The organism is Actinomyces sp. HPA0247 (genome assembly GCA_000411415.1).
Classification (GTDB): Bacteria; Actinomycetota; Actinomycetes; order Actinomycetales; family Actinomycetaceae; genus Pauljensenia.
This window is the reverse complement of record KE150450.1, coordinates 987,618-1,218,303: the sequence shown is the minus strand read 5'-3', so window position 1 is coordinate 1,218,303 and position 230,686 is coordinate 987,618. Positions and strand designations below refer to the sequence as shown.

The window sequence follows — 230,686 nt, the reverse complement described above, 5'->3', positions numbered from 1 at the left end:
ACGTCATGGTACGGACATGGCGATCATCTTGGTCTCTCCCTACACGGGCGTTGCACCCGACGCGACCCTGTACAGTTACCAAACAAGAAGTAGCGACACCCAGTCGACCGGTACATGCGACACCGGCGGCGAGGCTCTGGATTCAATGGGGAAACTCATCAATCAGGCCGTCGAGGACGGGGCCCAGATCATCACCGTGTCAATGGCCGTTCCAGACACATCTGATGAGCTCAAGTGGGCCGTCGCCAATGCCATTTCACACGGGGTTATCATCATCAACTCCGCTGGTAACAGCGCGCGCGACGAAAACAGCACCCAGCTCGCCCGCTGGTCCGGTGTCATCGGTGTCTCCGCTATCAACAGCGATGGCACCTTCGCGTCCTACTCATCCTGGGGAAATGGCGTCGTCACCGCGGCTTTCGGCGGCCCCTTCAATACAATTAATCCCGACACGGGAGCTTCGGCTACAGCCCATGGCACGTCCATTTCTGCACCGCTCGTTGCCGGTATGCTGGCGCTCGCTCGCCAGAAGTGGCCCGACGCCACCCCCAACCAGATCCTCCAACTCCTGGTCCACACGGGTCTGAACCCGAACCATGACTGGAACCAACAAACAGGATATGGCGCGGCCGCCCTAGGATCTCTCGTAAATGAGGATCCCTCGCAATACCCGGATGAGAATCCCATCATCGACAAGCCGGGCGGCTCCTCCCCCACGGCCAAAGAAATCCAGGACTTCACGGACGGGACCATCAAGCCCAACCTCGCCATGAATGTCCTCCCCAGCTCCTACGTGTACCGGGGCACCAACGACGAAATCGCCATCGTCCCCACCGAAGGACTAACCATCCACCTCGGAACCAGCCCCGCATACCACCGAAAGTAACCCCATGACACGCACGCCAGCCACGCCCCGCCACCCCCGCATGTTCGCGGGCGTGGCGGGGCGCGCCGCGCGCGCCCTGACCACAGCCGCAAGCGCCCTCGCCCTGGCCGTCGGCGCGCTTGCCCTGGCACCGGCCCCAGCGCACGCAGCTGACCCGATTACTACCCAGGGATACTTCTCCTACTATCACCTTGACGCTGCACGCCAAAAGGGATACACGGGCAAGGGCGTGACCATCGCACTGATTGATGGCCCCGTCGACACCAACGTTGCCGAGCTCACGGGCGCCAACATCACCGACAAGAGCCGCTGCACTATCGAGGCGTCGCCAGCGGGAGTACGACACGGCACCGACATGGCAACAATCCTCGTGTCTCCCTACACCGGTGTTGCCCCCGACGCGACGCTACTCACCTATCAGCTATCCAACGCAAGCTCGCGCTCAGCGGGCAGCTGTGCCCTCGGCGGTGAGAAGCAAGACACGTTCGGTAAACTCATCAACCAGGCTATCGAGGATGGCGCCCAGATCATCTCCGTTTCCCAGGGGGCGTCGGATCAGTCTGACGAAGTAAAGTGGGCCATTGCCAATGCCGTCTCACGCGGAGTCATCATCGTTGCTTCCGCTGGCAACAATAGCAGCGACGACAATAGCACCCACTTGAGTCGCTGGTCTGGAGTCGTGGGCGTCTCCGCTATCACCTCTGATGGCACATTCGCACCCTATTCATCATGGGGTAATGGCGTGGTGACTGCCGCCATCGGAGGACCTTTCAGAACCGTAGACGCGGATACTGGTGCCCCCGCAGAATCTGATGGCACCTCAAACTCCACCGCTCTCGTTGCCGGCATGCTGGCGCTCGCTCGCCAGAAGTGGCCCGACGCCACCCCCAACCAGATCCTCCAACTCCTGGTCCACACGGGTCTGAACCCAAACCACGACTGGAACCAACAAACAGGCTATGGTCCCATCGATGGTGGCGCACTGGTCAACACGGACCCCTCGCAATACCCCGACGAGAACCCCATCATCGACAAGCCGGGTGGCTCCTCCCCCACGGCCAAAGAAATCCAGGACTTCACAGATGGGACTATCACGCCCAACCTCGCCAGGAATGTCCTCCCCACCTCCTACGTATACCGGGGCACCAACGACGAAATCGCCATCGTCCCCACCGAAGGACTAACCATCCACCTCGGAACCAGCCCCGCATACCACCGAAAGTAACCCCATGACACGCACGCCAGCCACGCCCCGCCACCCCCGCATGTTCGCGGGCGTGGCGGGGCGCGCCGCGCGCGCCCTGACCACAGCCGCAAGCGCCCTCGCCCTGGCCGTCGGCGCGCTTGCCCTGGCACCGGCCCCAGCGCACGCAGCTGACCCGATTACTACCCAGGGATACTTCTCCTACTATCACCTTGACGCTGCACGCCAAAAGGGATACACGGGCAAGGGCGTGACCATCGCACTGATTGATGGCCCCGTCGACACCAACGTTGCCGAGCTCACGGGCGCCAACATCACCGACAAGAGCCGCTGCACTATCGAGGCGTCGCCAGCGGGAGTACGACACGGCACCGACATGGCAACAATCCTCGTGTCTCCCTACACCGGTGTTGCCCCCGACGCGACGCTACTCACCTATCAGCTATCCAACGCAAGCTCGCGCTCAGCGGGCAGCTGTGCCCTCGGCGGTGAGAAGCAAGACACGTTCGGTAAACTCATCAACCAGGCTATCGAGGATGGCGCCCAGATCATCTCCGTTTCCCAGGGGGCGTCGGATCAGTCTGACGAAGTAAAGTGGGCCATTGCCAATGCCGTCTCACGCGGAGTCATCATCGTTGCTTCCGCTGGCAACAATAGCAGCGACGACAATAGCACCCACTTGAGTCGCTGGTCTGGAGTCGTGGGCGTCTCCGCTATCACCTCTGATGGCACATTCGCACCCTATTCATCATGGGGTAATGGCGTGGTGACTGCCGCCATCGGAGGACCTTTCAGAACCGTAGACGCGGATACTGGTGCCCCCGCAGAATCTGATGGCACCTCAAACTCCACCGCTCTCGTTGCCGGCATGCTGGCGCTCGCTCGCCAGAAGTGGCCCGACGCCACCCCCAACCAGATCCTCCAACTCCTGGTCCACACGGGTCTGAACCCAAACCACGACTGGAACCAACAAACAGGCTATGGTCCCATCGATGGTGGCGCACTGGTCAACACGGACCCCTCGCAATACCCCGACGAGAACCCCATCATCGACAAGCCGGGTGGCTCCTCCCCCACGGCCAAAGAAATCCAGGACTTCACAGATGGGACTATCACGCCCAACCTCGCCAGGAATGTCCTCCCCACCTCCTACGTATACCGGGGCACCAACGACGAAATCGCCATCGTCCCCACCGAAGGACTAACCATCCACCTCGGAACCAGCCCCGCATACCACCGAAAGTAACCCCATGACACACACGCCAGCCACGCCCCGTTCTCCTCTCGCTTTCGCGGGGAGAACGGGGCGCGCCGCATGTGGAAGCATGGACGCGACATACCCCTTCACTTTTAACTCCATGCAGTAATTTCGCCTCCCCGCGAAGTAGAACCGACCCTCCGGCAAAAACCCATCACACAAGGCACAGGCAATTCCACTATCACAGCTCAAACGCTGTCCATGCGCGTCAACGGTACGACTCCAACGGAAGGCAAAGCAGACGCCCCTACTAACCTGATCATTTGTTGACACGGAGGTCTGCGAAACGCATATGATGGGACGGTCTGACAGTAGGAGAAAAATATGTCCCCTCTCGCGTCTCGTCGCACCCTCGCGGCGGCCTCGTCCCTGGTGCTGGCAGCCATCGGCCTGACCGGCTGTATCAGCCTGCCCGGCGGGGGTGGAGGATCCAGTTCCTCGGACATCAGCAAGATGAAGAACATCCCCGAAGGCATCAAGCAGGACCTCATCAGCCAGCTCAACTCCGCCTCCGGCTCCGAAAAGAAGGAAATCCTCGAGAAGGCCACCGCCCTGAACAACGTGGTCGGCACGCAGCTGATCGGCGAGAGCGATGGGATCTTCGAGCAGAAGTTCAAACTGGACGAAAACGGCACCATTTCGGTTGATAAGAACTCCACCGTCTACAGACTCATGTCTGCAACGGACTACTGGCGTCTCGGCCAAGATACCTACGACCTGTGTGTCGAGCAGGACTGCCAGTACTACTCCTCGTGGACCATCGACGTTGAAGGCAGCGGCTCCGACCTCGTCTACGTATGGACCATGAAGATCGACGGTCCCGACCAACCCGACCAGCCTCTAGTCCGCCGCTTCAAGGTCGGCAAGTAAGCAACCGGCGCAAGCCAGCGCCTCGCAACAACCCATCAACGCAAGGAGAACACCGTGGCAGATTTGGCATATCACCAAAAGGCCCAGGAAGAGGCAATACCGCATGCGGAGGACGGACAAGCCGCCGTCAAGACTTCTTCTGAAAACGCGGACAAGCTCAGCGCCGCTCAGGACTTCACCGCGTGGGGAAGTGAACGGGGTCCCGCAGCGATGCGTCAGACTACAGCTGGCCTATTCAGCGATATCTCAAAGATTCTCAAGGAAGAAAACGCTCTCATCTCAACTTTCATCACGGAAACCAAACAAGTGATGGAAGCAGTCAAGGATGCCGAGTGGGATGCAGAATACTCATTCCGTCAGGTCAAGCATGCCCTTCACACGGTCTCCGACTCGGAAGCTTCCCACAATCTCAAGAAGGCACTCGAAGACGGCGGCTATGCTGTCACTGAGAAAGACGTGAAACCAGCTTCCAATTCGACCGCTACTCAGGGAGCTACAGGTGCTCCTTCCGACACCGGCGCTGCGACTGAATACGACGACTAAGAGAAAAAGAGGCTTTGATCATGGTGTCTTCGCCGTACTATCACAAGCTCAAGACCTTTTTGTACCACGCAAAGGCAAACGGTGACCTCGAGCGCTGGGAGACTGAGCATCAAAATACTATCCAGGGTTTTGACGACGCCGTTAAGCGACTTCAAGAGTATCGGAAGAGCCACGGCTTTACGGGTAAAGCTGCGGAAGCGATGGACAAGTGGGTCGACACATCGATCGATCGAATCAACAGCTACCGTCAGCAATACGAATCCGGCCATACCGTGTACACGGCAGCTCGCGATGCAATGGCCAACGCCTATTCAGAAGGTCAAAGCATAAGCGATAGCCTTCTTGACGCTGAGACCGCAGCAATGCGCAACGACAAGTATGTCTTCGTTCCATCCTCCAAGCCCGGTGGGGGTGTTGCACTCGGCCCCTTGCGTATTACGACAGGAGAAGCATACGTAGCGGGTGTCGAAGCTCAGGCGAATGCCCAGCGTGAAGATTCCTGCCGACGAATCCTCGACACGATTAACAATCGGACCACTGACTTATCGGGCGCTATGTCAGACGTACGCAAGGGGAAGCACGTCGACATCGCCACAGTAACAGCGGATCCCGATCAAGGCAATCATGGCGGCGGCAGCACCGGTAATACCGGGGGTGGTGGCGGCCACGGCTATGGTGGCGGTGGGGGTTATTCGCCGGAGAACGGTTTTGGCCGTCAGGGTGGTCGTAATGGTGAGGGTTATCCGGGTGGCTTTGATAAGCCGTGGTGGAGCGAGGCCGACGCGGCTGCGGCTCGTAACCGCGTGATCGCCTCGGGTGCCGTCCCCCGGCAGGAGTTGCCCTACGGTGAGTTGGGATCGCGCACGAACCCGATCACGGATCCGCAGGACCTCATGGACACCGACCTGCTGCACACGCGGGTTAACGGTACAACGTATCGCAACGGCGTCGTAGGCGGACATACCCCTGCACCTCCGGCGGACGCGCAGCATCCGCTGTGGCGCCTCAACGGCGGCGCAGCCTCTGAAGCGGCGGCTGCTGGTCGTCTGGGTGGGGCTGGCGTGTTGGGCGCGGGCGCGCTGGGTATGCGCGGCGCGGCTCGCATGGGCTCGGGCTTTGGCGGCCTGGGCGGTGCGGCTCGCATGGGTTCGGGCTTTGGCGGAGCGTCTGGTTCTGCTGGTGGCCTGGGTGCGGCCGGTCTGCGTGGTATTACCGGCACGACGGGCTCTGCGGGCGCCATGGGAGCCTCGAACCTGCGCGTGGGGTCCTACTCGGGTTCGGGTTTTGGTTCCTACACTCCCCCCGCCTCCATGGCGGGCGCTAATGGTGCGGCCGGTGCGGGCGCCTCTGGCGTGACCGGCACGACCGGCGCAGGCGGTAGTGGCGCGGCTGGCGCGGCTGGTGCTGCCGGTCGTGGTGGAGCTGGTGCTGGTGGCGGCTTCATGGGCGGCGCTGGCGCGGGTGCTGGCATGGGCAAGGATGATAAGAAGGGCCGCAAGCGTAAGTATGTGGCTTTCACGGTGGACGATGATGAGGATGATCTGCCCGCCGGTTATGTCAATCCCTTGTCTCAGACCTATGGGACGGACCGCACGATTGCTCCCGTCAAGCGGGAAGACGACGGATGGGACCTACGCCAGTGGTAACCACTCACAAGCCTGCGCGAGTCCTGACCACCGCTGCCTGTGCTCTTGCGTTGAGCGCGGGTGCGCTTGCCCTGGCACCGGCCCCCGCACACGCCGACGAGATCACCTCGCAGGAGTACGTCTCCTACTACCACCTTGATCAAGCGCGCGCGAAGGGGCACACCGGAAAAGGCGTCACCGTTGCCCTCATCGATGAACCCGTTAACCTCAGCGACCCTGAACTGGCTGGTGCCAACATCACCGACAAGAGCCGCTGCACGATCATCGCCAAGGGCGACAAGAAGGACCATGGCAATCAAATGGCTGCCCTTCTGGTCTCCCAGAAATACGGTGTCGCACCTGACGCAACGCTCTACACTTATCAGGCTGGCCAGCGTCCAGACGATACGTCCGGTTGCGAAACAGCTACAGGCTATCGAGCAAACCTCGATATCCTCATCAACCAAGCCATTGATGATGGCGCACAAATCATTTCAATCTCCGCAACCAGCGAAGATCGTTCACCAAGCCTCATGTGGGCAGTCGCCCGCGCCATGAATGAAGGTGTCATCATCCTCGCAGGCGCGGGAAACAGCGGAGCAGAGGACACCGAGAGCTTGGGCCGCTGGTCAGGCGTCGTGGGAGTGTCCGCAGTTAATGCAGATCGGTCCTTCGCTTCCTACTCCTCCTACGGCCCCGGTGTGACGACCGCGGCTTTCGGAGGCCCCATTAACGTACGTAACGTGGATACCGGCGCCATCACCACCACGCAGGGAACGTCCAACGCTACCGCAATCGCTGCTGGATTCATGGCTATGGCGCGGCAGAAATGGCCCAGTGCGAGCGCCAACCAGCTGCTCCAGCTTCTCGTGAAGAACAGTCTCAACCCCAACCACGACTGGAATCAGTACACCGGGTACGGGGCAATTGATGGTGCTTCCTTGATGAGAACAGATCCCTCACAGTATCCCGATGAGAATCCACTGGCCGACAAAGGTACAGACAGTCATCCCACACCCGAGGAGCGATTGGACCTTGCAAACGAAGTTATCAGCCCTCTCGGTGTCAACATGGCTGATTCGTACGTCTACCGGGGCTTCGACGAGTCAATCGCATATTCCTCCGTTCTATCCAACGTACCGCACATCGGGACCAGCCCCCGTTACCACCAGAAGTGACCCCATGACACGCACGCCAGCCACGCCCCGCCACCCCCGCATGTTTGCGGGCGTGGCGGGGCGCGCCGCGCGCGCCCTCACCACAGCCGCAAGCGCCCTCGCACTATGCGTGGGTGCACTGGTGGTGGCACCGGCCCCCGCACATGCCGATGACACAATTACGACGCAGGATTATTTCTCGTATTACAAGCTTGATCAGGCGCGTGCCAAGGGCTATACGGGTAAGGGTGTGACCATCGCGATGATCGATGGGCCAGTAGACACCAGTGCACCCGAACTGGCTGGTGCCAACATCACCGACAAGAGCCGCTGCACGGTGAATAGCGACAATGAATCGAAGACACACGGGACAGCAATCGCCTCCCTGCTGGTTTCCAAGAATTATGGGTTCCTGCCCGACGCGACGTTGTACTCCTACCAAACCAGTTTCAGAGATCAGGAGCCCTCTGCGGACTGCAACCCTGAGACTGGCACTGCACTTGATGAGTTGGGGGCGCTGATCAACTTTGCGATCAACGACGGAGCACAGATCATCACGATCTCCATCGCAGCGGGACAGATCGATGCTCAGTTCGAAGCTCCTCTGAACGCCGCATTAAGCCGTGCCATCAACCAAGGCATTATCGTTGTGACCGGCATGGGCAATACGTCGACTGATAACGATGGCGGGAGCTATGCCAGCCGCAACGGTACGGTGGGTGTCTCCGCCATTAATCTGGATGGGTCATTCGCATCAGACTATTCCTCCTACGGCGACAGCGTCACCGCTGCTGCATTCGGAGGTCCTATCAAAGTCCGTGACTATGATAAGGGACAGATCAGCGATGCAAGCGGCACCTCTATTGCAACTCCCATCGTCGCAGCATCTCTTGCGTTGGCACGTCAAAAGTGGCCTGACGCAACATCGAATCAGCTCCTGCAGCTGCTTATACACACCGGTTCAAACTCCCAGCATGCGTGGAACAACCGCACGTGCTATGGAGCCGTCAACCCCGGTGCGCTCATCAATACGGATCCCTCTCAGTATCCTGATGAGAATCCCGTGAGCCAAAAGCTCGACGACGCATACCCCACCGCTGAGATGATCCGCGACTACGGGGACGGGCGTGCTGACGCTCCGCTGGGCACGTTTGACGATACATACGTGTACCGAGGAACGGACGACATCTACATCCACGCGGAATTCCTGACCCAGACACCGCACCTGGGCACAAGCCCCGCATACCACCGAAAGTAACCCCATGACACGCACGCCAGCCGCACCCCGTTCTCCTCTCGCTTGCGTGGGGAGAGCGGGGCGCGCCGCGCGCGCCCTGACCACAGCCGCTAGCGCCCTCGCCCTGGCCGTCGGCGCCCTTGCCCTCGCGCCAACCCCCGCGCATGCCGACGAGATCACCTCGCAGGAATACGTCTCCTACTACTATCTTGACTCCGCGCACACGAAAGGCTACACGGGTAAGGGCGTGACCATCGCCCTCATTGATGGCCCCGTCGAGCTCAGCGACCCTGAACTGGCTGGCGCCAACATCACCGACAAGAGCCGCTGCACAATCAAGTCGTCCGAGGCAGGCAAGTACCATGCGAACCACATGGCTGCCCTCATCGTCTCGCAAAAGTATGGAGTCGCTCCGGACGCCACCTTGTACACCTACCAGACGTCCTCCAACGATGACGACCTGGGCACATGCGCTGATGGCGGTAAAATTCAGGATTCTTTCGCGATCCTCATTAACCAGGCCATTGATGACGGCGCGCAAATCATCTCGATCTCCCAGAGCTCCAATGACCACAGCGACGAACTGAAGTGGGCGATCGCCCGCGCCATGAGCGAAGGCGTCATCATCATGGCCTCCACTGGCAACACGGGGCAAGATGAAAACGACTCGCACCTGAGCTGGTGGTCGGGTGTCGTGGGCGTCGCCGCAATAAACAACGAAGGCGGCTACGCCTCCGACTACTCCTCGTGGGGCCGAGGCGTCACAGTCACAGCAGTGGGCGGCCCGGTCAACGTTCGCGCATTTGACACCGGCAAGGTCGACACGACCAAGGGCACCTCTGTCTCGACGGCAATCGCATCCGGATTGATGGCATTGGCACGCCAGAAGTGGCCTGACGCCACCGCCAACCAGCTGCTCCAGCTTATGGTCAAGACGGCTCTGAACCCCGATAAGCAGTGGAACGATAAGACCGGTTACGGGGCGATCAGCCTCGGCGATCTGATGAACACCGATCCCTCGCAGTACCCCAACGAGAACCCCATCGCACAAAAGCAGGGAGGGTCCTCACCCACCGTTGAGGAAGTACAACAGTACGGCGACGGCCTCGTCGACCCCAGCACCAACCGCATGGGCGATGCCTACACGTACCGTGGCACGGATGAGGGCCCCATCTCAAACCCCCTCATCAAATCACCGGTACACCTGGGCACCAGCCCCGCATACCACCGGAAGTAGCCACACCCCCACGCCCGAGCCCCGGCCTCGTTCAGCCTGATGCGCGAGCGCCCGGAATCGGACACACGAGAGCCCCTGCACCCACGCGACCGTGAACTGCCTCCCGTTTCTTGGACATCGAAATTGAAGTCCAGGGAATGGGAGGCTTTTCGTGTCTGTGAATCTGGGGTTGAGGCATGATCGTTTGCTTCGGGAGCAGGCGGTGGAGATGTTTGAGAGGGGATTTGGCTATCGTTTGACCGCCGGGAGGCTTGGTGTGTCTGCTGAGACTGTGAGAGAGTGGCAGAAGATGTACCGCGTGATCGGGAGGGGCGGGCTTCTTGCCATGGGAGTAAAGCGGGCCAAATACGACTATGAGACCAAGGTCGCTGCGGCGAGGGCCGTGGTTGACGGTGGGATGAGTAAGCCTGAGGCGATGGTGCGTTTCGGTATTGCGAGCGCGACATCGTTGAAGAAGTGGTGCAGGCTGTACCGCGAGGGCGGCGCGCAGGCGCTCAAGCCCAAGCCCAAGGGCAGGCCAAAGGGGGCGGTGCCACCAACGCGTGAGGAGGAACTCGAAGAGCGCGTGCGCAAGCTCGAGGCGCAGGTGGCGTACCTAAAAAAATCGATTGCCCTGAAGGCGCAGAGGCGCTCCCAAACCGGGACAAAGCCCTAGTGGTCGCTGAGCTTTCAGGGCGCGGACATGCGGTGTGTGATCTCCTCGAGGCCGCCGGTCTTGCCAGGTCGAGCTACTACTACGCGCTGGCTCACCCCCAGCAGCCAACCAGGGTGTATCTGCGGCCCAAGGTTGCCCAGATTTTTTCACGAACCCCCAACGGGTGCGGTCACAGGCAGGTAGCCATGTGCCTGCGCGCTGAGGAAGGGGAGCGCATCGCCGATAAGACGGTCTTGAAGATGATGCGTGAGATGGGGCTGCGCTGCGGCATACGCCGCGAAACGAAGTACCACAGGTACAACTCCTACAAGGGGGACGTGGGGCAAAGTTTCGACAACATCATCGGCCGCGACTTTAAGGCCGATGGGCCCTGGCAGAAACTCGGTACCGACGTCACCGAGTTCAAGCTTTCCTTCGGTAAGGCCTACCTCGCTCCGGTCTACGACTTTGCCAGCAAAGAGATCGTGGCCCACTCCATATCGATGTGTCCCAACCTCGCCCAACAAAAAGAGATGCTCCAGATGCTCATGGACGCCAAGCCCGCAGGGGCCGAGCCGATCTTGCACTCGGACATGGGATGGCAATACCAGCACAAGGCCTACATCAGTGCGCTCGCCGATAACGGTTTCATCCAGAGCATGTCACGCAAAGGCAACTGCATCGACAATGGCGCCACCGAGCAGGTCTTCGGGCACCTCAAGGACGAGTTCTTTCGCGGCCAGGACTGGCAGACCTTCGAGAGCTTCAAAGCCGACCTCGAGGCTTACATCACGCACTGGAACACAACAAGACGCCAAGTAAAGCTCAAGGGCCTGACCCCGGCAGAATACCGGGATCAGGCCCTACAGGAAGCCGCATAACGGCTACCATTAAACGCGTCCAAGTTTCGGGGCGCAGTTCACCGTGGGCTGCAGGGGCTCGCCGTCTGCAGGCTACTTTTTCTTGCCGTTCGTCCTCTTGTGATAGCGCGGGCTCGTCCCCAGGTTCACGGGAGAATCATGCTGGTCGCTGAACGCCAAGCGCTCGTCCACTCCCCGGTAGGAGTACGAGTGATCGTTGTGGAGCTTCCTCGGGTCCACGACGCCATCGGCGTAGTCGGCGACGTCCCGGCGGCTCGGAACCGAGTCCTCCCCCTTGTCCATGAAGGGGTTCTCATCCGGGAAGTCCTTCGGATTCGTCGTCAGTAGCGCGTACGTATCCAGCGCCCCGAAACCCGTGTACGGGTTCCACTGCCCGCCATTACCGCCCACGCCCGTGCGCGCCAAGCCCTGCATGATCTGATTGCCCGTCGCACGCGGCCACCGCTCCATCGACAACGCCAGAGCGCCCGCGACGACCGGGGTCGCAAACGAGGTCCCCCACCACTCGCCGCGCTGCAATGACACACCGGAGCGAGCAATCGGACGCCCCAGGGCAGCAGTCGAAATCGGATCCCCCCAATTCGTGTAATCGGAGGCGTGCCCGTTCGTCTCGATCGCGGCCACGCCCACGACGCCGCTCCACGCAGGCAGCCACTCCGTCGAATTCTGAACCGAGTCGTTCCCCGCGCAGGCCACGACCGGGACCTGCTGCGTGATCGCGCGGGCGAGAGCCCACCGCATGTCCTCGGTGTACCCCGGGTAACTCGACGAGGTCGTGATCACGTCGACACCATCGTTGAGCGCCGTCTCGATGAGGAGCGACAGGTCAGAATACCCGCGGTCCCAGCTCCCCAGCGCGCAATCCGACCCGGTCGTATCGCCCATGAAGGACAACGTATACGCTTTCAATCGCGCACCGGGAGCCATGCCGAACTGCGGAGACACCAGGATCTGTGCGATCACCGTCCCATGGTCCCAATACTTATCCTGCGATCCCACCGAACACGGGGCGTAGGACTCAATGTTCGCCCCCTGGAGCTCCGGAATCCCCGAGTTCACGGGTCCGTCGATCAGCGCGATCGTGACGCCATCGCCCGTGTACCCCGCCGATCGGATCGACGCCAGGTTGTAGTGGGAGTAGAAGGGCTGGTCCCCGGCGGTAATCGTTGTATCCGCCGAGGCCGGGGCCGCGGGAAGCACCAACGCTCCCACCGCGAGCGCCGCCGCTACTCCTGCGCCTGCGCAACGACGCCACAAGCGTGCCCTCGTGTGTCCCAACTCGGTCTCCTTTCGACTGTCTGTCCGCGTGCTACGGCATCGTCACGCACTGGGTGACGGGTGCAGACTCACGGCCGCTCGCCTCGGCGACGACGCTCACCGTCAGGCAGTTCTCGCCGCTTACGGCCGTCGTCGTCAGGGAGTTACGGCGCATGGTCTCAGCGACTACGGCCTCGCCCGGGCGTTCCAGCACGTACTTGAAGACGAACTGGTCGGCCTTGTTCTGCCCCTGCTGGGGAATGTCCCAGTTCCACAGGATCTCCGTGCCCTTCGGGGTCGCTCTGACCTCGGCGACGGGGGCGGGCGGGGCGCCACCGGCATCGTTCACGCTGCCGCCGTCCGGCGACTCGCTCGCCGTCGGCCCCGCAGTCGGATCGGAGGAGCCGCCCACGTGAATGCTGTGTCCGCCGCCGGTGAGCATCGCGACGACCAGTCCGGCCGTCGCCAGCACCATCACGATCGCGAGCACCGGGAGCACCCACGCGGGGCGCTTTGACTCACCCTCGACCAACCCGGTACGGTTCGTCGTCGAATTCCCAGCCCATGCCTCGTTCAACGAGGCGTGGGCGCCATCCGCGAAACTCCCGCGGCGGGTGCGCGTACGCTCCGCGTCCAGGGCGGCCGGGGAAGGGGACGACAGGGCCGAGGAGGGCGCGCTCGAGGAGGCGACCACGCTCAGCTTCATCTCCGTGACAGGTCGGTGCATCTCGCGCTCGATCGTCTGCAGCGCGTAACCGAGCGCCGCCGCCGACCCGAAACGCTGCTCAGGATCCAGGCTCATCGCGCGGCGGACAATCGCCGTCACCGCGTCGGGTACACCCGGACGGTCGATGCGCGACACGCGGCCGCGAGCCACGCGCTGGGCGACCGTCTTGGCAGAGTTATCCCCGTCGACGACCTCGAAGGGCGAACGGCCCATCAGCAGCGTCCACAGGGTCGCGCCCAACGCCCACACGTCCTGCGTCGGGTGAGCACGAGCCGTGCCCGCGATCTGCTCCGGCGGCGCCCACATGACCGAGAAGCCGTCGCGGCCCGCGCGCGGATCCGTCCCCACCGGCTCCGAAACACCAAAGTCCGTGAGCACCGGCGAGCCGTAGGCGTTGATCATGATGTTGCTGGGCTTAATGTCGCGATGGACGTAGCCCGCGCGGTGCAGCATCTCCGCGCCACCGCACATGCGGATGATCATGGACAGCGCCCGGTCCGTCGCCATCGGGTTCGCGCGGACCTGATCGAGGATGTTCGCAACGGGGCAATACTCCATCACCAGGTACGGGCGACCATCCGGCGTGCGGCCCGCCCCGTAGAGCTGGGCAACAGCCGGGTGACCCGACACGAGAGCCATCACGTCCGCCTCGCGGGCGATCCCGGCCTCGCCGTCCGCCCCGCGATCCCGACGGGCAACCTTCACGGCCACCTCTCGGCTGGGCAGCTCCTGGCGGCACAGGAACACGTCCGCGAAACCACCCGACCCCAGAGGCCGGATCCACTGGTATCCCGGCAGCACCGGGACCATCCCGACGCGAGCGTCGCTATCCATCAACGTTTCCCTTTCCTACGACCCATACGCCCCATCAACGAGCGACGCTTCGCCCCGGATGCGGCGGCCGCCTGGCGGCTCGCGCGTCGACGCCAGCGCAACGACTTCAGCGACAGGGCGTGGCGCACGCGCGCGAACACCGACACCGACGACGCCCACTCGCGGCGCAGCTCATCCACGTCCTCCCACGCCTGCTCGGCGTCCTGCGAACGCGCACCGGTGAGCGCGAAGTCCGCGACGTCCGCGCGGCGCGCGACCGTGACAACGCGAGGCACCGCGCCGGAGAACAGAGACCAGCCGGGCACACGCACGTCGGCCGCCGACCGTTTACCGGACTTGCGGGACTTGCGCGAGGGGGCCTCGCCACCCTCAGGAGTCTCGGGTGCCCACTGCGAGGCCAACGCCCACGCGACCTCCTGGCGCGTCAGGTGCGGCTCCACCACGAGGCCGGAGTCGATCGCCGTATCCACGAGCTCATCCCACGAGCCGCGCACAGCCTCCGCGGCGGCCGCCTTGCGGCGACTCTTACGTCGGCGAGACTTCGCCAGGAGCACCAACACAATCGGACCCAGCAGGATAAGCAGCGACAGGGACACCGTGCCGATCGCCATCCACGGGATGTGTAGGCCGTTCGGGTCGTGCGGGTCGGTCGCCTGGTCGCGGGTGGCCGGAGGCAACTCAACCGGCTGCTCCGGGGGCTCCGGCGGCTGCAAAACCTGCGGCTTGGGCACCGACTTCGGCTTATTCACCTGCGTCGTGGGCTGCTGGTCGCGCGGCGGCGTCGGGTCAAACGTCGCCCAACCGACACCGGGGAACTCGACCTCGACCCACGCGTGCATGTCTGCGCCCGTGAGGTCCACGTTGCCCGACGTCCCCTCGCGGTATGCACCCATGACGACGCGCGCGTTAATCCCCTGCGAGTGCAGCATGAGGGCCATCAGGGTCGCGTACTGCTCGTCGTCGCCCACCAGCATGTCCGCGCCGATCATGCGCTGAATACGATCCTGGGAGGAACCCGGACGCGAGTTAATCGTGTCGTCGTTCGAGTAGTAGCCGTCCGTGTGCAAGAAGTTCTCAATCGCACGGGCCTTCTCCAGGTCCGAACGCGCGGTTGTCGTGTGCTCCGCAGCCAGAGTATCGACGTCCTTGGGGACATTCGTGTCGCCCCCGGCGTAGCGGGTTGCCTCGACGCTCGCGTACTCGGAATCCGCATGCTCGCGCGGCATCGACAGGCTCATCGTGTAGCCCATCTCCCCCGCCGGGCCAGTCGTCAGCGCCGTCTCCGCCCACAGGTCGTAGTTCAGGCCCTTCTGCTGCGCCGCCGCATTCGGATCACCCTCATCGAAACGCAGGACGTGCACCTGGCCGATCGTGGGCACCCACGGACCCAGCAGCTGGGAGGTCGACACGTTCGTCTCAAGCTCAGCGTCGTCCGCGCTGCGGCCCGGAATCGTCGAGCCGACGCGGCGGTAGCCCGCCGTCCCATCCGTGTTGGCCACGCTCATGCCGAAGGTCGTCCCGTCGTACACATCCATCGCGCCCAGGCGCACGCGCGCCTCCTTGGGCAGATTGGACACATGGATCAGGGAGGAGTCCTCAAGGTCCTTGTTGTAGTGGCGGTAGCTCGACAGCGGCGAGGGGTACTCGCGCGCATCCACGGGCGGTTCCACGACGTCGCGGCCCACGATACGGTCCGAGGCCGTGGGACCCAGCAGGGATGCAGCGGGGATCGCCGCAGCGACCATTACGCCCACCATCAGCGCACCCATGCCCACGCGCCACCACACGTGCACGACCTGGCGCGAGGACCCGCCCATCGTCGTCGACGCCGAAGTCGTGGACGACGACATGCCGATCACGATATCCGTTCCCGAGCGGGCCCGGCCAATCGCCGAGGCCCACGACCACCAGGCGATGAGGGCCACCCACCAGACAATGACGAGCGCGAGGTTCGGGGTATGGCCCGTCGGCCCCCACACGATCGCGATGACGCCGCACAGGATGAGGGCCACCGAGCCCCACATCGGGCGCCCGTAACGCACCGTCACGACGCCCGCCGCGACCGAGCACACGAGGCACGCCATCCACGGCACCATCGCCGGCCCCACGTACGAGGCCGCGGGCGGGGTCAGCGTCAACAGATCCTTCCAGGCCTCGACCGCGCCGATGACGAGGGTCTGGAGGGTACGGGACGTGGGCACCACGCCCCACCGGGTCGTCTCGCGCAGGGCAGCGCCGCCGCCGAACAGGAAGTGAGCCGCGACGACGGAAGCCACAATCGACAGCAGGTCCCAGCGCCACTTCGACGCCGCCCACGACACGAGCAAGCCGACGAGGACGCCGACGCCCGCAGCGATCGCGCCCTGTCCCCCACCGAAGACGGACTCGAACATGACGACCGGGCCCACGAAAAGGACACCGAGGACCAGTAGCGACCACGCGGGCATCGCCGCGCGACGCATCGAAGCGCCCATCGTCGTCTCGGACGTATCCGAACGACGCGAACGACGCGGCGGGGCCTGATGGGCACCGGGACGAACGGGAGCGCTCACGCCGACACCCCCCTCGACACCAGCATCGGCAAATCTTCCAGCGACGGGCAATCGATGATGACGCCTCGGCTGATCTTCCGGCGACGCCTCGCACGCCCCGGAACTACGCGAATAACGGACACGACCACGTCGACCGGCGCAATATTCGCCAGGCGAGCAGCCTCCTCGTCATCCACGGACTCACTCACCACGATCGACAGGACAGAGATCCCGCCGCGCTCCATGACGCAGCGCCGCACGACGCCCGCGAAATCCGAGCGCGTCGACGTCTCCATCTCCGACAGGGCATCCAGCATCGCCGTCGGCGTGCCCGTGGGAATCCACGCGTCCGCCGTGTGCATCGACACCGTGCGCGCCTCGCCAGAACCGGCGATCGCCAGCGACGCCGCGACGGACACACCCGTCTCAAAGGCACGGCGTCCCCACGCGTCAATCCGGGTATCCAGCAGCACCATGTGGTGCGAGCGGTGCGTCTCCTCGAACTGGCGCACGATCAGGCGCCCAAAACGGGCCGTCGACGGCCAGTGGACCGCACGCCGGTCGTCGCCCGGCTCGTAATCACGCAAGGCGTGGAAGGACACGTCGGAGCTCGTCAGCTTCTCACTGGCCACACCCTCGACATCCATCTGCATACCCGTCGCGTCGAAAGAAAAACGCACCGTCGGCGGATGCACGTGCACGAGGATCGGCTCATCCCACGAACGCACGCGGCGCAGCAGGCCCAGGCCATCCATACGCACCGTGCGCGCAGGGCCCACATTGATGACGCCGCGGCGCTTCGTCATCACCGAGAATGCCTCGTTCCACGTCCCGTTCCCGCTAATCGGAGGAACCAGGAACTCGCCACTGCCTCGTCCGATCGTCACCTCCACGAGGGTCGAACCCGACCGGCGAGCCGACTCGTTGACGACGCGCACACGGCCCACCGCCACCTGGCCGGCGACGATGCGGTCATTCTTCATGCGCAGCGACACCGACAGCGGCGACGGCGAGGCCACCGAGGCGATCGCCACCACCAGGGCCACCAGGCCCATGACGGCCACCACGAAGCCCTCGATCCAACCGAAGGCACCCGCGGCGATCGCACCCGCGATGAGCGCGACGCTCACCGACCAACCGACCGGCGTGAGCGCGCCGAGCCAGCGCGCCAGCCACACGACGGCGGGAACCGCCTCCAGGCGAGTACGGGCGTTGCGCCACGCAGCCTTGAGGATTCGACGGAGTTTCTTCACGTGCCTACCTCTCCGGCTTACACTCGCCGAGGATGTACTGGCCTCGGTTGAACACGTCCGCGGAATCCGCGAGCGTCACCACGCGCGATGGAATCGGGCCAGCCCCGTCCACGCGCACCGTGGCCGTGCTGTTATCACGATCCGAACGCACCGTACAGATGTGCGGGATCGACGCGCCGCCATCCCAGCCCGGGGCGCTGAGCGTGAACGTGTGGCAGGGCCCCACAAAGTACCCGCGCTCGTTACCGCTACAGGTCTCCACCCACTGCGCACTCACGTCGAGCTTCGTCGTCGTGATCGGGCGCGCATTCATCGGCGTCGAACCCATGGCGTTGACAGCCACGACCGACGCGTCGTAGCGAGCGCCCTGAGCCAGACCCGTGAAGGTCGCTTCGGTGGTTCCAGCGCCCACGGTCTGCGTCTGACCGCCCACGGACACGCGAATCTCGCTGACGGCGGGGTTAGCGCCCACCGGGTCCCAGTGCACAGTCACGCTCGAGGAGGTCACGCTCGTGAACACCACGTTCACCTGCGACGGGGCACCCGTCGCCTGGCCGACCGCGGCCACCGCGTCGGAGGCTACGGGACGATTGTTCAAGCCCGTGCCCGTCTGGCAGAAGTAGAACGTGGTCGGCTGCCAGCCACTGACCAGCAGAATGTCACCGTTAGAGACCTGCGGCCCGCTGGCACACGCACCCGGTGATTCGGCGTAGCGCAGCGTCAGGTTCGACGCGTCAAAGCCTCGGCCCGGAACGGGCGCCAGAGCGTCGACGCGCACCTTGCCCGCCTCGCCGATACCGGACAGCGTCGGGGCCGCGATCGGCGCGGGGACCGTCGCGACGTTCAGCGTCGTGGTCGCAGCGGCCGACTGGTCGTCCTCGGCGTTGAATGCCACCACCGTCACGGGCAAGTTGGGACCCGTCGGCACGTTGCGAACCTCAACGCTGGTCGCACCCGGGTTCGCGGTGGCTGACACGCCACCCACCGTGACCTCCGTGCGACCCCAGCCGCTTCCATTCGGGCTACCGAGCGACCAGGACACCATCACGTTCGCACGCGACGCGTCGGAGCCGATACCCGACGGGTAGGCGGAGACGTCACCCGGCGTGTCCGGCGGGCCGTGCGGGCTACCCTGCGTCGAATTAGACACCGGCGAGGGGGTCTTCGCATTGTTCTGCGCCTGGATGGACACCAAGTAGCTCGCGCCGTTACGCAGGCCACGAACAGTCGTCGAGGTCTCCGAACCGGACACCGACTGCGCGATCGGCTGACCGCCCGCCTGCGGCGCGACGAACACCGTGTAGGTGTGGATCGCCGATCCTCTGGTGACCGCAGGCGTCCACGAGACGATCAGGCCGCCGTCCGTGCCCTGGACCGTGGGCGCGGCCATCTGCTCGGGCACAGCGTCCACCAGCACCGGCGCGGACGCCGACGACGGATCCGAATCTCCGGCCTCGTTGTGGGCGATCACCGTGAAGCTGTGTTCGACGCCGTTTTGCAGGTCCGTCACTTCCATGCCGGGGTTGCGCGTCTCTTGGGGCTTGCCGCTCACCGAGTCGATGATCGTGTAGCTCGAAATGGTCCCACCGTTGGCAGCGGGCTCCTGGAAGGACACGAACGCACTGCCCGGGCCGGTCGCGGTCGCGGTCACGTTCTGCGGGGGATCGGGGCGATCCAGGACCTTAACGATGACGCGGCCCTGCACGATGCGATCCGGGTCGTTCGTCGCGTCCATGACGCGGTAGACGACGATCATGTCGCCGTGGAAGCCTGCCTTGGGGGTCACCGTCAGCACGTTGCCGTCGCCGGCCGCGCTGCCCTGACCCACGTGCACGGACGCTTCCAGGACCACGAGCGGATCCGGGAACGGATTCGTCGTGTACTCCGACAGGTTCACGGTCGCCGTCTGGCCGGCGTTGACCTTGATGCGCGCGTCCGTCGTCGTCACGAGCGGCTTCGAGGACTTCACGATCGTCACCGGAATATCCGCGGTGACCGCGCCCGAGCCGTCGTCCACGCTCACCGTGATCGCGCCGACCGGCCCCTTGGGCTGGTCCTTCTTGCCCGCAACGGTCAGCGTGTAGCCGTCCAGGGACACGTCGATGCCTCCGGGGACCTTCACCACGCGGTAGTCAAAGGAGCTCTTCGCCTGGTCGTCCGGGTCGTCGACCATCTGCGTGAGGTCCACGGTCACGTTCTCGCCCTGGCCCACGAGAATCGGGGTCGGGGTCAGGCGCGGGGGCATGTTCCTCGCGGGCTGAATCGTGATCGGGATCGTCAGCGTCGAGGACAGGGCCGAGGCATCGTCCGCCGCGCCGTCGCGCACCGTGAACGACACCGACGCGCGGCCCGAGGCCGTGTCAGGGGCCGTCAACACGATGTGCGAGGAATCCTGCAGCGCCACCGAGTCGATGCCGCCGCTGGACTTCACGGTCGCCGCGTCGGTGATGATCGGGGAACGCGAGTGATCGCGCACGAGCACGTAGTCGTTGATGTCGAGGGTCAGCGAGGACCCCGCGCGCATCGCCACCGGGATGCGCGTCATATCGAGGCGCGGGGCCAGCAGATCCGTGCCCGGGACCGTCACGACGGCGCTCGCCTTGAGCCCGTCGGGGTCCGTCACCGTGTAGACGACGAGGCGTCGGCGGGCCTCGGGGCTGATCGACAGGTTCTGGCCGGACACGCTCACGCCCGAGCCCTCCGCCGAGACCGTCAGTGCAGCCGTCGTGCCATCCGGGTCCTCGTCGTTCGCGAGAACGGGGACGCTCACAGGCTTCGAGTCGGCGGGCAGATCGGCCACGGACACGACGTCGTCGCGGGCAATCGGTGCGCGCAGCGGCGCATCGGCATCGACCGTCACGGTCAACTGCCCCTGGGCACGACCTCCTCGCCCATCTTGAATCTGGTAGGCGACGACGAACACGCCGTTCGTCTGGGGGGCCTTGACGGTGACCGCATCCTCGGCCACCGACACGGTCGCCGAGGCATCCGAGACCGACACGGTCGCCGGATCCGTATCGACGGAGAGAGCATCGCCGTCCGCATCCAGGTCGTTGCTCAGGACGTTGACGCTGACCTCGCGGCCCGGCCGCACCGTCACCGAATCCGGGACGGCCGTCGGGTTGTGGTTCTGCGCGCCGGGAGGCGCGATGCCGACGCGCACGCGCGCACGGCCCTGCACGCCGAGGCGATCCTCGACGATGTACGAGAACGTATCCGTCCCGGTCGCATCATCGGACGGCGTGTACTCCAGCCACTCCGTGCCCAGCACGACGCTGCCCTTGGCGGGCGGCTGATCGATACCGACGAGAGCCACCGAGTCGCCGTCCGGATCGATGCCCGTCAGCGGCACGGGAATACGCGTCATCTGGCCCTGCACGGCCCACGCGCTCAGCGCCTTCGGAACGGGGGCACTGTTCGCGGCGGAGGCCGCCACGACCTCGAACGTCACGGTCGACGTCGCACGATTACCCACCGAATCCACGACCGTGTACGCCACGCGCACGACGCCGGCCTCCGAGCCGGCCGAGAGACGCACCTGGTTGCCGGTCACGAACACCGAGCCCAGCTCCGCACCCGACAGGACGGTGACGTCGGGATCCAGGCTCAGCGACAGGCCAATCGGCGAACGATCGTTCGCCAGCACGTTCACCGAACCGATGTCGTCAGCACGCACCTTCGCGGTGTCCGGCGTGGCCTCGGGCGGCGTCTCCTCGCTCTGCGCGTCCGTCGGGATGACGCTCACCTGAGCGGTCGCCGACCCCGCGCCGTTGGACACCGTGTACGTAAAGGACGTCACGTCGGACAGGCCCGCGGGCGCAGTAATGCGCAGCAGGTGGCGCTCAATGAGAGTCACCTCGAGGCCCGAGCTCGCGGGCACGTCGATCGACTGGACGACCAGCACGCCGCCCGACGGATCCGTGTCGTTAGCCAACGGGGCGATCAGCGTCGCGCCGCCGCTGGGCAGCACCGCCAGGTCGTCCTCGGCAATCGGGACCGCGTTCGTGTCGTCCGCGACCACGTCAACGCGGATGACACCCACCGTCGTGGAGGGCCCATCCGACACCGTGTACGTGAACTGGAACGAGCCCGGCACCGACCCCGTGAACGTCAAGATGCCTCGCGACAGGTCCGCAGACACGGACGTACCCGCCGGGGCCGTACCCGACGCGACCAGGGTCAGCGCGTCGCCGTTCGGATCCGTGTCGTTCGCAATCGGGTCGAGGGCGAGGGCCTCGCCCACGCGTGCCACGTAGAAGTCAGCGCGCGCCACCGGCGGGACGTTACCCGCCTCCTGGACGCTCACCTGCAGCTCGCCCGTCGTCTCCGCGTGCCCGTCCGAGAGGGTCACGCTCAGCACCTTGACCCCCGCGCCCGAGCCGAGGTCGTGGATCTGCACCGTTCCATCCTCCGTGAACTGCACGGCGATGCCATCGGGAGCCTCCACGGACTTCAGGAAGAACTGGTCACCATCCGGATCAATCCAGTCCGACAGCAGGTTGTACTCCACCTGCGCGTTCGCGCCGACCTTGATGACCGGGCGCTTCATCTGGCGCGGCCCCTCGTTCTGCGTCCACGGGTGGATCGTCACGTGCACGGTCGCGGTGGCGCCCGCGAGGCCATCCGAGGCCTCGTACGTGAAGGACGTCGACCCGCTCGTCAGGTTCTCCGGAACGTCCGTGATCTGTAGGGCGCGCCCGCCCCTCGTGCGCACGACCGTGCCGAACTCCGGGTTCGTCACGGCGCGCGCCGTCAGCACGTCGCCGTCATCATCCGAGTCGTTGTCGAGGACCGGCAGCAGCGTCGAACGACCCGGGCGGATGCCGAAGTCGTCATCCACGGCCTCGGGCGGCGTGTTCTTGTCGTTGTGCTCCGGCTCCGAGACCTGCTCGCGCTGGTCCGGGGTCGGGGTGTCCTCTTCCTCCTGCTCCTCGGTGGGGATCTGATCCCAGTTGTTGACGAGGACCATGTTCTTATCCGGCAGCCACAGCGTGCCCGTCGACACGTCGTTGAGGACGATGCGCGTGCGGTTCGTGCGGAAGACCGCGGAGGAGGCCTCGGCGAGCGTGGGAACCGTCTGTGCCTGATTGCGCGACTTATCCGTGCACGTGCGCACAAACGCGCCCGAGCCCGCCCACGCGCCGTAGGAGCAGCCGTTATGGAAAACGGGGGCAGCCGGGTTGCCCTTCGTGCCCGCGTCCGAGGCGGGCTGGCGGTCCACCGACTTGCCGTTCAGGGAGACGGCCACGAGCTCGGAATCCGTCGCGAGGAGCACCGAGGCCGCGTCGTCGCCGGGGGCCTGTAGGACCGCACCGGTCACATGCTCCTCGGCGAGGTCTCGGACCTTCCCGTCGGGCATGACGAGGGTGTTGCCGGCCTGGTCGTAGATGACCGGCTTATCGCCGACCGCCGTGATCGACAGGGCGCCGGAGGGCTGGAATCCCTTGAGTGTCGTGCTCTTCGCGCGCCACGTCTGGCCTTCCTTCACGACCGTGACCAGAGACGAAGAACCGGGAGAGTAGGCGAACACCGTGCCCGACGGCGACACCGTGACGATGCCGTCGCTCAGATCCTTGGCGACCGCGTCCTCATTGGCAAACGACATCGTGGCGGGCTCGCCCGCGTTACCGACCCACAGGAGACCGGCGGCCGGGTCGAGGACCGCGAGGACGGAGCCGCCCTGTACCTGGGTGGCGCCCTCGGGCAGGGTGACGGCCTGGCCGATCGAGAAGGAGGTGGGTTTCACGGGCGACACCGTCCGCGTCACCGTCTCCCCCAGCGTCACGTCGCCGCCGGCCTGACCGATGTCGAAGGACGCGGACTTGACGGAAACGGTGCCGTCGAGCATGAGCGCGTCGTAGTTGAGGTGGCCCAGGAGCTTGCGATCCTGGTTCGTCACCCAAATGCCACCGTCATCGACGCTGACCTGGGTGACCTCGACGCCGCGGTAGACCACGGCGAGGACGCAGAGCATCGCGGACACCAGCAGGACGGCGATTGCGGGCATCCGCTTCGACCAGCTGTTTCGCGATTGACGCGCCTTGTTCATGTCGCTTCCTCAGTCTTCATGTGCGCACTGTTGTGGGGCGGTATCTGTATCCGTGTGGCCATGGTGAGCCATTCCAAGGATACACATCGACCAACCCTATGGATAAACGCCCGAGACAACAACAGGTACTGAATAAGCGCACACGCGTGGCGGCTCGTTCGCGCGGCGTTCCCGCGCTTCCCAGGCGTGCGAGAACCTGACCACAGTGACGTATTTGGACGCTCATTCTCGTTCGACGAGGCCGGAGCCAGGCCCTTTCCCTCCACGGGCCCTGCGTGCACGGGCCCGACGCGCTCGACGCACCTCGTTGCGCCCCCTCGGCCCACACACCTGCGGCCTTCTTCGCGCGCGCGAACCGCAGATGAGGGTGGGTCGGGTTACGGTGAGTGCATGGCGAAAGAGAAGATCACGTACCGCTGCTCCGACTGCGGCTGGACCTCCCCCAAGTGGGTGGGCCAGTGCCGCGAGTGCGGGGCGTGGGGCACGGTCGACCAGGCCGGCGAGGTCACGGGAGGCGCGCGTACCACCGCCACCACCCCGCGGCGTCCCGCGCTGCCTATCGGCGAGGTCGACGGGGAGCGGGCCTCGTCGCGCTCGACGGGCGTGGGCGAGCTGGACCGCGTCCTGGGAGGCGGCATCGTTCCCGGCGCGGTGATCCTCCTGGCCGGTGAGCCCGGCGTCGGTAAGTCAACGCTGCTCTTGGACGTGGCCGCGAAGGCCGCGCGTACGGCCGCGGCGGGCGGGCGCGGCCCCGTCCTCTACGTGACGGGCGAGGAGTCGGCGGCCCAGGTGCGCGGGCGCGCGGAGCGCATCGGCGCGCTCGAGCCGAACCTCCTCATCGCGGATGAGACGGAACTCGGCATCGTCCTCGGGCACGTCCAGGAGGTCTCCCCCTCCCTGCTGATCGTCGACTCCGTGCAGACCATTTCCTCCTCCCAGGTCGAGGGCGGGGCGGGCGGGGTCGCGCAGGTGCGCGCGGTCGCGGCATCCCTCATCCGTGTCGCCAAGGAGTCCGACCTGCCCACCCTGCTTGTCGGCCACGTGACGAAGGACGGCGGCATCGCGGGCCCGCGCGTGCTCGAGCACCTCGTGGACGTCGTCTGCCAGTTTGAGGGCGACCGCCATTCGCGCCTGCGTCTGCTGCGCGCGGTGAAAAACCGTTACGGTCCCACCGACGAGGTGGGCTGCTTCGAGCTGACAGACTCGGGGATCTACGGCCTCGCTGACCCCTCCGGGCTCTTCCTGTCGCGCACGACGCGCGGCGTGCCCGGCACGTGCGCGGCTGTCTCCCTGGAAGGGCGCCGCCCACTGCCCACGGAGATCCAGTCGCTCGTCGCACCCTCGTCGGGTGGCTCGCCGCGGCGCACGACCTCGGGCGTCGACCACGCGCGCGTCGCCATGATCCTGGCGGTCCTGCAGGCCCGCATCGGCGCGGACACGTCGGGGGCGGACGTCTACGTCTCCACGGTCGGCGGTGCCCGCACGGTTGAGCCGGCGATCGACCTCGCGATGGCCATCTCGATCGTGTCCTCGCTCAAGGGCGTTCCCCCTCGCGCCGACCTCGTGGCGGTCGGAGAGATCTCCCTGACGGGCGAGGTCCGAGCGTGCACGGGCACTCAACGTCGCCTCGCCGAGGCCGCACGCCTGGGCTTCTCCTCGGCGATCGTTCCCGCTCAGGGCAGCGAGGATCTCGCAGGCGTCGACGGCATCACCGTCTTTACTGTGTCGGATCTGGCGACGGCTATTCGTGTCGCTTTCCCGGCAGACTCGCAATAATAGGTACCAAACCTACTCTTCTGGGAGGGAATCACATTGACGTCCGATGCAGCGATCCTTCGTGAGGCACTGCGCGCAGTCGCGCCCGGTACGCCATTGCGAGAAGGACTGGAACGAATCCAGCGCTCCCACACGGGCGCCCTCATCGTCCTGGGATACACCCCCGAAGTTCAAGCCATCTGCTCGGGCGGCTTCGACCTCGACGTCGCTTTCACGGCCGCGCGCCTGCGTGAGCTGTGCAAGATGGACGGTGCCGTCATCATCGATCCCGACCTGTGGCGCATCCGCAAGGCCAACGTGCAGCTCTTCCCGGACCCCACGATTCCCACCGACGAGTCCGGCATGCGCCACCGCACCGCGCAGCGCACCGCCCGTCAGACCCACCTGCCGGTCCTGTCCCTGTCCGCGTCGATGCGCATGATTTCCATCTACGTGGGCACCGAGCATCGCCTGGTGGAGGAGCCCGAGGCCCTTCTCTCGCGCGCCAACCTGGCGGTAGATACGCTCGACCGCTACAGTCAGCGCCTCGACGAGGTCCTGCAGACCCTCACCATCCTCGAGATGCGCGACAGCGCGACCGTGCGCGACGTCGCCACCGTCATGCAGCGCATGGAGATGATCCGGCGCATCACCTCCGAAATCACGGAATACCTGGAGGAGCTCGGCTCCGAGGGGCGCCTGCTGGCCCTGCAGGTCGAGGACCTCGTGCGCGGCTCCGCGTCCGAGCGGGCCCTCGTCATGCGCGACTACATCCGCAACCCCGACGACGTCGCACGCGTCGAGGCCGAACTGTCCTCCCTCGGGTCGGAGCGCATCGTGGACCTCACCGCGATCGCGAACATCCTCGGGCTGGACGTGTACGAAGTCGCGGACCTGGACCGCGAGATCACGCCGCGCGGCGTGCGCGCCCTCTCCCTGGTCCCGCACCTGTCGTGGGGAGCCATCAAGGAGGTCTCCGCGCACATCACGACGCTGCCGGCACTGCGCGCCGCCACCACCGAGGAGCTGGAAGCCATCGAGGGCATCGGCCCCTACCGCGCCAAGCTCATCACCGAGAACCTGGCGCACCAGGCGCAGGCGGTCAGTTCCGGCCTCGTCGGCTGGTAGACCCTAGCGGCCCGACTGGGTTCCCGACTGCGCGCCGGACTGAGCTCCGGACTGCGGGGCGGGCGTGGGCGCGGGAGTCACGTCGACGACGGTCGAGCCGACCTCGCGCGTACCCATCGTGACCGCGACCTTGTAGGTACCGGCGGACGCGGCGCTCGCTCCACCCGCCGGGGTCGTGCAGCCGTTCGTGTACACGTAGCCATCCCAGCGCAGGGCGCCGGTCCACGTGGCGCCCGGGCGCAGCAGCAGGGTCGTCGACGACTGCTGGCCCTCGCCGCACTTCGCCGAGTTGTAGACCTGCAGGTCACCCGTCGAAATCTGCAGCCCGAAGCGGGACAGGGAGGTCGAGCAGGCGACGGAACCCCGGTTTTCGAGCGTGAGGGTCACGGGCATCGCCGACCCGGACGACGTCGCCGACGCCTTCGCCGTGACCGTGATGTCGCGATCCAGGCAGGTGGGAATATCGATCGTCGTGCCGTCGGTGAGCAGGCCGTCTGCCGTGGCCTCCTGGCCGCCCTTGAGGGTATAGCCGGACGCGTCCACCGCGCCGGACTGAACGGCGGATTGGGGGCTGGACTGCGGCGCGGGATCGGCGCTGACGGCTCCGACGATCGCGCGGATCCCAGCGACGATGCCCCACACGATGAGGGCGAGGATGAGGATCAGCCCGAGGCCCGTGATGATGCGCCGCGGCCACAGGTTGACGGGCGGACGGCCACCGCCCGACGACTTCTTCTGACGGGGTGCCTTCGCGCTAGCGGAGCGCTGCGCCGAGCCAGCGCTCCCCTTTTTCGTCGATGTGGAGGCCTTCGAGGCGGCCGGACGAGCAGCGGAAACGCGGCTGCCAGCTGCGGCGCGGGACGCTCGATCGCCGACGCGACCGGTAGCGCCTCCCGGCGCACTACGCCTGGAGGTGGGTCGCCTGGGGGAATTCTTACGCTGGTCAGCCACGCATCCACGATACCGGGCGCGGGGCGCGGGCAGCGGCTAACGCTCGGGACGGGGGCGACTTTCACACGGGGCGGCCGCCGCAACGCACTGCGCCGCGGGCGATCAGGCGGCCGCGCTGCGCTTGGAGGACGTCGATCCCTCGTCGTCGGGGTTGATGACGCACCAGCGTTCGATAACGACCGCGATGATCGTCCAGACGAGGCCGACGAGGCCGGACAGGCCCGACGCGATCGCGTTGGCCAGCATCACGGGCGCTTCGAGCTGCATGAGAGACACCGCCATGACGCCGATGAGAATTCCGGTCAGGCCGGAGCCGACGAGGGCGCTCGTGCGCGCGAAGACTGCGACGCGCATCGCGCCGATCGCGTCGATCCACGTGTCCTTGCCCGCGCGCAGGCGGCGCACCGCCAGGCCGGACCAGACGAGGCAGGCCGTGGCAATCGCAAAGATGACCGCGGGTCCAGGGGTGACGATCATCGGGGTGCCGCCCTGGCGCATGTGCGCGAGGAAGCCGAGGAAGCTCAGGCCGGCGGCCACGAGGCCCACCGCCGCCACCCACACGATCGACACGGGTTTCATTAGCGCCTCTTGACGATCGGGATCGCTCCGGTCATCGTGGGCCGCACGACAACGCGACGCAGGATGCCGGTCTGTGTGGCCTCGTCCTCGGGGATCGGGCCGACGGGAGTGTTGTCGGGCAGCCCGGGGGCGAGGATCGTCGAGCGCCCATCAGCGTGGACGGTGGCCTTGGGGGGCTCGTCGTCGTGGCCGAGGCCGGAGCGGTCGTCAACGACGCGCACGTCGTGTGCGGAGCTGACGGAGAAGTTCCAGTCCGGCAGCGCGATCGCCGAACGCGTTTCCTCCCGCTTGGGCTCAAAGACGGGGACCCAGCGGGGTTTTTCGGTGCCGCTCGGCTTGTAGGTGCCCGTGCCGATCTTGCGGGTCATGCGCCCGGCCGCAGAATCCGCGGGCACGGAGGAGACCGGATGCCAGGAGGGTCGCGACGAGGCGCGATCTGCGCGGTGACGGCGTTCGCGCTGGGGCGGAGCCTCCTGGGGGGACGCTTCCTGGGCGGGTGCGTTTTCCTGGGCGGGCGCGTTGTCCTGGGCGGGTGCCGACTGTTCGACGGGAGGAACGGGTGCCTGCGCGGCCGCTGCCTCCTCCTCGGCGGGGGCGAAGCGCGATGTGCTGGCGGCGGACCGGGCGGGGTCTGCCGCCTGCTCGGCCGCGAGCTGGGCGGGGGTCTGCGGCTGCGGGATCGGTGCAGCGTCGAGCGCAACCGCTTCCTCGCTGCTCATCTCCTGCGGAGCGGGCGTCACCTCGGGCGCAGGCACAGCCTCGGGGGCCCACGCCGCGTGCGGGGCCGCGGCCTCGGGCGACGGCGCACCTGCGGGAGCCGACACAGTGTGAGGAGCGGGCGCAGGCGTCGGCGCGGGCGGGACCGAGGCCTCGATCGCGCCGGAGAAGGGGGTGTCGGCCGCGGGCACACCCGGGCGGGTCACGAGGTTGTCGACCTGGCTGATTTCGCCGGTCAGGGCCTCGATGAGCTCGCGCATGTCGGCACTGGCCTGCTCGGCGCGCTGGGCCAGGAGCTGGTCCGAGTCGGCCATGACGGCCGCGGGGTCTTCGAGCCAGTCGTCGACAGCGTCGATGATGCCCTCGCGGTCGGGGGTGTGGGCCAGCAGGTCGGACACGCGTCCCACGCCCTCGAGGATGGCGTCGGGGTCGCACAGGAGCCAGGGAGCCAGCACGAAGGCGCGTTCCTTGGCGCGCGGGTGCGGCAGGGTGAGGACCGGATCGGCGGAGGCCAGGCCCTCGATCTGAATGATGTCGATGTCGACGGTGCGCGCGCCCCAGCGCTCGTGGCGTTCGCGCCCCAGCTCGCGCTCGATGCGGCTGGTCTGAGCGAAGAGCTCGTCGGGGCTCGCGATCGCGGAACCGACGACGACGGCGTTCCAATAGTCCGGCTGGGGGGCCTGACCGGGCGCGAGCACCGGCTTCGTGCGCATGATCGGCGACACGTCGTCGATCTGGAAGCCCTCCATGTAGGACAGGGCCTCGACCGTGTGCATGAGCGTGACGGGCACGTCCCCGAGGTTGCCGCCGATCGCCAGGACCACGCGACGCGAGCGCAGGTGCGCCGGTCGGGAGGTGTCCTCCTCGCGCGCTGCCTCGGCGGCGTGCGCGGCGCGGCGCGACGGGAGCACCTCGCGGTGCTCCTGCTGCGCGGGGCTGGGCGCCTGAGCGCGGCCGTAGGCCTCGATCTCGCCGGTGAGGACCGAGCCGTCCTCGGCCTCGTAGATGCCCTTGAGGGACAGCGATAGCGGCATCGCGTCAGTCTCACCCGCGCGCACGGTCACCGACACGTCCGCGAAGGGGTGGTCGATGGGGGCGTCGGGCTTGTGGACGGTCACCTCGGTGCCGACGACGCCCTCGTGGCTCATGACGCGCTCGGCGATGGTCTCAGCGAGGGTTTCGATCAGGTCAACGGCGGTGCCGGTGAGGACCGCCATGGCCTCGTCGGCGATATCCGCGTAGGAGACGGTGGCGGCGATGTCATCGGTGGCACCCGCGGTCTCGACCCACATGACGATGTCTGCGCTGAAGCGCTGGTCGCGGGCGCGCTCGAAGTCGTAGACGCCGTGATTGGCCATCGCCCCCAGTCCTTTGAGGGCGATGATGACGCGTCGGTTAGTCAACGTCGTTCTCCTTTCGGGCGATGGCTGCCACGGTGGCGGCTACGTCGTGGACCCGCACGGCCCACGCGCCTGATGCCGCGCAGTAGGCGGCGATGGCCGCACTGTCGGCGTCCACGTCGCCCCCGAGGGCCTTGACGAAACGCTTGCGAGAAGCGCCGACGAGGACGGGATAACCGCCCTCCAGGAAGCGCGGCAGTTCGCGCAGGATCTGCCAGCACTGGTCGCCCGTCAGCGAGAAGCCGAGGCCCGGGTCGATGACAATTTTATCAGCTGTCACACCAGCATCAATAGCGTCTTGAACCTGGGACCCCACGCGCTCGATGAGCGTGCCCACGAGGTCCTCCCCGTAGTCGAAGTGTTCCCCCGGCATACCCGGCAGCGCGCGATAGTGCTGAACGACGTACGCGCAGCCCGAGGCGGCGACCGCCGCATTCATCTCGGGATCCCAGCGCCCGCCGCTCACATCGTTGATAATCGCCGCACCGGCGCGCGCGGCCTCGCGGGCAGTCGCCGCGTGCAACGTATCCACGGACACGACGACGCCCTCGGCAGCCAAGGCCTCGACGACCGCGCCGATGCGCGCCCACTCCTCGTCCGCTCCGATACGCGTCGAATTCGGCCGCGTCGACTCCCCGCCGACGTCGATCAGGTCCGCGCCCGCGGCCACCATCTCGCGCGCATGGCGCAGCGCCGCGGCCACGTCCGCGTAGCGTCCCCCATCCGAGAAGGAATCGGGGGTGACGTTGAGGATGCCCATGACCGCCGTGCGCCCGCCGGGCAGGGCCAGCCCGCCCGGCAGTGCCAGGGACGGGACCGGGAACGAGGCCGGGGCGGCGGGCAGGGGCAGGGCACTCATGTCATCGGCTCCCAGACAGGACGAGGGCCATCATTTCGGCGCGGGTCGCCCCGTCGCTCATGATGCCGCGCAACGCGCTGGTCACGGTCGACGAGCCCGGCTTGGAGATACCGCGCATCGACATGCACATGTGCTCGGCCTCGATGACGACGATGACGCCCTGAGGGTCCAGGATCTCGTCGATCGCGTCGGCCACCTGGGCGGTCAGGCGTTCCTGGACCTGGGGGCGGCGCGCGTAGCCTTCGACGACGCGAGCCAGCTTGGACAGGCCCGTCACGACGCCGCCGCGCGGGATGTAGCCCACGTGGGCGCGGCCGTAGAAGGGCAGCAGGTGATGCTCACACACCGAGAAGAAGGTGATATCGCGGACCAAGACCAGCTCGTCGGTGCCCGCGTGGAACTGCGTGCGCAGGTGCTCACGCGGGTCCTCGGTCAGACCCTTGCACATCTCGCGCCAGGCGCGCGCCATGCGGTCGGGGGTACCGACCAGGCCCTCACGCTCGGGGTCCTCACCAATCGCGACGAGTAGGTCGCGCGACGCCTTTTCGACGCCTGCGGGATCGTAGGTCACTCCTGCTCCTCTTCCACGCCCGAAGCGCCGATGACGTCAGTCGGCGACACGTCGATTCCCTGCACGGGAACGGACGTCCACTCATCCTCGGCCTTAATACCGACCGGGTGGCCCAAGACCACGCCCGGAACGGCCGCGTCGGACTGGTAGTTCCACACCTCGCGCTCGGGGGCCTTGATGACGTCCTGGAAAATCTCACGCAACTGCGCCTCGTCGAGGGTCTCCTCCTCGAGCAGGCGGGAAGCCAGCGTGTCGAGAACGCCGCGGTTTTCCGACAGGATGCGCCACGCCTCGCGCATCGCGTTGTCGAGGAGGCGACGCACCTCCTCGTCGATGATCGCGGCGGTCTCATCGGAGAAGGAACGCGGAGCCTCGCCGGACCCGTGGCCAAAGGCCTCGGTGTCGGCGTCTCCGAGCTTGACCATGCCGATGCGGTCGCTCATGCCGTAGTCGGTGACCATCGCGCGGGCCGTCTTCGTGGCCTGCTGGATGTCGTTGGCGGGGCCCGTCGACGGATCACGGAACACGATCTCTTCAGCGACGCGACCACCCATGCCGTAGACCAGGTCGTCGAGGAGCTGGTTGCGGGTCTTGTTGAAGCGGTCCTCGGTGGGCATGACCATCGTGTAGCCCAGCGCGCGGCCGCGCGGCAGGATCGTCACCTTCGTGACCGGATCCGTGTAGTTCAGCGCGGCGGCGGCCAGGGCGTGGCCCGCCTCGTGGTACGCGGTCACGGCCTTGTCGTGGTCGTTCATAACGCGGGTGCGCTTCTGCGGGCCGGCGATCACGCGGTCGATGGCCTCGTCGATGGCGCGCTCGTCGATGAACTGCATGTTCGAGCGCGCGGTGAGCAGCGCGGCCTCGTTGAGGACGTTCGCCAGGTCGGCGCCCGTGAAGCCGGGCGTGCGCTTGGCGATCTGACGCAGGTCTACCTGCGCGGTGAGCGGCTTGCCCTGCGCGTGGACCTTCAAGATGGCCTCGCGGCCCTTCAGGTCGGGGGCCTCGACGGCGATCTGACGGTCGAAACGTCCCGGGCGCAGCAGCGCCGGATCGAGGATGTCGGGGCGGTTGGTCGCCGCGATCAGGATGATGTTGGCGCGCTCATCGAAGCCGTCCATCTCCACGAGGAGCTGGTTGAGCGTCTGCTCGCGCTCGTCGTTACCGCCGCCGATGCCGCTGCCGCGGTGGCGACCCACGGCGTCGATCTCGTCGACGAAGATGATGGCCGGCGCGTTCTTCTTCGCGCGCTCAAAAAGCTCACGCACGCGCGAGGCACCCACGCCGACGTAGAGCTCCATGAACTCCGAACCGGAGATCGAGAAGAAGGGGGCGTTCGCCTCGCCGGCCACGGCCTTGGCGAGGAGGGTCTTACCGGTTCCGGGAGGGCCGTACAGCAGGACGCCGCGCGGGATGCGCGCACCCACCTTGTGGAACTTATCCGGGGAGGCCAGGAACTCGCGGATCTCCTCGAGCTCCTCCACGGCCTCGTCCTCACCGGCCACGTCCGCGAACGTGACGTCCGGACGCTCCTGGTTGAATTCCTTGGCGCGCGACTGAGTAAAGCCGCCCATCATGCGCGACCCCGACATGGAACGCATCACGAAGTAGAACGCGCCCATGAGGATCAGCAGCGGAATCAGCAGCTGAATAATCGCGCCGAGGGCGCCGGACTGCGGGCGCACCGCATTCCACCCCTTGGCGGGAGCCTTGGCAGCCACCGTGTCCAAGATGTCCTTGGTCTGCACGTAGGAGTACGTGAAGTACACGCGCTTACCCAGATCGACGGTCTTGTCGTCGCCGCCGGTGGACTGGTGGACGTAGTTCTCCGTGAGCGTCAGATTCACCTGCTGGGTGCCCTCGTTGAGGACGACCTGCTCCACCGTGTCACCCGAGATGAGCGCCAGGCCCTCCGACGTCGTCACCGAGCGCGGTTGATTCGTCTGCCAGAGGAACCAGCCGCCCACCAGCAGCACGATGAGCGGAACCAGCACCCACCCCAGGCTGGGGCGTTTGTTCTTGATCTTCTCGTTCACGGGCATCCCTTACAGGTAGGCGTTCTCAGTTGGTGTAGACGTGCGGCTGCAGCGTGCCGACGAAGGGCATGTTGCGGTACTTCTCGGCGTAGTCGAGGCCGTAACCGACGACGAACTCGTCAGGAATATCGAAGCCCACGTAGGCGACGTCCACGTCGACCTTGGCGGCCTCCGGCTTACGCAGGGCGGTCGCGATCTTGACGGAGGCGGCGCCGCGTCCGAGGAGGTTGGCCTGCAGCCAGGACAGGGTCAGGCCTGAATCGATGATGTCCTCGACGATCAGCACGTGGCGTCCGGCGACGTCCTGGTCGAGGTCCTTCAGGATGCGCACGACGCCCGAGGTCTTGGTGCCCGACCCGTAGGAGGACACGGCCATCCAGTCCATCTCGAGGGGGGTGTGCAGCTTGCGCGACAGATCCGCCATCACCATGACGGCGCCGCGCAGAACGCCGACGAGCAGCAGGTCTTCACCCGCGTAGTCGCGGTCGATCTGCTCAGCCATTTCGGCGAGCCGACGGTCCATATCCTCGGCGGTGACCAGGATTTCCTTCAGGTCGTTACCCATATCGGTGGCGTCCACCGTGTCCTCTTTTCGTATCGAAGCTACGCGAGCGATTCCACTATAAGCGTGCCACACAAACGCTCGCCTGTACCAGGAAGGATGAGATTCTCACTGTCAGCGCAACATCCTGTGATCGCGCAGTCGGTGTCGGGCCGCTCTGGGGGCGTCTCTTTCGGCTCATATCCACCCGTTACGGGCAGTCTCGTCCCGTCGGGTCGCCTCTCCCGCGCGCGACGAAAGCGATGCGCGCGTGGGCTCCGCGTCCAACGCGGAAGGCCAGGCCCCCGGGCAGGTGGATGGGCCCCTGCCCCCGCCACGCGACCACGAGGTCGTCGATGGCGTCCACGTGCGTGCTGGACAGCGCGCGAATTCCCGCCGCTTGCGCCCCCTCACGCAGAGCCCGCGTACGCACCGCCCGGGGAGCGCCGCGCAGGGACGCGACCGCGAGCGCCACGGGAGCTTCCCCGTCGCCGGGGTCTGTGTCGTCGGCGGCGATCGCGTCGGCAGCGACTCTCGCGGCGGCGGTGAGTTCGCGAGCGCGACCGCTGAGGGCGTCGTCATCCTCGGCGCACAGGGCGGCCGTGCGCGCCAGCGCGGGAACGGGATCGACACCCAGGGCCGAGGCCAGGGCCGGGATCGCCTCATGCCGCAGGGCCGAGCGGCGCAGCGGGCTCCCGTCGGCGGCCCGCCACGGGCCATCGACGTCGTTCGTCGGGTCGTGCACCGGGGCGAGGCCGGCCTGGGCGCACGCCTGCTCCGTGTCTGTCCGACGCAACCCGAGGAGCGGGCGCAGCCACGTCACCCCGTCCGCCTCGCGCGAGATGGGGGCGATGGCCCGCAGTGAGGAGGGGCCCGACCCGCGCGCCAGGCGCAGCAGGACAGTCTCGGCCTGGTCGTCCATCGTGTGGCCGAGGAGGATCGGGGCACCCTCGCGCACACCAATCGCACGCAGGGCCGCGCGCCGCGCGTCGCGGGCCGCACCCTCGGGGCCTCCCGGGCCTCCCACCGTCACGGTCTCGACAACGGCGCGCGCCCCCAGGGATGCCGCCAGATCCGCGACGCGGCGAGCCTCCTCGTCGCTGCCCTCGCGCAGCCCGTGATCGACCGTCACCGTGATCACCGAAATCCCCACGCGCGCCGCCACATCAATCGTCGTCAACGTCAACGCCAACGAATCCGCGCCACCCGACAGGCCGACGACGAGAGCGGGAGGGGCCCCGGCCTCGTCGATGAAGGAGGTCAGAGACGAGCGCACCGCGAGGGAGCAGGCGCGCAGGGGGCCGCGCGGGTTCGCCCCCACACGGCTCGAGGCGTCAGCGCACACGCGCCAGCCACGCGGAGGGATCCGCGTACTCGCTCGCGGTCGGCAGCGCCTCGACGCCCGACAGGAGGCGGGCGATCTCGCCCTCACGCACGACGGTGCGCGCGAAACCCTCGGTCTGCGCCTGCAGCGCCTCGACCCCGGCCAGCGGCATGCCAGCCGCCGCGCACGCGCGCACCAGCGCCACCCCGCCGGCGTGCGCGCGGTGGGTGCGCAGCCACTGGATCGACGGCAGGTCGCGGGGCGTGAGGACCTCCATCTCGGCCGTGGGCAGCGCGTCCAGGAGCAGGACGATGCGCACGAGTTCGTCGCTGCGCTCAGGCAGCGCGCGCATCAGGTCAGCGATGTAGGGGACGAGGTAGGGGGCGTGCGTCAGGTGGACGCCGCGCAGGCCCGTGCACAGGGACACCCACCGGCACCAGTCCGTCTGATCCAGGGCGTAGCGCTGCGCGTCCGCGAGCACGTTGGGGGCTACGAGGATCCGACGGCCCGTGCGCACGTCCCAGATGCCCGTCGCGTCCTTGGCCAGGGCGCGCAGGATGATGGCCTCGGCGGCCAAGACGAGGGGCGTGCGCGTGTCCTCGAAGTCTTCCAGGAGCGAGCCCACCGAGCGGATCAGCCCGCGCCGATCCACGACGATCGTCGAGGAGGCGGCGACCTGCGCTGAGGCCTCGGGCAGGGTGGACAGCTCGGCGAGCCTGCGGTCCGACCAGGCCACCGAACGACGCAGGCGCGCCACCACGGCGGAGGCACCCACGCGGGAGGCCGACGGACCCGCATACGACAGCGAGGCGAGAACTCCCGCGACGTCGCGCGGGCCAAACGGCATATCCATGGCCCTAGTCTAGCCCGGCCAGGCCCTCCTCGAAGGCGTCCAGGTAACCGCGCGTGGCGTAGGCACCCTCGGTGACGTGGTCATTCCCGATCGAGACGAGGAGGACGCGCCCACTCTTGGTCAGGACAGAGCCCGACAGGGAGGTGACCTCCTGGAGCGAACCCGTCTTGGCTTGCACGTTTCCCGCGGCCGGGGCCTCGGTCATGCGCTGGGAGAGCGTGCCCACGAGGCCCGCCCACGGCAGCAGACGCATCGTGTCCGCGCCGGTCCCGCTGCCTGCATACGAGGCCTTGAGGACGCCGACCAGCGTGTTGGCGCTGATCTTGTCGTTGCTCGACAGGCCCGAGCAATCCTCGAGGGTCAGGCCCTCCGTGGGGACACCGGCCTGCGTCAAGGCCTTGCGCACCGTCTCGGCCGCGCCCTCGTAGGTGGAAGGGGCTCCGGCCGCGCGCGCGGCGAAACGGCAGTACTGATCCGCGAGCGTGTTATCCGAGTGGGCGAGCATCCAGCGCAGCTGCTCCCCCATCGTCGCCGAGCTCACCGACGCGACAGTGGCCGCGCCCGCCGGGCCATCGCCGGCCTCGCCGAGCGTCGCCGTGATGCCGGCGGCACCCAGCGCCTGCGAGAACACCTGCGCGACGCGACCCGGAGCATCCGAGTAGAAGGCGTTAGCACCCTCGTAGGTGCGCCCCGCGTCGATCGCCATCGGTCCGACGTGCCCCTCGTAGGAGCCGACCTCCTGCGCGTCCCAGGACGCCAGGTGCGAGGCCCCGTCGAAGAGCGTGCCGCGCCAGTTCAGGGTCACCGAGGTGATGCCGCGCTGCTTCAGGGCAGCCGCCGCATCGTTCGCGAGGGTCTGCAGGCCTGCGCGCCCCGACACCTCGACCTCGTCGGAGGTACCGATGCCCAGGAGCAGGTCGCCCTCGGAATCCAGGTAGAGAGTCTGGTTGTCGGCGCCGAGGAGCGCGCTCGTCGTCAGCGTCGCCGTCGGGTCCAGGTTCGCCAGCGCGGTGAAAGCCGTCAGCGTCTTCGTCGTCGAGGCCGGCGTGTGAGCCGTCGACGCATCCGCGTCCAGCAGCACCTCGCCGGTCTGCGCGTCCACGACCGTGCCCCACGCCGTGTAGCCGCCCTGCGCCGCGGCGGCCGCCACCGGCGCCCACAGCGCCTCCACGTCTGCGGCGCTCACCGGATTGCCCGCGCCCTTCGCGTCGCCCGAAACCGGTGCCGCTTCAAGGGTCGAGGCCGTGGGAGCGTCCGCCGGAGTAGCCGCTTGCGGGGAGCAGCCGGAACCCACCAGCGCCGCCGTCGCCACGAGCGCGGCGCTAGCGCTTACAATTGCCCCCATAGACGTGCGATGCATGGATGTCCCTTCGTGGTTATTTCGGTAACTACACTACCTGTCCATGTGCCCACACAACCAACTGGACCCCCGAGTTTCGGGGCTGAAGCGGAAGGCGCGGCCATGGAATTTGACGTGACCATCGAGATCCCCAAGGGGAACCGAAACAAGTACGAGATTGACCACGAGACGGGTCGCATCCGCCTCGACCGCATGCTCTTCACCTCGACCCGCTACCCGGACGACTACGGTTTCATCGACGACACCCTGGGCGAGGACGGTGACCCGCTGGACGCCCTCGTCCTCCTCGAAGAGCCCACGTTCCCCGGCTGCGTGATCCGCTGCCGCGCGCTCGGCATGTTCCGCATGCGCGACGAAAAGGGCGGCGACGACAAGGTCCTGTGTGTGCCCGCCTCCGACCAGCGTGCCTCGTGGCGCACCGAAATCGACGACGTGTCGGAGTTCCACCGCCTGGAAATCCAGCACTTCTTCGAGGTCTACAAGGACCTCGAGCCCGGCAAGAGCGTCGAGGGCGCCCACTGGGTGGGCCGCGAAGAGGCCGAGGCCGAAATTCGCCGCTCCTACGAGCGCCTGAAGGAGCACGAGGGCCAGCACTGAAACCCTGGGAGCGACGCCTCGCGCGCCTCATCGTCGTTACCGTCCTGATTCTTATCGGCGTTTTCAGCTGGGTTTTCGTCGGCAAGCCGCTGCTCGGCCCGCTCACAATGCGCGCCAAGTTGGCGACGCTTCCCCTGTTCGCACTGCTGTGCATCGGGTGGGTGCCGATCGTGTGGGCGTCCCTGCGTTGGATGGTCCGCGACATCCTTCGCCGTTTCCTGTTGCCTGCCCGTGGGCGCCACGCGCGCGCTCCGCATCCCGGGGTCGCCACTGCCGCCTTCGTACTCTCCGCCTCGGCGTTCGCATTCGCCTACGCAGATCTCGGGGCGGGGTACCTCCCAGCACTTCAAGACTGGTGGGAGGGGCCCACGCACTACGAGGGCCTGACCTGCCAGAACCTGGACGAGAAAAGCGTGAGTCGACGCCGAGTCTTCAGCACCTTTGAGCTCGTTGATTCCAACGGCGTCATGTGGTCTTTCAAGATCGCCCGCTCCGACCTACGGGCGGTTTCCACCCGTCTGGGCCACCCCTACACGACAGTCCTCACGGCCTGCAGGATCCCGACCATGACCCTCGACGCGTCGATCTACCCCAGGACCGGCATCATCGCCGAGGCCTCGGTCCGTCAGTAGCGTGTCGGCCTCGTCCTTAGCCGATCTCCGCGTGTTCCGGCCTCACGCCGATTCGCACTATTTCTTCCACGCGTCGACGATGATGCCCGTGCGCTCGTAGATGGAGATTCCGATCTGCGTGCCGGGGGTCTGGCAGGCCTCGACGATCGTGTTGTAGAGGGGCGTCCCCTTCTCGGCGTGGCGATCGAGCTCGTATTGGCGCAAGTCGTAGGCGCGCACGATCCCTTCGGTGTCAGTCAGCTCGATGTGCACGAAGGGGCCGTCGTCGCGCTCTTCGGGATTCATGGCGGTGCACGTGACGCCCTCGCGGGTCACGGGTCCATCCCGCCAGTCGAGGGCAGCCTGACCACACATGCCCCACGCGACCAGACCAACCAGTCCGAGCACCACGAGCGAGGCCACAACCCCCAGGAACGCGGTGCCGGGGTGGGCCTCCGGCGCGTGCTTGCCGCTGCGCATCGGCTTGATCCTGCGGATCAGGTCGAGGATGAAACGACAGAACGCCGCCCGAACGATGGGGAGGAACGCGAGGACGGCGATGGCCGCGATGATCACTCGCGCCTGGCTCAAGTGGAATGCCCACTGCGTCCAGTGATCCCTCGTCAGAACCCCAATGAGGGACCACGCCGGAAACACTACGAAGGACAGGAGCCCCAGGGTGCGCGCGTACGCAGGGAACGGCTTGACGACCTGCGGGACCGTGGGGGTGGCGTTGCCCATGGGGGTTGCACTGCTCGGCTGGATGCGGGTGTCGGTATCCGGGGTACTCATGCCGTTCATGCTAGCCACATGACTCCACAAGCGCGCTCGCGGGTTCCTCGTCGGGGCACTCTTCTGTAACGGCCGCGCCATCCGGCACTTGTGGCCTCATGGCGGCAGCACCCGGTAAGACTCCCGGCCCACCGAGTGGCTATCGCGGCCCCTCAGGCGGCCACCTGGCCCTTTCATGCGCACGTTAACCCGATGACATGCACGTGGGCTGCACAACCCGCACGTTAACCCGATGAGATGCGCATGGGCAACGCCGCCCACACGCAAGTAAAGGGGTTAACGTGCGCATCAAGGGGTTAACGCGCATCTCAAGGGGCTGAGGCGCACCACCGGACGGCACTCATCGCCAAGTCCTCGATCCGTCAGTAGCACGCCGGCCTCGTGCTTAGCCGATCTCCGCGTGTTCCGGCCTCACGCTTACCCGACCTCCGCATACACCGACCGCGCACGTGCCGACCGTCGCGTTACTGGCATTGAAATTTTCCGTTGCTGACCCGTAAACCCCCGTACAGACGCCCACCGGTACAAAACTCTCCCGGCAACCCCCGTTTCAAGGCCAAACCGGTACAAAATTCTCCCCACACAGCAAAAAACACCCATTTCAGCCCATTTAGCGCGAGCAGGGAGAAAAATATCCCGGTCCAGACACAAACAACCCGAGCAGGGAGAACTTATTCCCGCAGACCACCACCCACTAGCCACGCAGCGCACACTCCCCGGTACGAAACTCTCCCGGCAACCCCCGTTTCAAGGCCAAACCGGTACAAAACTCTCCCAGCACGGCGGAAAACGCCCATTTCAGACCATTTGGCGCGAGCAGGGAGAAAATTATCACGGCCAGTAAGCAAACAACCCGAGCAGGGAGAACTTTTTCCCGCAGACCACCACCCACTAGCCACGCAGCGCACACGCCCCGGTACAAAACTCTCCGGGCACACGGCATGCAAGGCCAAACCGGTACAAACCTCTCCCGGCAACCCCCACCTCAAGGCCACACCGGTACAAAACTCTCCCAGCACGGCGAAAAACGCCCATTTCAGCCCTTACGACGCGAGCAGGGAGAAAATTATCCCGGGGCAAACACAAACAACCCGAGCAGGGAGAACTTTTTTCCGCAAACCACCACTCACCAGCCGCACAGGGCACACACACCGGCACAAAACTCCCCTAGCAAACCCCCACACAAGCACACACACAAACGCCGGGGGCCGCGCAGACACACAGTCTGCGCGGCCCCCGGGCCATCAAGCAACGATGCTGCTCAGAGCCTCACGGCGTAGGGCATGATCGAGCCCCAGCTGTACACGCCGGTGATGCGCACGGGCACACCGAAGGTGGGAGCCTCGATCATCTGGCCGCCGCCCAGGTAGATGGCGACGTGGTAGATGCCGGACTGGGTGCCGTTGGAGGACCAGAAGATCAGGTCGCCGGCCTCCATGGAGCCGATCGGCACGTGCGTGCCGTAGCTGTACTGGGCGCGCGAGAGGTGCGGCAGGTCGACGCCAGCGCTGCCCCACGCGAGCATGGTCAGGCCGGAGCAGTCCACGCCGCCGTAGGATTCGCCGCCCCACACGTAGGGCACGCCCAGGTAGCTCTGCGCGGTTGCGATGGCGGTGGAGGCACCGCCGCCACCCGAGTAGGAGGGCGCCGAGTACGAGGGCTCCTCGTAGGAGTAGGAGGGCGCGGAGTACGAGTAGTCGTCGTCATCCTCATCGTCGGAGGACGACGAGGAGGACGAGGCCTGGGCCGCGGCGGCAGCGTCGGCTGCGGCCTGGCGTTCGGCGGCGGCTGCGGCGTCGGCTTGACGCTGGGCTTCGGCGGCTGCGGCGGCCTGCTCGGCGGCGATGCGCGCGGCTTCCTGGCGCTCGGCTTCAAGGGCGGCTTCGCGCTGGTTGATGAGGTCGACGGTCGTGTTCTGCTTGGTCGCGAGCTCCTGCACGTAGGCGCTGCGCTGGGCGGCGACGATCGCGGCCTCGTTCTGGGCGGCAGCAGCGGCCTGGTTGGCGGCGTCGGTGCGGGCCTGGACCTCGTTGGTGGCAGCCTGCTGGCTCGCGAGCGCGGTGTTCGCCGCGTCGCGGGTCACCTTGGCGACCTGCTCGAGGGCGGCAACATTCTGCATCTTCGCCTCGGCGGAGGAGGAGAAGGAGTTGATGCCGGCCTGCTTGGTTTCGACGCTGCGCAGGCCGTCGGAGTCGAGGTAGGGGGCGAGCGAATCGAGCGTGCCGCCACCGTTGCGATAGGCGGCCTGGGCGACGGAGGCGATCTGCTGCTTGCCTTCCTGGAAGGCAGCTTCGGCGGCGTCGGCCTCGGCCGAGGCCTGGTTGGCAGTCGCGGTCGCTTCGGCCAGCGCGATGTTCGCCTCGTTGAGGTTTTCGCCTGCGATCTGTGCGTTCTGCGTCGCGGTTGCGGCGCTGGCGCTGACCTCGGCGAGCTTGACCTCAATCTGGGCGACGCTCATCTTCGCGGCCTCTTCGGCAGCCTGGGCGGCTGCGATCTCTTCCTCAGAGGGAGCGGCTTGCGCCATCTGGGGCAGCACGAGGAGGGCGCAGGCGGCGATTGCCGTCAGGCCCGTGCGAATGGTTCCGCGTCGTCTCATCGTTTGTCTCATCTCGTCTGTTTACGTGCGCCGGCGGGCGCGTACTGGGAAAAAGCCTAACCACTTTCGTCACGCTTGGCAACAAACACACCACAAAACTCAACTTTCACACATACAACAATCGCAACATTCGTAACATCAGCATCATGATTACCGCGCAAATACCTGCGTTTTTATCACACTTCCAACCATCAGTGCGAGCCTGCTCACACACCCAGCCCTCACGCCTCACCCGTCACAAAAGTCCACCATCCGGGACCGCCGCGCCCCGGCCTCGTCGATGACAAACAATAGGAGCCATGAACCGTCGAATGTGCCGCTGACTGCGCGTCAGCACCAGCGACTGCCGCGCAGTCCCCCGACAGCGGGACGCGCCTCGACGCATGTTCACTTCACCGCATCTGCGGCCCGCCGGAGGGGAATCAGAGACGACCCACCCCTCACCAAAGGAACCGCACAATGACCGCCAACGACTGGTCCTTCGAAACCAAGCAGATTCACGCCGGATACAACCTCGACCCCGCCACGGGCGCGACCGCCCTGCCCATCTACCAGACCTCCTCCTACGCCTTCGAGGACACCGCGCAGGCGGCGAGCCGCTTCGCGCTGCAGGAGCTCGGCCCCATCTACACGCGCCTGACCAACCCGACGACCGACGGTGTCGCCGCCCGCATCGCTGCCCTCGAGGGCGGCGTCGGCGGCCTCCTCGTCTCCTCCGGCCAGTCCGCGACCGCCCTGTCGATCCTCGCCCTGGCCGTGGCCGGCAACAACGTGGTCGCCTCCCCCTCCCTGTACGGCGGCAGCGTCACCCTGCTGAAAAACACGCTGGGACGCCTGGGCATCGAGGCGCGCTTCGTCGCGAACCCGCTCGACCCCGAGGCCTGGCGCGCGCTCGCCGACGACAAGACGGTCGCCTTCTACGGCGAGACCATCCCCAACCCGCAGGGCGACATCCTCGACATCGAGCCGATCGCGACGGTCGCCCACGAGGTCGGCGTGCCCCTCATCGTCGATAACACGGTCGCCACCCCCTACCTGGTGCGCCCGATCGAGTGGGGCGCCGACATCGTCGTCCACTCGGCCACCAAGTACCTGGGCGGCCACGGCACGTCGATCGCGGGCGCGATCGTCGACTCGGGCAACTTCGACTTCGCCTCCCAGCCCGAGCGTTTCCCCCTCTACAACACGCCGGACGAGTCCTACCACGGCCTCGTCTACGCCCGTGATCTGGGCGTGGGCGGCGCGCTGGGCGCGAACCTGGCGTTCCTGCTGCGCATCCAGACGCTCATCAACCGCGACCTCGGCGCCGTCACCTCCCCCTTCAACGCGTTCCTCATCTCGCAGGGCATCGAGACCCTGTCGCTGCGCATCGAGCGTCACGTCTCCAACGCGCTGGCCGTCGCCCGCTTCCTGGAGGCCCACCCGGATGTCGAGTCCGTCAACTACGCGGGCCTGGAGTCCTCCCCCTACTACGAGCTGGGCAAGAAGTACGCGCCGCTGGGTACGGGCGGCCTGCTCTCCTTCGTCATCAAGGGCGGGTACGAGGCCGGCCGGGCTTTCGCGGACGGCGTGCAGCTCCTGCCGGTGGTCGCCAACATCGGCGACGCGAAGTCCCTTGTCATCCACCCGGCCTCGACGACGCACTCGCAGCTGACCGAGGAGGAGCTGGCCAAGGCCGGCGTCGCTCCCGGCACGGTGCGCCTGTCGATCGGCCTGGAGAACATCAAGGACATCCTGGCCGACCTGCAGCTCGGCTTCGACGCGGCCCGCGCGGCCACGGCCTGACAGACCCGTCGGCGGCCTCGGGGATACACACACTCCTGAGGCTCCGAGGCCGCCGCTGCCCCTCCCCGTCTCGCGTGACAGCGAAGCGCCCCTGCGAAAGAAGGACCCCATGAGCCGCTCCAACCTGCCTCCCGCACCCACGTCCGGCGCGTGGCGCGAGGGCGACCCGGTCGCGTTCCGCAAGTTCGCGAATCTGGGCGCCCAGCGCCTGGAAAACGGCGAGATCCTGCCCTCCGTGACGCTCGCGTACGAGACGTGGGGTGAACTGGACGAGGCCTCGTCGAACGCGGTCCTCATCCTGCACGCGCTGACCGGCGACGCGCACGTGTGCGGCGAGGCCGCGCCCGGCCAGCCGACCCCCGGCTGGTGGGAGCAGATCGTGGGCCCGGGGCGCATCATCGACACGGACCGCTATTTTGTGGTGGCCGCGAACGTGCTGGGTGGCTGTCAGGGCTCTACGGGCCCGGCGTCTCTCGCTCCCGACGGCGCGCCATGGGGCTCGCGTTTCCCCGTGATTTCCACGCGCGACCAGGTGTACGCGGAGTCCCGCCTGGCCGACCTGCTCGGCATTGACGAGTGGAGCATCGTCGTGGGCGCGTCGCTGGGTGGCCAGCGCGCGATCGAGTGGGCGGTCAGCTACCCGGAGCGCGTGCGCCGACTGGTGGTCGTGGCCTCGGGCGCACAGACGACCGCCGACCAGGCGGCATGGACCCACACGCAGATCCGCGCGATCGAGCTGGATCCGGCGTGGCGCGGCGGCGACTACTACGCGGGCCCCGGCCCCACCGCCGGGCTAGCGCTCGCCCGCCAGATCGCGCACACGACCTACCGCTCCCCCTCGGAGCTGGACGAGCGTTTCGGCCGCATTCCCCAGAACGACGAGGATCCGCTGCACGGCGGACGCCTGGCGGTCGAGTCCTACCTGGACTACCACGGCGAGAAGATCGTGCGCCGCTTCGATGCGGGTTCCTACGTGACGCTGTGTCGCACGATGCTCTCCCACGACGTGGGCCGCGACCGCGGCGGCGTCACCGAAGCCCTCAAGGCGGTCACCGCGCGCACGCTGGTCGTCGCCGTCGATTCGGATCGCCTCTTCTTCCCCGAGCAGGTCTGGCAGATGGCGGCCGGCATCTCGGGCGCGTTCTACCGCGAGATCCACTCCGACCACGGGCACGACGGCTTCCTCATCGAGCACGACCAACTCACGGCCCTCCTCGATGAGTTCCTCAACGAGCGCATCCCCTCGCGCGCGTCTTCCTTCGCCTGATCCACGCTCGATTCTCGCCGAGGCCACCGGTACCTCCTCCTCATCAACGAGGCGCCGGTGGCCTCGCGCGTTATGCTGACCCCATGAGCGTTACCAGCAATCCCACGCCCGACGGCGAGCAGATGCCAGACACGAGCGGCCTGCCGGACCTGTCCGGGGTGGAGGCCGAGGCCTCGGCGCCCGAGGGGATCCCCGAACGTGACGTCATGGCCCCGTGGGGCGAGGCCGGGCCTCCCGGACCCCAGTGGCGCACCGACATTCTGGGGCAGGGCTACGAGTCGCGCACGATCGAGCTCCTCGACGACGCGGAGGGGCCCTGCGTGGCGACCCTCGTGCGCGCACGCCCGCCCGCGAGCGCCCGCATGACAGTCCTGTACCTGCACGGGCGCAACGACTACTTCTTCCAGACCGAGATGGCCCAGCGCCTGAGCGACGCGGGCGCGGCGTTCTACGCGCTGGACATGCGCAAGTACGGCCGTTCCCTGCGCCCCCACCAGACAATCGGCTACACGGACGACCTGTCCGTCTACGACGAGGAGATCGGCGAGGCCATCGAAATCATCCGCTGCGAGCGCGAGGACGAGCCGATCGTCCTCATGGGCCATTCGACGGGCGGCCTCGTCGCGACGCTCTGGGCGCACCGACACCAGGGTGTTCTCGCTGGCCTGATTCTCAATTCGGCGTGGCTGGAGATGCAGTCGATGGCCGCCTGGCGCGGGGCAATGACCCCCGTCATCGGACGCATCGCGTCGCGTAACCCCATGTGGGAAGTGCCCTCGGGAGGTGCGGGACACTACGGCCGTTCACTCGCGGGGCGCGCCTCCTCGGAGTTGCCGATCCCCGAGGGCCTGAGCCCCGACGACCCGTCGGTCGCGGGCTGGCCGATCATCCACGAGTGGAAGCGCCCCGAGTCCTACCCGATCCCGGCCTCGTGGCTGGAGGCGATCATGGCCGGGCACGAAACGATCGAAAAGGACGTGCACCTGGAGTGCCCGGTCCTGTCGATGGTGTCGACGTCCTCCTATTTCGACGAGGAGTGGTCCGAGCGCGTTTTCACCTCCGACACGGTGCTGGATCCGACCGTCATCGCCCAGCGCAGCCTGGGCCTATCGGACCTGGTGACGATCGCGCGTTTCCCCGGCAAGCACGATCTGGCCTTGTCGGATGCGCCCGTGCGCGAGGCCGTGTACGCGACGATGCGCGGGTGGCTGGACGCTTTCGTGCGGTGACCGCCCTGCCGTAAAGAGGCCCGGGATCGCGTGATCCCGGGCCTCTCGTCGTCTTCTCGCGTCGCGCCGTGTGGGCGCTTCGTCGTCGCGCGTCAGTGCTTGGCGGAGCGGTGTCCGCGCGGCGCCTGCGCGTATTCGCGCACGATCTCGCGGTTAACCTCGTCGAGCGCTTCGGCCAGGGTCGGGCCCAGCCGGTCGCCGATGCGCACCTGCCCCCAGACGTCGATGTGGCCCAGGCCGCGCGCGGTCAGGAGCGTGTCGAGCGAGGGGTAGGTCAGGCCGGCGCCGGACACCGCACCGCTGGCCGCGAGCACGAGGTCAACGGGCAGACCGAGCTCACCGCGGGCAACCAGGGGCGTGTCCTCACCGAGGATCTGGGCGAGGGTGCGCAGGCCGGACTCGTCGCGGCCGAGGACGGGCAGACCCTCCGCGCGGGCTTGAACGACCTCGGGGGATTCGTCGGCGCGGTCGACGGACGAGGCCGTGGCCGCCTCCGTGGCTCCGCCATCGTTGAGTTCGCTCGACTCCTCGCGGGCGCGGCGCGTGGCGCGGCGGCTCATGTGGGCGGGAGGCTCCCAGCGGGGCGCGTCATCTTCGGTGCTGACCTGCTCGTCGGCGTGTTCGGGCACGTCGTCGCCCTCCTCGTCCGGTTCCGTTTCTGTTTCCGCGTGCTCGCCGACGTATGCGGCGGTGTGATCGTCGGTGTGGTTGTCGGTGTGGTCGTCGACCGCCCGATCCTCGTCGGACTCAGCGCTTTCCTCCGCGCGGGGCTCCTCATGGTCGGGGAGCTCGCCCGTGTCCTCGTTCTCGCTGTGCTGCGTCGCGGCAGCCTCAGCGGACTCGGGAAGGTCGGACTCGGGAACGTCCTCGGCGTGCGCGTCGGCGTCGCGCTCGTCGGCATCCTGAGCGTCGGCCTCGGCATCCTCAGCATCATCCGCGTCCTCAGCGCGGTCCGCGTGGTCCGCTTCGACAAATTCGGGCGCGTACTCGCCGCCATCCTCGGCAACCGCATCGCCCTCGACGCGCTCGTCGGTCTCGATGTGATCGTCGCCAGCGTCAGGCTCGGTAGCCTCGTGCTCGTCCTGAGCGTCGGCCTCGTCGACCGGGGCCCATTCATCCGCGGGGGCGTCCACGCCTTCCTCGGCTACGTCGTCACGCTCGCGGTCCTCGGCTACGTCATCACGCTCGCGGTCCTCACCCTGCTCCGCAGTGTCGACAGACTCGAGCGCATCGGCAGACTCGGCCTCGTCCTGTCCATCCTCCTCGGAGGCGGGACGCCAGGGCGCCGGGGGTTCCTCGTCAATCGGGTAGGTGAACACGTCGCGCAGGTGGGGCGCGACCTTCGGCGTGGGGCGCGTCGTCGGGGTCTCAGAGTCAGACTCGACGGAGGGGTCGGTGTCGGCCTCGTCGACGTCCTCCTGCGCGGGCGCCACGATCTCAGGAGCCGCCGATGCGGAGGCCAGGAGCTGCGGCGCATGGCCGTACAGGCGCGGGCCCACCGCGTTCACGTCGAGGAACAGGCGGCCGTTCGACATCTGGCGCAGGTTCATGAGGTGCACCTCGACGCCCGACGTCGCCAGGATAGACAGGGCGGGGCGCACCGAGGGGTCGATCTCGCCGGCGACGATGATGAGTCGCGGGCCCGGACCCACGGCCGGGGGCATCGAGTCACGGAACTGCGCCCAACCGGCCCGGAAGCCCTCGGGACCCGAAGGGTATTCGCCGGCCAAGTCGGACCACGAGATCGAGGCGACCTCAGCCAGTCGCGACAGGGAGGTAATGAGGGTCTCGGAGTCGAGTTCTTTCAGAATTTCGACGGACACAATCTGCCCCGAGACGTCGAGAGCTGTCAGGCGCGGCGTCTCCTCGTCGCCCTGACCCGTCATATCACGCCAGGTCACGGGGAACAGCGGGCGCGACACGATCTGCAGGACCTGCTGGCAGATAGCGTCAACCAGTTCGGGACCCAGATCCTGCGCAACCGGATATCCGAATTGAGCGGGGACGAGGTGTCCATCCTCGAACTCAAACAGGGCCATCGCTCTTTCCTTCACGTGTATGGGGCGCTCGGGGCCATTGTTTCATACGTTCCAAAAGAAACAAGGATGACACAGGGACAATGGGATGGATACCACGTAAGCATCTGCCTGTTGATCGCCCGCCGACAAGGCGCCTCAGGTACGACCCACCACGCGCCCACAGTCCTTCACATCGGTAGAATAGTGGGCAAGAACAGCACGCCTTCGGCCCCAGGACAGGACACCGATGCCCGACCTTCGCATCCTCGAGGGAGACCTCGAAACTTTTTCGGCGTCCGTGCGAATTCTGCGCGAATGATGGCACGCACATCCCGCCACTGCGTCACCTCACCCAGGCTCGGACAACCATGGACAACGTCTCGCCGTTCTGACAGGCCCACCACACGGGTGAATACGCGGAGCGCGCCGCCACGCACATACAGCACCCAACGCATCCCACTGACACATGCCGAGCAACTATGAGCCATACCCCGCCAGCGTGGGACCAATGTCGTGTACGATGGCACATGTCGCTCAGAATCCGGATGGCACGGCATCTTCCATCCGGTTAGACTACTGCGCGGCAGAATACTTGAGACAGAACAGGGTGGCATTCAATGGGCAGAGATAAGCTGCGCATCGTTGAATACTCGGCGCCGGAGCCGCAGGTTCCCGCGTCCGAGGAAACGCGCCGCGAACTGTCCCCCTACTGCCTGAACACTGAAGCATCACCCCGCTTGTACCCAAAGTCTGAGCAGGTGGTTAGTCCGCACCTGCCTCCCATCGAGCGCATGCCCGTCCCCGTGACACCTTTCCCCAAGCTGTTCCGCGACGACCCGGAACCCGCGTAATGTGAGGGCCGCAGGCATCCACTGCCTCGGCCCTCTCCCTTATCCAAAGCGCCGCACCCCGCCACGCCCGCCCCAACCGGCCACGGCCTCGCGCGACCATCCGCACACCGGATACCCTCCTCCCGACGCGCGCCCGCGTGACACACTGTCACCATGAGCGAGAGCTTCCTGACGGACCTGCGCGCACTCATTGACGTCGATTCCTCGACCGGTACGCGTGCGCGATACTCCTCCGACGCCGGCCTCACGCGCATCCCGCCCCTGGCCGTCGCCTTCCCGCGCACGCCCGAGCAGGCGATCGCAGCCTTCGACCTCGCCCGCGCCCACGGCGTCCCCCTCACCGCCCGAGGCGGCGGCACCTCGTGCGCATCCAACGCGATCGGCCCCGGCCTCGTCCTCGATTTCTCGCGGCACATGAACCGCGTCGTCTCCATCGACCCCGAGGCCCGCACCGCCACCGTCGAACCCGGCTGCGTCGGCTCCACCCTCCAGGCGGCGGCGGCCGAGTACGGCCTGCGCTTTGGCCCCGACCCCTCCTCCCAGAACCGCGCGACGATCGCCGGCATGGTCGCCAACAACGCGTGCGGGCCGCACGCGACCGCCTGGGGGCGCACCTCCGACAACATCATCTCCCTCGACTGCGTGGACGGGCAGGGGCGCCACTTCACGGCCACAACCGGCCACGACGCCACCCTCAGCGACGTGCCGGGGCTCGCCTCCCTCATCGACTCCCACCTGGCCCCGATCCGCACGCAGCTCGGCCGCTTCAAGCGACAGGTCTCCGGCTATTCCCTCGAGCACCTGACCCCCGAGGGCGGGCGCAACCTCGCCGCGATGCTCGCAGGCACGGAAGGCACCCTCGTCCTCATCCTGTCCATCACCGTGCGCCTCGTGCCCCTGCCCGACGCGCCCGTGCTCGCCGCCCTCGGCTACCACTCCATGATCGAGGCCGCCGACGACGTTCCCGCGCTCCTCGCCCACTCACCCCTCGCGGTGGAGGGCATGGACCGTCGCCTCGTCGACGTCGTGCGCGCCCACAAGGGGCCCGGCGCCGTCCCCGCCCTGCCCGAGGGCGAAGGCTGGCTCCTCGTCGAAGTCGGCGCCCCCGGCGAAGACGTCACCGCCTCCCTGGAACGCGCACGCGCCCTGTGCGCCGACTCCGCCGCCATCGACACGGTCGTGTACCCACCGGGGGCCCAGGCCTCGGCCCTGTGGAGGATCCGCGCCGACGGTGCGGGCCTGGGCGGACGCACCCCGCCGGACGGGGAGGGCGGCGGCGACCAGCAGGCGTGGCCCGGCTTCGAGGACGCGGCCGTCCCGCCCGAGAACCTCGGCGCGTACCTGCGCGACTTCACGGCCCTCATGGAGGAGTTCGACATCGACGGCCTCCTGTACGGGCACTTCGGCGACGGCTGCGTGCACGTGCGCCTCGCCATGCCGCTCGAAACCCCCGAGGGCGTCGCCCACTCGCGCGCCTTCCTGCAGTCCGCGGCCCGCATCTGCGCCGCCCACGGCGGCTCCGTCTCCGGCGAACACGGCGACGGACGCGCCCGCGGCGAACTCCTGCGCTTCATGTACACCCCCGAGATGCTCGACCTGTTCGCACGCGTCAAGCACATCTTCGACCCGGACAACCTCCTCAACCCCGGGGTGCTCGCCTCCCCCATGGACGAGGCCGAGGCCGCCTCTCGCGCTCGGGCGCGGGCACGTGCGGCGCGCGGCGGGGTTGTTGACGGGCTGGCGGCAAACGGCGGACCCACCACTGCCCTCACCGATCATGACGATGCGGCCGCCGCAAACCTCGCGCGCCCCTCCACACTTCCATCCGACGCGTCTGGCGCTGCTAGCGGTTCGAGCCTCGCCCCTACCGATGGCACGCTCGAGCTCCAGCCCGGCGTCGACCCCCTCGATGCCAACCTGCGCCGCGTCGCCGCGCGCCCTATGCCCGCCGACGGAGGCTTCGCCTTCACCCACGACGGCGGTGACTTCACGGCCGCTGTCCACCGCTGCACCGGCGTCGGCAAGTGCCGCGCGGGAGTGTCCGGCACCTTCATGTGTCCCTCCTACCTGGCCACGCGCGACGAAAAGGACGTGACCCGAGGGCGCGCCCGCATCCTCCAGGAGGCCGCAAACTCACAGCTCGTCAAGGCCATCGACTCCCCCGAGGTCCTCGGGGCCCTCGACCTGTGCCTGGCCTGCAAGGCCTGCTCAGCCGACTGTCCCGCCGGGGTCGACATGGCCCGCTACCGCTCCGAAGCGCTGTTCCGCACCTACCGGGGACAGCTGCGCCCCCTCAGCCACTACACGCTCGGCTGGCTGCCGCGCCTGACCCGCGTCACCGCGCGCGTGCCCGGCCTGGCACGCGTGGCAAACGCCGTCATGTCGGTCGCTCCCCTGCGCTCGCTGGCCTTCCGCGTCATCGGCCTGGATCCTCGCCGAGGCATGCCCGCCCTCCAGTCCGGCACCTTCACCGCGTGGGCTCGCCGCCGCAACCTGCTAGCGGATTCTGTCCCGCCTGGCGACGCAGCATCTTCTTTCACTGCAACTTCCGGCACTGCGGCTCGCGATACTGCGGCTCGCGCTGCCGCGGGTTCCTCAGCCGCAAGTTCCGCAGCCGCGACCTCCGCTGCTGCATCCTCCGCTGTTGCATCCTCCGCTGCTGCAAGTTCCACAGCCGCGACCGATGCCCGCGAGCGCGGCGGCGCCCCGGCCTCGTCTGACTCTGCCCGCGAGCGCGAGGCGGCCACTGCCTCGCCGATCTTGACCTCCCCGATCCTTTCCGGGCCGCGCGACCCCAGCGGGCGGCCGTACGCGCTCGTGTGGGCGGACTCGTTTAGCCAGACCCTCGATGACACGGGTGCGCGCGCGGTCGTCGACGTGCTGGAGGCGAACGGCTTCGCGCCGATCGTCGCGCCGGACGCGTGCTGCGGCCTCACGTGGATTACGACGGGTCAGCTGACGGGCGCCAAGAAGCACCTGTCGTCGCTGCTCGGCGTCCTCGCGCCCTTTGCGGCGTCGGGGATCCCGATCGTCGGTGTCGAGCCGTCATGTACGGCGGTGCTGCGCGACGACCTGCTGGATCTGCTACCCGACGATCCGCGCTCTCTGCTCGTGTCGGGCGCGACGCACACCCTCGCTGAGGTTCTGTCGGCGGTGCCCGCGGCCGCGCGGCGCCTGCCGAGCCTGGAGGGCGTCGAGATCGTCGCGCAGCCGCACTGCCACCACTACTCCGTCATGGGGTGGGACACCGATCAAGCGCTGCTCGAGTCGCTGGGCGCGCGCGTGACGCGGCTCGAGGGATGCTGCGGACTGGCCGGTAATTTCGGCATGGAGGCGGGCCACTACGACCTGTCTGCGGCCGTCGCTTCCCATTCGCTGCTGCCGTCCCTGTCGGCCCAGCCGGATGCCGTGTATCTGGCGGACGGATTCTCGTGCCGCACCCAGGCCGCGCAGCTTGCGGGCCGCGGGGGCGTCCACCTGGCGACGCTGCTGGCGGGACACGCTGACTGAATGCCGGTGCTGCGGCGTTCCACGGGTTTTCCGGGTGCTGCTCCTGTTCCGGCCACTGTCGTACCTTGCGCGTCGTGCTCGGCAATTTCGCACGTAATTCCCTTGCGGGTATTTCAAACTGAGAACATAGGTCGTTGGAATTGCAACGTTTTCAGACGCACTTAAAAAATGACCGACTTAAATTACGTGCGAGATTTGTCTGAGACAGGTGTCGCTGCCGCCAACGTGCGCCGCGACCAGGCCCCGCATGGTTTCTGGCATTGCTGTGTGGTGCCACTGGCGTTCCGGGCACCACCGGGCCCGGCCGCTGCGTGTGCCCGTGGGCGGCGGCCCGCCCGCGAGCCGTCCGCGCCGCGAGCTTCGCTCGGCGCGTCGGCTCGAAGCCCGGCCAGGCCCTGCCACCGCCCACCGGCACCGCGGCAGGGCCCTCCACCGCTGACAGATCGTGGCTATGCATATCTTGACGACGCGCGCGGTCAGGTCGCGAATCTACTTGTTAAAGCATGCGCTACACCCGATCCGTAGGCATTACACCCCTTCTGTTCGGGTGCAGCGCCACGTAACGGGTGTAGCGCCACGTAACAGGTGCAGCGCCTCCGATCATGTTCATGACCCTTACGACCACCGTCGGGATGTACCCACGTGAAACCGCCGATTCGGGCCGTCGCAGGCCTGCGTTGGAACCGCCCACAAGCGCTGTGCCGATGCGGGGATCGATGCTTGGTACGGCGCTAACAACTCAGTCACCCAGGCTCTCAGTTGCGCCAGATCCTCATAATCTGGCCACGAGAATCGATAGATGGTCCAGCCAGCACCACGCAGATCATTTTCTCGCTGGATCCATTCACGCTTCGCCCGAGCAAAGTCAGCTTCGTTCTTTCCAAGCTTTCCAATCCCATCGAACTCGAAGATGATCATGAGTCCCGGAATCGCGATGTCCGCAAAGTAGCGGCGCCCGTTGACGATGATCTCGAACTGGGTCACGACCTCGAAGGCACTCACCGACTTGAGGACCCACAGCAATGCAGCCTCGGCAGGGTTCTCGCAACCCGGGTCAGCGGCTCGAATGAGGGCTTCTGCTCGGCGCGCCGGTATGTTGTCGTTATGTTCGCGCCACTCCGTGAGCCTGACGAGCATCTCTGACCGAATCTCACGTGCCCGATCACGACACTCTTCCTGCGAAAAGAGGTCAAAGGACGACTGCCTATTCAGCACCATACAGATCCCTACAAATGCGCTCAAGGGCTCAGACCAACAAGCCATTCGCACCGCCGCATCAATGAGACCTTCAGCCAGGACGCCACCAACAGTCTGCAGCTCTCTGTCAAGAGGTGAAACAACAGACCATCGCACCGAAACCCCGGGTACGAGGATCCCTGCTGCGCGAACTGCGCGGAGAGGCTTACTCCCACGCCGAGTACGAGCCCAGACGTATACGTCCGGATTCGCCTCCCACAGAGGAATACCTCGAGAAGCAAGCGAACTCGCACCAACGAATACTCGATCCCCGCTCCCCAACGCGTGAATGGCAAGCAGACGAGCTCGCGCCACTGTTATCCACGTGCGCCACGGAGTGTCAAGAAGACGCGTGTCGTCGACTCGAACGTAGCACCCTCGCATCACGTGCAAGAAAGCGCCCGATTCTTTTTCCTCATGGGCCATGCGACACGCTGCCGAGGAACGAATGACCGTCAATTGGTGGCTGCTCATATGTGGATTCTCGCAGCCCCACGAGTTGAGATCATCAAGACAATCAACCCCTGTGGATAACCAGGGACACGAACAAGGGGCTGTGGATAGAGTGCGAGGTAGTCCAACCCTCTGTGCGCGGCAGCCCAGCCCTCTGTACGGCACAGTCACCTCTGCACACACCGACCACACTTTCACTTGTTATGAGGGGCAGTGCACCTGAACCGTAGGCATTACACCCCTTCTGTTCAGGTGCAGCGCGACGTAACGGGTGCAGCGCGACATAACGGGTGCAGCGCCAGTGGCTCATCCCCTGCACACCAGTCCACGCGCAACGGTGATAACGCGGCGGTACTCCTGAAGCACGTCGGCAATTCTCGAGGCCGACTTCAACAACGATCCCGCGCCTCACACCGCCCAGCTGACGGTCATCACAGGTGCCTCAGTACTTCCGTGACGGGTGAACGATCACAGGGGCATCGGACAACACACGGTTGACACCAGCGCTCATAGCTTCCACCGCATGGCAGCCATCAACGGAGCAACAGGGAACGAACACGCCGTTCGAGCATTCAATTGCGAGTCTCGGCAGCGTCACATCACGCCTGGACCTCACCCCTACCCTGCACGCACCAAGCCTACAACCTTCGCCGAGGCCGGGGCGCCCGTCGCGCGGGCCCAGCGGGCCGCGACGTCCGAAACATCGATGGACGGATCGACGAGGAGCGCGGTGGACAGAGCCTCCGCCAGCACACCCGACGAGGCCACGACGCTGACCTGCCGCACGCCCGAACGCGCGGGGTAACCCGTACGCGGGTCGATGATGTGGTGGTCCAGCAGGCGCGCGGCCTGGCTAGGAACATCGGAGTCGGCAGCCGCATGAGCGAGGACGGGCATATGAGCGTTCGAGGGTTTGGAGCCACCTTCATCGCTGCTCAACGATGCACAGCCAAAACCAAGCTGGGATTCCTTGCCACGCGCGGATGTTTCACGCAATGTTTCACGCGCGCGCAGATCGGCCGCCCGCACCAACACACGCCCGGCCGCAGGCTCCGCCGCAGGCCCGGCCGCACTCCCCGACACAGGCCCAACCGCGGGATCCGCCACACGCCCCGCCACAGGCCCGGCACAAACAGCACGAGTATCCCCCAGCGGCCCCAGGTTGTCGCCGGACGTCGACAGGGACGCCATGCCGCCCACGGGCAACTCCACCACGCCAGCAATCGCCGTGGGCGCGCCGTGAGGGTCACGCAGGCCTGCGCGCCACGGCGAACCGTCGGTGCGAGTACCACTCACAGACACCGACGACGTCCCCACTGACACCAATACGCCGCGCGCTCCCATGGACACCGCCAGGTCGCGGCACGCATCAGCGGTGTATCCCTTCGCGATGCCACCCAGGTCGAGGCGCGGGCTGGGCACCTCCGCACCACCGACGGACTCGGCGGGAACACCCACCGCCCAGCGCCGCTCGCCGACGCGCGACAACAGCCCCCAGGACGACGCACGCAACGCCGCCTCCACAACACAACCAGACGGCGCGGGAGGCACGGGTCTGCCCGCGACGTACGCCGCCCGCATCGCCTTGACGTCCCATGCGGCAACAAGCGGCCCGATCATTGGGTTGAACGCTCCCCCGGTCGCCTCCGCGAGCGCCAGCGCATCACGCAGCAGCCGGTCGGTGTCCTCACTCACGACGAGGCCGGGGCTGGCCTCCGCGGAATCAGCTGCGTCGCGGGAAACACCCTCATTGCCCCCAGCCGACGCAACAACAGCATTCAGCCGCGACACCTCGGAAGAAACCCGGAAAACGCTCCACAGGTCCTCGTGGCGCGCCACGACCTCGACGATGGCGTTGACGATCGCCATGCCGTTCCCGCCCCAGCCGATGATGTCGACGCGGGTGCCCATCGCGGGAAACGAGGAACGCCACGTGGGCGCAGCGTCCCCAGCGTCCCCAGCGCGTGCGTCACCGGGCGGCCCGGCCACGGGCTCAGCTGTCGGAGCCGTCGACGTCGCCGTCCTTGGTGGAGTCGTTGAGGCCGGGGATGTTGATGTCGTCGGCACCGTCGGGAGAGACGCCCTGCGCGGCGGCGATGGCTCGGATGGCGGCCTGCACGAACTGCTGGTGGGCGACGGTGGCGCCGGTGATGACGTCGACCTTGGCGGGGTCGCCGACCTTGGTGAGGTTGTCGGAGTACTCCTGGTAGGAGGCGACGGCGGCCTGGGCCTTCTTGTAGTAGTCCTCGTTGAAGACTTCGCCCGCGGAATTCTTGCCGTAGTTGGCGCCCTTGTCGGTGCCGTCGGCGAGCGTCGTCTCGTAGGACGTGGAGGTGATGCGCCCGCCCTCGACGGTGATGGTGATGGTGCCGATGGAGCCCTGGTCGTCGGCGTTGGACTGGGCGGTCCACGTACCATCACTCATGGGCTTGCTCATGTCGAGGCCGGTGGAGGGCGCGCACGCGGCCAGGATCGTCGCGCCGAGGGCTCCGAGGACCGCGTACGAGGCCGGGGCGACCCAGCCAGATCGGGTGGTAGGCGTGGTCATCGCACTTTGTCCTTTCCGCTGCGGGCGTCGCCGTCGCGCGGAACGGACAGCCCAGAGGAGCGTTCTTCGAAGTCGTGGTCGTGCCACGTTTCCTTCACGACCTTGCCGTGGTCGAGTCGGATCTCGCGCTGGCCCTGCTCGGCGACGAGCGCATCGTGGGTGACGACCATGAGGGTCGTGCCCTCCTTGTGGAGCTGGTTGAACAGGTCGAGGACGATTTCCTCGTTGGTTTCATCCAGGTTGCCCGTGGGCTCGTCGGCGAGGACGAGCTTGGGGTAGTTGATGAGGGCGCGGGCCACACACACGCGCTGCTGCTCGCCGCCGGAGAGCTGGCGCGGCAGGTGGGTGGCGCGGTCGGCGAGGCCCACGCGGTCGAGGGCCTCGAGGGCTTCCTTCTCGTCGGGCATCGAGTGGTAGTACTGCGCGACCATGATGTTCTCGAGGGCCGTGAGGTGGCCGATGAGGTGGAACTGCTGGAACACGAGGCCAATCGTGCGGCAGCGCACCTCGGTGAGCTCGTCGGCAGTCAGATCGGAGATGTCGTGCCCATCGAGCATGACGGTGCCCTTGGTCGCGGTGTCCATGGCGCCGACGATGTTCATGAGGGTCGTCTTGCCGGAACCGGAAGGGCCGACGATGGAGACCCACTGGCCGCGCGGGATCTCGAGGGAGACGTTGTCGAGCGCGTGCAGGTCGCCGTAGATCTTGGAAACGCCGTCGAGGGTGAGCAGCGCGTCCGTGGTGGCCGATGAGGCCTGGGTGGCGGTGGAGGTGGTCATGGTGACTCTCATTCTCCGCGCAGGACGAGCGCGGGGTCGACGGCCAGTGCGCGGCGCACGGGCGGGAGACAGGCGAGGACGGCGATAAGGATCGAGCAGGCGACCGTGCCGAGGAGGATCACGGGGTGCAGCGAGATCGATCGGTGGAACACGGAGGTGGAGATGAGGACGGCGAGGCCGTAGCCAGCCCCGGCCCCCAGGACGCCTCCGATGAACCCGAGCATGACGCCCTCACCCATGAACTCGCGGGTGATGGAGCGCCCGGTCGCGCCCAGGGCCTTGCGCAGGCCGATCTCGTTGCGGCGCTCGGTGACGACGGCGATCATCGTGGTGGACACGCCGATCATGGTCAGCGCGAGCACGATGACGGTGATGACGATGAGCAGGGAGCGCAGCATCGCCAGCACGCCCGTGTCGGACTGGGCGAGGCGACGCACGGTCTGGGCGTGGATATCGGGGTTCGCGGCGTTCATCGCGTCCGCGATGGCGCTGAGTTGGTCGCCTTCCAGGGCGATGGAGTACTCGGCGAGCGACACGGCGTCGGACTGCCCGGTCAGGGCACTCATGTCCTGGCTGGTCATGTACACGTAGCCATCTTCGTTGCCGCCGGTCTTGAGGATGCCGGACACGGTCAGGGTGACGGTACGCGGATCGACCTTGAGGGCCGAGGCCTGCGCCCCCGACTGCGCGGCGGCCTTCGACGAGGCGCTCGCGTCCAGCTGGCTCACCGTGATCGTGTCACCGGCCTTCACGTCGATCGTCGAGGCGATCTGCTCACCGACGAGGATCTGACCCGCCGCAGCGGGCCACTCCCCGTCCACGTACCAATACGGGTTCATGGCGTGCACCGCATTCAGGTCCGCGCCGCCAGCGACGTACGGCTGGTCGTTAATCGTGACCGTCTCGTAGTCAAACGACGCGGATCCGACCAGAGCGCTCGCGGGCACCTGGGCGGTCACGGCGGCCACGGCCTCGTCGGTCATGGGCACGTCCCCGGCGGGGGTGACGACGAGGTTGGCGCCGTAGGAGCGGATCTCTCGGGCCATCTGCGCGGGCACGTCGACCGCGATCGTCACGAGGCCGGACAGCGTGGTCGCTCCGATGGCGACGGCGAGGATCGCGATGAGGACGCGGGAGCGTCGGCGCAGGATGGAGGAGATAACCATCCGCCAGAACATTGCTCGTCTGGACATGGGCATCACCTTCCGTGCAGGACTTCAGCCGCGTTGAGGCGCAGCAGGTAGCGGATCGCCGGGATGGAGGCTCCCAGGACGACGAGGATCACGAGGACGGCGACGAGGCCGACGACGACGGGCACGAACGCGATCGAGGAATGGAACACCATGTAGCCGATCGCCTGGGCGAGCACGATGCCTCCGCCGTAGCCGAGGACCCCGCCGGCCAGGCCGACGATGATCGTCTCCGTCAGGAACAGCGAGATGATCTGTTTATCTTTCGCGCCCACGGCCTTCATGAGGCCGATTTCGCTGGAGCGCTCCATGACGCCCGCGGTGACCAGGTTCGCGATGGCCAGGGCCGAGGCGATGAGCGCCAGGACGGTCACGAGGACCATAAGCAGCTGGGTCTTCTCGAGGATCGTGCCTTCGGACTCGGCGACCTGGCGGACCGGGCGTGCCACGGAGTCCGTCATGACTTCCTCGATCTGGTAGGCGATCGAGGAGACGTAGGCGGTGCAGTACCAGGTTTCCTTCTCGGACACGCTCAGCGAGTTCGGGTTTTTCGCGGCCTTGCGCGCCAGGTCGTTGTCGGGCGTGGTCAGGGCGGAGACCTCGACGCTGCCGACGACGTTCTCGCGCTCGAGGAGCTCCTGGGCTTGCGCCAGCTGGATGTACACGCCGCGGTCGGCGTCGTCGCCGCTGGTGAGGATGCCGCGCACCGTGAACTCGCGCGTGATGCCCTCGCGGGTGAGCGTGAAGGTGTCGCCGACGCCGAGGCCGTGGGCGGCCGCGTAGGTGGTGCCGACGAGGGCGCCGTTCTCGTCGTCGTCCGCGGGCCACGAGCCTTCGATGCCCCACCAGCCGCGCAGCTTGTCGAGGCCGGTTTCGACGCTCTCACCGGTGGCCAGCTCGAGGTGGTGGCTGAACCAGGTGCCGGTCGTGGGCACGTGCTCGCCGCTCGCGTCCGTGGCGGACACGCTCAGCAGAGGCGCGAAGTCGAGGATGTTGTAGGTCCAGAAGATCGTCTTGATGTTGCCGAGCTCGTCCTCGCGCAGGTAGGAACGGGACTCGGTGGTCTCGCCCGTGGAGTACAGGTCGTCGAGGACGGCTGCACCCTGGGGGCGCACGACGATGTTGGCGCCGTAGGACTTGAGTTCCTGATTGACCTTGTCGCCCACGTTGAACATGACGGAGAGCATGGACGTGGCGACGCAGGCGCCCAGCGCCACAGTCAGGGCGATCATCAGGTGGCGATTACCGCGCCTCGTGAGGGCGCCGCGCAGCATTCGGAAGAACACGCGATCCCCTTACTTCGCGAAGATGGAGGCCGAGGCCTCGAGAGCCGAGATCGGCACGGTCAGCGTGCCGTTGGAGACCTTGTAGTCGATGGGGATCGGGTTGCAGCCGCCCTTAAAGCCGATGGTCGCGATGTTCATCGCCACTTCACACAGCTTGCAGATGACCTTGCCGTCCTTCTCGTAGTAGCCGGTGGGGCCGCAGATATCGCACGCGTCCAGGCCCACGCCGAAGGAGGAGCCGGACTTCTGGATGACGATGAAGCGCACCTTCACGCCGCCCGAGGTCGTGTACTCGTAGCGGTGCAGGTGGCCGTCGGAAATGTCGGCGAGGTTGACGCTCACCTGGTCGTCGACGACGCTGAACGACTCGGGCGCGGACAGCTCGACCTCCTGGCTGCCGTAGGCGACGCCGACGGTGATGAGCAGCGCGCCGCACAGGTAACCGAGGGCGGCGGTGCCCGCCATGGACTTGTAGAGGCGCGAGCGTGCGCGGCCCAAGCGCCCCTCGGCGAGGTTGGCTCCCACGGTCGGGATGGAGCGCGAGGCCAGCCACGTGAGCACCACGACGGCGCACAGGGCCAGGCCCGCGGCGAGCGTGAAGACGGCCTCGTGGTTAATGAACCAGGAGATGGTGTTCCACGCGCCCTTGGGGATCGAGATCCAGCGCTTGGCCTTGAGGATGCGCACGATCATCAGGGAGTGGTTGGCCAGCAGGGCAACCATGATGAAGGCCGCCGGCCACACGCGGTTATTCCACGCGCACAGGCGGTAGGACACCCAGGCGACGAAGCTGACGAGCAGCCACGCCAGCGTGTACCCGAGGATCGCGAGGACAACCTGGCTGGAGTAGATTTCAACGCCGCCCGAGAGCATCATGACGGCCTGGTTCATGGCGGTGGGGACGGCGCGGAACAGGACGGCCGCAATGTAGAGGGCACCAACGATGCGCACGAGGGTATCGCCGGCAACCACGGCCTCCATCGACGAGGCCGCCCGGGCCTCGTCGTCACCGTCGCCGGGCAGGAGCGCGCGCACGCGGCGCGAACGCGCCGCGACCAGCGCGAGGAAGAGCAGCGCGAGAATGACAGCCGCGGGGAGCGTGAACAGGCCGACGGTCTGACGGTTCACGGCCTTGGGGGCCTCGACGTTGATCACCGTCAGGACCAAGGATGAGATCATGCCCAGGCCGATACCGGCCCACACCGCCACCGACCGCGCCTTCTTGCCGCGACGGCCGTGCCCGGCGGCGGGCATAAAGCGGATAACGGCGCCGACGGCGAGCATCGTCAACAGCAACGTTAGGGTTGCTTCGCTCATCTGCTGAAGCATTGGCTTTCCTCCCGAAATAAAGGTTCACCGAAGCCAGGTGACTCCGGCGTCAAGTCTAGTCCCCGCACGGGGCGAGGGCCGAGGCCAGCAGTCCCAGAAAGAAACCACTGCCTCGGCCCCGCGAAGCGTGAGCATCGATCACCAGGAAACGGCCGTGGGATCCCACTGCCAATCCGGGAACTCGGCGACGAGCGGCTCGGTCCAGAAGCGGCCCTCAACACCCGTGGTCTTGTCGGTGTGCAGCAGCCAGCCCGTGGGAGGCTTGATCGAGAAGGTCACGTCGTAGGTGCCAGCGTCGAGCTTGGGCAGGTTCAGGCCGTAGTGCGGGCCGTCGGAGGCGTTCATCGGCATGAGCGTGCCCTCCTGGACGGTCGTGCCGGACTTGTCCTTGATCGTGTAGTCGACGGTCAGGCCGGGGATGAAGTCGCCAGCACCGAAGCCGAGCTTGTTGTCGGCGGCGGCGGAGATGTCGGCCTCAATGTGCATCGAGGACTCGGCGGCCGGGGTGCCCACGGCGGGCTCCATCTCGACGGGCTGGAAGTAGACGCCACCCACGACGAGCGGGCCGACGTGAACGTCGTCACCGAGGGGCTGCTCTTCGAAGCCAGCGTCCTCGCCGGGGGCAGCAGCACCCGAGTCAGCCGAGGCCGAGGACGAGGCCGAGGCCGGCCCCGCGGGCTTCTCGCTGGAGGACGAGGAAGAGTTGTTGGAGCAGGCAGCCAGGGTGCCTGCGAGGGCCAGCGTGGCCAGGGCCGCGCCGACGCGGAACAGAGAACGCTTCATGTGATGATCTCCTGTGCGTGTTGGTTGGATGGAATGTCGGTGTCGCTCGACTGATGTCATTCCTCGGCCCGCGACTGGGCGGCGGCCTCGCGGGCGAGGCGAGCTTTTCCGAAGAAGTAGAGACCGACGATGATGGCGAGAACGATGGCTTGCGCGGCCAGGTTCTCCACTCGGGGGTAGATCCCCAAGAGGTCAATGGTGGGGAATCCGGAGATGGGCGTCAGGGACACGACGTCCGCCTCCTGGAGTTCCCCGATACCAGAACCCGTGAACGTGAAGGCCATGAAGGCCATCAGCAGCGAGGTAATGGTGAAGAAGGGGCGCAGCGGGATGCGCACCGCCGCGAACTGGATGAGCAGGTAGATGATGACGAGGGCCACGAGGCCGACCGCCAGGCCGATCCACACGTAGTGGACCTTGTCGCCCGCGGCGGCGACGATCGGGACGTAGAAGAGGATCGTCTCGGCGCCCTCGCGCAGGACCGCGAGGAAGGAGATGAAGGCGAGGCCCAGCAGGGAGCCGCTGCTCAGCGAGGCGTCCGTCTGCTTCTTGATGTACTCGTCCCAGGCCTTGTTGGAGGACTTGTTGATCATCCAGTTGGAGACCCAGATCAGCATGACGACCGCGAAGAGCGCGGCGAAGCCCTCGAGGAGTTCCTGGTTCGCGCCCGCCAGGGAGGTGACGTAGCTGAAGAGGAAGGCCAGGCCGATGGACAGGCCGAAGGCGAGTGCCACGCCGCCCCACACGATCGGGGCCTTGTTCTTGTGGCCGGCCTTGGCCAGGTAGGCCAGGACGGCGGCGACGACGAGGATCGCCTCCATGCCCTCGCGCAGAATCACGAGGAGGGAGGGCAGGAACTGGGCGATCCACGGGGAGGTGCCCGAGCTGTCGGCGGTCTTGTCGGCGGCCTTACCGGTGTAGCCGTCAAGGGTGTTGGCGTCCTCGCGGATGTAGTTCGTCAGCGTCGAGAGGTGCTGGTCGACCGCGGCCGAGTCATTATCGGTCATGGCCTTCTTCAGGAGCGAGAACTCCATCTCCACCTGCGAGACGCGCGAGCCGGAGATACGGCTCATGACCTGCTTCTCCATGCCGGTGATCTCGTAGTGCTTGTAGTAGGCCTCGTTGACCTTGTCCTTACCGGCCTTGGCGTCGCCGCCCTTGTAGGCATTGGCGCCATCCTGAAGGATGCCGTTGATCGTCTTGGCGACCTCACCCCACGCGCCGGGGCTGTAATCATCCGACGAGGCCTGGGCTGCCGACCCGGGGGCCACGCCGTCTAGGGACGCGCCGTCTTCGACCATGTACTGCTTGAGGGTCGTGGCGTGGCTGTCGACGCCCGCACTGTCGGCGTCACTCATGGCCTTCTTGAGGAGGGAAAACTCCATCTCCACCTGCGAGACGCGCGAGCCGGAGATACGGGCCATGACCTGCTTCTCCATGCCGGTGATCTCGTAGTGCTTGTAGTAGGCGTCGTTGACTTTGTCCTTGCCGCCCTTAGCGTCGCCCGCCTTGAAGGTGGACACGCCTTCGTCGATCAGGCCATTGATCGTAGTCGACACATCGCTCCACGTCTGATCAGCGGCGCGCGAGGGCGAAGCGAACATCGCCACGGCGAGGGCCGCCATCACGGCCACGATGAGAACGCGACTGAGTCGCTGACCAACACTGAGTGCGTGAGCGCGAATACTGAGTGCGTGAGCGCGAAGCACTGCCACCACTTGCCTCCTGACGATCCGACGTTTAGGTAACGCCGGGATGATGGAATTCCTAAGCGTTGAGCGTAGCCACATCTCGCCCAGGTGGAAAGTAGTCCGTTTAGGTCGTCCTAAATTGTGATCATGCTGTGACGGTGTTTAGCGCGGAGTCTTATCCCCATCAGGGGACTAAGGGCCCAGGATTGTCGCTTGCTGACGCGATGCCATAAAAATGGCGCAATACCTGGGATTACTCGTGCCTCACAGTTCAACCAGACACGCACCCCTACAGGTCAAGATCTGGCAAAATATTCGGGCGGTCTAATTTTCAACAGGAAGAGGAAGCCACCCATGACAACCGACCCACAGGCCACCCCCGCGAGCGCGACGCCAGCATCCCCCGTGGCCGACGCAAGCCCGCAGGGCCCCGCGACCGCCACTCCCCTCCCCCTGCCCGACGCAGCCGTGGAGAGCGAGGCGGCCCCGGCCTCGTCCCCGAAGCGCCCGACCCGCGCCGAGTGGGTGCGCATCGCGATCTTCGGGATCCCCTACGCTGTGTTCTTCCTGGTGGGAGTGCCGACATGGATCTTCCCCGCATCGTGGAGCCTGACCGCCATCAACATCGGGCTCGACACCATCTTGCTGATCATGGTGCTCGCATTCTTCGGGCGCGAGTTCTTCCCCGCTTTCACCTACCTGCGCACGCGCCCCGTGCGCAAGATCGCGTTCCTCTTCGGCCTATGGTTCCTGGTCGTCATCGTTCAGGCCTCCGTCCGTTTCGCGCTCTACGGAGGCAACCCGCCAGTTGCCGAAAACCAGCAGCAGGTTATCAACGCCCTGCATGACGGGGCCCTTGGCCTGGCGTTCTCCTTCTTCGTGACCGTTGGCGTGCCGGTGGTGGAGGAAATCTTCTACCGCCACATTCTCATCGGCAAGCTCAGTGCCTACGCGCCCACCTGGCTCGTCGCAACGATTTCTGCTGCCCTGTTTGCGTACATGCACTCTCACCAGTGGCAGGACTTCTTCTCATACCTGCCGCTCTCGATAGTCCTGACGCTCGTGTACGTGAAGTCCGGGAAGAACGTGGCCTACTCGTGGCTGTTCCACGCACTGAACAACTCGATCATGGTGATCCTCATGTTCGCCATGCAGGGAGCTTTGCAGAACGTCTGATTGATGGATGTCGTGACGCCCCGCCCGGCCTCGGGCGGGGCGCTGCTGTACGCACGCCGGATATGGCTGCCCCGCCGCCAATCGGGGGGAATTGCACTACACGAGGGTTCGACACGCCGGCGACACGCCGCAAGAAGGCTTCGTGTAGCGAAAACCCCCACCGGCCCCGGTCCGGAGAACGCCGGTGGCACGGAGGGCCAGGCCACGGTGCGGGCTTCGGCCGGTTGGTAGGGCCAGCACGGGTTGGCGGGGCCACCGCCAGACAAATTTCGCATGCAATTCCCCCACGACACGAATCGATGCACGCTCAAAAGCCGCAGAATATCAACGATCAGATTTCAACATTTGAAATACACTCAGGGGAATTGCATGCGAAATTGCTCCGTCGCGGCGGGCATGACCACAGCGCCCGCGACCGGTAGAGGGTCGCCAGTAGAGGGTCGAGAGTGACGGCGATAACCACCCCAGCAAAAGTCGCACATAATTTCCCACGGTCATTTTTCGAGACCGCCCAAAAACGTTGCAATTCCAACGATATAAATTCAATGTTTGAACAAGCCACAGGGGAATTACGTGCGAAATTGCTATGGCGTGGGCCGCTACACCCGTTATGAGGCGCGACACCCGATCAGAAGGGGTGCACTGCCTACGGATCGGGTGCAGCACACCCAGTCACAAGAACAAACGCGGAAGCTGCGAGACACGGGCCTGGCCGCGGCACCCGCAGGTGACGGCAAGACCACCGCCAGACAAATTTCGCATGCAATTCCCCCAGGACACCAATCGATGCACGCTCAAAAACCGCAGAATATCAACGATTAGATTTCAATACTTGAAATACACTCCGGGGAATTGCATGCGGAATTACTGTGCGGACGGGCCGCCGCCCACGGGCACATCAAGCAGCCCGGCCCGGCAGGGCACACAGGGCAACCCGGCCCGGCAGGACACACAGGGCAACCCAGCCCGGCAGGGCGCCCGGAACACCCGTGGGGCCACAACACCACCGGCACCAACAACGTAGCGAGGCCGCGACCGGTTTCCCGGCCACGGCCTCGCCACTCAGTCAGCGCCGCTCAGAAAGACGGCACCGCGCGGAATAGCGCCAGCGATCAGGCGGTCATGTCCACGTGGTCCTCGACCGCGGCGCGGCCAGCCTCAAGGCGGGCGACGGGGACGCGGAACGGGGAGCAGGACACGTAGTCCAGGCCCACGTTGTGGAAGAAGTGGATCGACTGCGGGTCACCACCGTGCTCGCCACACACGCCGAGCTTGATGTTCGGCTTGGTGGAGCGGGCGCGGCGCACGCCTTCGGAGACCAGGGTGCCCACGCCGTGGACGTCGATGGACTCGAAGGGGGAGACACCGAAGATGCCGGCCTCGATGTACTGCGGGAAGAACACGCCTTCGACGTCGTCGCGCGAGAAGCCCCACACGGTCTGCGTCAGGTCGTTGGTGCCGAAGGAGAAGAAGTCGGCTTCCTCGGCGAGGTCCTCGGCCGTCATGGCGGCGCGGGGCAGCTCGATCATGGCGCCGATGGAGACGCCGGACAGGTCGACGCCGCGGGAGGAGGCGACGGAGGCGATGATGCCTTCGGCCTCTTCGCGCACGAGCTGGAGCTCACGCACGGAGCCGACGAGCGGAACCATGATCTCGGGGCGCGGGTCGAGGCCGCGGCCCACGAGTTCGGCGGCTGCCTCGCACAGGGCACGCATCTGCAGGGCGAACAGGCCGGGCAGGTAGATACCCAGGCGCACGCCGCGCAGGCCGAGCATGGGGTTCTGCTCGTGCATGCGGCGAACCTCGACGAGCATGGCCTCGTCGGCGGGGTCGAGGGTGCCGGTGGCCTTGCCGACGGCGACCTTGGTCTCCAGCTCGATGAGGGCGGGCATGAACTCGTGGAGCGGCGGGTCGATGAGGCGCACGGTCATCGACTTGCCGTCCATGACCTCGAGCATCTCGAGGAAGTCCTGCTTCTGCAGCTTCTCGAGCTCGTTGAAGGCCGCCTGGCGCTCGTCGGACTCGGGGGCGGAGAGGATGGCGCGCTCGACGAGCGGGCGGCGCTCACCCAGGAACATGTGCTCGGTGCGGCACAGGCCGATGCCCTCGGCACCGAACTCGATGGCGCGCTTGGAGTCGAGGGGGGTGTCGGCGTTGGCGCGCACGCGCAGGCGGCGGACCTTGTCGGCGTGGGACAGGAGCTTGTCGACGGCTTCGACGAGCTCGCGGGTGCCCTCGTCTTCGCCGGCGGCTGCGAGGCCGGCCTCGAGGCCTTCGGCGAGGTAGGTGGTGACGGGCGAGTCGGTCACGGGGACCTCGCCGCGGAAGATTTCACCGGTCTGGCCGTCGATGGCGATGGTGTCGTCGGCAGTCAGGACGAGGTCACCGATGGTGACGGTGCCGGCAGCCTCGTCGATGACGAGGGACTCGGCGCCACACACGCAGGTCTTGCCCATGCCGCGGGCGACGACGGCGGCGTGCGAGGTCTTACCGCCGCGCGCGGTGAGGACACCCTCGGCGGCGACCATGCCGGGCAGGTCGTCGGGGTTGGTCTCGCGGCGCACGAGGACGGTCTTGACGCCCTTTTCGGCGGCTTCGATGGCCTGGGCGTTGTTGAAGGCGATCTTGCCGACGGCGGCGCCCGGGGAGGCAGCCATGCCGCGAGCGATGAGGTCCTTGTCGGCCTTCGCGTCGAACTGGGGGAACATCAGCTGGGTGAGCTGGTCGCCGGTGACGCGGCCCAGGGCCTCGTCGCGGGTGATGAGCTTTTCGCCGAGGAGCTGGGTGGCGATACGGAACGCGGCGGCGGCGGTGCGCTTGCCGACGCGGGTCTGGAGCATCCACAGCTTGCCGCGCTCGATCGTGAACTCGATGTCGCACATGTCGCGGTAGTGGGTCTCGAGCTTGCGCATGATGGCGCGCAGTTCGTCGTAGACGGGCTTGTTGATGCGCTCGAGGTCGGACAGGGCCAGCGTGTTGCGGATGCCGGCGACGACGTCCTCGCCCTGCGCGTTCTCCAGGTAGTCGCCGTAGACGCCGGAGTGGCCGGAGGAGGGGTCGCGGGTGAAGCACACGCCGGTGCCGGAGTTTTCACCCATGTTGCCGAACACCATGGTGCAGATGTTGACGGCGGTGCCCAGGTCGTGGGGGATGCGCTCGCGGCGGCGGTAGATGCGGGCGCGCTCGGTGTTCCAGGAGCGGAACACGGCTTCGATGCCCATGTCCATCTGGGTGCGGGGGTCCTGCGGGAAGTCGTTGCCGGTCTGTTCCTTGACGATGCCCTTGAAGGTTTCGACGAGGCCCTTGAGGTCCTCGGCGGTCAGCTCGGTGTCGCCCTTCACGCCGCGCTCGGCCTTGAGGGCGTCGAGGGCGTCGGAGAAGAGGTCGCCGTCGATGTCGAGGACGGTCTTGCCGAACATCTGGATGAGGCGGCGGTAGGAGTCCCATGCGAAGCGCTCGTTACCGCTAACGGCCGCGAGGCCGAGGACCGACTCATCGTTCAGGCCGATGTTCAGGACGGTTTCCATCATGCCGGGCATGGAGAACTTGGCGCCGCTTCGCACGGAGACGAGGAGCGGGTCGGAGGGATCGCCCAGGCGGCGACCCATCTTGTCTTCGACGCCGCGCAGAGCGCGGGTAACCTCGGTGGCCAACGACTCGGGAACCGTGGAGTCCTTGAGGTATGCGCGGCATGCCTCGGTGGTGATCGTGAAGCCGGGGGGAACGGGCAGGCCGAGCTTCGTCATTTCGGCAAGGTTGGCTCCCTTTCCTCCGAGCAGGTCCTTCATGGACTTGTCGCCCTCGGAGAAGTCGTATACATACTTGACCATCGTGGTCCTCAACTTCCGTGTTTGCGATGTCCGGCCCATCGATGGGCCGCTACCAGGGGTAAGGATACACGCTTCAAGGGACCTAGGTCACTTCGAGACGCCCCGCCGTATGATTGTTCTGACATATCCGCAACACAGACGAGGCCGGGGCAGCCACTCGCCCCCCGCTCCCCCGCGGAAAACACAGAAAAATGCTGGTGGGGCAGGCCACCAGGCCCACCCCACCAGCATCGATAAGCGATGTCAGCGCACGCGGAACTCGATCGTGGTTCCCTCACCCACATCGATGAGGTCGCCGTCGTTCAGGGCGATCGTCACCATGGGGGTGACGTCCTGGAACGAGCCGTCGGCGTGACGCAGGACGGTGCCGTTCGCGCTGCCCAGGTCCATGAGGGCCCAGGAGCCGGGCGTCGTCATCATGACGGCGCAGTGCGAACGGGAAATCTCGGTCTCGGGGCTGGGCACGCGCAGGACCGTGGCCACGGGGCGGCCGGTCAGCGCGCGAGCATCGGGGTCGCGACCGATGACGACGTCGCGCGAGACCTCGACGGGCACGGTGCCGCCGTGAATCAGGAAGGCGACGGGGGCAGCGGGGCCGGAGTTCGCGGGGGCGAGGCGCAGGATGGTCGCCTCGGTGTCGGTCTCGGCGCCCAGGCCAGCCAGGCCCTCGGCGCTCATAGCCTCGGGGATGGCGGGAGGCTCAGCGACGGGAGGCTCAGCAACAACCTCGGACGAGGCCGGGGTGCCAGACTCGCCGAAACCGCCCTGGCGCTCGGCGGACTCGGCCGTGTCGACCGGCGGCTCCTCGGCGTCGGCGACGACGTAGAGCTCACCGGAGGGCTGCTCGGCTTCCTTCGCGGGCGCCTCCTCGGGGGGCTCCTCGACGTGCTCGGCGGTGGCCTCGGGAACCTCCTCGGCGTCGGGGGTACGCGAGGCCGAGCTCAGCGAGACCGGGCCGTTGCTGGTCGCGGCGAGGAACTGGGCCTCGACGGCGGCCAGGTCCACGGACGACGTGCGCGTGGAGGGTTCCGGCAGCTCCTCGCGGGCGTCGCGACGCGCGCGGCGCTCGTGGTCCGGAATGTCGGGGTTGATGAGGAAGCCCATCGTGTCGACGGGCATCGAGGCGAGGGCCTCGACCTCGTCGAGCGCGCGACCGATGCGGATCTCGCCAGCCTCGACGCGGTCGGCGGCGGGCACCATCCACGTGACCTCGTCGCCGTCAATGATGGTGGCCTCGAAGGTCTGCCACTCGCCGGGGTTGAAGGGCCACGCCCAGATCGGGTCGGTCCAGACCTGCTCGGTGATCTGGCCGGCGGCGCGCATGCGCAGCTGAATGTTGCCGAGGACCGTCAGGTAGGGCTGCTCGCCGGCGCAGTCCAGCAGGAGGGCGTCGCCCTTCTCAGCCTGGACGTGGGACAGCCACGCCTGGGTGTCGGCGCGTCCCCACACGACGTCGGCCGCGGAGTCCGCGAAGTCGAGCGGAACCAGCGCCGCGCCGAGGGGACCCGTGACGAGCATCGCGCCCTGCCCGCGGCACAGGAAGCGTCCAATCTGAAGCATCAGTTACTGCCTTCTCTACGAGGGACCCGGCGAGCGGTCTCAATCGACGCCGGACGTACTGGTTGAATCATCCGATTCATGACATTCGATGTCAATGTTACTCGTGATTTGGTTCCTGCGTAAACTACAACGGCGGTCGTATTGTCCCGTGTTCCCGTCTCCAACGAGGCGCGCACGAGTCTGTCGGCCGTCCCCTGCGGACCGTCGCCGGCTGCGACAACCGCATGAATCTGCGAATCGCTCAGGACGCCGTGCACCCCATCTGTACAGATGACGGCCCGATCGCCTTCTTCCAGCGGCATGATTGTGTAGTCGGCTTTCACACTTCCGGTCTGTCCGGCGCCCAGGGCCTTCGTCACAACATTCGCGGGAGGGATCACACGGGGCGCCCCGGAGGTGGCCGCGAGGTCGCGCGCCTCCTGCAGCGCCGAGTGATCGTGCGTGAGCTGTCGGATGCCCCCGCCGCCCACGACATAGGCGCGCGAGTCACCCACGTTAAAGGAGAGCCAGTAGGGCCCCTCGGCGGTGCGCAGCACCATGAGCCCCGACAGCGTGGTGCCGGGAGCGCTCATCGGATTGTCGGCGGGCGCCAGCGACGCAACCGCGTTGGCTGCCGCGTCGATCGCGACGGACAGATCCACCAGGTCAACGGGGCGATTCCCGAGGCGGTCCGAGCTCAGAAACTCCTGCAGGGTAATAACGGCCTTCGACGAGGCCTGGGCCCCACCCAGGTGGCCACCCATCCCATCGGCGACGGCGAAGACCGGGGGAACCGCCAGCCAGGAGTCCTCGTTCTCGGAGCGGACCGGACCAATATCGGTCGAGGCGCCCCATCGAACTGCGGGCCGTTCCGCGTGTTCCTCTAGAGACATGAGCCTTCATCCTTTAGCTGCGTTGAGCGCGAGGGACTGCGCGCGATACTGACCATTTTACACCCGGCGTGACCAGGGTCTCGTCCGACAAGAGCAGAGAGCGGACGAAAAAAGCAAACCGATTGATCGTTGTGCGTCACGGGGCCTCCACGCAGGCCTGCACCGGGTCGGACATGCGACCGGACGAGCGTGACACGGTCGTGATCTCGATGCAATTCTGCCCGCTCGCACCGTCGACCGTCACGCTCGTCGACTCCACGCGACCGCGCGACGTGCCGGCAGCTCCCGAACCCTCGTAGGCGTACAGGATGTCCTGCGGTGCGGGGCCGTCGGGGGCGGTCCACGTCCAGGTCACCATTCCGTCGGAGTACTGCCCGACCAAGCCCGACACCTGCGGGGGAGCCGCGCCCAACGCGTCACCGGGAGCCGAGGAAGCGCTCGTCGTCTCGGGTGCGGGAGAAATGCGCGTAAAAGAACCCTGGCCGCGCAACATTCCCACGATAAGGCCGGCCGCGATGACCGCAGCCAGCAGCGCGAGGAGCACGCCAGCGACCGGGGACATCCCCTTTTTGGCCGCCGAGGGATCCTCGACGACGCGACGAGCCGACACCTCGTCCGCATCCGCAGATCGTTCGATCTTCCACGAGTCCGCAACCGCCTCGACGCCACCCGAGCCGGCCCCGCCCTCGAAGGAGTACGAGTTCGAACGCAGGCGCGTCTTATCCGGATCGATGACGGGAGCGCCGCGCAGGCGCGTCTTCTGGTCGCCCGCGGCGGTAGCCGATGCCTTGGAACGCTTCTCCTTGATCTCCATCTCGGTGCGCGGCAGACCCAGTTCCTTCTGGACGCGTTGCAGGCCCTGGCCGAATTCCATCGCCGAAGGCGTGCGCTCGGCCGGGTCGATCGTCATCGCGGCACGCAGCACGCGCTCCAGCTCCGCCGGAGCATCCGCACGCCCGAGGCCACGCATGCGTCCGCGCTGCACGCGGTTCGCGATCGACGCCGCCGAGTTGTCGCCGATCGGATCCTCGAAGGGGCTGCGCCCCGTCACGAAGGTCCACGTCGTCGCAGCCAGCGCCCACACGTCCTGCAGGGGCGAGGCCGGAGAGTTCACGTCCTGCTGCTCCGGGGGCGCCCACAGCACCGAGAAGCCGTCGAAGGCGCCAACCTCCAGCTGGCCCACCTTCGAGGCCACGCCGAAGTCCGCGAGCACCGGCTTCCCGTAGGAGTCCAGCATAATGTTCGACGGCTTAATGTCACGATGCACGTAGCCCTGGCGGTGGAACATCTCCACGCCGCCACTGATCTTGATCATGGTGTCGAGGGCCTTATCGAGCGGCATCGGGCGGGCACGCACCTGCGTGAGCAGGTCAGCCACCGGGCAATACTCCATGATCAGGTACGCGCGACCGTCGCTTGTCGTCCCCACGCCGTGCAGCTCGACGACCGAGGGGTGCCCGGCGAGCAGCGTCATCGCGTCGGCCTCGCGGTGTAGTTCCTTCGTGCCGCGCTCATCGCCCAGCGTGCGCACGACCTTGATGGCCACGTCGCGGCTCGGCAGCTCTTGACGGTAGAGGAAGACGTCGGCGAAGCCGCCCTGACCGAGCGGGCGCACCCATCGGAAGCCGGGAATATCAGGGCCTTTCAGGCCCGCAACCGGGGGCGTCAACGATCCTCCTCCTCGTTCATCGTGCGCGCGATGGACGCGCTCAGGCGCAGCTTACGGCGCATGCGCAGGCTGCGCAGTGACAGCGCGCGGCGAATACGCGCGAAGAATCCGGCGCGCTTGCTCACCTGGGCGCGCAGGGCACCCACCTGCTCCCACGCGTCGCGCGCGCGGTCACGGGAGGCGCCGTTGGATGCGAAGTTCGCGACGTCCGCGTAGCGCGCGATCACGACGGGGGCAGGCACGTCGTCACCGAAGCGGCTCCAGCCGTCGATCACGTAGCGACCCTTGCCGGCCTCGGCCTCGTCAATTTCCACGGAGTCCGTCGACCCGTCGTCACCGTGGCGCACCTCACCCGTAACCAGGGTGAAGGGATCACCCGGATCCTCGCCGAGGTCCCACTGCGAGGCCAGCGACCAGGCGGTCTCCTGCCTGGTGCGTCCCACGTCGATACGCAGGCCCGAGTCCGCGGCGAGGTCGACGACCTCATCCCACGAGCCAACGAGCGCCTGGGCGGCCGCAGCGCGGCGGCGACGCCTCCGGCGGCCCGCCTTGTAGAGCAGGACGAGCAGCGGCGGGAGCAACACGAGCAGGAAGCCACCCGCGATGCCGGCGACGACACCCCACGGGAACGGGTCGGCCGGAGGAGCCATCGGATCAGCGTTCTGGTCGCGCGTCGTCGGCGGCAGCTCGGCGGGAGCCTCCGGGGGCTCCGGCGGCTGCAGGACCTGCGGGCGCGGCACGGACCGAGGCTTGGGAACCTGCGTCTGCGGCGTGTGGTCACGCGGCGGCGTCGGATCGAAGACGACCCAGTGACCACCCGCGAACTCGACCTCGACCCACGCGCGAATGTCGGAACCACGCAGCGTCGCAGCACCTCCCTGGGAGCCGCCCTCCGGGTAGGCACCCATGACCACGCGCGCGTTAATGCCCAGCTGGTGCAGCATCAGCGCCATCAGCGCGGTGTACTGCTGGTCGTCACCGATGAGGTTGTTGTCGTCGGAGAGCATGCGCTCGAGGCGGTCTGCGCGCACGCCGGGGCGCGAGAACTGCGTGTTCTCGTTGAGATAGAAGCCGTTCGTTGACAGGTAGTGCTCAATCGCGCGCGCGGCCGCCAGCGCGGTGGACGCGTTCTGCGTGATGTCGGCTGCCTTCGTCGCGACGGCCTCGGGAACGTTGGTATCCGCCATCGTGAAGGGCGCGACCGCCAGGGTTGCCACGTCCTCGTCGCGCACGGGAGCCATGAAGGTGGTCGTCACGGAGTAGCTCATCGTCCCCGCGGGGCCAGTCGTCAGCGCGGCATTCGACCACGTGTCGACGAACAGTCCTTCCTTCTGAGCGGTCGCGGACGCGCCCGTGAAGGTGATCTGCGAGGGCTCACCCAGGACGGGCACCCACGGACCGGACATGCCGGTGGTCTCCACCGTCGCGATGGAGGTGCCCTCGGGGCGCCCTGGGATCGTCGTCTCGACCGGAATGTAGCCGGTGTGCTCGTCGTCGCGCTTGTTCGTCATGCCGAAGGTCGTGCCGTCGTAGACGTCCATCGCGGCGATGCGCACGCGCTGGTTCTCGGGCAGATCGGACACGGTCAGGAGGGTCTGGTCCTTCAGATCCGTCGTGTAGTGGCGGAACGAGGCCATCGGCGAGGGATAGGCCTGAATGTCCAGGGGCGGCTGGACGAGGTCACGGCCGACGATGCGCGTCCCCGAGGACCCCAAGTAGGACGCTGCGGGCAGCGCGATACCGACAGAGATCGCGAGCACCGCGAACGCGCCCATCGCGCGGGTCCACACGTAGACGGTCGAGCGGGACTGACGCCCGAGGGTGTTGTCCGCGCCGGGTGCGCTCGATCGGCCCACGAGGACGTCCTGGCCCAGGGTGATGCGCTGATACTGCGCGGCTGCCGCCCACCAGGCTGCCAGGAGCGCCCACCAGGTCAGCACCGCCCACAGGGGCAGCGTGTGGTGCGACAGTCCGAAGAAAACGGAGATGACGCCCATGAGGACGAGGGGGATGGAGCCCAGGACCGCACGGCCAAAGCGCGCGGTGATGATACCGGCGAGGAATGCCAGGACCAGGCCGCTCATCCACGGCACGAGGGCGGGGCCGGAGTAGACCGACACGGGGGCGGTCAGCGTCAGGAGGTCCTTCCACGCGCGGAAGGAGCCCAGGACCATGACCTGCAGTGTCTTGCCGGTCGGCAGGACACCGAAGAGCGCCTCGGAGCGCAGCGCGGCCGCACTTCCGAGCAGGAAGTAGGTGACCACCACGCTGAGCACGCTCGTGACGCCGTCCCAGCGCCAGCGCGTCGAGGCGGCGGACAGTGCGAGGCCGCAGATGACGCCCGCGCCCGCGGCGATTGCGCCCACTCCCCCGCCGAAGACGGGCTCGAAGGCGGCGACGGGGCCGACGAAGAGCAGCGCGAGGATCAGGAGCGACCAGATCGGCAGGCGCGTGCGGTAGGTCGCGAAACGCTGCGTGATCGTCAGCAGGCGGTTGCGCGTCGTCTTGGGCTTGGGGGCCTCCGACGGCTGCTCGCCCGCGCCGCGATCACGCTTCTCGGTCGCATCAGGGATCTCTCCCACCGCACGGACGTGCGTCTCGTTGGCCTCGGGCTGGGCCTGCGACTCGATGCGCTGAGCGCGCGGCTTAGTGTTGACGTTGCTGCTCATGCCAGGCCTCCGGCAACGATGATGCGCGGCAGGTCATCCAGCGTGGAGCAATCCAGCAGGACACCTCGGCCGAGGTCGCGGCGGGCGCGCTCGTTCTCGGCACCGATACGGATGATGGAGACGGGCACGTCGATGGGCGCCAAGCGGGCCAGGTGCGCCGCGTCGCTATCGCTCACCTGCGGGCCGACGATGAGCGTCAGCGCGGAAACACCGGGGCGCTGGGCCACGGCCTCGCGCACACGCAGGGGAAGATCCCCGAAGGAGCGCGCCGAGACCTCGGACAGCGCGTCCAGCATCCGCATGGCGTGCCCGGACGGCAGCCAGGTCTCCGTCGTCGTCAGCGAGACGGGGCGCGACTCGCGCAGGTTCGCCAGGCCCAGCGAGCCCGCGACCGACACTGCGGTCTCGAAGGACTCGTAGTCCCACGCGTCGCGCGACGTGTCTAGGACGATGACGTGGTGGGAGCGGTGCGTCTCCTCGTACTGGCGCACGATGAGCTTGCCCATGCGCGCGGTCGACTGCCAGTGCACGGCGCGACGGTCGTCGCCCGGCTCGTAATCGCGCAGGGCGTGGAAGGACACGTCGGAGCTGGAGAGCTTACCGGTGGACACGCCCTCGACGTCCAGCTGGAAGCCGGTCGCGTCGAAGGGCACGCGCACGGTGCGAGGGTGCACGTGCAGGAGGATCGGCTCGTCCCACATGCGCACGCGGCGCAGCAGGCCCAGCGCGTCCGAACGCACGGCTCGGGCGGGGCCGATGCTGATGAGGCCGCGGTGACGCGAGGAGATCAGGAACATCTCGTCCCAGGTCTCGTGGGCGCCCAGCGGGGGCACGACGAATTCGCCGGTACCCGAGCCGATCGGCAGTTCGATGATGCCCGAACGCACGGACCGAGAGCGCTCGTTACGCACCGAGATCTCGCCGACGGCCGTCTGACCGGCGACGATGCGCTCGTTCGGCACGCGGATCGACACGAGGTGCGGGGGCCGCCACGCCACGCGCAGGGCGGCCAGCGCCAGCGCGACGGCGCCCGCGAGCGCGCAGGCGAGGGCCTCGACCCATTCGAGCGTGACCGCGATTGCCAGGCCCGCAATGATGAAGATGATGACCGCCCAGCCGATCGGCGTGACCGCCGAGGCGAGGGCTTTCAGGGGTTGCGAAGGACCGGCCTTCGCCCTGCGGGGCGAGACCATCGTGGGGGTGTCCGTGCGCTTCCCTTGCATCATCGTGTCCGGTCGGTTCCTTACGCGCCGACCGCGGGGGCGGGCACGGAAGTCAGGGCACGCTGAATGACGCCTTCGGCGGTCGCGCCGGAGAAAGCGGCGTCGGGGTCGACGATGACGCGGTGTGCCCACACGGGCACGGCGAGAGCCTTGATGTCGTCGGGCAGGACGAAGTTACGGCCCTGCGCGGCGGCCCACACGCGGGCGCAGCGCACCATGCCGATGGCGCCACGGGTCGACACGCCCAGCAGCGAGGACTCGTCCTCACGGGTGGCTTCCGCCAGCGCGGCCACGTAGTCGAGGACGGCGCGGTCCGTGTGGTTCGCCGAGGCCAGGGCGGCCCAGGCGACGATGTCCTGACCGGTCACGAGGGGGCGCAGGTTCTTCGAGCGGTCCGGGGAGGCCGAGCCGTCGAGGACGTCGATCATGGCGCTACGCGAGGGGTAGCCGATCGAGGTCTTCATGAGGAAGCGGTCGAGCTGGGCCTCGGGCAGCGGGTAGGTGCCGGCCTGCTCGACGGGGTTCTGGGTCGCGATGACCATGAAGGGCTGGGGGGCGGGGCGGCGCACGCCGTCGACCGTCACCTGGGCTTCTTCCATGACCTCGAGGAGGGCGGACTGCGTCTTGGGCGACGCACGGTTGATCTCGTCGGCGAGGACGATCTCCGCGAAGACGGGGCCGGCGTGGAAGACCCACTCGCCCGTCTTCTGGTTGAACATGTTCACGCCGGTGATGTCGGAGGGCAGCAGGTCGGGGGTGAACTGGATACGCGAGTGCGTGCCGTCGATGACGGCGCTGATCGCGCGAGCCAGGGCGGTCTTGCCGGTACCGGGCGCGTCCTCGAGCAGGAGGTGGCCGCCTGCGAACATCGTCGTCAGAGCGAGTCGCACGGCCTGGCGCTTGTCCAGAACCGCCACGGACACGCCGTCGACGAGGCCCTTGAAGACCTGGGCGAACCTGGTTGCATCCTCAATGGATAGGGTCATGTTTCTACCTTTTGTTGTGTGGCGGAGTGGTCTATTCGACGTGACAGGAGGTGACGGGAGGCTTCGCGAGGAGCTCGGCCGCCGTCGTGGCCTCGGTCAGGATACCCGTAATTTGGGGGGTATCCCGCGAGAAGCGGAACTCGGTGATCGACGCGGGGCGTCCCGTCTTGACGCTGCACACGAGGGTGAGGCCGGATTGGAACGTCTGGGCGTTCACGGCGCGCAGCGTCATCGAGCCGCACTCCTGCCCATTTCCGCAGCTCATCTTTCCTTCGAACGTCGCGTCGATGTTGGCGTTCAGTTCCCCGGTCCTCACGGTGGTCCTCACCTCGCGGTGCTGGCCGCCGCTGCCGATGAGCTGGACGACGATCGTGTACTCGTGGACGGGCTTCAGGTCATCAGCCCACCACTGGGTGAGCGGACCCCTGACAGTCTGCTTGGTTGATGCTTCCATGCCTTCGATCCACACATTGGTCTCGGTGATCGCCACCCCGCTGGGGATGGTCCAGCTTGCGCTCGCCGAGTCTGCCCCGGCGGTCGCGTGAACCTCGAAGGGCGGGATCTGTTCGTCATCGTCATCGCCACCACCGTCGCGCTGGCCGTTACCGACCGTACCGGTAGCCGCCGTGACCGGACTCCAGACGTACGACCCGTCGTCCTTCTTGCCGCGCTGGCAGAAGTAGAAGGTCATCGTCGCACCCGGGGTGAGCGGGCCGATGTTGAAGTCGCCGCGATCACCGTTGTTGAGACGAAGGGGGTTGCCGGGCGCCGTACACCCCGCCGCGCTGTCCGCGTAGAAGAGCTCGAGGTCGGCGGCCTTGTAGCCGTTGCCTTCCTTCAGGCGCGCGTTCGCAATCGAGAGCTTGCCGAACGCATTATCGGAGGGCGGACCCAGGCGCGGCGCGTCGGGGGCCAGCGGCGTCGTCTTGGGAGGAGTGGGATCCTCGTGGACGACCGCCGGAATGACGTAGCCAGGAGAGGTCGCCGTGTCACCGTTCGTGTTACTGACGGTCACGTACACGGTGAGGGCCACGCCGTAGGGAACGGTCATCTGAGTGGTGGTGGTTCCGCCCGAGACCGTCTTGGTGACGCCGTTGACCGACACAATCGTCTCGCCCCATCGAGCGGTGCCGGAGCTACCCAGGGACCAGGTGATGGTCGCCAGAGCGCCGTTTCCGTCGCGCTGCTGGACCGCGGAGCCACTCGTGATGACCGGCTGATCGGGGCCGCGTCGCGTCGCCTTCGGGGTACCAGTCACGCCCGGGGAGGCCTGGGAGTTACCGTTCGCGTTCGTCGCGACGACCGTGACGGTATAGTTCTGGTCGTTCACGAGGCCGCTGATCGTGCACGTGCGCTCCCCGTTCGTCGTGCAGGTGCGCGAACCGGTAGCGGCGGCCGCGTACACGGTGTAGCCCGTGATGGGCGACCCGTTGTTGTTGGGGGCATCCCATGTCATCGTCAGTTCGCCATCGCCGGGGGTGACACTCGGTCCACCCGGGCGATCCGGGACGCCGGTGGGCGTGATCTCGTTGGATGCGGTGCGAGCGGATTCGCCCTGCTCGTTCACCGCACTCACCGAGAAGCGGTAGCTCTGTCCCGTTCGCAGGCCGTTCACCTCGCACACGGTGTTCGGGCAGTCGGCGATCTTCGCGCCGTTGGAGTCGTAGAGACGGTAGCCGGTGATGGGCGAGCCGTTCGACGCGGGGGCGTCGAAGGTCACCTTCGCGCCGGTGGCACCCACGGCCTCGGCGACCACGTTCGTGGGCGCGCCGGGCTTGTCGGTGACGGTCACCGTGATGGTGCCCTGCACGACGCGCGAGGGGTCACCCAGCTTGTCGTTGACCTGGAAGCCCACCGAGATCGTGCCCGTGGCGCGGGGCGTGACCATGACCGACGTGCCGGAGGAGGCGATGTCCGCGTTACCCAGGGACACCGCGGTTCCGACGAGGGAAATCGGCGTGTCGGGGAAGGGGTTGGTGGCGCGCGAGGCCACGTCAACGATCACGGTATCCCCGACCTTCGCGTTCACGGTGTACGGGGGCACCTGGATGCGCGGCTTCGTCGTCGACACGATCTCGACGGGGATCGAAGCGTTGACGGTGTTGCCCTGCTCGTCGGTGACGCTGACGGGGATGGAGCCGGCGGATCCGGGGGTCGCGCCCTCGGGGGCGGAGACCGTCAGGACGGTGCCAGACAGCGACGCCGACACGGCGCTGGGCGCGGAACCCATCGCGTAGGTGAAGGTCGAGACGTCCGTCCCCTCGGGGTCGCGCACGGCGAGCGCGAGGTTCTGCGTGACGGCAGCACCCCCGGCCTCGACGCGGATCGCGGTCGGGGCGAAGGTGGGCGGCTGGTTCGTGGTCGCCTTGATGCGCACGGGCAGCGACAGCGACGCGCTCAGCGCGCCAGCGTCGTCAGCACCGCCGTCCGCGACCTGGATGAGGAAGGCGGAGTTACCGCCGAAGGTCGCGGTCGCCGTCAGCGTCAGCTGCGTCGAGGAGTCCGCCACCACGGAGTCCAGGCCGGTCTGGGGCACCGGGGAGGTCCCATCGACGAGGCGGGGGCTGCGGCCCGAGCGGGTCACGACGTAGTCCGACAGTTTGATCGTGCGCGAGGTGCCCGCGTCCATCTCGATGGGCAGGGCCGCGGCGTTCAGGAAGGGCGCGGTGGAGTCGCGTCCGGGCACGGTCACGACGGCGGAGTTCGTCAGGCCATCGCGGTCCGTGATCGTGTAGACGACGAGGCGCAGGGTGTCGGTCACCGGGATCAGCAGGTCGGTTCCGTCAACCGTGACGCCGGATTCGGCGCTCGTCACGGTCAGCTCATCGATGCTGCCGTCGGGGTCCTCGTCGTTTTCGAGGACCTTCACGCGCACGGCGGAACCATCGGTGGGCAGGTCCTCGTAGGACACGTAGTCATCGCGGGCGATCGGCGCCTTGAGGGGCGCGTCGTCCTGCACGTACACCGTCACGGTGCCACGCGCGGAGCCGCCGCGACCGTCGCTCACCGTGTAGGACACCAGGTAGGTGCCGGCCTGCGAAGGCGTGTGGATCTGCAGGGTCGAGGAGGAGCGAACCTGCGGATCGAGCTCGGGCGTCGCCGTCTCGAGGCCGTCTTCCTCCAGCGTGAGGGGGTCGCCGTCGGGGTCAACGTCGTTCGAGAGGACGTTGACGGTCACCATGCGGTCCGGGCGCGTCAGCACAGTGTCGGGCACGGCCACCGGGTTCTGGTTGAGCGAGGGGGCCGCGGAGATCGCGACGCGCACGCGAGCGGAGGCCCGTGCACCCTGACGGTCGGTAACCGTGTAGGTGAAGGAATCCGTGCCCGAAGCGTTCTGGTTCGGCGTGTAGTCGATCCACGTCGACTGCGCGGTGGCGCTGCCCTGCTGCGGCGAGGAGTCGAGGCCCGTCAGGCTCACGGAGTCGCCGTCCGGGTCGATGCCATCGAGGGTCACGGGGATGCGCGTCGTCTGCCCCGCGGCCGCCCACGCGCTGATGTCGCGGGGGCGCGGAGGCTGGTTCTGGTCGGACGCGCCGACGACCTCGAAGGTGACCGTGCTCGACGCGCGGTTGCCCGCGGAGTCGATGACCGAGTAGGTGACGTCCATGATGCCGGGGTTGGCACCGGCCTCGAGACGCACCTGGTTACCGGTCACGAAGGGGGTTCCCAGCGCGTTCGTCGGGTCGTAGGCGAGCGTCGACTCGACCTGCAGGTTCAGGCCCGCCGGGGAGCGGTCGTTCGACAGGACCGACACGGTACCCACGTCGCCGACACGCACCTTGGCGCGGTCAGGTTTGAGGACGGGCGGCAGGTCGGAGCGGTCAGCCGCGCCGGGAATCACCATGACGTCCGCGGTGGCCTCGCCCTGGCCGTTCGAGACCGTGTACGAGAAGCTCGCGGTCTGGGTCAGGCCCGACGGCGCGGTCACGCGCAGCAGGTGGCGGTCGATGAGAGCCACCTCGAGGCCGGGAACGTTCGAGGCGTCGACCGACGTGATGGACAGCAGGCCGCCCGACGGGTCGTAGTCATTATTGAGGGGCGCGACCAGGACGGATCCGCCCAGCGGGAGGACCGCGGTGTCGTTCTCAGCGACCGGCGGTAGAGCGGTGGCCTCGACGACCTCGACGCGGATAATGCCCAGCGTCGTCGCGATGCCGTCGGACACCGTGTAGGCGAAGGAGTAGGAGCCCGGCGCGGTGGCGCGGAAGTCGATCGTGCCGCGGTCGAGGTCCGGCGAGATGGTCGCGCCCGCGGGTGCACCCGAGACAGCGGCGAGGCTCAGCGGGTCGCCGTTGGGATCAGTGTCGTTCTTGAGCGGGTCGAGGGTGACCGTCTCACCCGGGTGTGCCTGGAACAGGTCGCCGTTCGCCGACGGAGGCAGGTTTCCGGCCTCCTGAACCGTCGCGATGAGCTCGCCACGCGTCTCTGCCCCCTGGTCGTCCGCGACCGTCAGGACGATGGACTTCGGGCCGGGCGCGCTGCCCTCATCGGTGATCGTCAGGGAACCATCCTCGCTGAAGGACACACTCAGGCCCTCGGGCGCCTCCGCATTCTTGAGGTAGATCGGGTCGCCATCGGGGTCTCGCCAGTCGCTCAGCGCCTGGTACTGAATCTGCGCATTCGCGCCGATCTTCACGGTCGACGCACGCAGCTGGTTCGGCGCCGCGTTCTGGCTGTAGGGGTGAATCGTCACCTGCACGCGGGCGGACGCCGAGGCCTGCCCGTCGGAGGCCTCGTAGGAGAAGGACGTCGAGCCGGTCTGATTCGCATCGACGCCGGAGATCTGCAAAGCGCGGCCGCCGCGCGCGACGGAGATGGTCCCCCACTCGGGCGCGCTCGTCGGGGACGCGGTCAGCACGTCTCCGTCGAGGTCGGAGTCGTTGTCGAGGACGGGCAGAACCGTCGAGCGTCCCGGGCGGATGCCGAACTCGTCATCCACGGCCTCGGGCGGGGTGTTCTGCTCGCGCTGCTGAGGGTCGGCGACCTCGTTCGTGAGCTCGGGGCTATCCTGCTCCTCCTCGGTCTCCTCGAGCTGGTTTTCGACCTCGTCCCAGTTGTCCATGAGGACCATGTTCGAGTCGGGCAGCCACACGCTACCCTGCGCGACGTCATTGAGGACGATGGCCTTGCGGTTCGTGCGGAAGACGATCTCGCGCGCGGTCGTCAGCGTATCGACGACCATCTGCTTGTTCGCCGACGGGTCGTCGCACGCACGCATGTAGGCGCCCGACACGCTCCACGCGCCGTACGAGCAGCCTTCGTGGCGAACGGGGGCCGCGGGATTGCCGCTGGCGCCGCTCTCGGTGGCGGGCGTGATCGTCGGGGTGCCACCCGCCAGCGGGATCGACACGAGGGCCGAGGGCGTGGCGAGCAGGACGGAATCCGCCTTCGGTCCGGCCAGCTGCAGGATGCCGCCCTCCTCGACTCCGGCGGCGCCCAGGTCGAGCTTCTTGCCGCCCGGGAGGAAGAGGGTGTTGGATTGCGAGTCGAGGGCGACGACCTGGTCGCCGACGACAGTGATGCTCAGCTGGGCGTCCTCTGGGATGCCTTCGATCCGGCTGGTCGCGGCCTGGTCGACGGTCCCCTGGCGCTTGACGGTCGTCAGCGTGCCCGAGGCGGCCAGGGAGTACACGGAGCCGTCGAGCCCGGTCACGAACGCGCTCGCGCCCATGTTCGAGGACAGGGCCGCACCTTCGGACAGGTTCGCGGGGCTGGGCGCGGTGGCCGAGGTAGTCCACAGGGTACCGTCGGTGGGGTTGAGGACGCCGAGGACGTCGCCGCCCTGCATGGCGCTCGAGCCGGAGGGCAGAGCCGTCGGGGAGCCGAGGGACACCTGGGTGACGTTGACGGGAGCGACGGTCAGCGAGGTGAGGTCGGAGACGGTGACGGTCTCGCCAGCCTGGCCGACGTCGAAGTTGGTGGCCTCGGTGCGCAGGGCGCCGTCGAGGATGCGGGCCTCGTAGTCGAGGTGGCCGACCATCTGCTTGGACTTGTTGGTCACCCAAATGCCACCGTCGTTGACGTTGACTTGCGTGACTTCAGCACCCTTGTAGATAACGCCTGCGATGCACAGCGCAGCAACGACCAGCACCAGGACAAACGCCGGTAGGCGTCGCCTTGTACTGGTTACTTTTCGTCGCAATTGCGCGCTCATTGACCCTCTCCCGATTGCTGAGCAGTCTCCACTCAATAGTGTGGCACGACTACACCGCACGCTAATAGTTAACGAGAATCTATCAGATGGGCGATTACTTGACAACTAGAGGGCGGCCCGTCGCAGTACGACGGGCCGCCCTCTCAAGTGTCCGGTTTGTCAGCCGCGAACAATTGGCGAGTAAATCACTCTCCATTGAAGGTGAACTTACGGTCCTTACCTTCCCCAGAGACGCCAACGGTAACAACCTGACCGGGTTGCAGTTCTCCGAACAGGATGCGCTCGGACAGCGCATCCTCGATCTCGCGCTGGATCGCACGACGCAGCGGACGCGCACCGAGAACCGGATCGAAGCCCACGTCCGCGAGCAGCTCGCGAGCCTCATCCGTCAGCTGCAGGCGCATATCCTGAGCCTCCATGCGCTTAGCCAGCTTCGCGATCATCAGGTCGACGATGCGCGCAATCTCCGGCTTGGTCAGCGGCGGGAACACGATCGTGTCATCAACACGGTTGAGGAACTCGGGACGGAAGTGCTGCTTGAGCTCCTCCGCGACCTTCGACTTCATGCGACCGTAATCGTGCGTCGAGTTGTCCGCGGTCTGGAAGCCCGTCAGGACACCCTTGTTGATGTCGCGAGTACCCAGGTTCGTCGTCATGATGATGACGGTGTTCTTGAAGTCCACCTTGCGACCCTGAGAGTCCGTCAGGCGGCCCTCCTCCAGGATCTGGAGCAGCGAGTTGAAGATGTCCGGGTGAGCCTTCTCGACCTCGTCGAAGAGGACGACCGAGAACGGCTTGCGGCGCACCTTCTCCGTGAGCTGGCCACCCTCGTCGTAGCCGACATAGCCGGGAGGAGCACCGAAGAGGCGCGAGGCCGTATGCTTCTCGGAGAACTCAGACATATCCAGCTGGATGAGAGCATCCTCGTCGCCGAAGAGGAACTCGGCGAGGGCCTTGGCCAGCTCGGTCTTACCCACGCCGGTCGGGCCAGCGAAGATGAACGAGCCGCCGGGACGGTTCGGGTCCTTCAGGCCCGAGCGCGTACGACGGATCGACTGGGCGAGAGCCTTGACGGCCTCGTCCTGGCCGATGACGCGCTTATGCAGCTCGTCTTCCATCTTGAGCAGCTTCGCGGTCTCCGTCTGAGTGAGGCGCACGACCGGGATACCCGTCGACATGGCCAGGACCTCGGCGATCTCCTGATCCCCGACCTCGGCGATCTCGTCGGACTCGCCGCCCTTCCACGCCTCTTCCTTCGCCTTGCGCTCCTCGGCCAGCTTCGACTCCTCGTCGCGCAGCGACGCGGCCTTCTCGAAGTCCTGATCGTCGATGGCCGCCTCCTTGTTGCGGCGCACCTCGGCGATCTTCTCGTCCAGCTCGCGCAGCTCGGGCGGCGCGGTCATGCGGCGGATGCGCAGGCGCGCACCGGCCTCGTCGACCAGGTCGATGGCCTTATCGGGGAGGAAACGATCCGAGATGTAGCGGTCCGCCAACTCGGCGGCCGCCTGAATCGCGGCATCCGTGATGATGACGCGGTGGTGCGCCTCGTAGCGGTCGCGCAGGCCCTTGAGGATCTCCACCGTCTCGTCGACGCTGGGCTCCTCGACCTTCACCGGCTGGAAGCGGCGCTCGAGGGCCGCATCCTTCTCGATGTACTTGCGGTACTCATCGTTCGTGGTCGCACCGATCGTCTGGAGCTCGCCGCGCGCCAGCATGGGCTTGAGCATCTGGGCGGCGTCGATCGAGCCCTCGGCGGCGCCCGCACCCACGAGGGTGTGGATCTCGTCGATGAACAGGATGATGTCGCCGCGCGTGCGGATCTCCTTGAGGACCTTCTTCAGGCGCTCCTCGAAGTCGCCGCGGTAGCGCGAGCCAGCGACCAGCGAACCCATGTCGAGGCTGTAGATCTGCTTGTCCTTGATGGTTTCGGGCACGTCGCCGTGCACGATCGCCTGGGCGAGGCCCTCGACGACGGCGGTCTTACCGACGCCGGGCTCACCGATCAGGACCGGGTTGTTCTTCGTGCGACGCGAGAGGACCTGCATGACGCGCTCCATCTCGACGCGGCGGCCGATGACGGGATCCAGCTTGTTCTCGCGCGCGGCCTGCGTCAGGTTGCGGCCGAACTGCTCAAGGATCGCGGAGTTGGAGCGCTCGGGACCGCCCGATCCGCCCACGCCCGCGCCCACGGACTCGCGGCCCTCATCGTCGCCACGCTGGTAGCCGCTGAGCATCTGGATCACGGTCTGGCGCACCTGCGCCAGGTCCGCGCCCTGCTTGGTCAGCACCTGGGCGGCCACGCCCTCGCCCTCCTTGAGGAGGCCGAGCAGCAGGTGCTCCGTGCCGATGTAGTTGTGGCCCAGCTGCAGGGCCTCGCGCAGGCTCAGCTCGAAGACGCGTTTGGCGCGCGGGGTGAAGGGAATGTGACCCTCGACCGGCTTCTCGCCCTCGCCGATGATCTCAATGACCGAGGCGCGAACGGCCTCGCCCTTGATGTCCATCGTCTCCAGGGCCTTGGCAGCGACGCCCTCACCCTCGGAGATCAGGCCGAGCAGCAGGTGCTCCGTGCCGATGTAGTTGTGCTTGAGACCGCGAGCCTCGTCCTGCGCGAGCACGACGACCCGGCGAGCGCGGTCGGTAAAGCGTTCGAACATGCCTCTCCTCATTGTGCAGGACGGGCACTTCGCCGAGCTCGGCGTACACCCGTCCCAGTTGACTGGTTACAGACTACGAAAACCGCGGGCGACGTGCGCGCGCTTTCGCCCTCGGCGCAGGGCCGAGGGGCGGAGACGTCCGTTCGGGGGATGGGGCGGCGCTGGGCCAGGGCACGGAGGGGATCGCGGTGCGGCGCTGGGCCAGGGCACGGCGTCAGCGTTGGACCAGGGGCGAGGCCGGGGCAGGTGAGGCATGCGGGGCTGCGGCAAGCGAGTCCGGGCCCACACTGGGCAAGTCATTCAGACTCAGGGGGGTTTGGCGTCATTAGAAGCCTCGTGACGGCGTGTCGCCGGCGTGTCAGGTCTCTAGTGCTGCAATTCCCCCGCAGAACGAGGCCGAGGCGAGGTACGAACTATCGGCAGGCTATCGGCAGGTATCTTTGGGAGCTTCACCCAAAAGTCGCACGTAATTTCCCTCGGTCAGTTTTCAACAGGCCCCACAAACGTTGCAATTGCAACGACAGCATTTCAAAACATGAAAAGTTGATAGGGAAATTACGTGCGACGTTGTGGGGGAACTACGCCTCAACGAGGACCGTGAACGGCCCGTCGTTCACCAGCGAAACCTCCATCATGGCCCCGAACTGGCCGGTCTCGACGTGCAGGCCCCGGCCGCGCAGATCCGCAACGACCGCGTCGACGAGGGGCTCAGCCTCATCCCCGGGCGCGGCATGCGCCCACGAGGGTCGGCGCCCCTTGCGCGTGTCCCCGTACAGGGTGAACTGCGAGATCACAAGGATCGGAGCACCCGCGTCGAGGGCGGAACGTTCGTCGTCAAGGATGCGCAGCTCGGCGATCTTGCGGGCGACCGTGGCAACCTGCTCAAGGCCGTCACCACGCTGGACGCCCAGGAGGACGACGAGGCCCTGGCGCGCTCCGCCGGCACCCTCCCCCGCCTCGTCGCCAGCAGAGCCGACAGAACCAGCAGCGCCACCAGAACCGGCAGAACCAGCAGAAACAGCAAGGCGACCGACGACCTCGCCGCCGACCCGCACCTCGCCGGAGGTGGCGCGCTGGATGACGGCGCGCATCAGCGCGCCCCCAGGGCCGAGCCGAGGCCACCGAAGCCCGTGGAACCGCCGCGCTGGCCGGCCTCGCGGGAGAGGTCGGCGCCCGGGCGGGTTTCCGGGGACACGGAGGACTTGCCGTGGACGGGCACGATTTCCTCCTGGGCGGCGGCGACGCCGTCGATGTCGAAGACCGTCGTCACAGGCACGGCGCGGGCGATCAGCGCGAGGGCGATCGGGCCCTCGTCCGCGTGACGCGCCGAGGAGGTGATGACGCCAACCTGGCGGCCTCCCACCTCGATGGGCGTGCCGGGCGCGGGCAGGTCGCCGCGCGAGCCGTCCAGCTGCAGGTACGTCAGGCGGCGCGGGGGGCGGCCGAGGTTGAGGACGCGCGCGATGGTTTCCTGGCCGCGGTAGCAGCCCTTCGACGTGTGGACGGCGGTGCGCAGCCAGTCCACCTCGGGCGGGATCGCGCGGGCGTCGGTCTCGCGGCCAAGGCGCGGCTTCCACGCGGCGATGCGCATGGCCTCCCACGCCAGGTATCCGCCGCGGCGACGAGAGCCAGCCTCCGGCGAAGCAGCCAGCCACGCGGCCTCGAACTCGTCCGCGGCCTCGCGTGAAACAGCGTGAAACATCATGGGCGTGCGCGCGCCCGGGTGGCGCTCGCCCTGGAAATAGGCGGCCCCGCCCTCCACGACGCCGGGCCACGGGTCCTCCCAGGTCCACAGGAGTCCGGGCAGGTCGGCCACGGCGTCGGGCATGTTCGCGCCCGCGCGGACCGAGGAGAACACGACGACGTCGCTCTCAGAAACAGCGACGCGCAGCGCGAAACGCATCGAATCAAGGAACGCCACGAACCCCGACACGTCTGAACGCTCCACGATCAGGTGCAGCGTCTCTCCGTCGTCGCTCGCGCCCGCCCAGTGCTCGACGCGCCCCTCGGGCGAAAGGATGAGCAGCTCGCGGCTCTCACCGGGGACGAGGTCGGTGACGATCTGGGAGGCGAGCGACGTCAGCCAGGTGAGCCGATCTGCCCCCGACACAGAGATGACCGCCAGGTCCGGGCGGCGCACCAGCGCGCGGCCACCCTCGAGGGCCCACTGCTCCCCCGACGGGTCCCCGAAGTGCGGGGTCGCGCCGAAGGAGGCCACGGCCTCGTCGACGAACTCGGAATCGAGCGCAGACTCAGACAAGGAAACCATCCTGGGAGTCGTCGATGCCTTCGATGACCTCGCCGGAGGCGGTCGAGGCCTGCTCGGTGCGGTGCAGGCGGCCGGAGATCTCGACGTCGGCCTCGTCCTCGCCGTCGAGCGTGTGCTCCTGCGTCCACATGAGCTCGCCCGCGACCAGGCCGAACATGCGGCCCAGGTGCGTAACGCGGGTGGCATCCGCGCCGAGCGCGATCGCGTCGGACACCATCTGCACGCGCGGGCCGACGCTCACGCCGTCCCAGACAGCGCTGTGGCCCTCGGTGGAAGCGGAGGTCGCCGTGAACTCGCGCGGGTTGTACTGACCGGGAGGCGGCAGCGGCGCGTCGGAGGGGGCGACGGACACGTACAGGGTCTCTTCGCTGATCAGGTCGCCCTTCTGGATGGCGGCCAAGCCCTGCGCGGCGTCCCACGTGGGGTCGATCGGAGCCGAGGCCTCGCCCGCGTACACGCGGGTCACCAGGCGCATCTGATCGCCGACGACGTCGCCGCGGATCTCCTCGATGACGGGCGAATCCGCGGGCACCTCGGCGGAAGCCTCCTGGCCGGGCGCGGCGGGCTGCGCGTGCATGCCCCACCCCTCCCAGGTTCCGAGCATCCACGCGACGGGAGCGACGAGTGCGGGCAGGTCAGCAGGTATCACCATCATGGCTCCAGCCTAACGCGTCGGGTGGACGCTCACCGCGCGAGCAGCGGCGCACGCAGCTGGCAGCGAACAGGGACGAGGCCGGGGCACGACCGCGCGCGAACCTGACCCGGGTGCAGCCTCGGTTGCGGCTGTTCAGACACCGCGGTTCACCGGAGGTCGCAGCGGCTCACCGGGCGCCACGACTCAGATGCAGCGCTTCAGATGCCGCCGATGCGGATCATCGCGTAGACGGGCAGGGCTGCGACGAGGAACTTCGCGGCGCCTCGGCCCAGAACGTTGGCGAGCTGCGCGGAGGCGGCGCGCTCGCCCAGCAGCGCGTCGACGACGGAGACGGCGAAGCCGACGCCGAAGCCGGTGACGCCGCCGAGGGTCAGGAAAGCGACGAATTCGCCGAAACGCTTGGCGATGAAGGGGAAGACGACGGGCAGCAGGTCCGACGTCTGTCCGAGGATCCACGCGATTGACGCGGCGACGAGGCCAGCGACGATGCCGGTGAGCATCGCGTAGACGACGCCCGCCTTCGCGCTGCGTCCCGAGCGCGCCGACGCCGCCGCGATAATCGCGATGAGGGCGGCCATGGGGACGATGACGGACCAGCGCTCGTGGACGGTGAGGGAGACCCACATGGACCCGGAGGTGACGATGAGGAGGCCGGTCACCGACGAGGCGAGGGCGGCAGTCAGCGAGGTGGAGCCCCAGTGCTCGCTCGTGTGGCCCACGGAGTGGTCGCGGGGCGCGGGCGCGTCCAGGATCGTGGCGGCGACCAGGGCGACCAGGGTGATGCCCGTCAGGGGTACGGCGATGTCGAGGTTCTTCCAGTAGGCGACGGCCATCGGGGTCAGCGCCCCACCCAGGGCGAGGACCGCCTGCGCGAGCCACGGCATGTGCAGGCGCGCGAGCGTCGGCCAGCCGAGGGCCAGCAGGAACGAAGCGATGGCGACGACGGGACCGACGCTCCAACGCGAACCGGGCAGCCACCAGGCGACGATGGTCGCCACGGCCAGCAGGGTGACGGTGAGGGTACCGATTCCGTTGGGCACGTGCCGGGTCGCCAGGGTCTCGCGGCGACGCCCGCGGTTCGGGCGGGTTCGGGATCGCGTGGGCGGGGTCGAAGTCATCACGCTTCCATGGTCCCACATGTGCGCGCCTGACGAGGCAGGGGCCGCCCGCGCGGGTCGGCTCTCGCGTGTGCGGGGCGGGGGCACGGCACCGCATGGGCCAGCCACGGCCTCGGCGACGGCGACGGGATGCGCGCTGTGGCGGATGCCCTGTGTGGGTTGATGCACGCCGCCACGGGATGCGGCCCCGCGGGTGCGGCCGTAAAGTTTAGGGGCACGCCGGACCGGTATGCCCCGGGCTCCAAACTCTGCCGCTACGAGCGGCCTTCGCGCCGACAGGCGCATTCGGTTCGGCGTGCTTTGTCGTATGTGCGTGCCAATGGTGGCGCGTGAAACAAGTGGGGGCCGGTGCTGCGTCGCAGCACCGGCCCCCACTGTCGTCTCAGCGAACCGTCACATCAGCGGGTAGCGCACGATCGTGGCCTCGCGGCCCGGGCCCACGCCGATGGACTGGATGCGGCAGCGCGACAGCTCTTCCAGGCGCTTGATGTAGTCCTGGGCGGCCTGGGGCAGCTCCTCGAAGGAACGGCACTGCGAGATGTCCTCGCTCCAGCCGGGCAGCTCCTCGTACACGGGCACGGCGGCCTCGAAGCCAGCCTGGTCGAGGGGCATTTCCTCAGTGACCACGCCGTCAACGTCGTAGGCCACGCACACGGGGATCGTCTCGTAGCCGGAGAGGACGTCGAGCTTGGTCAGGCAGATATCGGTCAGGCCGTTGATGCGCGTCGAGTAGCGCATGACGACGGCGTCGAACCAGCCGGTGCGGCGCGGGCGACCCGTGGTCACGCCGAACTCGCCGCCCTTGGTGCGCAGTGCCTCGCCGACCTCGTCGTCCAGCTCCGTGGGGAACGGGCCCTCGCCGACGCGGGTCGTGTACGCCTTGGCGACGCCGACGACGCGGTCGATGCGGGTCGGGCCCACGCCGGAGCCGGTGAGCGCGCCGCCCGCGGTCGGGTTCGAGGAGGTCACGAAGGGGTAGGTGCCGTGGTCGATGTCGAGCATGGTCGCCTGGCCGCCCTCGAAGAGGACGGTCTCGCCGCGGTCCAGCGCGTCGTTGACGACGAGGGACACGTCGCACATCATCGGCTTCACGCGGTCCGCGAAGGACAGCAGGTGGTCGGACACCTCGGCGGGGTCGAGCGTGGGGATGTCCACGGCCTCGAAAATGGTGTTCTTGGGGGCCAGGGCGGCCTCGACCTTGGCGCGCAGCTCCTCGGGGTGGAAGAGGTCCTGAACGCGCAGGCCGATACGGTTCATCTTGTCGGCGTAGGTGGGGCCGATGCCTCGGCCCGTCGTGCCGATGAGGTTGTTGCCGCGCGCACGCTCGTTCGCCTGGTCCATGAGGCGGTTGTACGGCGGGATGATGTGCGCGTTGGAGGAGATGCGCAGGCGCGAGCAGTCGACGCCGCGCGCGGTGATTTCCGCAAGCTCCTCGAAAAGCACGTCCAGGTCGACAACGACGCCGTTGCCGATGATGGGGGTGACGCCTTCGGAGAGGATTCCGGCGGGCAGGAGGTGCAGCGCGTACTTTTCGCCGTCAATAACGACGGTGTGTCCGGCGTTGTTTCCTCCGTTGAACTTCACGACGAGGTCGGTGTGCTGGCCGAGCTGGTCAGTGGCCTTGCCTTTGCCTTCGTCGCCCCACTGGGCGCCGAGAACGATGACGGCGGGCATGAGTATCTCCGTTTAGTTGGGTCTGTTACGCGGGCGCGCGCAACAGACCCATCCTACCGGAGGAACGACGAGGCCGGGGCACCGGCTGGTCGCGTCAGTTTCCTGCGGCGACCAGGGCGACGCCGACGCCCCACAGCGTGGCGCACGTGAGGGCGGCGATCAGCTCGATGGCAATCGTCCACCCGAAGGCCTTGAGGGCCTGAACCGTCGCTTTCCAGGCGGTCGCTGTGTCCTTGCTGCGCAGGTACTCGACGACGAAGATCGCGGCGATCATGCCGAGGACGAGGCCGAGGGGCAGGCCGATGAACCAGCCGACAACGCCACCCAGCGATCCCCACACGAGCGTGGATTGCGGGATCCCCGCCTTGTTCATGCCGCGCGCGGGAATCACGTATTTCAGGACCGTTCCAAGGATCAGGACAACGGCCGCGATAGCGAAGATAATCCACGCGGCACTCGTGCCGGTCAGCCACGCCCACACCAGGATCGCACCCCCAACGACGGGCGCGGACGGCCAGATCTGCACGACCGCGCCGATCACTCCAATGAGGATGACGATGCCAACAATGACGGTTCCCAGGACACTCATGGAGCGATCATACGTGCGGCACAGACCACCATCAAGAAGGCCGCTACGAACTTTGACAACCTGTGTTATTTTTGGTGGACATTATGATCGGCTCACCGCTGAGCGCCACAGCGCACCTCACCGGCGAGGATCCACCATCGAAGATTCGAGACATAGCGAGGGAAGATGCCTTTATCTGTCGAATACGCGGACCTGTCGCTGGCACAGCAGGTGCTGGAACGCCAGTCCTCCCAACACCTCGCAAATATGCGGTCGTTCCTCAAGGAATGGTGCAGCCTTGACCTAGGCACCGAGGCCTCCGGTCAACTCTTGATGGTGCTCTACCCTTACAACGAGGCTGCCGCTGCTGCTGGCGATATCGTCCTCGGCCTCCTCGAGAAAGCTCATAGTGGAGCAGCCAATCATCTAGGGCAGACCCTAGACGCCTACATCGACGCTGACGAGCAGATCCATAACGCATTGACAGCAGCGACCCAAGCTCTCGGCGGGTCTGCACTTCCCTTCAACGATCCTCGTTCATCACTGCCAACCCTCGGAGCGGCAGAACAACGCGCATCGAAGTGGTACGGCGGCGCTGATCCCCACCTAATTGAGCAGATGGGGCAGGACATCGAGGCGCTCCGCGATTACGCGAAGGACCTTCCGGGTAGATTCAATCAGCGGCTTGAAAAAGCGATGTCCGCAAACCGTTCAATTTCCGAGTCCCAGGACGCAAGCTCCTACCTTGTTCCACCTGAGTCTCCGACATCAGAAATGGAGAATCTGCGCTGGAAGGCTGGGCCTATCCTCGGAGCCTACGACTGGCTGATTGAAAAGGCGACGGGCGTCTCGTTCTTGAACGACATCATTTTCAAGTACACCGTCGGCGACTGGCGCGTCGTTGACCGCGCTAAAACTGCCTGGTCGGAGATCGGCGACGCCCTCGTCGCCGTCGCACAAAACGACTCCGAAATTCTGCCTGCCCTGTCGGAGTGGACCGGAAAAGGCTCGGAAGCGGCTAATGCCTTCATCGCAGCCCTTGCCATGGGAACTCAGGCGCTACAGGGCGCAACAAGCACAATGTCCTTGATCCTCATGGCCGTTAAATTTGCCATCAAGGAAGCTGCGGGCGCAATCGGGGACGTACTCATTGAACTCCAGCTAGCTTGCGTAGACATCCTTGTTGATGCTTCCGTCCCCATTGCCGGATGGATCAAGGGCGTTATCGATGTCGCGAAGTATGCCTGGAAGATCACGACATGGATCATGAAGGCCTACAAGATCCTTAATTTCCTCTTTGATATTTTTGAGTCCATTGTCCAGGGTAAGGATCAGCTTCTGGAGACCCGCATTACCCTGTCCAACCTCGCAGAAGCGGCCGCACGAGGAATTGCAGCACGAGCATGACTAATCAGGACTATTTCAACAGGATCGAAGAGCTGATGCGTTCACTTCGAGACGTGTCAGACAGCATTACGCGAGAGCGCCAACAAGACGAGCGCGATAACGCTGAACACAGACGGGAACGCGCTGAGGCTGCCCGAAACGGAGAGCTCGGCGAAGACTGGAAGAAGATTCAGGAACGTATCGATAAAGGCGAGACGACACTGAGTGATGTGTTCTCCGGGAAGGATACATCCGAGGCTGCAGACGCTCTGCGACAAACAGCCCAACAGAACATCGCGCGAGCGATGCAGCAGGCACGCCAAGAGGCTGAAGAGAACGATGAAGAGGACCCTTTCACTGCGATGCAGGAGAGTCTCACCGCTCTCAGCAAGGCAACTGAAGAGCGAGTCCGCAATCTTCAGGGCTTCTAACAAGCTAATCCCGAAGGAGTCATTATGGCAGATCTCTACGTCGACGAGGGCGAACTCCAGTCCCTGTCCAGCACGCTGAGGCAGCGCGTGGATCAGATGGAAACGATCATCGACACCATCCCACAGACGCAGAATTTCCTTGCGAGCACCTGGGAGGGCGAGGCAGCTCGCGCAGCATTCAACCGCATGCAGATCGACGAGGAGGAACTTCGCTACATGGCTGACGTACTTGCCAAGGCTCAGCAGCTCCTCGACGAGGCGATCCAGACCTACGAGGAAACGGAGCAAAGCGTTTCCTCCCTCTGGTCCCTCTAAGGCGTCGAGTCAACCTGATCAAAGCGAGCGCCCGGCGGCCGTCACGGCGGCAACCGATCACGGGCACCGTTTGGGGAGGGAGGTGTCGGCTGGCGACGCGCGCGTCAGCTCATCACCATGATCAACAAAGCCTCACGAGGGCAGTCTCGCAACCGCTGGGATAAGCGCCAGTACGCGACGTACCTCGTCGCGCTCGAGCCGCAGCAGGCAGTCGACTGCTGCCTGGGTTTCTGGCGCTCAATCGGGGGGTTTACCGAGCAGGCTGGGGTACGCGAGCAGCTTGCGCGCCGCGGTTTCCTCGGCACCCAATTCACGATCGGTGGGACCGGCCGATACTACGCGTTCCGTTCCCTGGAGGATATATTCCCGGTGATGAGTGCCTTCCCGAAGCTCATGCCCAAGAAATTTAGGGACTCTATCCAGGAGCCGACCAGCATCATGGTTGCCGCCCGCCCATATTCAGCGGGTGGGCAACCGGCATCAGAGCTGTGGTGTTTCCTCGCGAAAGATGCCCTCAGGGAACCCTTCGTCACGGACGCATTCATGAAGTCCTCTGTGGAGGGAATAAGAGATTCCTTCGCCCAACAAGGCATCTTGCTAGGTGCCCCGCATTTCTTCCGAGGCGGAGATCTCCCCCGCGATCACGTCTTCTCCGACATGAGTCTCCTCGCATTGCGAAGGGACGCCGCAGCTTTCGTTCGCAACCAGTCACACCGCCAGTGAACTGCCCGAGGATCACCCCCTGCGCCCTGCGGTCTCGCGACCATACGCCGCGCAGGCAACACGTCGACAGGCTGTCGTCCTTTCGCTTTCAACGCCAAGGAGAACTATGACTCCGCTCTTCTCACGCATAGGCCGTAACCTTTCGATGGTCAAGCAACCCTTTATGGTCTTCCGCCTGTCGCTCACTCCTGACGAGGCCGTGGCGCGCTGCGTCACTCACTGGCGCACGTTCAAAATCCAGTCCGAGACTCCTGGCATGCGCGAGCAGTTCGCGCTGGCTGGCTGGGTGGGGACAGAACTCGTCATCGGAAACAACGGCAAGGCATTCCTTGCCGATGCGATCGCCACGTCGAGCGCGACCGCCGCCGTTGCCGAACTGTTTCCGAAAGCGATACCTGACCGAGTCAGGCGAGCTTTCGTTGAAAAGACGTTTGTCGAGATAATCGCCCGGCCACTCCCTGGAAGCGGGGGGCGCATGTGCGAGCTATGGTGCCGCCTCGATTACACGTCAACGAATGAAACATTCTTCCAAGAGGACTTTTTCGCATCGGTGTTGGGTAAGCTCGAGCAATCGTTCCAGTCGGATCAGGTCATGCTGGCACCGTTGGAGCACCTGTCGAGCCGCGAACTGCCGACGGACGTTCCGCTGACCCTTCCCGCCCTCCGAGCACTGCGTCAGGCGGCTCAGAAGAACAGAGGGTAGCCACCCCTCTTCGGCAGGTCACCGCGCGGGTTCCCATGCCTCGTCAATCCCGATAATTCACTGCGGCTAGTATCCTGGTGGGCAGCGGATCTCAGCAGCAATGCACCGCGGCAGAGTGCTGACGCTTGTTGTTGACACTTGTCTTTCCTCGAGGAGGGTATTCATGGGCGCGGGTCATTCAGGTTTCTCTCTCCGCCGAGCCCTTAACCACCGCAGGTACTTCTACGCGCTGATCGCGGCAGACCCGAATCAGGCGGTCACGCACGCTGTCGACTACTGGGTGTCCAAAGGTGCCTGGGGTGAGACGAACGGCATGCGCGAGCAGCTCGCCCAGCACGGGTGGGTCGGCGCGGAGATCATCATCGGCAGCGACCTGCGCGGCCTCGCGATCAGGCCTCTCCTCGACGCCATCCCCGGCGTTAATCTCGTTCCCTCCGCGACACCCACGCCACTCAAACGCACCAGTCAGGAGAGGACCGAGATCCTCGTCGCGGCACGATCCTGCTCGGTTGGGGGACGCCCAGCGTCCGAACTCTGGTGCTGCGAGGCTCGCATCCTGCACGATGACCGCTGGGGCACAGACGCGTTCATGGACATGTCCTTCCGTGAACTCGCTGGCGCCTTCCAGCACCAAGGGCTCCTCCTGGAAGCCCCACGATTCTTCTACGGCGGCGACCTGCCGAAAGACCACCTCTTCACCATGGACGGCATCCTCACAATGCGGCGCGCCGCCAAAAAGGAACACGGCCGCCATCCCATTCGATTCTCGGGATACTGAGGCGTGCGTGCGCATTGACGCCCGCACCACCGGTGATCACATTAAAGAGTCTCGCCGCGGGCGCGTTTCAAGCACCCGCGGCGAGACAACAAACAGTCCGAAAGGCTCAGCCCTGCGCGCGCAGGGAGGCCACCTCGTACAGGGCAATGCCCGTGGCGACGGCCGCGTTGAGAGACTCGACGGTCGACGCGATCGGGATCGACACGATCTGATCGCAGGTCTCGCGCACGAGGCGGGACAGGCCCGCGCCCTCGGCACCAGTCACGACCACGAGGGGGCCGTCCGCCAGCGACAGGCCGCGCAGGGGCGCGTCGCCGCCGCCGTCGAGGCCGACCACAAAGTAACCGGCCGCCTTGGCCTCCTCGAGGGCGCGCACCAGGTTCGTCGCGCGAGCCACGGGCACGCGGGCGGCCGCACCGGCCGACACCTTCCACGCGGTCGTGTTGACGCCCGCGCTACGGCGCTCGGGGATGATGACGCCGTCCGCGCCGAACGCGCCCGCACTACGCAGAACCGCGCCCAGGTTGTGGGGGTCCGTCACCTGGTCGAGGGCGACGAGGAGCGGGTGGCCCAGCTGCTGCAGAGAGCCCGCGATCAGATCCGAGGCATCGGCGTACTCGTAGCCGCGCACCTCGATGGCGACGCCCTGGTGGACGGCACCGTCGGTCGCGACATCCAGATCACGGCGGGTGACCTCGTACACGGGCGCACCCATCGCGGAGGCGAGGCGCACGACCTCCTCCACGCGGTCATCCTTCACGTTGTCGAGGATGAAGACGCGCTCGATCGGGACCGAGGCGCGGGCGGCCTCGGCGACCGGGTTGCGGCCCGCGATCAGCTCGTGGCCGGGCTTGACGCGGATCGACGACTTGGCGCGGGCACGAGCGATCGCGGCCTCCTGGGCCTCGCGGGCCTCGCGCTTCACCTTGCGCTTGTGGGCCGGGTGGTAGGTGCGATCCTCGGCCTTGGGGGTCGGGCCCTTACCTTCGAGGCGGCGGCGCGAGTGCCCGCCGGTACCGACCTGCGCGCCCTTCTTGGTGCCCTTCTTACGGATGGCGCCGGGGCGCCCGCTGTGTGAGGCCATGGTGTCTCCTCGTTTTCTCGTGAACTGACACAAGCGTACGGGTTTTAGGCCGCATCGGGGCCACCGGGGCGCGCGCGGGGGCCAAAATCACGCTGCGCGCAACGGTCACGCCCCCTGCAGAGCTTCCCCACCCTCCTCGTCACGATCAACGGGAGCATCTTTCAGCCGGCGATAGTCGACGGCGAGGAAAATAGCCAAAACGAGAACACCCGACGCGTAGCCGGCAACACCCACCCACGAGACACCGTTCATACCGAACCAATTCACGAACGGGCGAGCCAGCACGAGAGCAACGATGCACGCAACAACATTGCCGACAAAACTCGCCACATAATCACGCACAGACAGCAGCAAGTCATTAAAGAACCAGCCAAAGGCCGTGATCACCGTGCACAAAACCGCGGGCTGGAGCAGGAAAGTATTACCCCTGATCTTCTCACCGAACAGGAGCGTCAAGACCGGCTCACCAACAATCTCCAACCCCAGTGCGGCCACGGCAGCAATGGCAACGATCGCGCCGACCGTCTTCCACAACAGCGTGAGGGCCGAGCGCTTGTTCGAATGAAAACGCTCAGCGAACACACCCATCAGCGGACTGTAGACGTAGGTGGCACCCATCTGCACAATGACGGCGAGCGACGCGACAGCCTGATACACGCCCAAAGCTTCAGCACCATCGCTCGCAGCAAGCATCTGACGCGGGACAGTCAAAACCGACGTCGCTGCAATCTGAGCCACGACGAGAGGCGCCAACGAAACGAGAGTCTTCGCCGCACGCCCAAAGCGCACCTGCGGACGAATCGGCTCAAACACGCACGCGCGAGGCGCGTCATACAGAGCGCCGACCAGGATGACGACCGCCGTCATGAGACCCACAGCAACGAGCAAGGAATCAAAAAACCACAGGCCCACCGCGAAAGCAACGAGCGTGCCAATACCCTGCATCACGTAGGATTTTCCAGCAAAATCAAGGCGCAGGTGCCTCTGGTCAATCGCGTGGAAAACCTCAATGAAATTCGTCGCCAACGAGTACACGAGATACAACGAAATAACGGGCAAAGCATCATAGGACGTCGTCACGACGGAATAGACGACGCCGACCAGGAATGCCACGATAGACAGCACCGAGCGCAGCCCAACGTATTCACGCGAGGTGCGCTCCCCCGTCACATCCGTCACCTGGACCGTGCGCAGGCGGAAATCCGCAATCGGGTTCACGAGGTTCGCTATCGCCATCGCGAGCGCGAGCATGCCCGCAGCATCAAAGCCAGTCGCGAGGCGCACCACCAACACCGACGAGACGAGGTAGTTGCAGCCCAGGCGCGTCAGGGAGCCCACGGAGCTCCACATCATGTTGGCTTTCAGCGAGAGTTTCTCAGGCGCCTCAGCGCTTTCCGCGTCGGTCGCCACGGCCTCGTTGGTCGCCACGGCCTCGTTGGTCGTCACGGCCTCGTCGGTCACCACGGCCTCATCGGTCGCCACTGCCTCGTCCGGGAATGCGCCCTCTCGAGCGATATCCTGCGGCATTTCCATAAACCCCCCTCAGCGGAAGATCGTATAGCGCGCAACGAGCGCAACCGGGTAGCAGACAACCGCGAGTGCCTTGCTCGGCGCCATGGAAATAGCCCCCTTCTGATGGGCGAGCATGCATCCAACGAGGAACAGACTCGTCTCGCGGGCACGCGACTTCAGAGTGGTGGAACGCGCCGCGCAGTAACGCTTGTGCTTCCAATAGCCAATCGGATTCCTCTTGGCATTGGACGCAAAATTCTGCGTCAGACCGTCGGGCAGATAGTGGCAAATAGTGAGGATTTCGTTATCCGCCAGCATGTTGTAGCTCTCGTCAATGAGGAACCACACGGAGGATTCCGCGACGAACTTCTCACCGGGAGCCACGTCGAAGGGGTAGCGACGCAGAATCTCAGTGCGGTGAATCAGCGACGTATCGCCACGGAAACCCATCTTTTCGTGCAGATCCCACAGCGTCACCGCGCGCACCCCGTCAGGCATCCACGTGCCCATGGGGGTGTGCTCGTCAGTGCCGCGCAAGGCGACAATTCCCGCGAAGGAGTCGTCGCCTCGGATCTCTTCCCAACGCGTGAGAACATGCTCCACTGCGGTCGGCACGAGGTGGTCGTCTGAATCCACGACGAAGAAAAGCTCGCTCTGGCAGCGGGCAACACCCGTGTTGGTTGCGCGAGGCTTCCCGCCGTTCTCCTGCTTGACATAGTCGATCGACAGACGCCCCTCAGCAATCCAGCCTTGGACGAGGGACTCCGTGTCGTCAGTGGATCCATCATCCACGATCATCCACTGGAAATCCGTCGACGTCTGAGCCAGCAGGGACTCGTACAGCGCAGGCAAAATGTACGCTCGGTTGTATGTCGGGGTAAAAACACACAGGGTCGGGGCAGCGGTTGTCATCCGTATTCCTTCCGGCGAACGGCCTACGTCAGTGTTCTCCCGATTCAGTCTAGTTCCCCACCTGCGCCATCGCCAAGGACTCCGCGCCCGTCAACCCCGCGACAGCATGGCCGCGATCTTCCCGACCGTCGAGCCGGAGCGGATCGTCACCTGGCGGTAGAAGTCCTCGCGCAGGAGGCGCTTGTGGTAGGCGGTCTTCAGGAAGGTCTTCTCGTCAAACTTTGCCCAGAACACTGCGTGCTGACCGAAGTGAACCGCCTCGTCACCCAGCTCCATCGCCTCAATGCGCTCGCGCACGTGGTCCCGGTCCAAGCCCCGCGTGTAGAAGAGCGCATCACGGCGGGAGACCTCGCCATGCCACCAGTCGGGCAGGTTGCGCAGCTCCGCGACGTAGTCCTGCGCCGTCAGGAGGGCCAGCCGAATCGGGAAGTCATAGCGGCGCGCCAGGAGATCCTCAACTGTGCGGGCAACGTCCTCGTGCGGGGTGTTGGGCCCGGCACCGGCCTCGGCCTCGAAGAGGAGGTTGCCGCTGTTGATGTATGTGCGCACGTTCGTAAAGCCTTCGGAGGCAATCTGCTCGCGCAGCTCGCTCATGACGACCTTGTTCGTGCCGCCGACGTTGATACCGCGCAGCAGCGCCACGTATTCCATGCGTTCCTCCCGTGTTGGTGACGCCTCGCGTCGTCGACCTGACACCAGGGTAGAGCCTCGGCTAGCATCGGGCCGATCGCGCACGTTGGTATAGCACCGATTGCAGGGTGATCCCAGCCCGTAGAGAGGCCTAGCTGACGACACTGCCCACGGACTCTCTCGGGGCAATTACATCGGTTCTCCTGAAGCACCCTGTCCACGCCCCCCAACCTCAATTCCGCACGTAATTTAATCCGGTAACTTTTTAAGACAGCCTTAAAACGCTGCAATTCCAACGATGCGATTTCAGGTTTTGAACGAGTCGCGGGAGAATTACGTGCGAAATGGGTGAGCGCCGGGCTAGACACAGCGCCGAGGCCACGTCTGCTCAGAAGGGAACGCCTTTCCGAAGGATTCAACCTGATCGGCAGGATTCAACCCGATCGGCAGGATTCAACCCGATCGGCAGGATTCAACCTGATCGGCAGGATTCAACCCGATCGGAAGGGGTTGAATCTTCCCGATCGGGTGCACACCTCACTGCGACAAGCATTTTTGCGGTACCCGAGCCCAGGAAAGCCCCTGCGCGGATAGGTTGTGATGATGCGGATAGGTTATCGCCACGCGGATAGGAAAATAAGCTATCCGCATGCTCATAACCTATCCATGAAGCAACAACCTATCCGCGTACCCGTGGGCATGAGCAGGAATGTGCTGCTTGAGGAAGCGATGCACTAGATAGGGCAGCAATGCACTAGCTACTAGGCAGTGCAATGCCTCCCTAAGTAGTGCAATACCACCGATCAACAAGCGAAAACGCGGCCCCTTGGTGGCCACGCCACTGTGGAGGGCACCGGAGGGGCCCGGAGGGCACGGGCGGGCTGCGAAACGCAGGCCCTGGCTGCGGCTCCCGCGGGCAGAGACAGGGCCTGGCCGGGCTTCGAGACGCAACGCCTAGACCACCCCAGACAAATTTCGCATGCAATTCCCCCACGGCACGATCCAACACAAGCCCAAAAACCGCAGAATATCAACGATCAGATTTCAAGACCTGAAATACCCTCAGGGGAATTGCATGCGAAATTGATGGGAGAGCAGCCCGTGAGGCAACGCGCCGGGCCTGGCTGCGGTGCCCGTGGGCGGGGGCGGGGCCTGGCCGGACAACGAGTCGACGCGCCCGCCCCAGACACATTTCGCACATAATTTCCCACGGTCACTTTTGGAGATAGCCCGAAAACGTTGCAATCCCAACGACATGAATTCAATATTTGAAGTACTCGCAGGGGAATTACGTGCGAAATTGCTATGGCGAGGGCCGCGACACCCGTTACGGGGCGCGACACCCGATCAGAAGGGGTGCACTGCCTACGGATCGGGTGCAGCGCACCAAATCACAAGAGCAACCGCGGAAACTGCGAGACGCGGGCCTGGCTGCGGTGCCTGTGGGCGGCGGCCGGGCCTGGCTGCGGCGCCCGTCCCGCCGACATGCACAAGGCCCCGGGAGCTCACGCTCCCGGGGCCTGGCGACAGCTGTCAGAAATCGCCGATCAGCCAACACTCCAGGTGGCGCCGTCGCGGCCGTCCGCGACGGTGACGCCGGCGGCGGCCAAGCGGTCGCGCAGCTCGTCGGCGCGCGCCCAGTCCTTGGCGGCGCGGGCAGCGGCCCGCTCAGAGAGCACGGCCTGGACCAGCGCGTCCAGCGCCGAGTGCTCGGCGGCAGCCGCGCCGGAAGCACCCGCGCCGATGCCGGCCTGTCCGCGCCACTGCTCGGAGGCCGGATCGAGGCCCAGCACGTCCAGCATGGAGCGAACCAGGACCTGCTCGCGATACACAGCGGACACATCCCCGGAAGCCAGCGCGGCGTTGCCGGCCTTGAGGTGCTCGTGCAGGACCGCGAGGGCGCCAGCGACGTTGAGGTCGTCGTCCATGGCGGCGACGAAGGCCTCGGGCAGGTCGGCGGGTGCCAGGGCGATCTCGGAGGCCGGAGCCTCCCCGGCAGCCTCGATGGCGCGGGCCACGAAGGTGGAGAACTTCTCCCAGGCGGCGTGAGCGGCGGGCAGCGTCTCGGCGCCCCATTCGATGGCGGAGCGGTGGTGGACGGTGGACAGGGCCCAGCGCACGGCGACGGCCGGGTACTCCTCGGTCAGCGCACCGATCGACAGGACGTTGCCCAGCGACTTGGACATCTTCTCGCCCTTGGTGGTCACCCACGCGTTGTGGACCCACAGGCGCGCGAAGGGCCAGCCCGCGCCGTGCGACTGGGCCTGCTCGTTCTCGTGGTGCGGGAAACGCAGGTCGATGCCGCCGCCGTGGATGTCGAATTCGTCGCCGAGGTAGCGCCGCGACATGGCGGAGCACTCAAGGTGCCAGCCGGGTCGGCCGCGTCCCCAGGGGCTGTCCCACGAGGCAGTGGCCGGCTCAGACGGCTTACTGGCCTTCCAGAGAGCGAAGTCGCGGGGGTCGCGCTTGCCGGCCTCAACGGCCTCGTCGATCTGGGCGTCGTCCTCGGTGGTGCGCATGTCGGCCAGGCGCTGGCGGGTGAGCGAGCCATAGTCGGCCTGAGAGTGGACGTCGAAGTAGACGTTGCCGCGCCCGTCCGAATAGGCGTGTCCCGCGTCGATGAGGCGCTGGACGAGGTCGATTTGGTCGGGGATGTGGCCGGTGGCGCGCGGCTCGTAGGTGGGGGCCTGCACGCCGAGGGTCTCGTACGCCTCGGTGAATTCGCGTTCAAAGCGATACGCCCAGGCCCACCAGTCCCAGCCGGCCTCGGCCGACTTGTTCAGGATCTTGTCGTCGATGTCGGTGACGTTGCGGACGTAGGTGACCTCGTAGCCGCTGCGGCGCAGCCAGCGGATCAGCGTGTCGAAGGAGACGGCAGCGCGCAGGTGGCCGACGTGCGGGGATCCCTGCACGGTGGCGCCGCACAGGTAGATGCCGACCTTGCCGGGGGTGACCGGGTTCAGGGGCTGGATGCGGGCGCTCTTGGAGTCGTACAGGTGCAGCATGGCACCAATCCTACCTGGCGAGGCGCGGCGGGGAGCGACGCGGGCACTCTCCGGGAGTATGTAACGAGGCCCGGGCCCCGACGGGCGAAACGGCGCGGTTTCGCGGGTGAGGGCTCGGGCCTCGTCGAGTGAACGAGAACTCAGGCGCCGGGGCGCACGCGCTCGGCAATGAGGGCCTTGAGGTCCTCGGCGGAGTTGGCGAGCGGCGTGACGCGCTCTTCGCGTCCTTCGATGCCTGCGAATCGCTCGGGCACGGGCGGGAGGTGGCCGGTGGCCTCGAGGATGGTATCGGCGAACTTGACGGGCAGCGCGGTCTCCATGACGACGAGCGGGCCCTCGATCTGCGAGCGCACGGCGCGGGCGACGTGCACGCCGTCGGCCGTGTGCGGGTCGAGGAGGTAGCCGCTTTCCTTTTCCGTGCGCGCGATCTCGGCGAGGCGGTCGGCGTGCGTGGAGGTGCCGGAGATGAAGCCGTAGGTGTCTCGCAGGGAGGCGAACTCGGGCGTACCGGACAGGTCGAAGGAGCCGTCACGGGCCAGGGCCTCGTCAAACAAAGCGCGGGTGGCGTCGCCGTCGCGTCCCAGCAGGTCGAAGATGAAGCGCTCGAAGTTCGAGGCCTTGGAGATGTCCATGGACGGGCTGGAGGTGGCCAGCGTGTCCGCGGAGGAGCGGGGGCGGTAGACGCCGGTGCGGAAGAACTCGTCGAGGACGTCGTTCTCGTTCGTGGCGACGACGAGGGTGCCCAGCGGCACGCCCATCTGGCGGGCGATGTGGGCGGCGCACACGTTGCCGAAGTTACCCGACGGCACGACGACGCTGACCGTGGACGAGGCGTCGGCCCCTTCCTCGGTGACGCGCAGCCAGGTGGCCACGTAGTAGCAGACCTGGGCGAGCAGGCGCGCCCAGTTGATGGAGTTGACGGCGCCCACGTGCCAGGTGGCCTTGAAATCGGCGTCCATGTTGATGGCCTTGACGAGGTCCTGGCAGTCGTCGAAGACGCCGTCGACGGCGACGTTGACGATGTTCTCATCGAGGAGGGAGAACATTTGTGCGCGCTGGAAGGCGGTCATGCGCCCGGCGGGGGTGAGCATGACGACGGAAAGTCCGCTTCGGCCGCGCAGCGCGTACTCGGCGGAGGAGCCGGTGTCGCCGGAGGTGGCGCCGACGATGGTGAGCCAGTCGCCGCGGCGGGTGAGCTCGTATTCGAAGAGCTCGCCGAGGAGCTGCATCGCCATGTCCTTAAAGGCGGCCGTGGGGCCGTTCGAGAGGTGGGCGATGTGCAGGCCGGTGCCTTCCAGGGCGTCGACGGGGACGATCTGGGGGTCGGAGAAGGAGGGGGTGCGGTAGGCGCGGGCCGTGATCGCGCTCAGGTCGCCGGCGGGGATGTCGTCGACGAAGAGGGAGATGATGCCGGCGGCCATGGCCGCGTAGCCGTCCTCGCGCAGGACGATGCGCAGCTCGTCCAGGTCGGAGCGAGACAGCGTCGGGTACTCCTCGGGCAGGTAGAGGCCGCCGTCGGGGGCGAGACCTTCCAGGAGGATGTCACTGAAAGAACGGGTGGGCGTGTTGGGGCCGCGTCGTGTCGAAATGTAGCGCACGGGTCGATCCTATCGGAGAGGGGGCGTGGCCTGCGAGGGCGCCCGTTCCTCGTCACACGGATGGACGAGGCCGGGGCCGGGCTGGGCGGAGTTGCGCCAGGAGCGTGTGGTAGAAACGACGGGTGAGTACGAACGATTCCCAGTGGACGCAGCCCACCGCTGTCGATTCCTCGAGCGCCCCGGTTCCCCCGCCGCCGACGGGCACCCCGTACGCGAGTGGGCCCGCCTCGTCGACGAACGTGTTTGCCTCGCCGACGCCGATCCCCAACCCCACCGTGCGCCCGAACGATCCGGGCGCTCCCTCGGGGATGTCGTCGAAGCGCGCATGGTTCATCGCGTTGTCGATCCTCGCGTTCCTCATCGTCGTCCTCATGGTCCTCGGCTATTTCTTCGGGCCGTGGGGCTCGACGCCGCGCGAGCAGAAGAAGAGCGCTCAGGGCTACGCCGGGGCAGCCACGAGCACCGGGAACATCTCCAGCGCCTGGGCGGCGGGCATCGGCACGGCGTGGACCCTCGACAACGTCTCCGCGGTCCGCGGGGAGCACCAGGAGGTGACGACCCTGGTCGACGGCACGACCCTGTACGTGGCCGCGACCCCATCCCTTGGTGAGGGTCTCGACGTCGCCGCCGTGGATATTTCAGGCTCGCAGCCGCAGGTCATCTGGGATTCCAGTAACCCGCAGGTGAAGCGGGATTCCTACCGCTTCTCGCTGCGCTTGGTCACGATCGGCGACAAGCTCATCGTCGGCAACTCCACGGTCGATACAACGACGGGCGAGGTTGAGGATGCCCCCTGGCTGGATGATGCTCCCCTCACGGTGGTCGGAGATGTCCTCGTGACGTGCTCGGGCGCGGAAACCTGCACCGGGTGGACGTGGGAGTCCTCCGAGTGGAAGCAGCAGTGGAAGTCGATCACCTCGCTACAGGACGTACACAGCAGCATCTGGGACATTCCCGGCGGCCCGGCGGTGAGCAGCGGCGACAATATGTCGATCCTGGTACCCGTTCAAGACAAGCGATCCCTGCAGCTGATCGACGTGCGCACGGGCACGGTCACGACGCTCGGTGAGAGCACTCGGTGGGACCCCTCCACCTACCGACGCGGCGTCTATCGAGCGAGCGACGGCGTCGCCATCAGGGACAGCAACAACATGGTGCGCTTCTACGACGCCTCTGGGACACTCATTAATTCCTTCGAGGCCGCTCCCACCCTGCCGGGGGTCGCGGACGGAGGAAATGCCCCGACCATCGAGGAGCTGCAGGCCTACTTGAAGAACGGGAAGAGCCCGTGGGCGACGGGCACGGTCGAGGTGTCGGGCAGTAAGTGCAAGGACGTCACGGTCTCCCTGACGTCGGACGGCTCCTCGCGCATCGTGCACAACGTGAAGGACTTGTCGGACACCTCCAGCGAGCCCTGCTACGCGAGGATGGCTCAGGTGCGCGTGAGCACCGACGGCGGTGCAGCGTACATCGCGGATGACACCGGGAGGGAGATCGAGCACGTCTACTTCCTCGACACGAACGGGGACGTCGTCCACACGGACACGGAGTTGGGCACCGTGGATCAGCTGACGTGGGCGTTCGATGACCTCCTGATCGCGGTGTCGAACGGCCAGGTCACGGCCTTTACGCCGGCTTCCGCCTGACGCTACCCTGGTGCCATGACTGAACTTCCTTTCCGCATCGGCCAAGCGGTCGACGTCCACGCGTTCGCCGCTCCCGACTCGCCGCGCACGCTCATGGTCGCGTGCCTGGAGTGGCCGGGAGAGCGTCCTCTTGAGGGGCATTCGGACGCGGATGTGGCCGCGCACGCGCTGTGCGACGCGATGCTGCTGGCGACGGGTCTGGGCGAGCTCGGCACGGTCTTTGGCGTGGATCGCCCGGAGTGGGCGGGGGCGTCGGGGCGCGCACTGCTTGAGGAGGTGCGCCGCATGGCCGCCGAGGCCGGCTGGGTTCTGGGCAACGCGACCGTGCAGGTCGTGGGGAACCGGCCTCGCATGGCGGCTCGCCTGCCCGAGGCCTGCGCCGTCATGAGCGAGATCGTGGGCGGCACGGTCACCGTGTCGGCGACGACCTCGGATCACCTGGGTTTCACGGGACGAGGCGAGGGCGTGGCCGCGCTCGCCAGTGCCCTCATGGTGCGCGCCGAGGGCTAGCCCGCGAGCGCCCGCCGGGACGCAGCGTGGTAGAAACGTGTTATGAGCAACGACGACCTCCGCCACACGTCCGACGACGCAGCACGCGTTCACTCTTCCGACGCGTGGGATGACCTGTCGCAGCTCGATATCTCAGCACTCCCCGGCTTTGGGGATCTTCCGGGGTTCGCAGATCTGCCCGAACTTGCGCCGCTGCCAGAGTTGGACGCGTTGCAGGAGTCGGCGATGCCAGAGATCGTGATGCCGGACCTGGAGATGCCGGACCTCGACGAGTTCCTTCGCGTCACACCGCCCGTGCCGACCGACGTCCCTCAGCCAGACGCAGTCCCTGAGACGGGATCTGCACCGACGGCGGGAGCTGCGACAGCCCGGACGCACAGCGCCTCCCACAAAGCCGCCACGGCCTCGTCGCAAAAACGGTCCGCAAACAAGCAGGAATCGCGTCCGACCGCCGCCACGGCCTCGCCGAGGAGGCAGCCCGCAGCCACGCAGGCACCGCAGCCGGCCATCACCGTCGGGCCCACGCCCGCGAGGACCCCGCGAGCCTCGGTGCCCCCGAGGCAGAAAAAGCCGAACCTCCTCATCGCGTTCGTCGCTCTCATCGCGATCGGCTTGGGCGCGTCGTTTCTCTCGTCCACTCGCGACGGTTCATCATCGACACCTTGGGGTACGCAGACCTCGTCGAGCGCCAGCACACAGGCGGACTCCGAGGTGCGCGAGCATGCGGCGGATCTGCGGACCCGCTCCCCCGGATACCGCGGGAGCGCCACGAACACGCACTCAATATCGCCTCAGTGGGCCTCGGGCGTGGCCACCGCGTGGACGCTCGAGCTGCCGTCAGAAATGACTGAGTTCGGACCGCAGATGTTCGCCGAGGGTCAGGTCCTCTACATCGCCGGCGACGACACGATCGAGGGCCAGCGCGGTTCCGCCGTCAGAACTCAGGCCTACGACCTGTCCGGGGAGGAACCCACCCTCCTGTGGGACACGGTCGGCCCCACGGAAAACTCCGCGATCATGACGTACACACCCGCGTTCGTGTCGAGCGAGACCCAGCTCTTTTTCCACGACGTGGTCATCGACAAGGCGACCGGCGAGCAGACACAGGCCCCGTGGGGCGATGATTTTCCCCTCGCGCAGGCCGACGGCATCGTGGTGACCTGCTCGACGACATCCTCGTGCCGCGGGTGGATGCAAACCTCCGGCGAGTGGACGAATCTGTGGACGACGACAACGAATCCACAGACGTCCTACGGGTTGAGTAACCAGGGTTTGGACTATGCGCCCGCAGGCACCACACGCTCCGGCACGGGTGAACTCGCCTCCGTCCTGGTCCCCTCCAGCTATCAGGAAACCCCGCAGATCATCAACATCCATACCGGTAAGACAACGTACCTGCCCAGCCCCGCCCAGTCAGGCTTGGGCCAATACGTCGAGGTGGCGACCGACGGCTTCGTCATCACCGACGTCAGCAAGAAGCAGGGGTTCCTCACCGACAGCTCGGGGGCCCGCCAATCCACATACTCAAACGATGAATATCTGCGTCTACCCGCAGTCAGCCGTGACGGCAACCAGCCGAGCACCGCTGACATCAAGACCTTCATGACGAAGAAGACCGCGAATTGGGCGACAGGAACAGTAGGCCTCGTGGATAAGGACGACTGTTCCATCCAGGTCACCCTCACCTCCGACGGGTCGACGCGCACGACTCCAGTCCCCGGCGTGCTGAGCCCATACATGACCAGCACGTGCCTCTTCAGCCCGAAGGAGGTCCGCGTCAGCGCGGATGGTTCGGTCCTCTACGCCGATACCTTCACCTACCAGGACCAGAGCCGGTACTTCATCGATACCGCCAACGGGCTCACCTACACATCAAACCTTCTCAACCTGCCGAAACAGACCATGTGGGTCTTCGATGACATGCTCATCGGCTTGACCGACAGCGGACTCACGGCATTCGTGCCAGCGTCCTCCTGAGATCACCGTCCTATGACCAGACCACGACTGCCCTCTCAGAGAAACAACTCATGAGCAACGATGACCTCCACCGCGGTTCCGACGACGAGGCGCGCACTCGCCCCTCCGATACGCCGAACGCGGATATACACGCGCCCGACTTCCCCGAGTTCGGGGAATTGCCCGGGTTCACGCCGCTGCCTGACCTCGCGCCTCTGCCGGAGTTGGCGCCACTGCCGGACTTGGATGATCTCCTCGCCGAGACCCCATCACCGCTCACCGACGAGGCCGACGCCGCCCTGCCCGTAGACGCTCTGACGCCGGACGGGCTCTCCTCGGAGGAGACTGCGCCCACCTCGAACGACACCGCTTCCCCGACCGTCGCCACGGCCTCGTCTCAGGAGCAGCCCGCTGGCGATGAAACACCGACGGCGCTCCACACCCCGAGGCCGGAGTCCTCCGGGACGCGGGTCGACACGGAAGCTGTCAAGCGCAAGCCATCCGTCGTTATGATCGTGCTCGCCTGCGTCGCCACGCTCAACTTTGGGATCGTTCTCTTCGCTCCCGGCCTGTTCGGGTCCTCGTCGGCGCCTTCGTCGAAGCCGTCGGCGGACTCCACCGCCGCGACGAGCACGGACGCGCGCGAACATGCGGCGAACCTGCCCGCCCGCGCACCCGGATACCGCGGGAGCGCCACGAACACGCACTCGATATCGCCTCAGTGGGCCTCGGGCGTGGCCACCGCATGGACGCTGCCCATTCCGGAGCAGCACTCCGCTCTCCCACCCCAGATGTACGTCGACGGTTCGACCGTCTACCTCGTCGGTCCAGGCTCTCCCGAGGGCGACTCCAGCCAAGCCGTCACCGTCACTGCCTACGATGTGTCAGGGGAACAACCCGCCCTCCTATGGTCTTCGACCGGCCCCTCAGCGAGTGACGTATCCAGCCCCTACACGCCCGCGTTTGTCTCGAGCGACGACAGCGTCTTCTTCCGCGACGTCATCATCGACAAGACGACTGGTGAGCAGACCCAAGCCCCCTGGGGTGCGGCTTTTCCCCTCGCATATGCCGACGGCATCCTCGTGACCTGCACACCGCCGTCCACCTGCAACGGGTGGACGAGGGCGGCCGGCGAATGGACGACCCTGTGGACAACACCAACAGGGCAGCTGAGTGAAAGCGGGTTGGAGCAACATTTCTTGGATTACGTGCCCTCTCAGTTCGTGCTCTCGGGTAGCGGGGAGCACACCTCCGCCCTGCTCCCGACGCGCTTTTCGCAACGTCCCCAGATCATTCACATCCATACGGGCGAGCTGACCACCCTGAGCGGCTCAGACGAAGACAGTAAGTCCCCGAGCGTCGAAGTCGCGTCCGACGGTTACCTCGTCTTCGACAACGTCAAGTCGCATGGCTCTCTCTTCGACAGTGACGGAACCTTGCAGTCCACGTTCAGCGCGCCGCGCATGCTTCTTCTGCCGGTGGTCAGTGATGACGGGACGTACCCGAGCATCTCAGGACTCAAAAAGTACATGACCGAGGGGGAAGCGAAATGGTCGAGCGGTACGGTCGAACTGGACCGCGACAACGACTGCAAGCTTGTGGCCACTCTCTCCGCTGGCGGATCGACGCGTAAGACCCACCTCCCGGAGGAGCTTCGCCGTTACGCGACCGAGTACTGCGTGATGAAACCACGCCAGCTGCGCGTCAGCGCCGACGGATCAGCTCTCTATATCGACGCTTTTACGCGCGAGGACAAGAGCAAGTATTTCATCGACATCGCCAACGGGCTCACCTATACGTCATCCGAACTCAATGCGATGGATAAGACCATGTGGGTCTTCGATGACATGCTCATCGGGATGACCGACAGTGGACTCACGGCATTCGTGCCGGCGTCGTCGTAACACCACCCACCCCGGGTGTGATAGAAACTACTCATGAGCAATGGCGATCACACCCCACCCCCACGCGTCCCCTCGCGCGAGCAGGGCACGGGGATGGTGCGTCACGCGCCCGCCGAGCAGTTTTCTCGCGAGAAACATCTGTTCTCGCTGCCGCACATCGTGACAACACTCGCCGTCGTCATTCTCGTTGTTCTCGTCGGCTCGTGGATCTGGCCCTCCCACTCCAACGATCCGTCGTTGCAGCGCACTGCGCGGACGTACGACACGAACGCCCCGACCGCAGGCTATGGCGGGCAGGCGATCAATACGCACCTCCTGTCTCCCAACTGGGCCTCGGGCATCGAGACGGCGTGGCGCATCCCCCTCACCCCAGGCGATACGAGCCCCGTCGTCTTCCTCCACGCCGAAGGAAGCACGCTCTATGCCACCTTTGAGTCCCGGCAGGGGTCCTCTCCGACCGTCGTGGCGCAGGCATACGACCTGTCCGGCACCGAGCCCCGCCAACTATGGTCCGCAACCGCGCAGAACACCCGTTACGTCGAAACTTCTGAATTCGTCGTCACCGACACGGACATCGCGTTTAACACCCTCACCATCGACAAGGCCACCGGTCACATTGCCTCTACACCCTGGGAGAACACGAAGCCGATCGCCTTCGCTGACGGCATTGTCGTGACCTGCGACGGGATATGGACGTGCAAGGGCTGGGCACGGGTCTCCTCCGGATGGACGCAACAGTGGAGCTCCTGGACGGCGATGCAGTCCTTCGACAATCTGAGCTCAGACAGGATCACCCATCCCACCAGCAGGGTCGTCACAGACAATGAGACGACGAGCGTACTCCTGCCGATCAAAACAAGCGAGCATCCGGCCCAGTTCATCGATCCGCGCACAGGAGTGGTGACAGACCTCGAGGATCCCGCCTCCTATGACACGAACAACCCTCGTAATGTGCTCCTCGCGCGCGACGGCGTCGTCACTTACGACGCGTACACGGCTCTCACCTTCGATGCGGGTGGGTTCCTCGTGGGAATGCAGCCTGCCTCAACGGGCGGGCGCATGACGACAAACGACGACACCCTCCCCTCCACCTCCGACATTCAGGGGTTCTTCGCCGGGGATGCCCCGACGTGGGCGACGGCAACGGTGACACAGGTCAACAGGGCGCAGGGAGAGCGATGCCCCATCCTCACGATCACTCCAACCGACGGTAGCCCCAGCCGCCCGGTGTGCCCCAACGACAACAACCTGGGCCGCACATACGTGGCCTACGTCCCCTCTGAAATTCGCGTCAGCCCCGGAGCGGATGTGGTGTTCGCGAAGTTCAACACACAGCAGGGGCAGGGCGGATTCGTCTTCGTCGACACGAGGACCGGGGCCGCGTACGTCTCTGAGGAGCTCAACGGCGCCGAGTACCTCACCTGGGTGTTCGATGACCTCCTCGTCGGCGTCGTCGACGACACGATCGTGGCTTTTACGCCGCACACGGCGTGACAGTGGCACTCCTGAGCGGAAGGAACGATTCGTGAGCAGCAACGATTCGATGGACACGCACCCCGAGGCGTCACGCGCTCCTCGCAGACGGAGTCACGTCCCGTGGCTGAGCTTTTTTCTCCTCACCTGGGTGGCCTTCATACTGGCATTCATCCTGAACATGTGCGACCAGCACGTCGTGCGGCGCACCTGGCCGAGCGCAGACGTGAACTGGGGGAATTCCTCTCTGACGGGCTACCACGGTACAGCGAAGGACACGCGCACCATCTCCCCGGAGTGGGCCTCGGGAGTTGCCGTCGCATGGACGCAGCCCTTCGATGCTGCAGCCGCCGCCGTACCACCGCGGCTGTTCGCGGAGGGCTCCACGCTCTACGCCGTGTCCTACGGCCCAAATTCGAATCCCGTCACGACGATCTCGGCCTACGACGTGTCGGGCACCGAGCCGAGCGCCCTGTGGACGTCCACCGGGCCACGCCCACCGCGTCTGCGCACCTACGTATTCCCCGAGTTTCTCTCCACCGACACACACCTCATCATCGGCCCACTCCTCGTCGATAAGACGACCGGCGATCAGACCCACGTCCCCTGGGGCGACGACCTGCCCATGGGGTTCACCCAGGGCGTCGTGGTCACGTGTGACACCGTCGAAACCTGCAGCGGCTGGACGAACGAGGCGGGCACGTGGACCCAACGATGGAGCACGAGGACCTCGCCTCAAAACCGCACCGGATTAACGTTCCTCTCCCCCATCACACACCCGACGGACGCGCTCACTGGCAGCGGGGAGAACACCTCGGTACTCGTGCCCGTCGATGTGTCGCACGCTGCCCCGCAGCTCATCGATCCGCGCACCGGGGAGCTACGGACCCTCGGCACGCCCCCGTCGAAGGACGAGGAGATCAAGCCTCAGGTCACGCTTGCGAGCGACGGCGTGGCCGTGCTGAGAGACGGCAACACGGTGACCGCCTACGATCCGAGCGGCACCGTCGTCGACACGTACAAGATAACAATCGACTGGGTCCGTCCCACGAGCGACGCCTCGTTGCCGACGCTCGAGCAGCTCAGATCTTTCTATACGAAGGAGACCGCCCCCTGGACGACGAGCTTCGTCAGCGCCGAGGGAGCCACCGATCACTCGCCACCATCACTTGAGGTCTCCACGTCCACCGGCGAGTCCCTCAGCATGCAACCTGACGGGGCATTCCTGAAGGAGAGCAGCCAGCCCAACTTCTTCTCGTCCGTCGCGATGCGCTCCAGCGCTGACGGCAGCGTCCTCTACCTTCGGGGCGCGGGTCCCGCAGGCACTCCCGCGTTCGTGTTTGCGATGGCGGACAACGTGACGAACAGGTCGGAGCAACTCGACGAGGCCACCAACCTCACGTGGGTCTACGACGATCTCCTCGTGGGAGTCACAAAGGAGAGCCTCGTCGCGTTCACCCCCGCATCGCCATCAGCGCATTGATACAGGATCGTCCCCGACGCCCGAGGATCACTCGGTTGCGCCGGGGACGTCGCGCGCGGGTGCGGGCGCCTCGTCGAGGAGCTCAGCCCTCCATGTGGTGCAGGGTCGCGCGGTCTGCCTTCACGGGGATCGTGAGGGCCAGGCCGATGCCGAGGATCAGCATGATGCCGAGGATGCCCCAGTACGTGTAATCCGCTCCGGCGGGCGTCATACGCTTGCCGAGCATGAGGAACAGGCTGTACATCGCGGGCGCCATGAAGGACACGGCGCGGCCGGTCGTCGCGTAGAGGCCGAAGACCTCGCCCTCGCGGCCCGCGGGGATTATGCGCGACAGGAAGGAACGGGACGCGGACTGGGTGGGGCCGACGAAGACGCACAGGGTCAGGCCGAGGGTCCAGAAGACGATGGGGCCGCGGGCGTGCAGGAAGAAGACGCCGAAGCCGGCGACGACCATCGCGCACAGGGACAGGATGATGACCTTCTTCGGGCCGATCTTGTCGTCGACCCAGCCGAAGGCGACGGTCGCGAGGCCGGCGACGATGTTCGCGGCGATCGCGAAGATCATGACCTGTCCGGCGCTGAAACCGAAGGCGGTCTTGGCTAGGACCGCGCCGAAGGTGAAGACGCCGGCGAGGCCGTCGCGGAAGACGGCGGAGGCGATGAGGAAGAAGAGGGTGTGCGGGGCCTCGTTCTTCAGGGTGCGCACCGTGCGCCACAGGAGCTTGTAGGAGTCGATGATCGACTCGTGATCGCCGCCGGTGTGGACCTTCTTGGGCAGCGGCGGGTGGAGGATGACAGGGATCGCGAAGCCGCCGAACCACAGGGCCGCGATCACCATAGAGATTCGGATGGGCAGGTACTCGTCCGTGGGCACGCCCAGCAGGTTCGCGCCGATGAGGCCCACGTAGAGGATGAGCAACAGGACGATGCCGCCGATGTAGCCGGACGCCCAGCCGAAGCCCGAGATCTTGCCGCGGTCCTCCTTCTCCCCCAGGTGGTTCAGCATCGCGTTGTAGTTGACGGAGGCGAACTCGAAGAACACGTTACCCAGGCCGAGCAGCGCAATACCCAGCATGAGGGCGCCGCGGGGCCCGAGGACCGACTCGGGGTGCACGAAGTACATGGCGAGCATACAGGCGACGACCAACCCGGTGAACCATCCGAGCCAGACTCCGCCCCGGCCTCGTCGATCGGCGCGCTGGCCGGTGATGGGGGCGAGGAGGGCGATGAACAGGCCCGCGATCGTCATACCGTTACTGAGCCAGGTCGAGGCCGTGCCCGAGTCGGTGAAGACACCGTCGCTGGTCAGGTAGGTCGTGAACACGAAGGTCGTGGCGACCGCGTTGAAGGCGGCGCTGCCCCAGTCCCAGGCCGCCCATTCGACGACTTGGCGCGTGATCACGCGGCGGCGGGCGATGGGCGTTGTGCTCATGGAATCGGGCTCCTTCAGTGGGGAGTTCTCGGTGGCGCGTGTGCGTCCAGGGTGAAACTACCACGTTTCACGTGTGACGCTCTCCTCGGGCCACACCAGGAACGAGGCCGGGGAAGCGCCTGCGCGACCTGACTGCGATTGCCCAGCCACCATGCGTGATCGAAAAACGCTGTTCAGGCACCCGTTTCTTCAGCAGCGAGGAGGCGCGCAAGCGCTAGGTCAAGGGGGCGCGTGACCTTCATGGAGCGTTCGTCGCCCGCGACCGTGTGCACGGTGCCGCCGATCGCCTCGACGAGGCCGGCGTCGTCCGTGGCCGCCCGGGCCTCGTCCGCACCCAGAGAGGCGCCCGCCTCGTGCGCGCGCGTGAGCACATCCCAGCGGAAACCCTGCGGGGTCTGCACGGCCACCATGTCGGAGCGCCGCGGCGTGCCCGTCACGACGCCCGAGGCGTCCACCGTCTTGAGGGTGTCGGCGACCGGCAGGACGGGGATGACCGCGCCCGCGCCGCCGCGCACTGCATCAATGACGCGTTCGGTGACCTGCGGGGGCGTCAGGGGGCGCGCCGCGTCATGCACGAGGACGACCGTGTCCGCCTCGCACTGCCCGAGAGCAGCAAGTCCCAGGGCCACGGACTCCTGACGCGAACGATCGGAGCCAGCGACGACGGTGAGGTCGTCGATATCGGATAGGGCGGAGCGAAATTCCTCGATCGCCGAGGCCGGCGCCGTCACGACGATCGCACCCACTCCCCCGGCGCGTAGGCCGCGGGCCGCCCACCAGACCAGGGGGCGACCCGAGAGTTCAACGAGGGCCTTCGGACACTCGCAGCCGAGGCGAGAGCCGGAGCCGGCGGCCGTCAGGACGGCGCGAGCGTCACTCTGCGACGGCATCTTCTTCGACTTCGATGCGGCCCTCGGCCAGGACGGAATCAAGGCGCTCGGCGGCAGCAGACTTTTCGATGTTGCGAGCCAGGGCCAGCTCGGAGGTCAGGATCCCACGGGCCTTCGTCAGCATGCGCTTCTCGCCCGTGGACAGCTTCTTCAGGTCATCACGGCGGGTCAGGTCGCGCACAACCTCGGCGACCTTCACGATGTCACCGGTGGCGATCTTCTCCTGGTTCGCCTTGAAACGACGCGACCAGTTGGTCGGCTCCTCAATGTAGGGGGCGCGCAGGACGGACAGGACCTCTTCGAGGCCATCCTCATCGACGATGTCACGAACGCCGACCATGTCAACGTTTTCGGCGGGGACCTGAATCTCGAGGTCGCCCTGGTTCACACGCAGCTTCAGGTACGTCCGCTCCTCACCACGAATGGTGCGCGTCATGACCTCTTCGATCGTGGCTGCGCCGTGGTGCGGGTAGACGACCGTCTGACCGATTTCAAACGACATGGATTGACTCCTGGATGCTTGCGTGGATAGCACAATTATTCTACCAGCTGGCGAGAGAATCGGACCCATACAGTGCGAAAGCTCAAGGTTACACGTATACAAGGAACGACACAAACCAACTTCAAGCACGACCGCACTTCGTCCCAGCATGCGACCCTGGTCACGATCAAACGTGCAACATAAGGACAGCATCACACCACGAAAGTCCCGAGTTTCCGGGCATAGCGAAGCCCCGACCTCGTCAGCATCAACGAGGCCGGGGCCTGGCGTCAGGTCACTTGCCCTGGTTGGCGACCGCGGCGATCTTCGCCTCGGCCTCGGGATCCAGGTAGGTGCCGCCCTTCTTGATGGGCTTGAGTGTCTCCTCGTCGAGCTCGTACACCAGCGGAATACCGGTGGGGATGTTGACGCCGGCGATGTCCTCGTCGGAGATCTCATCCAGGTGCTTGACGATGGCACGCAGGGAGTTGCCGTGCGCGGCGATCATGACGGTCTTGCCGGTCTTGATCGCGGGAACGATGGCCTCGTCCCAGTAGGGCAGCAGACGCGCGATGACGTCCTTGAGGCACTCGCTCATCGGAACAGGCTCACCGGCGTAGCGGGGATCCTGATCCTGCGAGAACTCGGAGCCAGCCTCGATGGCGGGCGGAGCCACGTCGAAGGAACGGCGCCACAGCATGAACTGCTCCTCGCCGTACTCGTCGCGGATTTCCTTCTTGTTCTTTCCCTGGAGCGCACCGTAGTGACGCTCGTTGAGGCGCCAGTTGCGCTCAACGGGAATCCAGTGGCGATCGGCGGCGTCGAGAGCCAGGTTCGCGGTCATGATGGCGCGACGCAGCATCGACGTGAACAGGAGATCCGGGAGAACGCCGGATTCCTTGAGGAGCTCACCACCGTGGGTAGCCTCCGCGCGGCCCTTGTCCGACAGCGGAACATCCACCCAACCGGTGAAGAGGTTCTTTGCATTCCATTCGCTCTCGCCGTGGCGGAGCAGCACCAGTTTGTAGCTCATGTCTCCATTCTTCCACAGGTGGAGGCACCCCTCATACATCCCGTGGGGTTGATCACGCCACAGCTTGGACACTTCTCCACCTCACGGCTCACCTTCCCGCCCGACTCACCCGCAAGCCACGCGCCCTCAATCAGACTCAGACCCCGGGCATACCCTGATTCACCCCTGACTCACCCGAAATTTACCCCTGACAGCCTTGACATTCCGCGGTTTTACATAATTACCGGAACAGTGTGCACCCCTCATATTTTCCCGTACGGTTAGCTTCATGAACATCACACGACGCACCCTGGCAGCCTCCACTCTCATCGCTGCGACCGCTCTCGCCCTCGGCGCCTGCGGCTCCTCGAAGCCCCAGGCCACCGATGCATCCCCCGCCGCGGACCCGACGACCCCGGCGGCCACCCAGTCGGCCACGGCCTCGTCCGTCCCGACCGTGTCCGGATACCGCCCCGGCGAAATCCCGGCCATCCCCCTGTTCTCCGTCCCGTCCGTCGACGTCTTCGCCTCCAACGCCGATAAGGCCATCGTCGACTCCGCTTCCAAGTCCCTCAACACCGTCCCCGGCGTGACCATCTCGCCCGCCAAGTGCGACGGCACCTCCCTCGTGTCCGGCTCCACCGTCTTCGGCGGCGACGGCTCAGTCGTCTCCTCCTCGGACAACGGCACCGTCGTCAACGACGGCCAGGGCGGCGGCACGATCACCGAGGGCCCGATCTCGATCATCTACGGCGGCGACGGCTCCGGCACCTACTCCAACGCCGATACGATGGTGTCCCTCGTCGTGAGCACCGACGGCTCCGGCACCTACACCACCCCCACCACGAGCATCGTCTTGGACGGCCAGGGCGGCGGCAACTACTCCAACTCCTCCACCTCGGAAACCATCACCGTTGAAAGCGACGGCTCCGGCGTGTACTCCAAGGGCACCGTCACCATCATCAACAACGGCGACGGCACCGGCAGCTACTCGGACGACAAGCTGACGATCCAGAACAACGGCGACGGCACCGCGACCGTCAACGGCAAGGAAGTGAAGGACGCCCCGAAGGTCGACAAGCTCGGCAAGCTCGGTAAGTTCCCGCCCGTCGCCAACCTGAAGCCCGTGGAATCCTGCGGCACCGTCATCACCCTCGAAGACGGCGTCCTCTTCGACTTCGGCAAGTCCGACATCCGTCCCGAGGCCGCCCAGACGATTAAGTCGCTCGCGACCGTGCTTTCCAGCAACAAGGTCCCCGCAGCACACGTCTACGGGCACACCGACTCCATCTCGGACGAGGCCTTCAACCTGCAGCTCTCCCAGGAGCGCGCGGACGCCGTCGTGGCCGAACTGAAGAAGGACGGCGTGAGCTCCACCCTGGACGCGACCGGCTACGGCGAGTCCAAGCCGGTGGCTCCCAACGAGAACGCCGACGGTTCCGACAACCCCTCGGGTCGCGCGCTCAACCGCCGCGTCGAAATCTTCATCCCCGCCTTCTAGTACCCCAACTAGGGCTTACCTACGACCGATCAACGAAAATACGACCGATCAACGAAAAGGAGACACCATGTCCCTGAAGTCCCTCCTTCCCGCTGCGGCCGCTCTCGCCGTCGCCACCGTGGCCCTCACCGGCTGTTCCCAGACCGCTAACGTGTCCGGCGGCGACTCCTCCACCCCCGCGGCTTCGTCCGCCCCCGAGGCCTCGAGCAACCCGAGCACGGACACCAAGACCGACGCATCCAGCGACTCCGGCAAGTCGGACACCTCCAAGGACTCCGGCAAGTCCGACGCTGCCGGCACCTTCACGATCGACGAGTCCAACACGCACGTCGAGATCCCCGCGGGCACCAAGACCGTCGTCATCAACGGCTCGAACAACCACATCGAGGGCGAGGCCGTCTCCGAGATCACCGTTAACGGCTCCGCGAACGCCATTGCCGTGAAGTCCGTCCAGAAGGTGTCCTTCACGGGCTCCAACAACTCGGTTCAGTACGAGGAGGGCAACGCCCCGCAGACCGGCGCCGACTCGGGCGCGAATAACGCCGTCACCAAGAACTGACGTTATCCACGACTGAAGGGGTGGCACGCAGATGCGTGCTACCCCTTCAGTGCATCGAGAAAGAATTGCGGGCGCACGTAGTGTGCGCCCGCAATTGTTTGCCACGAATCAGGCGTGTGCCTTGCGGTAGGCCTCAACGATCGGAGCGGGGATGCGACCACGGTCGGACAGGTCGTGTCCCTCTTCCTTCGCCCAGGCGCGAATCTTCGCGTTCTCCAGGCGCTGCGTGGGGTTACCGGCGTTGCCGCGGCGACGAGTCGTCCCCGTCTTACGGCCAGCCTTAATGTAGGGCTGAATGGCCTCGGCGAATTCCTCGAAGTGGGCTCGGTTCAGATCAATTTCGTACGACGCACCATTGAATGCGAAACGAACGGTCTGATCTGCGGGGGTGCCGTCGAAATCATCGACGACTTCCACAATCTTCTTTGTCTTCTTCACGATGTCTGTCCTTTCAGAGAAAAAGAGACGGGGAATTTCTAAAAAAGTCAATTCCTATCATGAGGATATCGCAATTCATACAATTCCTGCCCATAAACAATTCATCGTGAGAACGTGAGCTACGCAGCACCGATTTATTGATCGGAGTAATTGAAAGTTATACTCGTAGACGCCCGAGGCCACTTCGGCCTCGTCGAAATGCCGCACGATACGAGGAGACCCAGTGAGCCGAGCACACCACCCCCGAGCGGCGGCCTGGGAGCTCTACTTCACGACGACCGCACGCCTCACCGAGCGCATCGAAGCCGCCCTCAAGTGCCAGGCCGGCCTGTCGATGCCCGAATACTCCGTGCTCCTCATGACCGACCGCGCCGGGGAAGAAGGCGTGCGCCCCTCCCGCCTCGCCCACCAGGTCGTCTTCTCGCGCTCGCGCCTCACCCACACGATGAAGCGCCTCGAATCCCGCGGCCTCATCGAGCGCCGCCCATGCGAGGGCGACGGGCGCGGAGGCCTCGTCACCCTGACGCCAGCCGGCAAGACCCTCTTCGACGAGGCCGCCCTGGTCCAGCGCGACGTCATCCGCCGCCTCTTCCTCGACGACATCACGCCCGAGGAGATCGACATGCTCACCGGGCTGTTCACGCGAGTGAGCGAGCGCCTCGACTCCGACACGCCATGTCCGTGAGCACGCGCCGCCTCGCGGTCGCAACACTCCTCACCGGGGTCATCGCCGGCCTCGTCGGCCTGGCGTGCATTCACCTGCTTCACTGGATCCAGGCGGCTGCCTGGGACATGCACGGCGGCACCCTCCTGGAGGCCGTCAGCGCCGTCTCCCCCGCCCGTCGCGTCGCTGTCCTCACGCTCGCCGGCGTCATCGGCGCCCTGTCCTGGTTCCTGCTCTTCCGCCGCAACAAGGCCGTCACCTCCGTGGCCGGCGCGGTGGGCGGCGCCCCCATGCCTCCCCTGCGCGCCACCTGGCACGCCCTGACCCAGGTCCTCATCGTCGGCCTCGGCGCGTCCGTGGGGCGCGAGGTCGCCCCGCGAGAGATGGCCGCCGCCTTCAGCGCGGCCGCCGCCGACCGGCTGGGGCTCACCCCCGAGGATCGGCGCATCATCGTCGCGTGCGGCGCGGGCGCAGGCCTGGCCGCCGTCTACTCGATCCCCCTGTCGGGCGCGATCTACACCCTCGAGATCCTCCTCGTGTCACTCTCGGCGCGCGCCGTCGCCCCCGCGCTCATCACCTCGGGGATCGCGGTCCTCATCTCCACGGGGTTCACGAGGCCGGCCTTCTTCTACACGGTCCCGACCCTCACGCCGTCACTGTCCTTGACGGTCTTCGGCGCGCTCATGGGGCCGGTGCTCGGCGCCGCTGGATGGGCGTTCAAACAGGCCGTCGCGCGCACCGGGGCAATCCGGCCGCGCGACTGGCGCATCCTCATCACGCTGCCGATCGCGTTTGTCGTGGTCGGCCTGGTCTCCACCCGTATTCCCTCGGTGCTCGGCAACGGGCAGGCCAGCGCGCAGACGCAGTTTGACGCGACGTGGGCGGCTGGCGCGGGGCTCGCGTTCGCACTGTTGGTTCTCCTCGCCAAGACGGCCACCACGTTCCTGACGATCGGCGCGGGAGGCTGGGGCGGCGTCCTCACCCCCGCGGTCGCTCTCGGCGCCGGGCTGGGAGCTGTCATAGGGCTGCCGTGGGCGGCCGCATGGCCAGGCTCGGAGGTCGCCGCCTTCGCTTTTATTGGCGCGGCAGCGTTCCTCGGGACTTCCATGAAGGCACCCTTTACGGGGCTCATCCTCGTCATCGAGTTCACCGGCCAAGGCGCCACGATCCTCGTGCCCGCGGTCCTCGCCGTCGGCGGCGCCACGGCCGCCGCGGCCTGGCTGACCCGCCGGGCAGTAGGCCGTCAGGTCCAGTAGCCGCCCTTAACCGCGCGTCATCCCCCTGGACGCCCCGGCCTCGCTGAGCCGCCGCGCCGCCGCTAACCGCGCATCACCACCCTGGGCACCCCGGCCTCGTCCCCCTCAATTTCGCATGCAATTCCATCGCGAATACTTCAAGGTCTTAAATTACAGCCCCGGAATTGCAACGTTTTTGAGCATAATCAAAAACTGACCAAATTAAATTACCTGCGAGATTTGTGGGGAACCCAGGGCATCCGTGCGTCACCAGTGAGTCACCGGTGAGGCATCCGTGAGGCACGGTGAGGCATCCGTGAGGCGCCAGTGAGGCACCAAATGGGCATCTAAGAGACGTCAGATCTGCGCGAGCGCCTGATCCAGGTCCGCGATCAGATCCTGCGCATCCTCCAGGCCAACCGCGAGGCGCAGGAGCGTGCCGGGCACGCCGCCCACGCCGCCCACGCGCGTCGAGTGCGTCATGATCGCCGGGTGCTCGATGAGAGACTCCGGCGCACCCAGGGACGCCGCGAGCGCAAAGACGCGCGTGCGCGTCGTCAGCTCGATCGCCGCCTCCTCGGTGGCGACCTGGAAGGACAGCACGCCACCCACCCCAGCAGGGTTCTGGGCGCGCGCCAGCTCGTAGCCCGGATCCGAGGCCAGCCCCGGATAGTGGACCGCGGTGACCTTCGGGTGGGAGGCCAGGAACTCGGCGACCTTCTGCGCGTTCTCACAGTGGCGCTGCACGCGCAGTGCCAGGGTCTTCAGGCCGCGATGCGCCAGGTACGTGTCGCGCGGGGAGGGCACGTGCCCGAGGGCCATCTGCAGCTTCACGGCCTCGGCGGCGGCATCGCGGTCGCCGAAGAAGGGCTCGACGTGCGCGGGCAGCTCCAGCCCATCGCGCAGGACGAAAGCGCCACCGATCACGTCCGAGTGGCCGCCCACGTACTTGGTCGTCGAGTGCACGACGACGTCCGCGCCCAGCTCGAGAGGCCTCTGCAGGACCGGCGTCGCGAAGGTGTTATCCACGACCAGCAGGCCACCCACCTCGTGCGTGAGGGCCGCGATCGCAGTGATATCCGTGACCAGCAGGAACGGGTTCGACGGCGTCTCGACCCACACGATCTGCGGGCGCGAGGCGCGGATGACGCGCTCGGCCTCGGCCAGGTCGGTCAGGTCCACGGCCTCGGAGGTGATGCCCTCGGCGGGCTTGATGACGCTCAGGAGCTTGTGCGTGCCCCCGTACACGTCCGTCGAATGCACGACGTGGTCGCCGGGGCGCGCCAGCAGGCGGATCACCGTGTCCTCGGCGCTCATGCCCGAGGGGAACGCGAAGCCGTGCGTCGCCCCCTCCAAGGCCGCGAGCGCACCCGCGAACGCGTTGGTCGTCGGGTTGCCGCAGCGCCCGTACTCGTAGCCTTCTCGCAGCTCTCCGGGCCGATCCTGCACGAACGTCGATGCGACGTGAATCGGCGGCACCACGTCACCCGTGATCGGGTCCGGGTCAAACCCAGCGTGGATGGCCAGCGTGGAGAGGTTCGTACAGTCAGGCGTGCTCATGCCTCCACGCTACGAGGCCGGGGCCGCCCTCGCCGAAGGGTTTCGTCCGCCGGTCGATTGTGACAGCGCGCCTACACCCAGCCGGCGAGAGCGATGCGCGCCTGCTCTTCCAGGGACGCAACCGCTCCCTCGGAGTCATTGCCCCAGGGCACGTAGTGGAAGTCCCCTCCCCCGGCCTCGACGAAGGTCTCGCGGTTCAGCTGGTCGATCTCCTCGAGCGTCTCCAAGCAATCCGCCATGAAGCCCGGGCAGATGACGTCCACGCGCGGGCACTTCGCGGCGCCCAGCTCGGCCATCTCCTCGATCGTCTGCGGGCCCAGCCACTCGGCCCGCCCGAACACGGACTGGAAGGTCGCCGTCAGCGACCCCATCGCCAGGCCCAGGCGCGACTCGAGGGCCGCGACCGTGCGGCGGCACTCGGCGCGGTAGGGGTCCCCGGCCTCGTCCATGGCGACCGGGATCGAGTGGAAGGACACGACGACGCGGTCCCCCATCAGGAAGTTCGGGCGTCCCACGCGCTCCCAATGGCGCTCGAGGGCGGTCGCGAGCGCGTCGATGTACGCGGGGGCGGCGGGGAAGGAGCGGTGCAGGCGCAGCTCGAAGCCGTCGCGGTTGCGGCCGATCCAGCTCGCGACCGCGTCGTTGATCGTCGTCACCGTCGAGGCCGCGTACTGCGGATAGGCGGGCAGGATCGCCACGCGGCGCACGCCCTCAGCGTGGAGGCGGTCCAGGACCGAGCCGATGGACGGCTGCCCGTAGCGCATCGCGACCTCGACGCGCACGCCCGGCAGGCGTTCGCCGAGGAGGCGGGCCTGCTCGCGGGTGTAGTGCATGAGGGGCGAGCCCTCATCCATCCAGATGCTGCGGTACTTGCGGGAGACCTCGCGCGGACGCACGCGCAAAATGATGCCCTCGAGGATCGGCTTCCACAGGAGCGGGCTCATCTCGACGACGCGACGGTCGGAGAGGAACTCACGCAGGAAGGAGCGGACGGCACCGGGTTCGGGCGCGGTCGGCGTCCCCAGGTTCACCAGGACGAGGGCGGGGCGGGGTTCGCCGGTGTGCATTTCGCCGGTCTGCGCTGCGCCGGTCTGCACGCGGATCGAGGTCGAGGTGGTGGCTGCTACGTCCTGGGAGTTCGTCACGCCACCAGCCTAATGTTCGCGTTCTGCCATGTCGCTGACGCTGTGTCACCTCCCGGGACATGTTCGCGCTGCACGCAACGACCCGGGCTTGTTTGCTTTGGGTAGCGTCAAAGCCTTGCGTCGGGCTTCAATCCCCGATACGACCCACGCGCCGCAGGTCACGCCAGCATGCGACAGGGGTGCTTGCTACCCCACCGCCGGTGACTCGACGCCTGACACCCAGCGCACATCTGCACCACGCGCCTCGCGCCCACATACAAGGGTGCCCCGCCTGCAAGAGGCGGGGCACCCCACGTTGTTTGATGCGAGCCTAGGCGACTCGCGTCCTCCTCACGGAGGAGTCAGGCTCAGGCCTGGCCGTTCTGCGAACGGATGAACCACGCCTGCTGCTCGAAGCGGCGGATGTAGTCGTTGAGGATGTCGGCGGAGGCGGAGTCCTCAGCGTCGACCTTCTCGTGCACGTCGCGCATGGTGCCGACGGTCGCGTTGATGGCGGCGACGGCGAGCTCCTCGGCATCATCGGTCTTGATGATGGTCTCGGGGATGGTCGGCAGGGTGTTGCGCTGGGCGACGACCTCGGGCAGGCCGTTGGGGACGACCTGGAGGGCGCGCATGCGCTCGGCGATCTCGTCGGAGGCCTCGCGGGCGATGTCAACGACGTCGTCCAGGAACAGGTGCAGCGAGCGGAAGCCGTCGCCGGTGATGTTCCAGTGCAGCTGCTTGCCCACGAGGGACAGAGCGGTCACGTCGGTGAGGACCTTCTGCAGGTTGCCTGCGAGAACGTCGGAAGCCTTGAAGCCGGTGGACTCAACGGTCATGTTTGTTTCTCCTCTGCATGTGTATTCGGTACGGGGCTCTCCCTTGTGGGGCTGTGCCCTTCAGACACATCTATCTTGGTCCTTTAGTCCCGTGATTTCTAGTGCTAACAGCCCTTTAGTCAAATGTTTCACTATCTCGTTGCTGTGAGGGAATATTCCTCGGATTTCAGCGTTTTATCGTCATTGACGCTTACGTTTTCAGGGCCAGGTTCGCCTAACCAATCTTGCCCGAGGCCACGGTTGCCTCCCGCGATCGAGGGTCGGCATTTGGGCCGTGGCACCTGCGCGAGCACGACAGCGCGACGCGCCGATATGCAACCGGAATTTCAACAAACCCCTCTCATGCGCACAACACACCTCGCGGGTGCCGATTCGCCCAAAACGCAGACCACTTCACCACTAGCAGCCCGTTGTCAGCGTTTTTCACCGAGGTGGTCTGCGATGTGGGCGCCACACCACCGCAAACTGCGAGCTCACCGCCACCAATCGGGGGGAATTGCACTACACGGGGGTTCGACACGCCGGCGACACGCCGCCAGAAGGCTTCGTGTAGTGCAAAACCCCCATCACAGCCGCCTGAAGTGCGCCGCGTCGCCTACAAGGCCTGGCACAGCACCGGTTGGCGCGAAAAACTTCGCCCAACACCAGCCCTCCAGTGACATTTCCGCGAAAAATTTCGCCCAGCAAGCGCAAAAACACCAAATTTGGGCCAATTTGAGCGCGCAGGGCGAACTTTTTCGCGCTTTCACGATCTACCAGCGACGCAGGGAGAACTTTTTCGCGCGTGCAGACGTAGGCCCTCCAGTGCACTACCCATCAGCGACCCAGCCCCACCGGCATGGGGGGCACCGGAGGACCCGGAGAGCCCAGCCGCAGTGCCCATGAGCAGCGCCAGGGCACTGCCATAAGCCCACCAACCGGCACAAAGACTACGCGAGAGCACAACACAACTCTCCCAACAAGAACCGCACCGGGCCCCTCCGGTACAAAACTCTCCCCGCACTCCCCTTCTCACCGCATGTCCGGTACAAAATTCTCCCTGCTCCCCCGAAATGGCCCAATTTCGCGCTTGTTCTGCATGCAGGGAGAGTTTTATACCGTTCTCACCACCAAGAAGCCAAGCAGGGAGAATTTTGTACCGAACGCAAGGCAGAGATCGAGCTAGCCAACACAACAACACTCCAGGCACCACAGGTATGAAGCAGAAGGCACCGGAGGAACCACAGGGCCCGGCCGCGGCGCAGGCTGCGGCCGGTTGGCAGGGCCAGCATGGGTTGGCGGGGCTAGCTCCAGATAAATTTCGCATGCAATTCGATTGGACCAAATTTCAACAAACCCTGAAAACGTTGCAATTCCAACGATGCAAATTCAATATTTGAACAAGCTACTGGGGAATTGCATGCGAAATTGATGATTGATAGCCACCGCTGAGCCACATACAACAACCCAGGGCCAGGCTGCGGTGCCCGTGGGCGATGGCAGGGCCAGGCTGCAGCGCCCGTGGGCGACGGCGGGGCCAGGCTGCGGTGCCCGTGGGCGGCGGCAGGGCCTGGCCGGGCTTCGAGCCGACGCGCCGAGCGAAGCTCGCGGCGCGGACGGCGAGCGGGCGGGCCGCCGCCCACGGGCACATCAAGCAGCCCGGCCCCACGGCCGGGCCAGACGGCGCCCGGAACACCAGCGACGCCACAAGCAACACGCGCATACAAAAACGCCCACCCGTTAACGGGTGGGCGTCTCTGAGCCGCCTGTGGGAATCGAACCCACGACCTATTCATTACGAGTGAATCGCTCTGCCGACTGAGCTAAGGCGGCCGCGCCTGCCGTTCCACCGTTTCCGGGGCGTGCAGGCAACGGCACAACTCTACTGGACAAATCGCGCCGAGCGCAAACCAGGACACCCCACAACGGGATGTCGTGGGTCACGTCTCTACTGGCACATGAGGCCGTCGGCGGGGACGGTCCCCTTCACGAAGTAGTCCTCGACGGCCCGGGTGACGCACTGGTTGGCGCCGCGGCGGTACGCGGTGTGGTTCCATCCTTCGACGGTCACCAGAACACCGCTGGAAAGCTGCCCGGACAGGCCCTGCGCCATGGAGTAGGGTGTCGCCGGGTCGTGGGTGGTGCCGATGACGACGATGGGGGCGGCGCCCTGGGCGGTAATGCGCGAGCGCTTAGCATGCTTCGTCGGCCAGGCCTCGAGGGCGGCCGACGGGTAGCCCACGTACTTGCCGAGGATCGGCAGTTCACTCTTGAGGGTCGCGACCTGCGCGGCCCACTGGTCGATGTTTCCTTCGGGCGTGTAGTCCAGGTTGTTGATCGCGTTGATGGCGTCCGTGGAGTTGTCCTGGTAGGTGCCGTCGGGGTTGCGCGAGTTGAGGGTGTCGGCGATGGCCAGCAGGCCGCTGCCGTCCCCCTTCTGCCACGCCATGCCAAAGGCCTGGGTCAGCTGCGGCCACCATTGGGTGTTGTACATGGCGCCGGTCAGCGCGGTGACGGCCAGGTTTTCGGTGAGGGGACGCGCGGGGTCGTTCGTGCGCATCGGACTGTCTTCGAGGGAGTCGAGGAAGGAGCGCACGGTCTGGATGCCCTCGTCGAGGCTGCGTCCCATCGGGCAGGTGGACTGGGTGGCGCAGTCGGAGATCCAGTGTTGGAGGGAGGCGTCCAGGCCGCGCATCTGGAGGGCTGAGACCTCGTTCACGCTGAGGGTGGGGTCGAGGGCACCGTCGAGGACGAAGCGGCCGACGCGCTCGGGGAAGAGCCCGGCGTAGGTGGCGCCGAGGAAGGTGCCGTAGGAGTAGCCGAGGAGGTTGAGCGTCTCCTGGCCGAGGACGGCTCGCACCATGTCAAAGTCGCGCGCTGCGCTGACGGTGTCGATGTGTTCGAACAGGCTACCGGAGTGTTCGCGGCAGCCCGCCGCGACGGTGCGCGAGTCCTCCTGGGCGGCGGCGACCGCGGACTGGGGGGATTCGTCGCCGGTGTCGATGTCCTCGTCTTCGCCGGCGTTACGTTCGTCCTTCTCCGCGTCGGTCATGCAGAAGACGGGGGTCGAGTCGCCGACTCCTCGCGGGTCGAGGGCGACGATGTCGTAGGACTTGACGATGGCCTCGCCGATTCCCTGCGCCGCGTAGTAGGGCAGCGAGGAGACGACGGCGCCACCGGGGCCGCCCGGGTTAATGAAGAGGGCGGGCGCGCCCTCGACGCCGGAGCGGTGGATGGCGAGCGCGAGGGTGATCTGGTCGCCGTCGGGGTTGGACCAGTCGAGGGGTGCCTTGAGGAAGGCGCACTGGTACTCGCTCGCGTCGGAGGAGTCGACGCCCTGGTAGGAATCAAAGGTTCCCTGCTCGCACGCGCCCCAGGAGATCTGCTGCTCGTAGTAGGACTGGGTGGAGCCTGACTGGACTGGGATCGGCGCGGACGAGGAGGTGGCCGTCGTCTGGGGTACCGGACCCTTGCGCTGGGTTCCGTAGTAGCCGATGACGGTCAGGACGATCGCGACGACGGCGAGGATAGCGACGGCGCCGGCCGCGATGGAGCGAGTCTTCATGGCCCCGATTGTAACGGAGAAACGCCGGGTCAGTTTTCACGCCTGGGGGCGCAGCGAAATCGCCATGTCTTCGAGGACCAGCAGGGGGTTTCCGTTCGACACAAGGCGCTTGCGAGCGGTTTCGATGTGGTCGACGCGCGCGAGGGTTTGGCGGGGCGTGGAATCGCGGGCAATCTGGCCCACCAGGTCGGCGAGGTCGGTGTTGATGAGTTCGCCGTCCCCGCCCACTTGGACCATGAGGACGTCGCGGTAGATCGCGAGCAGGTCGATGAGGGCGCGGTCGATCGCGTCGGTGAGGGCGCGCTTGGAGCGGCGCTTCTGGTCTTCCTCGAGCTGGCGGATCATCGTGCGCGAGGCCTTGGTGGCGCTCTCGCCTTCGTCCATGCCGAGCTGGCGCATCAGTTCGGCCTTTTCGCGGGCGTTGCGTTCGCTGACCTGCGCGTCGGCCTGGGCTTTCGCGGTCTCGAGGAGGCGGTCGGCGGCCATGACGGCCTCGCCGACGCTGCGCACGGACGCGGGCGCGGTAATGATGGCGCGGCGGCGTTCACGCATCTGGGGGTCGCGGGCGAGCGCGCGCGCCAGGCCGATGTGCGACTGGGCGGCACGCGCGGCCTCGAGAGCGACCTCGGGGGTAGCGACGCCCTCGCGCACGAGCAGGTCGGCGACCGCAGCCGCGGTGGGAATGCGCAGGCCGAGGTGACGGCAGCGCGAGCGGATCGTGGCGATCATGTCCTCGGGGCTGGGGGCGCACAGGAGCCACACGGTGTGCTCGGGCGGCTCCTCGATGGCCTTGAGAAGGGCGTTCGCGCCGGATTCGCCGAGGCGGTCCGCGTCCTCGACGACGATGACGCGCCACAGCCCCTGGGAGGGCGAGGACTGCGCCTGCAGCACGAGGGAACGCGCGGTCTCCACGTTAATGATCGAGGTCTCGGTGGCCGCGAAGACAACGTCGGCGTTCGTGCGGCCCATCGTCGTGCGGCATCCCGCGCACTGGCCACACCCCACGGTCTCGCCCGTGCACTGCAGGGCGGCCGCGAAGGCGCGCGCAGCGACGGAGCGCCCCGAGCCGGGAGGGCCGGTGATGAGCCACGCGTGGCTCATGGAACGCGCGTCGTCGGAGTCGTGCGCGCCACCGCGGGAGGCGACGATCGCGCGAGCGGAGGCAGCGGCCTCGGAGAGCTTAGCGACCGCCGCTTCCTGCCCGACCAGCGAGGACCAGACGCTCATCATTCATCCCAGAGCGCACCCTGGGATTCGCCCAGGGCTCCCACCATGGTGGCGGGCTTGCGGGCGCTGCCCTTGTCCGCGTTCTTCTGACGCTGCTTCTCAGAGTCACGATCAGTCTCAGGTGCTTCGGATGCTTCAGACGCAGCGGGCACCTCAGATGAGGACGAGGCCGGGGTGTCCCGAGCGGGCGCGGGAACAGAGTCGGAGGCCTCGTCGATGGTGACGGAGCCGCCCTCGAAGCGCTCGACGAGGACGCCGCGGATCTCAGAGAAGACCTCGTCGACCGTGCCCACCGCGTCGATGACGACGATGCGGTCGGGCTCGGCATCCGCGAGGCGCAGGTACTCGTGGCGCACGCGCTCGTGGAAGTCCATGGACTCGCGCTCCATGCGGTCCGGGGCGTCGGTGCGGCGGCGCGCGCCGACCTCCGGGGGCAGGTCCAGGAGGAAGGTCAGGGACGGGTAGAGGCCGCGGGTCGCCCATGCGCTCAGCGAGGCGATCTCGTCCACGCCGAGGGAGCGGGCCGCGCCCTGGTAGGCCAGGGAGGAGTCAATGTAGCGGTCCCCCAGCACGACCGCGCCGCGCTCGAGGGCGGGAGCGATGACCGTGGCGACGTGGTAGGCGCGGTCGGCCGCGTACAGGAGGGCCTCCGTGCGCGCGTCGACGTCTTCGGGGCCGTTTTGCACGAGGCGCCGGATCTCCGTGCCCAGCTCGGTGCCGCCCGGCTCGCGGGTGACGATGACCTCGCGGCCACGGCTCTCGAACCAGTCGCGCACCGACTGGATCTGCGTGGACTTCCCCGAGCCGTCGCCACCTTCGAAGGTGATGAACACTCCTCGCGCTGTCATCAGCTGTCCTTCTTCGTCGCGGCCTTCTTGGTGGCCGTCTTCTTCGCGGTGGTCTTTTTCGCGTCGGTCTTCTTGGCCGTCGTCTTCTTTGCGGCCGTCTTGCGCGTGCGCTTGGGGGCGGGGCCCTTAGCGCGCTTATCGGCCAGGAGTTCGTAGGCGCGCTCAGCCGTCAGGTCCTCGACCGTCTCGGCGCGCGGCACCGTCACGTTGGTCTCGCCGTCCGTCACGTAGGGGCCGAAGCGGCCGTCCTTGACGGTGACCTTCTTGCCCGAGATCGGATCCTCGCCGAACTCGCGCAGCGGCGGACGGGCCGTGCCACGGCCGCGGGTCTTGGGCTGAGCGTAGATGGCCAGGGCCTCGTCCAGAGTGATCGTGAGCAACTGATCCTCCGAGGCCAGCGTGCGCGAGTCCGTGCCCTTCTTCAGGTAGGGGCCGTAGCGGCCGTTCTGCGCGGTGATGACCTCGCCCGAGGCCGGGTCCGTGCCCACCTCGCGCGGCAGGGACAGCAGATTCAGCGCATCCTCGAGGGTGACGGTAGCGATGTCCATGGTCTTGAACAGCGAGGCGGTGCGAGGCTTGACGGCGGCCTTCTTCGTCTTCTTCGCGCTCTCCTCGGCCCCCTCGGCCGCCTCGGGCAGGACCTCGGTGACGTAGGGGCCGTAGCGGCCGTCCTTGACGATGATCGTGTGGCCGGTCGCGGGGTCGACGCCCAGCTCGCGGCCGTCGTCGGCGGCGCGGGAGAAGAGCTGATCGATCAGCTCATCCGTCAGCTCGTCGGGGGCGACCTCCGGCGGCACGTTCGCGCGCGTCCCGTCGGCCTTTTCCATGTAGGGCCCGTAACGGCCCACGCGCAGCGTCACGCCGCGACCCAGGTCGATCGAGTTGACGGCGCGCGCATCGATGTCGTCGCCGAGGGAGGCGACGTCGTGGCGCAGGCCGCCGTTCTCGCCCGTGCCGTCGGGGCCGAAGAAGAAGCCGGTCAGGAAGTCCGTGCCGTTCTCCTCGCCCGCGGCAATACGGTCCAGGTCGCCCTCCATCGAGGCCGTGAAGTCGTAGTCGACGAGGTTCGCGAGGTTCTCCTCGAGCAGGCGTGTCACGGAGAAGGCCAGCCACGTGGGCACCAGGTACTGGCCGCGGTGCGTCACGTACCCGCGGTCCCCGATCGTCTGGATGGTGGCCGCGTAGGTGGAGGGACGGCCGATGCCGAGCTCCTCCATGGTCTTGACCAGCGTTGCCTCCGTGTAGCGGCCCGGAGGCTGGGTCTCGTGGCCGTCCGGGGTGGCCTCGGTCAGCGTCGCGGGATCACCCTCGGCGACGTCCGGCAGGGTCTTCTCCGCGTCGTTCTTTTCCGCGTCGTAACGGCCCTGGTCGCGGCCCTCCTGGTAGGCCAGGCGGAAGCCCGGGGAGGTGATAACCGTGCCCGAGGCCGAGGACAGCACGTCGTGGCGCGCACCGTCGACCTCAATGCCGGTGAGCACGCGGATCGTCGCCGTGTAGCCGAGCGCGTCGGCCATCTGCGAGGCGACCGTGCGCTTCCAGATCAGGTCGTACAGGGCCAGCTGCTGCTTCGACAGGGAACCAGCCACCTCGCCCGGCGTGCGGAAATGATCGCCGGCGGGTCGGATCGCCTCGTGCGCCTCCTGGGCTCCCTTCGACGTGGTGCCGTACAGGCGCGGGGAGTCGGCCACGGCCTCGGCCCCGTAGAGCTGGGTGGCCTGCTCGCGAGCGGCGTGAATCGCCTGGCTGGACAGCGCCGTGGAGTCGGTACGCATGTAGGTGATGTAACCGGACTCGTAGAGGGACTGGGCGGTGCGCATCGTCGAGGACGCGTTCCAGTGCAGCTTGCGCGACGCCTCCTGCTGGAGGGTCGACGTCGTGAAGGGGGCGGCCGGGCGGCGACGGTAGGGCTTGCGGGTCACCGAGTCGATGACCGAGGCCGGGGCGTCCGACAGCGCGCGGGCGTACGAGCGGGCCGTGGCCTCGTCCAGGTGGAGGACGCCGGCCTTGGCGGCCTTCGCGCTCAGCTCGCCCTTCTCGGAAAAGTCGGAGCCGGTCGCGATGGCGTGGCCGTCCACGGAGGAGACGCGCGCGCCGAAGGCCTGGCCCGCCGACGTGAAAGCCGTGTCGATCGACCAGTACTGGGCGCTCACGTGCGCCATGCGGTCGCGCTCCTTGGCGACCACGAGGCGCGTGGCCACCGACTGCACGCGGCCTGCCGACAGGGAGGGGCGGATCTTGCGCCACAGGAGAGGCGACACCTCGTAACCGTAGAGGCGGTCGAGGATGCGGCGGGTCTCCTGCGCGTCCACGAGGTCAGTGTCCAGGTCGCGCGTGTTCTCCAGGGCGCGCTGGATCGCTTCCTTCGTGATTTCGTGGAACACCATGCGGCGCACGGGAACCTTCGGCTTCAAGACCTGCAGGAGGTGCCACGCGATGGCCTCACCCTCGCGGTCCTCATCAGTTGCCAGATAGAGTTCGTCGGACTCCTTGAGGAGCTTCTTGAGTTCGGTGACCTTTTTCTTCTTATCCGGGTTCACCACGTAGTAGGGCTTAAAGCCATCATCCACGTTGACGGCGAAACGGCCGAAGGGCCCCTTCTTCATGTCTTTGGGCAGCTCGGAGGGCTGCGGGAGGTCACGGATGTGGCCGATCGAGGCGGTCACGTGGTAGTCGGGACCCAGGTATCCCTCGATGGTGGCTGCCTTCGCAGGAGACTCCACGATCACGAGCTTCGTCGCTGACATTGCCGGTCCCTTCCGTTGCTTCCCCAGTATTTGTAGCACCCTCACCCGTGGTTCACCCGGCGAGGCATCTGGGATGGACCTTACCGCGTCCCACCCTCATCTGGGTACCGGTGCCGCTTCCGCGCGTCTCACGCCGCCCGGGTTTGACATTGACGAGGCCGTGGCGGATTCTCGCGCGCGGGCGCGCCCGGGCGAGGCACCGGTGGGCTCATCCGGCGATACCTATACATAGGGGCAAGCCCCGGCCTCGTGGCGTGTCCCCATCGCGTTCATCGTTTGTGTGACGGGCACGTCATCGGGCAGAATCGTGAGCGTGAGTTTCCTGTCCGATATCCCCTTCCCCGTGTGGTTCGCCATCGGGTGCGTCGTCGTGCTCCTGCTGAATCACTACATCAAGCAGGCGGTCGCGCGCGCGAAGGGCGCCGTTCCCGCGCCGCGCGACGTGCGCAAGGCCGGCAAGGAGAAGGACTGGAACAAGCTCAACGAGCACCACACCCCGACAATCCACGGCCGGCGCGAGGACATGGCGACCGAGCCTCGGGCGCGCCTGCTCGCCCCGTCCATGGTGTACGCGCTGTGTAACGGCGACCCGGTCAACGAGCTCGCGCTGTCGGCCCCGGAGGCCACGAAAACCATGATGGAGCACGACTGGGGGATCACGGACCGCGAGGGGCTCATCCGCCAGCTGTATTCGCTCCTGCGCGCGGGGCAACGCGAGGGTTTCGCGTCGCTGCGGGAGCGCTGCCAGAAGAAGTCGTGGGCCGAGTCCGAGATCGCGCGCCTGAGCAAGACGGCCGACTCGTCGATGGAGGACTGGGAGAGCCGCTGGCGTATCCGCCGTTTCTTGGACAACGACCGCGGCATTCAGACCCTGGATTTCGCCGCGTGGGATTTCCTGCGCGCGGCGAATCTGACGCGCGCGGGCGCGGGCCTCGGCTGGCTCAGTGAGGACGAGGCCTGGGATACCTTCGCTCTCATCAACCGCGCGCTACAGCACTCGTATTCCTCGTGGGACGAGGCCTGGGAGGCCTACCGCACGACCCGCTGGCTGTGGGCCGCCGAGGGAGACGTGCAGACCGCGGCCAACGACCTGCATGACCGTAACCGAGGCGAGTTCCTCCTCGGCGCGTCGGGCCTGTGGACGGCGATCCCGTGGGACGCCCCCTACCCGACGACCCGTTTCCTGCTGCTCGATGCGCTCGCCGACATGGGCGCGCTGCGACTGCTGGCGCCCTCGGCGTGGCGCTACGCGTCGGCGTGGGAGCAGGACCTGGACGTGCACGCACGCACCCGCGCCCCCATGTCCATCGGCGGCAAGCCGATCGTCCAGTAGCGATGCCTCCGCGCACAGGACGTAGAATGAGTCGTCAGTCCTGATACGCGAACCGCACAGTCCAGTAGGAAGTCTGGACGATGCCTCGCATCCGTCGCTGCCCCGAGCAGAATCCAGCGTCATCGGGTCCACCGTGGTGTACCTGGAGACGAGTAATGAAGACGGAGTCCACACTATATTTCGATGGCCAGTTCTGGATCGGCGTCATTGAGCGCCACGAGGCCGACCGTGTTCGTGCCGTTCGAATCATGTTCGGCGCACAGCCCTCAGACGCGGAGTTCTACGAGTTCCTCCTCACTCACGCCAATGCGCTCTTATCCCGCCTCGACGAGGCCGCTTGGGCTTCCGATATGGCCCAACGCCAGGCGACGCACCACAACCCCAAGCGCGCACAGCGCCAAGCATCCCGCCTCGCTCGCCGCGCGCTTCCTTCCACTGCTTCACAGGCAGCGATTCAAGCAGAACGCGAACGCACGGCACGAGAACGAGCTTCCACGACCAGACAGAAGAAGCGAGAGAAAGCTGAAGAGAAACGCCAACTCGCCCGCCTGAAAGCAAAGGCTCGCCACCGCGGCCACTAACGACTGCACATTAACCCCTCGATACGCACGTAAACCGCATGACTTGCGCGTGGGCGGCGCTGCCCACGCGCACATCATCAGGCCCACGTGCGGGTGAAAGGGCCCACGTACACATCATCGGGCCCACGTGCGCATGATCGGGTTTGCGCGCGTACACGGGCGGCCACGAAGTGGATAGGAAACCACGAACTGGATAGGTTATGACGTTGCGGATAGGAAAATAACCTATCCAGATCAGCGCTTCCTATCCAGATCGGCTTTTCCTATCCAGAACGCGCAGCCTGCTCCTTCCCAGATGAAGGGCGCGACGATGCAGGCCGCCGCAGTAGCAGGCCCCGCGCCAGCAGTTCCGCAGTACCTGGCCCCGCACGGAGGCGTTACCCCCGCGCATCGCCATCCGGCTGGAGACACACACCCTCACCTCATGTACAATGTTCTGTACATAGGCGAGCAGAGGAGCACCCATGAAGACCATGACCTACACCGAGTCGCGCGCACGCTACGCCGAGGTCCTCGACCAGGTCGTCAACGACCGCGAGGAAATCGTCATCACCCGACAGGGCCACGAAAGCGCCGTCATCATCGCCCTCGACGAGTACGAGTCCCTCATGGAGACCGTCTATCTCATGCAGTCCCCCGCGAACGCCCGCCACCTGCGCGATTCGATCGCGCGTCACCGCGCTGGCGAGGGCGTCGTCCATGACCTCATTGAGCTCGACGAGGACTGATCATGCACATCACATGGGACGAGGAAGCCTGGAATGACTACGTCTGGTGGCAGTTCGAGGATCGCAAGACGCTCAAGCGCATCAACGCCCTCATCAAGGACATCCAGCGCAACGGGAACGAGGGGATCGGCAAGCCTGAGCCTCTTCGCTACGAGTTCTCGGGGTACTGGTCGCGCCGGATCGACTCACGGCACCGCCTGATCTACCAGATCAGCGACGACGGCAAAGCCCTCTGGATCATTTCCTGCCGCTTCCAGTACGGCCAGTAAACATTCACAAGGCCCGGGCTGATTCCACCCCGAAAGACGAGTAACAACGCTCTCACGCCAAGCGCCGCGGCTGCCCCTGCAGCCGCGGCGCCCACGCACACAACAACGCTCAGTACGTCAGGAATCCCCAGCGGATCAGGTCGCGCAGGGGTGCCTCGACCTCGGCGCGCACATCATCGGCTTCAACGGACGTGAGCATCGCGACCGCCGCCGCGATCTGGCCGACCGTCAGCTCACCGTCCGAAGCGCCGACCACCGCCGACACAGCCGACGACACCGGCACAGAACGGCCCAGTCCCCCACCCTGATGCATGATGATCAGCTCCGGGTCAGGGCTGCCCGGCACGTAGTGGCGCTCCTCGCGCACGTCCGAGGCGCGCCTCAGCGCGGTGTCCCACAGCTCCGGGGCACGCAGCGAGGCCAGCGCCCACGCGACGTCGCGCCCGCGCGGGGCGTGCCCATCGAGGGACAGGTCGTAGGCGCGCTTGCCGCCCGAGGCGGCCTCGGCCTCGTCGAGTCTGCGCAGCGCCACAAAACCCATGCCGATCGCACCCGTGCCCGCGCGGCGGAAGTCGGCCAGCCACGAGGTGAAGGCGCGCTCGTAGTCGGCGCGCTCCATCAGCTGGCCGCCCGAGTCGCGGATCCACATGTCCACGTAGCGCGCCGGATCGAGCACGTCGCGCTGGACGACCCACGCATCCACCGGCAGGCCCTCAAGCCACGAATCCACGCGCCACGACCACTGCGTGTCCGGGTTACGGTCGGCGGGGATCTCCCAGTTGGCGAGCATCTGCAGGGTGCCGCCCTCGTTCATGCACGCGGGCGCGCCGCGCAGGACCGCGCGGATCAGGTTGTCGCGATCCATGCCGCCGTCGCGGTACTCGAGCAGCCCGGCCGCGCCGCGCACCGAATCCGGGGTGATCACGAAGGGCGGGTTCGTGACAATGAGGTCAAAGGTCTCACCCTCGACGGGCTCAAAGAGGGAGCCCTCGCGCACGTCGATGACGGCCTCGTTGAGGGCCGCGTTGAACTGGGTGATCGCGCACGCGCGCGCCGACAGGTCGGTCGCCACCACGCGCTCGGCGTGCGTGGCCAGGTAGAGGGCCTGAATGCCGCAACCACAACCCACGTCGAGTGCCGAGTCGACCTGCTCGCGCACCGTCATCTCCAGCAGCGTCAGGGTCGCGCCACCAATCCCGAGCACATGGTCGTCGGCCAGCGGCTTGCCGGTCTGCACCTCCCCCAAGTCCGAGGCCACCCACCACTCGTGGTCGCCACCCGGCAGGGTCGCAGCGTGGGGACGCAGGTCGAAAAGCGCACGCATCCACGGGTCTTCCGCGACCTCGGGTTCGGGCGCGTCCTCGTCGGGATCACGCATGGTCGGCAGGCTCGGCGCCTTCGGGGCCGAGGCTTCCTCCTCGCGCTTGTCCGCAGACTCGCGCGCGGGCGCACCACACGCGCGGGACGCCGTGAGAGCGGAGGCGGCCTCGGCCTCGTCGATGGTGGCTGCAAGGCCGAGGGACTCCAAGCCCTCCGCGCCCAAGGTCGGGAGCGCCTCACTCAGGGCCGAGGCGCGCTCCGGCTGGCCCAGGATAAAGAAACGCGTGAGGACCGCGGCGGGATCGGAAGACCCCACAAGCTCCACGAGCGCGGGCAGACGCGAGTCGCGCATCAGCGCCGACATCGCGCCCTGGCTGAGCAGATTCTGAAGATTCTCAACAGTCCACGCCGAAGCAATCACGTCGAAGCGCAGGCGCGCGATGAGGTCACGATCGAGGGCGGGGACGGGTACGGAAGTCGTCATGACTCAAGCCTATCCCCACGCGTACAATGCGCGGGTACCCAACCAGAAGCCTCACGCCCGGCTCAGAGGAGGAAACCCGATGTCCGGTGGACTTGTCGCGTTGCTCGACGATATCGCGACCCTCGCGAAGGTCACGGCCTCGTCAATCGACGACGTCGCGGCAAACGCCGTCAAAGCCTCCTCGAAGGCGGTCGGCGTCGTCATCGACGACACGGCCGTCACCCCCCAGTACGTGTCGGGCCTGAGCCCGTCGCGCGAGCTGCCGATTATCGCGAAGATCGCGCGTGGCTCCCTCATCAACAAGCTCTTCATCATCCTGCCGATCGCCCTCCTCCTCACATGGCTGGCCCCTCAGGTTCTGCCGTTCCTACTGGTCGTGGGCGGCGCGTACCTATGCTTCGAGGGTGGCGAGAAGGTCCTCGAGAAGCTCGGCTGGCTGCCCGGCCACCACGAGGAGTACGAGGAGGGCGGCGCGGCCTCCCCCGAGGAGCTCGAGAAGGGAATCGTCTCTTCCGCGACCCGCACCGATCTGATCCTCAGCGCCGAAATCATGCTCGTGTCCATGGCCGGCCTGTCCAACGAGACCGGCACCATGCGCGTGGCCGTCCTCATCGGTGTCGCCTTCTTCATGACCTTCTTCGTGTACGGCCTCGTCGCACTGCTCGTGAAGGCCGACGATTTCGGGGCGCGTCTGGCTCGCGGCGCACTGGACCCCAAGGACAACCGCCCCGGACCCGTCGACAACGTCGGCCGCACGATCGTGCGCGTCATGCCGCACATCTTCAGCGTCATCGGTGTCGTCGGCACGGTCGCCATGCTGTGGGTCGGCGGCCACCTGGTCATCGCCAACCTCGCCGAGGTCGGCGTGCCCGTCTTCCACCACGTCCTCGAAGCCGCCGAGCACGCGGTCGCATCGGCCGGCGGCTTCGTGACCTGGCTGGTTGAAACCCTCCTGTCCGGCATCTTCGGCGTCATCCTGGGCTCCCTCATCGCGTGGATCGTCGTCGGGGCTTCCGCGCTCGTGCGCCGCTTGCACGCCAAGGCCTGATTTCTTTCGTTTCACGAGGCCGGGGCGTGGTCGGGTGACCGAGCCCCGGCCTCGTCGTTGATCGCACTGCGCGAAAGGTGACACACAACCCCTTCGCAATATGGGACTAAAGGACTACGCTAGTGTCATCAGCAAATCGCGCACGACGCCCCAAAGGAGCATCATGACCGTCTACACCCTGCCCGACCTGCCCTACGACTACTCCGCCCTCGAGCCCCACATCTCCGGGCGCATCATGGAGCTGCACCACGACAAGCACCACGCCAACTACGTGGCCGGCGCGAACGCCGCCCTCGAGAAGCTGGCCGCCGCGCGCGAGGCCGGCGACTTCGCCGCCATCAACCTGTGGGAGAAGAACCTGGCCTTCAACCTGGGCGGCCACACCAACCACTCCATCTTCTGGACCAACATGACCGGCGAGGGCGCCTCGCGCCCCGAGGGCGAGCTCGGTGCCGCCATCGACGAGTTCTTCGGCTCCTTCGAGTCCTTCCAGGCTCAGTTCGCCGCCGCTGCCCTGGGCCTGCAGGGCTCCGGCTGGGCCGTCCTCGCGTGGGACACCGTCGGCAAGCGCCTCGTGACCTACCAGATGACCGACCAGCAGGGCAACATCCCGGTCGCAACCGTGCCGCTGCTCATGATCGACATGTGGGAGCACGCCTTCTACCTGGACTACCTCAACGTCAAGGCCGACTACGTCAAGGCCTGGTGGAACCTGGTGAACTGGGAGAACGTCGCAGAGCGTTTCGCAGCAGCCCTGTGATCACTGCTTGTTTGTTTTAAAGGTTGTGGCCCCCGCCTGAAGGCCGGGGCCACAACTCTATCCACTGATGGAGTGACCAGCTGCTCAAAGGCTTGAGCTCAGACGTGTCTGGAGCTCTCGGTATTGTGCAAGCTTTTGTGGAACATCAGCGATGTAGCTGATCAGCATGACTTCATCGACGCGGTGGTTACGCGCAAAGTTCGCAATCGTTTGAGCAACCTGGTCGTAGGTGCCGATGATGATCGAGCGATCGCGCTGTGCCCATCGCAGTGCGTCTTCTCGGTCTTCGGCGCTCATCTGCTCGGGTCGCTGGAACCGCACGGGGCGTCCCAGTCGTAAACACATGCGGAAGCTCAATGCGGGAAGTGCTTGTTCTAGGGCTTCCGCTTCAGTTTCTGCAGCGCTCACCGCGAGCGCGGAAAGCGTCTGTCCTTCACCTTCACCCAGATTTTCGGGCAGGTGTGCGCGGTAGTGGTCCATGACCTCGGGCTGTTGCTGGCCGCTAAAGAACTGCGCGTAGGCGTAGTTCATGTTTCGAGTCCCCGCCCAGGCCGCGCTCTGGCCTGAAGACCCCAGCAACCACAGTTCGGGAAGTTCATCGGGATGCGGGTAGACATCCACCGAGGCGTAGGGGTGCCCCTCCGGCAAAGTCCCTCGCATGAAAGCCAAAGTTTCATCGATCAGAGCATTGATCGCACCAGGATCAATTGTTGTGCCCTGATTGAGCGCGCGGGCGGAGATCATGTCACCGCCGGGGGCTCGTCCCAATCCCATGTCGACGCGTCCGGGGAACAAGGTGGCCAGAGTGAAGAACTTTTCTGCCATCTGTAAGCTGCCCTGATGCATAGCCATCACGCCACCCGAACCAATGCGAATACGCGAGGTTCGGTCCAGAAGGTGAGTCATCACCAGCTCGGGAGCGGACGACATAAAGACCGGTGTGTTGTGGTGCTCTGCGATCCAGAAGCGATGGAAACCCATCTCTTCTAGTCCGCGAGCCAAGGACACCATGTCTTCCAGTGCCTGATGCGGAGTCGATCCGTCAAAAAGCGGAACCTGTTCCAGTGCTGAGAGGCGCATTGTTACCCTTCCGTTTCACAAAATATCCGCTACTTAAACACGGTTATTCCTGAGGATACTCCGCCAGGAAGGAGCAAGCTGAACTCAGCGGAAAGCAGCACCCCGCCTCGGCGGAATTGCAGGCATGCCCAAGCCGACCACGCGGTGTCCCTCGCCATCAGAAGAACCACCACCGGATCCACACCCGCAACCACCACTGGAGGCACCAGCGACGGCCTCGCCGCCCAGGTCTTCAGAATCAAAATCGATCCCGACCAACTGCAGCACGCCATCTTCTTCACCATCACGCTCGGCGGCATTGTGCTGTTGGACAGCGGTTGCCAGCATCAGCTTGATTCGGTTGAGCTGATTGACTTCCGAGGCACCCGGATCGTAGTCGACCGCGACAATGTTTGCTTGCGGGTAACGGTTGCGCAGCGCGCGGAACATGCCCTTTCCAACGATGTGGTTCGGTAGGCATGCAAATGGCTGTGCGCAGATGATATTCGGGCATCCATGTTCGATCATGTCGACCATCTCGGCCGTCAAGTACCAGCCTTCACCGGCCTGGTTCCCAAGGCGCGCGATGTCCTCTGAGCGCGAGATCATCTCTTCGATGTCGCGATGGGCTTCAAACTTCCCATTTGTCTCTTCGAAGGCCTTGTGAACTGGGATTTCATACTTCTTGAGCAGCCACAGAGCCATTGGCATGATCTTGCGCTGTTTACCGTCGATCCCCAGGTTCTCGTAATCCCACTCCGCGCTGTCCGACGCGGTCGACACCGTCAAGGGCTGGTGGAAGAACTGAGCGTTCGCGCTGACGCCGCGGCCGTTGTTTCTGAGCTGAGGCTCGGGCACTAACTGCCCGGCCACCGCACACAACGAGAGGCGGGATCCTTCGGGGTCCCGCCTCTCGTTGTATCACTGAGCATCTGGAAGGCGGCGGGAGGCCTGCGAGCCCGTCAGGACCTGCTTCTGTGAACGCATCCTGCGCGCGTTAACCCGGTGGGTGACTGTGCGGGCAGGCTGCCCACCACGCCACCAATGGGGTTTAGCCGTGCATCAGCGGGGGTGCCAGTAGATGGGCCCAGCTGCCAGTCCCACGGCGCGAAAAAACTCGCCCGACACGGCCCCTCCAGCGACATCTCCGCGAAAAAACTCGCCCAGCACGCCTGAAAACAGCGTTTTTCGCACGTTTGGGCTTGCAGGGCGAACTTTTTCGCACACCGCAGCAGAAATAGAGGACGCTGGGCGAACTGTTTCGCGCGTGTGCGCTGATAGAGCCGAGCAGGGTGAGTTGTGTCCCGCCTGTGGGTCGGGATGGAGCTGGGGTGAAAGAAAAACCGCCCCGGTCAAGTCCTGTGGAGTGGTGTAATCGTTTTGTGTCCTTCGGGGTGGGTTATGCGCTGAGTTGGAGTGTGGGTTCCTCCTGTTGGGTGGGTTGGGGTGTGAGTCGTGATTTGGTGAGGATGTCGAGGCTGAGGTAGCGTCGGCCTTCTGCCCATTCGTCGTTTTGTTCGGCGAGGACGGCTCCGACCAGGCGGATGATGGCCTGGCGGTTGGGGAAGATCCCCACGGAGTCGGTGCGTCGGCGGATTTCGCGGTTGAGGCGCTCATTGGGGTTGTTGGACCAGATCTGGGTCCATACCCCGGTGGGGAAGGATGCGAACGCGAGGACGTCTGCCCTGGCTTGATCGAGGTGGTCACACACGGCGGGGAGCTTGTCGTTCACGTAGTCCAAGAGCCGGTCGTATTGAGCGTTGACTGAGGCGGCGTCGGGCTGGTCGTACACCGAGTGCAGCATTGCTTTGACGGCGGGCCATAGCGCTTTGGGGGTGACGGACATGAGATTCGCGGCGTAGTGGGTGCGGCATCGTTGCCAGGCGGCTCCGGGCAGGTTGGCGGCGATGGCCTCAACTAGGCCCAGATGGGCGTCGCTGGTGACCAGGCGCACGCCGGTCAGGCCTCGGGCGACTAGGTCAGCGAAGAACTCATTCCAGGCTGGACCGGTCTCGCTGGTGGATACGCGCACCCCCAGTACTTCGCGGTGTCCGTCATTGTTGACTCCGGTGGCAACTAGGACCGCGCACGAGACGACGCGCCCTCCTTCGCGCACTTTCATGGTCAGTGCGTCAGCGGCGACGAACGTGAAAGGCCCAGCGTCGTGGAGGGGGCGATGGCGGAACTCGTCCACGTGTTCGTCCAGGTCGGCTGCCATGCGTGAGACCTGGGACTTGGACAGTCCTGTGATCCCCAGGGTTTTGACGAGCTTGTCCATGCGGCGCGTGGATACTCCCGCTAAGTAACAGTCAGCGACCACTGTGATCAAGGCGCTTTCGGAGCGTTTGCGGCGCTGCAACAACCACTCTGGAAAGTAGGTTCCTGAGCGCAGCTTGGGGATCGCCACGTCAATGGTGCCGACCCTGGTGTCCAGGGGCCGGTAGCGATACCCATTGCGCCTGGTCTGACGCTGCGGGTCTTGTTGGCCCCACTGGGCCCCGCACACGGTGTCAGCGTCCGCTGATAACAACGCGTTAATCACGTGCTGGAGCAGGGAACGCATCAAATCCGGGGACGCCTGGGATAACGCCTCGCCAAGCAGGCCAGCAGGGTCGATAATATGAGGAGCGGTCATCGTTGTGCCTCCAAATCATTTCGAGTCAGAAGTAGAGAGCTTTCTCGAAGGATCACACGGTGACCGCACCCATATCAAACGGGCCGACCACCACACGGTTACACCACTATGCGGGACACTACTCGAATTTGAAAGGGGTGTGGGGGAATTGCATGCGAAATTGGGTGTGGGCGCAGAAATGATGTGCGTTAGGGTTGGCTGCCAGAGATGGGGTTCAAGTAGGAGACAGGCTGCGGTGCCCGCGGGCGGCGTCGGGGCCTGCCCGGACAACGAGCCGACGCGCCAAGCCACACGTCAACACACCAGGTCCCACCGGTGTGAAGGGCGCCGGAGGGCCGTGAGGGGCCTGGCTGCGGTGCCCGTGGGCGGTGGCGGGGCCTGGCCGGGCTTCGAGGCGACGCGCCGAGCGAAGCTCGCGGCGCGGACGGCTCGCGGGCGGGCCGCCGCCCACGGGCACACCAAGCAGCCCGGCCCCACAGCCGGGCCCTCCGGCGCCCGGAACACCAGCGGGGCCACAAACAAGGCACTGCGGGCGGGCCGCCGCCCACGGGCACACAAAGCAGCCCGGCCCACCAGCGGCGTCACAAGCAACCCACGCACGCCGCGTCGGCATAACAAAACCGCCCGGCCCCATTGGGGCCGGGCGGCGGTGGCGGTAGCGCTGGGATTTGAACCCAGGGTGGCTGTGACACCACACAGCATTTCGAGTGCTGCACCTTCGGCCGCTCGGACACGCTACCTTACCCGGATACTCTACTACACCCTCCCCCCGCGCGCGCAAATCGACCGGGCGTGCTGGGAGCAGGGCCACACCGCAGCCTGAAAGCAGGGCCACACAGCAGTCCAGAAGCCGGGCCACACCACAACCGACAACCAGAGCCACACAGCCACAGGATCACACACCGCACATGAAACGGACACAACCTCACCGTTTAGATTGATTGAAAACGAGATTAAGCGACCGCATACCATTCACGGGCGTGCATACATGCTCTACTCTTGCAGGGTATCTACTCAACGCAGCGAAAGGATTTTTCGTGTCTGCGCCAACTGCGGCGAAGCAAACGTCGCTCAAAGAATTGACCCTGCGTGGCATCATCATCGGCGGCATTATCACGCTGGTGTTCACTGCTGCGAACGTGTATCTGGGTCTGAAGGTCGGCTTGACGTTCGCAACGTCGATTCCGGCGGCCGTCATTTCGATGGCGGTTCTGCGCTTCTGGGGCGATCACACTGTCCAGGAGAACAACATCGTCCAGACGATCGCGTCGGCGGCGGGCACGCTGTCGGCGGTCATCTTCGTCCTCCCCGGCCTCGTGATCGTCGGTTGGTGGAGCGGTTTCCCCTACTGGCAGACCATGTTCGTGTGCGCGGTCGGCGGTTCGCTGGGCGTCATGTACTCGATTCCCCTGCGTCGCGCGCTCGTGACGGGCTCGGACCTGCCCTACCCCGAGGGCGTGGCAGGCGCTGAGATCCTGAAGGTCGGCGACGCTCAGGATGCGGGCGAGGACAACAAGCGCGGCCTCCTGGCAATCACCTGGGGCGCACTGGCCTCGGCCGTGATGGCGCTTCTGGGCTACATGAAGGTCGTCGCCTCCGAGGTTGGCACGGCCTTCAAGATCGGCTCGACGGGCACGATGATTTCCACCTCCCTGTCTCTCGCTCTGATCGGCGTGGGCCACCTGGTCGGCATGACGGTCGGCATCGCAATGCTGATCGGCATGATCACCTCCTACGGCGTTCTGCTGCCCCTGTACGCGAACGGCCAGCTGGAGGGCGCGGATGACCTGACCTCGGCCCTGTCCACGGTGTTCAAGTCGGACGTGCGCTTCATCGGCGCGGGCGTCATGGCGGTCGCCGCCATCTGGACGCTCATCAAGATCATGGGCCCGATCGCCCGCGGCATGTCCGAGTCGCTGCGCGCCTCGCGCGGCACCAAGGAGGACGGCGCGCAGGTGGACCGCACCGAGCAGGACATCCCCGGCAAGTGGGTCATCGTTTCTATCTTCGTGGCGATGGTTCCGATCGCGGGCCTGCTGTGGTGGTTCATGCGCGGCACGCAGATCGAGCACAACACGGCGGTCCTGATTGCCGTGTCGGTTCTCTTCATCCTGCTCGCGGGCCTGCTGGTCGCGGCCGTCTGCGGTTACATGGCGGGCCTCATCGGTTCGTCGAACTCGCCGGTGTCGGGCGTCGGCCTGCTGGTCGTCGTCATCACGGCGGTTGTTATCCTCGCGGTACACGGCCGCGGTTCGACCACGGAGGAGAACACGGCGCTCATCGCCTACACACTGTTCACGTCCGCGATCGTGTTCTGCATCGCGACCATCGCGAACGATAACCTGCAGGACCTCAAGACCGGCCAGCTGGTGGGCGCGACCCCGTGGAAGCAGCAGGTCGCCCTGGTCATCGGTGTTGTCTTCGGCTCGCTGATCATTCCTCCGGTCCTGGAGCTCATGCAGAACTCCTTCGGCTTCCAGGGTGCGCCGGGCGCTGGCCCGGATGCGCTGGCAGCTCCGCAGGCCTCGCTGATTTCTTCGCTCGCGAAGGGCGTCCTCGGCGGCGGCATCGACTGGAAGCTCCTGGGTATTGGCGCGGCGATCGGCGTTGTCGTCATCATCATCGACGAGGTCCTGCGCCCCGCCACGAAGGGCAAGCTGGCCCTGCCTCCGCTCGCGGTCGGCATGGGTATTTACCTGCCTGTTTCCCTCACGATCCTGATCCCGATCGGCGGCCTGATTGGCTTCCTGTACAACAGGTGGGCTTCCAAGCAAGCGGACGCGGAGCGCGCGAAGCGTTTCGGCACGCTGGCTGCGACGGGCCTGATCGTGGGCGAGTCCCTGTTCGGCGTCATCTACGCGGGCATCGCGGGCGCGACGGGGTCGGATTCCCCGCTGGCGCTGCCGTTCATCGGCGACGGCTACACCCCCGTCGCGAACGTGCTCGGCATCGCGTTCTTCGCGGGTGCGACGTGGCTGCTCTACGGCTTCGCCCGTAAGATCACGCGCGACGCGGATCGCGAGTCCGCCTCGAAGTAAGCGCGTCGTCAGCGGGGCACGGCCTCGCGTCACGCATCAGCCCCGGCCTCGTTCCTTCTCTCAGGGACGAGGCCGGGGTTCGTTATACCCAAACCGCACCTCCCCGGAACGGTAATTTTGCCCATCCGCGTGACCATAAATCCCAGAATGTGGTCGCCATCCCACTTGTCACCCGTAGAAATTCTGCATGTCAAGGCACATTTGCGCACATTTCAGATATATTGCCATTTCATGACTAATGATTAAATGGTACTTTAATTACATGAAACACATCCCGGAACCAGACGTTGCATGGCTGCGGGACCCGGGGGCGTCGGTGAACCGCCTGACGGTGCACTCGACGTGGAGGTCGCGCAGGCCACTTCAAATGCTGTCCAGCACCTGGCAGGTCACGGGTGTATCTGGCACTCCCGCCGAGTTGATCAAGCGCACTCCCCTTCAGCGTGATTTCGAGGCGACGTCGGTGCCCGGCGTGCTGGAGATGGACGGCGCATGGGTGCGCCGAGAGGAAGAGGCCCGCAGGCTGGACGAGGAGGGGGGCCCGGACCGGGTGCGCGCCTCGATCCTGCGCCGTGAGTTCATCCTTGACGCGCCCCTCAAGGACGCGGCAGAGCGCGGCTGGACCATGACGCTGACCTTCGGTGGTTTCACGGGTCCCCTGTACGCGTGGGTCGACGGAACGTTCGTGGGCTTTTGCGCGGACGGTTTCATCCCCACCGCCTTCGACGTGACGGACGCGCTGCAGCCGACGCACACTCACGCGATCGCCGTGCTTCTCATGGATTCTCCGGCGTGCTGCCACGGCCTGTTCCGCGAGGTGTCGCTGGAGGCGCGCCCAGCCGCGCACATTGTCGACCTGATCCCCCAGGCCTCGCACGATGGCAGGAATGGGAGCCTGCGGCTGCGCATCGAGGCCTCGGCGGAGTCAAACAACTCGAGCGTGCGCGCGGCACTGCTTGGTGAAGCGGAGCAGCAGGAGATATGGTCCGCGAGCGCGCCCGCCGGCGAGGTGCTGGAGGCGAGCGGATTGGACGTGCTTCCGTGGAGTGCGGAGGAGCCTGCCTTGTACGCGCTCGTCGTGACGGTGAGCGACGAGGAGGCGGGCACGCAAGACACGGTTGCCTTGTATGTTGGCTTCCGCGACTTGGCAGCCGCGCCGCAGGGGGTCCACCTGGGCGGGCGCCCTCTGGTGTTGCAAGGTGTGCGCCGCAACGAGTGCGACGGGCGCACCGGGCTCGCGGTGGGCCTGCAGGACATGCTCGATGACATCGTGTGGTGTAAGCGCCACGGAGTGAACACTGTTGTGATCGAGCAGGGGCCCGCGCACGCGCGCTTCTACGAATTGGCGGACCTGTACGGCCTGTACATCATTAACCGGCCCTCCACGATGTACGAGCCTGGAATCGCGCGCGACGAGGCGATCGAGGCGGCGATCCGCAGGGATCGGGCGCACCCGAGCGTCATAGCGTGGAACGTGGGCGAGATTGACGAGGAGGTCCACGCGGCCCTAGCGCTGGACTCGACGCGCCCGGTGTACGCGGGCGGCGACTTCCCGGACCTCGCCGAGGTACGCAGGGAGGAGCTGCACTACACGCCTGTCTCCGTTGCTCCCTCGTATTCGGGGGTGACGGTGCGTAACCACATGACGTTTACGTCGACGGCCGACCTGGAGTTCCTGTGTCGGGTGATCGAGGATGGGCAACCGACCTGGGAGTTCCCGGCGTTCCTGGACGTCGCGCCCGGCGAGACGGGGTTCCTCCCGGTGGAGTGGCCGGCCTCGGGCGTGCGCGAGGTGTCGGTGCGCCTGTCGTATGGGACAGGCTGGGCGCCGGCCGGGTTTGAGATCGGGCGCGGGGTCATGACCGCGCCTTAGACGCGGCCGGGGACAGTGCGCACGAGGGGGACGGAGCCTGCGAGCTCCGTCCCCCTCTCGGTGTCACGGCTGGGTCAGCGGAAGGCCGCGCGCCTCGTCGGGATGGTCGGCATGCCGAGCATGACGGAGCCGGACCCGCCGCACGACGTCGGCTCTTCGACGTCGACCAGCTGCAGAACGTCGCCGTCGTGCGCCTGGGGGTCCTGCAGGGCGGTGGCGAGCATCAGCTTGATGCGGTTGAGCTGGTTCACCTCGGAGGCGCCCGGGTCGTAGTCGACGGCCACGATGTTTGCCTCGGGGTAGCGGGTGCGCAGCGCGCGGAACATGCCCTTGCCGACGACGTGGTTGGGCAGGCACGCAAACGGCTGGGCGCAGATGATGTTCGGGCAGCCGTGTTCGATCATGTCGACCATTTCGGCGGTCAGGTACCAGCCTTCGCCGGCCTGGTTGCCCAGGCGCGCGATGTCCTGGGAACGCTCGATCATCTCTTCGATGGGCCGGTGCGGCTCGAACTTACCGTTCGTGGCCGCAAACGCGCGGTGCACGGGCTTCTCGTACTTCTTAAGCGCCCACAAAACAATCGGCATGATGTAGCGCTGCTTGCCGTCAATGCCCAGGTTCTCCTTGTCCCACGCGGCGGTCGCCACGGAGTTGTGGAAGAACTGCATGAGGCCGGGCAGTTCGGCCTCGCAGCCCTCGGCCTCGATGACGTCGACGGCGTGGTTGTTGGCGTCGGGGTGGAACTTCACGAGGATCTCGCCGACCAGGCCGACGCGCGGCTTACGCGGAATGTCGCGCAGGGGCAGGGCGTCGAAGGCACGCACGCACTCGCGGATGATCTTCCCGTAGGAGACGCGCCCGCCGAGGGCCGTCACGCGGCCCGACGTGATCCACTCCTGCACGTAGCCGTCCCACGTGCGGTACAGCTCCATCGCGGAGCCGGGCGTGGCCTCGTAGGGGCGCACGCGCAGCAGCATCGACTGGATGGCATCGCCGATGACGAACGCCTGGATCGCCTTGTGGATGTGGGGGATCCCCAGGTGGAAGCCGGGGTTGTCCTCGATGCCCTGGACGGACAGCGCGATGACGGGCACCTGCGGGTATCCGGCGTCGCGCAGGCCCTTACGCAGCAGGGCCGCGTAGTTGCTGGCGCGGCACATACCGCCCGTCTGCGTGATGCCGACGGCGGTGCGGTCGGGGTCCGCGCGCCCGGAGATGAACTCGTCGAGGAGCTGACCGATGACGACGATCGCCGGGTAGCACGAGTCGTTGTTGACGTACTTCAGGCCGACTTCCATGGAGGTGCGGCTCGTGTGCTCCAGGACGCGCACCTTCAGGCCCGCGGTCGCGAACAGCGGGGTGAGGAAGCGGAAGTGGATCGGGGACATCTGGGGGGCCAGGATCTCGTAGCCGGCCTCGCGCATCTCCTCGGTGAAGGCTGTGCGCGGCTTGATGTGACCGGCCTGCTCCTCGCGGGCGGCGTCCCCGGAGGGGTCGCGCAGGGTGGCGGTGTCGACGGAACCCGACACGAGTCCCACGGACGAGGCGGGGGCCAGTTCCGCGCCATCCGTGCCGTCCCCGGCCCCGGCCTCGTCGATCGTCGAGGCGAGGGTGGCGCGCTCAGTGATCGCCGCGTCGAGGGAACGCAGGCGGATCTTCGCGGCACCCAGGTTGGAGACCTCGTCGATCTTGAGGACGGTGTGCACGTCGCCGCGGCCCTCAAGGATCTCCTGGACCTGGTCGGCGGTGATCGCGTCGACGCCGCAGCCGAAGGAGTTGAGCTGGACCATCTCGAGGTCCGGCTCGTCGCCGACGCGGGCGGCGGCCTCGTAGAGGCGCGAGTGGTAGGACCACTGGTCAAGGACACGCAGGGGGCGCTCGAGGCGCGCGTCGATGATGGAATCCTCGGTGAGAACGGCCATGCCCAGGCCGACGATGACCTCGGGGATGCCGTGGTTGATCTCGGGGTCGAGGTGGTAGGGGCGGCCCGCCAGCACGATGCCGCGCACGCCGTGCTCACGCATCCACTCGATGGTTTCGACGCCCTTCGCGCGGATCTCGGCCTTGACGGCGGCGTCCTCCTCCCACGCCTTGTCCAGGGCGGCCTTCATCTCCTCGACCGGGATGTCGTAGCCGTATTCCTTGAAGGTCTTGGACAGGTGGGCGGGCAGGTACTCGCGGTTACCGAAGTTCACGAAGGGGCTGATGAACTTCGTGCCGGGCTCCAGGAGACGCTCCATGTTGTTGCGGATGACCTCGGGGTAGGTCGCCACGATGGGGCAGTTGTAGGAGTTTTCCGACTCGGTGAGCTTCTGCTCGAAGTCGACGCAGGGGTAGAAGATCGTCGTGATGCCCTTGTCCAGGAGGGACTCGATGTGCCCGTGGACGAGCTTGGCCGGGTAGCACACGTTCTCCGAGGGGATGGACTCCATGCCGGTTTCGAAGAGGTCGTGGTTGGAGCGCCCCGAGATCATGACGCGGAAGCCGAGCGCGGTGAGCATCGTGAACCAGAACGGGTAGTTCTCGTACATGCCGAGCACGCGCGGGATACCGATGTCGCCACGGAAGGCCTTCTTTTCGGTGAGGCGGCGGTATCCGAAGATCCGCTTGTACTTCCAGTCGTAGAGGTTGGGCAGCTCCGACTTCTTGGGCACGCGCTCCAGGGAGGCGCCGCGCTCGCAGCGGTTGCCCGACACGTGGCGCTCGCCGTTGGAGAACGTCGAGATCGTCATCTGGCAGTGGTTCTGGCACAGGCGGCAGGTCTTGCGCGTGGTGTCGACGGCGAAGCCCTCGAGGGCCTCGATCGTGGCCAGGGACGAGGTCCCCTCCCCCGTGTCGTGCATGCGCGCGGTCAGGGCGGCGCCGTACGCGCCCATCAGGCCCGCGATGTCGGGGCGCACGACCTCGCGGCCGGTGAGCAGCTCGAAGGCGCGCAGCACCGAGTCATTGAGGAAGGTTCCGCCCTGGACGACGACGCGCTCGCCCAGGTCCGAGGGCTCCTTGAGCTTAATGACCTTGTAGAGGGCGTTACGCACGACGGAGTAGGACAGGCCGGCGCTGATGTCGCGCACGTCCGCGCCTTCCTTCTGCGCCTGCTTGACGGAGGAATTCATGAACACCGTGCAGCGCGTCCCCAGGTCCACGGGGGACTCGGACTCCATCGCCATGCGCGCGAAGGACCGCACGTCGGTGCCCATCGTCTGCGCGAAAGTCTGCAGGAAGGAGCCGCAGCCCGAGGAGCAGGCCTCGTTGACGGAAATGGAGTCCACCGCGTGGTCGCGGATGCGCAGGTACTTCATGTCCTGGCCGCCGATATCGATGACGGAGGTGACGCCGGGGCAGATGAATTCGGCGGCCCGGTAGTGGGCCATCGTCTCGATCTCGCCCTCGTCCATGGTGAGGGCGGCCTTGACGAGGCCTTCGCCGTAGCCGGTCGCGCACGAGCGGCCGATCTCGCAGCCCTCGGGCAGGGCGCTTCTCACGGCGCGCACGATGTCGACGGCCGCGGCCACGGGGTCGCCCTCGTTGGAGGCGTAGTGGGTGAAGACGATGCGATCCTGGGAGTCGATGACGACGGCCTTGATCGTCGTCGAACCCGCGTCGATGCCGAGCCAGCAGCGGCCCTCGGCCTCGTCGAGGCTGGCCTTGGGGATGACGTCGAGGCTGTGGCGGGCGATGAACTCCTCGCGATCCTCGGGGGTGGCGAAGAGCGGGTCCATGCGCGGGGACTCCACCTGAACCGGGGCGGCGGCGAGGCGCTCCATGAGGGTCGTGAGCTTCTCGCCGCGGGTCTCGACGGAGGTCGCGCCCGCTTCCTCGGCCTGACGCGCTTTCTTGGCGGCTTCCTTCTGCGCGAGGAGGGCGGCGCCGATCGCGACGTAGAGCTGGGCGTCGTCGGGGGTGACGAAGGCGTCGGCCTTGGGCAGGAGGGCCTTGTAGGCCTCGCGCAGGGCCGGCAGGAAGTGCAGGGGGCCGCCGAGGAACATGACGGTTCCTCGGATCGGGCGCCCGCACGCCAGGCCCGCAATGGTCTGGGTGGCGACGGCGTTGAAGATGGAGGCGGCCAGGTCCTCGTGGGCGGCACCCTGGTTGATGAGGGGCTGGATGTCGGACTTGGCGAAGACGCCGCAGCGCGAGGCGATCGGGTAGAGCTGGGTGTGACGGGTCGCCAGCTCGCCGAGGCCGGAGGCGTCCGTGTGCAGGAGCGTCGCCATCTGGTCGATAAAGGCGCCCGTACCGCCCGCGCACGTGCCGTTCATGCGCTGCTCGGGGGTGGGGTGCAGGTAGGTGAGCTTGGCGTCCTCGCCGCCCAGCTCGATGACGACGTCGACCTCGGGGTGCAGGCGCTGGGTGGCCTCGGTGCCCGCGATGACCTCCTGAACGAAGGGGATTCCCATGGCGCGGGCGGTCGTCAGGCCGCCGGAGCCGGTGATGGCCGCGTGAACGCGGGCGCCGGGCAGGGCACGCTCGACGTCGGCGAGGAGGGCCCCCAGGGATGCGCGCACGTCGGCGTTATGTCGACGGTAGTCGGAGAAAAGACGGCGATTTCCATCCAAAACGACAGCCTTGACCGTCGTCGAGCCGACATCGATGCCGAGCTGATAGGGGCGCGTGGCCTCGTGGTGACCCTGTGTTGTCATGACGTACCTCCTGAGTCCTCACCACAACTTAGGAAACCCAAAGCACAGAGTCAAAGGCGTCCACTATGAGCGGGCTCGCACTGACTAAAACCGCTGAATACCCGGCAAAATAGAGGGTGGCATCCCCCACACTGAGCACGCGCCCACTCGTGCGAAAACAAAGAATTACAACATATGAAGCGTGACAAAATTCAACCCATCGGCAAGAACCCCGCCACGGCCTCGTCGCGCCCGCACGACACTGACCTGCCTGCCATGCCTGTCCCACCCCGTGTATCCGCAGGTGCGAGGCACACGCGCCGTTCAGGAGGCGGCCGCGATACGGATCGCGCGGACCTGGGTGGCCTTGACGCTCGCCCAGAGGCGATCACCGACGCCGAGGCCGAGCTCGGCCCACGCGGAGGCTGTCACGCGGGAGGTCACTGACACGCCCTCCGCGAGCGCGACGCGCACGCTGACAAGGGAGCCGTCGACGTCGATGCCCGCGACGACACCGGGTAGGACGGACCGCGGCGAGGCGTGGGATTCCTCGCGGGAGAGAGCCACAGCCTCGGGCGGGAAGGTAAGCGCGACGCGGCCACCCTGACCGCTTCCGCCGGAAACGACATCATCGGCCGCATCGCCGGACGCCACGTCGACACGACCAGCGTCAGCCGAGTCAAACCCGGACAGGTCGGCCGCCCACAGTTCGCCCTCTCCGACGCTCACGCCGACCATGCCGGGGCGCATCGCAATGGGACCGGCCACGATGTTAAGCCCGGCCAGGCGGGCGGCGAACACCGACTGCGGCGAGGCGAGGACGCGGGCGGGTTCACCCTCCTCGACGACGCGCCCGTCCCCCATGACGATCATGTGGGAGGCGAGGGCCAGGACCTCGGCGATGTCGTGCGAGACGAGCAGGGTCGTGATTCCCGCGCCGGTGAGGCGCTGGCGCAGGACGGAGGACACCTGGGCGGTGGCCTCGACATCGAGGGCAGCCGTGGGCTCGTCGAGGATGAGGACCTCGGGGCGGAAGACCAGCGCGCGGGCGATCGCGACGCGGGCGGCCTGGCCGCCGGACAGGTCGGAGGCGCGCTTGTGCGCGAGGTCGTCAATGCCGACGGCTCGCAGCTGCTCGAGTGCGGCGGCCCGTGCCTCGGCGCGCCCCACCCCGCGCACGCGCAGCGGGAACGCGACATTGGCCAGCACGCTCATGTGCGTGAAGATGCGGGGGGCCTGGGAGACCATGGCGACGCCGCGTCGGCGCGCGGGCACGAACGTGGCGGCGTCGTCGACGACGCGCTCGCCGATGCGGGCGCTGCCCTGATCGAGACGCAGGGTCCCGGCGATCACCTGGGCGAGCGTGGACTTTCCGGCGCCGTTGTGGCCGACGACGGCCGTCACGAGGCCGGGGCGCAGCTCCGCGTCCACCTTCCAGCCGCGCTCGGCGATGGTTCCGGCGACGCGCACGTCCGCGCCCTCCCCCGCATCTCCCGCGAGCGCGGTCGAGGCCTCGGAGGAAGGAGCGGAAGGAGCGCCGGGAGCGGCAGCCCGCCCCAGCCTCGTCGAACGAATGAGCGAGGCGATGCGACCCCACGGGGTTTCCGTGAGCGCGACGACGAGGGCGGCGACGCCGAGGAGGACCACGCCGAGCGCGAGGGCCAGGTCCGCGTCGGACTCGCGGGCCAAGTAAATCTGGAGGGGCATCGTGCGGGTCACGCCCTGCATGGACCCAGCGAACGTGAGGGTCGCACCGAATTCGCCAAGGCAGCGGGCGAGCGCGAGGGCCGCGCCGCGACCGAGGCCGGGAAGCACGGTGGGCAGGGTGATCTGCCAGAAGACGCGCGAGGGCGAGGCGCCGAGGGAGGAGGCCATCTCGTCGAGTCCCTGCTCACGCGCGCGCAGCGCGGATTCGAGGGTGACGATGAGGAAGGGCAGGGAGACGAAGACCTGGGCGATGACGACGGCGGTTGTCGTGAAGGCGATGTCGAGGCCAGCGCCGCTGAGGAGGGCCCCGAGGGTGGAGCGCCTACCGAAGGCCGCGAGGAGCGCGATGCCGGCGACGACGGGCGGCAGCGAGAGCGGCAGTGCGACGAGGATGCGGGCGGCGCGCACGCCCCGCCACGAGCGGGACAGGACGAGGGCCGCGGGAACGCCGAGAAGGAGGTCGACGCCGAGCGCCATCAGGCAGGTGCGCATCGACAGACCGAGGGCCGAGGCCGCCTCGGGGGTGGCGAGGGTTGCTCCCAGGGTCGCCCAGTTGACGCGCCCCAGCATGAAGGCCAGGGGCAGGAGCAGGAAGCACAGGGCAAGCGCGCCGAGGCCCCCCGCCCAGATGGGCAGGGGGCTCACGGCGGGCGTTCGACGCGATGTCACCTGTCGATGTTACTTCGCGGCGGGCGTGAAGCCGGCGTCTTCGAGGACCTTCTGTCCGTCGGCGGAGAGGACCAGGTCGATCCACTTGCTTCCCAGATCCTTCTTGGTCGAGGCACTCACGAGGGCGATCGGGTACTTGTTGACGGCCTCATTGGCGCCCTGGATCTCGACGGTGTCGACGGCGTCACCTTCGGCGAGGGCGTCGGTCTTGTAGACGATGCCGGCGTCGGCCTGGCCGGAGGCCACCTTGCCGCGCACGTCGGTGACGGCCTGCTCCTCAGAGACAGGGTTGAGGGTCACGCCGAGGTTCTCGGTGAGGGTCTTGGTGAGCTTGCCGCAGGGGACCTCGGGCGCGCAGATGACCAGCTTGGCGCCCTCGAGCGAGGAGTCGAGGCCGGTAATGCCCGCGGGGTTGCCGGGCGTGGTGATGAGGACCAGGGTGTTGGTGACGAAGATGGTCTGCGCGTCGACCTGGGAGGCGTCGGCGGCCTTCTTCATGGTGGACTCGTTGGCGGTGGCCAGGACGTCGACGTCCGCGCCTTCGCCGAGCTGGGTCACGAGGTCCTGGGAGCCCGCGAAGTTGAAGCGCACGTCCACGCCGGGGTTGGCGGCCTCGAAGGTCTTCTCGAGCTCACCGAAGGTCTCGGTCAGCGAGGCGGCGGCGTAGACGTTGAGGACGGTGGTCTCGGCGGCGGGCTGGGTCGCGGGCGCCGAGGCCGTGGAGTCCGCGGCGGGGGAGCCGGAGGTGCAGGCGGCGAGGGCCAGGGCGGCCGCGCCGAGGACGGGAAGGATGCGAAGGGAGCGCACTCGCCTCTCCTTTTATGAGGGAATGGAACGCATTAAATCTAACAAGGTATGCGGCACGCACGCAACGATTCACAGATCCGCATCCGAATCGTTACTTTTCCCCCTCATTTCAGTGAAATGAAGAGCTCCATTTAACTTGTTTTTAGCCATAGTAAATACGGGCAATCGGCAGCAACTCCATACATTCGACGATGGCTGGACTCGCGAGGCCCCACACAGGCCTCATTTGCCTCGGCCGACACACCCACAAAATCGCCGTCACGCCCGCACCCATCCCCACCCCACCTTGACACGAAGGAGGGACTAGGATCACAGTCACCAGCAAGTCACCACGTCCTGGAGGACACCATGCCCAAGCCCGTCGACTACGACCTGAGCCAGATCAGCGCCCACGTCATCACCTATTCCGACCGCATTCAGCGCGGCACGAAGGAGGATCGGGCGACCCCCGCCTGCACTGCCGCACTGGCAGAGGCGGGCCTCGGCCCGGTGACGGTCGCGGCGATCCCCGAGAGCGCCGATATCCTCGAGACGGAGATCCGCGACGCGCTCGAGGCCGGCGCGCGCTTCATCCTGGTTCTGGGCGGATCGGGCTTTGGAGTGGGCAACTACGCGCCCGAGGTCGTCCGCTCCATCGTCGAGGTCGAGATCCCGGGCATCGCCGAGCAGATCCGCGCCCACGGCCTCGCCAACACCCCGCTGTCGGGTCTGTCTCGGGAGGTCGTCGGCGTGACGGCGCGCGACGCCTCGGGCGCGCTCATCATCTCCTCCCCCGGCTCGCGCGGCGGCGCGCTCGACACCCTCGAGGTGGTCACCCCCCTGCTCACCGCGATCTTCCACCAGCTCGACGAGCAGCGCTAACCCTTATCTCCGTCCCCCTCCCCCTCTCCCCCTCTCTCAATGTCGCATGCAATTTGGCTCTCCTAAGTTTTCTTAGGTATCGAGAAAACGTTGAAATACCAACATTCCCATTTCAAAGTTCGAAAGGTTGACATGGGAATTGCATGCGACATTTGCGGGGAACCATGCCGATGATCGGAGACGAGGCCTCGGCAGGATCAGGGGCAGCCGGAATCAGGGGAGGTAGCCGGTCCAGCGACCCGAGGGCGCAAAGGTTGCGCGTCGACCATCGACGACCTGCGTCCCGGTGACCATGGCGCCCGTGTCGTTCATGTAGTACCAGGACCCACCGTCCTGGATCCACCCCGTGGCCATGACGCCAGAGCCGGGGAAGTAATACCAGGTCCCACCCACGTTCTGCCAACCGACAGTCATCGCGCCCGATGAGCTCATGTAGTACCAGGCGTCACCGTCGTGCAGCCAGCCTGAGACCATCTTCCCGGATTCGTTCATGTAGTACCAGGAACCGCCGTCCTGGATCCACCCGGTAGCCATCGTGCCTGCACCATCGAAGTAGTACCAGGAGCCGTCGATACTCTGCCACCCCGTGACCATAGCGCCAGAGGAGAGCATGTAGTACCAGTGTCCGTCGACCTTCTGCCAGCCTGTGAGCATCGCGCCGGTCGACTCGTCCAAGCGGTACCAGGTCCCTCGGTCGGCCAACCATCCGGTTGAGGCGCGACCGTCGACGAAATAGTGCCAGTTCCCATCGACGCTCTGCCACCCCTGCGCGGTCGGGTTCCCCTTGTCGTCAAGGTAGTATCTGGAGCTTCCGTCGTAGATCCACCCTGTCGCCATAGCGCCGGTGGAATCCATCCAGTACCAGGTGCCGCGATCATTCACCCACTGGCTCGTCGCACAATAGGGGTGATCCGCAAAGAAGTACCAGTTGCCTGACCAGCCCTTCCACCAGCCGTACGTCGACTGGGGGCGCGCACCCTGGAACCACCACGCCCGCGGCGTGACGCCCTGGTAATACTCGTGTCCCCAAGAAGCGGCTGACAGGTCGTTGTAACTGATACCCGATTCGCTAAAGGTTCCCACGACGGCGGGAATGCGCGCCTTGTCCCACAGGTCAGCGGTTGGCGCCCATGACGCGGTGCCGCTGACGGTGACTGACGTCGTCAGGCGGTCCGGGGTCACCCATTCGGGGTTCGTCTGAATGATCATCGAGGGCGAGAGGGTGGCCATGAAAGACTCTGAGTTCGAGGTCGCCAGGCCGTGGTGCCCCGCCTTGAGCATGTCAACATGCCCAACGACGGCCGCTATCCGATCCTCGAGGTCCCCCTCGATTTCGAGGTCAGCGGCGAGGAATGCGCGGTGCCCGAAGGCCGAGACGACGCTCCCCCAGCCGAGCAGGTTCGCATCGCGGATGGGGTGGCGCTGATAGGACTCCTGGGGATCAAAGGGAATCAGCTGAACGTCCATGTCGCCGAGCTGCACGTGCGTGTCGTAGTTCCGTACGTGCTGGACGAGCTGCGCGCCGTAGCTGCGCTGCGCCCAGGAGGCGGCGGCAATCATGCGGTCATAGACCCACTGGTTGTCCCAGAGCGCATTCGGGTTTGAGATCCAGGCGTCGGAGTATTCCGGGCTGAAGATAACCTGCGGATGGAAGCGGTAGATGATGTCGTCCGCATTGTCGATATGGTCGGAGTGAGGGTGGGTGCCCAGGTAGAAGGCCAGGTTCGAGGAGGTCACCCCCTGGGATGACATGTAGTCCAGGATCCGTTGCGTGTCCCCCTTGGGCGCCGGGGTGGTCCCCGGTCGCAGGGGGTAGCGGGGGTCGGAGCCGTCGGGCGCACCCTGCCCCTCGCCTCCGTCGATCATGCCGAATACTCCCTTGGATTCGAGCAGGATTGCGTCCGATCCCTGGGTGGAGATGACATGAACGCGGGTCGGTCCAGAGGTTCCGGGATAGACGTAGGTGCGGACGTCGGCGTTCTCCTCCTGGGACGAGGCCGTGGCTGCGTCGGCAGACTCGGTGGAGTCGGCGGATTCGGCAGACTCGGAGGCGTCAGTGCCGTCCGAGGCCGCACCGTCCTGGGAGTCGGCCGGATCGGCCACCCCGCTGTCCGAACGTGACAGGTCGAGGTCGGTGGACTCCGCGTCGCCGCCCAGTTCCTGACCGTCTAGTGGCGCGGCGATAGTGGAGGGAGCGAGGCTTGCGATGAGAATTCCTGACACTATGGCCAGTCCAAGCCGCTGCCACAGCTGTCCGTGACGAAGTTTCATGAGGGCACCTTGATGGGAATGAGCCGTGAGACGCTGACCCTCCCAACCTATACCCTCTGTGGCATTACTTACAAATCAGTTGCCCAGAAAATCCTGCCACCAGGCCACATCCTCGGGGGTATCAATATCCCGGCAGACGTCAGCGTCAACCCTGACCCGCTCGAGCGCGAGCGCGCGCAGTACCCGACGCACCCCCACGCCGCGCACGGACCCGAGGGCGGCCACGGCCTCGTCGATAACGCGGCGCAGCGCCCCCGCGCGATACACACCCATGAGGTACTGATCGAAAGGCTCCGGATCACCGCCGCGCACGATACGACCCTCAACCCCCTCACCCAACGCAGGTTCGAGGAGGGCAGGCAGGAAAGCACCCACACCGGGCGCATCGACGGAGACCACGACAACCAGAACGTCGTCGTCGACGCCCAGCGCGCGCAAGCCCGCATCGATACCGGCCAGCGGGCCACCGCTCGGCGGATCCTCGAGCGTGCGCACGACCCCTTCCGGGACGCGCACGGTCGGGGGCACGACGGCCACGCATCCCGCGCCGCACGCCTCCACCAAAACCCCGCACACGCGGTCGATCAAACGCACACCACCCAGCGTCAGGTCGGGCTTCGACACGCCACCCAGGCGCTCGCCCCCGCCTCCGCCGACGACAATCGCCGCCACGTCAGCGCGCGGGGCCACGGGGGTCACTCCCACGGGGCGAAAGTCAGCACGTCGGCACGCTGCGTCGCCGCATCCATCATGAGGACACGCCCGATGAGCGGCTCGCCGAAGCCCACCAGCACCTTGATAGCCTCCGTCGCCATCGCGGTGCCCGCCTGGCCGACGACGGGGCCAAGCACGCCGACCTTCGGCGAGGCCGGCGTCGTCCCGGGAGCAGGCTTGACCGGGTGCAGGCTGCGTAGCGTCAGCGACGGCACGGGGGCCGGCGCCTGGGACCAGAAGACGCTCACCTGGAAGGCCATCGACACGACCGTGCCCCACACGAGCGGCACGCCCGAATCAGCGCAGTAGTCCGCCACCAGGTACTTCGCGTCGAAGTTATCCGTGCACTCCACAATCAGATCCCACTCGCGGCCGTGCTCATCCAGCCACTCGCGGGTCACGTGCCCAAAGCGCTCAAAATGCACCGACGAGTTGAGCCCACTGAGATGACGCACGGCTGAATCCGGCTTCGGATCCCCCACGTCGCCCTCGCCGTGCAGCAGCTGACGCTGCAGGTTCGACACCTCAACAACGTCGGAGTCACAGATGCCGATCGTGCCAATGCCGGCCGCCGTCAGGTACAGGAGGACGGGCGAGCCGAGGCCGCCCGCGCCCACCACGAGCACACGGGACGCAGCCAGGCGCGCCTGACCGGCCTCGCCGATACCCGACACCAGCCAGTTACGACGGAAACGTTCCAGCGCAGGGTCCCCGGCCTCGTACGGGAGGGGCTGATTGATGAGCGGAAGCGCGACGGAGCGGCCCGAGACGGCCACCTCACGCGAATAGGGATCGCCGATCGTCATCTCACAGACCCGACCAGTTGTGCGAACCGTCGGACAGCTCCTGCTTTTTCCAGATCGGCAGCTTCGCCTTCACGTCCTCGACGATCGTCTCGACCGCGCGGAACGCCTGCGCGCGATGCTCCGCCGCAACGGCCACGACCATCGCATCGTCACCGATCTCCAGACGGCCCACGCGATGCCACGCCACAATGCAATGAACGCCGGGACGATCCCTCATTTCCGAGACAATTTCCCGCAGAATCTGCGGGGACGAGGGGTGCGATGAGTACTCGATCGCATCCACGCTCTCACCACCGTCATGGTTACGAACCGCGCCGATAAAAGATGCGACGGCACCACAGGTGTCACGGCGAGCACTGTTGATCAGCGCGGCCGCATCCAGGGGGTCCTCGGTAATACCGGTTGCAATCTCTGCGGACATGGGATCCTCCAATGATGGGAGAGGCTTTGTCTTCATCCTACGATGAAGCGGTCAGGATTGTCTCACAACCCTGACCGCCCCACACAAATGACTAGTAAATCTCACCCACCGGCGAAGGGGGGCAGCACATCGACGCGCGCACCCGGCGCAAGCTCGCTATCCGGGCGGGCCGAACGCTCGTTCACAAGGTAGCTCGACACGCTCAGGATACGTGCCAGCTCGGGACTCTCCGCGCTCAGCTGTTCAATGAGGTCACCGAGCATTTCCGGCGTCTCAGAAGAGGGCACCTCACGCACGTATCCACCGGCCGCCTCAGCGGCACCACCGAAGAAGTGCAGGGTCGTCGACAGAGGCTTCGGGTTCGCCTCGTTCAGCGGACGAATGTAGATCGTCATGCGCAGCGGATCCATCGGATCGACGTCAATTGACCACGTGGCAAATCCGGTCGCCGTTCGCTCGAACACGCGCTCGACAATGCCGCGACGCAGTTCCAGCGCAAGATCGTCCGGCGTGCCCGGCTCACTGAACGGGCACGCCGTCAGCACGACCGCCATCGGATCGGTGTCGTGAGGGATCGACGCGAAGCCCATCGCGTTCATAAACAGGCGCACCTTGCCCAGGTGGGCCGCGATGTTGAAGGTGTCGCGCACCGGACGACGACTCGGCGCGTGGCTATGATCCGGGACCTCCATCGTCACGAGCGCGGCATCGGCCCACCGCGAGCCAATCTCACGCACAGACGCGGCAGGATCCGCCGCATCCGCACGCAACCAGGCCAGCAAAGACGAGGTGAGCTGGTGCAGCATCTGGGCAGCGAAGGACGGATCTGCCGGAGTCGTCGTCGAATAGCCGAGCGCGGGACGGCCTCGCCCCGACGAGGGAAGCTGCTGCTTCTCGACCAGGCCGAGCGCAAACAGGCCCTCGAGGGTCTCGCGCACGCTCGACACGTGCAAGCCGGCCTCCTGGGCCAGTTCTGCGACAGTGACGGGGCTCGCATGGTGCGAAATGCGCTCCAGGAGAGCGTGCTGCGCGGGTGTCAGGGCAGCCATCGCGGCGAGTGTTTCAGCCAGGGGCCGAGAACGGGAGGTGTCATTCATCAATAGTCCTCTCTCCCTCATAATCAGCGGAAATGCACATGACGAGCATCACCAAACGGCATTAAACCTGTTACGTTACTTACAAAGTGCTCTTTATTCTACCCAGCATACAAGCTGCTCCGCACGGCCAATACCACCGAGTGGTCTCATTACGCGGGGTCGAAGTACCTATTCACGCAGGTGACACCGCGCACCCCACGATAAAGACTCGGGGGCGAGCTCTCGCCCGCCCCCCGGTCCCGCCGATCACCCGGCCACGGCCTCGCCCCTTCGGCAGGACCGCGGCGCGGGCGCCGACCATCGATCAGTCAGACATACCGCCGCGCGTCAGCTGGTGCTCGCGGCGCTCGTCGCGCGCACGGTAGACCACCGGGGGACGCGCCACGTAGCCGACCGGCGCGCTCACCGCGTGCACGAGGCGGGTGAACGGCCAGATGCAGAAGAGCAGCAGACCGGCGACGATGTGCAGCTTGAAGCTGAGGGGCACATCGACCATCAGGTGCGCCTGCGGGTGCAAGTAGAAGATCGAGCGGAACCACACGGAGATCGTCTCGCGGTAGTCGTAGCCCTCATGTCCTCCGAGCACCTGGTTGAGCAGCGTCGCCGCGCCGCCCAGGAGCACCGGGATGGTCAGCATGACGTAGGTGACGATATCCATGCGGGTCGTCGCCACGCGTACCGACTTGTACACCAGACGGCGGTAGATAAGCATCGCGAGGCCGACGATCGTCATGAGTCCGGCGATCGTACCGGGGATCGTCGCCGTCAGGTGGTACACGTGCTGGGGCACGCCGGCCGCCTCGGTCCACGTCTTCGGGATCACGAGGCCGAGGATGTGGCCCATGAACACGAAGAGAACACCGAAGTGGAACAGCGGCGACGCCCAGCGCAGGATGGTCGGCTCATTCCACTGCGAGGAACGAGACGTCCAGCCGTACTGGTCCGTCTTGTAGCGCCACGCGAGACCCACGATGAGGATCGCGAAGGACACGTAGGGCAGGACCACCCACAGGGCAATGTCCAGGAAGGACAGCGACTGCGTCGCAGGTGCTGACGCGGCATGCAAAAGTGCGGATTCCATGAACGTTACCGTCCCATCGTTGTTTCGGAAGTCGGGAAGGGCGTGGCAGACAGATCGCCCACGCCCACCAGCTCGGTGGGCGGCCCCTGGCTAATGAGCTTACGGAAGCCCTCAATGGTCTTTTCGTCCGGCTCGGGCAGCGTCGCGACCAGCGCATCCAGCAGCGGCGCGTACGGGGAGTCCGCGGCGCGCAGCGCCGTGCGGATCACCTCGATGCCCTCGCGGTTCGAGCGCAGCAGGCCCTCGGCCGTACCCGTCTCGTCGAAGGCCGCGAACTCCAGGACCACCGGCAGGTGATCGGGCAGCTCCTCGCGGTCCATCTCGAAGCCGGCGCGGCGCAGCACCTCCTTGAACGCCAGGATTGCCTGGCCGCGTCCACGGGTGTCGCCGTGCGTGTAGTACGTCAGGCCGAGCGCGCAACGGCGGCGCTGGTCGAACGTCTCCACGTAGGTGGTCTGCATGGCGCGCAGGCCCGCGGCGCGAGCGTAGCTCACGAACGAGGCCAGGGCCGACGAGGCCGGCTCCGGCAGGTCCGCCAGAGCCTCCTCGACGGCGTTCAGCTTGGTCTCAAAGTCATCCCCCGGGTAGTCCAGGAGAACCGAGACCGCCATGCGCACGCCGCGCGCGTCCTGCGGATCCATCTCCGTCTCCGGAGCGGCCGTAGGAATGCGCGGAATGCCGACGAAAGTACTCATCGAACGACCTCAAGGGGGAGCATCTGGCGTCCCTCCGGCGACGAGCCACCCATCGGGCGGTTCGACGTGGCGGGGGCCAGGCCGTGGAAGGCCTCGACGTCGTAGGACACCGGGCAGCCCTCGAGTTCCTTGATGCCACGAGGCATCTCGGGGTGGGCGGTCGGGATGACGAAGCGGTCGTCGTACTTGGCGATCGACAGCAGTCGGTACATCTCCTTGACCTTCTCCGGGGTCATGCCCACGGAGGCCGGGATTTCCTCGTTCGTCGGGTTGTCGACGAAGACGTCGCGCATGTAGGAGCGCATCGCGGCGAGGCGACGCAGCGCCAGCTCGACGGGAGCCGTGTCTCCGGCCGTGAACAGGCCGGCCAGGTACTCCAGCGGGATGCGCATCTGCGAGATGGCGGACAGCAGAACCTTGTGGTCCTCGCCGTCGCTGCCGGACGCGGTCACCTGGTCAACGACCGGGGAGAGCGGCGGCACGTACCAGACCATCGGCAGGGTGCGGAACTCGGGGTGCAGCGGCAGGGCGACCTCGTACTCGGTGATGAGCTTCCAGATCGGGGACTCCTGGGCGGCCTGAATCCACGAGTGGGGAACGCCGTTGGCCTGGGCCTGGGCGACCACCTGCGGGTCGTTCGGGTCGAGCAGGATCTCGCGCTGGGCGCGGTAGAGGTCGCGCTCGTCCTCCTGGGACGCGGCCCAGGTGACGCGGTCCGCGTCGTAGAGCAGCACGCCCAGGTAGCGCAGGCGGCCCACGCAGGTCTCCGAGCAGATGGTCGGCTGGCCGACCTCGAGGCGCGGGTAGCACAGCGTGCACTTCTCGGCCTTGCCCGTGTTGTGGTTGAAGTAGACCTTCTTGTAGGGGCAGGCCGACACGCACATGCGCCAGCCGCGGCACTGATCCTGATCAACGAGGACGATGCCGTCCTCGGTGCGCTTGTACATCGCGCCCGAGGGGCACGCCGACACGCAGGTCGGGTTCAGGCAGTGCTCGCAGATGCGAGGCAGGTAGAACATGTACGCGTCCTCGATGGTCTTGGCGACCTGGAGGTTCATCTGGTGCAGGACCGGGTCCTGATCCAGGGTCTCCATGGAGCCGCCCAGGTCATCGTCCCAGTTCGGGCCCCACTCGGGCTTGTCGATGTGCTCGCCCGTGATCGTGGACTTCGCGCGGGCCGTCGGGATCGCACGGGAGTTCGCGGGCGCTTGGAGCAGCTTGTCGTACTCGTAGGTCCACGGCTCGTAGTAGTCCTTCATGGTCGGCTGCGTCGGGTTCGCGAAGATCTTCGCGAGCGAGGCGACGCGTCCACCCTGACGGGGAACGAGGCGGCCCGTGGCGGTACGCTTCCAGCCGCCCTTCCACTTCTTCTGGTCCTCCCAACCGCGGGGGTAGCCCACGCCGGGACGGGTTTCGACGTTGTTGAACCAGATGTACTCGGTGCCCTCACGGTTCGTCCACACCTGCTTACAGGTGACGGAACAGGTGTGGCAGCCGATGCACTTGTCGAGGTTCATCACCATCGCGATCTGAGCCATGACCTTCATCAGAACTGCACCTCCTGGGAGCGGCGGCGGATAACCGTGACCTCGTCGCGGTTATTGCCGGTGGGACCGTAGTAGTTGAACGCGTAGGCGAACTGCGCGTATCCGCCGGCCAGGTGGCTCGGCTTAATGAAGATTCGGGTCAGCGAGTTGTGCGTACCGCCGCGCTTGCCGGACTCCTCGTTCAGCGGGGTGTTGATCTGGCGATCCTGGGCGTGGTGCATGAACACCGTGCCCTCCGGGATGCGGTGGGAGACAACGGCGCGAGCCGACACGGTGCCGTTACGGTTCTTCGCCTCGATCCACTCGTTGTCGCGCACGCCGATCTTCTCGGCGTCCTGCGGGCTCATCCACACCGTCTGGCCACCACGACCCAGCGTCAGCATGTACGGGTTGTCGTAGTACTGGGAGTGGATGGCCCACTTGTTGTGGACCGTCAGGTAGCGCACCGCGACCTCGGCCTGACCCGGCTGACCGGGACGGTGGTCGCCGACGGGGCGCTCACCGTAGATGTGCGCCAGGTCGAGCGGGGGACGGAAGATCGGCAGGGACTCTCCCATGTCCATCATCCAGTCGTGGTCGATGTAGAACTGCGGGCGACCCGTGAGCGTGTGCCACGGCTTGCGGCACTCGACGTTCTGCACGAAGGCGCTGTAGCGGCGCCCGCCGTGCTCGGAGCCCGACCACTCGGGGCTGGTGATGACGGACCGCGGCTGCAGGACGGTGTCCTGGTAGGTGATCTTCTTTTCCTCGTCACCCTCAGCCAGGAACGCCATCTCGTTGCCGACGCGCTTTTCCAGCGTACGGAAGCCCTGAACGGCCAGCGAGCCGTTCGTGGTGCCCGAGAAGCGCAGCGCCATGTTCGCCGCCTTGATCGCGGTGTCACACAGGGGCGCACCCTCGCCGGCGTTGCCGTCCATGGGGGCACGGCCGTTGAGGTCGCCGAGTTCCTCGAAAGCCTCCTGGACGTTGAACGCAACGCCCTTGGCGGCCAGGCCAGCCTTTTCCAGGAGCGGACCCATGCGGTCGAACTTGTAACCGACCTGCGTGTAGTCGCGCTCGATCGGGACCAGCTTCGGCATGGTCTTGCCGGGCGTCCACGTCTGCTCGGGGACGACGCCGCTCGCCATGGTCATGGCGTCCGGGGAGTCGTGACCCAGCGGGACGGCGACGACGTCCGTCTGCGTTCCCAGGTGGTCGGCGGCCAGGCGTCCCACGAGGTGTGCCAGCGTCTGGAACACCTCGAAGTCGGTGCGCGCCTCCCACGGCGGGTTCACGGCCTCGTCGAAGCAGTGCATGAAGGGGTGCATGTCCGTGGAGGACAGGTCGTGCTTCTCGTACCACGTGGCGGCCGGCAGCACGACGTCGGAGTGCAGCGTCGTCGAGGTGTTACGGAAGTCCGCGACCCACATGAGGTCGAGCTTGCCGGGGTGAGCGTCACGCCAGTTGACGGTCGCGGGACGGGAGCCCTCGGGCAGCTCCTGCGCGTTGACCTCGTTGCCGGTGCCCAGCATGTGACGCAGGAAGAACTCGGTGCCCTTCGCGGACGAGCCGAGCAGGTTCGTGCGCCAGTTCGCGAGGATCTTCGGGACGTTGTGGTGGGCGTCCGGGTCCTCGATCGCGAACTGGAGGCGGCCCTCGCGCAGCTCCTGGGACACGTACTGCGCCGGAGCCATGCCGGCCTCGGCGGCCTCGCGACCCAGCTGAGTCGAACCCTTGGAGAACGTCGGGTAGCAGGGCATCCAGCCGCGCTGAACCGACTCGACGAGCGTGTCGACCAGCTGCTTGCCGTCCAGGTGCGAGGACTTGATCGGGTTCGCCATGGCCGAGGCCGGGGCCCCGTCGTAGCGCCACTGGTCGGTGGTCATGTAGTACCAGCCGGTGGAGATCATCTGACGCGGCGGGCGCGCCCAATCCAGGGCGAAGGTGAAGGAGCCCCAACCCATGATCGGGCGGACCTTCTCCTGACCCACGTAGTGGGCCCAGCCGCCGCCGTTGCGGCCCTGGGTGCCACACATTTCCGTGAGCGCCAGGAACGTACGGTACATCTGGTCGGAGTGGTAGTAGTGGTTCGTGCCGGCGCCCATGAGGATCATGGAACGGCCCTCGGTTTCGACCGCGTTCTGCGCGAACTCGCGACCGATCTTGATGGCGGCTCCGGCGGGAACCGAGGTGAACTCCTCCTGCCACGCGGGGGTGCCCGGCGTGGAGGCGTCCATGTAGTCGGTGGGCCACTGGCCCGGCAGGCCCTCGCGCTCAACCGCGTAGTGGGCCAGCATGATGTCGAACACGGTCGTCACGAGGCGGCCGTTCACGCGGCGCGCGGGCACGCCACGCAGGACGTAGCCGCCACCGACCGAAGCCTGACCGGAGGCCGCCGGCAGGTCGAAGCGCGGCAGGGCGATCTCGACGCCCCCCCACTCGTTCGTGTCCATGATGGACAGGACCGGCTCGACGCCATCGAGGTTGAGGTTCCAGTGGCCTGCGCCCTCCTCGCCGAAGCGATCGGCGAGCGTGCCACCCGGGTCCTTGACCGTGCCGTCGGCCTCGATGACGAGGGGACGGAACTCGTTGTTCTCGGTGCGCTCGGTCGTGCCCTCGGGCATCTTGGCGGCCGTGAGGAACTTGCCGGGAACCAGCGTCGCCGGATCGATGCCCTCGTGGGCACCGTCGCCGACCTCGCCGATCTCCACGAGGAACGGGCCGTCGGTGTAGCGCTTCATGTAGTCCAGGAACATGGGCTCGCGCTTGCCGACGTGGAATTCCTTGAGGATGACGTGACCCATGGCCTGGGCCAGGGCACCGTCCGTGCCGGGCTGGACGCGCAACCAGTCGTCCGCGAACTTTGTGTTGTCCGCGAAGTCCGGGGACACAACGACGACCTTCTGGCCGTGGTAGCGGGCCTCGGCCATGAAGTGTGCGTCGGGGGTACGGGTCAGCGGCAGGTTGGTGCCCCACATGATGAGGTACTGCGAGTTGAACCAGTCGCCGGCCTCGGGCACGTCGGTCTGGTCGCCGAAGACCTGCGGGGAGGCCGGCGGGAGGTCCGCGTACCAGTCATAGAAGGACAGCATGGTGCCGCCGATGAGCTCGTGGAAGCGGGCGCCCGCACCGTAGGAGATCATCGACATGGCGGGGATCACCGAGAAGCCGGCGATGCGGTCCGGGCCGTACTGCTTGATCGTGTGCACGTAGGCGGAGGCGACGATCTCCATCGCCTCTTCCCAGGACACGCGGACCATGCCGCCGCGGCCGCGCTGCGACTTGTAAGCGCGCGCCTTCTCCGGGTCCTCAACGACCGCGGCCCACGCGTCGACCGGATCGCCGAGGCGCTTCTTGGCCTCGCGGAACATGTCGAGCAGGACGCCGCGCACGTAGGGGTACTTGATACGGGTCGGCGAGTACTCGTACCACGAGAACGCCGCACCACGCGGGCAGCCGCGGGGCTCGTACTCGGGCATGTCCGCGCCGGTCGACGGGTAGTCAGTCTGCTGGGTTTCCCAGGTGATGACGCCGTCCTTGACGTAGATCTTCCACGAGCACGAGCCCGTGCAGTTCACGCCGTGGGTGGAGCGCACGATCTTGTCGTAGCTCCAGCGATCGCGGTAGAAGGAGTCGCCTTCGCGGCCGCCGTCAAGGAAGAGCTGGCGCGCGTCGGCGGACGCCTTGCCGCGACGCAGCCACGAGCCGAGCGCAAACAGGGTTGCGCCGGTCGCGGGCTTGACCTCACCGCCGTAGGTCGGGAAGGTCATATCGGATTCGAGATTCGTCATGGGGTGCTCCTAAGAGTCGAGTGACGAGGCAGTGGCAGGTCCGTTCGGCACCGCGCAGTGCCGGATGGATCAGCCGGGGAACGGGGCGTTCTTGCGCGCGTACATGACCCAGCACAGGACCGAGCACAGGGCGCAGAAGATGGCGCATCCCAGGAAGAAGGCCCATGCACCGCCGGTGCCGACCGCGGAGAGGGCGACGCCGACGAGGAAGGGGCCGAGGGATGCGATGGCGGAGGTGAAGCCGATGGCGCCGCCAGCCTGGCGGGCCGGCATGATCATCGGCATCTGCTTGAAGGTACCGGCGTTACCGAAGCCGGAGAACAGGAACATGGTAAGCATGAGCGCCATGAAGATGTAGAAGTCGGTCCAACCGGTGGGGTTGTACAGGACCCAGGCGATACCGGCCAGTGTGATGGCCATGCCGACGCCGGAGATGAAGGTCCAGATGGCGCCGCCCATGCGGTCACAGAAGATGCCCCAGGACATGCGGATGATCGAGCCGATGAGGGGGCCAAGGAAGGCGAAGGTCGCGCCCAGGACCGGCAGACCAACGGTGGACTCGCGGCCGAACTGGTTGTTGATGAGCAGGCCGAAGACGGCGGAGAAGCCGGAGAACAGACCGAAGGTCATGACGTAGAGGATGGTCATGTACCAGGTGTTGGGGTTGGAGAAGATATCGAGCTGCTGCTTGATGTTGGCCTTGACGGGCACGTCGCGCAGCCAGATGAAGGCGAGGATCGCGGCGACGAGGCACCACGGAATGAAGAAGACCGCAGCGTTGTAGACCCAGATGCTCTCACCCGCGTGGTCGCCACTGGCCTGCGTCTGCGGAGCCAGCCAGGTCATGCCGAAGAGGCCAAAGCCCATGAGGATGGGGCCGACCAGCTGGATGACGGACATACCGAGGTTACCGATGCCACCCTGCAGGCCGAGCGCCGTGCCGGCGAGGCGCTTGGGGAAGAAGTAGCCGGTCGAGGGCATGTAGCCGGAGAACGAGCCGCCGCCGATTCCACACATGAAGGCCAGGGTCAGCAGGACCCAGTAGGGGGTCGTGTTGTCCTGGACCGCAAAGAACCAGCCGAGCATCGGAATGATGCACAGCAGGGAGGTGATACCCACAAGCTTACGGGTGCCGATGAGCGGGGGCAGGAACATGTAGATGAGGCGCAGGATGCCGGCGGCGAGGCCGGGGAGGGCGGTGAGCCAGTACAGCTGCGACTTGTTCAGATCGAAGCCAAGAAGCGTCAGCTTCGGCGCGATGGCGCTGGGCAGGAACCACACGCAGAAGGCGAGGATCAGCGAGTAGGTCGTGATCCACAGCGTGCGCCACGCGAGCTTCGAGTCCCACTTGGACTCGTCGTTGGGGTTCCAGTCAGTGAGCAGGTAGCGGCTCTTCTTGGCCGCGGGTTCGGTCGCGCTCATGGCTCTCCTCGTGTCTGAAGGGTGTCCGGGCGCGGGCGCACGCCGGACATTCTTTAACACGGAGGCTACCAATGGAAATGACGTAACCCACACGAACTCATTGGGACGTACATCACCCTTGGAAACGTTGGGAAAAGTCCTTCTACAAGGCAAGATACGGCGGACAACAAAGCCACAATTGACCGCCGTTAGAAAACACCGGCATTACGGAATTTAAGGGAGGTTACCCGCCAATACGACTCATCGTGCGCGACGGGCGCGCGAAGGCATCGAGATTGAGGCCGTGCGCGGCAGGCTTCGTCCACATCGCATCGGCCCATCGGGCGGCAATCTGAGCGTCGTCTCCCCCACCGCGCAGCAGGTCGCGCAGCGACGTCTCCTCAGTGGAAAACAGGCAGGAACGCACCATGCCGTCAGACGTGAGGCGCGTGCGGTCACAAGCATTGCAGAACGGGTCAGAGACGGAGGCGATAACGCCGAGCCTCTTACTCGGGTCACCGTCGACGATCCAGCGTCCCGCCGGCGAATGCGGGTCCTCGCGCGGCGCGGGAGTCAGCGTGTGGCGAGTCCCCATGATGTGCAGGATCTCGTCGGCAGTCAGGATGTTCTGGCGATCCCACGTGTCGGCCGGGCCGATCGGCATCTGCTCAATGACGCGCAGCTCGATGCCTCGGTCCAGGCAGTAGTCGACCAGGTCGGGCAGGTCGGTCTCGTTCATGCCGCGCAGCACGAGGGTGTTGACCTTAATGGGACTCAAGCCCGCGCGGGCGGCAGCCTCGATCCCCTCGAGGACGTCAGCGAGGCGGTCGCGGCGGGTGATCGCCGCGAAATGCTCGGGATCCAGCGAATCAAGCGAAATGTTGACGCGGTTCAAACCCGCGTCCTTCAGGCCCTGGGCGCGCTTGGCCAGGCCCAGCGCATTCGTCGTCAGAGCCAGGTCGAGCGGCTTCCCCTCGTCGGTGCGCAGGTGGGAACACTCGGTGATGATCCCCTCGAGGCCTCGGCGCAGGAGCGGCTCACCTCCCGTGAAGCGCACCTGGCGGATCCCCAACCTGTGCACGCCGATACGAATGAGGCGCACGACCTCGTCGTCTGTCAGAGTGTCCTCGGTGGGCAGCCAGTCCAGGCCTTCGGGGGGCATGCAGTAGGAACAGCGCAGATTGCAGCGGTCAGTGAGCGAGACGCGCAGGTCTCGGGCGACGCGCCCGAAGGTGTCGACGAGCCGCAGCGGCGCGTCACACGCAGCTGCATCTGCCGCCTGAGAGGCGGAAACGAACTCGACAGACATGGCGCAACCCTACCGCGATTTGCCCTGTGTTCGCCCCTCGAAAAACCGAGCCCGAACGGCATCATGCGGCCCCGGCCTCGTCGTTGAGAGAAACGAGACAGGCACCGGAGCCCAATCAGCGTGGCCAAGCGAGAATTATGCAGCCACCACCCACCCCGGCGGTGCGAAACCAGTTCATTGCACCCGTTGGTAGCGGTTACAGCCACATTCACCCCAACAACGATAGGTTCTCTCACCAAGAACCTGAACGCGCCCCACTGCCCCACTAACAACGGCCCAACAGGCCGGGCAAATGGGGGGTTTGGCAGCATTAGAAGTCTCGTCACGGCGTGTCGCCGGCGTGTCGCGCCCCTAATGCTGCAATTCCCCCTTGCAACCATGTCCGGGCAACTGAAATGAGCTGCAACCGACCAACCCGGCCCACGCCTCGTCACACCACACAAGAAGGCCAGACCCATACCCGCACCTCATTGCACCGCGCGAGGACACATCAGCACTCAAACACAATCAGAAGATTCAAACAGCAACGAACTAATAACTATCGCACTAGAATTTATTCATGAGCCAAGAAGTCAGGGGCAACGACGCTCCTTTCATCCTCGACGCCGTTGAACGCGCGATCATTCGCGTGCCGCGCTCCAGCCACCACGGACTCACAAGGAGACCGACGGCTGTGAAAATCGCGGGCAGGACCCACCTTGATCTGTCTCTCTTGACAGACATAGACATGAGTCGGCTACCGGAGGTTGTGCTCGCCGCACGCCTCTACCACCTCGCACACACGCACCATGCCATGGTGGTCACCGGTCAGTGCGCACTGTGGGCGCACGGCTACGGAAGTGATCCCGCACTTCCCCCTATCACGGTTGCCGCCTCATCCGCCATCCGCCCGATCATCCTTCCCGCCATAGCAATCGGCACTCACACCTTTGCTCCCATAAAGGTCAAGGCCAGGCACGTTTGTCATCTCCCTGCCTTTAGCGACACACGCGGCCTTCTCATCGAGAGCCTCGAAGCAGCACAGATCACCGTTACACGAACCTCACCGAACCGGAGAGCCGCCTTCACCCAGCTCTGCATGATCGGCAATGCCTTCACGCACTTCGACAACTTCCACCTCAAAGACTCACGCCGACACGAGAAGTTCTGGAAGGAGTTACTGAGCGCAGAGCTTACGCGTCTTGGCAATAGGGCTCGTGGCCGCTCTCAAGCACAGTGGATCATCGCCCATGCTGATGCCGGATGTGCCTCCCCCGGAGAAGCGCGCGTACTGTACGAGCTGTGCGCAGCAGGCCTCACCGGCATGCGCACACAGGTCGAGGTACACACGAGGGGCCGTCGCTACTTCATCGATTGCGCATTCCCCGCCGAGAAAGTCGGCATTGAGTTCGACGGGCGCGCCAAATACGGCGATAACCCTGGCAGTATTCACGCCTCACTTTCCCGCGAGCGCGAGCGCCAACGCCATCTTGAGGCCGAGGGCTGGCACATCATCCGCACCGGCTGGCACGATCTGGACCATCCAGACGAGCTTGTTGCGCAGGTCCGCGCCGCACTCGCTGCACGCCTCGGATGAGTCCACGACACCCGGCGAACGCCGTCAGCGGCTGTCTCCACTGCGCCAACGAAGGCCCCCCAGGCCACGCAAGTGGGGGTTTGGCAGCATTAGAAGTCCCGTCGCGGCGTGTCGCTGGCGTGTCGCGCCCCTAATGCTGCAATTCCCCCTTGCAGCCCATGTCCAGGCCACTGAAACGGGCTACAACCACCCAACCCGGCCCACGCCTCGTCCAGCGGGCGCCAGGCAGACGGCTACTCCCAGCCGCCCGACCAGCAACCGAACAACACCGTGTGCGCACATGCCCCCGACGCCCCTCCCCCACCCCACCTGGCCCTACACTGGACACATGCACGATCCCACCCTGTCTACTGCGCAGCATCGCGAGCTGATTGAGGCACTGGCACTCAGCCACGTTCTCCCCCACGAGACGCTTCCCGTCGAGGAGTGCCTGGGTCGCCGCCTGGCCGTCGACATCAGCTCGTTGATCCCACTGCCGCCGTTCACGAACTCCGCGATGGACGGGTTTGCGGTGCGCCGCGAGGACTTGGCGGGCGAGGGCCCCTGGACGCTGCCCGTCGCGGGTGATATTCCGGCGGGCGACACCCGCGAGAATCGCCTTGAGAAGGGGCAGGCGTGGCGCATCATGACGGGCGCCCCCGTCCCGGCTGGCGCGGATACCGTCGTGAAGGTCGAGCAGACGGATCACGCGGCGGGCATCGCGCAGGCGCCCGAGACGGTGGAGATCCGCGTCGCCCCGAAGCTGGGCGAGAACGTGCGCGTTGCCGGCGAGGCCCTCGCGGTGGGTTCCCCGGTCCTGGAGGCGGGACGCGTCCTGGATGGGACGGCCCTGTCGGCCGCTGCCTCGGTCGGGCACGGCACTCTGACGGTCCTGCCCCGACCGCGCGTCATCGTCGTGTCGACAGGCACGGAACTGAAGCAGGCCGGTGAGGCCCTTGAGCGCGGCCAGATTCCCGATTCGAACGGCATCCTGCTGCGCGGCCTCGTCGAGGAGGCCGGCGGGCAGGTCGTCGCTCACCTACGTACGGGGGACACCCCGGCGGAGCTGCGCGCGACCCTCGACGCGGCGCCGGAGGCCGACCTGGTCCTGACCGCGGGCGGCATTTCAGCAGGCGCATACGAGGTCGTGCGTCTCACCCTCGGCACGGACGCGGGCTTCCATCACGTCGCCCAGCAGCCGGGCGGCCCACAGGGCGTGGGGTCCACGCCGGTGGGTCCGGGCGGCCGCGAGACGCCGGTCATCTGCCTGCCCGGTAACCCGGTGTCGGTTTTTACGACGTTCCACATGTACGTCGCGGGCGCGCTGGCGGTCATGTCGGACCTCGTCGCTCCCGAGCGCGGCGCGACCGCCCCGAGCGGCGTCCTCGCACGCGCGCACGCCGGGTGGGAGTCGCCGTCCGGGAAGACGCAGTTCATTCCGCTTCGTTTCGTTTCCGGTCCCGGGGACGAGGCCGGGGCCCGCTGGGTGGAGCCGGTGCACCCCCTGGGGTCGAAGTCGCACCTGGTGGCTTCGCTGGCGAACGCGGAGGCGATCGGCGTGGTCTTGCCGGACGTTGAGAAGGTTGAGGCCGGCCAGGAGCTGGCGGTCGTCCCGCTCGTGGGCTGACCCCACGAGTGACAGATAACGAGAGGAAATTCGTGAAGTTTACACACCTGAACGAAGACGGTGCCGCCTACATGGTGGACGTGACGGCGAAGACCCCGACCGTGCGCCAGGCGAGCGCCGTGTGTCGCGTGGATTGCTCGCCCGAGGTCATGCAGGCCCTGCGCGACGGCACTGTCCCGAAGGGCGACGTGCTGGCGGTGGCCCGCGTGGCCGGTATTTCCGCGGCGAAGCGCGTCCCCGAGCTGCTACCCCTGGCACACACGATCGGCGTGCACGGCTGCGCGGTGGACCTGAGCCTGGAGGAGGACCACGTGGCGATTCGCGCGACCGTGCGCACGGCTGACCGCACGGGCGTGGAGATGGAGGCGCTGACCTCGGTGACGGTCGCGGCGCTGGCGATCGTGGACATGGTCAAGGGCGTGGATCGCTCCGCCCGCATCCGCGAGGCGAAGATCGTGGCGAAGTCGGGTGGTCGCAGCGGCGACTGGGTGCGCCCGGAGGACCCGCAGGACTGACGCCGCCGCTGTACGAGGAGGCCGCCCGCAGCACACACGTGCCGGGCGGCCTGGTCGTCTCAGCAGAGGCCGTTACGCGCGCGGGTGGTCGCCGCCCGCGAGCTGGTCGATGATGTGGGCGACGAGCGGGCCGATGACGGCCACGGTGTCGGTGACGCCGCCACGCGAGCCGGGAGCGTTGACGACGAGGGCGCCCTCGGGCGAACGCGCGGTCACGCCGACGAGGCCTCGCGAGAGGGCGGCGGATGCAACCTTTTCTTCGCCGCGGCGCCGAATCGCGTCGGCGAGGCCGTCGATGCGCGTCACGAGGAGCGGCTCGGTCGCCTCGGGGGTGACGTCGCGGGGGGCGAGGCCGGTGCCTCCGGTCGTGAAGACGAAACGGGCCCCGTCCTCCACGGCAGCAGTGATCGCAGCGCGGATGGCATCGATCTCGTCGGGGACGACGATTACAGACGCCTCGATGTCGTGGTCAGCGAGGAGACGCGCGGCGAGGGGGCCGGAGAGGTCCTCGGCGAGGCCAGCGGAGCAGCGGTCGGAGACCGTGATGACGCGTGCGGGGATCATGTCAGTGGCGCGCGTTGCCGCGGCGACGCCCGGAGCGGCGCACGCGAATCCCGGAGGTGATGGGGTCGACGTCGTTGAACTGGCGCGGGGACAGCTCGTAGTCGACGCGGCGCGCGGGTTCGGGCTCGAAGGCCTGCGGGAGGGGCCGCTGCGGGCGCTCACTCGTGCGTTTTTGGGCGCGCTGGGGGAACACGGGCGGCGCGGGGATCGGCTCATCCGCCACCGGCGCGGGCGTGGGGGCCGGAGGCCGGGGAGCGCTCTCACGCAGCGGTTGGACGAGCGGGCGGCCCGGCTGAGCGGGCGTGTAGAGCCCCTCGGGCACGGTCGCGGTGGGGCGCACGTGGACGGGGCGGATGCGGGGGACGGAGCGCGTGATGGGGCCGCGCGTCGTGTCGGGTGACACGGCCGGCATGACCGGGGCGGCACTGCGGTAGGGCGGCTGCGAGGGTGGGGTCTGCGGCGCGGGCGCGACGCTTTCGTCGGCGGGAATGTCGGCGGGGTCGTCGGCGTTGCCGGAGACGCGCTCGGAGAAGGGGCGGCCCGCTCGACGAGGCAGGGGCGAGGCCTGCGTGCCACGGTGACGGCTGGGCGTATGGGCGGAGTGGGAGGGCGCCGCCGGGGCCTCAGCCACGACCGGGGGCGCGGGGACGACGGGCGCGACGGGCGCTTCGGGCGTCACGAGCTGGGCGGGGACCCCCTCGTGGCGAGGAGCCTTCTCGCTCGCCTGTTCGTGTGTGCGCGCCGACGCGGGCGCCTCATCCTCCTCGTAGGGGACGACGAGGGGCGCGGGGATGTCGTCGGGCTCGTGGACGGGGGCCTGAACGACGGGCATTTCGTCAGCGCTGCGGCAACCAAGGAAGAAGGAACGCAGCTGCATGGCGGCCTCTTGGGCGAGGACTCCGCCAATAACCTCGGTCGGGTGGGGCATCCGGGCGTCGCGCAGGACGTCGCGCAGGGAACCCGCCGCGCCTGCCTTCGGGTCCCACGCGCCGAAGACGACGCGATCAACGCGGGAGGCGAGAATAGCGCCCGCACACATCGTGCAGGGCTCGAGGGTGACGACGAGCGTGCAGCCCGTCAGGCGCCAGGTTCCCCTGGCGCGGCCAGCCTCACGCAGCGCAACGATTTCGGCGTGACCTGCGGGATCGTGGTGCGCCTCGCGGCAGTTCCACCCGCGGCCGATGATCCGGCCGTTTTCGTCGACGACGACGGCCCCGACGGGGACATCTCCCGTCTCGCGGGCGCGGTTGGCCAGGAAGAGGGCCTTGCCCATTGCTTCGCGGTACTGCTCATTCACGGTCACCCTACTAGCTTACCGGCCAAATCAGTGTTGGGGTAGTTGGAGTCCACAGTGGCTTGTGAGCTTCATGTGACTCGTGAGTTTGACATCGTCCACATCCGGACGCGATGCCCGACCAACCGAAAGGCGCACCGAGCAGAGAACCCGCCACGGCCTCGTCCCCGGCGCACCAGGGTGCACACTCGCGGGCGAACAAGGTAGCCTATAACCATGCGCCTCCACGTTGCCAATCACCCCCTGATCACCCACAAGCTCACCGTTCTGCGCGATCGCGAAACGCCGTCGGCGACGTTCCGCCAGCTCGTGGACGAACTGGTCACCCTGCTCGCCTACGAGGCGACGCGCGAGGTGGCCGTCACCGAGACCCCCATCGAGACCCCCGTCGCCCCCACGGTCGGCCTGAAGCTCTCCGAGCCTCGCCCGATCGTGGTCCCCGTCCTGCGCGCAGGCCTGGGCATGCTCGAGGGCATGACTCGCATGCTGCCCACGGCCGAGGTTGGCTTCCTGGGCATGCGTCGCGACGACGACACCCTGGAGATCGAGACCTACGCAAACCGCCTGCCGGACGACCTGTCGGGCCGCCAGTGCTTCGTTCTCGACCCCATGCTGGCCACCGGCCACACCATGGTCGCCGCCACCAACTACCTCTTCGAGCGCGGCGCGAAGGACGTCACCTGCGTGTGCATCCTGGCCGCTCCCGAGGGTATCAAGACGCTTGAGGAAGCGATCGGCGACCGCGCCGACGTGAACGTCGTCGTCGCCGCTGTCGACGATCACCTCAACGAGAAGTCCTACATCGTCCCCGGCCTGGGCGACGCGGGCGACCGCCTGTACGGCATCATCGACTGACGAGGCCGCACCCCTGACGCGTCACCGCGCCGAGGGATGCGACGCAGCTAACGCCACGCGAGGGGTGGTGGCGGGACCCAGGTCCCGCCACCACCCCTCGTATTTACTTATTAATCAACGTATAAACTAACCGCCTTAGCTATTTGTAGCCTATTTTCCCTGATGACAGCCTTATGTGACCTTAACCGCTAAGAGTTCGTCAGCCTCGAAAATGCCACGTGAGCGTCTCATGCTTGTCCTATGGCACTGATTCAGACCAATCCCAAGCGCCGCCGCTACGGCGTCGCAGCAATCGCAGGTGTTCTCGGCGGCATCGTCTCCGCTATCGTCAAGTTCGGCTGGGAGGTGCCGCTGCCTCCGCGCACGCCCGAGCGCAACGCCACCAACCCGCCCCAGGAGCTGCTCCAGCAGCTGGGCGTCCCGGAGAGCGTCACGCACCTGTCCTACACCTTCAACGGTAACGAAGGACTCCCCTGGATCTCCTTCATCGTCCACTTCTCGTTCTCGATCGCCTTCGCGATCATCTACTGTGTGCTCGCCGAGCGCTTCCCGCAGATCAAGCTCTGGCAGGGTGCCGCCTTCGGTATCTTCGTCTACGTGGCCTTCCACGTCGTCCTCATGCCGCTGATGGGCACCGTCCCGGCGCCCTGGAACCAGCCCTTCGCGGAGCACTTCTCCGAGTTCTTCGGCCACATCATCTGGCTGTGGGTCATCGAAGTCTTCCGCCGCGACATGCGCAACCGCATCACGCACGAGCCGGACGCCGAGTTCCCGCTCGAGTCTCGCACCAACTGATCGCCGCTTGCGCGGACATGCGGGTGGCCCCCGGAACCCATGGGTTCCGGGGGCCACCCGCATGTCGATGCGAACCCTGACGTCCGCGTTCCGTCAGCCTCGGCGCCTGCGCGCCCCGGCCTCGTCAATCAGAGTCAATCAGAACGCCGGAATGACCGAGCCATCCGACCAGGTCTGCTCGATGTACTGCTTCACCTGATCGGAGTGCAGGAGCTTCTCGAGCTTGGCGATCGCGTCAGCCTTCTTGGTGTCCTTCTTCCACACGAGGACGTTCACGGCCGGGTTGTCCACGGGGGACTCGACGACGAGCGCGTCGCCGGAGATGGACTTGCCGCCCTCCTGGGCGAAGTTGCCGTTGATGACCGCGTAGTCGAAGTCATCGAGCGAGCGGACCAGCTGCGGGCCCTCAACCTCACGGAAGTCGAAGTTCTTCAGCTTGGTGACGGTGTTGATGTTAACGTCACCGTCGCCCTCGGGGATCGAGACGAGGCCCTGGGTCGCCAGGAGCTTGAGCGCACGCGACTGGTTAGCCGTGTCGGAGATGATGCCGATCGTGCCACCGTCGGGCAGCTCGTCGAGGGACTTGTGCTTGTTGGAGAACACGCCGAGGGGCTCGAGGTGGATGCCCTCGCCGGCCTCGAAGTCGTAGCCGAACTGCTTCTCCGCGTTCTCCAGGTAGGGGACGGTCTGGTAGAAGTTGGCGTCCAGGTCGCCGTCGTTCAGCGCGGTGTTGGGCTGGACGTAGTCGGTGTACTCAACGATGTTGAGCTTGATGCCCTCGGCCTCGGCCAGGTTGTCGTTGATGTAGGTGAGGATCTTCGCGTGGGGCGAGGGGGTCGCGCCCACGGTCAGGGTCACGACGTCCGAGGAGGAGCCGGAGCCGGACGCATCCGAGGAGGAGCCGGAGCCGCCGCAGGCCGCCAGGCCCAGGGAGGCGACGGCCGCCAGGCCGATGGCTGCGAGGAAGCGATGACGCATGGTGGTTCTCTTTTCTTCTGTGTACTGGATGGGACGGATAGTCGAGGCCGGCGGCCCGACCGTGGTCTGTCAGCGCGCGCGGTGGTCAACCAGGCGCGAAAGGAGGTCGCCGATCAGCTGAATGATCTGCACGATGACGATGATGGCGACGACGGTCGAAATCATGACGTCGTCCTGCCAGCGGTTGTAGCCGTAGTTGATGGCCATCTGGCCCAGGCCTCCGCCGCCGACGGCGCCCGCCATCGCGGAGTAGCCGATCAGGGTGATCGCCAGCGTCGTGATCGACTGGATAAGGGCGGGCATGGCCTCGCGAATGAGGACACCCCAGCGGATCTGACGATTGGAGGCGCCCATCATCTGGGCGGCCTCGACCTTGCCGGGGTCGACGGCCAGGAGGTTCGTCTCCACGAGGCGCGCGAAGAAGGGCGCGGAGAGGATGACGAGCGGCACGACGGTCGCAAGCGAACCCGTGGACTTGCCAACGAGCAGCTTCGTCAGCGGGATCAGCATGATGATGCCGATGATGAAGGGCAGGGAGCGCACGATGTTCACGACGAAGGACACGGCCTGGTACACGCCCTTGTTGGGGGTGAGGCCACCCTTGCCGGTCTGCACGAGGAGGAGGCCGAGGAGCGTTCCGATGATGACCGCGAAGAGCGTGGACAGGCCCGTCATCATGAGGGTCTCGAGGATCGCCGGACCGAACTTCTGGGTCAGCGCCGGGTTGTCGAGCCACGTCGGGTCGCCCTTGCCGGTCGGCTGGAGCACCTGCGCGGCGGTCGCGGCGGCGAGGTATGCGGTGGTCATTGGGTCCTCACTTCCGCGTGAACGTTGTTCTTACGCAGCTGCTCGATGATCTTGTCGGCGTGGTACGCGGGGACGGTGAGCGCCAGGCGACCCACCTGCACGCTGCCGAGGGACTCGAAGGTTCCCGCGGTCACGTCCGCGCCCATGGACGAGGCCAGGTGCAGCACCGTGGCGCCCGTGGGCACGCCCGGGTGCGAGGTGAAGACGACGTCGAGGAGGACAGTGCTCTTCGTCAGGCCATCCAGGCTCGTAGCCCCGGGGGCGGGGATGGACTCGACGACGGGCATGGGGACCAGCTCACGGGCCAGCGGGGTCGAGGGATCGGCGACGACCTCTTCGAGGGGGCCGGTCTGCAGGACCTGGCCGTGGCCGAGGAGGGTCACGGAGTCACAGATCTCGCGGACGACGGCCATCTCGTGGGTGATGATGACGACGGTAACGCCGGCGACGTCGCGCACGTGGCGCAGCAGGGAGAGGATCTGGGCGGTCGACTCGGTGTCGAGCGCGCTCGTCGGCTCGTCACACAGGAGCACGGCCGGGTCATCGGCCAGGGCGCGGGCAATGCCGACGCGCTGACGCTGGCCACCCGACAGCTGAGACGGGTAGGAGTCGCCTCGGCCTTCGAGGCCAACGAGGGCCAGGAGCTCCTCGACGCGCTGACGACGCTTTGCGGCGGGCACACCCGCGAGCTTGAGCGGGTAGCCGATGTTGTCGGCGGCAGTGCGTGCGTCCAGGAGGTTCGCGGCCTGGAACACCATGCCGATGCGACGACGGGCGGCGCGCAGCGCGGAACCCGACAGGGTCGACAGGTCGAGGCCGTCGACGACGATGTGGCCATCGGTAGGCTTCTCGAGCGCCGTCAGACACCTGATGAGCGTGGACTTACCCGCACCAGAACGGCCGACGATTCCGTGGATCGAACCGCGATCGACGTGCAGGTTCACCCCATCGAGCGCGACGACCTGGCCGCCGCCTTTCACGGGGTAGATCTTGGACACCCCGGTGAGGTCAATCATATGCTTCTCCGTTACTGGGCCCCGCGGCCCGCATCATCAGCATATGAGGGCGCGAGGTGCGAGCGCTCGGAATGCTGTTACAAAACTCCGTATCGTGGCTAAACCCTCACCGAACAGCCCATATTGCGGCCGTAGTTACGCGGAAAACTCCCTACCCGACGCACGCGATGCCCGCGAGCGCCCTGCATCCCCTCTTCCCTCTATCCCCTCCTCCTCCCTGATCCCACCCCGGTCCCTGATCCCACCCCGGCCTCGTCCCTCCCAAAGTCGCAGGTAATTTGGGTACCCTCATTTTTCTTAGCATCCGAGAAAACGTTGCAATCCCAACGATCACAATTCAAATTCTGAAATAGCTGCAAGGGAATTGCATGCGACATTTTTGGGTAAAGATCGCACAGGCCAGGCCTGTGCTCAGATAACACGCAATGCTGATAACACGCGAAACCCGGAACAGCGTTCCGGTCGCTCACGCGACAGCGATACCCGCGAGGGCCGCGCCCCAGGAGGCCGCCCAGGTGCCCAGCGCGAGAGCGAGGCTCCGTCCTCGGAATCCGTCCGCCCACAGGGTCACCGCGTCCACGAGCGCGGTCGAGAACGTCGTGAAGCCACCGAGGAACCCCGTCGACACGATCGGCATGATGCTTGCGGGAGTAAGCTGAGTGGCCGCACCGGCCAGGAAGCAGCCGATCACGTTGACCACCAGGATGCCGAGCTTCGCCCCCGCCGGGTCACCCCACGAGTCCAGGGCGCGCTGCACGCCTCGGTCCAGCCAGAAGCGGGCGCACGCGCCCACGCCGCCAGCCAGGGCCACAAACAGGAAGGTCGCTGTGCTCATGCTCGGCCCTCCTCGTCGTTCACGGACGTCGCAGAGGCCGAGGAGGCAGCTGAGGCCGCCGAGGGGCCGCACAGCCGCTCCCCCACGCGCATCCCCACCCAGGCACACGCACCGCCCAAGGCGAGGAGACCCAGGGACTGAGCCACGGCCTCGACAATGCCATTGAGCGACACGTAGCCCACCGACGCGACGATGTACGTCCCGTACGTCGTGAACGCGCCCGCGAAACCCGTGCCAACCAGGAGCTTCAGAGTCTTCAACGAGGCCGGATCCCCCGCGCCGCGCGCGAGGCGCCCCGCCACCCACGCGGCCAGTGCACCCAGGAGGAACGCGCCCACCACGTTGACCGTCAGCGTCGACCACGACAGGAAAAGGCCGCGCACGGGAGAGGCCTTCGCCACCTCGTCCAGGCCCGCACGCGCCGCCGTCCCCACGACGCCGCCCATGAAGACCGCCAACCAGTCGGGCACCCGAAAACTCGCCATGCACCCACTGTACGCCTGCGGCCCTAGCGCGCGGGGAGGCGGATCCCGGGGGGCGGCCCCAGCCTCGTACACTGGGCGCATGACGAACACCGGACGATTCGCGCCCTCCCCCACGGGCGACTTCCACCTGGGCAACCTGCGCACCGCGATTCTCGCGTGGGCGTGGGCGCGCACGACCGGGCGGCGTTTCGTCCTGCGCATCGAGGACATCGACCGGGAACGCGCCGGGTCCGCCCAACGCCAGATCGAGGACCTGGAAGCGATCGGCATCGACTGGGACGGCGAGCCCCTCATCCAAACCGCGCGGGCCGACGCGCACGAGGCCGCCCTGGCGTCGCTGGCCGCGCGCGGCCTCATCTTCGAGTGCTACTGCACACGCCGAGACATCCGCGAGGCCGCCTCCGCGCCGCACGTGCCGCCCGGCCACTACCCGGGCACGTGCCTGCGCCTGAGTGAGGCCGAGCGCGAGGCGAAGCGCGCGGCTCTGGCCGCTGCTGGGCGCGCCCCCGCGCTGCGTCTGGCCGCCCCCTCGCCCGAGTGGACGGTGTTCGACGAGCTGCACGGCTCCTACACCGGGCCCGTCGACCACTTCGTCGTGCGCCGCGCAGACGGCGTGCCCGCCTACAACCTGGCGGCCGTCGTCGACGACGCCTACCAGGGCGTCGACCAGGTCGTGCGCGGCTTCGACCTGCTCTCCCAGGCGCCCGCGCAGGCGCAGCTCGCGCACCTGCTCGGAGCGCCCGAGCCGACGTACGCGCACGTGCCCCTCGCGCTCGCGCCCTCCGGGGCCCGCTTGGCTAAGCGCGACGGCGCCGTCACCCTCTCAGACCTACGAGGCTTGGGCTGGTCCACCGAGGACGTCGTGTCGTTTATCGGTTCCTCCCTGGGAGTGCCCGGGGCGCACTGCGCCTCCGACATCGCGGACGCCCTGGGGATTGAGGGGCTGCGCTCCTTGTCGACCGAGCCGTGGGTCGTGACGCCGCCCAGTTCCTAAGGTTTTGCTCTATGTGCCCTGCCGGGCCGGGCTGCTTGTGGCTCCACGGGCCGCTCTCCCATCAATTTCGCACGTAATTCCCCAGCAAGTTGTTCAAACGTTGAAATCGCCTCGTTGGAATTGCAACGTTTTTGGGCGGTCTCAAAAAATGACCGTCGGAAATTATGTGCGACTTTTTCTGGGGTGGTTATCGCCGTCACTCTCGGGTGCTGCGGCCAGGCCCCGCCACCGCCCACGGGCACTGCAGCCAGGCCCTACCTCCACCCCGTATACGTCACACCCCTCATCCCCAGATCCACCACCAATTTCGCATGCAATTCACTCACAACTATTTCAAACATTGAATTCACAGCGTTGGAATTGCAACGTTTCTGGACTTTGTTGAAAGTTCACGCAATCGAATTGCATGCGGAATTAATGAAGCCGGGCCCCGCCACCGCCGCGAGCTTTGAAAGCGGGACTCTTCGGCGATGCAGCCGCTTCTGATCGTGCAGCTAACCCTGTGCGTGTGCTGCCGCCCCTACAGCTCTCTCCGTCTGAGCACTATCCGGATAGGTTGTGCACACGCGGATAGGTTATGCGCATCCGGATAGGTTAATAAGCTATCCGCATGCTCGTTACCTATCCGGATGTTCGTAACCTATCCGGATGCTCGTTAGCTACCCGAATCTTCGTTACCTATCCGCATGCTCATTACCTATCCGCGTGCGTGTTGACGCCTGGGAGCTGCCCACCCACGGGCGCGGCGACCAGTCCCAACATCTCACCGCTGTGCTCCACAAGTTGTGCAGCGGCCTCCAACCGGGCCGCGGGACAAAACTCTCCCCGCTCAGCTTGCTCGCAGCCAAAACGGGACAAAACTCTCCCTGCATGCACCAAACGGCCCAAAATGCGCGTTTTTTGGTGAGCAGGGCGAATTTTGTCACGCGTGCACCCCCAACCGGCCACACCGGGCGAATTTTGTCACGGAAAACGCTCCGCAGCGGCAATGCCGGACGAGTTCCGTCACGCCTTCAGCTGCGCGGCCGCACGTTAACCCCTGGATGTGCATGCAGCGTGATGAACTGCTTTAACGCCTCAGCTGCGCGGCCGCACGTTAACCTCTGTGTGCGCACGTAAAACCCTAGACATCGACGTGGGCAGCACTGCCCACACGCATATCATCGGGCCCACCTGCAGGTCATCGGGCCCGCGTGCGCCAGGGGCCCATACACAGGGCGCGACGCAGTATTCACAGGAAAGAGACACACGCAACCAACTAAAACTACGACTTCCCGCGCAACAAAGCCGAAAAGTCACCGCAAAACCAACACATTTTGTCCTTTATCCCCGTGGACCCCGCCGCGAACGCGTGGATACATTGGGCATGAAAAAAGCACTCCCGAAGGAGTGCTTTTTAAAAACGCAGAACCCCCACCGGTGGATCGCACCGAGGGGGGCCGCTGCGCGCCCGAAGGGACTCGAACCCCCAACCTTCTGAACCGTAATCAGATGCTCTATCCATTGAGCTACGGGCGCTTTGCCGTTTGGCTGGGTATAAGCTTACACGCTCTTCGTCAGGATGCAAAATCAAGAGTCATGACCTGAACCACACTGAAGAAGCATGTCCTTCAGCCGACCAAGATCGAGCAGCATATACAAAGATCCTCCGCGCACCCGGCAGCGCACCCTTATCCTTGCTGCATTCCTGCCCTGGGGAGGTTCGGATGATACCGTCACGCGGAGGACCGACCCTCAGCATACACGGTTTCACCCGGCGCGCGCAGCTGCGACGACCATGCCACAGAACACCACGGGCGCAGAACACCACAGACCCCGAACACCGCAGGCACCGACGCACACCCGGCCGTCACGCAGGCTTGCCCATCGGCCACCCCAGACACTCCAACGCCGACAGGCCTACCCTGACACCATGAGCGACATCATCATTCCCGGCATCGGCTCTCTGGAGCCAGTGCCCGCACTGGACAATCTGAATCTGCTCGCGCCGCCGGTCGCGGCCGCTCTCACCGCGCTGGCCGAGCGCGGGGTGGCCACGGCCTCGTCGGCCCTCGTCGTCGCGATCGACCCGGAGCTCGCGGACACGGAGGTCATGACGCGCGAGTTCGGCATGGATCTGGCGCTGTCGTCGAACTGCATCCTGGTGGCGGGCAAGCGCGCGGGCGAGGAGCGCATCGCCGCGTGTGTCGTGCGCGCGACGACGAACGCGGACGTCAATCACGTGGTGAAGAAGCGCCTCGACGTGCGCAAGGCGAGCTTCTGGCCGCAGGACCGCGCGGTTGAGGCGTCGGGCATGGAGTACGGCGGCATCACGCCGGTGGGCGTGCCCGGCTCGTGGCGTCTCCTCATCGATTCGGCGTGCGCGGTCGGCTGGAGCTGCATCGGCTCGGGCCTGCGCCGCTCGAAGTTGTTCGTGACGGGCGAGGTCCTCGCCGCGCTCCCGGGCGCAGAGATCGTCGAGGGACTCGGAGTCTAGAAGGACGAGGCCGGGGCCCGTCAGGCAAGCCCCGCCCGGTCGGCGGTCACCGCGCAGGCTGCGGAGCCTAGCTCTGGCGTCGGTCGGCTGCGGACGCATGTGACATGCAGGAGTTGTTGGGTCCGGCTGCGGTGCCCGCGGGCGGAGTCAGGGCCTGGCTGCGGTGCTCACAGCACGACAAGCCCCGCCCGATTGGAGGCCGACGCGAGGCCTGCGGGGCCTGGCCGGGCTTCGAGGCGACGCGCCGAGCCGAAGGCTCGCAGCGCGGGCGGGCCGCCGCCCACGGGCACACCAAGCAGCCCGGCCCGACGAGGCAGGCCACGCGGCGCCCGGAACACCAGCGGCGCTACACGCAACACAAGCAGGAAAGCTCCCCACCGGCCGCCACGCCGTGTCGTACTAATTTCGTACTTAGTTCCCCTATTTTTCCCCTCAAGTTCCACAACTAAGGGGAAAACGCGGATTCGTTGAAGCAACGCCCCTCCCCTACGATGGGGACTTTTCGCTGCAAACGCAAAGAAAACCCCGGAACCTGGGCAGGTTCCGGGGTCCGGTGGCGGAGGATGGGGGATTCGAACCCCCGAGGGCTTGCACCCAACACGCTTTCCAAGCGTGCGCCATAGGCCACTAGGCGAATCCTCCGTGCACATCGTGCCGGACAATCATAAGCGAAAAAAGCCTCCCAGCGCCAATCCTGGCCAATGGACCAGATCACAGGCCTGGAATGTCGCAGAAAACGCGTGCTCCGCTCGCGCAGGCAGGCCGCATGCCCGCCGATGATCGGCCAGGGCACTCAGTGAGATCGACGCCGCGAGCGCACGTCAGTTCACCCACCGCCCACCTGGCCACACCCACGAAGCCGCACCTGCGAAGGCGCACCCACGAGCCGCACCCGCGAAGGCGGCCCCGGCCTCGTCGATTAGAAGAGCCCGAGCAGGTAGATCGAGAGGCCAACGAAGACGAGGATGCCGTCGTAGACGAGGGCGGCGATGGCCTCGCGCGAGCCGATGCGCTCGGGGAGGGACTGCGCCTGAACCAGAGCGATGACCGCGAGAACGATGCTGATGACGAGGGTGAAGCCGAAGACCCCGAAGACGGCGAACCAGAGGGCGACTTTCGCCATGGGGTTCGTGATGGGCTTGGGGGAGGTGTAGCCGCCGTCGGCGAAGACCTCCTGGATGTTGACGTATTCCACGCCCGGGAACCTGCCGTACGAGGCCGGGACGCCCTGGCGGATGACGCTCTCGGGGGCGTAGCCGTAGCGGTCGCCGGGGGCGGCAGTTGGCGAGGCAGTGTCCGGGTTCGCCCAGGGCACGCTGGAGACTGTGGGGGCGAGGTTCGGGGACGGCTGGCTCATGTGCTCCACTATTCCATAACAGCAGGGGCGTGCACCACACTTTGGCCGCTCGTGGGGTTTAGGCGTGGCGAAACCTGCGGATACAGGGGCACACGCGCTACCCTGTTATTCCGACCGGTACGGCCATCCTGCCCATCAACTGATCGGATTTGTACGCTTATGAGCGAAACGAAGACTTCGCTGTTCCGTTGGAAGCTTCACGGTAACGGCACGTCCATTAATCCCGGTGACGTCGTCCTCCCGGGTGAGCGACTGTCGTGGCCGCGCACTATTGGCATTGGCGCCCAGCACGTGGTCGCAATGTTTGGTGCGACGTTCCTTGTTCCGTTGTTGACGGGTTTCCCTCCGTCGACAACGCTTTTTTTCACCGCGATCGGCACTCTGCTGTTCTTCCTGATCACGGCGGGCCGTCTGCCCTCGTACCTGGGTTCCTCGTTCGCCCTGATTGCCCCGATTACCGCGGTGTCGAGCACTCTCGGGTCTTCGTACGCGCTCGGCGGCATCATTGCGACGGGTGCGACGCTCGCGACGGTTGGTTTGATCGTTCACTTCGCGGGCGTGCGCTGGATTGACGCGGTCATGCCGCCCGTGGTGACGGGCGCGATTGTGGCTCTCATCGGCCTGAACCTGGCACCTGCCGCGTGGAACTGGGTGAAGGAAGGCCCGATCACTGCTGTTGTGACGATCGTGTCGATCTGCCTCGTGACAGTGCTCTTCAAGGGCATCCTGGGCCGCCTGTCGATCCTGATCGGCGTGCTGATCGGCTACGTGGCGGCGATTCTTCAGGGTCAGGTCGACTTTTCGACCGTGAGCAAGGCCGCTTGGATCGGCTTCCCCGAGTTCCAGGCTCCGAGCTTTGCCCCCTCGACCCTGGGCCTGTTCCTGCCGGTCGTGTTCATCCTGGTCGCGGAGAACGTCGGCCACGTGAAGTCTGTGTCCGCGATGACGGGTGAGAACATGGACGACCTGACGGGACGCGCGCTCATGGCGGATGGCCTGTCCACGATGCTGGCCGGCAGCGGCGGCGGCTCGGGCACGACGACCTACGCGGAGAACATCGGCGTTATGGCGGCGACCCGCGTGTACTCGACGGCCGCGTACTTGATCGCGGCTGGCGTCGCCCTAGTCCTGTCGATGCTGCCGAAGTTCGGCGCGCTGATTGCGACGATTCCTCCGGGCGTCCTCGGCGGTGCGGGCACGGTCCTGTACGGCATGATCGGCATGCTGGGCGTGCGTATTTGGGTGCAGAACCGCGTGGATTTCTCCAACCCGGTGAACCTGAACACCGCTGCGGTCGCGTTGATCGTCGCGATTGCGAACTTCACGTGGAAGATCGGCGACATGACCTTCGGCGGCATCGCGCTGGGCACGGCCGCCGCTCTGCTGATCTACCACGGCATGCGCCTGATCTCGAAGCTGCGTGGCACGAACCTGGAGGCGGCGTCGCCCGCGTCCGCACCGTCTGGTTCGGAGCTGGAGGGCGAGGCGTACTCGAAGCGCCACCGCTCCCCCGCGCCGCAGGCTGACGCCTGATCTGACGCGTTCATTGACGAGGCCGGGGCTCGGCCACTCGCTCACCGCACGGTGAGGGGTGGGTCGGGCCCCGGCCTCGTTTATCCCCATAATTCCGCACGTAATTCCCCCGGTGCACCGCAATCATCGTCAGTGCAATGCCCGGATTTCCGGCTCTTCATAATTGGGGGTGTAGTTGGGGTCTGAATCCTCCTGTTTCGAGGAGTGCTCGGGTGATGTAGTTGGTGAGGTTTCGCAAGTCCGAGTGCGGATCCGCGTAGGTGTTCGAGACGTCCGTTGATCGCTTCGGTAGGACCGTTGCTGGTGTGGGGATGATCGAAGTAGGCCAGGATGTCCCCGGCTCGGCGTTTGAGTGTCCTGCCCAGCGTGATGAGCTCGGTCAGACCCCTCGGTACGCGCGTAGAGGTCAGCGTGTTGATTTCGGCTTGCATCAGGGCCTTGCCGCGGATTTTGTTGGGATCGCGGTAGGCATCAATGATGTTCTGGTAGACGCTCCAGGTGACTTCGAGTGCGACGTGGCAATCGCTGGCGAACAGGTCGAGGATCCGGTGCTGCTGGCGTGGGGTGAGCAGGCAGGATCTGGTGTGCAAGCATCCTGCGGGCCTTGTAGAGGGGATCCGTGGCCCGCCCGCGCCGATGGTGAAGTTCTTGCTGAATGCGCCTGCGACACTCATCGAGAGCATCACCGGCCAGGTGTACGACATGGAAGGGATCCATGACCGCCCTCGCGCCGGGGAGCTCTTCAGCGGCGGCGCTCTTAAACCCGGTGAATCCATCCATCGCGACGATCTCAATGTGGCTGCGCCACGTGTCAGGGCGGGAGGCCAGCCAGGTTTTGAAGACCCGCTTGGAGCGCCCCGGGACCATATCCAGGAGCCGGGAGTGACCGCGACGGTCTCGTACGGGAGTGACGTCCAAGATGACGGTGACATATTTGTCGCCGTAGGGGGTGTGTCGCCACACGTGTTCATCCACGCCAATGACACGCACGCCTTCATACCGGGTCGGGTCGTTGATCAGTGAGCGCTCTCCTTCGGCCAGGACAGCAGTGTTAGCGGTATTCCAGGACACGCCCAGGGCCTGGGAGATACGCGCCACCGTCACATGATGAACGACCACGCCCGTCAGCGCCCAGCGCACCGCCGCACGCGAGAGCTTGGCGCGCGGATCGGCTGCTTGGCTCATATCCTGACGCCACACGTGAGCGCACTCCTGGCACCGGTAGCGGCGCACGCTCACGTGCAAAAACGTGGGACGCCACCCGTAAGGCTCGTGAGCTAAGCGCCTGATCACCGTGTCACGAGCCACGCCCTGACACCCGCAGCGTCGACACCACCGGTCCTCACCCGTAATACGGCACGCCAACACTGCATGGTCTGCCTCAACGCGCTGGCCCGTCACTTCTAGGCCCAGGTCATCCAGGCGCGTGAACGCGCTCAGATCAGGGCGATCAAAGGTAGTATTGGCCATGTCGAGGTCTTTCAGATGGACGGTGTAGGAACCCCCATCATCGGAAGACCTCGACCCCTACCCAGCCACGACACGCCCAACCCCGCCCACAACACCTACACCCTCAAATGCGAAGAGCCACAAAAGTCCCTGCAGATCAGTCGCTGGCGCTTCCTTCGCCGCGCAGCTCGTCGAGCATGCCCGCCGTGAAGATGCCCGAGGGCAGGGCAACGACGGCGACGCCCATGAGCGAGGAGATCATGGCGATGGCACGCCCCACGTCGGAGGTGGGGTAGAGGTCGCCGTAGCCGACGGTCGTCAGGGAGACGACCGCCCAGTACACGGCATCGAAGAAGGTGTTGAAGGTTTCCGGCTCGACTTTAAAGATGACGAGGGCGCTGACGAGGATGTAGCCGATGGCCAGGCAGAGGACGGCGAGCAGCGCCTCCCTCTCTTTCTCGAGCACGGCGGCGATGGCGGAGGCGCTCTTCGAGTAGCGAATGAGCTTGAACATCCGCAGGGCCCGAAACAGGCGGAGGACTCGCAGCGTGCGCAGCGCGTCGTTGAGGGCATTGAAGACTGGCAGGATCGACAGCAAGTCGATGACGGCCATGGGGGTGAAGGGATAGATCAGGAACGACAATGCGCCCTTGCCGAGCTTCAGATCCGCCGTCGCCCATCGTGCCAGGTAGTCGGCGATGAACACGAGGACGCAGGCGTACTCGATTGTCTCGAGGACGGGGCTGGATTCCTTGAAGCACAGGGGGAGCAGGCTGGCGATAATGAGCACGGTCATGACGCGCCCGCACCACATTGCCGCTCCACCATCACCATCCAGCAGAGAGTAGAGACGTTTCCGCACCTTTAACACTCCTCATCGATATGCGCGTCACGCGCCGGGAAAACGCACCCACGACTGGGCACTGACTTGCGTCGAGCGAGGGCCCCGGAGCTTGCCACTCGCCGATACCACGCACTGTAGCACCGCGCCGAGTCCCGCCGACCACGCCCCACACACAGTTGTGGGCCGCTCACAAACAGCACAAGAACGCCTATCTCGTCAAATACTCAACGAACTTCCCCGCACAAACACCATACATATCAATTATTTACGCGTAAGGTAGTGGGCATGGCAACAGATGCATGCACGCTGTTCGCGACACTGATCGACACGGAAGTTCGCGCTTGGAGCGCCGTTGAATCCGCCCTCTCCGAGGCCGGAAACGCGCTGACACTCGGCCGCTTCCTCGTCCTGCGCACGGTCCGAGACACCCCCGCGTGTCGCATCCAGGAGGTCGCGGCGAGCCAGGGGATCACCCTGGGAGCGGCCTCGCGCCTCGTCGATCGCCTCCACCGCGACGGGCTGCTGCACCGCACCCCGTACGAGCATGACCGGCGCGCGACCATCCTGACGGTGACGGACCGGGGCCTGGCGCACCTCGAGGAGGCCTGCGCGGTCGTCGAGAAGGAGCAGGAGCGCCTCTTCGCCCCACTCTCCACAGCCCAGCGCGAGGAGCTGACGCGCTGCCTCGCGCTCATCGCCGAGGCTGCCAAGGAGCGCGCATGATTCGCTTCGACCACGTCTCCAAGACCTACCCGGGCGGCACACGCGCCGTCGAGGACTTCTCCCTCACCGTCGAGCAGGGTTCCACGACCGTCTTCCTGGGCACCTCGGGCTGCGGCAAGACGACGCTCATGCGGATGGTGAACGCGATGGTCACCCCAACCTCGGGCAGGGTATTCGTACGAGACCAGGACGTCGCAGGCGAGGACCCCGTGCGCCTGCGCCGCTCGATCGGCTACGTCCTACAGGAGGGCGGACTCTTCCCCCACCGAAGCATTGCCGACAATATCGCGACCGTCCCGCGCCTGGAGGGCGCCACGAAGCATGCCTCCCGCGAGCGCGCGCTCGAGCTCCTCGAGCTGGTGGGCCTGGATCGCGAGATGGCCGATCGCTACCCCGCCCAGCTGTCGGGCGGCCAGCGTCAGCGCGTGGGCGTTGCCCGGGCGCTGGCCAATCGCGCGGACATCCTGCTGATGGACGAGCCCTTTGGCGCGCTGGATCCGATCGTGCGCGCGGAGCTACAGCGCGAGCTGAAGGAGATCCAGCGGGCCCTGGGCACGACGATCCTCTTCGTGACGCACGACGTGGACGAGGCGTTCACGTTGGGCGACCAGGTTGCCGTCCTCTCGACGGGTGGCCGCATCGAGCAGGTGGGGACGCCCACCGAGCTGCTCTCCTCTCCCGCCTCGCCCTTCGTTGCGGAGTTCGTCGGAGCCTCGCGCGCGGCACGCCCGGTGCGCGTCGCCGGGCCGGGCGGCCTGGTTGTCGACGACGCCGGCACCCCCGTGGGCACGCTGACGACCGACGAGGCCGGGGAGCGCCCGTGACCTGGCTGTCCTCAAACTGGGGAGTCATTGGCTCCCTGACGCTCGCACACCTGTGGATCGCCCTGCCAGCGATTGCTCTGTCGGTGCTGATTTCCGTGCCGATCGCGCGGTGGGCGGCGTTTTCGCGCCGCGGCGGCTGGGTGTTGTCTGCCCTGTCGGCGCTGTACGCGGTGCCGTCGCTGCCGCTCCTGATTGTCATTCCCGTGATCGTCGGGGTGGCGCTGCGCTCGCCGATCAACATGGTGATCGTCCTGACGCTGTACGGCGTGGCGGTGCTGGTGCGCCAGGTGGCGGAGGGCTTCCGCGCGATCCCTCGCGCGACCCTGCAGGCCGCGAACGCGTGCGGCTACCCGCTCTTTCGGCGTTTCGTCGAGGTGGAGCTCCCCCTGGCGACGCCCGTCATCGTTGCGGGCACGCGCGTGGTCGCCACGTCGACGGTGTCGCTCGTGACGGTGGGCGCGTTCATCGGGGTGCGCTCGCTGGGGACGCTGTTCACTGACGGTTTTCAGCGCGGACTCATCGCCGAGGTCGTGGCCGGCCTGGTCGCGACGGTTCTCCTTGCGCTCGTCATCGATGCGCTGATCCAGGGAATCGGCTGGACCCTCACCCCGTGGACGAGGAGGGGGCGGGCATGAACATTCTCCTCGACGCCCTGAAGTGGTTGGCGGTCCCCGCTCACTGGCTAGGTGAGTCCGGGATCCTCGTGAGGGCCACCGAGCACCTGGGCCTCACCCTCCTGATCGTGGCGCTCGCGGCCCTCATCGCACTGCCGCTGGGCACCTGGATCGGGCACACGGGCAGGGGCCGGTGGCTGGTGAGCGCGACGGGCGCGGCCCGCGCGGTTCCGACGCTCGGCGTCCTGACGCTGGCGGGCCTGTGGCTGGGTATCGGCCTGGCGGCACCCACGCTGGCTCTCCTCATCCTGGCGATTCCGCCGCTCCTGTCGGCGACCTACTCAGGGATCGCCTCGACGCCGCGCGCGACCGTGGACGCGGCGCGAGCGATTGGGCTCACTGAAAAACAGGTCCTCGCGCAGGTCGAGGCCCCGCACGCGGCCGGCCTCGTCGCGGCGGGCGTACGCTCGGCAACCCTCCAGGTGATCGCGACGACGACGCTGGCGGCCTACACGGCGAACTACGGTCTCGGCCGTTTCCTTTACGAGGGGCTGAAGACCCGCGACTACGCGGAGATGATCGGCGGCGCGATCATCGTCGTCGCCCTCGCGCTGGTGACCGACGCGCTCCTGGCCCTGGTGGCGCAACGCCTTCGGGCCCGCACCCATTCTTTCTCAGACAATGAGGACAACTCACTCAAGGAGACACTATGAAACGCACGATGATCACAATGGCTGCCGTCGCGGCTTCCGCCCTGGCCCTGGCCGCCTGCGGTTCGGCGGAGTCGGTCGGCGGCAACACGAGCACCGGGAGTTCGGAGAACGGCTCGACGACGCTCGTCGTCGGCTCGCAGGACTACTACTCGAACGAGATCATCGCGGAGGCCTACGCGCAGGCGCTCGAAGGGGCAGGCTTCACGGTTGATCGCCAGATGCGGATCGGCCAGCGCGAGGTCTACATGCCCGAGCTTGAGGCCGGCTCGATCGACGTCTTCCCCGAGTACACGGGCAACCTGCTGCAGTACCTGGATGCTGACGCGACCGCGCGATCCACGGACGAGGTGTATTCAGCTCTGCAGACCGCGCTCCCCTCGGGCCTGCGCGCCCTCGAGCAGGCACCTGCGACCGACCAGGATTCTTACGTGGTGACGGCCGACTTCGCGCAAGCCCACTCACTGACGTCGATCGGCGACCTCACGAACGCGGGCGCGCTCACCCTCGGCGGCAACTCGGAGCTGCGCACGCGTCCCTATGGTCCGACCGGACTGTCCGACCTCTACGGAGTGACCGTCAACTTCACCCCGATCGAGGATTCGGGCGGCCCCCTCACGGTCAAGGCCCTGAAGGACGGCGACATCCAGCTCGCGAACATCTACTCATCCGACCCGGTGCTCGCGGACGGAACGCTGACGGTCCTGACGGACCCGAAGGGGCTGTTCCTGGCCTCGCACGTGGTGCCCCTGGCCTCGTCGCGGGTAAACGACGACGCGACCGCGGTCATCAACAGGGTGAGCGAGGCGTTGGACGCGCAGGATCTCATCGAGATGAACCGGGAGTCGACGGTCGAGCAGAAGTCCGCCTCTCAGATCGCCCACGACTGGCTCATTTCCGAGGGCCTGCTCTCCTGAGTGTTCTTCGATGGACGAGGCCGGGGCCGGGTGTGTGCGCACGCTCAGCCCCGGCCTCGTCGCATGAATACTTGGTCACAACAGGGCCCCTTTTATGTGACACACACCATTATTTGACCTTCTTTTTACGTTTGTAACCAAAATGTAATGCGCACATGATGGACATCTTTCGTGTCTTCCAGGCCTCAGGGGTTACTCTCGGACCATACCTGAGGGCACCGCCCCCAGTTCCACCCATCAACCAGGAGGAAGAATCCATGAACCTGAAGAAGGCATGGCTCGTCATCCCCGCGGCTGCCGCGCTCGCTCTGACCGCCTGCGCCGGCGGCGGCAACACCGCCTCGTCGTCCGGCTCCGGCGACAAGGTCGTTACCGCGAACGGCTCCGAGCCCCAGAACCCGCTCCTGCCCGGCCTGACCAACGAGAACGGCGGCGGCAGGATCCTGTCCGTTCTGTTCAGCCAGCTCGTCCGCTACGACACTGACGGCAAGGCCGTCCTCGACGTCGCCGAGTCTATCGAACCCAACGAGGACGCTTCCGAGTGGACCATCAAGCTCCACAACGACCGCAAGTTCTCCGACGGCACCCCCGTCCAGGCTCACAACTTCATCAAGGCCTGGAACCTTATCACCACGAAGAACCAGCAGCAGGCTGCATTCTTCACCATGTTCGAAGGCACCGACGACGAGGGCAACGGCGAGATCACCGGCCTGACCGAAGTTGACGACTACACCTTCACCGCGAAGCTGAAGAACCCCACCTCGGACTTCATGTCGCGTCTGGGATACGTCGCCTACGCACCGCTCCCGGATTCCACGCTGGCTGATCCCGATGCCGGCGGCCAGGCCCCCGTGGGCAACGGCCCCTACAAGATGGCCTCGGCCGACGCGTGGGAGCACAACGTCAAGTTCACCACCGTTCCCAACGAGAACTACGTGGGTGACACCAAGGCCCAGAACGACGGCGTGACCTTCGTCTTCTACTCGAGCCTCGACGCGGCCTACCAGGATCTGTCTTCCGACTCCGTGGACGTTCTCGACGCCATTCCGGCCTCCGTGTTCGCCACCTACGAGTCCGAGCTGTCGGGCCGCACCGTGAACCAGCCCTACGCTGGCGCCCAGTACTTCACGATCCCGCAGTACCTCCCCCACTTCTCCGGTGAGGAAGGCCAGCTGCGCCGCCAGGCCATCTCGATGGCCGTCGACCGCGACACCATCGTGAAGACCATCTTCAACGGCACCCGTACCCCCGCCAAGGACTTCACCGCTCCGACGCTTGAGGGCTACGACGCCAACGTTTCTGGCAACGACGTTCTGACCTACAACCCCGAGAAGGCCAAGGAACTGTGGGCAAAGGCCGACGCCATTTCCCCGTGGGACGGCACCTTCACCATCGCCTACAACTCCGACGGTGGCCACAAGGAATGGGTCGATGCGACCGCTAACTCCATCAAGAACACCCTGGGCATCAACGCTGAAGGAAACCCCTTCGCCGACTTCAAGTCTCTGCTCGACGCAGAGGACAAGCACGAGATGACCGGCGCGTTCCGTAACGGCTGGCAGGGCGACTACCCGGCGCTGTACAACTTCCTGCAGCCCCAGTACGCCACCGGCGCCGACGCTAACAAGGGCGGTTACTCCAACAGCGAGTTCGACTCCCTCGTGACGCAGGCTTCCTCCGCCACCAGCTCCGCCGAGGCCGCGAAGACCCTGGAGCAGGCTCAGACCATCCTGCTGCGCGACATGCCCGCCGTCCCGCTGTGGTACACCAACGCTAACGGCGCATGGTCCAAGAACGTTGACAACGTCAAGTTCGACTGGAAGGGCCAGCCCGTGTTCTGGCAGATCACCAAGAAGTGATCGCACGAGGTTAACCTCTCCCGCGGGGCGGGCGGCGCGAGCCGCCCGCCCCGCGGGCATCTTCTTAGGCAGCCACGAACACATCTGCGCAGCTCAGCGACGCACCGAATACCCGTATTGACGCGGCACACACTTTCATCTCAAAAAAGCATCACGGGATTGATACGGAATACAAAATAAGAGACTGATACGCCATTTGCCCATTCTTTACCCTATGATGAGATCATAGTCGGCCTCGCCCGCGAGGCACCGCCAGGGATCGGAACCTCCCCTCCCACGACACGAACACTAAAGGATTGTCCATGCTCCGCTACATCGGACGGCGACTCCTCCAGACCATCCCGGTCTTCTTCGGAGCCACCTTTCTGATCTTCGCGATGGTCTACCTGATGCCAGGTGACCCCGTCGCCGCACTCGGTGGCGACCGCGGCCTCTCCGAGGCCGCCGCCGCGCAGATCCGCGCCCAGTACAACCTGGACAAGCCCTTCTGGATGCAGTACCTGCTGTACCTCAAGGGAGTCTTCACACTCGACTTCGGCACCGCGTTCAACGGCCAGAAGGTCACGTCCATCATGGCGACCGCCTTCCCGACGACCGCGAAGCTCGCTCTCTACGCCCTCGCCATCGAGACCTTCCTCGGCATCGCCCTCGGCGTCGTCGCAGGCATGCGCCGCGGCAAGTGGTTCGACTCCACCATCCTCGTTGTCTCCCTGCTGCTGATCTCCGTCCCCACCTTCGTCCTGGGCTTCGTCCTCCAGTACGTCCTGGGCGTGCAGCTGGCAATCCTACCGACCACGGCCTCGGCCTCCGTCGACCTCAAGAGCCTCACCATGCCAGCCATGGTGCTCGGCGGCGTCTCCCTGGCCTACGTCATCCGTCTGACCCGCCAGTCCGTCTCCGAGAACGTCTCCGCGGACTACGTGCGCACCGCACGCGCCAAGGGCCTCTCCGGCGGCGTCGTCATGACGCGCCACATCCTGCGTAACTCCCTCATCCCCGTCGCCACGTTCATCGGCGGCGACCTCGGCGCCCTCATGGGCGGCGCGATCATCACCGAGGGTATCTTCAACATCCACGGCGTCGGCGGCACCCTGTGGAGCGCCATCATCAAGGGCGAACCCCAGACCGTCGTGTCAGTGACAACAGTGCTCGTGCTGGTCTACATCATCGCGAACCTGCTCGTCGACCTCCTGTACGCCGTGCTCGACCCGAGGATCCGCTATGAGTGACCAGATTCCTTCCGCCAACATCGCCCGCACCCGCGCGGGCCAGGACCACTACGTCTCCGACATCGACGAGACCGGCCTCGGTGCCGTCGACGCGGTCGCCGACGAGGGCGCGCCCTCGTCCATGTGGGGCGAGGCCTGGAAGCGCCTGCGCCGCCGCCCGACCTTCTGGATTGCCGCGTTCATCATCCTGGTCGCCGCGCTCCTCGCGCTCTTCCCGTCGCTGTTCACCTCGACCGACCCGAAGTTCTGCGAACTGTCCTCCTCCCTGGCAGGACCCGCCGCCGGCCACCCCTTCGGCTTCGACAAGCAGGGCTGCGACATCTACGCCCGCGTCGTCTACGGCGCCCGCGCGTCCGTGTCCGTCGGTATCCTCACGACCATCGCCGTCGTCCTGATCGGCGGCACCGTCGGCGCCCTCGCCGGCTACTTCGGCGGCTGGTTCGACGCGCTGCTCTCGCGCATCACCGACGTGTTCTTCGCGATCCCGCTGCTCCTCGCAGCCATCGTGTTCATGCAGATGTTCAAGGGCTCGCGTTCCATCCTCATGGTCGTCATCGTCCTGTCCATGTTCGGCTGGACCTCCATCGCGCGTATCACCCGCGGTTCGGTCCTGAGCGCCAAGAACGAAGAGTTCGTCACTGCGGCCCGCGCGACCGGCGCATCCCGCGCGCGCATCCTGCTGAGCCACATCATCCCGAACTCGATGGCCCCCATCATCGTGTACGCGACCGTCGCGCTGGGCACCTTCATCGTGTCCGAGGCCTCCCTGTCCTTCATGGGCATCGGCCTGCCGACCTCGGTCGTCTCCTGGGGCGCGGATATCTCGTCCGCCCAGACGTCCCTGCGCACCAACCCGATGGTCCTGTTCTACCCGGCCTCGGCCCTGGCCCTGACCGTCCTCAGCTTCATCATGATGGGCGACGCCGTGCGCGAAGCCCTCGACCCGAAGGCACGCAAGTGAGCGAAACGAACACCCCCCAGCTCTCCGAGAAGGAGATGGAAGAGATCGTCGAACGGGCCGTCGCCCCCAGCGCGGCCCCGGCCTCGTCCGATGTCCACCCGGACGACGCGCAGCCCCTGCTCAAGATCACGGACCTGGAGGTCACCTTCACCTCCTCGACCGGTGTCGTCCCGGCCGTGCGCGGCGCGAACCTGACCATCTACCCCGGCCAGACCGTCGCAATCGTCGGCGAATCCGGCTCCGGTAAGTCCACGACCGCCGCCGCCGTCATCGGCCTCCTGCCCGGCACCGGCAAGGTCGCGGGCGGAACAATCGAATTCGACGGCCGCGACATCACCCACCTGTCCACCAAGCAGTGGGTGGAGCTGCGCGGCTCCGGCATCGGCCTCGTCCCCCAGGACCCGATGAGTAACCTCAACCCCGTGCTCCGCGTGGGCACGCAGGTCAAGGAAGCTCTCCTCGCGAACAACGTCGTGCCCCGCTCCGAGGCCGGCCAGCGCGTGACCCAGCTCCTCGAGGAAGCCGGCCTGCCCGACGCCGAACGCCGCGCCAAGCAGTACCCGCACGAGTTCTCCGGCGGTATGCGCCAGCGCGCCCTCATCGCCATCGGCATGGCCGCGCACCCCAAGCTGCTGATCGCCGACGAGCCGACCTCCGCCCTGGACGTCACCGTCCAGCGCCGCATCCTCGACCACCTCGGCAAACTCACCGCCGAGATGGGCACCGCCGTGCTGTTCATTACGCACGACCTCGGCCTCGCCGCCGAGCGCGCCGAGCAGCTCGTCGTCATGCACCGCGGCCGCATCGTCGAATCCGGCCCCGCCCTGGAGATCCTCCAGCACCCCCAGCACCCCTACACGAAGCGCCTCGTGTCCGCCGCGCCCTCCCTGGCCTCGGCGCGTATCGAGTCCGCCCACAAGCAGGGCATTTCGGTCACCGAGGAAGAGCTTGTCGGCGCTGGCAAGGGTGCGACCTCCACGGACGCCATCATCCGCGCCGAACACCTCACCAAGGAATTCGACATCCGCGGCGCCAAGAAGGGCCAGGACACCTTCCTGGCCGTCGACGACGTGTCCTTCGAACTGCGACGCGGCACGACCCTCGCGGTCGTCGGCGAATCCGGCTCCGGTAAGTCCACCGCCGCGAACATGGTGCTGCAGCTCCTCAAGCCGACGGAGGGCAAGGTCTACTTCGACGGCGAGGACACCTCGCAGATGAGCGAAGGCGAACTCTTCCGCCTGCGCCGCCGCCTCCAGGCCGTGTTCCAGAACCCCTACGGCTCGCTGGATCCCATGTTCTCGATCTACCGACTGATCGAGGAGCCGCTGAAGATCCACGGCTACGGCACCCTGGAGTACGCGCGCGCCGAAATCAAGCGCGCCGAAGCCACGGGCCGCGAGCCCGAGGAGTGGATGCGCGTCCTCGTCGAGGCCGCCGACGCGAAGCGTTCGCTGACCGCCGCCGAGAAGCGAGAATTCAACCCGAAGAAGCTGCGCATCGCGCGCGCCTCCGAGCTGCTCGACATGGTGGCCCTGCCGCGTAGCGCCATGCGCCGCTACCCCAATGAGCTCTCCGGCGGCCAGCGCCAGCGCGTCGCCGTGGCCCGCGCCCTCGCGCTCAACCCCGAGGTCATCGTCCTGGACGAGGCCGTGTCCGCCCTGGACGTGCTGGTGCAGAACCAGATCCTGTACCTGCTCAACGACCTGCAGGCGCAGCTGGGCCTGTCCTACCTGTTCATCACGCACGACCTGGCCGTTGTCCGCCAGATCGCCGACGACGTGATCGTCATGGAGAAGGGCAAGCTCGTCGAGGCCAACTCGACGGACGAGCTGTTCAACAACCCGGTTCAGGACTACACGCGCGAGCTGATCGAGGCCGTCCCTGGCCGCAACATCCAGCTCAACCTGTGAGCTGACGCGGTTGACGCAGGGGCCCGAGGCGCTACGGCGCTTCGGGCCCCTTGCTGTGTGTGGGCCTCGCTGCTTAGGGTCCCACGGGTGTTCCGGGCGCCGTGTTGCCTGCCTCATTGGGTCGGGCTGTTTGGTGTGTGGGCCGGGCTGCGTGTGCCGGGCTGCTTGGGGCCCCACGGGTGTTCCGGGCGCCCTGCCGGGCCGGGCTGCGTGGTGTGCCCGTGGGCGGCGGCCCGCCCGCGAGTCGTCCGCGCTGCGAGCTTCGCTCGGCGCGTCGCCTCGAAGCCCGGCCAGGCCCTGCCACCGCCCACGGGCACCACAGCCAGGCCTTCCCGCACCGCCCAGCCAGGGCCCGCCGCCGCCTACGAACACCGCAGCCTGGCCCCGCTACCGCCCATGCCATAGTAATTTCGCATGCAATTCCCCTAAGAGTATTTCAACTATTGAAATCTGATCGTTGATATTCTGCGGTTTTTGAGCGTCCATCGATTCGTGTCGTGGGGGAATTGCATGCGAAATTTGCTTGGGCTGGGTGTTGCTGTCGTTTGTGGGTACTGCGGCCGCGCCGCCGCCCACCGGCACTGCGGCCAGGCCCTCCGTGCTCGCCGGTGCCCTCCACACCAGTTGGGCCTGGTCGCTGATGGGTAGTGCACCGGAGGGCCTACGTCTGCACGCGCGAAAAAGTTCTCCCTGCGTCGCTGTTAGATCGTGAAAGCGCGAAAAAGTTCGCCCTGCGCGCTCAAAATGGCCTGAAATTAGGGTTTTGTGGCCTGTTGGGCGAGTTTTGTCGCGGAAGAGCCGCCGGAGGGGCCGTACGGGGCGAACTTTGTCGCGGAAATGTCACTGGAGGGCTGGTGTTGGGCGAAGTTTTTCGCGCCAACCGGTGCTGCGCCCAGGTCTTGTAGGCGATGCGGCGCACTTCAGGCGGCTGTGATGGGGGTTTTGCACTACACGAAGCCTTCTTGCGGCGTGTCGCCGGCGTGTCGAACCCCCGTGTAGTGCAATTCCCCCGATTGGCGGCGGCGCGGGCGTGGTTTGCGGTGGTGTGGCCACCAAAGTGCAGACCCATTGGGTGAAAAACGGTGAAGAAAGCCTGTTGTGGCTGAATGAGTCTACGTTTTGGCGGATCCGGCCTCTGGCATGGTTTGTTGCGCACACGCGAACCCACTATCGCGAGCGCGAACCCGCCATTTCGCACGTAATTCCCCGACGACCGCTTCAAAGGCTGAATTACCATCATTGGAATTGCAACGTTTGCAGGCTATCTCAAAAAGTGACCGCATTAAATTACGTGCGACTTTTGGAAGAGGCCACCCCTGACATTTGTCATGGCACCACCTGCATCAAAGGGCACTTCCGGCCCCATTGATACGAGCGCAGACTGGGAGCCATGAACGCAGAAGCAACGCCCGCCCTTCAGGCAACGAACATCCACCAGTCTTTCGGCCACGTCGACGCGCTGCGCGGCGTGAACCTGACCCTCATGCCCGGCGAGATCGTGGCGCTCCTCGGCGTCAACGGCGCCGGCAAGAGCACCTTCCTGGACATCGTCCTCGGCCTGGCCACCCCCACGCAGGGCGACATCAGCGTCTACGGCATGAACCCGCGCGAGGCCGTGCGCCGCTCGCTCGTGGGTGCCATGCTCCAGTCCGGGGCCCTTCCGCGCGACGGGAAGGTCCGAAACACGATCGACCTGGTCGCCGCCATGCACGCCGACCCGATCCCCACCGACGAGCTCCTCGAGCGCACGAACCTGACGAAGCTCGCCAAGCGCCCGCTCAACAAGCTCTCCGGCGGCGAGGTGCAGCGCGTGCGCCTCGCCCTCGCCCTGTCCGGCAACCCGGACTTCCTGATCCTCGACGAGGCCACGGCCGGCATGGACGCCCTGGCGCGGCGCGCATTCTGGGACACGATGCACGCCGAGGCCGCGGAGGGCCGCACGCTCCTCTTCGCCACGCACTACCTGACCGAGGCCCGCAAGGAGGCCGATCGCATCGTCATCATCGACGCCGGCAAGGTCCTCCTGGATGCGCCGACCGAGCAGGTCGTCGCCGATAACGAGGACCTCGAAGACGTCTTCGAGCGCATCACCTCCCACGCAGACGCTGAGTGAGCGACGAACGCCCACCCCGATGAGCCGGCCCCGGCCTCGTCCCGAGGACGACGCCGAGGCCCACGCCCCACGAACCCAGACACGACACACGAAGAAGGAATCATGACCACCCACGCACCCGCGCGTACCACTGACCGACCGATCCCCTCCCCCTTCACGGGGGCCGGGAAGCTGTGGCGCGCGACGTTCCTGTCGCACATCCTCAACCCGTGGAACATGGCGTTTGCCCTGCTCCTGCCCCTGTTTATGTACGCGATGTTCGGGATGACCGAGGCCGCGCGCACCACGCAGACTGGGCGCGGCAACGTGGCCGCTGCGATGGTCGTCATGATGACCACGTACGGCGTGATCCTGGTGGGCGGGTCGCTCGGCGCGACGCTGTCCGTCGAGCGCACGACCGGCATCTCGCGAATGTACGCGCTGACCCCCATCCAGCCGTGGGTGATCCTCCTTGTGCGCCTGACAGCCCTCGTGGCGCTGAGCGCGTTCATCGCGCTCATCTGCTTCAGTGTTGGTCTGGCTACCGGCTCGCAGATGACGGCGGGCGCGTGGGCGGCCAGCGCCGCGGTGGTCATCGCGCTGTCGGCCCTGGGCGCGCTCATCGGCCTGGCCTGCGGCTACACGATTAAGGGCGAGAACGCCTACAGCGCCTCGGCGTTCGTCATGGTGTTCGGCGCGTTCGTGTCCGGCATGTTCATCCCGCTGGAGCAGATGCCGCCCTTCGTCTCCCACGTCGCGCCCTTCACGCCCCTGTACGGCGCCGTCCAGGCGATCTACGCGGTCGCCGGTACCGTCCCGATGCCGACGGCGGCGTGGCTCAACATCGTCGGGTGGGTGGTTATCACGGCGGGCATCGCCTGGTGGGGCGCGTCCCACGACACGGCTCGCTAGGCTGGTGTCATGAAGGAGCGCTTGATCTCCCTGGCGTGGGCGGCCCCGTGGATGCTGTTCATGGGGTTCCCCCTCGCCTACGCCTTGCGGCTGCCGGATCCTGCCCAGCGCGCGGGTCTCATCGGGTTGTGCGCCCTCATCGCGGTCGTGAATTCGGCGACGTGGCTGGCCAATCCCCTGCCCGCGCGCAACTCCTTCACGAGGCCGTTCATCCTCTCCCACGCGGCGTTGGCGGCGGCGACGGTCGCCTACCTCGTGTACGCGGTGTCCGTCGACACCCCTCACGCGTTCATGCTGACGTCGTATCTGCTGGTCGCGTGGGTGTTTCAGGCGCCGGGCAGGTTCATTGCCGCGGGCCTCGTGCCGGTGACCATTATCGCGGGGGTGGCGGCCTACGCGCAGGGTGAGCCCCTGTGGATGGGCTGGTACCTGGTGTTGCTGTGTGTCTTCGTGGGGGTGGCGCGTTGGCGCATGGAGCGTTCGGCCCGCGAGCATCTGCGCCGCCAGGACGCGATCCAGCGCGCGAAGGCCGCGGAGCGTGCGCGCCTGAGCACGGACCTGCATGACATTCTCGGGCACTCGCTGACGGGGATCACGATGGTGTCCGAGCTGGCGGGTCGCCTCCTGGATGCGGGTCGCGTGGAGGAGGCGCGCGAGCAGCTGCGCACCGTCACCGCTCAGTCGAACGAGGCCTTGGCTGACGTTCGCCGCATCGTGGCGGCCACGCGCGCCCTGTCCCCCGCCGAGGAGCTCGAGGAGGCCCGCGCACTTCTGGAGGTCGCGCGCATCGACGCCGAGATCACGAACGAGGGCGAGCCGCCGTCGGGGCCTCGTTCGGCCGCAGCCGCCCACGTGATCCGCGAGGGGGTCACGAACGCGATCCTGCACGCGCGCCCCTCGTGGGTGCGGGTCCGCCTGTCCCCCGATGGCGTGACGGTCACGAACGACGGCTATACGGCCTCCTACGCCGCGTCGAGCGCTGGATCCGGCTCGGGGCTCGCAGGCCTGTCCGAGCTGGTTGGCGACGAGGGGACGCTCACGTGGGGCGCGTCGGGCTCCACGTGGACGCTCGCACTGTCCTTCGACGCCGAATCCGACGCCCGCTCGTCCTGACGTTGCGGGGCCGCGTCCCTCATCGACGAGGCCGTGGCCCCCTCCCCTGGCCCCGCGCGGTCCCGGAATCACGCCCCTGTCAGAACCCCGCACGGTCCCGGGTGGGCGAGCCGGCCTCGTCCTGAGGGGTGGCGACCACAAGGAACGATCCTGCGACCTGCGCTAGCCTGGTACCCCAAGCGCAGACAGACAGGAGGGTGGCGTGACGATTCGGGTACTCGTGGCTGACGATCAGGCGATGATTCGTGGCGCCCTGGCTGGGCTGCTGGACCTGGAGCGCGACATCGAGGTCGTCGCGCAGGCCGCCGACGGCGTACAGACCCTTGAGGAGCTAGCACGCCTGGCATCAGCGGACGACCCATCTGACCCGGCCCGCTCGAGCGCGCCCGTCGACGTTGCCATCATCGACATCGAGATGCCCCGCATGGACGGCATCACGGCCACGCAGGCGATCCGGGCGCGATTCCCGGGCGTGCGGGTGCTCATCGTGACGACGTTCGGGCGCCCGGGTTACCTGCAGCGCGCCCTCGACACGGGCGCTACGGGCTTCATGGTCAAGGACGCGCCCGTCGAAACCCTGGCTGACGGCGTGCGCACGGTCGCGGCGGGTGGCCGCGCGATCGATCAGAGTCTGGCGCTCGAGGCGCTGTCGACGGGTTCGTCGCCGCTGACGGAGCGCGAGGCCGACGTTTTGCGCGAGGTCGAGGGCGGCGGCACCATCGCGGACATCGCTCACTCGCTGGGGCTCAGCCAGGGGACGGTGCGCAACCACGTGTCCTCGTCGATGCTGAAGATGGACGCGCGCACCCGCGCCGAGGCCGCGTCCCTGGCTCGCGCCGCCGGCTGGCTGTAGCGGCCCTACGCACCTCTACGCGCCCATGAAGCGCGAGTTGCGCGCCATGAACGGCAGCAGACGCACGCCCGCGTAGGCGCCCAGCGTGTTCATGATGACGTCGTCGATGTCGACGACCCGGTAGGTGCAGGGCACGACGCCGAACAGGCCCGTGTACTGGGTCAGCTCGATGAGGCAGGAGACGGCGCAGCCGATCACCACCCACGCCAGGACTCGGCGGTGCGGGATTGAGCGCACCAGGCGAGACCCATCGGCGGGTGCACTGCGCATGCGCCGGATGCGCCAGCTGGTCTCCGCCAGCGCACCGAAGGGCACGAACAGAGCGATATTCAGCAGGATCGACAGGCCATACAGGGCCCCGCGCAGGTTCTCGCCGTCACGGAACTGCTCGACGACCGCCGCGAAGGACCCAAACGGCACGTAGTTATCCCAGTGGATGATCGCGGCGCACGCGGCCACCGGGTCGGAGGGCAGCGGCAGCAGCGTAAAAATCAGCAGGCCGGCGACGTAGAGGAACCAGGCGAGCGGAAGGGCTCGCGGGAGCCTCCACATCGACGAGGCAGGGGCCGCGATCACCGGAATTTCCGCGGTCATCGGGGTGTCGGGGTTGTCCTCGCGCGGCAGGAGGGCACCCGTGCGCTTGGAGCGTCGGTAAATGAGCGGGAGCGCCTGCACGACGGTCAGATGTGCGCGATGCTCCTGCCCAGGCGCCTGATTGTCCTCCGAGGAAGCGCCCCCACCCGAGGAGGGACGACCGGAATTCCTGCGCCTGCCGAGCAGCCACCACAGCGCACACGTGATCGCGCAGACCGCAGCGTAAAGTCCCAGGTCAAGCGCCCAGTTGATTGCCGTGTACATGTCACCCCTCCCTCTGAGGGGAACATTACCGGCGTTATCGGGCAATGTTCCGGACGTGCGCCCAGTTCCACACAAGATGGACACATTGTGAGAAAACGGCTGGGAATCCACTGGAAATTGTTGGTCAGAATTGCGCGCTGCACCCGCGAAGCACGCAGAACTTCCCCCTCTCTCCTCACTCCGAACAGATTGTCAGCTGCTCAGCCATCGCATCCTGCTCGGCACGGGTCACGCTCAGCCCGTAGGCGCTCTTGACGGCGATCTGTCGCTTCACATAGTCGCAGCGGAAGGCCCTATTCGGTGGCAGCCACTGGTCCGCAGAGGACGCCGACTTGTCCTCGTTGGCCTGCCCATCCACCGCGAGCAGGTTCTCTGGATCGTTGGCGAACTCCTGCCTGCGCTGCGCGTCCCACCGCCACGCGCCCGAGCGCCACGCGTCCGCCAGCGCGACGATATGGTCGATCTGCACGAGGGACGAGGTCTTCTCCCCCTTCTGGAACTCGATCGTGACCCCCGTGTAGGGCTCGGCGAGCGTGCCGGACAGGACCACACAGTCGTGCGTGCCCGGCTTAAAGGTGGGGCGCGCCAGGTCACGGGCAAGAATGTCGTTGCGAGTGTCGCAGCCGTTGTGGTCAGTGTCCGCCCAGCTCTGCCCATAGGCGCTGCGGTCATAGGCGGGGGCATCGGGGTCGTTGACCGACTCACGAACCGTCAGCTCACGCAGCTGCCGAGCCGCCTCGCTATCCGGCAGAGAAGACAGCGCCTGCCCGCTGCGCAGCGGCGGCCACCCCAGGCGCGAACGCAGACCCAGCAGGTCCGGGCCCACTCCGGGCGCGAACGCCCACACAAGGGCAGCGAGAATCACCAGCAGGACAACCCTGTCCCCCAGGCTCCTGCGTCGCTTCCGCGCCACGTCTCCTCCTTCCATCACACCGCCCACACGGTGAGGGCACCCCGACACGGTGTTCGGGATGCCCTCATGATGCACCCGCCCGCCGGCATCTGCGTCCCGGCGGGCGGGGCCTGTGGATAACTAGGCCTTGGTGCGCGCGCCCAGCAGCTGGCGCACGAAGTAGACGGCCACGATGATGAGCGTCAGGGCCCCCATGGAGACCAGCTGAGCCCGGCCCTCGTCGCTCATGAGCATGAGGACGCCGATACCGCCCAGGCCCGCGAGGACCAGCCACGGCAGCCACGGCCACCCGGGCATGCGAATCACCAGCGAGCCCGAGCGCTCCAGCGACGGATGCAGGCGCATCAGCGAAATGATGATGAACGTCCACACGATCAGCAGCACCATGCCGATCGCGTTGATGAGAATCGTCAGGATCGAACCGGGCAGGTACCAGTTACCCAGGACCGCCAGCAGCGCCAGGGCCACGACGAGGCCGACCGCGCGCTTCGGGGTCCGCCCGGCCTCGATGTCACCCTCCATCTCGGAGGCCAGGACGGCCTCGTCATCCTCAAGGGCGGCCTCGACGACCGAGCGCGCGCGAGCCTTGCTGGACGCGGCAGCACCCAGCAGCCAGCGCGGCCCCATGTCTCGCGCCGACAGCGAATAGGCCATGCGCGAGGAGGCGTAGATGTTCGCGGAAAACGCGGAGATCAGCGCCATGAAAATAATGACGTTCATGAGCGTGCCGACCGCGGGGACGCCAGCCATCTCGAGCACGGCGGCGAAGGCGTTCGTCTTCATGGCCTCGCTGTCCCACGGCAGCAGCGCGATCAGCAGGATGACGGAGCCGACATAGAACACGAGGATGCGGGTGACGACCGAGCGGATCGCGCTGCTCATCGCGGCGCGGGGATCCTCGGCCTCGGCAGCCGCGATCGTCACGATCTCCAGGCCACCGAAAGACGTAATGACGGCCAGGAGCGCGACCGCGATACCCGACAGGCCATTGGGCATAAAACCGTTGTGCCCCGAAATGTTCTGCCACACTCCCTCGTGGCCGGGCAGGGGGCCGACAATCGCCGTACGCGCAACCAGGTACACGCCCACACACAGGAAGGCGATAATCGCGACGATCTTCACCATCGACAGCCATGCCTCGATCTCGCCATACTGTCCGGCGGACAGCAGGTTAATGCCGCCAATAACGACGACAATAACGAGGGCCACCACCCACTGCGGGATATCCGGGAACCAGCCGACGAAGAACGTCGCCGCGCCCGTCACCTCCAGGCCCGACACCATGATGAGCATGACCCAATACAGCCATCCGATCGTGAAGCCTGCCCAGCGGCCGATCCCGGCCTCGGCGTATGACGAGAAGGAACCCGTCGTGGGTAGAGACGAGGCCAGCTCCGCGAGGGCCAGCATGACCGACACGACGATAAACGCGGCCACCGTATAGGACACGATGACGGCAGGTCCGGCCTGGTGGATCGCCGAACCCGTGCCCAGGAAGAAGCCGGCGCCGATCGCGAGGCCGAGGGCCATCATGGACAGGTGCCACGTCTTAAAACGCTTACGCCCGGAGGCAGCCCCCGGCTCGGCAGGAGAGGAAGAAACGGGTGTTGATTGGGGAGTCACACCGCCATACTAACGCCTGCCCCGACGCAGAGCTTTCAACTGAGAGTATGTGAGAGTGATGGTCCACTCGCGGGTCTGCGGGAGCCTCCAGCGACGCCAGTGCGCCATACCCGTAAAGACGAGGCCCACGATGATCGAGGCACCCATGCCGAGGACCGGCTGGCCCATGTACCAGAAGAGAACCGTGACCAGCGAGCACGCGAACGCCGGGGTCGCGTAGAGGTTGTTGCCGCCGAAGACGCGCGGGACCAGGCCTGCGGAGATGTCGCGGACCATGCCGCCACCGATCGCCGTCATGATGCCCAGGAGGATCGCCGGCATGATCGCGAACCCCGCGTCGAGGGTCTTGATCGCGCCGGTCGCGCTCCAACAGCCCAGCACCATGCCGTCGGCAATGACCAGGAGGACCGACCACACGCGCGAATCCATGCGGAAAGCCATCGCCACGAGGGCGCCGATGATCGCGAACCACAGGTAGTAGGGGTCGGTGATGGCCACGGGCGCGCCGGTGCGCGTGGTCAGGAGCAGGTCGCGAATCATGCCGCCCGCGAGCGCCGTCATGATCGCGAGAATGCAGAAGCCGACGGCGTCGAAGTTGCGTTCTCGGGCGACTTTGCCGCCGAGGATGCCATTGAGGAGCACGCCCATGAGGTCGATGGCTCGGAAGACCTCGGGCAGGGAATTATTCAGCGCGTCGAGCAGGTGCATGGCGATCCGGAGGAGTCGATGAGTGTCGTTGTTCATATGCTACAGGGTTTGTCGTTCTGTCAGCGAGAGCCCCGGCCATCCCGTCTCACGCTGCCACCGGGTGCGACAATGTCCCCATGACTGCACTCTTCGCCGGGCTCACGACCCTGGACGTCCTGCATCGCCTCGACCATGTGCCGGACCCGTTACTGAAGGTCACCTCAACGGATTTCACAATGGCCGCCGGTGGTCCCGCGACGAACGCAGCGGTCACGTACGCGGCTCTGTGCGCGGCCTCGCGCGTTCTCTTTGATTCTGACGACGAGGCCGGGGCCACCTCTTGCACTGTGGTTCCCTCCGCGGAAGCGCCCACGCTGTTGACGGCGCTCGGCGAGGGCCCAGTGTCAGCCTTCCTCGCCGCCGACCTGGCGGCCGCAGGCGTGCGCGTGCTGGACGCGACGGCGCTCACCGCTTCGTCTTCCGGCGCGGGCGAGCACCCGGCCGGGCCCGGTCTGCGTGACACCGCCCCGGCCTCGTCCCCCGCGGGGCGAGAGCCCGCCGTGTCCTCGATCATCGAGCACCCGAGCGGACGCATGGTGGCCTCCACGAACGCGCGGCTTGACGCGGATGCGGGGCGCGTCGCGGCTGAGCTGCCCGAGCGCGTCGGCGCGGTCCTCATCGACGGGCACAACCCGGCGCTTGCGCAGGCGGCCCTCACGCTGGGCGTTCCCGAGGTTGACGGGGATGACCCGTTCGCCCCGCTCGAGGCGCGCCCGCCGCACCCGCGCATCCTGGACGGCGGCTCGTGGAAGGACTGGCTCACTCCCCTGCTGGGCTTCGTCGACATTGCGGTCGTGTCGGAGGATTTCGCGCCGCCTCTCATGGCGCACCCTGATGGGGCGCAGGTCGCCGAGTTCCTGCGGGGCTTCGGCATCACGCGCACGGTTCGCACGCGCGGGGATCGCTCCGTGCAGTACTGGTGGGATGGCGCAAGCGGCGAGGTTCCCGTTGACGCTGTTCCGGACGCGTCGACGCTGGGGGCGGGCGACGCCTTCCACGGGGCTTTCACGTGGGCGATTGAGCGCGGCGGGGACGCGGATCCGGAGCGCCTCATCCGCTTCGCGTCGGCCGTGGCCGCGGTGTCGGTGTCCTCCTTCGGCACGAGGCAGTGGCTGACATCCCCGACTCTCGTGGAGCTGGTGCGCGGCTGGTAGGTGTCTGGCGTCGGTAGGGCGCAATGTGCCGAACGAAGGTCGTCCAGCATGGGGCCTTCTCGGGCCCACTCGCGACAGAGTTCGCCCGGCAACCCACCTTCTTGGGCACCCCCGCGAAAAAGTTCGCCCAGCAACCCGCCCTCTTGGGCACTTCCGCGAATAAGTTCGCCCAGCACGCCAAAAAACGCTGATTTTAGGCCATTTTGGGTGCGCCGGGCGAACTATTTCGCGCTCACGCCAATAACAAGCCATGCCGGGAGAACTTTGTACCGGATCCAGGGCCGGTGCCGGTACAAAACTCTCCCCGCACGCAGCCCGGCGGCCGCACCCGGTACAAAACTCTCCCGGCACACCCGAAATACCCATTTTCGACGCATTTTGCGCCAGCAGGGAGAGTTTTATACCGCTTCCACCACCACCAAGCCGAGCAGGGCGAAAAAAGTCACGCACCAACACCCCACCTCACCCACCAACGCGCCCCTCCCCCAATTTCGCATGCAATTCACCTAAATGAACTTTCAACAAAGCCTAGAAACGTTGCAATTCCAACGATCACAATTCAAATCTCGAAATACTCCCAGGGGAATTGCATGCGAAATTGGCGAGGCAGGATCAGAGGGTGGCGCAGGGTCAGGGCAGCAGCACACGAACCGCCCGATTGGAGCCCACCGCGGGGCCTGCGGGCCTGCGGGGCCTGGCCAGGCTCCGAGACGACGCGCCGAACCAGACATCAGCGACACAAGCCCCACTGGTGTGGAGGGCGCCGGAGGGTCCGGAGGGCCAGGGCGGGCCTCGAGATCGACCACTCCGAGCCTTTAGGCTCGCGTGTGGCGATCTCGCGGGCGGCCGGGCCCGACGGCGCCCAGAACACCCGTGGGGCCACCAGCAACAACGCGCTGCGCGGACGGCTCGCGGGCGGGCCGCCGCCCACGGGCACACCAAGCAGCCCGGCCCAACAAAGCACACGCGGCGCCCAGAACACCAGCGGCACCACAAGCAACGCCGGAAATCAGGCGGGCGTAGCAACGCCGAAAACCAGGTGGAATAACAGGCGCCGCAACGCACGCGGCGGGCAGCTAGCGGCTCACAGGCACCCAGCGACTCGACCACCTGAGCGCGACATCCGTCAGCGCGGGCAGGTGCGATGCGCCGGAGGCGGCCAGGGCGCGGTCCACGGCCTCGTCGGTGACGGGCACCCCGTCGACCGGCGTGTATTCGCCTGCAATACCGTCGGGCAAGGCGGTCATCTCGACATGGGAGCCGTCGGGCAGCAGGTGGAAGACTTCGCGCGTACGGTCGAGCAGGCCGGTTTCCTCGTCGAAGGAGTCGTGCGTGATGAGCACCGGAGCGCTGATGCCACGCAGCGCGTTTTCGCCGGAGACCATGGACATGTCGGCCAGGGTGCGCTTGGAGATGGTGAACTGTTGGCGCACTGACGCGGAGTCGTCGGGGACGGTGGTGGCGCCGTGGCGCTCGAGGTCGGAGAGCTGCACGTCGGAGAACACGAGGTTCCAGTCGTAGGAGAGGGGGCCGAGGACCGGGGAGACCAGCACGTATGTCTGCACGGCGGGCGGGCGGGAGCGCAGCGCGACGGCGGCGCCGAACTCGTGGCCGATGCAGATTTGGCGTGCGAAGCCCTGGTCTGCGAGCCATCCGGAGGCGGAGCGGAAGTCTTCGATGAGCGGATCGAAGGCGATGATTTCGTCGCCCGAGGCTCCGTGGCCGGAGTAATCGAAGGTGAGTGTCGCATAGCCCGCACGACGCAATATGCGACCGAGTGAGTCGAACATGCCCGATGCGTGACGATCCGAAAAAAAGGTGTGAGAAAAGATCACCGCAGCATCGCGGCAGTCCACGGGACGCGTGAATGTCCCGGAGAGGGACACTCCCCGGGGCGTCTCAATCGTTATCTGGCTCACGTATCAAACATAGCGCTTTCAGGCCCTCGGCGTGAAGGGGCGACCATACTGTGCACAAATGTGACAAGACGACACACCGCGCGAGAAAGAGCCGAGAAAAATCCCCGCTCAGGTCGAGGATCATGCGCCGGGGGACGCGGCACCATTAAGATGGGGTGCATATGCGCCGGTGGGAAGCGCGCCCACGAGGATCAGCGACCGCCCGCGCCAATGCGACGCCCACAACTTGCAGCGAGAGAAGGACATTCATGGGAACCAAGACCGGAATCCTCATCGGACTCGGCATCGGATACGTCCTAGGCACGCGCGCGGGCCGCGAACGCTACGAGCAGATCCGCGCGAATGCCTCGAAGCTGCGCCGTTTCCCGGTCGTTGCTCGTCCCTTGGACGCGGCGTGGCAGAAGATGTCCGACCTCGTGCGTGCGGGCGGCGAGCAGGTGACCGATAAGGTTGCCGACGCCGTGAAGGAACGCCTTTTCGGTGCCCCCGCCACGCAGCCCTCCGCCGGGTCCGCCACGTCGACGACGGTTGACGCGCAGGCGACGTCTTCGACGACGCAGCGTTGAGCGCGATGAGTCACGAGGCCGTGAGCGCGCACCAGCGGACCAGCGGCCAGGAACCCACGCGCGAGCAGATTAAGCGCTGGCGCAAGCACCTGGCGGAAGAGCGCATGGAGGCTCGCACATACCGCGATCTTTCGGAGCGCCGCACGGGCGAGGAGCGCGCTGTCCTCTTGCAGCTCGAGGAGGCGGAGCGCCGCCACGAGGAGTATTGGCTGGCGCGCCTCGGTGAGCACGCCCTGCCCGCCCCGAAGCCGCCGTTGCGCACGCGCGCCGCGTCGGTCCTCGCGCATCTTTTTGGCACGATTTTCATTCTGGCGATGGCTCAGCGCGCGGAGCAGCGTTCCGCGCGCGACGTGGATGATGATGTGCCGGCGCACATGCAGGCCGACGAGCAGATTCACGCCGAGGTCATCCGCTCCCTGGCGGCGAAGTCGCGCGAGACGCTGGCGGGCACGTTCCGCGCGGCGGTCTTCGGCGCGAACGATGGCCTCGTGTCGAACCTGGCTCTCGTGCTGGGTGTGGCGGCCTCGGGCATGGAGCCGCACGTCGTCCTGCTGACGGGCGTGTCGGGCCTGCTCGCGGGCGCCCTGTCGATGGCGGCCGGCGAGTGGGTGAGTGTGCGCAGTCAGCGCGAGCTCCTCGACGCCTCGATCCCCGATCCGGACGCGCACCAGGCGGTGACGGACCTGGATGTGGACGCGAACGAGCTGGCCCTCGTGTTCCGCGCGCGCGGCGAGAGCGAGGAGGAGGCTGAGCGGCACGCGAAGCAGGTCTTTGCGCGCCTCGCCAAGCCGGCGACCGGCGAGTCCGGCGCGATCGCGCTGCGCGCGGCCCTCGGTGATAGCCCCGAGTCGGACGGCGCGGGAGATCAGGTGGGCACGCCCACGAAGGCGGCCCTGTCCTCGTTCTGTTTCTTCGCTATGGGCGCGATCTTCCCGTTGATCCCCTACATTCTGGGCCTGACGGGCCTGGCGGCGATCGCCGTCGCGGCCGCGATCGTCGGCGTCGCCCTGCTGTTTACGGGCGGCGTGGTCGGCATCCTCTCGGGTCAGGCGCCGACGCCCCGCGCGCTGCGCCAGCTCCTCGTGGGTTACGGCGCGGCGGGCGTCACCTACCTGCTGGGCCTGCTGTTCGGCACCTCGGTATCCTGACGTCTCTACCGGGATGAGGCCGGGAAGGTCTCGGGGGACGAGGCCGGGGCTGACTCGCGCGTTCCCCTGGCCTCGGGCGAGGCGTGGGGCGGCGGCCGGGACCCACGTGTGCACCCGGTATGCGAGACTGGGGGCATGACGACTTTTCTTTCTCGGGCGCGCGGCGCCATGGTGGGCCTGGCGGTCGGCGACGCGGTGGGCACCACGAATGAGTTCAAGTGGGCGGGGACTTTCGAGCCGATTACGGACATGGTGGGTGGCGGCCCGTTCCTGCTGAAGCCGGGCCAGTGGACGGATGACACGTCGATGGCCCTGTGCATCGCGGATTCGCTGCTGGCGCAGGGCCGCTACGACTCGTTTGACGTGATGGAGCGCTACCAGCGCTGGTTTTCGAAGGGCTACCGTTCGTCGACGGACAGGTGTTTCGATATCGGCGGCCAGGTGCGCGCCGCACTGTTCGATTACGAGCACGAGCGCCGCGTGCCGGTGACCGCCGAGCGCACGAACAGCGCCGGTAACGGCGCGATCATGCGTCTGGCGCCCATGGTGATCGCGGGTTTCCGCTCGCGTTCCCCTCGCGAGGTCGTTGCCACCGCGCGTCTGAGCGCGCGCGAGACGCACTTCTCGTTCGAGGCCGAGGCCGCCACCGAGGTGTTCGCCGCCCTGCTGGTGGGCGCGCTGCTGGGGTGGTCGCCGGAGCAGCTCATGGACGTCTCATGGGCGTCGACAGGTGCGGCTTTCGATGAAATGGCCGCTCGGGTGATCAGCCCGGATCCGCAGGTGCGCGCCTCGTGGGAGGCGGAAACCAACGGCTACATCGTGAACGGCCTGCGCCTGGCGGTGCATGGCCTCCTGGATTTCCCGTCCTTCAAGGACGCGACTCTGGCGATTGCGAACATGGGCGGCGACACGGACACGAACGCTGCGATCTACGGCCAGCTGGGCGGCGCGTTCTACGGGGTCGAGGCCATCCCGGCCTCGTGGAGGTCGACGTTGCATCAGGGCGAGGAGATCGACCAGCTGGCGCGTGACCTCGTGGAGCTGCGTCTGGAGCCGCCTGTCACTCGCTTTGACGAGGACCTGCAGGGCGAAGCACCCACCGCCTGACCGGCATCCCCCTCTGGCCTGCGACTAGACTGGCAATATCATGCCTGACTCTCGCCCCACGCCTCCGTCCGAGCCCAACGAGCGCGGCCCCCGTTCTCGCAACGCGGGTCGCCCCGCCAACGGGCGCGACGGCGCGCGGCGCCGCCGAGGCCAGGCAGGCCGCCAGGGCCGCGATAACCGCAGCCGCGAGGGCCGCCGCCCGCGCGAGCACGCGCGCCCCTTCAAGCCCTTCACGCCGGAGCAGCTAGCAGAACGCGCCGCGGCGATCCCCGTGATCGAATTCCCCGACCTGCCGGTGAGCGAGCGCCGGGGTGAGATCGCGCGCGCCATCCGAGACCACCAGGTGGTCATCGTGTCGGGCGAGACCGGCTCGGGTAAAACGACGCAGCTGCCGAAGATCTGCATGCAGCTGGGCCGCGGCGTCGCGGGCATGATCGGGCACACTCAGCCGCGTAGGCTCGCGGCGCGCTCGGTCGCGGATCGCATCGCCGACGAGCTGGGCCAGACCGTGGGCCGCGAACCGGGCCAGGTGGTCGGCTACCAGGTGCGTTTCACGGACGAGGTCGGCCCCACGACCCTCGTCAAGCTCATGACGGACGGCATCTTGCTGGCGGAGATTCAGTCGGATCCGATGCTGCGCCGCTACGACACGCTCATCATCGACGAGGCCCACGAGCGCAGCCTGAACATCGACTTCATCCTGGGCTACGTGGCGCGCCTGCTGCCCGCGCGCCCGGACCTGAAGGTCATCATCACGTCGGCGACAATCGATTCGGACCGTTTCGCACGCCATTTCGGCACGTGGGAGGGCACGCCCGGTTCGGGTCGCCTGATCGAGCCGGCGCCGGTCATCGAGGTGTCGGGCCGCACGTACCCAGTCGAGATCCGCTACCGTCCCCTCGGCCCGACGACGCCCTCCTCGTACACGTCCGAGGCCTCGGCGCAGCAAGCGGACAAGCGCGAGGAGAGCGCAGACGAGCAGAGCTCCGGCCCCATGCAGCTGGTCCTGGAGGACCCGGACGACGAGCTGGCGACGCTGGGCTACGGCATGGGCGAGGACATCGACGTGGAGACCGCGATCTGCCACGCGGTGGACGAGCTGAGCGCGGAGGGCGACGGCGACATCCTGGTCTTCCTGCCCGGTGAGCGCGACATCCGCGACACGGAGGCGGCCCTCCTCGATCACCTGAAGGGACGAGGCCGGCGCGCGGGAGACGACAAGGGCGCTCGCCCGGGAGACATCGAAATCCTGCCACTGTACGCGCGGCTGACGGCGGCCGAGCAGCATCGCGTCTTCGAGCCGCACCGCCTGCGCCGCGTGGTCCTGGCGACGAACGTCGCGGAGACGTCGCTGACGGTGCCGGGCATCCGCTACGTCATCGACCCGGGTTTGGCGCGCATTTCCCGCTATTCCAATAAGACGAAGGTGCAGCGCCTGCCGATCGAGCCGATCAGCCAGGCGAGTGCGAACCAGCGCGCGGGCCGATGTGGCCGCGTCGCGGAGGGCGTGGCGATCCGCCTCTTCTCGCAGGCCGATTACAACTCGCGCCCGCGTTTCACGGAGCCGGAGATCCTGCGCACGTCGCTGGCCAGCGTCATTTTGCAGATGGCGTCCCTGGGCCTGGGCGCGGTCGAGGACTTCCCGTTCCTGGACGCCCCGGATCGGCGCGCGGTGCGCGACGGCGTGGCCCTGCTCGTGGAGATCGGAGCGCTCGCGCAGGGCAGTGGGACCGAGGACGCAACCCCGGCCTCGTCCCAGTACAGGCTCACCGGCATCGGCCGGGACCTGGCACGCCTGCCGATCGACCCGCGCCTGGGGCGCATGCTGCTGGAGGCCGAGCGCCTGGGATGCGCCTCGGAGGTGCTCGTCATCGTGGCGGCGCTGTCGATCCAGGACGTGCGCGAGCGCCCGGCCGAGCACCAGGGCGCGGCGGACGCCTCGCACGCACGCCTGGCGGACCCGCATTCGGACTTCATCACCTACCTGAACCTGTGGCGCTACCTGGCGGTGCAGGCACGCGACCTATCGGGCTCGGCGTTCCGGCGCCTGTGCCGCGCGGAGTTCTTCCACTACCTGCGGTGGCGCGAGTGGCGCGACGTGGTCGGCCAGCTTCGCCAGATGGCGAGGGCGCTGGGGATCGGCGTCGGGCCGGTGGGTGAGCCTTCGACGGGCGACGTCGTGGAGGCCGCCCAGTTCGGCGGCGCGCAGGACGCGGCCGTGCGCGCGGTCCTGGCCTACGGGCAGGGCCCGGCGAGCGTGGACGCGGACCAGGTGCACCGCTCGCTGCTGGTCGGCCTGCTGTCCTACCTGGGGTCGTGGGATGAGACGAAGCGCGACTACGAGGGCGCGCGCGGCACGCACTTCACGATCTGGCCGGGCTCGGGCGTGAGCGGCCACCCCGCCTGGGTGATGACCGCGGAGCTCGTGGAGACCTCGCGCCTGTTCGCCCGCACGGTGGCCCGCATCCGCCCGGAGTGGGTGGAGCCGGCGGCGCGCGGCCTGCTCAAGCGCTCGTATTCGGAGCCGTTCTGGTCGGTCGCGAAGGGCGCGGCGATGGTCCGCGAGCGCGTGACCCTCTACGGGTTGACGCTGGCAGCGGACCGCGAGGTGCTGCTGGGGCGCTTGGGTGACCTCGTCATCGACGAGGCCGTGGCCGCCTCGCGCTCTCACGCTCCGCGCGCGGGGTCGCTGGAGGCGCTGGCGGCCGGCTTGGTGTCGGCGTCGAAGGATCCGCTGTCGTCTGGGTCGTTTGAGCCTCGTCATTTCGAGGAGCTGGCGGCCGCACGCGAGGGGACGACGGCCCGCGAGCTGGCCCGCGAGATGTTCATTCGTAACGCCCTAGTGGATGGCCAGTGGAGGGAGAGGCACGGTTTCCAGCGCCGAAATGAGGCCCTGGTGGAGCAGGCGCGCGAGGTTGAGCGCCGCAGCCGCACCCACGGCCTCGTCGCGGACGAGCAGGCTCGCTTCCGTTTCTTCGACGACCTGATCCCCGAGCACGTGACCAGCGCGGCGGCGTTCAACCGCTGGTGGAAGGACGAGCGCCGCTCTCACCCGGACTTACTGATCTACCCGGCGTCCCTGCTGATGCCACGCGAGGCGACCTCGGGCGAGGGCTTCCCGGATCGTTGGCAGTGCGGCGATCTGTCGCTGCCCTTGAGCTATGAGTTTGCGCCGGGCAGCCCGCGTGACGGCGTGTCGATGCGCATCCCGATCGAGGTGCTTGAGCGCGTCAGCGATAAGGGCACGGACTGGCTGGTGCCGGGCATGCGCGAGGACCTGCTGACCGAGGCGATCCGCGCCCTGCCCAAGGGCGTGCGCCGCCTGCTGGCCCCCGCGCCGGACGTGGCTGCGTCGGTCGCGCGGTGGATCGAGCAGGCGGGCGACGAACCTGTCGAGGCCGTGGCGGCGTCAGCGGACAAGGCTGCCGGGAAAGCGGCGAAGGCCGACGGCTCCGACGATCCGGACCCCCTGAGCCTGGATGCCGCGATGGGGCGCCTGGCCGCGTGGGGCGCGACGTCGGGCAAGCTGTCGACGCGCAATTCCCCCGCGAAGGCGCCGAAGAAGGCCGCGCAGAAGGAGGCTCCTGCGCCGGAATCCACCCAGCAGGGCGTGCCTGCCGCGAGCGAGGCCCCCAAGCCCCGCCCCCTCACCGAGGGCCCGGTCCTGGAGGCCCTCGCCCACGCGGTGCGCGTCCTGCGCGGCGTGGACCTGAGCGAGGCAGATCTGGCGCACGCGCGCGCCCACCTGCCCGACCACCTGCGCATGACCTTCGTCGTCACGGACGCGTCGGGCAAGGAGCTGGGCGCGGGCAAGGACCTGGCCTACCTCCAGCGAACTCTGGCCAGCGACGCGAACAAGGCTGTGCGCACGGCGGTGCGCGCGGCCCTCGAGGAGGCCGGGGAGAAGCAGGCACGCAGGAACAAGCGCGGGCGCGGAACCTCACAGAAGACCGCCGCCACCGGCGCGAACAACACCACCGACGGAGCAACCTCCCCCACCGACACCTCCGCAGGTTCACGTGGTGGAGAGAATTCCCCCACCCCGACGCGCGGCACGACCACGACGGGCACCGGACCCCGTGACGCGGCCCAGGCCTCGTCCCCGGACCCCGCGTTCCACGCGGATGGCGTCACGCAGATGCCGACGCTGCCGCGCTCGATCACCCAGACCTCGGGCTCGATGACGCTGCGGGCCTTCCCCGCGTTGGTCCCCCAGGGCAGCGCGGCGGCCCCGGCGGCGGGCGTGCGCGTCATGGCCAGCGCCGCCGAGGCCGACCGCGAGCACCGCGCCGGCCTCGCCCGCCTGCTCCTGTCCCGCATCGCCCTGGCGACGAACCGCGTGACCACGCGCTGGACGGGCCGCGAGGCCCTCATGCTGGCGGCCTCCCCCTACGCGGACACGGCGGCCCTGGTCGCGGACGCGCAGCTGGCCTCGACTCTGTCCCTCGTCGACGAGCTGAGCACCCCCTCCGACGTGCGCGACCCCGAGGCCTTCGAGACCCTCGTGGCGGCCGCGCGCGACGCCCACGAGGACCGCGTCTACCAGATCCTCTCCCACGTCGTGCGCGCCCTGGAGGCCAGCGCCGAGGCCGACGCCGCCGTGCGCTCGCACCCCCAGGCCTCGCTGGAGGAGACGACGCGCGACGTCGCGGCACATGGGAAGACCCTGCTCTACGAGGGCTTCGTGTCGGCCACGCCCGCCTTCGCGCTGCCGCACCTGGCCCGCTACCTGCGCGCCGGGGCTGTGCGCATCGAGCGCGCCGCGTCCTCGCCGGGGGCGCTGAGCCGGGACCTGGAGGACATGGATCGCATCCACCAGGCCGAGGCCGACATCGCCGCCACGCGGCAGGCCCTGGAGCGCCGCCCCTACGACGCCCGCCGAGACGCCGCGCTCACCCAGGCGCGATGGATGGCCGAGGAGCTGCGCGTGTCCATGTTCGCCCAAACCCTGGGCACGCCCAATAAGGTCTCCATGAAGCGCCTGCTCGGCGTCCTCGCGGGGGCCCGGTGAAGCGCGAGGAAGCCCGCACCCTCGCGCGTTCCCTGATGGACGCTTCTGGCCTGGCGGACTGGCGTTTCCGCTTCGACCACGCCAAGCGCCGGGCGGGGGCGTGCACGCACTCCACGCGCACGATCAGCCTGTCGGGGCCGCTCACCGACCTGTACGACGCCGACACGATCCGGGGCGTCATCCTGCACGAGATCGCCCACGCCCTCGTCGGCCCCGCCCACGGGCACGACGCCGCGTGGAAGCGGGCCGCACGCGCCCTCGGGGCCCCGGATTCCGCCCGGCTGCCCTCGTCCCTGCCCTCCCCGGACGCGCACTGGGTGGGCACGTGTCCGCGCTGCGGGGCCACGCGCCGCCTGTACCGGGCGCCGCGGCGTGTCTCCTCGTGCGGGGTGTGCTCGCGCGCCTTCGATCCCGCGCTGATCCTCACGTGGGAGCACCACGGAAAGTCGGCCTCGCCCGGGCGCGCCTACGAGCGCGAGCTCGCCGCACTCCGCCGCCGTCGTTAGCGTTACCACCGCCGTAAGCGTTTCCGCCGCCGTTAGCGTTTCCGCTGTGAGTACCGCCGCCACCGGCCGATCCCACACACGATCACTTACCCAAAAATGTCGCATGCAATTCCCCTTTCACTCTTTCAAACTTTGAAATCAGACCGTTGGAATTGCAACGTTTTAAGCCATACTCAAAAAATGACCGAGTTAAATTACCTGCGATATTCGGGGAGAAACTTCTCAGGCCCTTCCTCACCCCTTCCTCGCCCCTTCCTCGGCCCTGACCTTGGAGACCCACAACGCTGTCCGCAGCCCGCATATGCCCACGTCACAGTTTTGTAACCCGGGCGGGCGCGCACACACCCGCCCGACGGCGATACCCTTGATCCCAACACCCCCGAGAGAAGGAAGCCATGGGTACCACCGCCAGCCCCGACGCCACGACCGCTCCCGACCGCGAAGTCCTCACCTGGCAGGGCTTCGGCGACGCGTCCCGTGAGCTCACCCAGCAGATCGTCGACTCCGGCTGGATCCCGGACCTGATCGTCGCCATCGCGCGCGGCGGCCTCATCCCGGCCGGCGCCATCGCCTACGCGATGGACGTCAAGGCGATCGGCACCATGAACGTCGAGTTCTACTCCGGCATCGGTGAAACCCTCGCCGAACCCATCCTGCTACCCCCGCTCATGGATGTCTCCGCCATGAACGGCAAGCGTGTCCTCGTCGTCGATGACGTCGCCGACTCCGGCAAAACCCTCAAGATGGTCATGGACCTCATCGACGAGCACGGCCTCTCTCTCGATGGCTCCTCCTCCGTGCGCGTCGAGGCGCGCAGCGCGGTCATCTACAAGAAGCCCGTGTCCATCATCGACCCCGACTACGTGTGGGCGCACACCGACAAGTGGATCAACTTCCCCTGGTCGACGCTGCCCGTCATCAAGCCGTGACTTCCTCTCGGGCGGGCTCAGGACGGCAGGCGGCCGCCTCTCCCGGCCGCGCCCAGGCCTCGTCGATCACCCGGCGCATCGTCGAGGCCGTGGCCGAGCGCGCACGCAACGGTGACCCCGTGCGCGTGCTGGGCCTGACCGGCCCTCCAGGGACCGGCAAGACGACGATCGCCGCCGAGCTGGCTCGCGCCCTGCCCGAGGCCGGCATCCCCGTCGCCGGACTGGCCCCCATGGATGGCTTCCACATGTCCAACGCGGTGCTGGCGGCGCGCGGCATCGCCGACCACAAGGGCGCACCCGACACGTTTGACGTGGGCGGTTTCATCGCCCTCCTGGGGCGCGTGCGCCGCGCGGACGGCGTGGTCCTCGCCCCCGACTACCGGCGCGACCTGCACGAACCCGTCGCCGCCTCCCTGCCCGTCGAGGTCGACGGCGTCGTCATCACGGAGGGCAACTACCTGGGCCTCGAGCTGCCCGGCTGGGCGGACGTGCGCGGCCTCATCGACCTGCTCGTCTTTATTGACACGCCTTTCGAGGAGCTCGCATCGCGCCTCATCGACCGGCACATGAGCTTTGGGCGCGACCGCGCGGACGCGGCGCACTGGGTGCGCACGGTGGACGCGGCGAACATGGCGTTGGTCGAGCGCACGAAGGAGCGCGCGGACCTGGTCCTGTCGCTGTAGGCGAGTCCTGTCGCTGTAGGCGAGTCCTGTCGCTGTAGGCGCGTCGGACCGACGCGCCACAGCCTCGTCACTGCGCCCACACCCCCATAATTTCGCACGTCATTTCCCACGGTCAGTTTTAGAGCACGGCCGAAAACCGCATGATTTCAACGATCCTATTTCAACGTTTGAAATGCCAGGGAGCGAATTACGTGCGACTTTTCAGGGGACGGTCATGCCAAACGGTTGCCATGCTTGCCGTCGATATGTAGCGCGCATTTTCAACCACTTCCAAGTAAGGTGAACCTATGTTCCTCTTGCTAGGCCTTCTCGGCGGCTTCATCACGGGCATCTCCCCGTGCATCCTCCCGGTCCTGCCCGCGCTCTTCCTGGGCGCCGCGGGCGGGCGCGACTCCGCGTCCTCCTCGAACGAGGCCGGGGCCGCCCGCTCCTCCGTATCCTCTGACGAAGCGAAGGCGGGCGTGGATCCGTCGCTCTTCCGTCTCGCTCCGGGCGTGAACCTGGGCGGGGAGGCGCAGAAGAAGGCAGCTGTCGCAGCACAGAGCGGCGAGTCGGTAACGCGCCGCCCGGTGCTCATCGTCCTGGGCCTGGTGACCTCGTTCATGCTGATCACAGTCGCAGGTTCGGCGCTGCTGAGCTTGCTGAACCTGCCGCAGGCGCTGATCCGCTGGACTGGCATCGTCCTACTGCTGGCCGTCGGCATCGGCATGATCGTCCCAAAGATGATGGAAGTGCTGGAACGCCCCTTCGCGCGCCTGGCGCCTCGTACGACGGGTGACAGCGCGGGCTTCGGCCTCGGCCTCGTCCTGGGCGCGGCGTTCGTTCCGTGCGCGGGCCCGGTGCTGACCTCGATCATCGTGGCCTCGAGCTCCGGGCAGATCACCTGGCACATCATCGGCCTGGCCATCTCCTTCGCAATTGGCGTGTCGATCCCGCTGATGATCGTGGCGATCGCCGGGTCGGGGGTGGCCGCGCGCTTCCTGAAGACCCGCCAGCGCCCCCTGCGCATTGCGGCGGGCGTCGCCATGATCGCGCTCGCGCTGGGCATTGCGACCGACGCTCCGATGGCCTTGCAGCGCATGATCCCCGACTACACGGCCTCGCTCGAGGCGGGCACCGAGGGCGCCTGCGAGGACGGTGCGTGTGAGCCCGAGAAGGAGGTCGAGGCGAGCACCGACTTCGCGCAGTGCGCGCGCGGCGGCGCGAAGGATTGCGGCGTGATGCCGACGATTCAGGCCTCGGAGTGGCTGAATTCCCTGGGCCAGCCGTCCGGAATGGTGACGCTGGTGGACTTCTGGTCGAGCTCGTGCACGAACTGCCAGCGCGAAATCCCCGAGCTCGAGGCCATCTACGAGAAGTACAAGGACTACGGCCTGGTCGTGGTGGGCGTGCACTCGCCCCAGCAGGCCTACGAGCGCGACCCTGCGGTCGTGAACGCGTCGATCGACAAGCTGGGCATCACCTACCCGGTGGCACTGGACCCCGACCTCGAGGCCTTCAAGGCCTACGGCGCGACGGCGTGGCCGACCCACTACATCGCGGGCGCGGACGGCCAGCTGGTCGCGGTGGGTCGCGGCACAAAGGGCGTCGAGGAGCAGATCCGCACGCTCCTCACCCAGGCGGGAGCATCCCTGCCCGACTGAGGCACGCAGGCCTTCACGCAGCGAGCGACTACCGCACGCACGATTGAACGCAGCAAGCGACCACCTCACGCACGATTGAACGCAGTGAGCGGCTACCCCGCACGGGGTAGCCGCTCACTCTATCCGGCGTCGATACTTATCCCCCCGACCAATTTCGCATGCAATTCCCCCGCAGCTCTTTCAAGATTTGAAATCAGATCGTTGAAATCATGCGGTTTTCCCGAGGTACCAAAAAGACCTCGGCAGGGAATTGCATGCGAAATTGAAGAGGCTACCCAGCATCAGCCAACGCGGCACAACGCATCAGCCAACCCGCCTCGTGCCAATCAGTGCCACTCGGCGTTACCGACAGCCCAGGTACCGTCCTCCTGCTCGACGAGGGTCAGGAACACCAACTCGCGGACCGGCTCGTGCGAGCCATCCGCGTAGGAGCGCGTGAAGCTGACGAGCCTCACCCACTCATTGCCTTCGCGGCGGGGCGATTCCCTGCCCTCGACGCCGATGTTCTCAATCGTGACAGTCGTGTGGGAGCGGTTCGGCACCAACGGCAGGAACTCGCCCTGTCCCTTCACCAGCTCGGGGGTCGGCGTGTGCTTACGCTGCAGCTCGGGTGTTTCGTAGACGCTCGCACGGATGGACGCGAATGCGTCCGTGACGTCGCGCGACGCGTCCCACGTTTGATTGGTGATGACGTAGGCGGAGCACACCGCGTCAGCGTCCTTGCGGTCAACGGTGGACGGGTCGGGTAGGAGGTCGTCGAGCCACTGAACCGATGCGGGGTGCAGGCAGGTTCCGTCGGGCGCAGAGGTGCCGTCCTCGCACGGGGGCATGCTCGAGGCCGTGGCCTCCGGGGTGGGGGCCGCCTCGGACTGCGGCGCGGTGTCGGGCGCCTGTGAAGCCTCGCCGGACGAGGCACCACTCATTCCACCGTTTGAATCGGAGCTCGCCTTCGAGGCCGTGGTTCCCGAGTCCGCGCTCGTCAGGAACGTGCGCGCCATGAAGAAGCCACCGACGCCCAGGACGAGGGCGACGGCTGCGACCAGTGCAATGACGACGATTGTCGTCCGCTCACCACGTGCGACTTTGTTCAGTGCGTTCATATGCATCCTTAGTTTGTGTTGTGTATGCGCGTGTCATCGTCTGTGAAGCTTGGCCGCTCACCGCAGACCGTGCAGCGGCTGACCGACATGCCAGCAATCTCACCGTAATCCGTGACACGGGCAACAAACAAGCTCGTCCCATTGGCAGAACGCGTTTGACAACGCGGCGTTCTCGAACTGCACCCCGGCCTCGCGCACCCAGGCCTCGTAACCCGACCCGAGCCTCGTGCCCCCACCTCCCCCACACCCTCAATTACCCCACAATGTCGCATGCAATTCCCCCACACTTCTTTCAAGATTTGAAGTCAGATCGTTGAAATCATGCGGTTTTCTCGAGGTTCGCCAAAGACCCCAGGAAGGAATTGCATGCGAAATTTCTTAGTTATCCACAGATTTTTCAAACAGCTCACATAAAGCGCCGCAAAGTAGCATGATCTGTGCATGGACCTCAACGAAGAGCTACGTAAACGGCACGGAATCACCAAACTATCGAGCCTGCGCCACGCAGAGCTCACTCCTTCAATGTTGCCAGCTGGTATCAGTCACTACCGAGGCTGGATCTATGACAAGAACAGCTTCACTCTCGATCAGGTACGCGCTTTCATATACAACGCGTGCCTGTCGTGCGTGAGTGCGGCGAAGTTCTATGACTTACCAGTCGCCACTGGGGAACTCCCACAGCGGACTCATTTGTCGGTCAGACACAGCCGCGGAATGCACTTCTCAAAGCTCCGCCGTTTCGACGATGTATGCGTCCACTGGGAGCCGGTCCTGAGCGAAGAAGAAGAACGAACACATGTAGCGAGCATCGGGACAGTCTTGGAGCGAGTGCTCGTCTGCATGCCGCTGAAGGTGTCTCTCCCGATGCTCGACGCTGCGCGCAATCGTGGCCTCTACGACGTCTCGACGCTCGCTATCCCTCCAACCGGCAGCCGACTGCCTCACCTCAGAGAAGCGCTTTCCCTCTCGTCGGAACGCGCCCGCTCAATCCTCGAAACTGTTGCCCGCTTGCAGCTCATTGACATGGGGCTGACACCGCAGGTCGGGGTCTGGATCGAAGGAGTCGGCGAGGTCGACATGATCATCCTCGGCTTCATCGTCATCGAGGTGGATGGGTGGGCCTTCCATTCATCGAAAGAGCAGCGCGAGAA

The 230,686-nt window shown here is 66.5% G+C and carries 170 protein-coding genes, 4 tRNA genes, 1 other RNA gene and 2 pseudogenes (2 of these 177 only partly in view); 77 read left to right on the top strand and 100 right to left on the bottom strand.

What is annotated here, in order from left to right; translation table 11 throughout:
• From HMPREF1478_RS04865 to HMPREF1478_RS04815, 11 genes are all read left to right on the top strand, one after another.
• Positions 1–886 carry the 3' portion of a S8 family peptidase gene (locus HMPREF1478_RS04865; protein WP_016460970.1) on the top strand. 353 nt of this gene lie to the left of the window's left edge, so the window shows 886 of its 1,239 coding nt (coding positions 354–1,239); its start codon lies beyond the left edge, outside the window; its stop codon occupies positions 884–886.
• A 4-nt stretch (positions 887–890) separates the two neighbouring features.
• A complete protein-coding gene (locus tag HMPREF1478_RS04860) occupies positions 891–2,111 on the top strand; it encodes a S8 family peptidase (RefSeq protein WP_016460969.1) in 1,221 nt (406 codons plus the stop codon).
• 4 nt (positions 2,112–2,115) lie between these two features.
• Entirely contained in the window at positions 2,116–3,336 is a 1,221-nt protein-coding gene (locus tag HMPREF1478_RS04855; protein ID WP_016460969.1) for a S8 family peptidase, read from the top strand.
• A gap of 336 nt (positions 3,337–3,672) precedes the next feature.
• Positions 3,673–4,218: a GA module-containing protein gene (locus HMPREF1478_RS04850; protein ID WP_016460968.1), complete on the top strand. Its 546-nt coding sequence runs from the start codon at positions 3,673–3,675 to the stop codon at positions 4,216–4,218.
• Positions 4,219–4,272: 54 nt separating this feature from the next.
• Positions 4,273–4,761: a hypothetical protein gene (locus HMPREF1478_RS04845; protein WP_016460967.1), complete on the top strand. Its 489-nt coding sequence runs from the start codon at positions 4,273–4,275 to the stop codon at positions 4,759–4,761.
• A 20-nt stretch (positions 4,762–4,781) separates the two neighbouring features.
• A complete protein-coding gene (locus HMPREF1478_RS04840) occupies positions 4,782–6,407 on the top strand; it encodes a hypothetical protein (protein WP_016460966.1) in 1,626 nt (541 codons plus the stop codon).
• The gene (locus HMPREF1478_RS04835) at positions 6,386–7,564 is read left to right on the top strand and encodes a S8 family peptidase (protein ID WP_016460965.1); all 1,179 of its coding nucleotides are present in this window, start codon (positions 6,386–6,388) and stop codon (positions 7,562–7,564) included. The genes HMPREF1478_RS04840 and HMPREF1478_RS04835 overlap by 22 nt, the downstream gene beginning before the upstream one ends.
• A 4-nt stretch (positions 7,565–7,568) precedes the next feature.
• The gene (locus HMPREF1478_RS04830) at positions 7,569–8,801 is read left to right on the top strand and encodes a S8 family peptidase (RefSeq protein ID WP_016460964.1); all 1,233 of its coding nucleotides are present in this window, start codon (positions 7,569–7,571) and stop codon (positions 8,799–8,801) included.
• 4 nt (positions 8,802–8,805) lie between these two features.
• Positions 8,806–10,017 carry a S8 family serine peptidase gene (locus HMPREF1478_RS04825; protein ID WP_016460963.1) on the top strand — a complete coding sequence of 404 codons (1,212 nt, stop codon included), beginning with the start codon at positions 8,806–8,808 and terminating at the stop codon, positions 10,015–10,017.
• 151 nt (positions 10,018–10,168) lie between these two features.
• Positions 10,169–10,672, top strand: a complete 504-nt coding sequence (locus tag HMPREF1478_RS04820) for a helix-turn-helix domain-containing protein (protein ID WP_016460599.1) — start codon at positions 10,169–10,171, stop codon at positions 10,670–10,672.
• Positions 10,672–11,532: an IS3 family transposase gene (locus HMPREF1478_RS04815; protein ID WP_034474865.1), complete on the top strand. Its 861-nt coding sequence runs from the start codon at positions 10,672–10,674 to the stop codon at positions 11,530–11,532. The genes HMPREF1478_RS04820 and HMPREF1478_RS04815 overlap by 1 nt, the downstream gene beginning before the upstream one ends.
• Before the next feature lie 72 nt (positions 11,533–11,604).
• Here HMPREF1478_RS04815 and HMPREF1478_RS04810 read toward each other — a convergent pair whose 3' ends face one another.
• The 5 genes from HMPREF1478_RS04810 to HMPREF1478_RS04790 all read right to left on the bottom strand — a co-directional run bounded on the left by HMPREF1478_RS04810 (position 11,605) and on the right by HMPREF1478_RS04790 (position 24,183).
• Positions 11,605–12,732, bottom strand: coding sequence for a S8 family peptidase (locus tag HMPREF1478_RS04810; protein ID WP_016460962.1), 1,128 nt, complete (start codon positions 12,730–12,732; stop codon positions 11,605–11,607).
• Positions 12,733–12,841: 109 nt separating this feature from the next.
• Positions 12,842–14,350: a serine/threonine-protein kinase gene (locus HMPREF1478_RS04805; protein ID WP_016460961.1), complete on the bottom strand. Its 1,509-nt coding sequence runs from the start codon at positions 14,348–14,350 to the stop codon at positions 12,842–12,844.
• Positions 14,350–16,824, bottom strand: a complete 2,475-nt coding sequence (locus HMPREF1478_RS04800) for a transglutaminase-like domain-containing protein (RefSeq protein WP_016460960.1) — start codon at positions 16,822–16,824, stop codon at positions 14,350–14,352. The genes HMPREF1478_RS04805 and HMPREF1478_RS04800 overlap by 1 nt, the downstream gene beginning before the upstream one ends.
• A gap of 74 nt (positions 16,825–16,898) precedes the next feature.
• Positions 16,899–18,134: a DUF58 domain-containing protein gene (locus tag HMPREF1478_RS04795; protein WP_016460959.1), complete on the bottom strand. Its 1,236-nt coding sequence runs from the start codon at positions 18,132–18,134 to the stop codon at positions 16,899–16,901.
• Positions 18,135–18,138: 4 nt separating this feature from the next.
• Positions 18,139–24,183 (bottom strand): Ig-like domain-containing protein, encoded by a 6,045-nt coding sequence (locus HMPREF1478_RS04790; RefSeq protein ID WP_016460958.1) that lies wholly within the window; start codon positions 24,181–24,183, stop codon positions 18,139–18,141.
• Positions 24,184–24,573: 390 nt separating this feature from the next.
• On the opposite strand from HMPREF1478_RS04790, the gene radA reads away from it, so the two are divergent.
• Complete coding sequence (gene radA / locus HMPREF1478_RS04785) at positions 24,574–25,959, top strand: DNA repair protein RadA (protein ID WP_016460957.1); 1,386 nt, start codon at positions 24,574–24,576, stop codon at positions 25,957–25,959.
• A gap of 36 nt (positions 25,960–25,995) precedes the next feature.
• Positions 25,996–27,066 (top strand): DNA integrity scanning diadenylate cyclase DisA, encoded by a 1,071-nt coding sequence (gene disA / locus HMPREF1478_RS04780; RefSeq protein ID WP_016460956.1) that lies wholly within the window; start codon positions 25,996–25,998, stop codon positions 27,064–27,066.
• A 3-nt stretch (positions 27,067–27,069) separates the two neighbouring features.
• On the opposite strand, the gene HMPREF1478_RS04775 is transcribed toward disA, so the two are convergent.
• The 10 genes from HMPREF1478_RS04775 to dacB all read right to left on the bottom strand — a co-directional run bounded on the left by HMPREF1478_RS04775 (position 27,070) and on the right by dacB (position 38,254).
• Positions 27,070–28,017 carry a hypothetical protein gene (locus tag HMPREF1478_RS04775; RefSeq protein ID WP_016460955.1) on the bottom strand — a complete coding sequence of 316 codons (948 nt, stop codon included), beginning with the start codon at positions 28,015–28,017 and terminating at the stop codon, positions 27,070–27,072.
• Positions 28,018–28,119: 102 nt separating this feature from the next.
• Positions 28,120–28,596, bottom strand: a complete 477-nt coding sequence (locus tag HMPREF1478_RS04770) for a DUF3180 family protein (protein WP_016460954.1) — start codon at positions 28,594–28,596, stop codon at positions 28,120–28,122.
• Positions 28,596–30,716, bottom strand: a complete 2,121-nt coding sequence (gene folK, locus HMPREF1478_RS04765) for a 2-amino-4-hydroxy-6-hydroxymethyldihydropteridine diphosphokinase (RefSeq protein ID WP_034474952.1) — start codon at positions 30,714–30,716, stop codon at positions 28,596–28,598. The genes HMPREF1478_RS04770 and folK overlap by 1 nt, the downstream gene beginning before the upstream one ends.
• Positions 30,709–31,572: a dihydropteroate synthase gene (folP, locus tag HMPREF1478_RS04760; protein WP_016460952.1), complete on the bottom strand. Its 864-nt coding sequence runs from the start codon at positions 31,570–31,572 to the stop codon at positions 30,709–30,711. The genes folK and folP overlap by 8 nt, the downstream gene beginning before the upstream one ends.
• 1 nt (position 31,573) lies before the next feature.
• On the bottom strand, positions 31,574–32,143 hold the full coding sequence (folE, locus tag HMPREF1478_RS04755; protein ID WP_016460951.1) for a GTP cyclohydrolase I FolE: 570 nt from the start codon (positions 32,141–32,143) through the stop codon (positions 31,574–31,576).
• Positions 32,140–34,176, bottom strand: coding sequence for an ATP-dependent zinc metalloprotease FtsH (ftsH, locus tag HMPREF1478_RS04750; protein WP_016460950.1), 2,037 nt, complete (start codon positions 34,174–34,176; stop codon positions 32,140–32,142). Before ftsH ends, folE begins: the two co-directional genes overlap by 4 nt.
• A gap of 25 nt (positions 34,177–34,201) precedes the next feature.
• Positions 34,202–34,756, bottom strand: coding sequence for a hypoxanthine phosphoribosyltransferase (gene hpt, locus HMPREF1478_RS04745; protein ID WP_034474950.1), 555 nt, complete (start codon positions 34,754–34,756; stop codon positions 34,202–34,204).
• Between the two features lie 172 nt (positions 34,757–34,928).
• On the bottom strand, positions 34,929–36,062 hold the full coding sequence (gene tilS / locus HMPREF1478_RS04740; protein WP_034474947.1) for a tRNA lysidine(34) synthetase TilS: 1,134 nt from the start codon (positions 36,060–36,062) through the stop codon (positions 34,929–34,931).
• Positions 36,052–36,894, bottom strand: a complete 843-nt coding sequence (locus tag HMPREF1478_RS04735) for a zinc-dependent metalloprotease (RefSeq protein WP_034474944.1) — start codon at positions 36,892–36,894, stop codon at positions 36,052–36,054. The genes tilS and HMPREF1478_RS04735 overlap by 11 nt, the downstream gene beginning before the upstream one ends.
• Before the next feature lie 4 nt (positions 36,895–36,898).
• Positions 36,899–38,254: a D-alanyl-D-alanine carboxypeptidase/D-alanyl-D-alanine endopeptidase gene (dacB, locus tag HMPREF1478_RS04730; RefSeq protein ID WP_016460946.1), complete on the bottom strand. Its 1,356-nt coding sequence runs from the start codon at positions 38,252–38,254 to the stop codon at positions 36,899–36,901.
• Between the two features lie 102 nt (positions 38,255–38,356).
• Here dacB and HMPREF1478_RS04725 point away from each other — a divergent pair, with 102 nt between their 5' ends.
• Positions 38,357–38,851 carry an inorganic diphosphatase gene (locus HMPREF1478_RS04725; RefSeq protein WP_016460945.1) on the top strand — a complete coding sequence of 165 codons (495 nt, stop codon included), beginning with the start codon at positions 38,357–38,359 and terminating at the stop codon, positions 38,849–38,851.
• A gap of 119 nt (positions 38,852–38,970) precedes the next feature.
• Complete coding sequence (locus HMPREF1478_RS04720) at positions 38,971–39,483, top strand: hypothetical protein (RefSeq protein ID WP_148332955.1); 513 nt, start codon at positions 38,971–38,973, stop codon at positions 39,481–39,483.
• A 57-nt stretch (positions 39,484–39,540) separates the two neighbouring features.
• On the opposite strand, the gene HMPREF1478_RS04715 is transcribed toward HMPREF1478_RS04720, so the two are convergent.
• Together HMPREF1478_RS04715 and HMPREF1478_RS04710 are read right to left on the bottom strand one after the other, a co-directional pair.
• The gene (locus tag HMPREF1478_RS04715) at positions 39,541–40,254 is read right to left on the bottom strand and encodes a hypothetical protein (RefSeq protein WP_232207419.1); all 714 of its coding nucleotides are present in this window, start codon (positions 40,252–40,254) and stop codon (positions 39,541–39,543) included.
• Positions 40,255–41,515: 1,261 nt separating this feature from the next.
• Positions 41,516–42,850 (bottom strand): C40 family peptidase, encoded by a 1,335-nt coding sequence (locus tag HMPREF1478_RS04710; RefSeq protein WP_016460942.1) that lies wholly within the window; start codon positions 42,848–42,850, stop codon positions 41,516–41,518.
• Between the two features lie 459 nt (positions 42,851–43,309).
• Here HMPREF1478_RS04710 and HMPREF1478_RS04705 point away from each other — a divergent pair, with 459 nt between their 5' ends.
• The 3 genes from HMPREF1478_RS04705 (at position 43,310) to HMPREF1478_RS04695 (ending at position 47,131) form a co-directional block, all read left to right on the top strand.
• Positions 43,310–44,635 carry an O-acetylhomoserine aminocarboxypropyltransferase/cysteine synthase family protein gene (locus HMPREF1478_RS04705; RefSeq protein ID WP_016460941.1) on the top strand — a complete coding sequence of 442 codons (1,326 nt, stop codon included), beginning with the start codon at positions 43,310–43,312 and terminating at the stop codon, positions 44,633–44,635.
• 109 nt (positions 44,636–44,744) lie between these two features.
• A complete protein-coding gene (gene metX / locus HMPREF1478_RS04700; RefSeq protein ID WP_016460940.1) occupies positions 44,745–45,902 on the top strand; it encodes a homoserine O-acetyltransferase MetX in 1,158 nt (385 codons plus the stop codon).
• 83 nt (positions 45,903–45,985) lie between these two features.
• Positions 45,986–47,131 (top strand): alpha/beta fold hydrolase, encoded by a 1,146-nt coding sequence (locus HMPREF1478_RS04695; protein ID WP_016460939.1) that lies wholly within the window; start codon positions 45,986–45,988, stop codon positions 47,129–47,131.
• A gap of 92 nt (positions 47,132–47,223) precedes the next feature.
• On the opposite strand, the gene HMPREF1478_RS04690 is transcribed toward HMPREF1478_RS04695, so the two are convergent.
• Entirely contained in the window at positions 47,224–49,170 is a 1,947-nt protein-coding gene (locus HMPREF1478_RS04690) for a putative sodium/potassium/calcium exchanger (RefSeq protein ID WP_016460938.1), read from the bottom strand.
• A gap of 596 nt (positions 49,171–49,766) precedes the next feature.
• Between HMPREF1478_RS04690 and HMPREF1478_RS04685 the strand changes: the two genes are divergently transcribed.
• Positions 49,767–50,000 carry a hypothetical protein gene (locus HMPREF1478_RS04685; protein ID WP_016460937.1) on the top strand — a complete coding sequence of 78 codons (234 nt, stop codon included), beginning with the start codon at positions 49,767–49,769 and terminating at the stop codon, positions 49,998–50,000.
• 153 nt (positions 50,001–50,153) lie between these two features.
• Positions 50,154–53,510 carry an FAD-binding and (Fe-S)-binding domain-containing protein gene (locus HMPREF1478_RS10840; protein ID WP_016460936.1) on the top strand — a complete coding sequence of 1,119 codons (3,357 nt, stop codon included), beginning with the start codon at positions 50,154–50,156 and terminating at the stop codon, positions 53,508–53,510.
• A 615-nt stretch (positions 53,511–54,125) separates the two neighbouring features.
• On the opposite strand, the gene HMPREF1478_RS04675 is transcribed toward HMPREF1478_RS10840, so the two are convergent.
• The 9 genes from HMPREF1478_RS04675 to HMPREF1478_RS04635 all read right to left on the bottom strand — a co-directional run bounded on the left by HMPREF1478_RS04675 (position 54,126) and on the right by HMPREF1478_RS04635 (position 64,829).
• Entirely contained in the window at positions 54,126–54,728 is a 603-nt protein-coding gene (locus HMPREF1478_RS04675; RefSeq protein WP_016460935.1) for a putative endonuclease domain-containing protein, read from the bottom strand.
• A gap of 1,089 nt (positions 54,729–55,817) precedes the next feature.
• On the bottom strand, positions 55,818–57,110 hold the full coding sequence (locus tag HMPREF1478_RS10090) for an FAD:protein FMN transferase (RefSeq protein ID WP_016460934.1): 1,293 nt from the start codon (positions 57,108–57,110) through the stop codon (positions 55,818–55,820).
• Positions 57,111–57,192: 82 nt separating this feature from the next.
• Entirely contained in the window at positions 57,193–57,747 is a 555-nt protein-coding gene (locus HMPREF1478_RS04665) for an FMN-binding protein (RefSeq protein ID WP_016460933.1), read from the bottom strand.
• Positions 57,744–58,526 (bottom strand): ABC transporter ATP-binding protein, encoded by a 783-nt coding sequence (locus tag HMPREF1478_RS04660; RefSeq protein WP_016460932.1) that lies wholly within the window; start codon positions 58,524–58,526, stop codon positions 57,744–57,746. The genes HMPREF1478_RS04665 and HMPREF1478_RS04660 overlap by 4 nt, the downstream gene beginning before the upstream one ends.
• Positions 58,527–58,534: 8 nt before the next feature.
• Positions 58,535–59,719: an ABC transporter permease gene (locus HMPREF1478_RS04655; RefSeq protein WP_016460931.1), complete on the bottom strand. Its 1,185-nt coding sequence runs from the start codon at positions 59,717–59,719 to the stop codon at positions 58,535–58,537.
• A gap of 5 nt (positions 59,720–59,724) precedes the next feature.
• Positions 59,725–60,990 carry an ABC transporter permease gene (locus tag HMPREF1478_RS04650; protein WP_034475122.1) on the bottom strand — a complete coding sequence of 422 codons (1,266 nt, stop codon included), beginning with the start codon at positions 60,988–60,990 and terminating at the stop codon, positions 59,725–59,727.
• A 21-nt stretch (positions 60,991–61,011) separates the two neighbouring features.
• Positions 61,012–62,331 (bottom strand): DUF2318 domain-containing protein, encoded by a 1,320-nt coding sequence (locus HMPREF1478_RS04645; RefSeq protein ID WP_016460929.1) that lies wholly within the window; start codon positions 62,329–62,331, stop codon positions 61,012–61,014.
• A gap of 138 nt (positions 62,332–62,469) precedes the next feature.
• Positions 62,470–63,114, bottom strand: coding sequence for an iron transporter (locus HMPREF1478_RS04640; RefSeq protein ID WP_016460928.1), 645 nt, complete (start codon positions 63,112–63,114; stop codon positions 62,470–62,472).
• A 56-nt stretch (positions 63,115–63,170) separates the two neighbouring features.
• Positions 63,171–64,829 (bottom strand): FTR1 family iron permease, encoded by a 1,659-nt coding sequence (locus tag HMPREF1478_RS04635; RefSeq protein ID WP_016460927.1) that lies wholly within the window; start codon positions 64,827–64,829, stop codon positions 63,171–63,173.
• A 330-nt stretch (positions 64,830–65,159) separates the two neighbouring features.
• Here HMPREF1478_RS04635 and HMPREF1478_RS04630 point away from each other — a divergent pair, with 330 nt between their 5' ends.
• Complete coding sequence (locus HMPREF1478_RS04630) at positions 65,160–65,981, top strand: type II CAAX endopeptidase family protein (RefSeq protein WP_016460926.1); 822 nt, start codon at positions 65,160–65,162, stop codon at positions 65,979–65,981.
• A gap of 1,112 nt (positions 65,982–67,093) precedes the next feature.
• Here HMPREF1478_RS04630 and ppdK read toward each other — a convergent pair.
• From ppdK to HMPREF1478_RS04555, 15 genes are all read right to left on the bottom strand, one after another.
• The gene (gene ppdK, locus HMPREF1478_RS04625; protein WP_016460925.1) at positions 67,094–69,811 is read right to left on the bottom strand and encodes a pyruvate, phosphate dikinase; all 2,718 of its coding nucleotides are present in this window, start codon (positions 69,809–69,811) and stop codon (positions 67,094–67,096) included.
• Positions 69,812–70,054: 243 nt separating this feature from the next.
• Positions 70,055–71,371: an FHA domain-containing protein gene (locus HMPREF1478_RS04620; protein ID WP_016460924.1), complete on the bottom strand. Its 1,317-nt coding sequence runs from the start codon at positions 71,369–71,371 to the stop codon at positions 70,055–70,057.
• The gene (locus HMPREF1478_RS04615; protein ID WP_016460923.1) at positions 71,371–72,243 is read right to left on the bottom strand and encodes a PP2C family protein-serine/threonine phosphatase; all 873 of its coding nucleotides are present in this window, start codon (positions 72,241–72,243) and stop codon (positions 71,371–71,373) included. The genes HMPREF1478_RS04620 and HMPREF1478_RS04615 overlap by 1 nt, the downstream gene beginning before the upstream one ends.
• A 136-nt stretch (positions 72,244–72,379) precedes the next feature.
• On the bottom strand, positions 72,380–73,912 hold the full coding sequence (locus HMPREF1478_RS04610) for a serine/threonine-protein kinase (protein WP_016460922.1): 1,533 nt from the start codon (positions 73,910–73,912) through the stop codon (positions 72,380–72,382).
• Positions 73,909–76,581, bottom strand: coding sequence for a transglutaminase-like domain-containing protein (locus tag HMPREF1478_RS04605; protein ID WP_016460921.1), 2,673 nt, complete (start codon positions 76,579–76,581; stop codon positions 73,909–73,911). Before HMPREF1478_RS04605 ends, HMPREF1478_RS04610 begins: the two co-directional genes overlap by 4 nt.
• The gene (locus HMPREF1478_RS04600; protein ID WP_016460920.1) at positions 76,578–77,804 is read right to left on the bottom strand and encodes a DUF58 domain-containing protein; all 1,227 of its coding nucleotides are present in this window, start codon (positions 77,802–77,804) and stop codon (positions 76,578–76,580) included. Before HMPREF1478_RS04600 ends, HMPREF1478_RS04605 begins: the two co-directional genes overlap by 4 nt.
• Before the next feature lie 20 nt (positions 77,805–77,824).
• Complete coding sequence (locus HMPREF1478_RS04595; protein ID WP_016460919.1) at positions 77,825–78,790, bottom strand: AAA family ATPase; 966 nt, start codon at positions 78,788–78,790, stop codon at positions 77,825–77,827.
• Positions 78,791–78,821: 31 nt separating this feature from the next.
• Complete coding sequence (locus tag HMPREF1478_RS04590) at positions 78,822–84,944, bottom strand: Ig-like domain-containing protein (protein ID WP_016460918.1); 6,123 nt, start codon at positions 84,942–84,944, stop codon at positions 78,822–78,824.
• Between the two features lie 185 nt (positions 84,945–85,129).
• A complete protein-coding gene (locus tag HMPREF1478_RS04585) occupies positions 85,130–87,598 on the bottom strand; it encodes an ATP-dependent Clp protease ATP-binding subunit (RefSeq protein WP_016460917.1) in 2,469 nt (822 codons plus the stop codon).
• A gap of 578 nt (positions 87,599–88,176) precedes the next feature.
• Positions 88,177–88,689: a D-aminoacyl-tRNA deacylase gene (dtd, locus tag HMPREF1478_RS04580; RefSeq protein ID WP_016460916.1), complete on the bottom strand. Its 513-nt coding sequence runs from the start codon at positions 88,687–88,689 to the stop codon at positions 88,177–88,179.
• Entirely contained in the window at positions 88,689–89,858 is a 1,170-nt protein-coding gene (gene ygfZ, locus HMPREF1478_RS04575; RefSeq protein WP_034474929.1) for a CAF17-like 4Fe-4S cluster assembly/insertion protein YgfZ, read from the bottom strand. Before ygfZ ends, dtd begins: the two co-directional genes overlap by 1 nt.
• Complete coding sequence (locus tag HMPREF1478_RS04570; RefSeq protein WP_034474927.1) at positions 89,851–90,522, bottom strand: heme-binding beta-barrel domain-containing protein; 672 nt, start codon at positions 90,520–90,522, stop codon at positions 89,851–89,853. The genes ygfZ and HMPREF1478_RS04570 overlap by 8 nt, the downstream gene beginning before the upstream one ends.
• Positions 90,523–90,719: 197 nt before the next feature.
• A complete protein-coding gene (locus HMPREF1478_RS04565; protein ID WP_232207431.1) occupies positions 90,720–91,640 on the bottom strand; it encodes a hypothetical protein in 921 nt (306 codons plus the stop codon).
• A gap of 393 nt (positions 91,641–92,033) precedes the next feature.
• Positions 92,034–93,314, bottom strand: a complete 1,281-nt coding sequence (locus tag HMPREF1478_RS04560) for an adenylosuccinate synthase (RefSeq protein ID WP_016460912.1) — start codon at positions 93,312–93,314, stop codon at positions 92,034–92,036.
• 94 nt (positions 93,315–93,408) lie between these two features.
• Positions 93,409–93,903: a DUF456 domain-containing protein gene (locus HMPREF1478_RS04555; protein WP_016460911.1), complete on the bottom strand. Its 495-nt coding sequence runs from the start codon at positions 93,901–93,903 to the stop codon at positions 93,409–93,411.
• A gap of 165 nt (positions 93,904–94,068) precedes the next feature.
• Here HMPREF1478_RS04555 and HMPREF1478_RS04550 point away from each other — a divergent pair, with 165 nt between their 5' ends.
• From HMPREF1478_RS04550 to HMPREF1478_RS04525, 6 genes are all read left to right on the top strand, one after another.
• On the top strand, positions 94,069–95,289 hold the full coding sequence (locus HMPREF1478_RS04550; RefSeq protein ID WP_016460910.1) for a hypothetical protein: 1,221 nt from the start codon (positions 94,069–94,071) through the stop codon (positions 95,287–95,289).
• A complete protein-coding gene (locus tag HMPREF1478_RS04545; protein WP_016460909.1) occupies positions 95,286–95,699 on the top strand; it encodes a hypothetical protein in 414 nt (137 codons plus the stop codon). Before HMPREF1478_RS04550 ends, HMPREF1478_RS04545 begins: the two co-directional genes overlap by 4 nt.
• 24 nt (positions 95,700–95,723) lie before the next feature.
• Entirely contained in the window at positions 95,724–96,014 is a 291-nt protein-coding gene (locus HMPREF1478_RS04540; RefSeq protein ID WP_016460908.1) for a WXG100 family type VII secretion target, read from the top strand.
• Between the two features lie 117 nt (positions 96,015–96,131).
• On the top strand, positions 96,132–96,737 hold the full coding sequence (locus HMPREF1478_RS04535; RefSeq protein ID WP_016460907.1) for a hypothetical protein: 606 nt from the start codon (positions 96,132–96,134) through the stop codon (positions 96,735–96,737).
• A gap of 106 nt (positions 96,738–96,843) precedes the next feature.
• Positions 96,844–97,440: a hypothetical protein gene (locus HMPREF1478_RS04530; RefSeq protein WP_016460906.1), complete on the top strand. Its 597-nt coding sequence runs from the start codon at positions 96,844–96,846 to the stop codon at positions 97,438–97,440.
• 163 nt (positions 97,441–97,603) lie between these two features.
• The gene (locus HMPREF1478_RS04525) at positions 97,604–98,218 is read left to right on the top strand and encodes a hypothetical protein (protein ID WP_016460905.1); all 615 of its coding nucleotides are present in this window, start codon (positions 97,604–97,606) and stop codon (positions 98,216–98,218) included.
• A 106-nt stretch (positions 98,219–98,324) separates the two neighbouring features.
• Here HMPREF1478_RS04525 and rlmB read toward each other — a convergent pair whose 3' ends face one another.
• The 6 genes from rlmB to thrC all read right to left on the bottom strand — a co-directional run bounded on the left by rlmB (position 98,325) and on the right by thrC (position 106,959).
• Positions 98,325–99,302: a 23S rRNA (guanosine(2251)-2'-O)-methyltransferase RlmB gene (gene rlmB, locus HMPREF1478_RS04520; RefSeq protein WP_016460904.1), complete on the bottom strand. Its 978-nt coding sequence runs from the start codon at positions 99,300–99,302 to the stop codon at positions 98,325–98,327.
• 105 nt (positions 99,303–99,407) lie between these two features.
• Positions 99,408–100,835, bottom strand: a complete 1,428-nt coding sequence (locus HMPREF1478_RS04515) for a lipopolysaccharide biosynthesis protein (RefSeq protein ID WP_016460903.1) — start codon at positions 100,833–100,835, stop codon at positions 99,408–99,410.
• Between the two features lie 9 nt (positions 100,836–100,844).
• Complete coding sequence (locus HMPREF1478_RS04510; protein ID WP_016460902.1) at positions 100,845–101,726, bottom strand: glycosyltransferase family 2 protein; 882 nt, start codon at positions 101,724–101,726, stop codon at positions 100,845–100,847.
• A gap of 90 nt (positions 101,727–101,816) precedes the next feature.
• Positions 101,817–102,377 (bottom strand): DUF1697 domain-containing protein, encoded by a 561-nt coding sequence (locus tag HMPREF1478_RS04505; RefSeq protein ID WP_016460901.1) that lies wholly within the window; start codon positions 102,375–102,377, stop codon positions 101,817–101,819.
• A gap of 1,526 nt (positions 102,378–103,903) precedes the next feature.
• Positions 103,904–105,361: a cysteine--tRNA ligase gene (gene cysS, locus HMPREF1478_RS04500; protein ID WP_016460900.1), complete on the bottom strand. Its 1,458-nt coding sequence runs from the start codon at positions 105,359–105,361 to the stop codon at positions 103,904–103,906.
• A gap of 140 nt (positions 105,362–105,501) precedes the next feature.
• Positions 105,502–106,959 carry a threonine synthase gene (gene thrC / locus HMPREF1478_RS04495; protein ID WP_016460899.1) on the bottom strand — a complete coding sequence of 486 codons (1,458 nt, stop codon included), beginning with the start codon at positions 106,957–106,959 and terminating at the stop codon, positions 105,502–105,504.
• A 122-nt stretch (positions 106,960–107,081) separates the two neighbouring features.
• Between thrC and HMPREF1478_RS04490 the strand changes: the two genes are divergently transcribed.
• The 6 genes from HMPREF1478_RS04490 to HMPREF1478_RS04465 are packed head-to-tail and all read left to right on the top strand — an operon-like array spanning position 107,082 to position 115,931.
• The gene (locus HMPREF1478_RS04490; RefSeq protein WP_016460898.1) at positions 107,082–108,605 is read left to right on the top strand and encodes a hypothetical protein; all 1,524 of its coding nucleotides are present in this window, start codon (positions 107,082–107,084) and stop codon (positions 108,603–108,605) included.
• A 15-nt stretch (positions 108,606–108,620) separates the two neighbouring features.
• Complete coding sequence (gene ispF, locus HMPREF1478_RS04485) at positions 108,621–109,115, top strand: 2-C-methyl-D-erythritol 2,4-cyclodiphosphate synthase (RefSeq protein ID WP_016460897.1); 495 nt, start codon at positions 108,621–108,623, stop codon at positions 109,113–109,115.
• 42 nt (positions 109,116–109,157) lie between these two features.
• On the top strand, positions 109,158–111,092 hold the full coding sequence (locus tag HMPREF1478_RS04480; protein ID WP_016460896.1) for a hypothetical protein: 1,935 nt from the start codon (positions 109,158–109,160) through the stop codon (positions 111,090–111,092).
• Positions 111,093–111,142: 50 nt separating this feature from the next.
• A complete protein-coding gene (locus tag HMPREF1478_RS04475; RefSeq protein WP_016460895.1) occupies positions 111,143–112,975 on the top strand; it encodes a hypothetical protein in 1,833 nt (610 codons plus the stop codon).
• A 33-nt stretch (positions 112,976–113,008) separates the two neighbouring features.
• Positions 113,009–114,469 (top strand): hypothetical protein, encoded by a 1,461-nt coding sequence (locus tag HMPREF1478_RS04470; protein WP_034474924.1) that lies wholly within the window; start codon positions 113,009–113,011, stop codon positions 114,467–114,469.
• 31 nt (positions 114,470–114,500) lie between these two features.
• On the top strand, positions 114,501–115,931 hold the full coding sequence (locus HMPREF1478_RS04465; protein WP_016460893.1) for a hypothetical protein: 1,431 nt from the start codon (positions 114,501–114,503) through the stop codon (positions 115,929–115,931).
• Positions 115,932–116,013: 82 nt separating this feature from the next.
• Here the strand turns inward: HMPREF1478_RS04465 and HMPREF1478_RS04460 are convergent, their stop codons facing one another.
• The 4 genes from HMPREF1478_RS04460 to HMPREF1478_RS04445 form a co-directional block, all read right to left on the bottom strand.
• On the bottom strand, positions 116,014–117,363 hold the full coding sequence (locus HMPREF1478_RS04460) for an MFS transporter (RefSeq protein ID WP_016460892.1): 1,350 nt from the start codon (positions 117,361–117,363) through the stop codon (positions 116,014–116,016).
• A gap of 173 nt (positions 117,364–117,536) precedes the next feature.
• Positions 117,537–118,253: a 2-C-methyl-D-erythritol 4-phosphate cytidylyltransferase gene (gene ispD, locus HMPREF1478_RS04455; protein WP_016460891.1), complete on the bottom strand. Its 717-nt coding sequence runs from the start codon at positions 118,251–118,253 to the stop codon at positions 117,537–117,539.
• Positions 118,237–118,755 (bottom strand): CarD family transcriptional regulator, encoded by a 519-nt coding sequence (locus tag HMPREF1478_RS04450; protein ID WP_016460890.1) that lies wholly within the window; start codon positions 118,753–118,755, stop codon positions 118,237–118,239. The genes ispD and HMPREF1478_RS04450 overlap by 17 nt, the downstream gene beginning before the upstream one ends.
• 274 nt (positions 118,756–119,029) lie before the next feature.
• The gene (locus HMPREF1478_RS04445) at positions 119,030–119,767 is read right to left on the bottom strand and encodes a phosphoglyceromutase (RefSeq protein WP_021612715.1); all 738 of its coding nucleotides are present in this window, start codon (positions 119,765–119,767) and stop codon (positions 119,030–119,032) included.
• A 268-nt stretch (positions 119,768–120,035) separates the two neighbouring features.
• Here HMPREF1478_RS04445 and HMPREF1478_RS04440 point away from each other — a divergent pair, with 268 nt between their 5' ends.
• Entirely contained in the window at positions 120,036–121,247 is a 1,212-nt protein-coding gene (locus tag HMPREF1478_RS04440; protein WP_016460888.1) for an OmpA family protein, read from the top strand.
• Between the two features lie 67 nt (positions 121,248–121,314).
• A complete protein-coding gene (locus HMPREF1478_RS04435; RefSeq protein ID WP_016460887.1) occupies positions 121,315–121,806 on the top strand; it encodes a DUF3060 domain-containing protein in 492 nt (163 codons plus the stop codon).
• Between the two features lie 108 nt (positions 121,807–121,914).
• Here the strand turns inward: HMPREF1478_RS04435 and HMPREF1478_RS04430 are convergent, their stop codons facing one another.
• Complete coding sequence (locus HMPREF1478_RS04430) at positions 121,915–122,244, bottom strand: histone-like nucleoid-structuring protein Lsr2 (RefSeq protein ID WP_016460886.1); 330 nt, start codon at positions 122,242–122,244, stop codon at positions 121,915–121,917.
• A gap of 223 nt (positions 122,245–122,467) precedes the next feature.
• On the opposite strand from HMPREF1478_RS04430, the gene HMPREF1478_RS04425 reads away from it, so the two are divergent.
• Complete coding sequence (locus HMPREF1478_RS04425) at positions 122,468–122,929, top strand: MarR family winged helix-turn-helix transcriptional regulator (RefSeq protein WP_016460885.1); 462 nt, start codon at positions 122,468–122,470, stop codon at positions 122,927–122,929.
• On the top strand, positions 122,920–124,164 hold the full coding sequence (locus tag HMPREF1478_RS04420) for a chloride channel protein (protein WP_016460884.1): 1,245 nt from the start codon (positions 122,920–122,922) through the stop codon (positions 124,162–124,164). Before HMPREF1478_RS04425 ends, HMPREF1478_RS04420 begins: the two co-directional genes overlap by 10 nt.
• Before the next feature lie 336 nt (positions 124,165–124,500).
• Here HMPREF1478_RS04420 and HMPREF1478_RS04415 read toward each other — a convergent pair whose 3' ends face one another.
• The 8 genes from HMPREF1478_RS04415 to topA all read right to left on the bottom strand — a co-directional run bounded on the left by HMPREF1478_RS04415 (position 124,501) and on the right by topA (position 136,029).
• Positions 124,501–125,703, bottom strand: coding sequence for a PLP-dependent transferase (locus HMPREF1478_RS04415; RefSeq protein ID WP_016460883.1), 1,203 nt, complete (start codon positions 125,701–125,703; stop codon positions 124,501–124,503).
• Between the two features lie 71 nt (positions 125,704–125,774).
• The gene (gene hemH / locus HMPREF1478_RS04410) at positions 125,775–126,848 is read right to left on the bottom strand and encodes a ferrochelatase (RefSeq protein WP_016460882.1); all 1,074 of its coding nucleotides are present in this window, start codon (positions 126,846–126,848) and stop codon (positions 125,775–125,777) included.
• A 347-nt stretch (positions 126,849–127,195) separates the two neighbouring features.
• Entirely contained in the window at positions 127,196–127,666 is a 471-nt protein-coding gene (locus tag HMPREF1478_RS04405; RefSeq protein ID WP_016460881.1) for a Dps family protein, read from the bottom strand.
• A gap of 1,739 nt (positions 127,667–129,405) precedes the next feature.
• Positions 129,406–129,478, bottom strand: a tRNA-Thr gene (locus HMPREF1478_RS04400).
• Positions 129,479–129,593: 115 nt separating this feature from the next.
• Positions 129,594–131,210, bottom strand: coding sequence for an alpha/beta hydrolase (locus tag HMPREF1478_RS04395; RefSeq protein ID WP_016460879.1), 1,617 nt, complete (start codon positions 131,208–131,210; stop codon positions 129,594–129,596).
• A 36-nt stretch (positions 131,211–131,246) separates the two neighbouring features.
• Positions 131,247–132,440: a DNA polymerase III subunit delta' gene (locus HMPREF1478_RS04390; protein WP_034474915.1), complete on the bottom strand. Its 1,194-nt coding sequence runs from the start codon at positions 132,438–132,440 to the stop codon at positions 131,247–131,249.
• The gene (gene tmk, locus HMPREF1478_RS04385) at positions 132,437–133,285 is read right to left on the bottom strand and encodes a dTMP kinase (RefSeq protein WP_016460877.1); all 849 of its coding nucleotides are present in this window, start codon (positions 133,283–133,285) and stop codon (positions 132,437–132,439) included. The genes HMPREF1478_RS04390 and tmk overlap by 4 nt, the downstream gene beginning before the upstream one ends.
• Entirely contained in the window at positions 133,285–136,029 is a 2,745-nt protein-coding gene (topA, locus tag HMPREF1478_RS04380; RefSeq protein ID WP_016460876.1) for a type I DNA topoisomerase, read from the bottom strand. The genes tmk and topA overlap by 1 nt, the downstream gene beginning before the upstream one ends.
• A gap of 313 nt (positions 136,030–136,342) precedes the next feature.
• Here topA and HMPREF1478_RS04375 point away from each other — a divergent pair, with 313 nt between their 5' ends.
• The 4 genes from HMPREF1478_RS04375 to HMPREF1478_RS04360 all read left to right on the top strand — a co-directional run bounded on the left by HMPREF1478_RS04375 (position 136,343) and on the right by HMPREF1478_RS04360 (position 138,940).
• Positions 136,343–137,362, top strand: a complete 1,020-nt coding sequence (locus HMPREF1478_RS04375; protein ID WP_353579742.1) for a DUF1266 domain-containing protein — start codon at positions 136,343–136,345, stop codon at positions 137,360–137,362.
• A 155-nt stretch (positions 137,363–137,517) separates the two neighbouring features.
• The gene (locus tag HMPREF1478_RS04370) at positions 137,518–137,943 is read left to right on the top strand and encodes a YjdF family protein (protein WP_016460874.1); all 426 of its coding nucleotides are present in this window, start codon (positions 137,518–137,520) and stop codon (positions 137,941–137,943) included.
• A gap of 464 nt (positions 137,944–138,407) precedes the next feature.
• Positions 138,408–138,671 carry a type II toxin-antitoxin system Phd/YefM family antitoxin gene (locus HMPREF1478_RS04365; protein WP_016460873.1) on the top strand — a complete coding sequence of 88 codons (264 nt, stop codon included), beginning with the start codon at positions 138,408–138,410 and terminating at the stop codon, positions 138,669–138,671.
• 2 nt (positions 138,672–138,673) lie between these two features.
• Positions 138,674–138,940 (top strand): Txe/YoeB family addiction module toxin, encoded by a 267-nt coding sequence (locus HMPREF1478_RS04360; protein WP_016460872.1) that lies wholly within the window; start codon positions 138,674–138,676, stop codon positions 138,938–138,940.
• Positions 138,941–139,049: 109 nt separating this feature from the next.
• On the opposite strand, the gene HMPREF1478_RS04355 is transcribed toward HMPREF1478_RS04360, so the two are convergent.
• Positions 139,050–140,744: a methyltransferase gene (locus tag HMPREF1478_RS04355; protein ID WP_016460871.1), complete on the bottom strand. Its 1,695-nt coding sequence runs from the start codon at positions 140,742–140,744 to the stop codon at positions 139,050–139,052.
• Positions 140,745–140,823: 79 nt separating this feature from the next.
• Between HMPREF1478_RS04355 and HMPREF1478_RS04350 the strand changes: the two genes are divergently transcribed.
• A complete protein-coding gene (locus HMPREF1478_RS04350; RefSeq protein WP_016460870.1) occupies positions 140,824–141,792 on the top strand; it encodes a DUF808 domain-containing protein in 969 nt (322 codons plus the stop codon).
• Between the two features lie 163 nt (positions 141,793–141,955).
• The gene (locus HMPREF1478_RS04345) at positions 141,956–142,552 is read left to right on the top strand and encodes a superoxide dismutase (RefSeq protein ID WP_016460869.1); all 597 of its coding nucleotides are present in this window, start codon (positions 141,956–141,958) and stop codon (positions 142,550–142,552) included.
• Between the two features lie 84 nt (positions 142,553–142,636).
• On the opposite strand, the gene HMPREF1478_RS04340 is transcribed toward HMPREF1478_RS04345, so the two are convergent.
• From HMPREF1478_RS04340 to HMPREF1478_RS04325, 4 genes and pseudogenes are all read right to left on the bottom strand, one after another.
• Positions 142,637–143,632: an MsnO8 family LLM class oxidoreductase gene (locus HMPREF1478_RS04340; protein ID WP_016460868.1), complete on the bottom strand. Its 996-nt coding sequence runs from the start codon at positions 143,630–143,632 to the stop codon at positions 142,637–142,639.
• A gap of 84 nt (positions 143,633–143,716) precedes the next feature.
• Positions 143,717–144,418 (bottom strand): annotated as a pseudogene (locus HMPREF1478_RS04335) (activase); the annotation flags it as partial.
• 592 nt (positions 144,419–145,010) lie between these two features.
• Entirely contained in the window at positions 145,011–146,246 is a 1,236-nt protein-coding gene (locus HMPREF1478_RS04330; RefSeq protein WP_016460499.1) for an IS256 family transposase, read from the bottom strand.
• Positions 146,247–146,896: 650 nt separating this feature from the next.
• A tRNA-Ser gene (locus HMPREF1478_RS04325) sits at positions 146,897–146,986 on the bottom strand.
• A 297-nt stretch (positions 146,987–147,283) separates the two neighbouring features.
• On the opposite strand from HMPREF1478_RS04325, the gene HMPREF1478_RS04320 reads away from it, so the two are divergent.
• Positions 147,284–149,284, top strand: a complete 2,001-nt coding sequence (locus HMPREF1478_RS04320; RefSeq protein WP_016460866.1) for an OPT family oligopeptide transporter — start codon at positions 147,284–147,286, stop codon at positions 149,282–149,284.
• Positions 149,285–149,546: 262 nt separating this feature from the next.
• Entirely contained in the window at positions 149,547–151,157 is a 1,611-nt protein-coding gene (locus HMPREF1478_RS04315; protein WP_051113417.1) for a glycoside hydrolase family 2 TIM barrel-domain containing protein, read from the top strand.
• A gap of 74 nt (positions 151,158–151,231) precedes the next feature.
• Here the strand turns inward: HMPREF1478_RS04315 and HMPREF1478_RS04310 are convergent, their stop codons facing one another.
• The 3 genes from HMPREF1478_RS04310 to modA all read right to left on the bottom strand — a co-directional run bounded on the left by HMPREF1478_RS04310 (position 151,232) and on the right by modA (position 158,959).
• Entirely contained in the window at positions 151,232–155,797 is a 4,566-nt protein-coding gene (locus HMPREF1478_RS04310) for an acyl-CoA dehydratase activase-related protein (protein WP_016460864.1), read from the bottom strand.
• A gap of 303 nt (positions 155,798–156,100) precedes the next feature.
• Positions 156,101–158,152, bottom strand: coding sequence for an ABC transporter permease (locus HMPREF1478_RS04305; RefSeq protein ID WP_034474912.1), 2,052 nt, complete (start codon positions 158,150–158,152; stop codon positions 156,101–156,103).
• A gap of 9 nt (positions 158,153–158,161) precedes the next feature.
• Positions 158,162–158,959, bottom strand: a complete 798-nt coding sequence (gene modA, locus HMPREF1478_RS04300; protein WP_016460862.1) for a molybdate ABC transporter substrate-binding protein — start codon at positions 158,957–158,959, stop codon at positions 158,162–158,164.
• 348 nt (positions 158,960–159,307) lie between these two features.
• On the opposite strand from modA, the gene HMPREF1478_RS04295 reads away from it, so the two are divergent.
• Entirely contained in the window at positions 159,308–159,820 is a 513-nt protein-coding gene (locus HMPREF1478_RS04295; protein WP_016460861.1) for a molybdopterin-binding protein, read from the top strand.
• 213 nt (positions 159,821–160,033) lie between these two features.
• Here HMPREF1478_RS04295 and HMPREF1478_RS10085 read toward each other — a convergent pair whose 3' ends face one another.
• The 11 genes from HMPREF1478_RS10085 to moaA form a co-directional block, all read right to left on the bottom strand.
• Positions 160,034–162,091, bottom strand: a complete 2,058-nt coding sequence (locus tag HMPREF1478_RS10085; RefSeq protein ID WP_016460860.1) for a hypothetical protein — start codon at positions 162,089–162,091, stop codon at positions 160,034–160,036.
• 75 nt (positions 162,092–162,166) lie between these two features.
• Positions 162,167–162,796 (bottom strand): molybdenum cofactor guanylyltransferase, encoded by a 630-nt coding sequence (gene mobA, locus HMPREF1478_RS04285; RefSeq protein WP_034474910.1) that lies wholly within the window; start codon positions 162,794–162,796, stop codon positions 162,167–162,169.
• A complete protein-coding gene (locus tag HMPREF1478_RS04280) occupies positions 162,787–163,611 on the bottom strand; it encodes a HesA/MoeB/ThiF family protein (RefSeq protein WP_016460858.1) in 825 nt (274 codons plus the stop codon). Before HMPREF1478_RS04280 ends, mobA begins: the two co-directional genes overlap by 10 nt.
• A 1-nt stretch (position 163,612) precedes the next feature.
• Positions 163,613–164,032 carry a molybdenum cofactor biosynthesis protein MoaE gene (locus HMPREF1478_RS04275; protein ID WP_016460857.1) on the bottom strand — a complete coding sequence of 140 codons (420 nt, stop codon included), beginning with the start codon at positions 164,030–164,032 and terminating at the stop codon, positions 163,613–163,615.
• A gap of 101 nt (positions 164,033–164,133) precedes the next feature.
• Positions 164,134–165,129: a MoaD/ThiS family protein gene (locus HMPREF1478_RS04270; RefSeq protein WP_016460856.1), complete on the bottom strand. Its 996-nt coding sequence runs from the start codon at positions 165,127–165,129 to the stop codon at positions 164,134–164,136.
• A gap of 304 nt (positions 165,130–165,433) precedes the next feature.
• Positions 165,434–166,210, bottom strand: coding sequence for a respiratory nitrate reductase subunit gamma (narI, locus tag HMPREF1478_RS04265; protein ID WP_016460855.1), 777 nt, complete (start codon positions 166,208–166,210; stop codon positions 165,434–165,436).
• 5 nt (positions 166,211–166,215) lie between these two features.
• Positions 166,216–166,905: a nitrate reductase molybdenum cofactor assembly chaperone gene (gene narJ / locus HMPREF1478_RS04260; RefSeq protein WP_016460854.1), complete on the bottom strand. Its 690-nt coding sequence runs from the start codon at positions 166,903–166,905 to the stop codon at positions 166,216–166,218.
• The gene (narH, locus tag HMPREF1478_RS04255) at positions 166,902–168,452 is read right to left on the bottom strand and encodes a nitrate reductase subunit beta (RefSeq protein ID WP_016460853.1); all 1,551 of its coding nucleotides are present in this window, start codon (positions 168,450–168,452) and stop codon (positions 166,902–166,904) included. The genes narJ and narH overlap by 4 nt, the downstream gene beginning before the upstream one ends.
• On the bottom strand, positions 168,452–172,222 hold the full coding sequence (locus tag HMPREF1478_RS04250) for a nitrate reductase subunit alpha (RefSeq protein WP_016460852.1): 3,771 nt from the start codon (positions 172,220–172,222) through the stop codon (positions 168,452–168,454). The genes narH and HMPREF1478_RS04250 overlap by 1 nt, the downstream gene beginning before the upstream one ends.
• Before the next feature lie 69 nt (positions 172,223–172,291).
• Entirely contained in the window at positions 172,292–173,644 is a 1,353-nt protein-coding gene (locus HMPREF1478_RS04245) for an MFS transporter (protein WP_016460851.1), read from the bottom strand.
• A 223-nt stretch (positions 173,645–173,867) separates the two neighbouring features.
• Positions 173,868–174,932, bottom strand: coding sequence for a GTP 3',8-cyclase MoaA (moaA, locus tag HMPREF1478_RS04240; protein WP_016460850.1), 1,065 nt, complete (start codon positions 174,930–174,932; stop codon positions 173,868–173,870).
• Between the two features lie 559 nt (positions 174,933–175,491).
• Here moaA and HMPREF1478_RS04235 point away from each other — a divergent pair.
• The 3 genes from HMPREF1478_RS04235 to moaC all read left to right on the top strand — a co-directional run bounded on the left by HMPREF1478_RS04235 (position 175,492) and on the right by moaC (position 178,629).
• Entirely contained in the window at positions 175,492–176,508 is a 1,017-nt protein-coding gene (locus tag HMPREF1478_RS04235) for an endonuclease domain-containing protein (protein ID WP_034474907.1), read from the top strand.
• A 328-nt stretch (positions 176,509–176,836) separates the two neighbouring features.
• Positions 176,837–178,114, top strand: a complete 1,278-nt coding sequence (locus tag HMPREF1478_RS04230) for a molybdopterin molybdotransferase MoeA (protein ID WP_034474905.1) — start codon at positions 176,837–176,839, stop codon at positions 178,112–178,114.
• A 32-nt stretch (positions 178,115–178,146) separates the two neighbouring features.
• On the top strand, positions 178,147–178,629 hold the full coding sequence (gene moaC, locus HMPREF1478_RS04225) for a cyclic pyranopterin monophosphate synthase MoaC (RefSeq protein WP_016460847.1): 483 nt from the start codon (positions 178,147–178,149) through the stop codon (positions 178,627–178,629).
• A 72-nt stretch (positions 178,630–178,701) separates the two neighbouring features.
• Here the strand turns inward: moaC and HMPREF1478_RS04220 are convergent, their stop codons facing one another.
• The gene (locus HMPREF1478_RS04220) at positions 178,702–179,193 is read right to left on the bottom strand and encodes a MogA/MoaB family molybdenum cofactor biosynthesis protein (protein WP_016460846.1); all 492 of its coding nucleotides are present in this window, start codon (positions 179,191–179,193) and stop codon (positions 178,702–178,704) included.
• A 1-nt stretch (position 179,194) separates the two neighbouring features.
• Positions 179,195–180,496 (bottom strand): tRNA adenosine(34) deaminase TadA, encoded by a 1,302-nt coding sequence (gene tadA / locus HMPREF1478_RS04215; protein WP_232207416.1) that lies wholly within the window; start codon positions 180,494–180,496, stop codon positions 179,195–179,197.
• Between the two features lie 207 nt (positions 180,497–180,703).
• On the opposite strand from tadA, the gene upp reads away from it, so the two are divergent.
• Complete coding sequence (gene upp, locus HMPREF1478_RS04210) at positions 180,704–181,342, top strand: uracil phosphoribosyltransferase (protein WP_016460844.1); 639 nt, start codon at positions 180,704–180,706, stop codon at positions 181,340–181,342.
• A gap of 240 nt (positions 181,343–181,582) precedes the next feature.
• A complete protein-coding gene (locus tag HMPREF1478_RS04205; RefSeq protein WP_016460843.1) occupies positions 181,583–182,137 on the top strand; it encodes a YagU family protein in 555 nt (184 codons plus the stop codon).
• A gap of 138 nt (positions 182,138–182,275) precedes the next feature.
• On the opposite strand, the gene HMPREF1478_RS04200 is transcribed toward HMPREF1478_RS04205, so the two are convergent.
• The 5 genes from HMPREF1478_RS04200 to HMPREF1478_RS04180 form a co-directional block, all read right to left on the bottom strand.
• Positions 182,276–183,115, bottom strand: coding sequence for a MetQ/NlpA family ABC transporter substrate-binding protein (locus HMPREF1478_RS04200; protein ID WP_016460842.1), 840 nt, complete (start codon positions 183,113–183,115; stop codon positions 182,276–182,278).
• Between the two features lie 69 nt (positions 183,116–183,184).
• A complete protein-coding gene (locus HMPREF1478_RS04195; RefSeq protein ID WP_016460841.1) occupies positions 183,185–183,922 on the bottom strand; it encodes a methionine ABC transporter permease in 738 nt (245 codons plus the stop codon).
• On the bottom strand, positions 183,919–184,938 hold the full coding sequence (locus HMPREF1478_RS04190; RefSeq protein WP_016460840.1) for a methionine ABC transporter ATP-binding protein: 1,020 nt from the start codon (positions 184,936–184,938) through the stop codon (positions 183,919–183,921). Before HMPREF1478_RS04190 ends, HMPREF1478_RS04195 begins: the two co-directional genes overlap by 4 nt.
• Before the next feature lie 466 nt (positions 184,939–185,404).
• Positions 185,405–185,773 carry a fluoride efflux transporter FluC gene (locus HMPREF1478_RS04185; protein ID WP_016460839.1) on the bottom strand — a complete coding sequence of 123 codons (369 nt, stop codon included), beginning with the start codon at positions 185,771–185,773 and terminating at the stop codon, positions 185,405–185,407.
• Complete coding sequence (locus HMPREF1478_RS04180) at positions 185,770–186,258, bottom strand: fluoride efflux transporter FluC (protein ID WP_051113408.1); 489 nt, start codon at positions 186,256–186,258, stop codon at positions 185,770–185,772. The genes HMPREF1478_RS04185 and HMPREF1478_RS04180 overlap by 4 nt, the downstream gene beginning before the upstream one ends.
• A 79-nt stretch (positions 186,259–186,337) precedes the next feature.
• Here HMPREF1478_RS04180 and gluQRS point away from each other — a divergent pair, with 79 nt between their 5' ends.
• Positions 186,338–187,252 (top strand): tRNA glutamyl-Q(34) synthetase GluQRS, encoded by a 915-nt coding sequence (gene gluQRS / locus HMPREF1478_RS04175; RefSeq protein ID WP_016460837.1) that lies wholly within the window; start codon positions 186,338–186,340, stop codon positions 187,250–187,252.
• A gap of 1,445 nt (positions 187,253–188,697) precedes the next feature.
• Here the strand turns inward: gluQRS and HMPREF1478_RS04170 are convergent.
• A tRNA-Arg gene (locus HMPREF1478_RS04170) sits at positions 188,698–188,770 on the bottom strand.
• A gap of 118 nt (positions 188,771–188,888) precedes the next feature.
• Positions 188,889–188,984: signal recognition particle sRNA small type (gene ffs / locus HMPREF1478_RS10355), an RNA gene on the bottom strand.
• Positions 188,985–189,164: 180 nt separating this feature from the next.
• On the opposite strand from ffs, the gene HMPREF1478_RS04165 reads away from it, so the two are divergent.
• Positions 189,165–189,728 (top strand): YbaK/EbsC family protein, encoded by a 564-nt coding sequence (locus HMPREF1478_RS04165; RefSeq protein ID WP_016460836.1) that lies wholly within the window; start codon positions 189,165–189,167, stop codon positions 189,726–189,728.
• A 167-nt stretch (positions 189,729–189,895) separates the two neighbouring features.
• Here HMPREF1478_RS04165 and HMPREF1478_RS10580 read toward each other — a convergent pair whose 3' ends face one another.
• The 3 genes from HMPREF1478_RS10580 to HMPREF1478_RS04155 form a co-directional block, all read right to left on the bottom strand.
• Positions 189,896–190,087 carry a hypothetical protein gene (locus HMPREF1478_RS10580; protein ID WP_148332954.1) on the bottom strand — a complete coding sequence of 64 codons (192 nt, stop codon included), beginning with the start codon at positions 190,085–190,087 and terminating at the stop codon, positions 189,896–189,898.
• A 195-nt stretch (positions 190,088–190,282) separates the two neighbouring features.
• Positions 190,283–190,370, bottom strand: a tRNA-Ser gene (locus tag HMPREF1478_RS04160).
• A 277-nt stretch (positions 190,371–190,647) separates the two neighbouring features.
• A complete protein-coding gene (locus tag HMPREF1478_RS04155) occupies positions 190,648–191,085 on the bottom strand; it encodes a hypothetical protein (protein WP_016460835.1) in 438 nt (145 codons plus the stop codon).
• A 159-nt stretch (positions 191,086–191,244) separates the two neighbouring features.
• Here HMPREF1478_RS04155 and HMPREF1478_RS04150 point away from each other — a divergent pair, with 159 nt between their 5' ends.
• On the top strand, positions 191,245–192,618 hold the full coding sequence (locus HMPREF1478_RS04150; RefSeq protein WP_016460834.1) for a uracil-xanthine permease family protein: 1,374 nt from the start codon (positions 191,245–191,247) through the stop codon (positions 192,616–192,618).
• A 157-nt stretch (positions 192,619–192,775) separates the two neighbouring features.
• Here HMPREF1478_RS04150 and HMPREF1478_RS10350 read toward each other — a convergent pair.
• Positions 192,776–194,088 (bottom strand): annotated as a pseudogene (locus HMPREF1478_RS10350) (ISL3 family transposase).
• Between the two features lie 136 nt (positions 194,089–194,224).
• Entirely contained in the window at positions 194,225–194,929 is a 705-nt protein-coding gene (locus HMPREF1478_RS04140; RefSeq protein WP_016460832.1) for an ion transporter, read from the bottom strand.
• Positions 194,930–195,196: 267 nt separating this feature from the next.
• On the opposite strand from HMPREF1478_RS04140, the gene HMPREF1478_RS04135 reads away from it, so the two are divergent.
• The 13 genes from HMPREF1478_RS04135 (at position 195,197) to HMPREF1478_RS04075 (ending at position 209,628) form a co-directional block, all read left to right on the top strand.
• A complete protein-coding gene (locus tag HMPREF1478_RS04135) occupies positions 195,197–195,634 on the top strand; it encodes a MarR family winged helix-turn-helix transcriptional regulator (RefSeq protein WP_016460831.1) in 438 nt (145 codons plus the stop codon).
• Positions 195,631–196,458: an ABC transporter ATP-binding protein gene (locus tag HMPREF1478_RS04130; protein ID WP_007587665.1), complete on the top strand. Its 828-nt coding sequence runs from the start codon at positions 195,631–195,633 to the stop codon at positions 196,456–196,458. The genes HMPREF1478_RS04135 and HMPREF1478_RS04130 overlap by 4 nt, the downstream gene beginning before the upstream one ends.
• Complete coding sequence (locus HMPREF1478_RS04125) at positions 196,455–197,093, top strand: ABC transporter permease (RefSeq protein WP_016460830.1); 639 nt, start codon at positions 196,455–196,457, stop codon at positions 197,091–197,093. Before HMPREF1478_RS04130 ends, HMPREF1478_RS04125 begins: the two co-directional genes overlap by 4 nt.
• Positions 197,090–197,785: an ABC transporter permease gene (locus HMPREF1478_RS04120; RefSeq protein WP_007587657.1), complete on the top strand. Its 696-nt coding sequence runs from the start codon at positions 197,090–197,092 to the stop codon at positions 197,783–197,785. Before HMPREF1478_RS04125 ends, HMPREF1478_RS04120 begins: the two co-directional genes overlap by 4 nt.
• Complete coding sequence (locus HMPREF1478_RS04115; protein WP_016460829.1) at positions 197,782–198,699, top strand: ABC transporter substrate-binding protein; 918 nt, start codon at positions 197,782–197,784, stop codon at positions 198,697–198,699. Before HMPREF1478_RS04120 ends, HMPREF1478_RS04115 begins: the two co-directional genes overlap by 4 nt.
• Positions 198,700–198,956: 257 nt before the next feature.
• Complete coding sequence (locus HMPREF1478_RS04110; RefSeq protein ID WP_016460828.1) at positions 198,957–200,558, top strand: peptide ABC transporter substrate-binding protein; 1,602 nt, start codon at positions 198,957–198,959, stop codon at positions 200,556–200,558.
• Positions 200,559–200,860: 302 nt separating this feature from the next.
• Positions 200,861–201,787, top strand: coding sequence for an ABC transporter permease (locus tag HMPREF1478_RS04105; protein ID WP_016460827.1), 927 nt, complete (start codon positions 200,861–200,863; stop codon positions 201,785–201,787).
• Positions 201,780–202,748, top strand: a complete 969-nt coding sequence (locus tag HMPREF1478_RS04100; RefSeq protein ID WP_016460826.1) for an ABC transporter permease — start codon at positions 201,780–201,782, stop codon at positions 202,746–202,748. The genes HMPREF1478_RS04105 and HMPREF1478_RS04100 overlap by 8 nt, the downstream gene beginning before the upstream one ends.
• Positions 202,745–204,658: a dipeptide ABC transporter ATP-binding protein gene (locus HMPREF1478_RS04095; RefSeq protein WP_016460825.1), complete on the top strand. Its 1,914-nt coding sequence runs from the start codon at positions 202,745–202,747 to the stop codon at positions 204,656–204,658. The genes HMPREF1478_RS04100 and HMPREF1478_RS04095 overlap by 4 nt, the downstream gene beginning before the upstream one ends.
• A gap of 1,390 nt (positions 204,659–206,048) precedes the next feature.
• Positions 206,049–206,771: an ABC transporter ATP-binding protein gene (locus tag HMPREF1478_RS04090; RefSeq protein WP_016460824.1), complete on the top strand. Its 723-nt coding sequence runs from the start codon at positions 206,049–206,051 to the stop codon at positions 206,769–206,771.
• A gap of 102 nt (positions 206,772–206,873) precedes the next feature.
• A complete protein-coding gene (locus HMPREF1478_RS04085) occupies positions 206,874–207,662 on the top strand; it encodes an ABC transporter permease (RefSeq protein ID WP_016460823.1) in 789 nt (262 codons plus the stop codon).
• A gap of 9 nt (positions 207,663–207,671) precedes the next feature.
• Entirely contained in the window at positions 207,672–208,775 is a 1,104-nt protein-coding gene (locus HMPREF1478_RS04080; protein WP_016460822.1) for a sensor histidine kinase, read from the top strand.
• Between the two features lie 202 nt (positions 208,776–208,977).
• Entirely contained in the window at positions 208,978–209,628 is a 651-nt protein-coding gene (locus tag HMPREF1478_RS04075; protein ID WP_016460821.1) for a response regulator transcription factor, read from the top strand.
• 15 nt (positions 209,629–209,643) lie between these two features.
• Here the strand turns inward: HMPREF1478_RS04075 and HMPREF1478_RS04070 are convergent, their stop codons facing one another.
• The 4 genes from HMPREF1478_RS04070 to HMPREF1478_RS04055 form a co-directional block, all read right to left on the bottom strand.
• Positions 209,644–210,486, bottom strand: a complete 843-nt coding sequence (locus tag HMPREF1478_RS04070) for a VanZ family protein (protein ID WP_016460820.1) — start codon at positions 210,484–210,486, stop codon at positions 209,644–209,646.
• Between the two features lie 175 nt (positions 210,487–210,661).
• Positions 210,662–211,399 carry an HNH endonuclease family protein gene (locus tag HMPREF1478_RS04065; RefSeq protein ID WP_016460819.1) on the bottom strand — a complete coding sequence of 246 codons (738 nt, stop codon included), beginning with the start codon at positions 211,397–211,399 and terminating at the stop codon, positions 210,662–210,664.
• Between the two features lie 120 nt (positions 211,400–211,519).
• Positions 211,520–213,022: an amino acid permease gene (locus HMPREF1478_RS04060; protein WP_083940070.1), complete on the bottom strand. Its 1,503-nt coding sequence runs from the start codon at positions 213,020–213,022 to the stop codon at positions 211,520–211,522.
• A gap of 9 nt (positions 213,023–213,031) precedes the next feature.
• Complete coding sequence (locus HMPREF1478_RS04055; RefSeq protein ID WP_016460817.1) at positions 213,032–213,730, bottom strand: trimeric intracellular cation channel family protein; 699 nt, start codon at positions 213,728–213,730, stop codon at positions 213,032–213,034.
• Positions 213,731–213,846: 116 nt separating this feature from the next.
• Between HMPREF1478_RS04055 and HMPREF1478_RS04050 the strand changes: the two genes are divergently transcribed.
• A complete protein-coding gene (locus HMPREF1478_RS04050) occupies positions 213,847–214,923 on the top strand; it encodes a PfkB family carbohydrate kinase (RefSeq protein WP_016460816.1) in 1,077 nt (358 codons plus the stop codon).
• Positions 214,924–215,999: 1,076 nt separating this feature from the next.
• On the opposite strand, the gene HMPREF1478_RS04045 is transcribed toward HMPREF1478_RS04050, so the two are convergent.
• Positions 216,000–216,842: an alpha/beta hydrolase gene (locus HMPREF1478_RS04045; protein ID WP_016460814.1), complete on the bottom strand. Its 843-nt coding sequence runs from the start codon at positions 216,840–216,842 to the stop codon at positions 216,000–216,002.
• A gap of 248 nt (positions 216,843–217,090) precedes the next feature.
• Here HMPREF1478_RS04045 and HMPREF1478_RS04040 point away from each other — a divergent pair, with 248 nt between their 5' ends.
• From HMPREF1478_RS04040 to HMPREF1478_RS04005, 8 genes are all read left to right on the top strand, one after another.
• Positions 217,091–217,408 (top strand): hypothetical protein, encoded by a 318-nt coding sequence (locus tag HMPREF1478_RS04040; RefSeq protein ID WP_016460813.1) that lies wholly within the window; start codon positions 217,091–217,093, stop codon positions 217,406–217,408.
• A 5-nt stretch (positions 217,409–217,413) separates the two neighbouring features.
• Positions 217,414–218,556 (top strand): VIT1/CCC1 transporter family protein, encoded by a 1,143-nt coding sequence (locus HMPREF1478_RS04035; protein WP_016460812.1) that lies wholly within the window; start codon positions 217,414–217,416, stop codon positions 218,554–218,556.
• A 135-nt stretch (positions 218,557–218,691) separates the two neighbouring features.
• Positions 218,692–219,663, top strand: coding sequence for an ADP-ribosylglycohydrolase family protein (locus HMPREF1478_RS04030; RefSeq protein WP_016460811.1), 972 nt, complete (start codon positions 218,692–218,694; stop codon positions 219,661–219,663).
• Positions 219,664–219,703: 40 nt separating this feature from the next.
• Positions 219,704–224,674, top strand: a complete 4,971-nt coding sequence (locus HMPREF1478_RS04025; RefSeq protein ID WP_016460810.1) for a DUF3418 domain-containing protein — start codon at positions 219,704–219,706, stop codon at positions 224,672–224,674.
• Positions 224,671–225,180, top strand: coding sequence for a SprT-like domain-containing protein (locus HMPREF1478_RS04020; protein WP_016460809.1), 510 nt, complete (start codon positions 224,671–224,673; stop codon positions 225,178–225,180). Before HMPREF1478_RS04025 ends, HMPREF1478_RS04020 begins: the two co-directional genes overlap by 4 nt.
• A 395-nt stretch (positions 225,181–225,575) precedes the next feature.
• The gene (locus HMPREF1478_RS04015) at positions 225,576–226,109 is read left to right on the top strand and encodes a phosphoribosyltransferase (protein ID WP_016460808.1); all 534 of its coding nucleotides are present in this window, start codon (positions 225,576–225,578) and stop codon (positions 226,107–226,109) included.
• A complete protein-coding gene (locus HMPREF1478_RS04010; protein ID WP_016460807.1) occupies positions 226,106–226,792 on the top strand; it encodes an AAA family ATPase in 687 nt (228 codons plus the stop codon). The genes HMPREF1478_RS04015 and HMPREF1478_RS04010 overlap by 4 nt, the downstream gene beginning before the upstream one ends.
• A 287-nt stretch (positions 226,793–227,079) precedes the next feature.
• Positions 227,080–228,435, top strand: coding sequence for a cytochrome c biogenesis protein/redoxin (locus tag HMPREF1478_RS04005; protein ID WP_016460806.1), 1,356 nt, complete (start codon positions 227,080–227,082; stop codon positions 228,433–228,435).
• 326 nt (positions 228,436–228,761) lie between these two features.
• Here the strand turns inward: HMPREF1478_RS04005 and HMPREF1478_RS04000 are convergent, their stop codons facing one another.
• Positions 228,762–229,535, bottom strand: coding sequence for a hypothetical protein (locus HMPREF1478_RS04000; RefSeq protein WP_016460805.1), 774 nt, complete (start codon positions 229,533–229,535; stop codon positions 228,762–228,764).
• 441 nt (positions 229,536–229,976) lie between these two features.
• Between HMPREF1478_RS04000 and HMPREF1478_RS03995 the strand changes: the two genes are divergently transcribed.
• Positions 229,977–230,686 carry the 5' portion of an endonuclease domain-containing protein gene (locus tag HMPREF1478_RS03995; RefSeq protein ID WP_016460804.1) on the top strand. 226 nt of this gene lie beyond the right edge of the window, so only the first 710 of its 936 coding nucleotides appear in the window; the start codon lies at positions 229,977–229,979; the stop codon falls past the right edge of the window.

What these genes read in the sequence shown, in the direction of transcription:
- HMPREF1478_RS04860 (WP_016460969.1), top strand. Translation starts at nt 891, where the DNA reads ATGACACGCACGCCAGCCACGCCCCGCCACCCCCGCATGTTCGCGGGC.
- HMPREF1478_RS04855 (WP_016460969.1), top strand. Translation starts at nt 2,116, where the DNA reads ATGACACGCACGCCAGCCACGCCCCGCCACCCCCGCATGTTCGCGGGC.
- HMPREF1478_RS04850 (WP_016460968.1), top strand. Translation starts at nt 3,673, where the DNA reads ATGTCCCCTCTCGCGTCTCGTCGCACCCTCGCGGCGGCCTCGTCCCTG.
- HMPREF1478_RS04840 (WP_016460966.1), top strand. Translation starts at nt 4,782, where the DNA reads ATGGTGTCTTCGCCGTACTATCACAAGCTCAAGACCTTTTTGTACCAC.
- HMPREF1478_RS04835 (WP_016460965.1), top strand. Translation starts at nt 6,386, where the DNA reads ATGGGACCTACGCCAGTGGTAACCACTCACAAGCCTGCGCGAGTCCTG.
- HMPREF1478_RS04830 (WP_016460964.1), top strand. Translation starts at nt 7,569, where the DNA reads ATGACACGCACGCCAGCCACGCCCCGCCACCCCCGCATGTTTGCGGGC.
- HMPREF1478_RS04825 (WP_016460963.1), top strand. Translation starts at nt 8,806, where the DNA reads ATGACACGCACGCCAGCCGCACCCCGTTCTCCTCTCGCTTGCGTGGGG.
- HMPREF1478_RS04805 (WP_016460961.1), bottom strand. Translation starts at nt 14,350, where the DNA reads ATGGATAGCGACGCTCGCGTCGGGATGGTCCCGGTGCTGCCGGGATAC.
- HMPREF1478_RS04800 (WP_016460960.1), bottom strand. Translation starts at nt 16,824, where the DNA reads ATGGGCGCTTCGATGCGTCGCGCGGCGATGCCCGCGTGGTCGCTACTG.
- HMPREF1478_RS04790 (WP_016460958.1), bottom strand. Translation starts at nt 24,183, where the DNA reads ATGAACAAGGCGCGTCAATCGCGAAACAGCTGGTCGAAGCGGATGCCC.
- radA (WP_016460957.1), top strand. Translation starts at nt 24,574, where the DNA reads ATGGCGAAAGAGAAGATCACGTACCGCTGCTCCGACTGCGGCTGGACC.
- HMPREF1478_RS04770 (WP_016460954.1), bottom strand. Translation starts at nt 28,596, where the DNA reads ATGAAACCCGTGTCGATCGTGTGGGTGGCGGCGGTGGGCCTCGTGGCC.
- folP (WP_016460952.1), bottom strand. Translation starts at nt 31,572, where the DNA reads ATGAGTGCCCTGCCCCTGCCCGCCGCCCCGGCCTCGTTCCCGGTCCCG.
- HMPREF1478_RS04735 (WP_034474944.1), bottom strand. Translation starts at nt 36,894, where the DNA reads ATGGATATGCCGTTTGGCCCGCGCGACGTCGCGGGAGTTCTCGCCTCG.
- dacB (WP_016460946.1), bottom strand. Translation starts at nt 38,254, where the DNA reads ATGCATCGCACGTCTATGGGGGCAATTGTAAGCGCTAGCGCCGCGCTC.
- HMPREF1478_RS04725 (WP_016460945.1), top strand. Translation starts at nt 38,357, where the DNA reads ATGGAATTTGACGTGACCATCGAGATCCCCAAGGGGAACCGAAACAAG.
- HMPREF1478_RS04715 (WP_232207419.1), bottom strand. Translation starts at nt 40,254, where the DNA reads ATGAGTACCCCGGATACCGACACCCGCATCCAGCCGAGCAGTGCAACC.
- HMPREF1478_RS04710 (WP_016460942.1), bottom strand. Translation starts at nt 42,850, where the DNA reads ATGAGACGACGCGGAACCATTCGCACGGGCCTGACGGCAATCGCCGCC.
- HMPREF1478_RS04705 (WP_016460941.1), top strand. Translation starts at nt 43,310, where the DNA reads ATGACCGCCAACGACTGGTCCTTCGAAACCAAGCAGATTCACGCCGGA.
- metX (WP_016460940.1), top strand. Translation starts at nt 44,745, where the DNA reads ATGAGCCGCTCCAACCTGCCTCCCGCACCCACGTCCGGCGCGTGGCGC.
- HMPREF1478_RS04695 (WP_016460939.1), top strand. Translation starts at nt 45,986, where the DNA reads ATGAGCGTTACCAGCAATCCCACGCCCGACGGCGAGCAGATGCCAGAC.
- HMPREF1478_RS04690 (WP_016460938.1), bottom strand. Translation starts at nt 49,170, where the DNA reads ATGGCCCTGTTTGAGTTCGAGGATGGACACCTCGTCCCCGCTCAATTC.
- HMPREF1478_RS04685 (WP_016460937.1), top strand. Translation starts at nt 49,767, where the DNA reads ATGGGCAGAGATAAGCTGCGCATCGTTGAATACTCGGCGCCGGAGCCG.
- HMPREF1478_RS10840 (WP_016460936.1), top strand. Translation starts at nt 50,154, where the DNA reads ATGAGCGAGAGCTTCCTGACGGACCTGCGCGCACTCATTGACGTCGAT.
- HMPREF1478_RS04675 (WP_016460935.1), bottom strand. Translation starts at nt 54,728, where the DNA reads ATGGTGCTGAATAGGCAGTCGTCCTTTGACCTCTTTTCGCAGGAAGAG.
- HMPREF1478_RS10090 (WP_016460934.1), bottom strand. Translation starts at nt 57,110, where the DNA reads ATGGGCACCCGCGTCGACATCATCGGCTGGGGCGGGAACGGCATGGCG.
- HMPREF1478_RS04665 (WP_016460933.1), bottom strand. Translation starts at nt 57,747, where the DNA reads ATGACCACGCCTACCACCCGATCTGGCTGGGTCGCCCCGGCCTCGTAC.
- HMPREF1478_RS04660 (WP_016460932.1), bottom strand. Translation starts at nt 58,526, where the DNA reads ATGACCACCTCCACCGCCACCCAGGCCTCATCGGCCACCACGGACGCG.
- HMPREF1478_RS04655 (WP_016460931.1), bottom strand. Translation starts at nt 59,719, where the DNA reads ATGTCCAGACGAGCAATGTTCTGGCGGATGGTTATCTCCTCCATCCTG.
- HMPREF1478_RS04650 (WP_034475122.1), bottom strand. Translation starts at nt 60,990, where the DNA reads ATGCTGCGCGGCGCCCTCACGAGGCGCGGTAATCGCCACCTGATGATC.
- HMPREF1478_RS04645 (WP_016460929.1), bottom strand. Translation starts at nt 62,331, where the DNA reads ATGCTTCAGCAGATGAGCGAAGCAACCCTAACGTTGCTGTTGACGATG.
- HMPREF1478_RS04640 (WP_016460928.1), bottom strand. Translation starts at nt 63,114, where the DNA reads ATGAAGCGTTCTCTGTTCCGCGTCGGCGCGGCCCTGGCCACGCTGGCC.
- HMPREF1478_RS04630 (WP_016460926.1), top strand. Translation starts at nt 65,160, where the DNA reads ATGACAACCGACCCACAGGCCACCCCCGCGAGCGCGACGCCAGCATCC.
- ppdK (WP_016460925.1), bottom strand. Translation starts at nt 69,811, where the DNA reads ATGGTCAAGTATGTATACGACTTCTCCGAGGGCGACAAGTCCATGAAG.
- HMPREF1478_RS04620 (WP_016460924.1), bottom strand. Translation starts at nt 71,371, where the DNA reads ATGCTTCAGATTGGACGCTTCCTGTGCCGCGGGCAGGGCGCGATGCTC.
- HMPREF1478_RS04615 (WP_016460923.1), bottom strand. Translation starts at nt 72,243, where the DNA reads ATGTCTCTAGAGGAACACGCGGAACGGCCCGCAGTTCGATGGGGCGCC.
- HMPREF1478_RS04605 (WP_016460921.1), bottom strand. Translation starts at nt 76,581, where the DNA reads ATGAGCAGCAACGTCAACACTAAGCCGCGCGCTCAGCGCATCGAGTCG.
- HMPREF1478_RS04600 (WP_016460920.1), bottom strand. Translation starts at nt 77,804, where the DNA reads ATGCAAGGGAAGCGCACGGACACCCCCACGATGGTCTCGCCCCGCAGG.
- HMPREF1478_RS04595 (WP_016460919.1), bottom strand. Translation starts at nt 78,790, where the DNA reads ATGACCCTATCCATTGAGGATGCAACCAGGTTCGCCCAGGTCTTCAAG.
- HMPREF1478_RS04590 (WP_016460918.1), bottom strand. Translation starts at nt 84,944, where the DNA reads ATGAGCGCGCAATTGCGACGAAAAGTAACCAGTACAAGGCGACGCCTA.
- HMPREF1478_RS04585 (WP_016460917.1), bottom strand. Translation starts at nt 87,598, where the DNA reads ATGTTCGAACGCTTTACCGACCGCGCTCGCCGGGTCGTCGTGCTCGCG.
- dtd (WP_016460916.1), bottom strand. Translation starts at nt 88,689, where the DNA reads ATGCGCGCCGTCATCCAGCGCGCCACCTCCGGCGAGGTGCGGGTCGGC.
- HMPREF1478_RS04570 (WP_034474927.1), bottom strand. Translation starts at nt 90,522, where the DNA reads ATGATGGTGATACCTGCTGACCTGCCCGCACTCGTCGCTCCCGTCGCG.
- HMPREF1478_RS04565 (WP_232207431.1), bottom strand. Translation starts at nt 91,640, where the DNA reads ATGACTTCGACCCCGCCCACGCGATCCCGAACCCGCCCGAACCGCGGG.
- HMPREF1478_RS04560 (WP_016460912.1), bottom strand. Translation starts at nt 93,314, where the DNA reads ATGCCCGCCGTCATCGTTCTCGGCGCCCAGTGGGGCGACGAAGGCAAA.
- HMPREF1478_RS04555 (WP_016460911.1), bottom strand. Translation starts at nt 93,903, where the DNA reads ATGAGTGTCCTGGGAACCGTCATTGTTGGCATCGTCATCCTCATTGGA.
- HMPREF1478_RS04550 (WP_016460910.1), top strand. Translation starts at nt 94,069, where the DNA reads ATGCCTTTATCTGTCGAATACGCGGACCTGTCGCTGGCACAGCAGGTG.
- HMPREF1478_RS04545 (WP_016460909.1), top strand. Translation starts at nt 95,286, where the DNA reads ATGACTAATCAGGACTATTTCAACAGGATCGAAGAGCTGATGCGTTCA.
- HMPREF1478_RS04540 (WP_016460908.1), top strand. Translation starts at nt 95,724, where the DNA reads ATGGCAGATCTCTACGTCGACGAGGGCGAACTCCAGTCCCTGTCCAGC.
- HMPREF1478_RS04535 (WP_016460907.1), top strand. Translation starts at nt 96,132, where the DNA reads ATGATCAACAAAGCCTCACGAGGGCAGTCTCGCAACCGCTGGGATAAG.
- HMPREF1478_RS04530 (WP_016460906.1), top strand. Translation starts at nt 96,844, where the DNA reads ATGACTCCGCTCTTCTCACGCATAGGCCGTAACCTTTCGATGGTCAAG.
- HMPREF1478_RS04525 (WP_016460905.1), top strand. Translation starts at nt 97,604, where the DNA reads ATGGGCGCGGGTCATTCAGGTTTCTCTCTCCGCCGAGCCCTTAACCAC.
- rlmB (WP_016460904.1), bottom strand. Translation starts at nt 99,302, where the DNA reads ATGGCCTCACACAGCGGGCGCCCCGGCGCCATCCGTAAGAAGGGCACC.
- HMPREF1478_RS04515 (WP_016460903.1), bottom strand. Translation starts at nt 100,835, where the DNA reads ATGGAAATGCCGCAGGATATCGCTCGAGAGGGCGCATTCCCGGACGAG.
- HMPREF1478_RS04510 (WP_016460902.1), bottom strand. Translation starts at nt 101,726, where the DNA reads ATGACAACCGCTGCCCCGACCCTGTGTGTTTTTACCCCGACATACAAC.
- HMPREF1478_RS04505 (WP_016460901.1), bottom strand. Translation starts at nt 102,377, where the DNA reads ATGGAATACGTGGCGCTGCTGCGCGGTATCAACGTCGGCGGCACGAAC.
- cysS (WP_016460900.1), bottom strand. Translation starts at nt 105,361, where the DNA reads ATGCTGCACCTGTACGACTCCAAGAGCGCCCGCATCCAGCCCCTGAAC.
- ispF (WP_016460897.1), top strand. Translation starts at nt 108,621, where the DNA reads ATGACTGAACTTCCTTTCCGCATCGGCCAAGCGGTCGACGTCCACGCG.
- HMPREF1478_RS04480 (WP_016460896.1), top strand. Translation starts at nt 109,158, where the DNA reads ATGAGCAACGACGACCTCCGCCACACGTCCGACGACGCAGCACGCGTT.
- HMPREF1478_RS04475 (WP_016460895.1), top strand. Translation starts at nt 111,143, where the DNA reads ATGAGCAACGATGACCTCCACCGCGGTTCCGACGACGAGGCGCGCACT.
- HMPREF1478_RS04470 (WP_034474924.1), top strand. Translation starts at nt 113,009, where the DNA reads ATGAGCAATGGCGATCACACCCCACCCCCACGCGTCCCCTCGCGCGAG.
- HMPREF1478_RS04460 (WP_016460892.1), bottom strand. Translation starts at nt 117,363, where the DNA reads ATGAGCACAACGCCCATCGCCCGCCGCCGCGTGATCACGCGCCAAGTC.
- ispD (WP_016460891.1), bottom strand. Translation starts at nt 118,253, where the DNA reads ATGCCGTCGCAGAGTGACGCTCGCGCCGTCCTGACGGCCGCCGGCTCC.
- HMPREF1478_RS04450 (WP_016460890.1), bottom strand. Translation starts at nt 118,755, where the DNA reads ATGTCGTTTGAAATCGGTCAGACGGTCGTCTACCCGCACCACGGCGCA.
- HMPREF1478_RS04445 (WP_021612715.1), bottom strand. Translation starts at nt 119,767, where the DNA reads ATGAGCTACAAACTGGTGCTGCTCCGCCACGGCGAGAGCGAATGGAAT.
- HMPREF1478_RS04440 (WP_016460888.1), top strand. Translation starts at nt 120,036, where the DNA reads ATGAACATCACACGACGCACCCTGGCAGCCTCCACTCTCATCGCTGCG.
- HMPREF1478_RS04435 (WP_016460887.1), top strand. Translation starts at nt 121,315, where the DNA reads ATGTCCCTGAAGTCCCTCCTTCCCGCTGCGGCCGCTCTCGCCGTCGCC.
- HMPREF1478_RS04420 (WP_016460884.1), top strand. Translation starts at nt 122,920, where the DNA reads ATGTCCGTGAGCACGCGCCGCCTCGCGGTCGCAACACTCCTCACCGGG.
- HMPREF1478_RS04415 (WP_016460883.1), bottom strand. Translation starts at nt 125,703, where the DNA reads ATGAGCACGCCTGACTGTACGAACCTCTCCACGCTGGCCATCCACGCT.
- HMPREF1478_RS04405 (WP_016460881.1), bottom strand. Translation starts at nt 127,666, where the DNA reads ATGACCGTTGAGTCCACCGGCTTCAAGGCTTCCGACGTTCTCGCAGGC.
- HMPREF1478_RS04395 (WP_016460879.1), bottom strand. Translation starts at nt 131,210, where the DNA reads ATGAAGACTCGCTCCATCGCGGCCGGCGCCGTCGCTATCCTCGCCGTC.
- HMPREF1478_RS04390 (WP_034474915.1), bottom strand. Translation starts at nt 132,440, where the DNA reads ATGATGAGCGTCTGGTCCTCGCTGGTCGGGCAGGAAGCGGCGGTCGCT.
- tmk (WP_016460877.1), bottom strand. Translation starts at nt 133,285, where the DNA reads ATGACAGCGCGAGGAGTGTTCATCACCTTCGAAGGTGGCGACGGCTCG.
- topA (WP_016460876.1), bottom strand. Translation starts at nt 136,029, where the DNA reads ATGTCAGCGACGAAGCTCGTGATCGTGGAGTCTCCTGCGAAGGCAGCC.
- HMPREF1478_RS04370 (WP_016460874.1), top strand. Translation starts at nt 137,518, where the DNA reads ATGAAGACGGAGTCCACACTATATTTCGATGGCCAGTTCTGGATCGGC.
- HMPREF1478_RS04365 (WP_016460873.1), top strand. Translation starts at nt 138,408, where the DNA reads ATGAAGACCATGACCTACACCGAGTCGCGCGCACGCTACGCCGAGGTC.
- HMPREF1478_RS04360 (WP_016460872.1), top strand. Translation starts at nt 138,674, where the DNA reads ATGCACATCACATGGGACGAGGAAGCCTGGAATGACTACGTCTGGTGG.
- HMPREF1478_RS04355 (WP_016460871.1), bottom strand. Translation starts at nt 140,744, where the DNA reads ATGACGACTTCCGTACCCGTCCCCGCCCTCGATCGTGACCTCATCGCG.
- HMPREF1478_RS04350 (WP_016460870.1), top strand. Translation starts at nt 140,824, where the DNA reads ATGTCCGGTGGACTTGTCGCGTTGCTCGACGATATCGCGACCCTCGCG.
- HMPREF1478_RS04345 (WP_016460869.1), top strand. Translation starts at nt 141,956, where the DNA reads ATGACCGTCTACACCCTGCCCGACCTGCCCTACGACTACTCCGCCCTC.
- HMPREF1478_RS04340 (WP_016460868.1), bottom strand. Translation starts at nt 143,632, where the DNA reads ATGCGCCTCTCAGCACTGGAACAGGTTCCGCTTTTTGACGGATCGACT.
- HMPREF1478_RS04330 (WP_016460499.1), bottom strand. Translation starts at nt 146,246, where the DNA reads ATGACCGCTCCTCATATTATCGACCCTGCTGGCCTGCTTGGCGAGGCG.
- HMPREF1478_RS04315 (WP_051113417.1), top strand. Translation starts at nt 149,547, where the DNA reads ATGAAACACATCCCGGAACCAGACGTTGCATGGCTGCGGGACCCGGGG.
- HMPREF1478_RS04310 (WP_016460864.1), bottom strand. Translation starts at nt 155,797, where the DNA reads ATGACAACACAGGGTCACCACGAGGCCACGCGCCCCTATCAGCTCGGC.
- HMPREF1478_RS04295 (WP_016460861.1), top strand. Translation starts at nt 159,308, where the DNA reads ATGCCCAAGCCCGTCGACTACGACCTGAGCCAGATCAGCGCCCACGTC.
- HMPREF1478_RS10085 (WP_016460860.1), bottom strand. Translation starts at nt 162,091, where the DNA reads ATGAAACTTCGTCACGGACAGCTGTGGCAGCGGCTTGGACTGGCCATA.
- HMPREF1478_RS04280 (WP_016460858.1), bottom strand. Translation starts at nt 163,611, where the DNA reads ATGACGATCGGCGATCCCTATTCGCGTGAGGTGGCCGTCTCGGGCCGC.
- HMPREF1478_RS04275 (WP_016460857.1), bottom strand. Translation starts at nt 164,032, where the DNA reads ATGTCCGCAGAGATTGCAACCGGTATTACCGAGGACCCCCTGGATGCG.
- HMPREF1478_RS04270 (WP_016460856.1), bottom strand. Translation starts at nt 165,129, where the DNA reads ATGAATGACACCTCCCGTTCTCGGCCCCTGGCTGAAACACTCGCCGCG.
- narI (WP_016460855.1), bottom strand. Translation starts at nt 166,210, where the DNA reads ATGGAATCCGCACTTTTGCATGCCGCGTCAGCACCTGCGACGCAGTCG.
- narJ (WP_016460854.1), bottom strand. Translation starts at nt 166,905, where the DNA reads ATGAGTACTTTCGTCGGCATTCCGCGCATTCCTACGGCCGCTCCGGAG.
- narH (WP_016460853.1), bottom strand. Translation starts at nt 168,452, where the DNA reads ATGAAGGTCATGGCTCAGATCGCGATGGTGATGAACCTCGACAAGTGC.
- HMPREF1478_RS04250 (WP_016460852.1), bottom strand. Translation starts at nt 172,222, where the DNA reads ATGACGAATCTCGAATCCGATATGACCTTCCCGACCTACGGCGGTGAG.
- HMPREF1478_RS04245 (WP_016460851.1), bottom strand. Translation starts at nt 173,644, where the DNA reads ATGAGCGCGACCGAACCCGCGGCCAAGAAGAGCCGCTACCTGCTCACT.
- moaA (WP_016460850.1), bottom strand. Translation starts at nt 174,932, where the DNA reads ATGTCTGTCGAGTTCGTTTCCGCCTCTCAGGCGGCAGATGCAGCTGCG.
- HMPREF1478_RS04235 (WP_034474907.1), top strand. Translation starts at nt 175,492, where the DNA reads ATGAGCCAAGAAGTCAGGGGCAACGACGCTCCTTTCATCCTCGACGCC.
- HMPREF1478_RS04230 (WP_034474905.1), top strand. Translation starts at nt 176,837, where the DNA reads ATGCACGATCCCACCCTGTCTACTGCGCAGCATCGCGAGCTGATTGAG.
- HMPREF1478_RS04220 (WP_016460846.1), bottom strand. Translation starts at nt 179,193, where the DNA reads ATGATCCCCGCACGCGTCATCACGGTCTCCGACCGCTGCTCCGCTGGC.
- upp (WP_016460844.1), top strand. Translation starts at nt 180,704, where the DNA reads ATGCGCCTCCACGTTGCCAATCACCCCCTGATCACCCACAAGCTCACC.
- HMPREF1478_RS04205 (WP_016460843.1), top strand. Translation starts at nt 181,583, where the DNA reads ATGGCACTGATTCAGACCAATCCCAAGCGCCGCCGCTACGGCGTCGCA.
- HMPREF1478_RS04200 (WP_016460842.1), bottom strand. Translation starts at nt 183,115, where the DNA reads ATGCGTCATCGCTTCCTCGCAGCCATCGGCCTGGCGGCCGTCGCCTCC.
- HMPREF1478_RS04195 (WP_016460841.1), bottom strand. Translation starts at nt 183,922, where the DNA reads ATGACCACCGCATACCTCGCCGCCGCGACCGCCGCGCAGGTGCTCCAG.
- HMPREF1478_RS04190 (WP_016460840.1), bottom strand. Translation starts at nt 184,938, where the DNA reads ATGATTGACCTCACCGGGGTGTCCAAGATCTACCCCGTGAAAGGCGGC.
- HMPREF1478_RS04185 (WP_016460839.1), bottom strand. Translation starts at nt 185,773, where the DNA reads ATGAGCACAGCGACCTTCCTGTTTGTGGCCCTGGCTGGCGGCGTGGGC.
- HMPREF1478_RS04180 (WP_051113408.1), bottom strand. Translation starts at nt 186,258, where the DNA reads ATGGCGAGTTTTCGGGTGCCCGACTGGTTGGCGGTCTTCATGGGCGGC.
- gluQRS (WP_016460837.1), top strand. Translation starts at nt 186,338, where the DNA reads ATGACGAACACCGGACGATTCGCGCCCTCCCCCACGGGCGACTTCCAC.
- HMPREF1478_RS04165 (WP_016460836.1), top strand. Translation starts at nt 189,165, where the DNA reads ATGAGCGACATCATCATTCCCGGCATCGGCTCTCTGGAGCCAGTGCCC.
- HMPREF1478_RS04155 (WP_016460835.1), bottom strand. Translation starts at nt 191,085, where the DNA reads ATGAGCCAGCCGTCCCCGAACCTCGCCCCCACAGTCTCCAGCGTGCCC.
- HMPREF1478_RS04150 (WP_016460834.1), top strand. Translation starts at nt 191,245, where the DNA reads ATGAGCGAAACGAAGACTTCGCTGTTCCGTTGGAAGCTTCACGGTAAC.
- HMPREF1478_RS04135 (WP_016460831.1), top strand. Translation starts at nt 195,197, where the DNA reads ATGGCAACAGATGCATGCACGCTGTTCGCGACACTGATCGACACGGAA.
- HMPREF1478_RS04130 (WP_007587665.1), top strand. Translation starts at nt 195,631, where the DNA reads ATGATTCGCTTCGACCACGTCTCCAAGACCTACCCGGGCGGCACACGC.
- HMPREF1478_RS04120 (WP_007587657.1), top strand. Translation starts at nt 197,090, where the DNA reads ATGAACATTCTCCTCGACGCCCTGAAGTGGTTGGCGGTCCCCGCTCAC.
- HMPREF1478_RS04115 (WP_016460829.1), top strand. Translation starts at nt 197,782, where the DNA reads ATGAAACGCACGATGATCACAATGGCTGCCGTCGCGGCTTCCGCCCTG.
- HMPREF1478_RS04110 (WP_016460828.1), top strand. Translation starts at nt 198,957, where the DNA reads ATGAACCTGAAGAAGGCATGGCTCGTCATCCCCGCGGCTGCCGCGCTC.
- HMPREF1478_RS04105 (WP_016460827.1), top strand. Translation starts at nt 200,861, where the DNA reads ATGCTCCGCTACATCGGACGGCGACTCCTCCAGACCATCCCGGTCTTC.
- HMPREF1478_RS04100 (WP_016460826.1), top strand. Translation starts at nt 201,780, where the DNA reads ATGAGTGACCAGATTCCTTCCGCCAACATCGCCCGCACCCGCGCGGGC.
- HMPREF1478_RS04090 (WP_016460824.1), top strand. Translation starts at nt 206,049, where the DNA reads ATGAACGCAGAAGCAACGCCCGCCCTTCAGGCAACGAACATCCACCAG.
- HMPREF1478_RS04085 (WP_016460823.1), top strand. Translation starts at nt 206,874, where the DNA reads ATGACCACCCACGCACCCGCGCGTACCACTGACCGACCGATCCCCTCC.
- HMPREF1478_RS04080 (WP_016460822.1), top strand. Translation starts at nt 207,672, where the DNA reads ATGAAGGAGCGCTTGATCTCCCTGGCGTGGGCGGCCCCGTGGATGCTG.
- HMPREF1478_RS04070 (WP_016460820.1), bottom strand. Translation starts at nt 210,486, where the DNA reads ATGTACACGGCAATCAACTGGGCGCTTGACCTGGGACTTTACGCTGCG.
- HMPREF1478_RS04055 (WP_016460817.1), bottom strand. Translation starts at nt 213,730, where the DNA reads ATGCACCTGCTCGACGCGCTGAATAATTCCCTGCCCGAGGTCTTCCGA.
- HMPREF1478_RS04050 (WP_016460816.1), top strand. Translation starts at nt 213,847, where the DNA reads ATGACTGCACTCTTCGCCGGGCTCACGACCCTGGACGTCCTGCATCGC.
- HMPREF1478_RS04040 (WP_016460813.1), top strand. Translation starts at nt 217,091, where the DNA reads ATGGGAACCAAGACCGGAATCCTCATCGGACTCGGCATCGGATACGTC.
- HMPREF1478_RS04035 (WP_016460812.1), top strand. Translation starts at nt 217,414, where the DNA reads ATGAGTCACGAGGCCGTGAGCGCGCACCAGCGGACCAGCGGCCAGGAA.
- HMPREF1478_RS04030 (WP_016460811.1), top strand. Translation starts at nt 218,692, where the DNA reads ATGACGACTTTTCTTTCTCGGGCGCGCGGCGCCATGGTGGGCCTGGCG.
- HMPREF1478_RS04025 (WP_016460810.1), top strand. Translation starts at nt 219,704, where the DNA reads ATGCCTGACTCTCGCCCCACGCCTCCGTCCGAGCCCAACGAGCGCGGC.
- HMPREF1478_RS04015 (WP_016460808.1), top strand. Translation starts at nt 225,576, where the DNA reads ATGGGTACCACCGCCAGCCCCGACGCCACGACCGCTCCCGACCGCGAA.
- HMPREF1478_RS04005 (WP_016460806.1), top strand. Translation starts at nt 227,080, where the DNA reads ATGTTCCTCTTGCTAGGCCTTCTCGGCGGCTTCATCACGGGCATCTCC.
- HMPREF1478_RS04000 (WP_016460805.1), bottom strand. Translation starts at nt 229,535, where the DNA reads ATGAACGCACTGAACAAAGTCGCACGTGGTGAGCGGACGACAATCGTC.